Genomic DNA, 219,520 nt, shown 5'->3' on the forward strand with positions numbered 1-219,520 from the left:
CCACGACGGGGTTCGTGGACCCGGGCGTGCCCCCACCCTGCCCTCCCCCGGAGGGGGAGGGAGGAACATCCAGCGCATCGGGCGGCAGGACGGCACTCATGCTTCGGCGCTCCGGCCCTTCACGGCGAACAGTCCCTGCGGACGCTTCTGGATGAAGACCACGATCAGCACCAGCACGGCGATCTTGGCCAGCACGGCGCCGGCCCAGCCTTCGATGAACTTGTTCAGCACGCCCAGCCCCAGCGCGGCGTAGACCGTGCCCGCCAGCTGCCCGACCCCGCCGAGCACGACGACCATGAAGGCATCGACGATGTAGGCCTGGCCCAGGTCGGGACCGACGTTGCCGACCTGGCTGAGGGCGCAGCCCGCGAGGCCGGCGATGCCGGAGCCCAGCGCGAAGGCGTAGGTGTCGATGCGCGCGGTGTTGACGCCCATGCAGGAGGCGATCGGCCGGTTCTGCGTCACGCCGCGGACGAACAGGCCGAGGCGGGTGCGGGAGATCAGCAGGGCCATGCCGGCCAGCACCGTGAACGCGAAGGCGATGATCACGATGCGGTTCCAGGGCAGCTGCAGGTTGCCCATGAGGACGATGCCGCCGCTCATCCAGCTGGGGTTCTCGACGCCGACGTTCTGCGCGCCGAAGACGGAGCGCACCAGCTGCATCAGCATCAGGCTGATGCCCCAGGTCGCCAGCAGCGTTTCCAGCGGACGGCCGTAGAGGAAGCGGATCACGCCGCGCTCGAGCACCGCGCCCATCAGCGCGGACGCGCCGAAGGCGGCCGGCACCGCGGCCAGCAGGTACCAGTCGAAAGCGCCCGGCAGGTATTTCTGGAAAAGGCCCTGCACGAGCCAGGTGGCGTAGGCGCCGATCATCATCAGCTCGCCGTGCGCCATGTTGATGACGCCCATCAGGCCATACGTGATGGCCAGGCCGAGCGCCACCAGCAGCAGGATCGAGCCCAGGCTGATGCCGGAGAACACGGCGGCGGCGCGCTCGCCCCATGCGAGCGAAGACTCCACTTCGCGCAGCGAGGCGCGCAGCGCCGCCTTCACGTCGGGGTCGACCTCGGCCTGCAGGCGCTGCTGCAGCAGGTTGCGCGTGGCGGCGTTGCGGCTGTCGGCCAGCAGGCGCGCGGCCTCCAGGCGCCGGGTCTTGTCCTCGCTTCCCAGCAGCGCGCCGGCGCGCACCAGCCCCAGCTGCGCCTTGATCGCGGCGTTCTTCTCGGCGGCCCAGGCTTTCTCGATCAGGGGCAGCTTCGCTTCGTCCGCATCCTTCTGCAGCTCGGTGACCGCGGCAGCGCGAACCGCGTCATCGGGCGAGAACAGCTTCAGCGCCGCCAGCGCCGTGTCGAGTTCGCCGCGCATGCGGTTGTTGTTGACGACGTCCTCGGCGTCGGCCGGCAGTTCGGCAGCCGCGCCGGTCGCCGGGTCCGTCGCCTTGTCGTCCTTCACGACGAACACGCGCTCGCCGGCGGTCTTCACCGCATCGTCGGCCAGCGCCTGCAGGAAGGCCGCCGTGCGGTCGTCGGCGGTGGCCAGCGCCTTGTGGAGGGCCTCGATGCGCGCGTCGGTCTCGCCGGTGGCGAGGGCGCGCGCTTCGTCGGGTGTGAGGGCCTGGGCCGCGCCGGCGGCGGCGAGCAGGACCAGTGGAAGGAGGATTTTGCGCATGAGGAACCTGTCCAGTGGGCGGCACGCCGCCCACCAGGCAACCGCCTCTTACATCGTCTTCGACTTGCCCGCGGGCTCGTCCGGCTTCTTGTCGTTGCCTTCGATGTACGGCGACCAGGGCTTGGCCTTCACGGGGCCCGGCGTCTTCCACACCACGTTGAACTGGCCGTCGGCCTTCACTTCACCGATGAACACCGGCTTGTGCAGGTGGTGGTTCTTCATGTCCATCGTGGCGGTGAAGCCGGACGGCGCCTTGACGGTCTGGCCGGCCATCGCGGCGATGACCTTGTCGACGTCGGTGGTCTTGGCCTTCTCCACCGCCTGCGCCCACATCTTCACGCCGATGTAGGTGGCTTCCATCGGGTCGTTGGTCAGCGGCTTGTCCTTGTGGCCGGCGATGTTCTTCACCTTGGCGTAGTCGCCCCACTTCTTGGTGAACTCGCTGTTGGTCGGGTTCTTCACGGACATGAAGTAGTTCCAGGCGGCCAGATGGCCCACCAGCGGCTTGGTGTCCACGCCCCGCAGTTCTTCCTCGCCCACCGAGAAGGCGACGACCGGCACGTCCTTGGCCTTCAGGCCGGCGTTGCCCAGCTCCTTGTAGAAGGGGACGTTGGAGTCGCCGTTGATCGTGGAGATCACCGCCGTCTTCTTGCCTTCGCCGGCGAACTTCTTCACCTTGGCGATGATGGTCTGGTAGTCGCTGTGGCCGAAGGGGGTGTACTCCTCCATGATGTCGGACTCGGCGACGCCCTTGGACTTGAGGAAGGCGCGCAGGATCTTGTTGGTCGTGCGCGGGTAGACGTAGTCGGTGCCCAGGAGCACGAAGCGCTTGGCGCTGCCGCCGTCCTTGGACATCAGGTATTCGACGGCGGGGATGGCCTGCTGGTTGGGCGCCGCGCCGGTGTAGAACACGTTCTTGGACAGCTCCTCGCCCTCGTACTGCACCGGGTAGAACAGCAGGCCGTTCAGTTCCTCGACCACCGGCAGCACCGACTTGCGCGACACCGAGGTCCAGCAGCCGAAGATCACGGCGACCTTGTCCTGCGTGAGCAGCTGCTTGGTCTTCTCGGCGAACAGGGGCCAGTTGGAGGCGGGGTCGACCACCACCGGCTCCAGCTTGCGTCCGAGCACGCCGCCCTTGGCGTTGATCTCCTCGATCGCCATCAGGGCCGTGTCCTTCAGCACGGTTTCGGAAATGGCCATGGTGCCGGACAGGCTGTGCAGGATGCCGACCTTGATCGGCTCCTTGGCCTGGGCGAAGGCCAGGCCGGACGTGCCGGCCAGCGCGACGGCGGCGGTGAGCGCCTTGAGGGTGAAACGACGTTGCATGTGTGACTCCAGGTGAGGGTGGGAAGCAGGGCCGATGCTAGGGAGCCCCCCTCGAACCAGCCATACGACACATGGCGTATGGCCGCGCCAGCGGCTCGGCGCAGGGCCGTACTACAGCTACCGCTGTCACCGTCCGACACGGGGCCCCGCGCCGCCGGGGCTCCAATGCAGGCATCCCAGCCCCAAGGCGCGTATGACCATGTCCTCCCTGCTGTCCCAGCTGTCGCCGAGCATCACGAACATGATCCGGCTGGACCACACGCATGTCCTGACGGCCTTCCACCAGTACGAGGTGGGCTCCCCGGACCGCCTGAAGAAGGGGCTGGTGGACAACGTCTGCCTGGCGATCGAGATCCACGCCCAGCTGGAGGAGGAGATCTTCTATCCGGCCATGCGCGTCGTGGCGGACAACGAGCACCTGCGCAAGAGCACGCCGGAGCACGACGAGATGCGGGGCCTGATCTCGCGCCTGCGGAACATGCCGGTCACCGACCCGGCCTACGACGACACGTTCTTCGAGCTGATGCGGCACGTGATGCACCACGTGGCCGACGAGGAGACGCTGCTGCTCCCGGCCGCCGAGCGCCTGATCCCGGACCAGCTGCAGGACCTGGGGGCGCAGATGACGAAGCGCCGGCTGGAACTGGCCGGCCCGCGGGCGCCGGAACTCGCCAGCAGCATGGCGCGTTCGATGAGCATGGGCACGCTGGCCGCGATGGGCAGCGCCGCCCTCGCCGGCGCCTTCCTGCTCACGCGCAACCGGCACGGTGACCGGCTGGGGGCCGCCCGGCGGCGCTTCAACCGCAGCGCCTGACGGAGAGCGCGCTCAGTAGCGGCGCGCTTCGCGCTCGTCCAGCGGCGTCACCGACACCCGCACCTGCAGCGTGCTGCCCGGTTGTTCGCGCATGAAGGTGGTGTACTGCTGGCCCCGGTACTCGTAGCTCACCCGGTAGCCGTTCAGGCGCGTCTGCACCTCGTGCACCGTGCGGCAGCTGCGCACCTCGCGCTGGGCGGTCTCGTACTGCGGGCCGCCCTGGTTGGCGATGCGGTCGCCGGCGATGGCGCCGATCACGGCGCCGGCCGCGGTGGCGGCTTCGCGCCCGTGACCCTTGCCGACCTGGTTGCCGATCAGGCCGCCGGCCACGCCGCCGATGATGGCGCCGCCGTAGCCGTTGCCGCCCACCACCGGGCGCGGCTCGTTCACCCACTGGCTGCTGCACTCGTCGCGCGGCACCTGGACCTGCTCGTACTGCGGCTCCACGCCGGTGACCCGGGCGCGGTCCACGAAACCGGGGGCCTGCGCATGCGCGGCGAAGCCGCTGGCGGCGAGGACGGTCATGAGGACGATTCGTTGCATGGACACTCTCCTTGGTTCTGCTGCAGAGCCAAGGTTAGGCAGGGGTCCGTGAACGGAAGATGAACGGATGGGTCCCGTCGGCGTCACGCAACGCGGGCGGTCAGCCGGCCGGTTCGGCCGCCGTCCCGCGCAGCTCGCGGGCCAGCGCTTCGAGCAGGGCGGCGGGCGCGGAAGGCTTGGGGAGCACCTGCAGGCCCAAGCCGCGCGCCTGCGCCAGTTCGGCGCTGTAGCCCGTCATCAGGACCACCGGCAGGGCCGGATGGTGCTCGCGCAGCCAGCGCGCCAGCGCGATCCCATCCAGCTCGCCCGGCATGCGGACGTCGCTCAGCACGATGTCGAAGCGGCTTCCCCCTGCCAGCAGCCGGCGCGCGGCGTCGCCGCTTTCGGCGCGGGTGACCGCGAAGCCGGCGGACTGCAGCACCTGGGAGGTGACGGCCGCGAGCTCCGCGTTGTCCTCGACCAGCAGCAGCGTGCGGCCGGCATGGGTCGGTGCAGGCGCCTGCACCGGCGATTCACCGGCGGCCGCCTGCACGCCATCGAGCGCCGGGAACAGCAGCAGCACGCGCGTGCCCTGGCCCTCCACGCTCTCGATCCGCGCATCGCCGCCGGCCTGGCGGGCCAGACCGTAGACCTGGCTGAGTCCGAGCCCGGTGCCGTGGCCGACCGGCTTGGTGGTGAAGAAGGGGTCGAAGACCTTCTCCATCAGCTCCGGCGGGATGCCCTTGCCGCTGTCCGCCACGTCGACGCAGACCCTGCCGTCCCCGGCGTTGCGCGCGCCCACGCGCAGGCTGCCACCCTCGGGCATCGCATCGCGCGCGTTCACGGCGAGGTTGATCAGCGCCAGCTCGAATTCGGCGGGATCCACCAGGATGGCAGCCGTGTCGCCCTCGACCTCGCACGTCAGCGTGATCCGGCTCCCCAGGCTGGCCTTCAGCAGGCTGGCGATCTCGGGCAGCCGCACCCGCAGGTCCAGCGGCTCGGGCCGCACGGGTTGCCGGCGGGCAAAGGCGAGCAGCTGCCGCGTCAGCTTGGTCCCGGTGCTGACCGCGCGTTCGATCCCGGCGACCTCCTGCGTGCCCGCCAGCTCCGGCCGCCGCGCGCGCAGCAGGTGCGTGTAGTTGCTCACCACCATCAACAGGTTGTTGAAGTCGTGGGCAACGCCGCCGGTAAGCTGGCCGAGCGCCTCCAGCCGCTGGTTCTGCAGGACCGCCTGATGCGCCTTCTCGGCTTCCGCCAGGGCCGCGCGCACGCGCTCGTGCATCTCCTCGTTGGCCCCCCGCACCGCGCGGCTGGTGTCGGCCAGCACCCGCATCACCGTGTCCATCTCGGCCAGCCCGGTGGGCCGCGCCTCGACGGGCTCCGCCCGCGCGATGCGTTCGGCGGCGTCCTGCGCCTGCAGCACCGGCCGCACCAGGCCACGCCCCATCCGCGCCGCCGCCCACAGGGCGGCGAACAGCAGCAAGGCCGCCACCGCCGCGAAACGGGCGGCGGCCATGGCGCCGGACCCGACCTGCGCGCGCGGCACGCCGATCACGACGGTCCATCCGTAGTCGGCTTCCGTGCTGAACGCCGCGAGGATGTCGGAACCGTCGAGGGCCTGGCTGTCGAAGATGCCGCTCTGGCCCTTGCCGATCTGGGAGCGCAGCCGCTCGGACACGGGCTGGCCCACGTACTTGCCGGCATCCCGGTTGCGGGCGACCACGACGCCCTTGGCGTCCACGACCGAGGCCACCCAGTTGGCGGGCAGTTTCTGGTCGTCGAAGACGTTCTGCAGGGCGGACGCATAGCCCGCATAGGACAGCAGGTAGCGCGGGGAGCCGCCGCGCTCCACCGGCACCGTCACCGCGAAGCTGTACTGGCCGCCCAGCGGGGCGAAATAGACGTCCGACACCAGCACCCGGCGCGGGGCCTGCAGCACCTGTTCGCCGGTGTAGACGGTGCGCGGAAGGTTGGGCGTGCCGAAGGCGCGCCGCGTGTTCAGCAGCTGCGTGCCGTCCATGCTCGCGAGGACCACCACGGACGAGAGGTCGGGCGCGACCGTCCGTGCGTACTGGTAGAAGCCCGTGAGATCCCCGTCGGTCAGGGTCGGGGATTGCGCCAGGGTGCGGACGATCGACTCCCGGCGCGCGATCTCGCGTTCGACCACCAGCGACAGGGCCCGGGCCGCCTCGCCCAGGCTGCCTTCGAACTGCTGCTGCTTCTCTTCGTAGACATAGTAGATGGTGCCGACGGCCAGCACGGCCATCGGCACCATGAAGGCCAGGACCAGCCGGAGCAGGCGCGAACGGACGGTCGAAGGATGCACGCGGCATTGTCGTGCGACACACGGCTCCGCTATGTAGGACCCTGCCTACCTTCGACCTAGCCTTCGAACTGTGGATGCAACTGGCGGATCCGGTTCATGGCCATGCCGGCCGCCGCCGTGCGGGTCTCGACGCCCAGCTTCGCGAACACGCGCTCCAGGTGCTTCTTCACCGTCGCCGGGCTGGCGCCCAGGATGTCCGCGATGTCCCGGTTGATCTTGCCCTTCACCACCCAGTAGAGGACCTCCGCCTCGCGCGGCGTGAGCCCGAACGCCAGGCTCATGGACTCGATGATCGCCGTGTCCGAGACCTCGCGCATCACGATCAGCCAGTCGTCGTCGCCGGTCTGCTGGTGCAGCCGGATCGAGAGGCGGCGCGCGCCGAGTTCGGCCGACAGCCGCGGCGGCTCGATCTGGCGCTCGGCTTCCTGCAGGTGGCGCCGCAGCCAGTCGAGGATGGGCCTGGGCGTCTCGGGCGCGCTGGTGCCGTAATAGGCGTGCAGCAGGTCGCGCGCCAGCGGCGTCTGCCACATCAGGCGACCGTCGCCGGGGCGCACGGTGATGCTGGCGTAGCCGAACGCGTCGAGCGCGTTGCGCGTCTGCCTCGCCAGCCGCGCGCCCTGCAGGTGCACGCCCATGCGCGCGAGCACTTCCTTCGGCTTGATCGGCTTGGTGACGTAGTCGACGCCGCCGGCTTCCAGCGCGGCGACCAGGTGCTCGGTGTCCGTCAGCCCCGTCATGAAGATGATCGGGATGTGGGCGGTGGCGGCCGACCCCTTGAGGCGCTTGGCCACCTCGAAGCCGTCCATGCCGGGCATCATCGCGTCGAGCAGCACGATGTCCGGCAGCGCCTGCGCGGCGCGCTGCAGGGCGGCCTCGCCGCTGGTGGCCACCAGCACCGTGTACCCGGATTCGTCCAGCGCATCGTGCAGCACCGACAGGTTGTCCGGCACGTCGTCGACGACCAGCACGAGGTCGCTGTCGGCGCGATCGAGCACGCCCTTCATCGCCTCGCCTCCTCGGCCGCCGGCGCGCGCGCCAGTTCGCGGCTGATCGCCTCGAACTGGAACTGGCGGGCCAGCTCCCGCAGCGCCGCGGTGAAGCCGGCGCATTCCGGCTGTGCGGCGTCGATCGCGTCCAGCTGCTGCAGGATGCCGCGGTAGTAGCCGAGCGACACGGCCTGCTGCAGCGGCGCGAGCAGGGCCGGCGCCGGCCAGTTCCATTGCGGCTCCGGCGCCGGGGCGGCGGTCGCCGTCGGCTCCTGTTTCCAGCGCAGCGCCAGCTGCCGCTCCAGCCAGTCGAGCAGCTCCGTGTGGCGCACCGGCTTCAGGATGAAATCCTCGGGCGGGATGCCGGCGTCGTTCTCGAGTCCCTTGTCGAAGGCATTGGCGGAGACGACCGCGATCTTCGCCTGCAGCGCGGGCAACCGGCGCAAGCGGCGGATCGTTTCCCAGCCGTCGATGCCCGGCATCGCGAGGTCGACCAGGATGGCGTCGGGGCGCACGCCGGCCGCCACGAGGTCCAGCGCGTCGTGGCCGCTGGCGGCCGTGCGCAGCTCGAAGCCGAGCGGCTCCAGCAGCGCGACGAGCAGTTCGCGGTCCGCCTCCTCGTTGTCGACCACCAGGATGCGGCGGCGCGGCCCCTCGTAGCCGCGGCGCACGCGCGCCTGCACAGGCGGCGGCAGCACCGCATGCACCTCCGGCAGGAACAGGCGCACGCGGAAGACGGAGCCCAGCCCCGGCGTGCTGGTCGCCTGCAGTTCCCCGCCCATCAGGTCGGTCAGCATCTTGGCGATGGTGAGGCCCAGACCCGCGCCGGGCGCGGAGTGCCCCGCGCTGCTGCCCCGGGCGAACGGCTCGAAGATGCGCGCCAGCTCCTCGGACGGCAGACCGGGCCCGGTGTCCTCCACCTCGATGACGGCCATCTCGCGCGCATGGCGCACGCGGAACACGACCTGCCCGGCGCTGGTGAACTTGATGGCGTTGCCCAGCAGGTTGATCAGGATTTGCCGCACCCGCTTCTCGTCGGCGCGCACGACCTCCGGCAGGTTGCCGTCGGCCTCGAAGCGGAAGGCCAGCCCCTTGGCCGTGGCCTGCAGCTCGAACAGGCTCGCCAGTTCGTGCACGAAGTCGGCGAAGGCCATCGGCTTCACGTTCAGCGTCAACTTGCCGGCTTCGATGCGCGCGATGTCCAGCGTGCCTTCGATCAGCTGCAGCAGGTGCTCGCCGCCGCGCTTGATGACGTGGATCGCGTGCTTGCGCTTGGCCGGCAGCGAGGCGTCTTCCGCCATCAGCTGCGCATAGCCCAGGATGCTGTTGAGCGGCGTGCGCAGCTCGTGGCTGACCGCGCTGATGTAGCGGCTCTTGGCCTGGTTGGCCTGCTCGGCGGCATGGCGCGCCTGTTCAGCGGCGTGCTTGGCCTGCTGCAGCGCCTCGTCGGTCTCCCGGTGCGACGCGATCTCGCGCATCAGCAGGTGGGACTGGCGGTTCGATTCCTCCTGCGCCACGCGCCGGCTCTGGTGTGCCAGCACCAGCCACCAGGCGACGATGCCCGCCACCAGCAGCAGCGCGAGATAGGCCTTGGTGAAGGTGGCCTGCAAGGCCTCCTGCGCCATCGGCCCGGCGGCCTGCACCTCCTGCCGGTACAGCAACCCGAACAGCGCGGCGAGCAGCGGGGCCACCACCAGCATCAGCAGCAGGAAGTGGCCGAGGCCGGTATCGAGGTACGGCCAGACGCGCCGCGGCAGCAGCGCGCGCAGGAAGCCGGACCACTGCGCGGCCAGGCTCGCATGCGGCTTGCACAGGTCGCCGCACCGCGCGTCGAGCGTGCAGCACAGCGAGCAGATGGCGCCCTGGTAGGCGGGGCAGTGCGCCATATCCGGGCCTTCGTACTCGCGGTCGCAGATCACGCAACGCTGCAGGGTGGAGGCGCCGTGCCGCGCCCCGCCCCCCCGCGCCAGGTAGTACCGCCCCCTGGTCCACCAGGCGATCGCCGGCGCCGCGGCGAACGCCACGCCCATGGCGATGACCGCCGAGAAGGCCTGCGCCATGGCGCCGAAGGCGCCGAGGTAGGCGGCGATCGACAGCACGGAGGCCAGCGCCATCGCGCCGACGCCGACGGGGTTGATGTCGTACAGGTACGCCCGCTTGAACTCGATGCCCCTGGGCGAGAGGCCCAGCGGCTTGTTCACCACCAGGTCGGCGACGACGGCCATCATCCACGCGATGGCGATGTTGGAATACAGCCCCAGCACGTCGCCGAGCGCGTCGAAGACGTTCATCTCCATCAGCATGAAGGCGATCAGCGTGTTGAACACGACCCACACGACGCGGCCCGGGTGGCTGTGCGTCACGCGCGAGAAGAAGTTGGACCACGCCAGCGAGCCGGCATAGGCGTTGGTCACGTTGATCTTCAGCTGCGACACCACGACGAACAGCGCCGTCGCGGCCACCGCCCACCCGTAGTGCGGGAACACGTACTCGTAGGCCGCCAGGTACATCTGGTTCGGGTCCACCGCGCGATCCACCGGCACCATGTGCCGGATCGCCAGGTAGGCGAGCAGCGCGCCGCCCAGCATCTTCAGCACGCCCAGCACCACCCAGCCCGGGCCGCCGGCCAGCACCGCCGTCCACCAGGCGCGCCGGTTCTTCACGGTCCGCGCCGGCATGAAGCGCAGGTAGTCGGCCTGCTCGCCCATCTGCGTGATCAAGGCGATGCCCACGGTGAGCGCGGCACCAAAGAGGTGCAACTGGAAGCCGCCGCCGCTCGACTTCTCACCAGCGTAGTGCGTCACGCCGGCGAAGGCACCAGGATCGCGCATCATCACGTACACGAAAGGCACCACGAGCATCACCAGCCAGAGCGGCTGGGTCCAGACCTGCAGCCGGCTGATGGCGGAGATGCCGTGGGTCACGAGCGGAATCACCACGAGTGCGCACACCAGGTAGCCCCAGCTGGGCGGGATGCCCAGCGCCAGTTCCAGCGCATAGGCCATGACGGCCGCTTCCAGCGCGAAGAAGATGAAGGTGAACGAGGCGTAGATCAGCGACGTGAGCGTCGACCCGATGTAGCCGAAGCCGGCGCCCCGCGTGAGCAGGTCCATGTCGACGCCGTAGCGGGCCGCGTAGATGCTGATGGGGAGTCCGGCCAGGAAAATGATCAGCCCTGTCGCCAGAATCGCCCAGAACGCGTTCAGGAAGCCGTACTGCACCAGGAGGGTCGCGCCCACGGCTTCCAGGATCAGGAAGGAAGCCGCGCCGAAGGCGGTGTTGGCCACCCGCCAGGCCGACCACTTGCGGAAGCGCTGGGGCGTGTAGCGCAGCGCGTAGTCCTCCATCGTTTCGCTCGCGACCCAGGCGTTGTAGTCGCGGCGGACCTTCACGACGCGCTGCGGCGCCTCGTGCGCGACGATGGGGATGACCGGGTTCACGCCGGGGAAGTGCAGGTTCCGTGCCGCCTTTGGCCCGGCTCTTGCAACAATGCACCACCATGGAACTGACGCCCCGCGAGAAAGACAAGCTGCTGCTGTTCACCGCCGCCCTGCTGGCCGAACGGCGCCGGGCCCGCGGGCTGAAGCTGAACTACCCCGAGGCCATGGCGCTGATCTCCGCCGCGGTCATGGAAGGCGCGCGCGACGGCAAGTCGGTGGCGCAGCTCATGAGCGAAGGCCGCGCGGTGCTCACGCGCGCCGACGTCATGGACGGCATCGCCGAGATGATCCCCGAGATCCAGGTCGAAGCCACCTTCCCCGACGGGACCAAGCTCGTCACCGTCCACCAGCCGATCGTCTGAACCGCTCAAGGAACAACAGCATGCGCCTGCTCACCGCCGCCCTCGCCACGCTGGCCGCCACCGCCCAGGCCCACCCGGGCCATGGCATCGCCGCCGACACGCACTGGCACGCCAGCGATGCCTGGGGCTTCGTCCTCGTGGGCGCCCTGGTGCTGCTGGCCATCTGGCTCTCGCGCGGGGACTGAATGACGCCCGGTGAACTGATCGTCGACGAAGGCGACCACGTCCTCAATCCCGGCCGGCGCACGCTGACCGTGGTGGTGCAGAACACGGCCGACCGCCCGATCCAGGTCGGTTCGCACTACCACTTCGCCGAAACCAACGGCGCGCTGCAGTTCGATCGCGCGGCCGCCAAGGGCATGCGCCTGAACATCGCCTCCGGCACGGCGGTGCGCTTCGAGCCCGGGCAGCAGCGCACGGTCGAACTGGTCGACTACGCCGGCGACCGGATCGTGTACGGCTTCCGCGGCCTGACCCAAGGGAAACTCTGATGGCTTCCATCCCGCGCCGCGCCTATGCGGACATGTTCGGCCCCACCAAGGGCGACCGCGTGCGCCTGGCCGACACCGAACTGGTCATCGAGGTGGAAGAGGACTACACCCTGCGCGCCGGCGGCTTCGGCGAGGAGGTCAAGTTCGGCGGCGGCAAGACCATCCGCGACGGCATGGCGCAATCGCAGCGCACGCGCGCCGAGGGTGCGATGGACACGGTGCTGACGAACGCGCTGATCGTCGACCACTGGGGCATCGTCAAGGCCGACATCGGCCTGAAGGACGGCCGCATCGCCGCGATCGGCAAGGCGGGCAATCCCGACACGCAGCCCGGCGTCGACATCTTCATCGGCGCCGGCACCGAGATCATCAGCTGCGAAGGCGCGATCGTCACCGCCGGCGGCATCGACAGCCACATCCACTTCATCTGCCCGCAGCAGATCGAGGAAGCACTGTCCTCCGGCGTCACCACCATGTTCGGGGGCGGCACGGGGCCCGCGACCGGCACCTTCGCCACCACCTGCACGCCCGGGCCCTGGAACATCGAGCGCATGCTGCAGGCGGCGGACGCCTTCCCGATGAACCTCGGCTTCATGGGCAAGGGCAACGCCAGCCAGCCGCAGGCCCTGCGCGAACAGGTGGAGGCCGGCGTCATCGGCCTCAAGCTGCACGAGGACTGGGGCACGACGCCGTCGGCCATCAGCAACTGCCTGGACGTCGCGGACGCGATGGACATCCAGGTGGCGATCCACTCCGACACGCTGAACGAATCCGGCTTCGTGGAGGACACGATCGCCGCCACCAAGGGGCGGGGCCTCTGCGCCTTCCACACCGAAGGCGCCGGCGGGGGCCATGCCCCCGACATCCTGCGCGTGGTGGGCGAGGCCAACTTCCTGCCTTCGTCCACCAACCCGACGATGCCCTACACCGTCAACACGCTCGACGAGCACGTCGACATGCTGATGGTGTGCCACCACCTCGACCCGGCGATCCCCGAGGACCTCGCCTTCGCCGAGAGCCGCATCCGCAAGGAGACCATCGCGGCCGAGGACATCCTGCACGACCTCGGCGCGATCAGCATGTTCTCCAGCGACTCGCAGGCGATGGGCCGCGTCGGCGAGGTCATCCTCCGCTGCTGGCAGACCGCGCACAAGATGAAGCTGCAGCGCGGCAAGCTGCCGGGCGACACCGACCGGCACGACAACTTCCGCGCCAAGCGCTACATCGCCAAGTACACGATCAACCCCGCGATCGCCCACGGCATCGCCCACGAGGTCGGCAGCATCGAGCTGGGCAAGTGGGCCGACCTGGTGGTGTGGAAACCGGCGTTCTTCGGGGTCAAGCCGGCGCTGATCCTCAAGGGCGGCTTCATCGCCATGGCGGCGATGGGCGATGCCAACGCCTCCATCCCGACGCCGCAGCCGGTGCACTACCGTCCGATGTTCGGCAGCTTCGGCGGCGCCCTGCACAAGGGCTCGATCACCTTCCTGTCGCAGGCCGGGCTGAAGGCGGGCGTGCACCAGCGCTTTGGCCTGGCGAAGAACGTGAGCGCCGTGCGCGACATCCGCGGCGTGCGGAAGCACCACCTCGTGCACAACGCCTACCTGCCGAAGATGGAAATCGACGCGCAGACCTACGCCGTGCGCGCCGACGGCCAGCTGCTCACCTGCGACCCCGCCACCGTCCTGCCCATGGCGCAGAGGTATTTCCTGTTCTGACCGTGCTGCGTTAGGCTGGGTCATTCCCCCGCCGGACGGATCCACCATGCTGCAAGCCACCAAGCTCCTTTCCCAGGGCCAGGGCCTCGCCCCGGCGCTCGTGCGGCGCGCCGCGACCGTCGAACTCGACTGGGACGTGCGGCAGAAGAGCCGCTTCGACGCCACCGATTCGCAGGGCCGCCGCCTCGGCGTGTTCCTGCCGCGGGGCACGGTCGCCCGCGGCGGCGACGTGCTGGTGGCGGAAGACGGGTCGATGGTGCGCGTCGTCGCCGCGCCGCAACCGGTGCTGCGCATCACGCCCTGCGCGGAGCATGGCTCCCCGTTCGACCTCGTGCGGGCAGCCTATCACCTGGGCAACCGGCACGTGGCCATCGAACTGAAGCCCGACCACCTGCAGATCGAACCCGACCACGTGCTGGCCGACATGCTGCGCGCGATGCACCTCACGGTGCAGGCGCTGCAGGCGCCCTTCGAGCCGGAAGGCGGCGCGTACGCGGCGCACGCCAGCCACGCCCCTTCCGGTTGGGGCACCGGGCACCGGCACGCGGACGGCGCCTCGCACGAGCACGACACGCAAGTGCACTCGCACGAACACGACGGCCATGACCACGGCGACCACGGCCACTCGCACTGACGCCGGCCTGCTGCAGCTGATCTGGCTGGCCTCGCCGGCGCTGCCGGTCGGCGGCTTCTCCTATTCCGAAGGGCTGGAGGCGGCGGTGGAGGCGGGCTGCGTGCGCGACGAAGCCTCGGCGGCCGCCTGGCTCGCGCAGCAGCTGCACGCCAGCCTGGCGCGCTCCGATGTGGCGGTGGTGGGCGAGGCCGTGGACGCCGCGCGCCGCGGCGACCTGCCCGCCCTGGCCGCGCTGGACGACTGGGTGCGGCAGACGCGCGAGACCAGCGAACTGCGCCAGCAGTCCGAGCAGATGGGCCGCTCCCTGGGCGAATGGCGCCGCTCGCTCGACGCTCCGGCCAGCCGCGCCGTGCCCGCGGGCGAACGCGAGTACACCTACCCTGTCGCCTTCGCCGTCGCCGCCGCGCCTTCCGGGGCCGCCTGCCGCGACATCGCCTTGGCCTTCGCCTTCGGCTGGTCCGAGAACATGATGCAGTCCGCGATCAAGGCCGTGCCGCTCGGGCAGGCCGCCGGCCAGCGCGTCCTGGCGCGCCTGGCCCGCGAGATCCCCGCCGCCGTCGACCACGCCCTGGCCCTGCCGCCGCAGCGGCGCCAGGCCTTCAGCCCGATGCTGGCCATCCTCTCCGCGCAGCACGAAACCCAGTACTCACGCCTGTTCCGTTCATGACCCTGCTCCACCACATCCCCGGCCGGACCAAGAAGCTGCCCCCGCTGCGCGTCGGCATCGGCGGGCCGGTCGGCTCCGGCAAGACCACCCTGCTCGAGATGCTGTGCAAGGCCATGCGCGAGCGCTACGACCTGGTGGCGATCACCAACGACATCTACACCAAGGAAGACCAGCGCCTGCTCACCGTGAGCGGCGCGCTCGCGGCCGAGCGCATCATGGGCGTCGAGACGGGCGGTTGCCCGCACACGGCGATCCGCGAGGACGCCTCGATCAACCTCGAGGCGATCGACCGCATGCTCGAGTCGTTCCCCGAGGCGGACGTGGTGTTCGTCGAATCCGGCGGCGACAACCTGGCAGCGACCTTCAGCCCCGAACTGTCCGACCTCACGATCTACGTGATCGACGTCGCGGCCGGCGAGAAGATCCCGCGCAAGGGCGGCCCGGGCATCACGAAGAGCGACCTGTTCGTCATCAACAAGACCGACCTGGCGCCGCACGTCGGCGCCGACCTGTCCGTGATGGAAGCGGACACCCGCCGGATGCGCCGCGACAAGCCGTACGTGATGACCAACCTGAAGACGCGCGACGGCCTCCAGGACGTCGTGCGCTTCATCGAGGCGCGCGGCATGCTCGCGCCGGTCGGGTAGTCGGGCCTTCGAAGCTCGTCGGGATGCCGTCCTACACCGCGGCGGGCGGTCCCGGCTTACTTTCGCTGCCCATGAACCTGCTGCTCGACCCCCCGCCGGGTTTCGAAGGCATCTCCAAGGCCTTCGCCATGGCGAAGCTGCTGCCCACCTCGCACCGCATGAACGTGCGCATCGGGCTGGTGCGCGACGGCGCGCTGTTCGCCACGGGGCAGCTCGATGGCTACCGGCAGGTCAACTTCTTCTCCGAGCACGTGCGCGACCTCGGCTGGCAGGAACGCCTGCTGGGGGGCGACGGCGACATGTTCGGTTGCGACATGCTGTTCCTGCACCCGGCGGAGAACGGCGCGGGGAGCGACGATCCTTCGTTCATCCGGCGCACCCCGGTGGAACTCTGGCCGGCGCGGGGCACCCATGCCGAGTCCTAGCGCGGACGACCAGGAGGGCCTGCCGCCCCCCGGCAGCCGCTGGGGGTCGGGCGCGCAGAGCGTGCTGCCCTACCTGACGAAGTCGCTCCAGGCCAAGCCGGCGACGGCTCCCGAGCCGCGCGAGCGGCCGCGCGAGGGCAACCCCGTCTTCTCCAACTGGCCGCCGCGCCAGGCCTGACGCCGTCCCCAAGCAAAAGAGCGGCCGATGGCCGCTCTTTTCACGTGCGCTGCGCCTGGCTCAGGCCGGGCCCGGACGCCGCTTGCCGCCGGAATCGCTCGCGCGCCGCTGTTCCCACACGCGCATCTGCTTCATGGCGCTCTCGGAGCCGCGGCCGGCATGGTGCTCGCCAGGCTGCGGCTGTTGCTGCTGCTGGATCGGCTGGGCCGGCGGGGCCTGCTCGGAAGGGGGTTGTTCTCGGGTGTTCATGCGGGTGCCCGGTGGATCGCTTGCGAGGATCGTCCCCCCGCGCTTGCTCGGCGGTTGTAGGAGCACGCCGCCACGCGAATCGGAAAAGGTGGCGCGGCCGTGCCGGACGCTGGCTCAGGCGTGCGGGAAGGCCAGCGTGAAGGCGGTGCCCGCCTGCGGCGTGGAACTCGCCTCCACGCGTCCGCCGTGCGCGGTGACGATGGCGCGCACGATGAAGAGCCCGAGGCCCACGCCTTCGCTGCCGCCGCTCCCTGCCCCCCGCACCATCGGCTCGAACAGCTGCGGAAGGACGTGCGCCGGGATCGCCGGTCCATGGTTGTGGACCACGATGCGGAAGTCCTTCGCGTCCCGCTCCGTCCGGACGGTGACCGGCTGCTCGGGGTCGCCGTGGTTGGATGCATTGGCCACCAGGTTGCCGACCGCCTGCACCACGCGGTCGGCATCGGCATGCACATGCCCGCTGCCGGCGCCGCGCTCGTAGCGCAGCTGGCAGTGCGGGAAGGCCACGGCCAGTTCACCGATGCTGTCCGCCACGGCCTGGTGCAGGTCGGTCGGGGCCTTGCGGATGCTGATGCCGCCGCCCAGCCGGGCCTGGGTGAAGTCCAGCAGGTCGCCCACCAGGTGCTGCACCCGCTGCACCGAGCGGGCGATGCGCGCGACGGCGGCCTTCTGCTGCTCCGATCCGCCGGCCCGCTCCAGCAGCAACGCGCTCATGTGGATCACGGACAGCGGATTGCGGATGTCGTGGCTCACCATGCCCACCAGCTGCTCGGCGAACTGCGCGCGCACTTCGGCCTCCGCGCGGGCGGCCTGCAGTTCCTTCTCGTCGCGCGCGCGCTGCGCCGACAGCTCCTCGGCGCGCTGGCGCTGCAGCAGGAGTTCGCGTTCGTACTTGTGCCGGTCTTCCGCGACGAAGACGGCGGCGTGCAGGAGCATCCGGCCGTTCCAGGCCCGCTCCGCCATGTTCACCATCACCGGCAGCGCGCGGCCATCCTGCATCCGCAGTTCCAGCTTGACCTCCGCCACGGAGGACTGGATGCGCAGCAGCGGGTGCAGGTGGGTCTGCCAGAAGATCCGCCCGCCCATGGTGAGCAGGTCCTGCCACTTCACCTTGCCGACGAGCTCGCGGCGGTCGTGGTGCAGCCAGCGGCACAGGGTGGAATTGACGTCGAGGAGGTTCCCGTCCGCCGCGGCGACGAGCAGGCCGCAGGGCGCGGCGTCATAGAGCTGGTCCGCCCCGGGCAGCGGGGTCGCGTCCATGCCCCTACAGTCCCGCGAGGAACTGCTCCATGGCCATCGTGCTGGCGCTCGGCGAGCTGAGGTGCGGGCAGTGCCCCACGTTCTCGATGACGTGCAGCGTGCAGTTCGGGATCGTGCGCTGCAGGTAGTCGCCCACGGAGCGCGGGGCGATGATGTCGTCGCTGCATTGCAGGACCAGCGTCGGCGCCTGCAGCTTCGGCAGTTCGGCGCGGTGGTCGGAGAGGAAGGTGACGCGCGCGAAGTGCTTGGCGATCTCGGGGTTGGTGCGGCAGAAGCTGTTGGTCAGCTCGGTGGCCAGCGCCGGCTGGTCCGGCGCGCCCATGATCACCGGCGCCATGTTGCTGGACCAGCCCAGGTAGTTGCTCTCCAGCGTCTCCAGCAGCGACTCGATGTCGGCGCGCTCGAAGCCGCCCACGTAGTCGCCGTCGTTGATGTAGCAGGGCGACGGCCCCACCATGACCTGGGCCAGGAACTGGTCCGGGCACTTCAGGTTGGCCAGCATGCCGATCATCGCGGCGACCGAGTGACCGACGCAGATGGCCGGCGCGTCGGTGACGTCGGCGAGCACTTCGCACAGGTCGTCCGCATAGCCTTGCAGCGTCGAGTACTTCTCCGCGTTCCAGGCGGACAGGTCGGACTGGCCGTTGCCGACCAGGTCGAGGAGGATCACCTGGTAGCTCTCGGCGAAGTGCGGGGCCAGCAGGCGCCACATGTGCTGGTCGCAGCCGAAGCCATGGACGAACACCATGGGCGGGCCCTTGCCCTGCACCTGGACGTTGTTGCGTGTGCGGACGGACAAGGCTTCAGGCCTCCTGTGCCTGCTGCACGCGCCCGGGGAAGGCCTGCAGGTAGGCCCGCAGCTCGCCGAACTGCGCCTTGGAGATCACGCCGTCGGCCCCCAGGCGCACGCAGCGCTGGCGGACGACGGGCGTGACGAAATCGCTGAACACGACGACGGCGCCGCCCGGTTCCGTGTTGCAGCGGGTCAGCAGCGTGAAACCGGAGCCTTCGGCCAGCAGCAGGTCGATGATGGCGAGGTCCCAGCCGCCCCGGTGGCGCAGCAGCCATTCGGTGGCGGTCGTCTCGTTGTCCGCCATGCCGACGACGTCGAAGCCGCCCACCGATTCGAGCAGGTCCCGGACGAGCTCCTGCATCGGTTTCTGGTCTTCGACGAGGAATACGCGTACTGCCATCAGGACCTCCGGACCCACTTGCCCGCGCCGGACTTGGCACGTACGACACATTGCAGGCTTGAAGCGGCGGATTCTGTCTGAGCCCGGCCGGTGCGTCTGTAGGAACCGGCTGACTTTGCGGGGCGTGCGCCGATTGGCGGAAGCGGTGAGATTCGAACTCACGGACGCCTTGCGGCGTCGCCGGTTTTCAAGACCGGTGCATTCAACCGCTCTGCCACGCTTCCGGTTGCCAGCGGATTCTAAGCGCCGGGTGCCAGCCGCCCGAGCGACCGCCAGTGCTGGAAGGCCACGACGCACAGGGTGCCGACCGCCACGCCGGCGATCACGTCGCTCAGGTAATGGGCGCCGAGGTAGACCCGGCTGGCGCACACCAGCAGCACCATGGCGGCCGCACCCGCGGCGGCGGCCGCGCGCAGCCCCGGCGCGCGCGCGTGGTGCCAGGCCAGGAGGCACAGTGCGCCATAGAACACGGTGGAGGCCACGGCGTGGCCGCTGGGGAAGCTGTAGGTCGTGAGGTGCACGAGCGGGTCTTCGAGCACCGGGCGGTCGCGCTGGAAGGCGTGCTTCAGGGCCAGGTTCACCAGCATGCCCGCCGGCACGACGGCGAGCAGCCGCAGGTCGGCGCCATCGTGGCGCCAGGCCCGCCAGGCAGCGAGCACCGCGGTCGCGGCCAGGACTTTCTCCGTCTCGTGGGCATCGGCGACGAACAGCATCATGGCGTTGAGCCAGCCAGTGCGGTGGGCGGCGAACCACTGCGCCAGCTGGTGGTCCAGGCGCGTGAAGGGCCCCTGCAGCAGCAGTTGCAACGCGAAGAAGGCGAACACCAGCAGGCCGGCCGCCACCGCCAGCCAGGCACGCGACGAGAGGCGCACGCTCAACCCCGCGCCCTGGCCGCGCCGGCGTAGGGCAGCGTCGGATGCGGCCAGGACGGCCACGACGGCGGGGGCGCGTGCCGCCCCGCCTCCAGGGCGGCCTGCAGCGCGGGCAAGGTGCGGCGCGGCTCCTCGCCCAGGCCGCGCACGATGCAGACGCCGTCCACGCCGGTGCTGGCCGCCGCTTCGACTTCCGCGGGCGCCAGGATGCCGCCGATGGCGGTCACCGGCATGCCCGCGGTGCGGCACCACCAGGCCAGGTTGTCCAGGCCTTGCGGCAGCCAGGGCATGTCCTTGGTCACGGTCGCCCACACCGGGCCGCAGGCGATGTAGCGCGGCGAGAGCGTGCGGGCCCGCGCCAGTTCCCACAGGCTGTGCGAGCTGACCCCGAGCGCCATGCCGCTGGCCTGCAACTCGGCGCGGCCGGCGTCGCCCAGCTCCAGCAGGTCTTCCTGCCCGAGGTGCACGCCGCCGGCGCCCAGTTCGCGGGCCAGCCGCCAGTGGTCGTTGACGAACAGCTCGGCGCCGGCATCGCGGCTGTCGGCGATGGCCTGCGCCACCTCGCCGCGCAGCATGGCCTGCCAGGCCGCATCCGGCGCCGGCGGCGTCTTGATCCGCAACTGCACGGTGCGCACGCCGGCCTCCAGCACCAGGCGCAGGCGCGCGGCGCTGTCGACGACGGCGTAGAGATCCAGGCGCCGCGGCGCGGAGGCCTGGACGGGCTGCGCGGGCGGGGCCTCGCCCCAGGAGAGCAGCGGGAGGTCCTGCGGCGAGCGCATGCACGCCACCACCAGCGCGTCCGCCGCGACGTGCCCCTGCCCCAGCGCATGCTGCACGGCGGTGGCATAGGCCTGCGGGGATGCGCCGCGGCCGACGAGCCAGCCGCGCGCATGCGGCGTCTCCATCCAGTCGCCGTCGTGGCCCAGGATGCACATCGCCTGCGTGCCCTCGCTTCGCAGGCGCCTGGCGACGCGCGGAGCGGTTTCCTCGACGCCGGCCAGTTCCCGGGCCTGCGCGAGCGTGCCGATCCAGGGCATGCCGTTCATCGCATCACCATCCCGCCGTCGACGAACAGGACCTGGCCGGTGACGAAACCGCTCCAGGGCGAGGCCAGGAACAGCACGGGGCCCGCCACGTCCTCCGGCCGCGCCAGCCGGCGCAGCGGCGTCGCCGCCATCAGGTCGTCGCGGAAGTGCGCGCGCGTGGCCGCGCTGCCCTCGGTGGGATAGACGAGTCCCGGCGCCACGCAGTTGACGCGCACGCCCAGCGGCCCGAGCTCGCTGGCGAGGTTGCGGCTGAAGCCCACGAGGGCGGACTTCGCGGTGGTGTACGCGTGATAGGGCACGACCGGATTGTCGACGAGGTTGCTCACGAGGTTGACGATGCTGCCCTGCGCGCGACGCCGGAAGTGCGGCAGGGCCGCGCGGCACACGTGGAAGGCCGCGCCGACGGAGCCGTCGAACTGCGCCTGGTACGCCTCCCAGGACAGCGCCTCGAACGGCGTCCGGCGCTCGGGGTCGAAGGCGTGGGCGCGGAACGCGTTGTTGACCAGGACGTCGAGGCGGCCGCCCTCGTCCACCACCTGCTGGACGAGACGCGCGGCCTCGTCCGGCTGCGTGACGTCCGCCTGCACCGCGAAGGCGTCGCCGCCGGCCGCCCGGCACGCCCGGACGACCTCCTGCGCCGCTTCGGCGTTGCGCAGGTAGTTGACGGCGACGATGGCCTGCTCCGCGGCGAAGGCACGCGCGACCGCCGCGCCGATGCCCCGGCCTGCGCCCGTGACGAGCACGACCTGCCCTGCGAAGTTCATCCGGGCTCCCCGCGCCGGCCGGGCAGGAGGTCGGGGCTGGTCACCTTGCGCATGTCCAGGCGCTGCTGCACCAGGCCGAGCGCGCGGTACGTGTCGGCCGCGCGCTGCAAGGCGTCGACGTCGATCGCGCCCAATCCCTGCCGCTGCGTCAGCGCCGACACGCTCGCCGCATTGCGCAACTGGATGATCTCGAGGTTGAGCGCTGGGTCGGTCCCGTCGATGGCGCGCTTCACCGCCAGCTGGGCGGCCTCCTGCGGCTGCGCGATCATCCAGGCCGCGGCGTCGCGGTAGCCGCGCAGGAAGCGCTGCAGCGCGTCGCGCCGGGACTGGAAGACCGCTTCGCGCACCACGAACAGGTCGCTCGACGCCGGCAGCACCTTGCCCACCTCCAGCACGTTCACCTCGGGCAGGCCGCGGCGGCGGCCGACCAGCAGCCCCGTGTCGGTCGCCGCGGTGGCGTCCACCTGGCCCTGCATCAGCGGCGCGAAGTTCAGCACTCCGGTCACCACCACCGTCACGTCCGACTCCGACAGGCCCGCGCCATGCAGGAGCACCTGCAGCGCCTGCCGCGTGCCGGAAGCGAGGCTGTAGACACCGATCTTCTTGCCCTTGAGCTGCGAAGCCTGCGTGATGCCGGAAGACTTCAGCGACACGACGTTGAACACGTTCTGCGGATAGATGTCGTAGATCGCGCGCAGCGGCTCGCCCTTGTCGAGCGCGGCGAAGAAGGAGCCCGGGTCGGTGAAGGCGACATCCGCCTGGCCCGACAGGATGTTCCGGATCGCATCGCCGCCGCCGGCGCCGGGCACGAAGGCCAGGTCGATGCCTTGCGCGCGGTAGAAGCCCTTGTCGGCGTCCACCAGCAGCGGCGTGACTTCGGTGATGGGCTTGCTCCAGCCGGCCACGGTCACTTTCTCCAGGCGCTGCGATCGCGCGGCGAACGGCGCGGCGAGCAGGGCGGCCAGCAAGGTGCGGCGGTGCAGTGTGTGCATGGGGTCCTCAGGAGTTGCGCGTGAAGGGAAGCAGCAGCCAGCGCTCCAGCCGCAGCGTGGCGTGGTAGGCGAGCATGCCCAGGCCGGCGATCAGCACCAGCACGGCGAACATGAGCGCGGTGTCCATGCTGCCCTGCGAGGCGATCACGAGCGCGCCCAGGCCCTGGCTGGCGCCGATGAATTCGCCGACGACCGCGCCCACCAGCGCCAGCACCACCGCGACTCGGAAGCCGGCCAGGATGGTCGGCAGGCCCTGCGGCAGCTTGAGCCGCCAGAGCGTCTGGGAGCGGGTGGCGCCGAGCATGCGGAACAGTTCGAGCCGCTCCGGCGCGACCTGCTGCAGGGCCGTGAGCGTGTTCTCCATCAGCGGGAAGAAGCAGATCAGCGCCGTGATGACGACGGTGGAGGTCATGCCGAAGCCGAACCACAGCACGAAGAGCGGCGCCAGCGCCAGCTTGGGGACCACCTGGCTGGCCACGACGTAGGGCATCAGCAGGCGGCGCAGCGTCGCGTGCTCGCCCAGCACGATCCCCGCGGCCAGTCCCAACAGGCTGCCGGCGAACACGCCCAGCAGCAGTTCGAGGCTCGTGGCCGCGAGATGCGGCCAGAAGAAGCCGCTGGCGATGCCCTTCGCCAGCGCACGGGCAATGGCGGTCGGCGGCGGCAGCACCAGCGGCGACAGGGCCAGCCCGCGGCAGGCCAGCTCCCAGGCGAGCAGCAGGGCGGCGAGCAGCAGCCAGGGGCCGAGGCGGAAGGCGGACGACTTCATGCGGCCGCGGCCTCGAGGTGCAGCGCCGCGCGCACCTGCGCCGCCTGCCGCGCGAAAGCGACTCCGGCGCGGTCGCGCGGCCGCGGCACGTCGACCCCCACCTCGCGCAGGATGCGCCCGGCCTCGACGACGTGGACGCGGTCGGCCAGGAACACGGCCTCGGCGATGTCGTGCGTGACGAACAGCACGCCCGTCCCCTGCGCGCGGCCCAGCGCCAGCAGGTCCTGCTGCAGCTCCTCGCGCGTGATCGCGTCGAGCGCGGCGAAGGGTTCGTCCAGCAGGAGCAGCGCGGGCTGCAGGATCAGCGCCCGCGCCAGTGCGACGCGGCTCTGCTGCCCGCCGGACAGCTGCCGCGGGTACTTGCGCGCGTGCGCGGCGAGCCCGAGCTGGTCCAGCAGGCGCAGCGCCTGCTCTTCGTCGTCCGGCGTGGTGCGCCGGTGCAGCGACAGCGGCAGCAGCACGTTGTCGATGACACGCCGCCATTCCAGCAGGTTGGGGGACTGGAACACGAAGCCGATGCCGGTGCCCGCGGCGGCCGGGTGCCGCGGCTGGAACCGCACCTCGCCCGCATCGGGCCGCAGCAGTCCGGCGGCCAGCTTCAGCAACGTGGTCTTGCCGCAGCCGCTGCGCCCCACCAGGCAATGGAAGTCGCCCTCCTCCACCACGAGGTCGACACCGTCGACCGTGGGCGGCCAGCCGGGAAAGGCGAAGCGCACGCCGCGCAGGGCCAGCAGGCTCATGGACGCAGTTCCTGCGCGTACGGGGCCAGGCGGTCGGCGGCGCGCTCGGCGCCGGCTTCGATCTCCACCATGCGCACGAGGTCGGCCAGGTTGAACCGGCCGTCGTGGTGCCAGCCGGCTTCCGGGGTGGTCATCGCGCCGAGCGCACAGATGCGCGTCACGCCGGCGGCACCCAGCAGCGCGCCGATCCGGTACAGCTCGCGCGGTTCCGCGGCGACCGCCGCCGTCTGCAGGAAGGCGGCATGCGGCGCCACCAGCGGCAGCACGTCGTCCAGCCGGTCCACCGCCTGCACCGCGACGCTGCGGCCGCCACCGGTCGGCGCCAGCGGCTGCGGCGCGTCGGCGTAAGCCACGGTCCAGGCGGCGTCCTCCGCGCCGAGCAGTTCGGTCGCCGTCCCCGCGAGCGACTGCAGCTCGGCCCGCTGGCGCCAGCCGGCCAGCGCGACCGACTCCTCCAGGGCGAGGGCCCGGCGCGGAAAGCGCTGCTGCAGGTTGGCGAGCTCCGCCGCGAGATATTGCGCGAAGGCGCGCGGCGGCACCTGGCCGCCGCGCTGCACATAGAAGTGGTGAGGTGAATAGCAGCCCTGCTGCTCGTAGCGCACGACGTCGTGCGCCGCATCGCGCGCCGTGCGCGCGGCCCGCGCCGTGTCCAGGGCTTCGCGTGCGACGAGTCCGAAGCCGATCTTGTGGCCGTAGCCCAGGAAACGCGTGGTGACGGGAACCTGCGAGCGCACCTGCGCGATCGCCGTGTTGCCGCCGTAGGCCAGGACGACTTCCGCCTCGCCGAACACGGCACGCGCACTCGCCTCGTCGCCGCCCTTCCACCACACGACGGCGAGGCACTCCCCCAGCGGCGGGTGCACCTGCGCGAGCAGGCGCGCCATCAGCGTCGCGAACACCGGCTCCGCACTCGGCAGCTTGCCGATGTTGCCGGCCTTGACCAGCAGGCCGCACGCCAGGCTCCACAACGGCAGCGCGGGCACGTTGCCGGCCCAGCTGTGCACCAGCAGCGAAGGGCCGAAGGCGCGCACCGCGCCGCCCTTCACGGCCGGCTGGAACCCGTCGAGCACCTTCGGGTTGGCGAAGTCCTCGGCGACGAAGCGGTGCAGCTGCGGGGCGCGGAACGACTGCAGGAAGCCGTTGAGTCCCAGGCGCACCATCTCCGGGTCGTAGCCTGCCACCACCGGCAGCAGGCGCTCGGCTTCGCGGCGGAAGGGGTCGGCCGGATCGAGCAGGCGCGCCACGGCGGCATCGACGATGTCGATGACGCGGGACACCGAGAGGCCCTGCAGGTGCTGCGCGCCGGCCGCCTTCACGCGCCGCGCGAGATCGCGCAGCTGCTCGGGGCGCAGCACCGGGACGCGCACGTCCAGCTGCCGCGCGCCGGCGCCGAAGGAGAGCGTGTCCCAGGGCACGTCCTCGTCGCGCAGGCCCGGCAGGTGGCCGGCCGTCCACGGCGTGCTCATGCGCGCGCCGCCTGCAGGAACTCCTCGACGGCGAGCGAGCAGCCCTTGGCCTGCGCGCCCTCGGCGCGCCCGAGCAGCAGGAACCCGCCGTCGGCCGCCACGCCGACGTCCTCGGTGAGGATGCTGGTCACGGAGTTGAAGTTGGCGAGGTCGCAGTGCACGAGCACCCCGCGTTCGCCGAGCGGCATTTCGCGGCCGGTGGCCGGGTCGACCAGCCGCGAGCGGAGCCAGTGCGGACCCGATTTCACCGACGGCACCACCGCGTTGCCGTCGTCGTACAGCTGCGTGCTGAGCTCCGTCATGCCGTACATGTTGATGCAGCGCTCGCGCGGCACGCCGAAGCGGTCGGCCAGGCCCGCGTAGAAGTCCTCCAGCGCGAGCTCGCGCGACTGCCCCTTGTAGCCGCCGGTGTCGAGGATGCGGCTGCCGGGCGGCAGGGCGAAGCGTTCACCGCCCGCCGCGAGCGCGTCCATCAGGTGCACGAAGGCATGGCTCGCGCCGAGCAGCGCGAAGGGCTCGGCGCGGCGCTCCGCCTCGCGCAGCATGCCGCGGGCGCGGTCGAGGTCCATGCCTTGCACGCCCATGCACCAGGCGCTGTCCGCGCTGCCGAAGTGGCGCACGGCCAGCGCCAGGTAGTGCGCGAGCGACGAGTTCGGCATCTCCTCCTCCGGCGGGAACAGCACGGCCATCCGGATGCGCCGGGGGTCGCGCATGAAGCGCGCGGCGAAGTTGCGCGTCATGGACGCGTCGTACACCGCCAACGTCGGGTGGAAGTGCCGGCCCTTCACGTCGCCGCGCGTGGTGCCGCTGGTCATGAACACGCGTTCGGCGTCTTCCACCGGCGCGCAGGAGAGGGTGACTTCCTTGAAGGCGCTGATCGGCACGGCCGGGATGTCGCGCCAACCCTTGACCGCTCGGGGGGCCACGCCGCGTGCCTGGCAGAAACGGCGGTACGCCGCGTTGCCGGCGAACTGCTCGGCGAACAGGCGCAGCGCCAGCGCGTCGAATTCCGCGTCGGTGCAGCCGTCCTGCGCGAGGAAGGCCAGCAGCGTGTCGACGATGGCGGTGTTCATCGCAGCGGCAGCAACTGCATGGCCCGCGGTGCATGGCCGTGGTTGAGGGGGCCGCTGCCGGCGCCCGTGCGCACGTTCGCGCCGGCGGCGAGCGCGCCGCGCACATATTCCCGGGCGCGCTCGACCGCTTGCGCGAGTTCGGCGCCCAGCGCCAGATGGCTGGCGATCGCACTGGACAGCGTACAGCCGGTGCCGTGCGTGTTGGGACTGGCGATGCGCGGCGCGCGCATCCAGTGGGCCACGCCGTCGCTCCCGAGCAGCAGGTCGCTCACGATGTCGCCCGCGAGGTGTCCGCCCTTGAGCAGGACGGCGCGCGCGCCGCGCTCCAGCAGGTGGCGCGCGGCGGCTTCCATGTCGGCTTCGCTGTGCAGGGGGCGGCCGGCGAGCAGGGCCGCTTCGTCGAGGTTCGGCGTGACGACCACGGCCAGCGGGAACAGCTCGCGCACGAGCACGTCGATGGCCTGTTCGTCGATCAGGACCGCGCCGCTCGTGGCGATCATCACCGGGTCAAGCACCACCTGCCGCAGCCCGTGGCGGCGCAGCGCACCGGCGACGGTGCCGACCGTGTCCGCGGAATGCAGCATGCCGATCTTGACGGCGTCGACGCCGATGTCCTCCACGACCGCATCGATCTGGTCGGTGAGGATCGCGTGCGGCACCGCGTGGATGGAGCGCACGCCCAACGTGTTCTGCGCCGTCAGCGCCGTGATGGCCGTCATGCCGTAGCAGCCGAGCGCGGCGATCGTCTTCAGGTCGGCCTGGATGCCGGCACCGCCGCCGCTGTCGGACCCTGCGATGGACAGGACCCGCGGATAGCGGAAAGCTGCGGATGGATTCACGGGGGCTCCTTCGCGAGCGGGAACAAGCTAGCTCCGAAGGGATGGCGCCGGACCCGCCATGGGGTCAGGGCTGCAGCTCTCCTTCCGCCGGTCTGAACCGGTTCAAGTTCACGGGTCTGGATCTCAGCACGCGTCGCGTACACCCCGGAGCTGCGCGGATTGTGACACAGGGCGTGACTCCGTTTGGGGGTGCGTCGCGCCAGGCGGTGCGCGGTCGGGGCACGAGCGTCAGAACTTCGTGTAGCCGCCGTCGATCACGAACTGCTCGCCCGTCGCATACGCGGACGCGTCGCTCGCGAGATAGACCGCGATGCCGCCGAAGTCGTCGATCTCGCCCCAGCGGCGGGCGGGGATGCGCGGCAACACGGCGTCGGCGAACTTCGGGTTCTGCACGGAGCGTTCCGTCATGTCGGTCACGATCCAGCCGGGCAGGATGGAATTCACCCGGATGCGGTGGCGCGCCAGTTCGACCGCCAGCGCGCGCACGTAGGAAGTGACGGCGCCCTTGGAGGCGCCGTAGTGGCTGTTGCGCGCGGCGCCCTCGATCGCCGCCGTGCTGGCCGTCGCGACCAGCGAGCCGCCTTGGCCGTGCTGCGCCATGTGGCGCGCGGCCGCGCGGAAGGTGAGGAAGACGCCTTCCACGTTGACCCGCTGCACGCGGCGGAACTCCTCGAGCGTCATCTCGGTGAGCAGCGAGCCCTTGCTCGAAACGCCCGCGTTCGCGAAGCAGGCGCGCACGGTCCCGAGCGCCGCGACCGAGGCGGCGAACGTGCGCTCCACCTGGGCCTCGTCGCCGACGTCGCAGACGAAGGCGTGCACGCGGGCCGCGTCGCCGCACTCCTGCGCGAGCGTCGCCCGGGCACGCTCGGTCTTGTCGGGGTTCGAGCCCCAGATGGCGACGTTGGCTCCCGCCGCCAGCAGGGCCCGCGCCATGCCCAGCCCGATGCCGCCATTGCCGCCGGTGATGACGGCACCGCGGCCCTGCAGGTCGAAGGGGCGGTACATGTCAGGCCTTGTGCTGGGCGACGACCTTCTGCACCGCGGGCAATGCCTCGGCGCGCCGCATGTGGTCGGCGACGCGGGGGAAGCGCTGCACGTCGACGCCGTCACCCTCCAGCCAGCCGGCGAGGGTGTAGAGATAGAAGTCGCTGGTGCTCAGGCGCTCGCCGAGCACCCAGGGCCCCTGGAACATCTGCTCCTCGATCAGCGTGAAGCTGTCCGCCATCGTCTGCGGCACCTTCTTCATCATCGCCGCCAGCGCGGCCTCGTCGCCTTCGTCCACCCAGCGGTAGCCGCGCAGCTTGTGCGCGTGGTTCACGTGCACCGTCGACGCGAGGTAGCCGTTGAACGCGTTCATCTTCGCCAGCGCGAACGGATCGTCCAGCGGCGCCAGCCCGGCCTGCGGGAACACCTGGGCGACGTACTGCAGCAGCGCGGTCGTTTCGGTGAGCACGCCCCGCTCCGTCACCAGCGCGGGCACCCGGCCCTTGGGGTTGATGCGCAGGTACTCGGGCGAACGCTGCTCGCCCTTGCGGAAGTCGAGCCGCTTCGCCTCGTACGGCGCGCCCGCGTACTCCAGTGCCAGGTGCGTGGCCAGCGCGCAGGTGCCCGGTGCGTACCAGAACGTCAGCATGTCAGCCCCCGATGGAGATCAGCTCGATCTCGAACATGAGCGTGGCGTTGGGCGGGATCACGCCGCCGGCGCCCCGCTCGCCATAGGCCACCGCGGGCGGGCACGTGATGCGCGCCTTCCCGCCGGGCTTCATCATCTGCACCGCTTCCGTCCAGCACGGGATCACGCGGTTCAGCGGAAAACTGGTGGGCTGCCCGCGCTTGTACGAGCTGTCGAACTCGCGGCCGTCCGGGAAGGTGCCGCGGTAGTGGACCTTCACCGTGTCCGTCGCCTTCGGCGAGGGGCCGCTGCCGGACTGCACGGATTCGAAGACGATGCCGCTGGCGGTGGTGACCCTGGCCGTGCCGGTCAGGGCCCCCATGTTCGGCACGCCGGTGCCGGCGCCCGCCGTGCCGGTCGCGGGCGGAGGATTGCTGGGGGGCGTGCAGGCGGCCAGGGAGACCACGGCGAGGAGCGAGAAGGCGTGGGCGAGGAAGCGCATGGGACGGGTCCGTGGGTTGCGATGCGGCCCATTATCGGCCGCTGGCGATTCGCGCTGCCGCTGTCAAGTACCGATGGACACGACTTCGCCGGAGATATCCACCGCGTCTGTGGACAACGCAGTGGATTTCGTCCCTGCGCCCGCCGGGAGTCCAGTCTGCATGCGGGCTGCGCTGGGGTGCTCAACGCTTAGGCAACTCCCCCATGCGGAGGAGGCTCGCCGGCCCGACGGTGGCGAGCTCGCCGCGGCCTACGCGCCGCCGGACTCGCGGCTGCACTTGGCGATGGCCTCCAGCAGCACGTGCGGCTTGATCGGTTTGGCCAGGTGCAGGTCGAAGCCGGTGTCCAGCGTCTTCTGCCGGTCCTCCGCGCGCGCGAACGCCGTCAGGGCGATCACGGGCAGGCGCGGCGCGCGGCGTTCGACTTCCATCTGCCGCACGCGCCGGACGAGTTCGTAGCCGTCGCGGCCCGGCAGGCCGATGTCGCTGACCAGGATCGCGGGCCACTGGCGCTGCAGGGCCTGTACGGCGCTGTCGAAGTCGCCGGCCGTGCGCACCTGCGCACCGCGGTCCTCCAGCACCAGGGTCATCATCTCGATGGCTTCGCGGTCGTCCTCCACCAGCAGCACGTCGAGCCCGTGCAGGGCCAGCGTGTCCTGCGCCTCGGCCTCGCTGCCGCCCTCGGTGTCCGGCGCCTCGTGCGACACCGTCTCGCCGCTGGGCTCCACCGGCAAGTCGACCCGCATCACCGTGCCTTGCCCGGCCCCGGCGCTTTCCGCCGCCACCTCGCCGCCGTGCAGGTCCACCAGGTGCTTCACGATGGACAGGCCGAGGCCCAGGCCGCCGTGCCGGCGGTTGCCGGGGGAATCGCTTTGCGTGAAGCGGTCGAACAGGTGCGGCAGGAAGTCGCCCTTGATGCCCTGGCCGAAATCGCGCACCTCCAGCAGCAGCCGGTCGCCGGTGCGCCGCAGGCCCACCTGCACGCGGCCGCCCTCCGGCGAGAACTTGATGGCGTTCGTCATCAGGTTCCAGAAGATCTGCTGGTAGCGAGCGGGGTCGACGAAGGCTGGCGCGCTCGCGCCGTCGACGTCCACCTCGACCTGGATCTTCTTCTCGGCGATGCTGCCGGAGAGCGCATCGATGGAACTGGCCACCAGTTCCGCCGCATCCGTCCATTCCCGGTCCAGGCGCAGCTTGCCGGAGTTGATGCGGGACACGTCGAGGATGTCCGAGATGATGCGCGCCTGCGTCTTCACGTTGCGCTCGATCGCCTCCAGCCCCTTCGCCCCCTCGGGCGTGGTGCCGCGCCGCTTGAGGATGTGCACCCAGCCGATGATCGCGTTGAGCGGCGTGCGCAGCTCGTGGGAGAGCACCGCGATGAAATCGTCCTTGGTGCGGCTGTGGCGCTCGGCCTCCTGCCGCGCGACCTGCTCCCGTTCCAGCACATCGCGGCGGCGCTGCTCGAGTTCGAAACGGTCGGAGACGTCGATGGCGATCGCGATGCGCACGCCGGGTTCGACGTGCGAGGACACGCTCCACTCCAGGTAGACGCTCTCCCCGTCGGCCCGGCGCAGGGGGAACTCGCCACGCCAGGGCGAACGCCCGTCTGCCGGCGAAGAGAGCTGCTTGTCGATGCGGGCGCGCCACTCGGGCGGCGCCAGCTCGCTGATGCGGTGGCCGAGGAACTCGTCGCGCGAGCGGCCCAGCATGCCCAGCATCGCCGGGTTGACGTCTGCGAAGCGGCCGTCCTCGTCGAGCAGCGCGATGCCGCTCTGCGCCTGGTCGTAGATGGCGCGGAAGCGCTGCTCGCTGCGGCGCAGCTGGTCCTCGGCGGTGCGCGCGCGGATCAGCGCCTGCAGCGTGGCCACCAGCACCGCGGGCTCCGCCGGGTGCACCATGTACCCGTCGGCGCCCGCGTTCAGGCCGGTGACGCGGTCGGAGTCCTTGATGTACGCCGCCGAGAGATGCACCACGGGCAGCAGCGCCGTGGCCGGATTGGCGCGGATGATGCGGCAGACCTCGAAGCCGTCGATGTCCGGAAGGTGCACGTCCAGCACCACGGCGGACACGCCCGCCTGCACCTTCTCGAGGGCCTCGCCGCCGCTGCCGGCCTCGGCGGTGCGGAAGCCGGCGGCCCGGATCACGCGCGCGGTGGAATAGCGCGTGGCCGGATTGTCGTCGACCACCAGCACCGTGTGGACCGAACGATCGATCGTGGTGTTGATGACGTCCGTGTCCAGCATTACGGCTCCGCACCCTCCATCTGCACCGGCACCGTGACCGAGAACGTCGAGCCCCGGCCGGGCTCGCTCTCCAGGGCCACCGTGCCACCGAGCAGTTCGGCCAGCTTCTTGCTCAGCGACAAGCCCAGCCCGGTTCCCCGCAGGCGCCGCTGGAGCGGTGAATTCACCTGCTGGAAATCCTCGAAGATGCTGCGGTGGTACTCCGGCGCGATGCCGATGCCCGTGTCGCTGACCGAGAAGGTCACGTGCGAACCGCTATCCAGGCGGGCGGCCACGCGCACCTCGCCCTTGGGCGTGAACTTGAGCGCGTTCGAGATGAAGTTGCGCAGGATCTGCGAGAGCTTGCGGTCGTCCGTGTACAGCTTGGGGACGTTCGCGGGCTCCTCGAACACCAGGTTGACGTCGGGATTGGTCAGCACCGGCTTGAACATGCCGCGCAGCGCCGAGAACAAATCGACCATCTCGAACCAGGCGGGCGAGATCTCCACCCGACCCGCCTCGACCTTCGCGAGGTCCAGCAGGTCGTCGACCATCTCGGCGAATTCGGCCGCGTTCTGCTGGATGAACGAGACCTGCTTTTCCTGCTCCTCGGTGAGGGGGCCGTCGACGCGGTCGAGCAGCAGCCGCGTGATGCTGCGGATGGAGCCGATGGGCGTGCGGAATTCGTGGCTCATGTACGCCAGGAAGCGGCTCTTGAGTTCGGTCGCCTCGCGCAGCTGCTCGGCCTGGGCATCCAGTTCCGCATAGAGCGCGAGCACCCCGCGGTTGGTTTCCTCGAGCTCGCTGCGCAGCGCCTGCGCCTCGCGCCGGCTGTCCTCCAGCGCGGCGGCGAGATCCTGCGGGGCGGGTGCGTGGTCGGCCGACATGTCAGTCCTTGCGCCGCAGCACGGCGACGGTCGCGTCGTCGCGCCCGCGGCAATAGTCGCGGGCGAGCACGGCTGCCGCCAGTGTAGGGTCGCGCCCCAGCACCGGGATCACTTCTTCGGCCTTCCAGCGGGTTTCGATGCCGTCGGTGAAGACCACCAGGATCGCGTGCGGCGGCCAGGGCGTGCTGGTTTCCTCGGGCGTGCGGATCGTGATGCCGGCCGTGCCGTGCTGGCACAGCAGCGTGCGGTCGGCGACGCCGGAGACCAGCCGGGCCATCACGTTGCCGGCGCCGGCGCTGCGCACGGTGCCTTGCGCCGCGTCGGCGTGCAGCACCATCACTGCCGCACCCCGCGTGGAGCGCAGGCGGGCGTGCGCCTGCTGCAGCATCTCGCGCGGCGCGGTCCGCAACGGCGCGGCGGCGAAGCATTCGAGTGCCTCGCGTGAAGCCTCGGCCGCGTCGGGCCCGTGGCCGAGGCCGTCGGCCACCATCACCGCGGCGCGCGTGCCCTCCAGTGCAAAGCCCCAGCCGTCGCCGCAGACGCGTTCGCCGGGGGCCGCGAGGGAGACCGCGCCTGCCGACAGGGCCGACGTGTCCGCCGGCTGGCTGGCGGAGCGCACCCGCGCGACGATCACGGTGCCCCGGGGCACGTCGGAGTGCAAGTCGAAGTGGTCGGCGAGGCGCCGCACGGCGCCCAGCCCGGTACCGGGCGTGCCGCCGGTGGAGAACCCATCGTCCAGCGAACGCTCGACGTCGTGGATGCCGGGGCCCTCGTCGATCGAGATCACTTCTACCTCCGCACGGTCCGGGCGGGCGGACAGCAGCAAGCGGCCCTCGCGCGCGTGCCGCACGAGGTTGGTGCCGAGCTCCGTCACCACGATGGCCAGGCGCCCGGCCTCCACCTCGTCGAGGCCGCACGCCTGCGCGAGGTCCGCGGCGTGCCGTCGTGCCTCGCCCACGCGGCTGGCATCGCCCATGGGAAAGGCTTCGTGGAATTGCCCGAGGATCATTTCCACCGGGTGATGCTCACGCGGGTGCCCTGGCCTGGCGTGGACTGCACGTCGAACTCGTGGACCAGGCGCTTGCTCCCCGGCAGCCCGAGCCCCATGCCGGAGCCGGAGGTCCAGCCGTCGGTGAGCGCGAGCTTGAGGTCGGCGATGCCCGGGCCCTCGTCCTCGAAGTGCAGGCGCAGGCCGCGCCGCACCCCGTCCTCGACGAGTTCCCAGCGCATGGCCCCGCCCTTGCCGTGGATCAGCGTGTTGCGCGACAGCTCGGAGGCTGCCGTGATCATCTTGGTCTGGTCCACCAGCGAGAACTTCAGCTGCTGGGTGAGCACGCGCACCTTCTGCCGGCTGGCGACGATGTCTTCCTCGGAGCGCAGCGGCAGCGCCCCGGTGCTTTCGTCAGGGGGCAAGCGGCTTCTCCCGGCGGTCGTGCGCGAGCAGCTCCATGCCGCGCTCGACGTTCAGGGCGGTGCGCACGCCCTCGAGCGACAGCCCCAGCTCCACCAGCGTGATCGCGACGGCCGGCTGCATGCCGACCACCACCGTGGTGGCGTCGAGGATGCGCGAGATGCCGGAGATGCTGGCCAGCATGCGGCCGACGAAGGAGTCGACGATCTCCAGCGCGGAGATGTCGATGAGCACGCCCTTGGCGCCGCTCCTGGAGATCTTGTTCGCGAGGTCGTCCTGCAGGGCCAGGGCCATCTGGTCCTGCATGTCGACCTGGATGGTGACCAGCAGCGTCTGGCCCATCTGCAGGATCGGGATGCGGTACATCGCCCGCCCCTACTTCGTGCGCGTGATGACGAAGCCCTGCTGCTCCATCGCCAGCGCCAGCGCGTCGGCCAGGCTCGCCTTGGACGCGATGCCCTGCAGGTCGATCCCGAGGTGCACGATGGTCTGCGCGATCTGCGGGCGGATGCCGCTGATGATGCATTCCGCGCCCATCAGGCGGATGGCGCTGACGGTCTTGAGCAGGTGCTGGGCCACCAGGGTGTCGACGGTCGGCACGCCGGTAATGTCGATGATGGCCAGGCGCGAGCCGGTCTCCACGATGCGTTCCAGCAGCGTCTCCATGACGACCTGCGTGCGGGCCGAGTCGAGCGTGCCGATCATCGGCACGGCCAGCACGCCTTCGAACAGCTTGATCACGGGCGTGGAGAGCTCCAGCAGGTCCTGCTGCTGGCGCTTGATGATGTCCTCGCGGGTCTGCTGGTAGGTGGACACGGTCCACTGCGCCATGCGGTCGACGATCAGCGAGATGGCCCACACCGCCGGCATCTGCTGGGCGGCCGGCACTTCCCGCTGCACCAGGCCGAACAGCGGGCGCTTGAAGGCGAGCACGAACAGGCTGGTGTCGCCGGCCGACTGGCCCTGCGCCGCGCGCGAACGCGAGAGCGCTTCCAGCGACTGGCGCACCGGCGCCCAGCCCGGGCCCTGGAACGCTTCCGGATCCGCGCCGGCCTGCAGCGCCTCGCGCAGCGTGCGCAGGATCTCCTCGGCCTCGCTGCGCATGTTGCGACGCCCGGCGTCGGTGGTCCGCGTCGAAGCGGACCCCGCCTCCGCCAGCCATTCCGTTAGGACCTGTTCCTCGTGCTTGCGCAGCAGCTGCAGCACGGCTTCGATTTCTTGCTTCATGTGGGATCCGGGCGGGCCGGGAGAGAGGGGTCGGCCATTATGGGACTGCGGCCGAGCAGTCTCCTGTAGGAGGAGTCCGACAAACTAGTCCAGCAGCGCGGGCAGGTCCTGCATGCGGGTGAAGATCCGCGCGGCTCCCGCTTCCCGCAAGGCCGCCGGCGCGTCGTGCCCCGCCTCGGAAGGGCTGTAGCCGAAGACCGTGCATCCCGCGGCGACGCCCGCCGTCACGCCGGTGACCGTGTCCTCGACGACGGCGCAGCGGCTGGCCACGACGCCGAGCGGTCCCATCGCGGCGAGGTAGACGTCCGGCGCCGGCTTGGAGCGCGGCATCTCGTGGCCGCTGAAGATGCGGCCTTCGAACCAGGGAAGGAGGCCGCACTTGGCGAGCTGCATCTCCACCTTCCAGCGGTCGGCGCCGGAGCAGCAGGCGATGCGCCCGCCGAACCGCGCGCTGATGCGCTCGACCGCGTCGACCGCGCCGGGGATCGGCAGCACGCCGGCGAGCAGCCGCTCGTTGCGCTGCTCCCGGAAGCGCACGAACCACTCCTCGGTGAGGGGCCGGCCCGTGCGGGCCTCGATCAGGGCTTGCTCGTCCTTCACCGCCTTGCCGAGGAAGATGCGCATGCACTCCTCGCGCGTGAGCTTCCAGCCCAGCGCCTCCAGCATCTCGCGCAGCACGCCGTTGGTGATGCCTTCGCTGTCCACCAGCACGCCGTCGCAATCGAACAGCACTGCGTCGAAACGCCCCGTCACTTCATCTCCCCATCCAGGTAAGACCAGCGGCCATCCTCGCACACGAAGCGGCTGCGCTCGTGCAGACGGTGCGCGCGGCCCGCTTGGCGCGAACGCGCGACGAACTCGACTTCCGCGTGGGCAGCATCGACCACGCGGTGGTCCCGCACCTCCAGCCCCAGCCATTTCGTGCCCGGCGCGAACGCCAGGTCGGGCGGCCGGCGCGAGGCGTGCCAGGTGGCCAGCAGGTAGTCCGCGTCTTCCAGCACGAAGGCGCAATAGCGCGAACGCATGAGCGTTTCCGCGTCGGGTGCGGGCGTGCCGGCGAAGTCCGCCAGGTAGCGGCCGCAGCAGCGCGCGAACGGACGGGCCGGCCGCGCGGATCCGCGCGGCCACACAGGCACGGGCCTTCGGCGGTGACCGTCATCCGGCCTTCTTCTCCTTGCGCGCTTCCAGCGTTTCGGTCGGCGCGCCCTGCTTCACCCACTCGGCGTAACCGCCGTCGATGTGCGCCACGTTGGCCATGCCCATGTCCTGCAGCGTCTTCGCCGCCAGCGCACTGCGCCAGCCGGCACCGCAGAACAGGACGTACTCCCTGGCCTCGTCGGCGAAGACCTTCTTGTGGTACGGCGAGCCGGGGTCGACCCAGAACTCCAGCATGCCGCGCGGCGCGTGGTAGCTGCCGGGCACCGTGCCTTCGGCCTGCAGCTCGCGCACGTCGCGGATGTCGACCAGCTGCAGGCGCGGGTCGCCGAGCCGGGCCCGCACGTCCTGCACCGCATAGGTCCGCACCTGCGCCATCGCCTCGTCCACCAGCGCACGGTATCCCTTGGTGATCGCCATCTGCCGTCTCCATCGCGGTTTGCCCGCCCAGGCCGCACATCGTATATTGCCCGCATGCAAGGCTTCGGGGCGGCGGCCCGGACACAGCGCGTGAAGAAGGGCGGCCCGCTCGGCGTGCTGCTCGTCGTGGACACCGCGCCGCTGCTGCTGCGCATGCGCGAGGTGGTCGAGGGCATGCCTTCGCTGCGGCTGGCGGGCGCCTTCCGCACGGACGACCAGTTGCAGGAATGGGCGATGTGGGACCGCGAGGGCTTCCACTTCGCCTTCGTCGACATGGGGCTGGCGGAGGGCCGGTGGGGCGAGGCGGTGCGCAAGCTGCAATCGCAGCCGCGCGCCGGCAGCATCGTCGCGCTCGGCCCGCACCTCTGGAAGGAAGTGCGCGAAGCCAACGCAGCCATGGGCGTGTACCACCTGCTGGAGAAAGGCGACATCGCCGCCTTCCGCGGCTTCCTCGAGGAGCAGGTGCGCTAGGCGCGGAGGGCGGACGCCACCGGCGGCGCCAGTTCCTTGCGGCCGCCGGCCATGGGGATGGGAGCGTCGTAGGGCTTGCCCAGCTTGTTGAGCCACACCAGGAAGCGCTGGGTGTCCTTCTCGTCGAACAGCGTGTCGGCCCCCAGGGCATACACGTGTTCGCGCAGGCTGTCGGTCACGCAGCTGGCAAGCACCGCCACCAGACCGCCGTAGTTCACGTCGCGGGCGCGGCGCACCACGCTGCTGCCGCTGCCGTCGTCCAGCACCAGGTCGATGACCGCGAGGTCCCACGCCTCGCCGTGCTCCTCCAGCCAGACCAGCGCCTCGCCCTCGGTGCACGCGGTGCCGACGACCTGGAAATCGCCGTTGGCCGAGAACAGGTCGACCAGCAACTCGCGCATGCGCCTTTGGTCTTCGACGAGGAATACGCGTTGCTTCATCTGGGGGGCTCCTGGCGCGCAAGTTTGGCACAGAACGGCCGAGGCACGGAACCCCGGCTGTGACCAGGCGTAGCGGCCGCGCAGCGGACGCGCCCGCGGTGGATCAGGATGGTGAATCGATGCCGTCCTACTTCCGGGCGGCCCTCGGCGATGCACGCTTTGGCGCGTGGCCCCGCATGCGCAACGGCTCCCCCCCCTGGATCTCGCGGATCTGGAAGCGCGCATCATCCAGCGCGAGATGCGGCTGGCCGCGCTGCGGTCCTGGCAAGCGAGCGAGGGAACCGCGGAACCCGTGAAGCTGACCCTGGCTGCATCCATCCGCTACTACGAGCAGGCCCTCGCGGTGCTGCACGAACGGCGTCATGCCGCGTTCCGGAAGCTGGAGAGGGACTAGGGATCTGCCGGCGTGCCACCGGGACGCTCAGGCCAGCGCGCGCTGGATCAGGATCTTCTGCACGTCGGACGTGCCCTCGTAGATCTGGCACACGCGCACGTCGCGCCAGATGCGTTCCACCGGGAAGTCGTTGACGTAGCCGTAGCCGCCCAGCGTCTGGATCGCGGCGCTGCAGACCTGCTCCGCCATCTCGCTGGCGAACAGCTTGGCCATGGCGGCTTCCTTCAGGCAGGGCCGGCCGGCGTCGCGCAAGGCCGCGGCATGCCAGATCAACTGGCGGGCGGCCTCGAGCTGCGTCGCGCACTCGGCGAGGCGGAACCCCACGGCCTGGTGGTTGAAGATCGCGGTGCCGAAGCTCTGGCGCTCCTTGGCGTACTGCAGCGCGACCTCGAACGCGCTGCGGGCCATGCCCACGCTTTGCGCGGCGATGCCGATGCGCCCGCCTTCCAGCGCCGACAGCGCGATGCGGTAGCCCTCGCCCTCCTCGCCGACCAGGTTCTCCGCCGGGATTCGGCAGTCCTCGAAGTTGACCTGGGCGGTGTCGCTGGAGTGCTGGCCGACCTTGTCCTCCAGCCGCGCGACCACGTAGCCGGGCGTGTCGGTGGGCACCAGGAAGGCGCTCATCCCGCGCTTGCCCGCGCCCTTGTCGGTGACGGCGATCACGACGGCCAGGTGCCCGTTCTTGCCGCTGGTGATGAACTGCTTGACGCCGTTGAGGACGTAACCGTCGCCCTCGCGCGTGGCGGTGGTGCGCAGCGCCGAGGCATCGCTGCCCACGTGCGGCTCGGTGAGGCAGAAGACGCCCAGCAGCTCGCCTTGCGCCAGCCGCGTGAGCCACTTCTTCTTCTGCGCGTCGTTGCCGTAGCGCATGAGGATCGCATTGACCGGGCAGTTGGTGACGCTGATCGCGGTGCTGGTGCCGCCGTCGCCGGCCGCGATCTCCTCGAGCACCAGGGCCAGCGTCACGTAGTCGAGCCCCGCCCCGCCGTGTTCCTCGGGCACGCAGATGCCATAGGCACCGAGCGCCGCCAGTCCCCGGTGCGCCTCGTGCGGGAACACGTGCTCGCGGTCCCAGCGCGCGGCGTGCGGCCACAGCTGCTCGCGGGCGAAGTCGCGCACGGCGTCGCGGATCATTTCCTGGTCGGGGGTAAGGAGCATGGTCACCAGCCGGCGAAAGGTTCGCCGTCGTAGTTCAGGAAGGCGCCGCTCTGGCGCGGCGTGAGGGCCTGGATCGCAGGGCGCATGGCGCGTACGCTGTCCTCCACGGCCAGCGGCGCACCGGGGCCGCCCATGTCGGTCCGGACCCAGCCGGGGCTCATGGCGGCGAAGATGGCCTGCGGGTAGTCGTGGCGCGCGCTCGCCACCGCCATGTTCAAGGCGGCCTTGCTGACGCGGTAGGTCCAGCCGAAGCTGGAGCCGGCCCCGGCGATGTGGCCCATCTCGCTGGTGATGAAGACGAAGCGGCCGCGGGCGGCCTCCACCATCGGCGCGACCTGCGGGATCGCCTGCATGGCGCCCAGCACGTTCGTGTGCATCAGGCGGTCGAACTCCTCGCGCGTCGGCGGCTGCGTGGCGCCTGCCGTGCTGTACACGCCTGCGACGTACAGCGCCACGTCGATCTTCTCGCCATCCAGCTGCCACGCGAGGCCGCTGGCGCTGGCCGGCTCGGCGACGTCCAGTTTCAGCGCCTGGGCGCCCAGGGCTTCGATACGGGCGACCCCCGCGGCGTCGCGGGCCGTCGCGATCACGCGGTGACCGTCGGCGCGGTACTGGCGCACGAACTCCAGCCCGATGCCGCGCGACGCGCCGATGACGAGCACGTGGCTCAGAGCAGCTCCAGCGCCACCGCGGTGCCTTCACCGCCGCCGATGCACAGCGTGGCGATGCCGCGCCGGCCGCCGCGGGCCTTCAGCGCGTGCAGCAGCGTGACCATGATGCGGGCGCCGGACGCGCCGATCGGGTGGCCGAGCGCGCAGGCGCCGCCGTTGACGTTGACGATGTCGTGCGAGACCTTCAGTTCGTCCATCAATGCCATGGGCACCACGGCGAACGCTTCGTTCACCTCCCAGAGGTCGACGTCCGACACCTTCCAGCCGGTCTTCGCGAGCAGCTTCTGCGTGGCACCCACCGGAGCCGTGGTGAACCACTCCGGCTCCTGCGCGTGCGTGGCGTGCCCGACGATGCGGGCCAGCGGCTGGACGCCCAGTCGCTTCGCGGTGCTCTCGTTCATCATGACCAGGGCCGCGGCCCCGTCGTTGATGCTGGAGCTGGAAGCGGCGGTGATGGTGCCGTCCTTCTTGAAAGCGGGCTTCAGCTGCGGGATCTTGTCCAGCTTCACCTTGCCCGGGCCCTCGTCGATGGACACCACGGACTCGCCGGCGCGCGTCTTGACGGTGACCGGCACGATCTCGGTGGCGAAAGCGCCCGACTCGGTGGCCTTCTTCGCGCGCTGCACCGAAGCGGTGGCGAAGGCGTCCTGCGCCTCGCGCGAGAACTTGTACTTCGCCGCGCAGTCCTCGCCGAAGGTGCCCATGGCGCGGCCCGGCTCGTAGGCGTCTTCCAGGCCGTCGAGCATCATGTGGTCGTACACCTTGTCGTGGCCCATGCGGTAGCCACCGCGGCCCTTGAGCAGCAGGTAGGGCGCGTTGGTCATGCTTTCCATCCCGCCCGCCACCATGATCTCGTGCGTGCCGGCCAGCAGCATGTCGTGCGCGAACATGGCGGCCTTCATGCCGGAGCCGCACATCTTCGAGAGCGTGACGGCGCCGGTGCTCTTGGGCAGCCCCGCCTTGAAGGAGGCCTGGCGCGCAGGCGCCTGGCCCTGGCCGGCCATCAGGCAGTTGCCGAACAGCACCTCGCCGACGGCGTCGGCCGGGATGCCCGCGCGCTCGACCGCGGCGCGGATGGCCGCGCCGCCGAGGTCGTGGGCCGCGAGGGTGGAGAAGTCGCCCTGGAAGGCCCCCATGGGGGTGCGCGCGGCGCCGACGATGACGATGGATTCAGCCATGGGATTCACTCCTTTAGTAGGTCGAGAGGATGACGGGGCCGCGCTCCTCGGCGGCGATGCGTCGGATGTATTGCTGGAACTCGGGGTCCTCGCCGCGCAGCAGCAGCGGCAGGGCGTTGTGGAAGTCCTCGCGCCGGCACCACTCGCGCATGTAGTCGTCCCAGCTGTTCCAGCGGCGCGCCTCGGTCTCGGCCATGGCCTCCTTGTAGGCCACCAGGTAGGCGCGCTCGAACAGCGAGATCAGCATGTCGAAGATGACCAGCATCCGCTCGCGCTGCTCGGGCGTGGGGTCGGGCAGCGGGTCGCTGCTGCGCAGCTGCAGGTCGGGGTGCGCGAGCACCACCTTGAGGAAATCGTTGTAGGCGTCGGAGAGCAGCTGGTACTGCTCCTCCTCCTCGTTGTCGCGCTCCTTGCGCTGCTCCCAGGCGAAGAAGAGGATCGCGACCGGAAGGCCGAGCGCCGTGACGACGTAGCTCGCGAGTTCCCAGAAGTCACGCATGCTGCACCCTGGCCGGATCGGTTGCGGCGGCGCCATGCCGGCGGGCGAAGCGCTTGTCGCGCTCGTACGGGAACACGTCGAACACGTGGCCGGCGAGGATGCGCTCCTTGTGCGACTGCCAGAACGCCGGGTCCAGCAGGTCGGCATGGTGCTTGAGGAACACGTCGCGCACGGCAGGGTTGCCGAGCAGGAACGGTTCGAAGGTCTCCGGGAACACGTCGCGGGGCCCGACCTTGTACCAGACCTCGCCGGACATTTCCTCTTCCTCGTTGCGCGCCTGCGGCACCTTGCGGAAGTTGCATTCGGTGAGGTACTCGATCTCGTCGTAGTCGTAGAACACGACCTTGCCGTTGCGGGTGACGCCGAAGTTCTTCCACAGCATGTCGCCCGGGAAGATGTTGGCGGCCACCAGGTCCTTGATGGCGTTGCCGTACTCGACCACCGCGCGCTCCACCTGCGCCTGCTCGCCGCCGTCGAAGGCCTCCTGCAGGTAGATGTTCAGCGGGATCATGCGGCGCTCGATGTAGAGGTGCTTGATCACGACCTCCTCGTGGCCGTCGCCGTCGCGGTCGCCGATCTCCAGCTGGCTGGGCGCGAACTTGCGGATCTCCTCGATCAGCTCGTCCTCGAAGCGCTCCCGCGCGAACGCCACCTCGCTGTACTCCAGCGTGTCCGCCATGCGGCCCACGCGGTCGTGCTGCTTCACCAGCAGGTACTTGCCCTGGATCTGCTCGCGCGTGGTGTCCTTCTGCGGCGGATAGTAGTCCTTGATGACCTTGAACACGTACGGGAACGACGGCAGGTCGAACACCAGCATCACCATGCCCTTGATGCCGGGCGCGATGCGGAACTTGTCGCTCGAGTGCTTCAGGTGGTAGAGGAAGTCGCGGTAGAACAGGGTCTTGCCCTGCTTCGCCAAGCCCAGGGCGCTGTACAGCTCGCCGCGCGGCTTGCGCGGCATGAGCGAGCGCAGGAACTGCACGAAGGCCGCCGGGATCTCCATGTCCACCATGAAGTAGGCGCGGGCGAAGGAGAACAGCATCTGCAGTTCGTCCTCGCCGAACAGGCAGGCGTCGATGACCAGGCCCTTGCGGCCGTGCAGGATCGGCAGGGTGAACGGCAGCTCGGAGAAGCCGTTGATGATCTTGCCGACCACGTAGGCGCCCTTGTTGCGGAAGAACAGCGACGACAGGACCTGCACCTGGAAGTTGGCGCGCAGCTTCACCTGGTTCAGGCGGGCGCTGATCGCCTCGACCACCAGCGCCGCGTCCCGGTCGAGGTCCTCGAAGGGGCGCTGCAGCCGGAAGTTGTCGACGATGCGCACGACGTTCTCGTGCAGCGTCTCGCGCGTGGGGTAGTACGAACGGTAGGTGGCGGTCGCCGCCGGCTCGTCGTTCTCGATGTATTCCGTGCTGACGGCCGGCCGCACGAAGATGAAGTCGTTGTGGAAGTAGGTGCGGTGCAGGATCTTGGTGGTGACCGAGTTGAAGAAGGTCTCCGCCAGTTCCGGCTGGTGATGGTCGATCAGCAGGCCGATGTAGTGCAGCTTGACCTGGTGCCACACGTCCATCGGCTGCTCGCCGGCCTTGAACTCCTTTTCGAGCCGCTGCACCGCCTCCTTGACGCGGAGGTCGTAGAACTCGATGCGCTCGCGTTGCGCGCGCTGCTGCCCGTGCCAGTCCTGCGTCTCGAAGCGGTGCTTGGCGCGCTGCGACTCGAGCCGGAACAGCCGGTAGTGCCGGTTGAAGCCGTCCAGCATCGCCTTGGCGATGTCGTAGGCCAGTGGCGAGTCGAGGCGCTGGGGGAACATGCGCCCGGGGCCCTCAGTGGCGCGCGGCGATCACCGCCTGCACCGCGTTGCGGTAGGCGTCCTCGATGGCCTCGGCGTTCGAGACGTTCATCTTCAGGTCCTGCAGCAGGCCGTCGTGCACGCCGAAGGCCCAGCCGTGGATGGTGACGTTCTGGTTCTTGGCCCAGGCGTCCACCATCACCGTGCTGACGCAGACGTTGACCACCTGCTCGATCACGTTCAGGTCGACCAGGGCGTCGGCACGCTTGTCGGGCGGCATGTTGTCCAGGATCACGCGGTGGCGGTCGCGCACGTCCTGGATGTGGCGGATCCAGTTGTCCGCCAGGCCCACGCGCGTGCCGTTCAGCGCGGCCAGCACGCCGCCGCAGCCGTAGTGGCCCACGACCATGATGTGTTCCACCTTCAGCATCTCCACCGCGAACTGGATGGCGGAGAGCGCGTTCAGGTCGGAGTGGACGACGACGTTGGCCACGTTGCGGTGCACGAACACCTCGCCCGGTTCGAGGCCGGTGATCTGGTTCGCGGGCACGCGGCTGTCGGAGCAGCCGATCCACATGAACTTGGGCTTCTGCTGCTTCGTCAGGCCGCTGAAGAAGCCGGGGCGCGTGCGCTCCATCTCCGCGGCCCAGGCGCGGTTGTGGGAGAAGAGGTCCTGGATCGAGGTCATGGCGTGGATTGTGGAGCGGACGGCGCGGGCGTGCACCGTCCGTGGGATTACCTACATGGTTTCCGCGAACAGCTCGCGGCCGATCAGCATCCGGCGGATCTCGCTGGTGCCGGCGCCGATCTCGTACAGCTTGGCGTCGCGCCACAGGCGGCCGAGCGGGTATTCGTTGATGTAGCCGTTGCCGCCGAAGATCTGGATGCCCTCGCCGGCCATCCAGGTCGCCTTTTCCGCGCAGTACAGGATGACCGACGCGCAGTCCTTGCGCACCTGGCGCACGTGCTCGGAGCCCAGCGCGTCCAGGTTCTTGCCCACCGTGTAGCAGTAGGCCCGCGCCGCCTGCAGGATGGTGTACATGTCGGCGACCTTGCCCTGGATGAGCTGGAACTCGCCGATGCTCTGGCCGAACTGCTTGCGGTCGTGGATGTACGGGACCACATTGTCCATCACCGACTGCATGATGCCGATGGGACCGGCGGCCAGCACGGCGCGCTCGTAGTCGAGGCCGCTCATGAGCACCTTGGCGCCGCCGTTGAGCGCGCCCAGCACGTTCTCCGCCGGCACCTCCACGTTCTGGAACACGAGTTCGCCGGTGTGGCTGCCGCGCATGCCCAGCTTGTCGAGCTTCTGCGCGATGGAGAAGCCCTTCATGCCTTTCTCGATCAGGAAGGCCGTGACGCCGCGCGCGCCGAGCTCCGGCTCGGTCTTGGCATAGACCACCAGGGTGTCGGCATCGGGACCGTTGGTGATCCAGAACTTGCTGCCGTTCAGGACGTAGTAGCCGCCCTTGTCCTCGGCCTTGAGCTTCATCGAGATCACGTCGCTGCCGGCGCCGGACTCGCTCATGGCCAGGGCACCGACGTGCTCGCCCGAGATCAGCTTCGGCAGGTACTTCCGCTTCTGCGCCTCGCTGCCGTTGCGCTTGATCTGGTTGACGCACAGGTTGCTGTGCGCGCCATAGGAGAGCCCCACGGAAGCAGAGGCGCGGGAGATCTCCTCCATGGCGATCATGTGCGCGAGATAGCCCATGCCGGCGCCGCCGTACTCCTCGGGCACCGTGATGCCGAGCACGCCGAGCTCGCCCATCTTGCGCCACAGGTCCATCGGGAACTGGTCGCTGCGGTCGATGTCGCCGGCGCGCGGCGCGATCTCCGCCTGCGCGAAGGCGTGCACGCTGTCGCGCAGGGCCTCGAGGTCCTCGCCGAGGCCGAAGTTCAGGCCGGGTAGCTGCATGGCTGTCTCCTTGTTCAGTGCTGGATGCCTTCGCGGCCCGTGATCGTCATGAGCGTCGCGCCCAGGGTGGCGATCAGCTTTTCGCGGCCTTCGTGCAGCGCGTACGCGCGGCCCTCGGTCACGGTGATGGTCCGGCCCGGCTTGACCACGACGCCTTCCATGCGGAAGCGTTGTCCCTGCGCCGGCGCGAGCAGGTTGATCTTGAATTCGATGGTGAGCACGCCGGCCTCCGCGGGCATCAGCGTGGAGGCCGCGTAGCCGCAGGCCGAATCGAGCGCCGTCGCCACCATGCCGGCATGCAGGAAGCCGTGCTGCTGCGTGAGCCCCTGCTGCCAGGGCAGTTCGATGGTCACGCGGCCGGGTGCGATCTCGCACAGCGCCGCGCCGATCGTGCCCATCGCGCCCTGCCGGGCGAAGCTCGCCCGCACGCGCTCGGCGAAGGCGGGGTCCTGCGGTTCGAAGCGGGAGGCGTCCATGGCCGGGTGGTTGACGTTGACGTAAACGTCAATTATGCCCTGACCTTGTCCTTCTCGATCCGCGCCAGGAGGGCGCGCGCCTCCTTCTCGTGCGTGCGCACCTCGTCCAGGTTGGCCTGCAGTTCCGCCATCTGCTCCTCCAGCTGCTGGCGGTGGTGCGCCAGGATGGTGAGGAACTTGCGCAGTTGCGGGCCGGTGTCGCGCGGGCTGTCGTACATGTCGATCAGCTCGCGGGCCTCGGTGAGGGAGAGCCCCAGCCGCTTGGCGCGCAGCGTGAGCTTCAGCCGCGTGCGGTCGCGGGCGCTGTAGATGCGGTTGCGCCCGCCGGGACCGGAGCGTTCCGGCTGCAGCAGCCCCATGTCCTCGTAGAAGCGGATCGCACGCGTCGTGAGGTCGAACTCGCGCGCCAGGTCGCTGATGGTGAAGGTGGAAGTGGATTGCGCGGCGGCCATGGCCGATTACATCTGACGTTTACGTCAACGTCAATGAGGCGTCGCCTCGCGCGGTCACCAGCGCGGGATCGCCTCGTCCTTCAGCTGGCCGCGCAGTTCGGGATAGTTGGGCACGACGGTGCGCACCGTCTCCCAGAACCTCGGGCTGTGGTCCATCACGCGCAGGTGGCTCAGTTCGTGGGCGACCACGTAGTCGATCACCGGCAGGCGGAAGTGGATCAGCCGCCAGTTCAGCCGGATCGAGCCGTCGCTGTGGGCCGTGCCCCAGAGCGTGCCGGCGCTGGAGAGCGTGAGCTTGCGCCACTGCACGCCCAGTTGCGGGGCATAGTGGTCCAGGCGCTGCGCGAACAGCGCCTTGGCCTGGCGCATCAGCCAGGCCTGCACCGCGTCGCGGATCTGGGCGGGCTGGGCGGTGTGCGGCAGCCCGATGTGCAGCGTCATGCGGGCGACGCCCGGCAGCGCCTCGCCGGCGGTGTTCAGCACGCCGCCGGTTTCGCGGAAGTCGTGGCGCGGGTCCAGCACCACGATGACCGGCTCGCCGAGGTAGGGGATGGTGGTGCCGTCCTTCCACTCGATGCGGGCGGCCTCCAGCCTTTCCTGTCGCTCGCGCGCGGCTTCCAGCTTGTTGACGATCCAGCGCGCCTTGGTGCGCACGGCGGCGTCGACCTCGCCCATCGGGACCCAGCGCGGGGCGCTCACGACCAGGCCCTCCGGGCCCACCATGAAGCCGATGTTCTTGCGGCGCGCGCGGCGGAACTCGTAGGCGACCAGGACTTCGCCCAGGCGTGCTTCGCGGTTGGCGTCCGGATGGCGGAAGGCCTGGGGGGCGAGCAGCGTCTCGAGCGCCTCGCCGGGCGAGCGTTCGACGTCTTCGGCGGGGATTTGCGCGGCGGGCGCCGGCGTGCGGTCGGCGACCTTGGCTTTCGGCTCGTCGAACAGGTCGAGGAGGAGCTGAAAGGGCGACTGCATGGGCCGCGATTCTAAGTGCGCGCTCGCGCGCACTCAACCGCGTTACACCTGCGCCGGCTCGTTCGTGGATTCCTGCGCGTAGGCTTCGGGGTCCAGGCGACGCATCTCCGCCTCGATCCAGGCCTGCACCTCGCGCATCATCTCCTCCGGCTGCCGTCCTTCGCTGGGGATCGGCTTGCCGATGGAGACGTCGACGACGCCCGGCCGCTTGAGGAAGGACTTGCGCGGCCAGCACTTGGCGGAGCTCACCGCGATCGGGATCACCGGCGCGCCCGTGGCGACCGCCAGGCGCGTGCCACCGAGCTTGTACGTGCCCGTCTGGCCCCGCGGGGTGCGCGTGCCTTCGGGGAACATGATCACCCAGATGCCCTGCGCCAGCAGCCGCTTGCCCTGCTCCACCACCTTGGAGAAGGCCTGCGCGCGCTGGCTGCGGTCGATGTGGATCATGTCCATGCGGCCCATCGCCCAGCCGAAGAACGGGATGTAGATCAGCTCGCGCTTGAAGACGTAGGCGAGCGGATGCGGCATCAGCGTCGGCATCAGGAAGGTCTCCAGCGTCGACTGGTGCTTCACCAGCAGGATCCCGGGGCTGGTCTTGCCCTGCGGCAGGTTCTCCATGCCGGTGACGCGAACCTGCACGCCGCACAGGATGCGCAGCGCGTCGATCTGCCAGCCCAGCCAGCGGGCGGCCTTCCAGTACATCTGCTCGCCGGTGGACCAGAGCGAGGCCGTCACCATCCAGATCCCCCAGGGGACCACGGTGACCAGCATCCAGAGGGCATGCAGCAGGGAGCGGACGAAAGACATGGGCGCGGAGTATCGCTCAGGCGGGACGCGGCGCCGGGCTGCGGGTGATCAGCCAGTCGGCGAAAGCCGCCAGGTCCTTGTGCACGCGCGTGCCTTCGGGGTAGCCCCCGGGCAGCACCGGCGTGCCCTGCAGTGCCGGCAGGGTGGGACGCAGGGATTCGGCCTTGCCGGTCAGCACCAGGTGCGGCTGGCACCCGACGGCCGCGCCCGCGACCAGGTCGCGCGCGGTGTCGCCCACGACGGGTGTGGTGCGCAGGTCCACGCCGAAGCGCTCGCCGATCTGCTCGAACAGGCCGGGCAGCGGCTTGCGGCACTGGCACTGGTCGTCCGGTGTGTGCGGGCAATAGAACACCGCGTCCACCCGGCCGCCGATGGCCGCCAGCATCTTGTGCATCTTGGCGTGAATGGCATTGAGCGTCGCGACGTCGAAGAGCCCGCGGCCGAGGCCGGACTGGTTGCTCGCCACCGCCACGTGCCAGCCGGCGTGGTTCATGCGCGCGATCGCCTCCAGCGACCCGGGCAGCGGCTGCCATTCCTCGGGCGTCTTGATGAACTCGTCGCTGTCGACGTTGATCGTGCCGTCGCGGTCGAGGATGACGAGTTTCATCGGAAGGCTCCCTTACTGCGCCAGGCGCGAGAGGTCCGCCACGCGGTTCATGGCCTGGTGCAGCGTGGCGAGCAGGCCCAGCCGGTTCAGGCGCAGATCCGCTTCGTCGGCGTTCACCATGACGTCGTCGAAGAAGGCGTCCACCGGGCCGCGCAGGGCCGCCAGCGTCTGGAGCGAACCCGTGTAGTCACCGGCTTCGAACTGGCTGCGGGCTTCCGGCGCGATCTTCCGCGTGGCGGCGTAGAGCGCCTTTTCCGCGTCTTCCTTCAGCAGCGGTTCGCTCACGTGCGGGTCGGCGCGGTCGGCCTTCTTCAGGATGTTGCCGATGCGCTTGTTGGCGGCGGCCAGCGCAGGCGCTTCGGGCAGCGCCGCGAACGCGCGCACCGCCGCCAGCCGCTTGGCGACGTCGCCCAGCCGCTGCGGACGCAGGGCCAGCACCGCATCCACTTCCTGCGCGCTGTAGCCCTGCTCGCGCAGCATGCCGGCGAGGCGTTCGTAGATGAAGTCCGTGAGCTGCTCCGCGGTGCCGGGCTGCGCCTGCGGGAACAGGCCGAGGGCTTCGATCACCAGCTCACCGATGGCCAGGTCCAGGTCCTTCTCCATCAGCATGCGGACGATGCCCAGGGCGTGGCGGCGCAGCGCGAACGGGTCCTTGTCGCCCGTGGGCAGCTGGCCGATCGCGAACAGGCCGGCCAGCGTCTCGAGCTTGTCGGCCAGCGCCACGACCAGGCCGACCTGGTTGCGCGGCAGGGCATCGCCGGCGAAACGCGGGCGGTAGTGGTCCTCGATGGCCGTGGCGATCTCGTCGCCCAGCTGGTCGTGCCGCGCGTAGTAGGCGCCCATGATGCCTTGCAGCTCCGGGAACTCGCCGACCATGTCGGTCAGCAGGTCGGCCTTGGCCAGGCGCGCGGCGATGTCGGCCTCGTGCGCCAGGTGATCGTCACCCAGCTGCGCGCCGATCACCTTGGCGATGGCGCGGACGCGTTCGATGCGCTCGCCCTGCGTGCCGAGCTTGTTGTGGTACACGACCTTCGAAAGACCGGCGACGCGCGATTCCAGCGTCTTCTTGCGGTCCTGGTCGAAGAAGAACTTGGCATCCGCCAGCCGCGGTCGCACCACGCGTTCGTTGCCGCCGACCACGGCGCTCGCATCCTGCGGACGGATGTTGCTGACGACCAGGAAGCGGTTCGTGAGCTTGCCTTGCGCGTCCAGCAGCGGGAAGTACTTCTGGTTGGCCTTCATCGTGAGGATCAGGCATTCCTGCGGCACTTCGAGGAACTCGGGCTCGAACGTGCACGTGAGCACGTTCGGGCGTTCCACCAGCGCGGTCACTTCGTCGAGCAGCGCCTCGTCCTCGATGGGACGCGCGCCACCGCCGGCGCGTGCGGCCGCTTCCTGCAGCTGCCGGACGATTTCGGCCCGGCGCTCGGCGAAGCCGGCGACCACCGCGCCCTGCTCCAGCAGGTCTTGCGCGTAGCTGTCCGCGTTCTGGATGGTCACCGTCGGCGAGGCCGCTTCGAAGCGATGGCCTTGCGTGGCCCGGCCGGACCGCAGGCCCAGGGCCTCGATCGCGACGACGTTTGCGCCGTGCAGCGCGACCAGCGCATGCGCGGGGCGCACGAACTTCACGTCCGTCCAGCCGTCCGCGAGCTGGTAGGTCATGACCTTGGGGATGGGCAGCCTGGCCAGGCTGTCGTGCAATGCCTTCTGCAGACCCTCCGCCAGCGTCACGCCCTTGACGGTGCTGTCGTGAAAGAGCGCTTCCGCCTTGCCGTCCATCGCGCGCTTGAGGCCGGGCACCGCGGAGGCGTCGGCCCCCAGCGCTTGCAGCTTCTTCAGCAGCGCCGGGGTCGCGTTGCCCGCCGCATCGAGGCCGACGCTGACGGGCATCAGCTTCTGCGACACCGACCTGTCGGCCGCCTGCGGCGCGACCGCCGTGATGTGCGCGGCCAGCCGGCGCGGCGACGCGAAGGCCGTGAGCCTGGACTCCGTGGAGGCCAGGCCCTGCGCCTTCAGCTGCTCCAGCAGGACGTTCGCGAACGACTCGCCCAGCTTCTTCAGCGCCTTGGGCGGCAGTTCCTCGACGAAGAGTTCGACCAGCAGGTTCTGCATCGCCATCACGCCGCCTTCTTCTGCATGTCGGCCACCCATTCGCGGGGAGCCATGGGGAAGCCGAGGCGTTCACGGCTTTCGTAATAGGCCTGCGCCACGGCGCGCGCCAGGTTGCGGATGCGGCCGATGTACGCCGCGCGCTCCGTCACGCTGATCGCGCCGCGCGCGTCGAGCAGGTTGAACGTGTGCGCCGCCTTGAGCACCTGTTCGTAGGCGGGCAGCGCCAGCTGCTGCTCCATGAGGTACTTCGCCTGCTTCTCGTGGGCGCTGAAGGCCGTGAACAGGAACTCGGCATCGCTGTGCTCGAAGTTGTACGTCGACTGCTCCACCTCGTTCTGGTGGTAGACGTCGCGGTACTTCAGGCCGTCGGTCCAGGCCAGGTCGTAGACGTTGTCCACGCCCTGCAGGTACATGGCCAGCCGCTCCAGGCCGTAGGTGATCTCGCCGGTGATCGGCTTGCAGTCGATGCCGCCCACCTGCTGGAAATAGGTGAACTGCGTGACTTCCATGCCATTGAGCCAGACTTCCCAGCCCAGGCCCCAGGCGCCGAGCGTCGGGTTCTCCCAGTCGTCCTCGACGAAGCGGATGTCGTTCTTCTTCAGGTCGAAGCCCAGCGCTTCCAGCGAGCCGAGGTACAGCTCCAGGATGTTCGCAGGAGCCGGCTTGAGTACCACCTGGTACTGGTAGTAGTGCTGCAGGCGGTTCGGGTTCTGGCCATAACGGCCATCCTTGGGCCGGCGGCTCGGTTGCACGTAGGCGGCCTTCCAGGGCTCCGGGCCGATCGCGCGCAGGAAGGTCGCGGTGTGCGACGTGCCCGCCCCGACCTCCATGTCATAGGGCTGCAGCAGCGCGCAGCCCTGCGCGTCCCAGTAGGATTGCAGCTTCAGAATGAGTTGCTGGAATGTGAGCATAGGGAGCGGGGCCTCACGGGCGGCCCCGTTTCGGCGCGGCCCGGTGGGCCGCGGAACCTTCCATTTTAGGGCCGCGGGCCGCGCCGGCCGGCAACCAGCGCCGCGGCGGCCGCGGCCAGGGCGGCCAGCCACAGCGGCCCGAGGCCGAACCGCGACACCCAGCGGGCGAACGGCGTCATGCCCTCGCCGCCCTGCACCTCCCCCACCAGCACGCCGCGGGTGTGGCGCTGCAGGGCGTGCGTGACCCGCCCGTGGCGGTCGATGATGGCCGTGGCCCCGGTGTTGGTGGCGCGGATCATCGGCCTGGCGAATTCAAGCGCGCGCATGCGGCTGATCTGGAGATGCTGGTCGATGGCCACCGTGTCGCCGAACCAGGCGATGTTGCTGAGGTTCACGAAGATCGTCGGTGCCCGGGCCGGGTCCGCAAAGCGGGCGCCGAGCTCCTCGCCGAACAGGTCCTCGTAGCAGATGTTCGGCGCGAGCCGCTGGCCCTGCCACTCGAAGGAGGGCTGGCCGACCCCTCCGCGGTTGAAGTCGCCCAGCGGGATGTTCATCATCCGCGTGAACCACTTGAACAGCGGCGGGATGAATTCGCCGAAGGGCACGAGATGGTGCTTGTCGTAGCGATAGGCGCGCCCGGGGCCGAAGCCGAGGGCGGAGTTGGTGTAGCCCTCCTCGAAGCTGCCCAGGGGCATGCCTACCAGAGCGGCGCGCTGGCCCTGCGCGAACGTCGCGCGGAGCGCCTGTTCGTAGCCCTCGGGCAGTTGCTGCGGAAGCAAGGGGATGGCGGTCTCCGGTGCCACCACCAGCTGGGCGCCGCTGTCGCGCAGGCGCTGACCGTACCACTCCAGCGCGACGGGGATGCCGGTGCCGCCCTGGAACTTCTCGTCCTGCGGGATGTTCCCCTGCAGCAATGCCACCTTCAGCACGGGACCGCCCGCTCCGTCCGCCGCGGAGGGCCGCTGCACGTTGCACGCGGCGAGCAGTCCGGCGCTGGCGGCCACCGCCACCCAGTAACGCCAGGAGGCCCGCACCGTCCCCAGCGCGAGGAGCGACAGCAGGTAGGCGAGCCAGGCCGCGGCGGCACCGACGCCGTACACGCCGATCCACGGCACCAGCGGCGCCAGCGGGCCGTCGACGTGGGCGTAACCGCCCGCCCCCCAGGGAAAGCCGGTGAAGAGCGTGCCGCGCAGCAGCTCGGCGCCCAGCCACAAGGCGGCGAACAGTACCCCTTCCAACCAGGTGCGGCCGGCCCGGGCGCGCGCGTACAGGCCGGCCGCGGCCGCGTAGTAGAGGGAGAGGAAGGCCGCCAGCAGCACGACGGCGGCGGCCGCCAGGGGCGATGCGAGGCCGCCGTACACGTGCATGGAGATGAAGAGCCACCAGAAGGTGCCCGTCAGCCACGCAGTCGCAAAGATCCAGCCCAGCAAAGCCGCGCCCTTCCAGCTGGCGGCGCGCTGCAGCAGGCCGGCGAGGCCGGCGAGCGACAGCAGCTGCAGCCACCACAAGGGTTGGCCACCGGCCGGCCAGGCCAGCGAAAGGGCTTGCAGGAGGCCCGCGGCGGCCGCCGCCAGCGGCGCCAGGCCGGCGCGCAACCGCGTCAAGATGCGGTGCCGGCGGCGTCCGCGGGCGAGACCTTGAACCAGCGCACGGCACCACCCTTGGTGTGCAGCACCACGAAGCTGAGGCCGGCCAGCGTGGCCACTTCGCCGCGCTTAGGCACGTGCCCCATGTGATGCGCGATCAGCCCGCCGATGGTGTCGAACGCCTCCACGTCCTCGGCCGCCCCGGCCAGGTCGACGCCGAAGGCTTCGCTCACGCGCTCGATGGAGGTGTCGCCGCTCACGCGGTAGGTGCGGTCCGCCAGGCCGAAGATGTCGCCTTCGTCGGCGGCGATGTCGAACTCGTCCTCGATCTCCCCGACGATCTGCTCGAGCACGTCCTCGATGGTGATCAGCCCGGCGACGCGGCCGAACTCGTCGATGACGATGGCGAGGTGGTTGCGGTTGCCGCGGAATTCACGCAGGAGATCGTTGAGGCCCTTGCTTTCCGGCACGAACACGGCCGGCCGCAGCAGCGCGCGCAGGTTCAGTTCCGGCGCCCGCTGCAGCTTCAGCAAGTCCTTCGCCATCAGGATGCCGATGATGTTCTCGCGGTCGCCCTCGTACACCGGGAAGCGCGAGTGCGCCGTGTTGATCACGAGGTGGAGGATGTCCTCGTACGGGGCATCGATGTTCACCAGGTCCATGCGCGGCGCCGCGACCATCACGTCGCCGGCAGTGAGCTCGGCCATGCGGATGACGCCTTCGAGCATCACGCGGGATTCGGGGCCGATGACGTCGTTGTCCTCGGCATCGGCCAGCGTCTCGATCAGCTCCGCTTTCGAGTCCGGCCCCGGATGGATGAACTCGGCAACCTTCTGCAGGAACGTGCGCTTGTCCTGCTTGTCATGCGCTGCGCGCGCAGGGTGGGGGTCTGACACGGCCTTTGAGGCGGTAGTAGGGGAGCCCATAGGATACCGGATCGCCCGGCACCAATGGCTCAGCCTTGGCTCAGCGCCCGCCCTTGCCGCGCGCCTCGCTGGCGCCGCGGCGGATCTCCTGCACGCCGGCGAGGAAGTCGAGGAAGTTCTTCGCCTGGACCTTCAGCCGGTAGTCCGCCTGCGCCACCTGCTCGTCCACCATCTCGCTGACGCGGCTGTCGAGCGTGGCCGGCGGCAGGCGCAGGTACGCCTCGGTTTCGGTGCCGTCCCGCTCCAGCGTGGCCCCGGCATTGCGCGCGATGCGGATCATGGCCGTGTTCTCCGAAAGGGCGTGGATGAACATCAGCTCGACGCCCTCGTTGCGCGCATGGACCACGGCGCGATCGAACAGCCGCGCCCCGTAGCCCCGGCCCCGCGCCTTCGCCAGCACGGACACGCCGAACTCCGCGCCAGGCGTGTCGCCGGGCTGATGGGGCAGGAAGGCCAGGTGGGCGACCGCGATCAGCTCCAGGCGGCGATTGAAGATGCCGAAGATGTCGTCGCGCTCGAAATCGAGGCGGTCGACGTACCGGCGGATCTGCTCGTCGTTGGCGGCGTAGCCGAAGCGCAGGTAGCGGTCCTGCGGTTCCAGGGCCAGCAGGTGGGTCGCGATCCGGCCCCGATGGCCGGCACCGAGCGACCGGATCGGGACGATCCGGGAGGCGCGGGGCAGTTGCATTTCAGCCATGACGAGACTTTAAGGGTTTTCCCGTATTCGCCAAGGTCGTACTCCTCTAAATGCGCGAGGAGCGGACGTCCTTCACGATGTTTCGGGGTGCGCCGAAACGAAACAGCGTGCTACAAACGGACGAGGGGAGTTTTTCAAAGAAGACGACATGTCGCTGACCGGCCTGGACGCGTCGAGGTTCACCCGTGCCACCAAGATCATCGCCGTGGCCGACGTGGTGGAGTCCGTTCGCCTCATGGAACGCGCGGAGCGCGAATTCATCATGCGCTGGCAGCGCTTCGTCGACTTCGCAGAGACGCTGGTGGCGCGTGAATCCGGCCGGGTGCACAAGAGCCTGGGCGACGGCCTGATGCTCCAGTTCTCGCATCCCGAGGGCTTCGTCCGCGCCGCACTGGCCATGCAAGCTTGGTTCGACGAAAGCAATGCGGAGCTGCCGCCCTCGCAACAGGCGCACCTGCGCGTGGGCGCGCACCTTGCGGATTACGTGGCGGACAAGCACGACATCTACGGCACGGACGTGAACCTCGCGGCACGGATCGCCTCCCTGGCGGGCCCTGGCGAGATCGTCATTTCGGCGGCCCTGCGACAGCGTCTCGGACCGGCGCCGGCCCTCTCCGTTTCAGTTCAGGACCTGGGCGGGTGCCACGTCAAGCACGTGAAACAGCCGATCCATGCCTTCCGGGTGGGCCACGCGGGCAGGGCACCGGTGATCCCCGCGCAGACGCTGGACACGCACGCGTTGCGCGCGACCGTGGCGGTGCTGCCACTCGCGACGGGGGGCGAACTCTCCGACGCCCTGGGTGCGGACACCTTGGCCGACGAGCTGGTCGCGGTCCTGACGCGCAGTGACGCGCTGCAGGTCATCTCGCGCATTTCGGCCGCGCCACCGGGCCTGGCGCAATCGGGCGCACGCTACGTCCTGACCGGCCGCGCGCGGCTGCATGGCTCCGCGCTGCGCTTGTACGTCGAGGTGGCAGACACGCAGAACGGCCATGTGATCTGGGCCCACACCTTCGAGGGAGAGCACGTCCGCCATGGGACCGTGGATGCGCGGTTGCTGGCGGGCGTCGAACTGGCCGTGCACGCTGCCGTGATCCACCACGAGGTTGAGCTTTCCCGTGGCCGGCCGCTGCCTGCCTTGCAGGAGCCGACGCTCCTGCTCGCCGCGCTCGGATTGATGCACCGGTTGTCGCCCGTGGACATGGACCACTCCCGCGGCATGCTCGAGCACCTGACGGACCGCTGGCGCCGCCATGCCATGGCCCACGCGTGGCTCGCCCACCTGCACGTGCTTCGGGTGCAGCAGGCGGGAGCGGGCGTGCGCGGCCACGACCAGGCCCTGGCCCGTGCGCATGGTGCCGCGGGGGTGCGATGCGATCCCGAGTCCGCGCTGGTGCTGGCGCTGGATGGACATGCGAGCTTGCACGGTGCGCGCAACCTCCAATGCGCCGCGGACCGCTATGCGCAGGCCCTCAGCCTGCGCGGGGACCATTCCCTGGCCCTGCTGTTCCGCGCGGAACTGCAGGCGATGCAGGGTTGCCCCCGCACGGCGCGAGCGCTGGCGGCCCGTGCCGCCGCGTCCCTCGCACTGGAACCCCTGCGCTACATGTACGACGCGATCGCGGCGCTGGCCGCGTTGGCGGACCACGATGCGGTCGAGGCGGCGCGGCTGGCGCAGCAGTCGCTGGACCGCAATCCGCGCTACCTGCCGGCTTGGCACACGCTAATCGTCGCGCAGGTGGAAAGCGAGCGGCTGGGGGAAGCGCGCGGAAGCCAGCAGCAGTTGCTGAAGCGGCAGCCGGCCTTCGGCGTGCGCAGCTTCCTGGAGGCGACGGCGCTTGGCGACGAGTTGGCCCGGCGCTTCGCCGACGCACTGCTGTCCGCAGGCACGCCGCGCTGAGCGCGGGAAGCCGGCTACCAGCGCGCCGGCAGCTTCTTCTTCAGCGTGATCCGCTTGATCCCGAGCTCCACGTACCCGCCCTTCTCGAGATCCTTCAGCAGCCGGCTCACCATCTCGCGCGAGGCGCCGACACGGCTGGCGATCTGCTGGTGCGTGATCTGCGTGAGTTCGATCGGTGCCTGGGTGCTGGCGGGGCCTTGCTGCCCCTCCAAGGTGTGGATCACGCGGCCATAGACGTCCAGCAACGCCATCTGCCGCGCCGTTTCGGTGGCCGAACGGGCCCGGCGGATCACCTGCGTCACGAGGGACAGGGCGAAGGCGGGTTCCTCCGCCAGGTGCTGCTGCACTGCCGCGCGGGATACCAGTGCGCAGAGGCAATTCTCCAAGGCCATGATGGATGCCGAGCGCGGCCCTCCATCGAGCGACATCTCCCCGAAGTAGTCGCCCGCCACGATGGTGCCGTAGGTGATCTCGCGCCCGTTCTCGTCGGTCGCGTACACCTTCACCTCGCCCTGCAGCAGGATGAAGAGTGAATCGCCAGGCTCACCCTCGTTCAGGATGATGGAGTTCTTGCGGTAGCTGCGCAGGATGCCGCGGGCGGCCAGCCGGGCGAGCGCGGGCTCGAGCCGGGCGACCAGCTTGTCCTGTTCGACGATGTTGCGGGACACGTTCATGGCGTCCACCCCCCTTTTTTGAAAACTTTAGCATGGCGCACAGGCGCGCCCAAACGTTGGAGACGGGCTAGTGCAGCGGATCCTGCGGGTGCGACGCGCCGATGGGCGGCAATACGGCCACTTGCCCCACCAGGGCCCGCACGCCGTTGGTGTGCGTCTTGGCGCAGAGGCTGCGGACATGGCTGCGGACGGTCGAGACCGCGACCTTCAGCTGCTGCGCGGCTTCCGGTGCGGAGTAGCCCTGGCAAAGGATCGCGAGCACCTGCTCCTCGGACGGGGTCAGCCCGTGGGTGCGGGCAAAGAAGCAGAGCATCACGGCATCGCAGACCGACACCCGCGAGAGAACGAGTGCCACCACGCGTGCATGCTCGCAGCCGTCCCTGCGAAGCGGCACCACCGCCACGCTGACCCGCAAGCCGTTGGAGCGCAAGGCGACAAGGCTTCGGCGCCCCGTCTCGGCCTTGGCGAGCGCATGCACCAGCAGGCGCGCCTGCGTGGCATCCACCGTTTGGACGTGCCCGTCCTGCAGGGCGAGAACCTTGCGCCGCGCGAGTTCATGGCGCGCGGCCAGGTTCGCGTGCAGCATCCCGCCCTGGGGCGAGGCGAGCACCACGCCGTACGCCAGTTCGTCCATCACCATCGACAGGCCTGTCGCCGTGGCGTCGAAAAAGCCGCGTGCCACGATGCCGGCACCCGATTGCAAGGCTGCATCCATTCTTCTGCCCCTCGTAAGACGGCACAGCTTAGGAAGGCGCCGCCGAACCGGGTAGCCAATTACGGCGGCCGTTCCAGTGACGGAATCACCTTGACAGCGAGGAAAGCAGCGCGATCGTTCGTTCGATGACTTCCGGGTGAAACGCGAGTCCCACGTGCGGCTGCCCCGGGACAAACCGGTTGTCCGCCGATGGCAACATGGCGGTGGACGGCGGGAACACGACGTTGTCGCAGTTGGTGTACCAGCAGGTGACAGGTGGCAAGGCGATCTCCGCATGGCTCGCCTCGAGTCCCGCCAGCCACTCGTTCTGCAGGCGCATCTGCAGCCCGTTCGCTCGTGTGCTGAAACGCGCCAGCCAGGTGCCTCCATGCGGCGATCCGATGGTGACCAGATGCGCCACCCGCGCGGGATCCCGCACCGTGCGCCACCACGCCCTGGCCGCCAGGCCGCCCATGCTGTGGCAGACCAGCACGGGGCGTCGCCCCGTCGCGGTGGTGATCCGATGCACGGCCGCATCGATGATGGGAGCGTAGTCGTCGATCGACGTGAAGACCGGCTCGAGGTTCACGGCCACGTACGGGTGGCCCAGCTGGCGCAGCCTCCGCATCCAGGGCGACCAGAAGCCGCGGTTGCACATGAAGCCGTGCACGAACACGACGGGCGTCTTCGCGCCGGGCGTGTCGACATGGTCGTCGACCTCCCGCCACCGCAGCGGCTGGCGCCACCAGAAGACCCGGAACCACTGGACCGTCTCACCGCGCCACGCACGCAGGAGCTGCCGGATCGAGGGGACGGGAGCAGCCCGGTCGCTTCGGGCGACGTGACGCACCAGCAGCAACTCCACGCCGATCACGATGGGGGGAACCATCGGCACGAGGAGCGCGCCGAGCACGGCCTGCCAGGGCGACGCCGGCCAGCGCCAGGTGAGCCAGGCAAGCGCGGCGAGGAGCTGAAAGGCGCAGGACAGCTGCAGCAGTCGAGCGAGACGCGAGGAGCCCGGCATGCGGGAAGTATCCTCCAATGTCCTGCACGCGACGCCTGCGGGCTGGCTAGACTGGTGGCTGGATGAACACTGCCCAGACCATACGCCAAGCCGTCGCCGACGTGGAGCGGCTGCGCGAGGAGAGTCGGGAACTGCCGGACATCGGCGCGGGGGTGACGCTGCTCAAGCGCTTCCAGGCGCGGCGGTTTGCGGGCACCTACGCCGATCTTCTCGCATCCCGATCCTCCGGCGCTGCAGCTCGCTTCTTCCTGGAGGAGCTGTACGGCGACCGGGACTTCCGCGACCGCGACGCGCAGTTCGCGCGGATCGCCGGCGCCGTGGAGAAGCTCTTCCCGAGGGACGTGGCCGAGACGGCCGCAGGCTTGGCGCAGCTTCATGCGCTGACCGAATCCCTCGACCATTCCATGGCGCGCGACAGGCGCCTGCAATCCCTGGACGACGTGGTCGGTTACGTGCGGGCGTGGAAGAACGTCGGCCGCCGCGAGGATCGGCAGCGGCAGTTGGACACCGTGATCGCCATCGGCGCGGAGATGACGCGGCTCACCCGACTTCCCGGCTTGCGCATGATGTTGCGCATGATGCGCGGACCGGCTTCCGCGGCCGGCCTCACATCCTTGCAGCGCTTCCTGGAGTCGGGCTTCGATACGTTCGCCTCCATGACGAAGGTTCGCGGCACGGCGGAGGAGTTCCTGTCCACGATCCGGGAACGGGAGAGTCGGCTGATGCACCTCCTTTTCGACGAGGATGCTGTCGCTTGCGAGACGGCGCTTCGCAACACCCTAGGACAAGCCCGCTAGCGGCGTGCAGGGCCCCTTCGCACAATCGCTTGCGAAGGAGCGAACCGAATGGACCCGAAGCACTGGCTCAAGAGCTACCCGGAAGGGGTGCCGCACGAGATCGACCCCGGCCAGTACGCGTCGCTGACGCAATTGCTGGAAGAGGCGTTCCGCAAGCATGCGAGCCGGCCGTTCTCGGTGTGCATGGAGCGGTGGATGACGTACCGCGAACTCGACGAGCTGTCACGCGCGCTCGGCGCGTGGCTGCAGGGCCGCGGCCTGGCGCCCGGCGCGCGGGTGGCGATCATGCTGCCGAACGTTCCGCAGTTCGCTGTGGCGATGGCGGCCGTGCTGCGGGCCGGCTATACCTGTGTGAACGTCAATCCGCTGTACACGGCCCGTGAACTGGAGCACCAGCTGAAGGACTCCGGCGCCGAGGCGATCGTGATCCTGGAGAACTTCTGCCACACCCTGGAACAGGTGATCGAGCAGACAGGGGTGCAGCACGTCGTGGTGACCGGACTTGGTGACTTGCTGGGCGCCGTCTACGGCCGGTGGATCACGTTCGCAGTGCGCCACCTGGCGAAGATGGTCCCGCCTTTCCGGCTTCCGCTGGCGGGCGGCCGGACCGTCACAACGCTGCCCGCGGCCATTTCCGAGGGCTCGCGCCGGAACCTGGCGTCGGTGCCGCAAACGCTCGACTCGGTGGCTTTCCTGCAGTACACGGGAGGCACCACGGGCCTGTCGAAGGGCGCCGTGTTGACGCACAGGAACATCGTCGCGGCGATCCTGCAGGCGGAAGCCTGGTTCACGCCGGCCCTCGCCCGCATCGGAGACGTCAGCCGCACCAACGGGATCGCGGCGCTGCCGCTGTACCACATCTTCGCGCTGACGCTGTGCCTCCTCGCGATCCGATGGGGTGCGCACATGACGCTGATCCCCAACCCGCGCGACATCGGCAAGTTCGTGGAGGTCCTGAAGAAGCGCCCCTTCCACATGCTGCCGGCCGTGAACACGCTTTTCAACGCGCTCCTGCAGCATCCCCAGTTCCGCAGCGTCGACTTCTCTCAGTTGTGCGTGTCCCAGGCGGGTGGCATGGCCGCCTCCGAGGGGACCGCTCGCCAGTGGCGCCAGGCGACGGGATCCGTCATGGTCGAAGGCTGGGGCATGAGCGAGACGTGCGCGATCGGGACCAACAACCCGTTGAACTCCCGCGAGTTCTCCGGGACGATCGGGCTGCCGCTTCCCAGTATCGACATCGCCATCAAGGACGATGACGGGCGCTCCCTTCCCATCGGCCAATCCGGCGAGATCTGCATCCGGGGCCCGAACGTGACGCCCGGGTACTACCGGCAACCCGAGGAGAACGCGAAGGCGTTCACCGCCGACGGCTACCTCCGCACGGGCGACGTGGGCATGATGGACGAGCGTGGCTACACGCGGATCGTGGACCGGAAGAAGGACATGATCCTGGTGAGCGGGTTCAACGTGTTCCCCAATGAGCTGGAGAACGTAATCTCCTTGTGTCCTGGAGTGGTGGAATGCGCCGCCATCGGCGTGGCCGACGAAAAGCAGGGGGAGGCGATCAAGGTTTTCGTGGTGAAGAGCGATCCGACGCTGACCGAAGAAGCCGTGGCGTCGCACTGCCGGCAGAACCTCACCGGATACAAGATGCCCAAGTACATCGAGTTCAGGGACGAACTGCCGAAGTCCAACGTGGGCAAGATCCTGAGGCGCGAGCTGCGGGCGGCACGCTAGGCGGAGCGATGACCACTCCGCTGTCGCTCACGCTCCCCGCAGGCGTCACCGTGCTGGAGCGCGGCTGGCTGTCGTCGAACATGGTCCTTGTCACCAGCGGCGAAGAGATTGCGGTTGTCGACACGGGGTACTGGACGCACTCGGATCAAACCGTCGCCCTGGTTGCGCAAGCCGCGCAGGGACGCCCGCTGGCCGCAATCGCCAACACGCACTTGCACAGCGACCACTGCGGCGGAAACGCGGCCTTGCAGGCGGCTCATCGACGCTCCCGCACGCTGATCCCGCCCGGGCAAGCACAGGCCGTGCATCAATGGGATCCTGCCGAACTGACATACGAGCCGACAGGGCAGCACTGTCCCAGGTTCCGCGCGGATGGTGTGCTGCAGCCCGGCGCATCGGTGAACTTGGCCGGCCTCGACTGGCAGGTGCACGCCGCGCCGGGCCACGACGCGCACTCGGTCGTGCTCTTCCATGCTGAAAGCCGGACCTTGATCTCCGCCGATGCTCTGTGGGAGAACGGATTCGGCGTCGTCTTCCAGGAACTGGAAGGTGAGCGAGCCTTCGAAGCCGTCGGGGCGACACTGGACATGATCGAACGCCTCCGGCCCTCGACCGTCATTCCGGGCCACGGGAAAGTGTTTGGCGATGTCGACGGCGCCCTTTCGCGTGCGCGCAGTCGGCTTGATGCCTACCAAGCCTGCCCCGACCGCCATGCTGCCCACGCGGCCAAGGTCCTGATGAAATTCAAGCTGCTGGAACTGCAGCAGTCGTCGCGCGCGTCCTTTTTCCACTGGATCGAGGCGACGCCGTACTTCCGAATGGTTCATGACCGCTGGTTCGCCCACGTCGAACTGCAACCTTGGATCTCAGGGCTAGTGGACGATCTGGTGCGCAGCGGCGCAGCGTCCAAGCAAGGCGATCAACTGGCGAATTGCTGAAAGGCTTCGCCCAAAACAAAAGGCCCAGCATTTCTGCTGGGCCTTTGTCGCTATAACAGCCTGACGATGTCCTACTTTCACACGGGAACCCGCACTATCATCGGCGCAGAAGCGTTTCACTGTCCTGTTCGGGATGGGAAGGAGTGGGACCACCTCGCTATGGTCATCAGGCATAACTTTTTGCCCTGCTGCGGTGAGGCAGCAAGACCAATTCATAGAGTCTTATCAGCTGGCGGCCTTTCGGCTGCGCTTATCTTGATTGCGTTCAACCCTGGCATAACACCTTGATCGGTTGATCAAAGTTATAGGGTCAAGCCGCACGAGCAATTAGTACTGGTTAGCTTAAACGCTTGCACGTCTTCCACACCCAGCCTATCAACGTCCTGGTCTAGAACGACTCTTCAGGGGGCTCGAGGCCCCGGCAGATCTCATCTTGAAACGAGTTTCCCGCTTAGATGCTTTCAGCGGTTATCTCTTCCGCACTTAGCTACCCTGCAATGCCACTGGCGTGACAACAGGTACACCAGAGGTGCGTCCACTCCGGTCCTCTCGTACTAGGAGCAGGCTTCCTCAAATCTGCAGCGCCCACGGAAGATAGGGACCAAACTGTCTCACGACGTTTTAAACCCAGCTCACGTACCTCTTTAAATGGCGAACAGCCATACCCTTGGGACCGGCTACAGCCCCAGGATGAGATGAGCCGACATCGAGGTGCCAAACACCGCCGTCGATATGAACTCTTGGGCGGTATCAGCCTGTTATCCCCAGAGTACCTTTTATCCGTTGAGCGATGGCCCTTCCATACAGAACCACCGGATCACTATGTCCTGCTTTCGCATCTGCTCGACTTGTCAGTCTCGCAGTTAAGCACGCTTATGCCATTGCACTATCGTCACGATGTCCGACCGTAACTAGCGTACCTTCGAACTCCTCCGTTACGCTTTGGGAGGAGACCGCCCCAGTCAAACTGCCTACCATGCACTGTCCCCGGCCCGGATAACGGGCCTAGGTTAGAACCTCAAACGCACCAGGGTGGTATTTCAACGTTGGCTCCACCAGATCTAGCGACCCGGCTTCAAAGCCTCCCACCTATCCTACACAGATCCGTTCAAAGTCCAATACAAAGCTACAGTAAAGGTTCATGGGGTCTTTCCGTCTTTCCGCGGGGAGATTGCATCATCACAAACATTTCAACTTCGCTGAGTCTCGGGAGGAGACAGTGTGGCCATCGTTACGCCATTCGTGCAGGTCGGAACTTACCCGACAAGGAATTTCGCTACCTTAGGACCGTTATAGTTACGGCCGCCGTTTACTGGGACTTCGATCAAGAGCTTGCACCCCATCACTTAATCTTCCAGCACCGGGCAGGCGTCACACCCTATACGTCCACTTTCGTGTTTGCAGAGTGCTGTGTTTTTATTAAACAGTCGCAGCCACCGATTTTTTGCAACCCCATTGGGCTCCATCCGCGAGGGACTTCACCTACTAAGGGCACACCTTCTTCCGAAGTTACGGTGTCAATTTGCCGAGTTCCTTCTCCCGAGTTCTCTCAAGCGCCTGAGAATACTCATCTCGCGCACCAGTGTCGGTTTGCGGTACGGTCGTTGCAAGCTGAAGCTTAGTGGCTTTTCCTGGAAGCAGGGTATCACTCACTTCGGAGGCAAGCCTCCTCGTTGTCACCTCTCATCTAAGCCCGGCGGATTTACCTACCAAGCACGACTACAGGCTTGAACCGGGACATCCAACACCCGGCTGAGTTAACCTTCTCCGTCCCCACATCGCACTTGCAATCGGTACAGGAATATTGACCTGTTTCCCATCAGCTACGCATCTCTGCCTCGCCTTAGGGGCCGACTCACTCTACGCCGATGAACGTTGCGTAGAAAACCTTGCGCTTACGGCGAGCGGGCTTTTCACCCGCTTTAACGCTACTCATGTCAGCATTCGCACTTCTGATACCTCCAGCATCCCTCTCGAGACACCTTCACAGGCTTACAGAACGCTCTCCTACCACTTGCACTTGCGTGCAAATCCGCAGCTTCGGTAACTGGCTTAGCCCCGTTACATCTTCCGCGCAGGACGACTCGATCAGTGAGCTATTACGCTTTCTTTAAATGATGGCTGCTTCTAAGCCAACATCCTGACTGTTTTAGCCTTCCCACTTCGTTTCCCACTTAGCCAATTTTAGGGACCTTAGCTGGCGGTCTGGGTTGTTTCCCTCTTGAGTCCGGACGTTAGCACCCGGTGCTCTGTCTCCCAAGCTGTACTCATCGGTATTCGGAGTTTGCCTTGGTTTGGTAAGTCGCCATGACCCCCTAGCCAAAACAGTGCTCTACCCCCGATGGTAATACTTGAGGCACTACCTAAATAGTTTTCGGAGAGAACCAGCTATTTCCAAGTTTGTTTAGCCTTTCACCCCTATCCACAGCTCATCCGCTAGTTTTGCAACACTAGTCGGTTCGGACCTCCAGTACCTGTTACGGCACCTTCATCCTGGCCATGGATAGATCACTTGGTTTCGGGTCTACACCCAGCGACTGGACGCCCTGTTCGGACTCGGTTTCCCTGCGGCTACCCTATTCGGTTAACCTTGCCACTGAATGTAAGTCGCTGACCCATTATACAAAAGGTACGCAGTCACCCTTGCGGGCTCCTACTTTTTGTAAGCATGCGGTTTCAGGATCTATTTCACTCCCCTCCCGGGGTTCTTTTCGCCTTTCCCTCACGGTACTAGTTCACTATCGGTCGATTACGAGTATTTAGCCTTGGAGGATGGTCCCCCCATCTTCAGACAGGATTTCTCGTGTCCCGCCCTACTTTTCGCTAGCTTAGTACCACACAGATCTTTTCGCGTACGGGGCTATCACCCTCTGTAGCGCACCTTTCCAGGTTCTTCCGCTAAGTTCTGCGCTATCACTAGCAGGCTCTTCCGATTTCGCTCGCCACTACTTTCGGAATCTCGGTTGATGTCTTTTCCTCGAGCTACTGAGATGTTTCAGTTCACCCGGTTCGCCTCGCATGACTATGTATTCATCATGCGATACCCCTAAGGGTGGGTTTCCCCATTCGGAAATCTCCGGATCAAAGCTTATTTGCCAGCTCCCCGAAGCTTATCGCAGGCTATCACGTCCTTCGTCGCCTGTAATCGCCAAGGCATCCACCACATGCTCTTATTCACTTGACCCTATAACTTTGACATCTCTCACGAGATTTCCAAGTCAATCAAGGAATCGCGAGGTCTCTCACCTCGCGCGTTATGCCGTCTTCATACTTTCGATTTGACTCGAAATTGAAGTCTGGTTGACGCAATCAAAAAAATTGTCGTTAGCGGCACGGTCTGCCATGAAGCAGTTTCCGCTAACAACGCTGATTTCGACTCTATGAATTGTTAAAGAACAGCCGATTGATTCGAGCAGATGCCCGAGTCAACAACAAAGCAGCCTGGCTTGCAGCCAAGCCGCTTTGGTGTTGAGTGGATCCCCGCAAACCTGCGAGGTACCGATGGTGTTTGGTGGAGGATGACGGGATCGAACCGACGACCCCCTGCTTGCAAAGCAGGTGCTCTCCCAGCTGAGCTAATCCCCCAGGATTGGAACCGCGTGGAGATGGTGGGTCTGGTTGGTCTCGAACCAACGACCCCCGCCTTATCAAGACGGTGCTCTAACCAACTGAGCTACAGACCCAGGCCGGTCGCTTGACGAGCAATGACGTCGCTGGCGACATCTTCCAACAACCGATAAGTGTGAGCGTTCGACTTGAAACTGCTGTGTTTCCAGAAAGGAGGTGATCCAGCCGCACCTTCCGATACGGCTACCTTGTTACGACTTCACCCCAGTCACGAACCCTGCCGTGGTAATCGCCCTCCTTGCGGTTAGGCTAACTACTTCTGGCAGAACCCGCTCCCATGGTGTGACGGGCGGTGTGTACAAGACCCGGGAACGTATTCACCGCGACATGCTGATCCGCGATTACTAGCGATTCCGACTTCACGCAGTCGAGTTGCAGACTACGATCCGGACTACGACTGGTTTTATGGGATTAGCTCCCCCTCGCGGGTTGGCAACCCTCTGTACCAGCCATTGTATGACGTGTGTAGCCCTACCCATAAGGGCCATGAGGACTTGACGTCATCCCCACCTTCCTCCGGTTTGTCACCGGCAGTCTCATTAGAGTGCCCTTTCGTAGCAACTAATGACAAGGGTTGCGCTCGTTGCGGGACTTAACCCAACATCTCACGACACGAGCTGACGACAGCCATGCAGCACCTGTGTTCTGGCTCCCTTTCGGGCACTCTCACATCTCTGCGAGATTCCAGACATGTCAAGGGTAGGTAAGGTTTTTCGCGTTGCATCGAATTAAACCACATCATCCACCGCTTGTGCGGGTCCCCGTCAATTCCTTTGAGTTTCAACCTTGCGGCCGTACTCCCCAGGCGGTCAACTTCACGCGTTAGCTTCGTTACTGAGTCAGTGAAGACCCAACAACCAGTTGACATCGTTTAGGGCGTGGACTACCAGGGTATCTAATCCTGTTTGCTCCCCACGCTTTCGTGCATGAGCGTCAGTGCAGGCCCAGGGGATTGCCTTCGCCATCGGTGTTCCTCCGCATATCTACGCATTTCACTGCTACACGCGGAATTCCATCCCCCTCTGCCGCACTCCAGCGATGCAGTCACAAATGCAGTTCCCAGGTTAAGCCCGGGGATTTCACACCTGTCTTACATCACCGCCTGCGCACGCTTTACGCCCAGTAATTCCGATTAACGCTTGCACCCTACGTATTACCGCGGCTGCTGGCACGTAGTTAGCCGGTGCTTATTCTTACGGTACCGTCATGACGCCGAGGTATTAACTCAGCGCTTTTCGTTCCGTACAAAAGCAGTTTACAACCCGAGGGCCTTCATCCTGCACGCGGAATGGCTGGATCAGGCTTGCGCCCATTGTCCAAAATTCCCCACTGCTGCCTCCCGTAGGAGTCTGGGCCGTGTCTCAGTCCCAGTGTGGCTGGTCGTCCTCTCAGACCAGCTACAGATCGTCGGCTTGGTAGGCCTTTACCCCACCAACTACCTAATCTGCCATCGGCCGCTCCAATCGCGCGAGGTCTTGCGATCCCCCGCTTTCAACCAGAGTTCGTATGCGGTATTAGCTACGCTTTCGCGTAGTTATCCCCCACGACTGGGCACGTTCCGATGTATTACTCACCCGTTCGCCACTCGCCACCAGGGTTGCCCCCGTGCTGCCGTTCGACTTGCATGTGTAAAGCATTCCGCCAGCGTTCAATCTGAGCCAGGATCAAACTCTATAGTTCGATCTTGAAAATTTGCTCAATAGGAATCGAAGTGAACTTCACTTCTTTTCTTCATATGAGCGTTTGATTTGTTCCGAAGAACTTGGCAGTTCGCCATCAAACGCCCACGCTTATCGGCTGTATGTTGTTAACGATCACCGCAAGATCTTCAGGCTTTCACCCTCTTGTCTTGCCAACCCCGCTGCGATCAGCGAAGCCCTCGATTATGACAGACTCTGTAGAGACCCGTCAACACCTGTGGTTTTCACTCACTTTGAAGACCGCGCACTTGGCGTCGACCCCCGTTGTCAGCGAAGACTCACATTGTAGCACCCTTTCGGCGCTCTCATCAACACTCGGTTCAGGAGCACTGATGAGAACGCCCCGTCCGTAGACGGGGCGCCTCGCTATAACAGCCTGACGATGTCCTACTTTCACACGGGAACCCGCACTATCATCGGCGCAGAGGCGTTTCACTGTCCTGTTCGGGATGGGAAGGAGTGGGACCACCTCGCTATGGTCATCAGGCATAACTTTTTGCCCTGCTGCGGTGAGGCAGCAAGACCAATTCATAGAGTCTTATCAGCTGGCGGCCTTTCGGCTGCGCTTATCTTGATTGCGTTCAACCCTGGCATAACACCTTGATCGGTTGATCAAAGTTATAGGGTCAAGCCGCACGAGCAATTAGTACTGGTTAGCTTAAACGCTTGCACGTCTTCCACACCCAGCCTATCAACGTCCTGGTCTAGAACGACTCTTCAGGGGGCTCGAGGCCCCGGCAGATCTCATCTTGAAACGAGTTTCCCGCTTAGATGCTTTCAGCGGTTATCTCTTCCGCACTTAGCTACCCTGCAATGCCACTGGCGTGACAACAGGTACACCAGAGGTGCGTCCACTCCGGTCCTCTCGTACTAGGAGCAGGCTTCCTCAAATCTGCAGCGCCCACGGAAGATAGGGACCAAACTGTCTCACGACGTTTTAAACCCAGCTCACGTACCTCTTTAAATGGCGAACAGCCATACCCTTGGGACCGGCTACAGCCCCAGGATGAGATGAGCCGACATCGAGGTGCCAAACACCGCCGTCGATATGAACTCTTGGGCGGTATCAGCCTGTTATCCCCAGAGTACCTTTTATCCGTTGAGCGATGGCCCTTCCATACAGAACCACCGGATCACTATGTCCTGCTTTCGCATCTGCTCGACTTGTCAGTCTCGCAGTTAAGCACGCTTATGCCATTGCACTATCGTCACGATGTCCGACCGTAACTAGCGTACCTTCGAACTCCTCCGTTACGCTTTGGGAGGAGACCGCCCCAGTCAAACTGCCTACCATGCACTGTCCCCGGCCCGGATAACGGGCCTAGGTTAGAACCTCAAACGCACCAGGGTGGTATTTCAACGTTGGCTCCACCAGATCTAGCGACCCGGCTTCAAAGCCTCCCACCTATCCTACACAGATCCGTTCAAAGTCCAATACAAAGCTACAGTAAAGGTTCATGGGGTCTTTCCGTCTTTCCGCGGGGAGATTGCATCATCACAAACATTTCAACTTCGCTGAGTCTCGGGAGGAGACAGTGTGGCCATCGTTACGCCATTCGTGCAGGTCGGAACTTACCCGACAAGGAATTTCGCTACCTTAGGACCGTTATAGTTACGGCCGCCGTTTACTGGGACTTCGATCAAGAGCTTGCACCCCATCACTTAATCTTCCAGCACCGGGCAGGCGTCACACCCTATACGTCCACTTTCGTGTTTGCAGAGTGCTGTGTTTTTATTAAACAGTCGCAGCCACCGATTTTTTGCAACCCCATTGGGCTCCATCCGCGAGGGACTTCACCTACTAAGGGCACACCTTCTTCCGAAGTTACGGTGTCAATTTGCCGAGTTCCTTCTCCCGAGTTCTCTCAAGCGCCTGAGAATACTCATCTCGCGCACCAGTGTCGGTTTGCGGTACGGTCGTTGCAAGCTGAAGCTTAGTGGCTTTTCCTGGAAGCAGGGTATCACTCACTTCGGAGGCAAGCCTCCTCGTTGTCACCTCTCATCTAAGCCCGGCGGATTTACCTACCAAGCACGACTACAGGCTTGAACCGGGACATCCAACACCCGGCTGAGTTAACCTTCTCCGTCCCCACATCGCACTTGCAATCGGTACAGGAATATTGACCTGTTTCCCATCAGCTACGCATCTCTGCCTCGCCTTAGGGGCCGACTCACTCTACGCCGATGAACGTTGCGTAGAAAACCTTGCGCTTACGGCGAGCGGGCTTTTCACCCGCTTTAACGCTACTCATGTCAGCATTCGCACTTCTGATACCTCCAGCATCCCTCTCGAGACACCTTCACAGGCTTACAGAACGCTCTCCTACCACTTGCACTTGCGTGCAAATCCGCAGCTTCGGTAACTGGCTTAGCCCCGTTACATCTTCCGCGCAGGACGACTCGATCAGTGAGCTATTACGCTTTCTTTAAATGATGGCTGCTTCTAAGCCAACATCCTGACTGTTTTAGCCTTCCCACTTCGTTTCCCACTTAGCCAATTTTAGGGACCTTAGCTGGCGGTCTGGGTTGTTTCCCTCTTGAGTCCGGACGTTAGCACCCGGTGCTCTGTCTCCCAAGCTGTACTCATCGGTATTCGGAGTTTGCCTTGGTTTGGTAAGTCGCCATGACCCCCTAGCCAAAACAGTGCTCTACCCCCGATGGTAATACTTGAGGCACTACCTAAATAGTTTTCGGAGAGAACCAGCTATTTCCAAGTTTGTTTAGCCTTTCACCCCTATCCACAGCTCATCCGCTAGTTTTGCAACACTAGTCGGTTCGGACCTCCAGTACCTGTTACGGCACCTTCATCCTGGCCATGGATAGATCACTTGGTTTCGGGTCTACACCCAGCGACTGGACGCCCTGTTCGGACTCGGTTTCCCTGCGGCTACCCTATTCGGTTAACCTTGCCACTGAATGTAAGTCGCTGACCCATTATACAAAAGGTACGCAGTCACCCTTGCGGGCTCCTACTTTTTGTAAGCATGCGGTTTCAGGATCTATTTCACTCCCCTCCCGGGGTTCTTTTCGCCTTTCCCTCACGGTACTAGTTCACTATCGGTCGATTACGAGTATTTAGCCTTGGAGGATGGTCCCCCCATCTTCAGACAGGATTTCTCGTGTCCCGCCCTACTTTTCGCTAGCTTAGTACCACACAGATCTTTTCGCGTACGGGGCTATCACCCTCTGTAGCGCACCTTTCCAGGTTCTTCCGCTAAGTTCTGCGCTATCACTAGCAGGCTCTTCCGATTTCGCTCGCCACTACTTTCGGAATCTCGGTTGATGTCTTTTCCTCGAGCTACTGAGATGTTTCAGTTCACCCGGTTCGCCTCGCATGACTATGTATTCATCATGCGATACCCCTAAGGGTGGGTTTCCCCATTCGGAAATCTCCGGATCAAAGCTTATTTGCCAGCTCCCCGAAGCTTATCGCAGGCTATCACGTCCTTCGTCGCCTGTAATCGCCAAGGCATCCACCACATGCTCTTATTCACTTGACCCTATAACTTTGACATCTCTCACGAGATTTCCAAGTCAATCAAGGAATCGCGAGGTCTCTCACCTCGCGCGTTATGCCGTCTTCATACTTTCGATTTGACTCGAAATTGAAGTCTGGTTGACGCAATCAAAAAAATTGTCGTTAGCGGCACGGTCTGCCATGAAGCAGTTTCCGCTAACAACGCTGATTTCGACTCTATGAATTGTTAAAGAACAGCCGATTGATTCGAGCAGATGCCCGAGTCAACAACAAAGCAGCCTGGCTTGCAGCCAAGCCGCTTTGGTGTTGAGTGGATCCCCGCAAACCTGCGAGGTACCGATGGTGTTTGGTGGAGGATGACGGGATCGAACCGACGACCCCCTGCTTGCAAAGCAGGTGCTCTCCCAGCTGAGCTAATCCCCCAGGATTGGAACCGCGTGGAGATGGTGGGTCTGGTTGGTCTCGAACCAACGACCCCCGCCTTATCAAGACGGTGCTCTAACCAACTGAGCTACAGACCCAGGCCGGTCGCTTGACGAGCAATGACGTCGCTGGCGACATCTTCCAACAACCGATAAGTGTGAGCGTTCGACTTGAAACTGCTGTGTTTCCAGAAAGGAGGTGATCCAGCCGCACCTTCCGATACGGCTACCTTGTTACGACTTCACCCCAGTCACGAACCCTGCCGTGGTAATCGCCCTCCTTGCGGTTAGGCTAACTACTTCTGGCAGAACCCGCTCCCATGGTGTGACGGGCGGTGTGTACAAGACCCGGGAACGTATTCACCGCGACATGCTGATCCGCGATTACTAGCGATTCCGACTTCACGCAGTCGAGTTGCAGACTACGATCCGGACTACGACTGGTTTTATGGGATTAGCTCCCCCTCGCGGGTTGGCAACCCTCTGTACCAGCCATTGTATGACGTGTGTAGCCCTACCCATAAGGGCCATGAGGACTTGACGTCATCCCCACCTTCCTCCGGTTTGTCACCGGCAGTCTCATTAGAGTGCCCTTTCGTAGCAACTAATGACAAGGGTTGCGCTCGTTGCGGGACTTAACCCAACATCTCACGACACGAGCTGACGACAGCCATGCAGCACCTGTGTTCTGGCTCCCTTTCGGGCACTCTCACATCTCTGCGAGATTCCAGACATGTCAAGGGTAGGTAAGGTTTTTCGCGTTGCATCGAATTAAACCACATCATCCACCGCTTGTGCGGGTCCCCGTCAATTCCTTTGAGTTTCAACCTTGCGGCCGTACTCCCCAGGCGGTCAACTTCACGCGTTAGCTTCGTTACTGAGTCAGTGAAGACCCAACAACCAGTTGACATCGTTTAGGGCGTGGACTACCAGGGTATCTAATCCTGTTTGCTCCCCACGCTTTCGTGCATGAGCGTCAGTGCAGGCCCAGGGGATTGCCTTCGCCATCGGTGTTCCTCCGCATATCTACGCATTTCACTGCTACACGCGGAATTCCATCCCCCTCTGCCGCACTCCAGCGATGCAGTCACAAATGCAGTTCCCAGGTTAAGCCCGGGGATTTCACACCTGTCTTACATCACCGCCTGCGCACGCTTTACGCCCAGTAATTCCGATTAACGCTTGCACCCTACGTATTACCGCGGCTGCTGGCACGTAGTTAGCCGGTGCTTATTCTTACGGTACCGTCATGACGCCGAGGTATTAACTCAGCGCTTTTCGTTCCGTACAAAAGCAGTTTACAACCCGAGGGCCTTCATCCTGCACGCGGAATGGCTGGATCAGGCTTGCGCCCATTGTCCAAAATTCCCCACTGCTGCCTCCCGTAGGAGTCTGGGCCGTGTCTCAGTCCCAGTGTGGCTGGTCGTCCTCTCAGACCAGCTACAGATCGTCGGCTTGGTAGGCCTTTACCCCACCAACTACCTAATCTGCCATCGGCCGCTCCAATCGCGCGAGGTCTTGCGATCCCCCGCTTTCAACCAGAGTTCGTATGCGGTATTAGCTACGCTTTCGCGTAGTTATCCCCCACGACTGGGCACGTTCCGATGTATTACTCACCCGTTCGCCACTCGCCACCAGGGTTGCCCCCGTGCTGCCGTTCGACTTGCATGTGTAAAGCATTCCGCCAGCGTTCAATCTGAGCCAGGATCAAACTCTATAGTTCGATCTTGAAAATTTGCTCAATAGGAATCGAAGTGAACTTCACTTCTTTTCTTCATATGAGCGTTTGATTTGTTCCGAAGAACTTGGCAGTTCGCCATCAAACGCCCACGCTTATCGGCTGTATGTTGTTAACGATCACCGCAAGATCTTCAGGCTTTCACCCTCTTGTCTTGCCAACCCCGCTGCGATCAGCGAAGCCCTCGATTATGACAGAATTTTTGAAGCCCTGTCCAGCTGTTTTTGCTGCTCCGGTTGCGATCCGCGCTTTCGCCGCATCTCGCCGCCGTCACCAGCGAAGCCCTAGATTCTATACCGACTTTTCATCGTCCGTCGAACCAGGCCTTCGCCTTTACTTCGCCTCTGCCGGTCCCGCTTGCGCGGCCCGTCATCAGCGAAGCCCTCGACTATAGCACGGGGAAAACCCCTACGCTAGCTGGCGAAAGGTAACGACCTTTGCCGGACGCCCGTCAAGGCAAAGAGCGCATTGGCCACGGCGGGAGCAAGGGGCGGTACGCCGGGTTCGCCAACCCCGCTCGGTGGCCGTTCGCTCGGCACGATCCACGTCTCCACATGCGGCGCGGCGGCCAGTGTGAGCACGGCCTGATCGGGAAAGTTCCGCTGCTGCACTACGCTGCCCCTGATGTCCGTCCTCCCGTGCAGCGCAGCCGCCAGTGCATAGACGACGGAGCCTTCCATCTGCTGCGCCACGATCTCCGGATTGATAACGGTGCCGCAGTCGATCGCGCACACCACCTGATGCACGCGCGGTCGGCCGCCTTCCAGCGACACCTCGGCCACCTGCGCGACCACGGAGCCGAACGATTCGTGCAGGGCCAGGCCTCGGGCTCTCCCCGGCGGAAGCGGACGCACGCCCCAACCGGAACGTTCCACGACGGTGTCCAGAACTGCACGGTGGCGGCGCGATCTGCGCAGCAGCGTGCGCCGGAAGGCCACGGGGTCCTGCCGCAGGTCCGCCGCCAGTTCATCGATGAAGCACTCCATGAAGAACGCGTTGTGCGAATGGCCGACCGAGCGCCAGAAGCCGACCGGTACCCCGCTGCGCATGAACACGTGCTCGATGCGCTGGTGCTCGAAGCCATAGGGCTGGTCGAAGAGCCCCTCCGACGCGGTCTTGTCCGGCAGATCGACGGGCCCGGAAAGCGAGAGCCCCCGCTCCATCCAGCGGGGAGAGATCGCATCCCCTGCCGACTTGATGTGCAACGCCGCCGCCTCCCCACCCTGGCCAACCACCGCCCGCAGGCGTGCGACTTGCGCAGGGCGATAGAAGTCATGCGTGGCGTCCTCCTCTCGTGGCCAGATCAGCTGCACGGGAACGCCGCCCATGTCCATGGCGACGCGGACTGCCTGCGCTACATAGTCCACTTCGAGCCGCCGGCCGAAACCGCCGCCGAGCAGGGTGACATGGACCTCCACGTGGTCAACGGGTACGCCCGCCACGCGTGCTGCGACATTGCGGCACATCTGCGGCACCTGCGTCGGGGCCCACACCTCCACCCTGCCGTCACGGACCCGGGCGGTGGCGTTCATGGGCTCGAGCGTCGCATGCGCCAGGTAGGGCGCCGAGTACCAAGCCTCGATCGTCCGCCCCCCGCCGGCAACCTGCTCGGGATCGCCTTCACGGTGGAACGTGTAACCCTCTTCCGAGCGCACGGCCGCTTCCAGGTGGCGCAGGATTTCCTGCGAATCCATTGGCGCACCGGCTGGACGGCTCCAGTCCACGCGAACGGCCTGGACTGCCTGGAGAGCCTGCCAGTAACTCCGGGCCACGACGGCGAACCCGGCGGTGGACCCTGCGTAGGCCGGCAGCTGCACGAGCCGCTCGACCCCGGGCATCGCCATGGCTGCCGTGGCGTCGATGCGGCCCGGCGCCCCGCCCAGTGCCGGCGCCATCCGCAACACGGCGTAGCGCAGGCCCGGCAATCGCACGTCGATGCCGAACCGCGCGCTGCCGTCCACCTTCTGCGGCACGTCCAGGCGAGGTGCAGGACGTCCGATCACGCGCCAGTCCTTGCGCTCCTTCAGCTGCACGGTGCCGGGCGGCGTGGCCGATGCGGCCTTCGCCAGTTCCCCGTAGGTGGCCGAACGGCCGGACGGGTGCGACACCACGCCCTCCGTTGTGCGCAATTCCTCGACCGGCAACCTCCATTGCAGCGACGCAGCCCCGACCAGTGAGGCGCGCGCGGTGGCCGCGGCTACGCGCACCACGTCCCATGCGTCCGCGATGCTGGAGGATCCTCCGGTGGCGTTGATGCCCAGCTCGCGCGCGACCTTGGATACGACCCAGCGTCCCGCCTTGGCGCGGCCGAAGCCATCCTCGCGCTCCTCCTCCCGGGGATGGAAGGGCAAGCCGCTCACCAGCATGGCAACGTTGCCGTAGACGGCGTCCCAGCCCGCCTGTTCGATCCGCACCGCAGTCAGCGGGACGTCCAGTTCTTCTGCCGCAAGCTGCGGCAACGCCGTGTGCACCCCCTGCCCCATCTCGCTGCGCGGCATCGCAAGCACCACGCTTCCGTCCGGAAGGATCTTGATCCAGCCGTTCAGCGCGATGTCGCGCTCGCCGGGCTTCATCAGGCTCGCCAGGCCGACGCGCGAGCGCTGCGGCAGGGCCGTCCACCCGATCAGGAGGGCGCCCGTGCCCGCCGTCGCGCCGAGCAACAACCCCCGGCGTCTCACGCCTTGGCCCCGGCAGCGCGCTTGATGGCCGCGCGGACCCGTTGATACGTGCCGCAACGGCAGATGTTCGTCATGGCCGCGTCGATGTCCGCATCGGTCGGCTTGGGCTTCCGTTCCAGCAGGGCGGCCGCAGCCATCAGCATCCCGCTCTGGCAATAGCCGCACTGCGGCACCTGTTCGGCGATCCACGCAGCCTGGAGCGGATGCGGCTTGCCCGGCGTCCCCAAGCCCTCGATGGTCTGCACGTTCCTGCCGGCCACGCTGGCGGCCGGCGTCACGCAGGAACGCACCGCCTGTCCGTCCACGCGCACGGTGCAAGCTCCGCACGCGGCGACCCCGCAACCGAACTTGGTGCCGGTCAGCTCCAGAAGGTCCCGCAACACCCAGAGCAATGGCATCGCCGGGTCGGCATCCACCTGCACGCGCGCGCCGTTGATGTTCAGGTCCACGGAACCCCTCCTCCCCGTTCGTGTCCCACCCACTATAGCCAAGCACCCTGCGACAAGACACCGCGGAAGCGGGATGTGCGGCGCCGGTGCTACGCTCGATCGCTTTTCTGACTGACGACATGGCCCTCATCACGCTCGCCGATGCCCAGCTCGCCTTCGGGCACGTGGCTTTGCTGGACCACGCCGACTTCTCTCTCGAGAGCGGCGAACGCGTCGGGCTCATCGGGCGCAACGGCGCCGGCAAATCCTCCTTGCTGCGCATCCTGGCCGGCTTCGAGCGGCCCGACGACGGCGAAATCCAGCGGCAGCAGGGCCTGCACGTCGCCTTCGTCGCCCAGGAGCCCCAGCTGGCGGACGATGCAACGGTCTTCGATGCGGTGCAGGCCGGGCTCGCCGACGTGGTTGCCTGGATCGAGGCCTACACGCACGGCCAGGGCGATCTCGACACCCTCCAGGGCCGCATCGAGGCACAGGACGGCTGGAACTGGCGCCAGCGTGTCGATGAGACGCTGCATCGTCTCCACCTGGATCCGGAGGCGCGGATCGGCGCCCTGTCCGGCGGCAACCGCAAGCGCGTCGCCCTGGCGCAGGCGCTCGTGCGCCGGCCGGACGTCCTGTTGCTCGACGAACCGACCAACCACCTGGACCTCGACTCCATCGAATGGCTGGAAAACCTGCTGCTCGACTTCCGTGGCAGCGTGGTGCTGATCACCCACGACCGCACCTTCCTCGACCGCGTGGCCACACGCATCGTGGAACTCGATCGGGGCCGGCTGCTCTCCTATCCGGGCAACTTCACGCAATACCAGACCCTCAAGCAGGAACAACTGGCGCAGGAGGCCGTGATCGCGGCCAAGGCGGACAAGCTGCTGGCGCAGGAAGAGGTGTGGGTGCGCAAGGGCGTGGAGGCGCGGCGCACCCGTGCGCAGGGGCGGATCACGCGCCTCGAACAACTGCGCGCACGCCGCGCGGCCCGCCGGGACGTGCTCGGCCGCGTCAGCATGGACGTGGCCACCGGCCAGCCGACGGGCAAGATCGTGGCGGAGCTCACGAAAGTCTCCAAGTCGTACGGCGACAAGCAGGTGGTCCGGGACTTCACCGCCACCATCCTGCGCGGCGACAAGGTGGGCCTCATCGGCCCCAACGGCGCCGGCAAGACGACGCTGCTGAAGATGATCCTGGGCGAACTGGCGCCGGACAGCGGGCGCGTGCGCCTCGGCAGCAACCTGCAGGTCGCCTACTTCGACCAGATGCGCACGGCGCTCGACCCGGACGCCACGCTGGAGGACTTCATCAGCCCCGGCAGCGAGTGGATCGAGATCGGCCGCCAGCGCAAGCACGTCAAGAGCTACCTCGGCGACTTCCTGTTCTCTCCCGCGCGCTCCGGTTCGCCGGTGCGCTCCCTCTCCGGCGGCGAGCGCAACCGGCTCCTGCTCGCCCGCCTGTTCGCGCGCCCCGCCAACGTGCTGGTCCTCGACGAACCCACCAACGACCTCGACATCGACACGCTGGAACTGCTGGAGGAACTGCTGCAGGACTACGAGGGCACCGTGTTCCTCGTCAGCCACGACCGCACCTTCCTGGACAACGTCGTGACCAGCACGATCGCCTTCGAAGGCGACGGGCTCTGGCGGGAGTACGAAGGCGGCGTGGAGGACTGGCTCACGCAGTCCCGGCGGGCCAAGGCCCTGACCGCCCCGGTTGCGCTGGCCCCCAAGGCGCGGGAGGAAGCGATTGCCGCACCCACTGCGGCCGCTGTCCCTCCCGCCCCCGCACGGCGCAAGCTCAGTTTCAAGGAACAGCGAGAACTCGAGGCCTTGCCGGCACGGATCGAAGGCCTCGAGCAGGAGCAGAAGGCCATCCAGGCGGAGCTTGCAGCCGGCACCGTCTATCGCGACGACCCGGCGCGGGCCGCGCAACTCGCCACGCGCAGCGGTGAGATCGAGGACGAACTCATGAACGCGCTGGAGCGCTGGGAGACCCTAGGCCAGCTGTAGGCGGCCACCGGCACCCGTTGGCGGCCATTGCTGACCTTGCGCGGGACCCATCGCGCGGGGCCCGCCGCTACAGTCGCTGCACGATGCAGCCCTGCCTTGCCACCGCCCTTCCCCGCTCCCTGTCGCCATGGACCAGCGCGGCACGGTGGCTGCTCGTCGCGTGGATGCTGGCCTGCGCCGGCGGCTGCGCCAGCCTTCCGGCCAACGAGAACCGCACGCCGTCCACGGCCTTCGCGCAGCCGGACCAGACCCCGCTGGGGCAACTGGTGGAGCAACGCCGTGCGCAGGCGGGCACGCGCAGCGACTCGGCCTTCGCACTCCTCGACAGCGTCGAGATCGCCCTGACCAGCCGCATTGCGCTCGTGGACGGTGCCCGGCGCAGCCTCGACCTGCAGTACTACGCAATTCACGCGGACGCAAGCACCGAGGTGCTGCTCGGGAAGATCCGCGAGGCCGCCCGCCGCGGCGTGCGCGTGCGCATCCTGCTGGACGACTTCAATTCGGTCGGCGAAGACGCACAGGTGCTGCGCCTGGCGTTCGAGCCCAACATCGAGGTGCGCCTGTTCAACCCGCTGCCCGGTCCGCGCAACAGCGTGCTGGCCCGGGTGATGACCTCGCTGCACGACGTCAACCGCATGCAGAAGCGCATGCACAACAAGCTGTTCATCGCCGACAACGCCTGGGGCATCACGGGCGGCCGCAATCTGGGCGACCGCTACTTCGGCAGCGGGGAGAAACAGAACTTCGTCGACCTCGACGTCCTGGCGGCGGGACGCATCGTGCGCGACATGTCGCGCAGCTTCGACCGCTTCTGGAACGACAAGCTCGCCTACCCCGTGCAAACGCTGCTCGATCGCGAGGAACTCGACGCGCTCAGCAAACCGAAGCCGCCGGCACAGGCACCGGGCGCGGCAGTGCCGCTGCCCGCCGCGCAGGCGCGACCCGTGCTCCCGATCTCCGTTTCCCCCACCGTGCTGCCCTCCGTCACGACCGGCGAGGCACAGCAGGCCGAGCGTCCGGCCATGGATCTGCGCGCCGTGAAGCTGTACTGGGCGCCGTCGACCCTGCTCGTGGACGAGCCGGGCAAGGTCGGTCCGGGCGACGATGAAGTCGACGCGGGCGAAACCGTCATCGACGGCCTGATGAACCTGATGCTGCAGGCGCAGCGCGAAGTCCTGATCATTTCGCCGTACTTCGTGCCGGGCCCGCGCATGATGGCTGTCTACGAGCAGCTGCGCCAACGCGGCGTGCGCGTGCGCGTGCTCACCAACTCGCTGGCCTCCAACGATGCCCCCGCGGCCCACGCCGGCTATGCCCGCTACCGCCAACGCCTGCTGGACCTGGGGATCGAAATGCACGAGATGCGCTCCGATCCCGAAACGGCGGCCGAACTCCTGGGCTCCAGCGGAGGGCGGTCACGCAGCAGCGGCGGTGGCTTGCTGGGCAGCGGTCCCGGCGGTTCGAAGGGCGACCTGGCGGGCTCGCGCGCCAGCCTGCACTCCAAGGCCGTCATCATCGACCAGCGCCTTTCGGTGATCGGGTCCATGAACCTCGACCTGCGCTCGCAGATCCAGAACAGCGAGGTCGCGCTCCTGATCCGCAGCGCCCCGCTGGCGCTGGAGGCCACGCGCCAGATCGAGGCGACCCTCTCCTCCGCCGCCTACCGCCTCGAACAGAAGGACGGCAAGCTCTTCTGGAGGGCGCCGCGCGGCGCGGGCTTCGGCGATGAGGACGGCGAGCCTGGCGCAAGCACTAAGCTCAAGTTGCTGGTGCGAGTGATCGGGCCGTTCGCGCCCGACGAAATGCTGTAGCCGGCGTCAGACCTTCTTCACCAGCTCCGCGTACTTCTTCCAAAACGCCGCGTCCTGCGTGGTGGCGAAGTTGATGCGCATCAGCGTGCTCGGCGTGCGCTCCGCATGGAACAGCGCACCGGGGGCGAGCAGGTAGCCCTCGTCCAGCATGCGCTGGGCCAGTGCGTCGGTGTCCACGCCCGTGTCGACCCAGCCGAACAGGCCGGCCGGTTCGGCCGCGAACCGGCACCCGGCGTTCAGCGCCAGCTTCACGCTGCGGCTGCGGGCGGCGTCGAGGCGCGTGCGGATCCGTTCGCAGTGGCGGCGCAACTGTCCCTGTTCGATGCAGATCGCCAAGGCCTTTTCCAGCAGCGCCGGTGTGGTGAGCGTGCCGAGCAGCTTGGTGTCCAGCAGGTCCTCGACCAGGCGCGCGGGCGCCGCGAGGAAGCCGATGCGCCAGTTCGGCGCCAGGATCTTCGCGAAGCCGCCGACATAGATGGTGCGCTGCAGGCCGTCCAGCGCCGTGAGCCGCGTGGCATGCGGCGGCGCGATGTGGCTGTAGGTGTCGTCCTCGACGATGTGGAAGTCATGCTGGTTCGCCAGCTGCAGCAGCCGGTGCGCGCTGCCCGGCGAGAGGCAGTAGCTGGTCGGGTTGTGGAACACGCTCACGCTGACGTACAGCTTGGGCTTGTGCACCGCGCAGTAACGCGCCATCACCTCCAAGTCCGGGCCGTCGGCGCGCCGCGGCACCGGCAGCAGGTGCATGCCCAGGGCATTCAGCCGCGCGAACTCCACCGCCCAGCCCGGCTCTTCCACCATCACCGGATCGCCCGGACGCAGCAGCGTGCGGCTCACGATGTCGAGCGCATGGGTTGCGCCCACCGAGGTGATGATCTGGTCCGGCGCGGCCTGGACGTCGAGCGCCGCCAGCTTGTGCGACAGCGCGCGACGCAGGCCGCTGTCGCCCAGCGGCTCGCCGTACTGCAGCGAGAAGTCGTGCAGCGCCCGCGTGCTGGTCACCTTGCGAACGGCGGCCGGCATGAAGGTGGACTCCAGCCAGTCCGGAGGGAACACGCCCATGCCAGGCTGCGGCTTGTTGCTGATCTTGTGGAACATGCCGCGGATCAGCGAGGTGGCGTTCACCGGAGCGGGGCCCCGCCGCGCCACCATCCAGTGGCCCGCGCTCCAGCCCGTGGGCGCCTCGGACTGCGGCGGCTCCTCGCCGCGCGCCACACCCGCTTCGCGCACGAAGAAGCCGCGGTTCTTCCGCGCCTCCACCAATCCCTGCGCCAGCAGCTGGTCGTACGCCGCGACCACCGTCGTCGGGCTCACGCCATGCTGCTCCGCGCATTGCCGCACGGAAGGCAGCCGCGCGCCCGGTGCCAACAGCCGGTTGCGGATGCGTTCGGAGAAGCGTCCCGCGAGTTGTTCGGTGAGCGACTGCGAAGAGGCCTTCATCAGCATGGCGGACGTCCGTGTATTGACATTTCGGCCAGTACAGATCACCCGGTGAACTGGCAATCTGTACTGGTGGTGTATTGATGCGCAAGATTACATTGGACTGCATGCCGCTGCAACCCAGCCCTCCATGAGCCCCGCCGAACTCACCGCCCTGCTGCTGTTCTGCACCGCCATGAGCTTCTCGCCCGGGCCGAACACCACGCTCTCCACCGCGCTGGCGGCGAACGGCGGCCTGCGCCGCGCGCTGCGCTTCTGCCTGGCCGTGCCGATGGGGTGGACGGTGATGATGGTCGCGTGCGGCCTCGGCCTGGGCGCGCTGATCCTCGGGGTGCCGGCGCTGCGCTGGGGCGTGAAGGTGGCCGGCGTGGGCTACATGCTTTGGCTCGCGTGGAAACTGGCGCGCGCCGGGCAGCTCGCCCAGGTCGACGAGCGCCGGCTGCGGGTGACGTTCTGGCAGGGCGTGGGCCTGCAGTTCGTGAACATCAAGGCCTGGATGCTCGCGCTGACTCTCAGTGCCGGCTGGGTGGTCAACGCGGTCGGCCAGCCGGCCAGCAACCCGGGCGAGCGCCTGGCGATCGTGTGCGCCCTGATGTTCGCCTTCGCCTTCACCAGCAACTTCGCCTATGCGCTGATCGGCTCGATGCTGCGCGGCTGGCTGGCGCAAGGGCGGCGCCTGCTCTGGTTCAACCGGCTGCTCGCGCTGGTGCTGGTCGGCACGGCCGTGTGGATGGTGGGCGTATGAAGGCCGAACGCAAGGGGCTGTGGCTCGGTTTCGTGGGCGTCGCCATCTTCGCGCTCACGCTGCCGATGACGCGCCTGGCGGTGGGCACGCCGGACGCGCCGCTCATGTCCGGCGTGTTCGTCGCCCTCGGCCGGGCCGTCGTGGCCGCCGGGCTGTCGATCCTGTTCCTGCTCGCGACGCGCGCACCGTGGCCGCGGCGCCAGGACTGGCTGCCGCTCGCCATCACCTCGGCCGGGGTGGTGTTCGGTTTCCCGCTGTTCACGTCGGTTGCCATGCGGCACGTCGAAGCGGTGCACGCCAGCGTGATCGTCGGCGTGCTGCCGCTGGCCACGGCGCTGGTGGGTGCGCTGCTGCACCGCCAGCGGCCCTCGCGAGGGTTCTGGATCTGTGCGGCGCTCGGCAGCGTGCTGGTGGTCGCCTACGCCTTGCTCCGCTCGGGCGCCGGCCTGCGCCTGCACGTCGCCGACGCCCTGCTGCTTGCCGCCATGGCCTGCGCCGCGCTGGGATATGCCTGGGGCGCCCGCCTGTCGCAGCGCATGCGTGCCGAGCACGTGATCTGCTGGGCGCTGGTGATCGCGCTGCCGCTGACCTTGCCGCTCGCCTGGTGGACCGCGCCGGGGACGGCGCTGCCTGCAAGCGCCTGGGCCGGCTTCGCGTACGTGGCGGTCTTCTCCATGTGGATCGGGTTCTTCGCCTGGTACCGCGGCCTGGCCCTCGGCGGCACGGTGCGCGTCAGCCAGGTGCAACTGGTGCAGCCCTTCCTGAGCATGCTGTTCGCCGTGCCCCTCCTCGGGGAGCGACTGGACGCCCTCACCCTCGCCTTCGCGGTGGCCGTCATCGCCACCGTGTTCGTCGGCAAGAAGATGCCGGTGCGCACCGCGCCGGCCACCGCACCCGTCCTTTCCCCAGCCGTGGAGCCACGATGAAACTGAACGACCTGCAGACGACCTCCTGGACCCTGGCGCGCCGCGCCGAGCGCATGAACCCGTCGGTGCTGCGCGAGATCCTCAAGGTCACCGACCGTCCGGGCATCATCAGCTTCGCCGGTGGCCTCCCGTCCGCACGGACCTTCCCGGTGGCGGCCTTCGCCGACGCTTGTGCCAATGTCCTGCGCGAAGATGGCGAAGCGGCCCTGCAATACGCCGCGAGCGAAGGCTTTGCCCCGTTGCGCGAGCAGGTCGCGCGCATGCTGCCCTGGGACGTCGATCCCGCGCAGGTGCTGATCACCACCGGCTCGCAGCAGGGCCTGGACCTGGTGGCGAAGGTGCTGGTCGACAGCGGCAGCAAGGTGCTGGTCGAGACGCCCACCTACCTCGGCGCGCTGCAGGCCTTCGCACCGATGGAACCCGAGTTCGTGGGCATCGGCGCCGATGCGGAAGGCATCGACGTGGCCGAACTGGCCGCACAGCGCGCGGGCGCCCGCTTCCTCTATGTGCTGCCGAACTTCCAGAACCCCACCGGCCGCACCATGAGCGAGGCCCGGCGGCAGGCGCTGGTGCAGGCCGCGCGCGAGCTGTCGCTGCCGATCGTGGAGGACAACCCCTACGGCGAGCTGTGGTTCGACGCGCCACCGCCGCTGCCGCTGACCGCGCGCAACCCCGAAGGCAGCATCTATCTCGGATCCTTCTCCAAGGTGCTCGCGCCCGGCCTGCGCCTGGGCTTTCTCGTGGCGCCGCCGGCCATCGCGCCCAAGCTCTTGCAGGCCAAGCAGGCAGCGGACCTGCACAGCCCCAGCTTCAACCAGCGCATGGTCGTGGACGTGATGCGCGACGGCTTCCTCGATCGCCATGTGCCCACCATCCGCGCGCTCTACAAGGCGCAGCGCGACGCCATGCTGGCGGCGCTCACGCGCGAGATGCAGGGCCTGGACGTGCGCTGGAACGCGCCGGACGGCGGCATGTTCCTGTGGGCGCGCTTGCCCGAAGGCCTGGATGCGGTGGACCTGCTGCCGCGCGCCGTCGAACGCGGCGTGGCGTTCGTGCCCGGCGCGCCCTTCTTTGCCGGACCGGCCGACACGCGCGCGCTGCGGCTGTCGTTCGTGACCGCCAGCCAGGAGCAGATCGCTTTCGGCATCGCAACGCTCGCTGGCGTCATCCGCGAGCAGCTGGGGCACCGGCCGTGACGATCTGGGGCCGCCTGTCCTCCATCAACGTGCGCAAGGTCGTCCTTGCCGCGCAGCTGCTGGACCTGTCCTTCGAGCGCATCGACGCCGGCGCTGGCTTCGGCATCGTGCAGACCGAGGCCTACCGGTCGCGCAACCCGAACGCGCTCGTGCCGCTGCTGGAAGACGGCGACTTCGCCCTCTGGGAGTCGAACGTCATCGTGCGCTACCTCGCGGCGAAGCACGGGGATGGCACCCTCTATCCGCGCGAGCTGCGCCCGCGCTTCGACGCGGAGCGCTGGATGGACTGGCAGCAGACGACGCTGAACAACGCCGGCCGCGAGGCCTTCATCCAGTGCATCCGCACGCCGGCCGAGCGTCGCAGCGCGGAGGCCATTGCCGCCTCGGTCGCCGCGACCGAGCCGCTGCTGGCGATGCTCGACGCGCACCTGGCGCAGCGCCCCTTCCTGGCGGGCGACACGCTCACGATGGCGGACATCCCGATCGCCTGCGAGATGCACCGCTGGTGGGGCCTGCCGCTCGAACACCCGCCGCACCCGCACCTGCGGCGCTGGTACGACGGCGTCCGCCACCTTCCCGCCGCCCGCGGCGTCCTCGACCTTTCCCTGAGCTGACCATGCGCCTGCGTCCTTTCCAGCAAGTCGACGTCTTCACGTCCGTTCCCTACCGCGGCAATCCCGTGGCCGTGGTCCTCGATGGCGACGGCCTCTCCACCGAGGAGATGCAGGACTTCACCAACTGGACCAACCTCTCCGAAGCCACCTTCGTGCTGCCGCCGACGCAAGCCGGCGCCGACTACCGCCTGCGCATCTTCTGCCCGGGCCGCGAGCTGCCGTTCGCGGGCCATCCCACGCTGGGCAGCTGCCATGCGTGGCTGCAGGCCGGCGGCAAGCCGGGCGGCGAAGACGTGGTCCAGGAATGCGGCGTGGGCCTGATCCGGATTCGCCGCGACGGCGAACGCCTGGCCTTCGCCGCCCCGCCGCTGCGCAAGGGCGGCGCGCTGCCCGAGGAGGACGTGGCCCTGATCGCCCGCGGGCTGGGCATCCCCCATGGCGACATCGTCGACCACGCCTGGTGCGACAACGGCCCGAACTGGCGCGGCGTGATGCTGCGCTCGGCCGAGCAAGTCCTCGCCCTGAAGCCGGACGCCTCCATCCTGGCCGGCCTCGATGTCGGCGTGGTCGGCCCGCGCGGCAAGGTCGGCGTCGTCGGCTCGCGGCCGCAGGGCGACGATTGCGCCTTCGAAGTGCGCGCCTTCTTCCCCGGCAACAACGGCATGACGGAAGATCCCGTCACGGGCAGCCTGAACGCGGCGCTCGCCCAATGGCTGATCGGATCCGGCCAGGCGCCCTCGGCCTATGTGGCCGCGCAGGGCACGGCGCTGGGTCGTGCCGGCCGCGTCCACGTGCAGCGGGACGCGCAGGGCGAGACCTGGATCGGCGGCGCGTCCGTCACCTGCATCGAGGGACAAGTGAGGTTGTGACATGAGCGCTCGCATCGATCACCTGGTGGTGGCAGCGGCCAGCCTCGACGAAGGGGCGGCCTGGTGCGAGGCCACCCTCGGCGTGCCGCCGGGCCCCGGCGGAGAACACCCTTTCATGGGCACGCACAATCGCCTGCTGCGCGTCGCGACGGTCGACTACCCGCGGGCCTACTTCGAAATCATCGCGCCGCAGCCGGGCCGCAGCCCGAAGCAGGGAAAGCGCTGGTTCGACCTGGACGATGAGGCGATGCGCGACACCCTGCGCCACAAGGGTCCCCGGCTCGTGCACTTCGTGGCCAACGTACCGGACGTGCGCGCGGCCGTTGCGGCATGGGAGGCGCTCGGCATCCGCCGCGGCGACGTCGTGGAGGCGTCGCGCGAGACCCCGCGCGGCCTGCTGCAGTGGCAGATCACGATCCGCGAGGACGGCCAGCGCCTCTTCGCCGGCGCCTTGCCCACGCTGATCGAGTGGGGCCAGGCGCATCCGGCCGCCACCCTGCCCGAATCCGGCGTGACCCTGCAGGGCCTGATCGCCAGCCATCCCGAGGCCGACCGCCTTCGCCAGGCTTTCGAGGCGGTGGACCTGCAAGGCGTCGGCCTCAAGCAGGGCGCCGCCGGCCTGTGCGCCATCCTCGACACGCCGCGCGGCCGCGTGCGGCTGGAATCCGGAGCCCCCTGATGCTGACGTTCGCAGAAACCGCCCTGTTCGCGCTGACCGCTCTCGTGCTGGTGCTCACGCCCGGGCCCAACATGATCTATTGCGTCTCGCGCGCTTTGTCGCAGGGGCGCGCCGCCGGCCTCATCTCGCTCGCAGGGGTGCTGGTCGGCTTCGTCGCCCACCTGGTCGCGGCCACGCTCGGCCTCAGCGCGCTCCTTGCTGCCGTGCCCGTGGCCTTCGACGCACTGCGCATCGCGGGCGCCGCCTACCTCCTGTGGCTGGCCTGGGACGCGCTGCGCCCCGGCGGCAGCACGCCCTTCCAGGCACGCCAGCTGCCGGTGGACGCGCCGGGGCGGCTGTTCCGCATGGGCCTGCTCACCAACCTGCTCAACCCGAAGGTGGCGATCTTCTACATCTCCTTCTTCCCCCAGTTCCTGCATCCGGAACGCGGGAGCGTGCTGCTGCAAAGCCTGCAGCTGGGCGCGGTCCAGATCGTCGTGAGCGGCACGGTCAACACCCTGCTGGTGCTGGGTGCCGCCCGCATCGCCGCCTTCCTCGCCCGCAGCCGTGGATGGCTCAAGGCCCAGCGCTATCTGATGGGCACCGTGCTGGCCGCCCTGGCCGTGCGCATGGCCCTGCCGGAGCAGAAATGAATTTCACGCGAGAAGAAGCGGAACAGGCGATGGCGGCGGTGCGCGCCTTCGTCCCGGCGACGCCCCAGTTCGCCTGGCCCCTGCTGCGCCAGCGCCTCGGCTTCCCGGTGTGGGTCAAGCACGAGAACCACACGCCCGCCGGGGCCTTCAAGGTGCGCGGCGGCATCACCTATTTCCAGGCACTGGCCCGCCGGGAGCCGCACGTGCGGGGCGTCGCCGCCGCCACCCGCGGCAACCACGGCCAGTCGGTCGGCTGGGGCGCGCGACGCACGGGTCTGGCCGCCACCATCGTCGTGCCGCATGGCAACTCCCTGGAGAAGAACGCGGCGATGCGCGCCCTGGGCGTGACGCTGGTGGAACATGGCGACGACTTCCAGGCGGCGCGCGAGCATGCGCAGGCGCTCGCGGCCGAAGGCGGGCTGCACATGGTGCCGTCGTACCACCGCGACCTGGTGGCGGGCGTCATGACTTACTGGCTGGAGTTCTTCGAGAGCTTCGCCCCGGGCGAGGAGCCGGCGGTGGTCTACGTGCCGATCGGGCAAGGCTCGGGGTTCTGCGCGGCGGCCGCCGCGCGCGCCCTGAGCGGCCGGCGCAGCCGGCTGGTCGGCGTGGTCTCGGCGCACGCGACCACCTTCCTCGACTCCTTCCGCGCCGGGCGCGTCGTGGAGGCACCGGTCACCACCGCGCTCGCCGATGGCATGGCCTGCCGCGTCGCCGATCCCGAGGCACTGGAGATCGTGCTGCGCGAGGCCGAGGACATCGTCGCCGTCACCGACGCCCAGGTCGCCGAAGCCATGCGCATCCTCTTCGCGGACACGCACAACGTGGCCGAAGGTGCCGGTGCCGCCGGGCTCGCCGCGGCGATGCACGACCGCGCCCGCCATGGCGGCCGCGCCGTCGGCTTTGCCCTCACCGGCGGCAACGTCGACACCGCGGTGTTCTCCGCCGTTCTTTCCGGCGCGTCCGCGGAGTGAAGTCGCGGGAGGGACGCACCGCGGCCCTCCCGTTTGACAGAATCCTCGCATGGGCACCCTCTATCTCGTGCGGCACGGGCAAGCGTCCTTCGGCGCGGCCGACTACGACCAGCTGAGCGAGCTCGGCCACCGGCAGAGCGTGCGCCTGGGCGAGTACTTCGCCGGGCGCGGCGTGCACTTCGATGGCCTGATCGCCGGCACGCTGCGCCGCCACAAGCAGACGCTCGAGGGCATCCTCCAGGGCATGAACCGGGCCGGCGAGCACCTCGCCTGGGAAGGGCTGAACGAGTACGACAGCGAGGCGTTGATCGCCACCGTCCACCCGGACAAGCTGGAGAAGCCCACCTCGCCCGAGCTGTATCGCCACCACTTCCGCCTGCTGCGCGATGCGATGGCGCAGTGGATGGCGGGGGCCACCAGTCCGCGGGGCATGCCGACGTATGCACAGTTCGTGGCCGGCGTGTCGGGTGCCCTCGACCACGTGCGCGCGAACCACTACGGGCAGAACGTGCTGGTGGTCACCAGCGGGGGGCCGATCTCCACCGCCGTCGGCCATGTGCTGCGCACGCCGCCGGAGACCACGATCGAGCTGAACCTGCGCATCCGCAACACGGCGATCACCGAATTCGCGTTCACGCCCAAGCGCCACATGCTGCTGACGTTCAACGGCATCCCGCACCTCGACGCGGCGCAGTACCGGGACTGGGTCACCTTCACCTGAACCCGCGGCGCGGGCTCGCTAAACTGCGGCCATGGACAGCACGGCGCCGCGCGATCACGACACCTGGTGGGTCGCGTGCCTGTGCGCCGCGTGGTGCGGCGTGTGCCGAGAATGGCTGCCCCTGTTCACGGCGCAGGCCCGCGCTTTTCCCCACATGAAGTTCGCGTGGGTCGACGTGGAGGACGAAGACGAAGCGATGGGAGACGTCGACATCGAGACCTTCCCGACGCTGCTCGTCGCACGCGGCGGCGACGTGCTGTTCCTCGGTCCCATCCCGCCCTCCGCCACGCAGTTCGCGCGGATGCTGGCCACGCTCGAAGCTCAGCCTTTGCGGGCCACAGGCCTGCCGCCGGAGGCCGGCGCGCTTTTCGGCCGGCTCGCGCGCGACGTGCTGCCTCACGCCCTCGTGTGACGAGGTAGGGGCACTCCTACACCCTCCTGCATTGACGCCTGACGAGCGTGCAACGCGCTTGCAAGCTCAATCGGACCATGGCCGGCGGAGACCGGACATGCAGTTCCAACATTTCAGTTTTGCAAGGAGATCCTCACCATGGCTTCCAACAATCAGGGCAACCAGGGCGGCAAATCCAACCGCGGCTTCGCTTCCATGGACCCGCAGCGCCAGCGCGAGATTGCCAGCGAAGGCGGCCGGGCCGCCCACGAGAAGGGCACCGCCCACGAGTTCACGTCCGAAGAAGCGCGTGAAGCCGGCCGCAAGGGCGGCATGGCGCGCAGCGCGAACCGCCGCAAGGCAATGGAATCGGGCAGCTCGCACGGCAACAGCGGCAACAGCGGCAGCTCGCACAGCAGCAACTGAGTGCCAACAATTCACGGGCTCCGCGCCCGCTGATTCGGGCCGCCCTCGGGCGGCCCTTCTTCATGCGGCGCTTCAGTAGGTCTTGTACGGCAGGAACTTGCCCGAGAGCACGACGTTGACGCGGTCGCCCTTGGGGTCCGCCTCGCGCGTGATGTCCATTGAGAAGTCGATCGCGCTCATGATGCCGTCGCCGAACTCCTCGTGGATGAGCTCCTTGATCGTGCTGCCGTACACGCTGACGATCTCGTACCAGCGGTAGATGAGCGGGTCGGTGGGGACGGGGGTCGGCAGCGATCCCTTGTACGGCACGACCTTCAGCCACTTCTGCTCTTCCTCCGAGAGACCGAACACCTCGCCCAAGGCCTTGGCCTGCTCCGCATTCGCGGTCATCTGCCCCAGGCACAGGGCGGTCGTCCATTCCTTCGATTGCCCGAGCTTCTGCGCCACCTCGGCCCAGGAGATGCCCCTGGACACCTTGGCGGCGATGATCTTCTCGGTGACGTCGTTGCGGTTCATGCGCTCTCCTTGCGGTGGTTTCAATGGTCGGCGCCGGCGCGGGCGCGCGACACCAGGAAATCGACGATGTGGTTGCGCAGTTCGTAGTAGCCGGGAAGGTGATGCAGGCCGGCACGCGTGCGCGTGCGCGGCAGCGTGTTCCCCACCACCTCCGCGATGCCGCCGGGCGCATAGCCGGCCGGCGTCTCGCGGCCGTTGGACATCAGCAGGATCCGGTCGGCCAGCAGGATGGCCTCGTCCACGTCGTGCGTGATCATGAAGACGGTCTGCTGCGTCTCGCGCACGATGGACAGCAGTTCGTCCTGGATCGTGCCGCGGGTCAATGCGTCCAGCGCACCGAAGGGCTCGTCGAGCAGCAGCATCTTGGGCTGGATGGCGAACGCGCGGGCGATGCCGACCCGCTGCTTCATGCCGCCCGACAGCTCCGAAGGCTTCTTGTCGATCGCGGGCAGCAGCCCGACCATCCCGACGAAACGCTCCACCTGCCGGTTCACCTCGGAGCGCGACCAGTCCGGCCAGCGCGACTCGACCGCGAAGGCGATGTTGCGGCGGACGGTCAGCCACGGCATGAGTGCGTGCCCCTGGAACACCACGCCGCGCTCCAGGCCGGGACCGGCGACCTCGCGCCCGTCCATCAACACGTGGCCGGCACTCGCATGGTCCAGCCCGGCCAGCACGTTCAGGACGGTCGTCTTGCCGCACCCGGAGTGGCCGATGATGCAGACGAACTCGCCGCGGTCGAGCGTGAAGTCGACGCCGGCGAAAACCGGCTTGCCCGGCACGAAGGTGCGCGCCAGTCCCTCGACCTTCAGGAATGCCGGCTGGTCGGCGCGCGCCAGCCCCGCGGCGGGCGCCGGTTCGACGGGGCCGTTCACGGGCAAGGGGGCCACGCGTTCACTCCACATAGGTCACCAGCCTTTGCAGCCGCGCGAACGCCAGGTCCAGCAGCATGCCGACGACGCCGATCACCAGGATCGCGAAGATCACGTTGGTGAGCGACAGGTTGTTCCACTCGTTCCAGACGAAGTAGCCGATGCCGGTGCCGCCCACCAGCATCTCGGCCGCGACGATCACCAGCCAGGCGATGCCCATGCTGATGCGCATGCCGGTCAGGATGGTCGGCGCCGCCGCGGGCAGGATCACGCGGAAGGCCTTGCGCAGGGGCCGCACCTCCAGCGTCCGCGCCACGTTCAGCCATTCGCGCTTCACCGATGCGACGCCGAAGGCGGTGTTGATCAGCATCGGCCAGACCGAACAGATGAAGATGACGAACACGCCCGAGACGTTCGAATCCTTGATCGTGTACAGCGCGAGCGGCATCCAGGCCAGCGGCGAGATCGGCTTGAGCACCTGGATGAAGGGGTCGAAGGCCTTGTGCAGCAGCGGCGACATCCCGATGACGAAGCCCAGTGGCACCGCCACCAGGCAGGCCAGGAGGAACCCCAGCGCCACCCGGCCGAGCGAGTGGGCGAGCTGGATCGCGATGCCCTTGTCGTTGGGGCCGTTGTCGTAGAAGGGGTCGGACAGCTGGCGGACCAGGGCGCCGCCGAGTTGTCCCGGCGTCGGGAAGCCGGTGGTCTTTTGCGCCCCCGGGTCCTTGCCCATCATCTTCTGGTACTCGATCTGCTCGGCGGACAGGCCGGCGGTGCTGCTGGCAGCACCCGCCGGCAGCGTCGCCACGTGCCAGACGGCCAGCAACGCGAGCAGCAGCAGCACCGAGACCAGCGCCGCCTTCAGGTCCAGCGGTTTCATGCGGCCGGCGCCTTGCTGATGGCGAAGCTGCGCACGTACTCCTCCGGCTTCGCGGGATCGAACTCCTTGCCCATCACCTTGAACTTGCGGTAAGCGCCTTCCGGCGGGCGGAAGCCCGCCTGCGACATGTACTTCTTGGCGTCCGTGAGCAGGAACACCTGCTCGGCCACCTGGCGGTAGTTCACGTCGCCCTTCACGTAACCCCAGCGCTTCATCTGCGTGAGCATCCAGACGGCCATGCTCTGCCAAGGCACCGGATCGAAGTTGGCGCGGTCCGGCACGTTCTTGATGTTGCCCAGGCCGTCGGCGAACTTGCCGGTGAGCACCTGGGTGAGCACGGTTTCGGGCTGGTTCAGGTACTGCGGGGGCGCGATGATCTTGGCGATCAGTTCGCGGTCCTTCGGCATGCTGGCCATGTAGGAGGCCGTCAGGATGGCGCGGTAGAGCGCCGCGAAGGTGTTCGGGTTCTTCTGGATGAACTCGTCGCTGACGCCGAAAGCGCAGCAGGGGTGGCCGTCCCAGATCTCCTTGGACAGGATATGGATGAAGCCGACCTCGTCGTACACCGCCCGCTGGTTGAACGGGTCCGGGCCGAGGAAGCCGTCGATGTTGCCGGCGCGCAGGTTCGCCACCATTTCCGGCGGCGGCGTCACGCGGATCTGCACGTCCGTGTCCGGGTTGACGCCGTGCTCGGCCAGGTAGTACCGCAGCAGGAAGTTGTGCATGCTGTACTCGAAGGGCACCGCGAACTTGAAGCCCTTCCACTGCTTCGGGTCGCGCTTGTCCTTGTGCTTCACGTGCAGCGTGATCGCCTGGCCGTTGGTGTTCTGGATGCTGGCGACGCGCATCGGCGACTGGTTCGAGCCCAGGCCCATGCTCATGGCCAGGGGCATCGGCGACAGGAAGTGCGACGCGTCGTGCTCGCGGTTGATCATCTTGTCCCGGATCAGGGCCCAGCCCGCCGTCTTGTTCAACTGGACGTTCAGGCCTTCCTTCTTGTAGAAGCCCAGGGGGTCGGCCATGATCAGCGGGCTGGCGCAGGTGATGGCGATGAAGCCGATCTTCAGGTCCTTCTTCTCCAGCGCACCGCGTTCCTGCGCCATGGCCTGCAGCGCGCCCACCGGTAGCAGCGAGGCGATGGCCGCGCGGGCGGTGTTCGCGCCAACGGCCTTCAGGAAGCCGCGGCGCACGCTGTCCACCGGGAACAGCGCCTTCACGAGGCTGGCTTCCACGAAGCGTTGGGACAGCTCCTCCGGCGTCCGGGCCGCGGCCTCGGCGTGTTCGCCCGGCGCATGGTCCTGGCCGCAGGCGCAGCGCAGCATCAGGGGACGGTCGGCATCGTAGGCGTCGTAGCGGCTTGTCATGGCGGGACCTCGTTGTGTTGCGACATTGCCTCGTTGCAAGGGATGCGCCCGCCCGGCCCCGGGAGCCGCCGGGCCCCGCAAATCGCGGTGGGCCGCACGAGCCCATGTAGTGGCAGCCCTACAAACCCGGCTTGCGGCCGTGCCGCTCGGCGTACAGCGCGAGCTCCACGTCGTTCTTGGCGCCGGTCTTCTCCAGCACGCGCGCCCGGTAGGTGCTCACCGTGTTGGGAGCCAGCTGCAGCTGCGCACCAATTTCGCTCACGCTGTGCCCCGAAGTGAGGAGCCGGTACACCTGGTATTCCCGGTGCGACAGCGCTTCGGGCCCCGATCGGGTGCTCGCCGCCCCGACCGCGGTGGCGAGGGCCTCCGCGGTCGCGGCCGTGACGTACACCCCGCCCGCCGCCACCTTGCGGACGGCGGCGATCATCTCGTCGGCATCCGCGCTCTTGTTCAGGTAACCGGAGGCGCCCAGCTTGATGCAGCGCACCGCGTACTGGCGCTCCGGATAGGTGGAGAGCATCAGGACCGGCAGCGCGGGCCAGGCCTGGCGCAGCGCCTGCAGCACCTCCAGGCCGTCGCGTCCCGGCATGGCGATGTCCAGCAGCACCACGTCCAGCCCTTCGCGACCCCGCAGCTCCGCGACCTTGCGCAGCACCTCTTCGCCATCGGCGGCCTCGGCGCAGACCTCGACGTCGGGGGCGTCCGCAAGCACCATCTTCAGCCCCTCGCGCACGATGCGGTGGTCGTCACCGAGGAGCACGCGAATGCGCTTATCCATGATGCAGCGGCAGGACGAGGGTGAACACCGAGCCCCGCCCCCGCTCGCTGGCAATGGCGATGTGGCCGCCGAACTGCCGGGCCCGCTCGCGCATGCCCATCACGCCGTACGCGGTGGGCGCGTCGAAGGCGTCGCGGTCCGCACCGACGCCGTTGTCCTCCAGGGTGAGGCGCAGGCGGTCCGGGTCCCCGGCGATGCGCACCGCGATGCGGCTGGCCTGCGCGTGCCGGCCGACGTTGCTCAACATCTCCTGGAAGATGCGGAACACCGCCATGGCGACGTTCTCCGGCAACGGCGGCGCGTCCGCCAGCTGCATGTCCCACTCCAGCTCGAGTTCCGCCGACGCGACGAATTCGTGCGCCTGCCATTCGAGTGCCGCCCACAGGCCCTGGTGGTCGAGGATGCTGGGACGCAGGTCGGTGATGATGCGGCCGACGTTGTCCACCGCGCTCTCGATCAGCCGGCCCATGTTGCCGCACTTGCAGCGCATGCGTTCGCGCGCCTCGCTGGCCGCGTCCGCGTCGCCGGCGGGGTCGGCCAGGCGCTTGTGCAGCCAGTTCACGTCCATCTTCAGGGCGACCAGCAGGCTGCCCAGTTCGTCGTGCACCTCGCGTGCGATGCGCGTGCGCTCCTCCTCGCGCACCTGCTCCGAATAGGCTGCCAGTTCGCGCTGGCGCGCCAGGGCCTCCGACAGCTCCCGCGTGCGCTCCGCCACCCGCTGCTCCAGCTGCGCCTTTGCCTGCCGCAGCGCATCGGCCGCTCGCTTGCGCTCGGTGATGTCGACGAAGGTGATGACGGCGCCGCGCACCTCGCGGCCGTCGAGGATCGGGTGGCTCGAATACTCCACGGCGAAGGACGAGCGGTCACGCCGCCAGAACACCTCGGCGTCGATGCGGCAGGGCAGGCCCTGCCGGAAGGCATTGAAAATGGGGCAGTCCGTGTCGGGATAGGGCCGCCCGTCGGCGTGCGAGTGGTGGGTGAGGTCGTGCATGTTGCGCCCCAGCACCTCCTCGGGCGCGTAACCGAGCATCCCGGCACCGGCGCGGTTGATGAAGGTGCAGTGCCCGCCCAGGTCGATGCCGAAGATCCCGTCGCCCGTGGACTCCAGCAGCAGGCCGAGCTGGTGCCGCCAGGACGGCTGCGCGGCGCCGGCGGGCAGCACCGTGTCCGAGGCCAGCGGCAGCGCCGGGGAGCGCATGGCTACAGCCCCAGTGCGGACAGCCCCGGGTGGTCGTCGGGCCGGCGCCCGAGCGGCCAGTGGAACTTGCGGTCTTCCGGGCGGATCGGCAGGTCGTTGATGCTGGCGAAGCGTTCGCGCATGAAGCCCGCTTCGTCGAAGGCCCAGTTCTCGTTGCCGTAGCTGCGGAACCACTGGCCGGAGTCGTCGTGCCACTCGTAGGCGAAACGCACCCCGATCCGGTCGCCGCCGCACGCCCACAGCTCCTTGATCAGGCGGTAGTCCAGCTCCCGGGCCCATTTGCGCTGCAGGAAGGCGCGCACCTCATCGCGCCCCACCGGGAATTCAGCGCGGTTGCGCCAGCGGGTGTCCTCGGTATAGACCTGCACCACGCGGTCGGGGTCGCGGGTGTTCCAGGCGTCTTCGGCCAGCCGGACCTTGAGGACGGCGGTTTCGGGGGTGTAAGGGGGCAGCGGGGGCTTGGTGGTGCTCATGCGGGCTCCGGTGGCTTGTCTCCACCGCAGCCGCTAGCAAGGAAGGTGCCTCAGCCCTCGCCGAGCTGCCACTCGCCGATCAGGCGGACGCGGGCGTCGAGGTCGTCGGGCAGTTCGGGCCCGGGGGCGGCGACCAGCGGCTGCTCCGGCGCCGGCAGGGCGCGGCTGCCCGCGTCGACCTGCGCGGGCTGCGCGGGAACGGCGGGGAGCTGGAAGATGGAGGAGAAGCGCATGGGATCACCTGCCCACAGTCTAGGCAGCAATCCATGACAACGCTGTGAACGACCGCACGGCCGGCACGATTGCGTGCAGGCCTGTGGCAGTCCCCCCACTCGTCCATCCGGGGGATGGTCAGCGGCCGACGGCGCGTTCGAGTTCGGCCTTCGACATGGTCGAACGGCCGGAGATCCCCTTGCGCTTCGCTTCCTCATAGAGCTGGTCGCGCGTGCGGCCGCCCTCGCCGCGGTGGGAACGCTGCCCGCCACGCTTGGACGCCGGCATGTCGCGCAGCGACTGCGCGCTCGGCTTCTTCGCCTCGCCGTGCTGCGCGCGCTCCTTGTTCACGGTGCGCGCGGCGATCTCCTCGGCCACCTTCCCGCTCTTGCCGCGTTCCTTCAGGCCGTCCTTGATGTGCTCGTACTGGCGTTCGCGCTTGGCGCTCCAGGCTTTGGGCATGTCCGCTCCTTCAATGCTTGCCGCCCTGTCCCTGCGAGGGGGACCGGGACGGGGATGCGTTGCCGGTTTCCGACCGGTCCGGTTCCGCCGGCGACGAGATGTCGCCCAGCGACAGGGCCACGTCGGCCTCGTCGCCCGGGTTCTTGGCCGCGATGTCGCCCAGGGTCACGATGCCCACCAGGCGCTGGTTGCCGTCCACCACCGGCAGGCGGCGGATCTGCGCTTCGGCCATTTCACCGAGGACCTGGTCGACGTCGTCCTCCTCGCGCGCGCAGCGCACGTTCGCGCTCATGACGTCCGCGAGCTTCATGTTCCTGATCTCGCCTTCCTGCGCGACCCCGCGCACGACGATGTCGCGGTCGGTCACCATGCCGACCAGCTTCTCACCGTCGCACACCGGGATCACGCCGACGTTCAGTTCGTCCATGCAGCGCGCCGCGTCCACCACCGAGTCACCGGGGGCCATCGTGCGCACGCCGCGGGTCATGACATCTGCCACCGTGGCCATCGTCCACTCCTTGGGATCATCGGGCCGCGCAGGGGCGGGGCCCACGCCACCAATCTAGCGAGCGCGCGGCGCCTGCGTGTAGTCACGCTCGCAAGGTGGCGTAGGACGCCTCCCGGCGGCGCGGCTAGGAAGCAATGGTGGACAGCGGCAGCTGCGCGATCTCGCGCAGCAGGACGGCGAGCTGCCGGGCGGCGGCGTCGAGCACCGCCTCGCCTTTCTGCGCGGTGGCCGCGGCGGCATGGCCGGCAGCGCCGTCGGCGTTGTAGTCCTGCATGGCCCAGCCGAGCTTGGCGCTGCGGCCGTTGCCGAGCACGGGGTAGCGCGCGGCGCGCTCGCGCGAGGCGGAGGGGAAGTCCCGGGCAGCCGCCATGCGCACCGTGTGCGGTGCCAGCGCGAGCATCAGCGAAGTCTCGATGTCGCCCGCATGCACGCCGAAGCGGTGCTCCTCTTGCGGGAACAGGCCCATCACGTCGTCGCCCAGGGGCAGGTTCCACCAGCTGCAGCCGTACACGATCAGGTTCGCGCGCACGCGCAGCTCGCGGGCCACGATGTCCAGCAGGCTGGCTTGCCCGCCATGGCTGTTGAACAGCAGCAGCTTCTTCACGCCCGCCCGTGCCACGCATTCGCCCAGCGCCACCCAGGTGGCGATCACCGTGTCCACCGGCAGGGTCAATGTGCCTGGGAAGGCTGCGTGCTCGGGGCTGTAGCCCACCTGCTGCGTGGGCAGCACCAGCACGGACGCCTCGGGCGGCAGCAGCGGCAGCGCGCGCCGCACGATGCCGTCGACCAGGCACTGGTCCACGGCCAGCGGCAGGTGCGGCCCATGCTGCTCGGTGGCGCCGACGGGCAGCACCGCCACCGTGGCAACGGGGTCCAGGCTGGCGAAATCGGCGGTGGTGAGCTCCGCCCAGGAGCGGGACTGGGGCGACATGCCCCGCATCTTAAGGCCGGGCTCAGCGGCGCGCGGCCAGGGCGTGCTGCGCGGCGCGCACGATGCTGGCCGCATCCACGCCGAAGAAGGCGCGCAGGGCCGCGCGCGTGTCGCTGCGGCCGAAGCCGTCGGTGCCCAGCGTCAGGTAGCGGCGTCCCGGCGGCAGGTGCGCGCGGAGGCTTTCGGGAACCGCGCGGACATAGTCGCTGGCGGCCACCACCGGGCTGCGGCTGCCCGCCAGCAGCTGCGCGATGTACGGGGTGCGGGCCTCGCCGCCTTCCAGCGCAGCCTGTTCGCAGGCCAGGCCGTCCCGCGCCAGCTCGCTCCAGCTGGTGACGCTGAAGACCTCGGTGGGGATGCCCTCTGCGGCCAGCTGCTGCGCCGCCCGGATCACCTCGGTGAGGATCGCGCCGGACCCCAGCAGCGTCAGCGGCTCGCGGGCGGTCTGGTCGCCGAAGCGCCCGAAGCGGTAGCAGCCGCGGATCACGCCGTCGTGGGCCTCGGGCGGCAGGTCGGGCTGCGCATAGTTCTCGTTCATCAGCGTGACGTAGTAGAAGACGTCGCGCTGCTCCAGCAGCATCTCGCGCATGCCGCGGTCGACGATGAGCGCCATCTCGCCGGCGAACGCCGGATCGTAGGCCCTGCAGTTGGGGATGGTGGCCGCCACCAGGTGGCTGCTGCCGTCCTGGTGCTGCAGGCCCTCGCCGCCCAGCGTGGTCCGGCCGGAGGTGGCGCCCAGCAGGAAGCCGCGGGCCCGCTGGTCCGCTGCCGCCCAGATGGCATCGCCCACGCGCTGGAAGCCGAACATGGAGTAGTAGATGTAGAACGGCAGCATCGCCACGCCGTGCACGCTGTAGCTGGTGGCCGCGGCCGTCCAGCTGGCGATGGCGCCGGCCTCGCTGATGCCCTCCTCCAGGATCTGGCCGTCCATCGCTTCGCGATAGGAAAGCACGGACCCGATGTCCTCGGGCTCGTAGCTCTGGCCCACGCTGGAGTAGATGCCCACCTGCTTGAACAGGTTGGCCATGCCGAAGGTGCGGGCCTCGTCGGCGACGATCGGCACGATGCGCGGGCCGAGCTGCGGGTCCTTCAGCAGCGCGCCGAGCAGGCGCACGAACGCCATCGTGGTCGACATCTCCTTGCCGCCCGCCTGCAAGGCGAACTGCGCGTACGCGGCGGCGTCCGGCACCGGCAGCGGTTCGCAGGCCGTCTGCCGCTGCGGGATGTAGCCGCCCAGTGCGCGCCGGCGCTCGTGCAGGTAGCGCATCTCCGCGCTGTCCTCGGCCGGCTTGAAGAACGACAGGTTCTTCGCCTGCTCGTCGGACAGCGGCAGGTTGAAGCGGTTGCGGAACTCCAGCAGCGCCGCTTCGTCCAGCTTCTTCTGGCTGTGGGTGGTCATGCGGCCCTGCCCCGCGGCCCCCATGCCGTAGCCCTTCTTGGTGTGCGCCAGGATCACGGTCGGCTGGCCGCGGTGCTTCGCGGCCGCGTCGTAGGCGGCGTGGATCTTCACCAGGTCGTGCCCGCCGCGCTTGAGGCGGTCGATCTGTTCGTCGGTCATGCCCTGCGCCAGCCGCGCGAGGTCCTCGTCCTGCCCGAAGAAGTTGTCGCGGTTGAAGCGGCCGTCCTTCGCGGCGAAGGTCTGCATCTGGCCGTCGACGGTGTGCGCGAAGGCCCGGACCAGCGCCTGGCCGGTGTCGCGGGCGAACAGGCCGTCCCAGTCGCTGCCCCACAGCAGCTTGATCACGTTCCAGCCGGCGCCCCGGAACAGCTTCTCGAGTTCATCGACGATCCGCCCGTTGCCGCGCACGGGTCCGTCGAGACGTTGCAGGTTGCAGTTGACCACCCACACCAGGTTGTCGAGGCGCTCGCGCGAAGCCAGCGTGAGGGCGCTCATGCTCTCGGGCTCGTCCATCTCGCCGTCGCCGAACACGCCCCAGACCTTGCGGCCCTCGCAATCGACGATGCCGCGGTGGGTGAGGTAGCGCATGAAGCGCGCGTGGTAGATCGAGCTGATCGGCCCGATGCCCATCGAGCCGGTGGGGAACTGCCAGAAGTCCGGCATCAGCCAGGGATGCGGGTAGCTGGAAAGCCCGCGCGCGCCCTGCGCCGGCGCGGTGATCTCCTGCCGGTAGTGGGCGAGATCCTGCTCGGTGAGCCTTCCTTCCAGGAAGGCACGCGCATACACGCCCGGCGCGCTGTGCGGCTGGAAGAACACGAGGTCGCCGCCTTGCGAAGCGTTGCGGGCGCGGAAGAAGTGATGGAAGCCGGCCTCGAACAGATCGGCGGCGCTGGCATAACTGGCGATGTGGCCTCCCAGCTCGCCGTAGGCGGCGTTGGCCCGCGCCACCATCGCCAGCGCGTTCCACCGCATCAACGAGGCAAGCCGTTCCTCGATCGCAAGGTCGCCGGGGAACGCGGGTTGCCGTTCCACCGGGATGGTGTTGACGTAGGGCGTGACCAGTTCGGGGGACCAGCCGACGGCCGGCCCGCGCGCGAGCACGGCCAGCTGGTCGAGGATGAAGCGGGCGCGCGCCGGGCCTTCGGCGGCGACGAGCGCCTGGAAGGCCTCGCGCCAGTCGGCGGTCTCGACCGGGTCGGCATCGCCGCCTTGGTCCGCGAGGAAACGGGAGATGCTCTGGTCGGCCATGCCGACACTGTACGCAGCCCCGCGCCGCACGGGCTGCCAGAAAGAGGCGCGATGGCAGGCTCTGCGGCATAGAATGCCGCAAACCACCGAAAACGCAGCATTCCATGCAACTCGACGCCATCGATCTCCGCATCCTGGCGCAGCTGCAGGAAGACGGTTCGCTCACCAACGTCGAACTGGCCAAGCGGGTCCACCTTTCGCCCTCGCCCTGCCTCGCGCGGGTGAAGGCGCTGGAAGCCGCCGGCGTCATCGAGCGCTACGTGGCACTGGCCAATGCCAAGGCGCTGGGGCTGGGACTCAACGTCTTCATCAACATCAGCCTGAAGGAGCAATCCAAAGGTTCGCTCGCCGAATTCGAGCGGCGCATCGCGGAGCATGAAGAGGTGATGGAGTGCTACCTCATGACCGGCGACAGCGACTACCTGATCCGCGTGGTGCTGCCCGACATCGCGGCGCTCGAGCGCTTCATCCTGGAGCAGCTCACACCGATCCCGGGCGTCGAGAAGATCCGCTCGAGCTTCGCGCTGAAGCAGGTCCGCTCCAAGACGGCGTTGCCACTACCCGGCGGGTCAGCGAAGCACTGACGGGCGTAGTCGGGCAGCCGCCTGCCGGGCAGCGGCTTTCCCGCAGCGACTACCGGTTCCCGGCGGCAGGCAGCCCCCGGGCGCAGGGAGATCATCTTCTCCATGAAAGCCAAGGTTGCATTGCTCGCCGATCCCCAGTCCCGCCAGGAAGCCCTGGCCCTGGTGCTGCTCTCGGCCGCGGCACTGGTGCTGCCTTCCATGGACCAGTGCACGCGGGGCCCCTCCATCACCGCCATGGTGCTGACGAACCTGCACTGGTTCATCTGAGCTGACGCCGCCGGCCCCGCGACCCCACCGCGGCGCCACCGCCGCGATTTCGGGACAATGGCGGCATGACCCAAGAGTTGTTTCGCCAGGATGGCTACCTCCGGGAGACACCGGCGACCGTCGTCGCGGTGATCGGGCAGGGCGTGGTCCTCGATCGCACGGTGTTCTATCCCCTGGGCGGCGGGCAGGCCGGCGACACCGGCGTGTTCCTGCTGCCGGACGGGGCGGAACTTCGCATCGCCGACACGCGCAAGTGCAAGGACGCCGAAGGCAGGCCCACGGCGGAGATCGCGCATGTGCCGGACCCCGGCCAGGAAGCGCTGCTGGCGCATCTGCAGCCCGGCACCACGGTCCGGGCGCGCATCGACTGGGAGCGCCGCCACAAGCTGATGCGCTTTCACACCGGCACCCACCTGCTGTGCCATCTTGTCCCCCAGCTGGTCAACGGCTGCTCCATCACGCCGGACTACGCGCGGCTGGACTTCAACATGACCGACCCGCTGGACAAGGATGCGCTCACCGAAGGCATCACCCGCCTCGTGGCGGCCGGCCATGCCGTCGAGGTCGGGGCGATCACGGACGAGGAACTCGACGCCAACCCGGCCCTGGTCAAGAGCATGTCGGTCCAGCCGCCGCGCGGCACCGGGCGGATCCGCACCATCCGCATCGGTGCAGGCGACAGCGCGGTCGACTTCCAGCCTTGCGGCGGCACGCACGTGGCGAACACGGCCGAGATCGGCCGCGTCGTGGTCACCAAGATCGAGAAGAAGAGCGCCACCACCCGACGGGTGGTGCTCGGATTCGCCTGAGTGGCCGGAACTTGCCCGGCCCGCTGAGCTCCATCCGCACGATGAATATGTCACGCCTCCTCGCGGCGGTCGGCCTGGCGCTGGCCGCGCTGCCCACGCTGGGCCAGACGGTGGTGACCACCGAGCGGGTGCGGGCCGAACTGCTCGCGCATGCGCCGGACGGCGTCGAACCGGGCCGGAAGGTCTGGGTCGGCCTGCAACTCGCGCACCAGCCGGAGTGGCACACCTACTGGAAGAACTCCGGCGACTCCGGCCTGCCCACGGAGCTCACTTGGACGCTGCCGGCAGGCGTCCAGGCCGGCGACATCGCCTGGCCGGTGCCGAAGAAGATCCCGATCGGCAACCTGGCCAACTACGGCTACGAAGGCACGGTGCTGCTGCCCGTGCCGCTCACGATCACCGAGGCCTTCCAGCCCTCGCCGCTGTCCGCCCACGTCGACATCAAGCTCCAGGCGAACTGGCTGGTCTGCAAGAAGGAATGCATTCCGGAGCAGGGCGAATTCACGCTCAAGCTGCCGGCGCGCAGCACCACCGCGCTGCATGCGCAGGCGTTCGAGGCCGCCTGGGCGGCGCAGCCCAAGCCGATCGCGCAGGGACTCGCGGGCGTCCGCCCGGAAAGCACGGCCCGCATCGACGGCGACGCGCTCGTCGTTTCGGTGCAGCAGCTGCCGGTGGCCTTGCGTGGCAAGACCCTGGCGTTCTATCCGGAAACCGGCGAGGTGATCGACAACGGCGCGCGCTGGACACAGGCATGGAACGGCGCGGAATGGACGGCGCGCATCCCCCTGTCTCCCCAGCGCAGCGCCAGCCCCGCCGTGATGCCGGTGGTCCTGGCCCAGGGTGGCGAGGGCTGGCGCGCCGAACTGAAGGTGCTGGGCGCCTGGCCGCAGGCCGCGCAGGCGGCCACGGTGTCGCCCGCGCTGGCGGAGGCGCTGCGCGAGAACGCCGCGGTGCCGGCGGCTCCGGCCGGCATCGGCTTCTGGGCCGCCCTCCTCGGCGCGCTGCTGGGCGGATTGATCCTCAACCTGATGCCCTGCGTGTTCCCGGTGCTCGCGATCAAGGTGGTGGGCTTCACGCGCCATGCGGACGACCGCCGCGGCCATCGCATCGGCGGGCTCGCATACACGGCGGGCGTGGTCGCCTCGTTCGCGCTCCTGGGCGGCGTGATGCTCGCGCTGCGCGCGGCGGGCGAGCAGCTCGGGTGGGGTTTCCAGCTGCAGTCGCCGGCGGTGGTCGCGAGCCTCGCCGCCCTGTTCACGCTGATCGCCCTGAACCTCGCGGGCGTGTTCGAGTTCCGTTCCCTGCTCCCGAGCAGCGTCGCCACGCTCCAGGCGAAGCACCCGGTGCTCGATGCCTTCCTCACCGGCGTGCTGGCGGTGGCGATCGCGTCGCCGTGCACCGCGCCTTTCATGGGCGCCTCGTTGGGCCTGGCGATCAGCCTGCCGCCGGCGCAGGCGCTGGCGATCTTCCTGGTGCTGGGCCTGGGCATGGCGCTGCCCTACCTGGCCGCGAGCTGGATCCCGGCCTTCGCGCGCTGGCTGCCGCGCCCGGGCCCGTGGATGGAGACGTTCCGCCGCCTCATGGCATTTCCCATGTTCGCGACCGTCGCCTGGCTGGTCTGGGTGCTCGGGCAGCAGAGCGGCATCGACGGTGCCGGCGCCTTGCTCGCATTGCTGGTGGCCCTGAGCATGGTGGTCTGGGCCCTGACGCTGCGTGGCCGCGCCCGTGCCGTCCTCGCCTCGGTCGCGGTCCTGGGGCTCGTGGGCCTCGCGTGGTCCGCCGGCGGCGCCATCGTGCGCGTGCCGGCCGCCGCGAGCGCCGCCAGCGTCGACGGGCGCTGGCAGGCCTGGGCGCCCGGCCGGGTCGACCAGCTGCTTGCCGAGGGCAAGCCGGTGTTCGTGGATTTCACCGCGGCCTGGTGCGTCACCTGCCAGTACAACAAGAAAACCACGCTCTCGCGCCCGGACGTGCTGGCGGATTTCGATGCCGGCCGGTTCGTGCTCCTGCGCGCGGACTGGACCCGCCGCGATCCGGCGATCACCGCCGCGCTCGCCCAGCTCGGGCGCAACGGCGTCCCCGTCTACGTCGTCTACCGGCAAGGTCGCGCGCCGGTGGTGCTCTCCGAGGTGCTCGGGGTGCAGGAAGTGCGCGCCGCGATTTCCCCCTTGTAGGAGTCCTTCATGCTGCTGCGCCGTGCCCTGTTCGCCCTGCCCGCCCTGTTCCTCCTCGCGTCCGCCGCGCAGGCCGTTCCCTCGGTCGGCCAGGCGGCCCCCGACTTCCAGCTGCGCGATGCCGCCGGCAAGACCGTGAAGCTCAGCGACTATCGCGGCAAGCACGTGGTCCTGGAGTGGACGAACCCGGGCTGCCCGTACGTGAAGAAGCACTACAACAGCGGCAACATGGCGGCCACGCAGCAGGACGCCGTCGCCAAGGGCGTGGTCTGGCTGTCGATCAATTCCACCGAGAAGTCCAGCGGGGACTACATGGAACCCGCCAAGCTGGTCGCCTGGCAGCAGGAGCGCAAGGTGCGCCCGACCGCCACGCTGATGGACGAGGAAGGCACAGCCGGCAAGGCCTACGGCGCGCGCACCACGCCGCACATGTACATCGTCGATCCGCAGGGCAAGCTGGTGTACGCCGGCGGCATCGACAGCATCCCTTCCAGCAACGCCGACGACATCCCGAAGGCGGTCAACTACGTGCGGCAGGCGCTGGCCGAGGCCACGGCGGGCAAGCCGGTCACCGCCGCGACCACCCGTCCCTACGGCTGCTCGATCAAGTACAAGAGCGCAGCGTAGCGAGCTCTGGGATCCCCGCGCAGGCGGGGATCCGCGCCTACACTGGCGCCATGACGACGATCCGCGACCTGCGCCGCATCCTGGGAACCTGCCGCACGCTCGCGGTGGTGGGTCTCTCGCCCCAGTGGCACCGCCCCAGCTTCTTCGCGGCCAAGTACATGCAGGCGCACGGCTACCGCATCGTGCCCATCAACCCTTCGGCCACCGAGATCCTGGGCGAGCGCAGCTACGCCAGCGTCACCGCCGCGGCGGAGGCCGGCGAGAAGATCGACATGGTGGATTGCTTCCGCCGCAGCGCGGACATCCCGCCGATCGCCGACGAGGCGATCGCGATCGGCGCGAAGTGCCTCTGGATGCAGATCGGCGTGATCGACCCGGCCTCTGCCGCGAAGGCGCACGCCGCCGGGCTCGACGTCGTGATGGACCGTTGCGTCAAGATCGAGCATGCCCGCCTGTTCGGCGGCCTCAACTGGGCGGGCGTGAACACCGGCGTGATCTCCGCGCGCCGCCCGCAGCAGCTGTTCTACTGACATGGCCCATCCCGACCGCGATGACGGCTTCGCCAGGAACCCGGCGGAAGGAGCCGACCGCCAGTACGCGTTCGCCACCCGGGCCATCCACGCCGGCGCCGTGCCCGACCCGGTGACGGGCGCGCGGGCGACACCGATCCACCAGACCACCAGCTTCGTGTTCGATTCGGCGGAGCACGCGGCCAGCCTGTTCAACCTGCAGACCTTCGGCAACGTCTACAGCCGCATCAGCAACCCCACCGTGGCGGTGCTGGAGGAACGCGTCGCCTCGCTCGAAGGCGGGCGCGCGGCACTCGCCTGCGCCACCGGCATGGCGGCGCAGATGACGGCGCTGCTCGCGATCCTGAAGGCCGGCGACCACATCGTTGCCGCCTCGACGCTGTACGGCGGCACGGTGGGGCAGCTGGGCATCGGCTTTTCGCGCCTCGGCATCGAAACCACCTTCGTCGACCCGGAAGACCCGGAGAACTTCCGCCGTGCCATCCGGCCGAACACGCGGGCCGTGTACGGCGAAACCCTGGGCAACCCGCTGGTGAACGTGTTCGACATCGAAGCGGTCGCCGCCATCGCGCATGCGCACGGGCTGCCGCTGGTGATCGACAACACCGTGGCGAGCCCCTACCTGTGCAACCCCTTCGCCTTCGGCGCGGACATCGTGGTGCACAGCGCGACCAAGTACCTCGGTGGCCACGGCACCACCATGGCGGGCGTCGTCGTGGAGTCCGGCAAGTTCGACTGGGGCAGCCCGCTGTCGCGCGAGAAGTTCCCGGACATACTGGAGCCGAGCAAGGCCTACCACGGCGTGAAGTTCTACGAGACCTTCGGCGACTTCGGCTACACGATGAAGGCGCGCATGGAGGTGAACCGCACTTTCGGGGCCGCGCTGTCGCCGCTGAATGCGTGGCTGATCCTGCAAGGCATCGAGACGCTGCACCTGCGCATGCAGGCGCACTGCCGCAACGCCCTGCGCGTCGCCGAATTCCTGCGCGACCATCCGCTGGTGCAATGGGTGAACTACCCGGGGCTGGAGGATTCGCCGCACCACGCGCTGGCGAAGAAGCAGTTCCGCGCCATCGACGGCCGCCCTGGCGCATCCGGGATCCTGACGTTCGGCATCCGCGCCGAAAATGCGGCCCGCGCGGGCGAGCGCTTCATCGACGCCTGCGAGTTCCTCAGCCACCTGGCGAACATCGGCGACGCCAAGACGCTGGTGATCCACCCGGCGTCGACCACGCACCGGCAGCTGGACGAGGCGGAGCTCGCGCGCGCCGGCGTGCGGCCCGACATGATCCGGCTGTCGGTGGGGATCGAGGACGTCGAGGACATCCTCTGGGATCTCGACCAGGCGTTGCGCCAGGCCGTCGCCTAGCGGCGCTCCAGCCAGGCGAACAGGCCGGGAATCGGCCGGCGCTCCTCCTCGCGCAAGGGACGCCGCTCCATGGCCAGCACCGAAAAGCCGTTTTCCGTCGCGAGCCGCCGCAGGTAGGCCTCGGAGTGCGCATAGCGCAGGCTCGGCCGCAACGCGATGTCCTCGTCCGTGCTTTCCTCCACCGTGAAGCAGAAGCTGCCGCCGGCAGGCATCCGTTCGGCCAGGCGCGCGAACAGTTCATCCACGGCGCCGACGTAGATGAACACGTCCGCCGCCATCGCGAGGTCGAAACTTTCGCGCGAGCCGGCCAGGAACTCCAGGGCGTCGGCCTGCTGGAGATCGTCGTACGCCTTCGTCGCCGCGGCGCGCTCCAGCATGTAGCCCGAAAGGTCCACGCCGCTCACGCGGTCCGCCAGCTTGCGCAGGAACGGCCCGCACAGGCCCGTGCCGCAGCCCAGGTCCAGCGCATACCGCCAGCGCCGGCCCTGCGCCGACAGCCTTCCGGCCAGCACCGGCGGGGCGTCATAGCGCAACGACTGCACCAGGTGATCGTCGAACTCCAGCGCGTAGCGGTCGAACAGCGCCTCGACGTACTGCCGCGGCGGCCGGGGCGGAACCTGGCCGCCTTCCACGCCGGCGAGGTAGTACTCCAGCAGTTCGCGATCTCCCCCACGGGCCAGCGCTTCGCGGAACGAGGCGGCGGCGTCCTGCGGCCGCGCGAGCTCGCGTAGCGCGGTTCCGCGCAGCATCCACAGCGCGGCGGGCTGCGGGTCCAGCGCCAGCGCCCGGTCGAAATGCGCCAGAGCCTCCTGCGTGCGCCCGAGTTCGGCCAGGGCAGTGGCGCAATGGCCCAGCGTTTCCGCCTGGTCCGGCTCCTTGGCCAGCGCTTCCTGCAGCAAGGCCAGCGCCTCCTCGGTCCGGCCGAGCTTGAGGCGCACCACGCCCAGGTTGGTCAGCACCGACGGGCGGCCGGGGGCAAGCGACAGCGCCGCCGCAAACTTCTGCTCCGCCTGCGGCCAGCGGCCCGCCTCGTAGTGCGCCACGCCTTCCAGGAACAGCGTCCTGGCCTGTTCGAGTCCTGTGTCCATGCTTCCTTCGCGAAGAGCGGGGATCATAGGCCCTGCGACAATGCCGGGATGCGCTTTCCGCCTCTCGCCAACGACACCTTCCTGCGCGCCTGCCTCCGCCAGGCGACCCCCCACACGCCCCTGTGGCTGATGCGCCAGGCGGGCCGCTACCTGCCCGAGTACAAGGCCACGCGGGCGCGCGCCGGCAGCTTCATGGGCCTGGCCACCAATGTCGACTACGCGACCGAAGTCACGTTGCAGCCGCTGGAGCGCTTCGCCCTCGACGCCGCGATCCTGTTCTCCGACATCCTGACGGTCCCGGATGCCATGGGCCTGGGGCTCAGCTTCGCCGAAGGCGAAGGCCCGAAGCTCGCACGGCCGCTGCGCGACGAGTCCGCGGTCGCGGCCCTGCGCGTGCCGGACCTGGAAAAGCTGCGCTACGTCTTCGATGCGGTCACGTCGATCCGCCACGCGCTGAACGGGCGGGTCCCCCTCATCGGTTTCTCCGGCAGCCCCTGGACGCTCGCCTGCTACATGGTGGAAGGCGGCGGCTCGTCCGACGACTGGCGCGGCGTCAAGAGCATGCTGTACAGCCGGCCGGACCTGATGCACCGCATCCTGGCCGTGAACGCGGAGGCCGTTGCCGCGTACCTCAACGCGCAGATCGGTGCGGGCGCCCAGGCCGTGATGGTGTTCGACAGCTGGGGCGGCGCGCTCGCGGACGGCGCCTTCCAGGAATTCAGCCTCGCCTACACGGCGCGGGTGCTGGCGCAACTCAAGCGCTCCGGCGATGGGGCCACCGTGCCCCGCATCGTGTTCACCAAGGGCGGCGGCCTCTGGCTGCAGGAGATGGGCGGGCTCGATTGCGACGTGCTGGGCGTCGACTGGACGGTGAACCTCGGGCGGGCGCGTGCCCTCGTGGGCGGCAGCAAGGCGCTGCAGGGCAACCTCGACCCGGCCGCCCTGTTCGCGCCGCCGGAGCAGGTCGCCGCGCAGGCGCGCCGCGTGCTGGAGGATTTCGGCGCGCCGCACACGGGCGAAGGCACCGGACCGACGCACATCTTCAACCTCGGCCACGGCATCAGCCAGCACACCCCGCCCGAGCATGTGCAGGCGCTCGTGGAGGCCGTGCATTCGCACTCCAGGCACATGCGCGGGACCGCGGCGCGGTCGTGACTTGTTCGCATCGGGGAGTTCCCTAGCTGACAAGGATGGGAAATGTTCCGGGCGTCGGCTTGACTTGTGCACAGAAACCGTGCTGCGGCGCGGCAGACGCCGGCGCCGGCATGCCGCCCCGCTTCAAAAACCGTAGCGCTCGTAAGTCGTTGATTTTGCTGGATTCACCTTCGTGGCGTTTTTCGGGCCGGCGCGGGCAAGCCCTTGATTTTCCGAGGCTTGCGGCGCTTGGCGGCACCGCTATCAACAAAGTTATCCACATCTTTGGACCGTCCCTGCAATCTTTCGTGGAATCAAGGACTTACCCGTGGTTTGCAAAGCTGAGGTTAAGCAACGGCCCTAAGTCGCACCGCCCATGAGCACCCTGCTGCAAGTCGTGGTCCCGACGCCGGCCCACAGCACGGTGGCTGGCGCCCTGAGCTACCGCAGTGAGCTGCCACTCGCCCCCGGGACCGTGGTGCGCGTACCGCTGGGCCGCCGGGAGGTCTGCGGGGTCGTCTGGGATCCAGCCCCGGGCGATGCCCTGGACGACACGCAGCTCAAGGCGATCGGCGAGCCGCTCCCGGGCCTCCCGCCGCTGTCGGCCGGCTGGCGCGAGCTGGTCGCCTTTGCCGCCGGCTATTACCAGCGCAGCCTGGGGGAGGTGGCGCTGGCCGCCTTGCCGCCGCAGTTGCGGGAACTCGATGGGACGCAGCTGGCGCGGCGGCTCAAGCGCAGCGTGGCCGCACGCGGCGGCGACGGGGAGGCGGCGCGCCCCGACCTGACCGCCGACCAGCAACAGGCGCTGACCGCCATCGCCTCGGAACCCGGACCGTTCCTGCTGTTCGGCGCAACCGGCAGCGGCAAGACCGAGGTCTACCTGCAAGCCGTGGAGCAGCTGCTGCTGGCGGATCCCGCGGCGCAAGCCCTGGTGCTCGTCCCCGAGATCAACCTGACGCCGCAACTGCAGGCGCGCTTCGAGCAGCGCTTCGGCGCCGACGCCGTGGTGCCGCTGCACAGCGGCATGACCCACCCCCAGCGCCTGCGCAGCTGGCTGGCCGCGCACGCGGGAGCCGCCCGCATCGTGCTCGGCACCCGCATGGCGGTGTTCGCTTCGCTTCCGCGCCTGGGCCTGGTCGTCGTCGACGAGGAGCACGACCCGAGCTACAAGCAGCAGGAGGGCGCCCGCTACTCCGCCCGCGACCTCGCCGTGTACCGGGGACGGCTGGAGAACGCCAAGGTGATCCTCGGCTCCGCCACGCCTTCGCTCGAAAGCTGGCAGGCCTGCGAGCGGGGACGCTACCGCTGCCTGGAGATGCCCACGCGCGTCGGGGCCGGCGTGTTGCCGCGGGTGCGCCTGGTCAACATGCAGAACCAGCCCAAGGGAACGCTCTTCTCGGCGCCGCTGCTGGCGGCCATCGGCGAGCGCGTCGCCCGCGGCGAGCAGTCGCTGGTCTTCCTGAACCGCCGCGGCTACGCGCCGGTGCTGGCGTGCACCGCCTGCGACTGGCGCAGCGAATGCAGCCACTGCAGCGCCTTCCGCGTGTTCCACAAGGCCGACCGCACGCTGCGCTGCCACCACTGCGGCTTCACCGAACGGGTGCCGCGGCGCTGCCCGAAATGCGGCAACGTGGACATCGCGCCGCTGGGCCGGGGCACGGAGCAACTGGAGGAAAGGCTGGCGGAACTCCTCGCCGACGCCCGGCGCCCCGACGGCACCCCGGCCCGCGTCGCGCGCATGGACGCCGACACGACCCGCGCCAAGGGCGCGCTGGAAGAGCAGCTGGCGCAGGTGCACGCCGGCGAGGTGGACGTGCTGGTGGGCACGCAGATGGTGACGAAGGGCCACGACTTCCGCCGCATCACGCTGGTGGCCGCCGTGAACGCCGATGCCGCCCTCTTCTCCAGCGACTTCCGGGCACCGGAGCGGCTGTTCAGCCTGTTGATGCAGGCGGCCGGGCGCGCCGGCCGCGACGCGGCGCATGCCGCGGCGAGCGAGATGTGGGTCCAGACCTGGAACCCGGAGCACCCGCTGTTCGCCGCGCTGAAGAAGCACGACTACCCGGCCTTCGCGCAACAGCAGTTGCAGGAACGCCAGCAGGCCGCGATGCCGCCGTTCGCGTACCAGGCGCTGCTGCGCGCCGAAGCCCGCACGCAGGAGGTCGCGCAGGCGTTCCTGCGCGCCGCGGCCTCGGGCGCCGAAGGCCTGGACGGCAGCGCCCAGGTGGTGGTGTTCTCGCCGGTGCCGATGACGGTGCAGCGCGTCGCCAACGTGGAACGGGCCCAGCTCCTGCTGGAGAGCAACTCGCGGCCCGCGCTGCAGGCCTTCCTGGCCGCGTGGCAGCCGGTGCTGCACGGCCTGCGCCTGCGCGGCCTGATCCGCTGGGCCGTCGACGTCGACCCGCTGGCGATCTAGTCCTTCTTCAACGCCAGCGCCTGCTCGTAGAGCGCATTGCGGGGGGCGCCGGTGATCTCCGCGGCGAGCCGCACCGCCGTCTTCACCGGCAGCTCGGCGAGCAGCAGTTCGAGCACCCGCAGCGCGCGCGTGTCGTCCGGCGGCACGGCGACCGCATGCAGCACCAGCGCGAACTCGCCCCGGCTGCGTTGCGGGGAGGCCTGCAGCCAGGCGGGCAAGGCATCGCACGGCAAGGTGGCGATCTCCTCGAACTGCTTCGTGAGCTCGCGCCCGACCGTCACCTCGCGGGACCCGAGGGCCGCGAGCGCGTCCGCCAGTGCGGCCATGCGGTGGGGCGCCTCCAGCAGGACGACCGCGCGGCTTTCCCCGCGCAGCCGTTCCACCGCCTCCTGCCGCTCGCCGGCCTTCGACGGCAGGAAGCCCGCGAACACGAAAGCCCCGTCGTCGCCGATGCCGCCGGTGGCGCTGAGCACGGCCGTGATGCTGCTCGCGCCCGGGACCGGCACCACCGGCAGGCCCACGGCGCGCGCGGCGGCCACCACGCGCGCTCCCGGGTCGCTGACGCCCGGCGTTCCCGCGTCGCTGGCATACGCGACGCGTTGCCCCTGCTGCAGGCGCCGCACGACCTCCGCCGCGCCTTCGGCCTCGTTGTGCCGGTGGACCGCCAGCAGCGCCGGCTTGTCGATCCCGCAGGCCCGCAGCAGCGCCTGGGTGTGGCGGGTGTCCTCGCAGGCGATCGCATCCACCAACTGGAGGACGTGCAGGGCCCGCAGGCTGATGTCCGCGAGGTTGCCGATCGGGGTGGCGACGACATACAGTGCGCCGGACGGGTAGCTCTGCGCGCCGGCGGCGTCGCGTGCCGCGGCCAGCGCGGAAGCGTAGGAAGCGCTCAATCCGACTCCTTCGAAAGGGCAGCGCGTGAGTACCAAGCAGCTCGGGGATGCGGCGGAGGACCGCGCGCTGGCGCACCTGACGGCGCACGGCCTGCGCCTGCTGGCGCGCAATTATCGGACGCCCGGGCGCGGGGGCGGCGAAATCGACCTGGTCATGCGCGACCGCGACGGCACCGTGGTGTTCGTGGAGGTGCGAAAGCGCGCGCACCGCGCCTTCGGCGGCGCGGCGGCGAGCGTCGGAGCGCTGAAGCAGCGGCGCATCGTGTTCGCCGCACGGCACTACCTGCTGGCGCTGCGCGAGCCCCCGCCGTGCCGCTTCGACGTCATCAGCATGGAAGGCGGCGGCATCCAGTGGATGCGCGCCGCCTTCGATGCTGGCTAGGGCCTGCCCGCAGGACAAGCCCCAGCAAATGCCGCGTCAATCAGCCGCGGTCAGCGCGGGGAGCCGGCTCGGCGGGAGCGGGAGCGGCGCCCATCTGCTGGCGCTCTTCCACCACGGGGGCGGGAGCCTGGGCCACGACCGGGGCCGGCTCTTCGACACGGGCCACTTCCTGCACCGTGGTGATCTGAGCGGTCTGGACCTGGTCGATCAGGCCGGGAACGCCGGTTTCACCCATGGACGTCAGGTGGGAGCTCTGCTGGCCGGCGGCCAGGGCGGGGTTGGACACGAAGGGGTTCGGGGGAACGCCCTGGGCGACGGCGACACCGATCACGGCGACAGCAGAGGCACCGGCAACCAGACCGGCAATTTTTTTCAGAACAGCCATTGCAACTTCTCCTAAAGCTTGATTTGTGGAACTAGAACCTGCGGGCATCTAAGCCAGCCAGCGAATGATTGGTGAGCCGCAACTCCGGCGGAGTCAGTTCTGCGCGGGACCTCGTGTCGGGTCATGTCCGCCAGTGCGTCGGCCATTCCTGCCCGCAATCGTCCGAGAGGGACTACACGCGCTGCTCACGAGGCAACGGCGGAGGGTCCCGCGTAACGAAGCGTTCACGCGGTGTGCATGAGGCAGACATCGTCGTCCCCCAGGCGCGGCGGTATCATTGAGAGACATGCTCGAGCAACGCATACAGCAGAACTTCATCGACAGCGCGGACCTGAAGTACCAGTCCGCGCAGACCCTCAGCAAGCCCATCGCGCAGGCCGTCCAGGCGATGCTCGCCTGCGTGACGAGCGGCGGCAAGGTGCTCGCGTGCGGCAACGGCGGGTCCGCCGCCGACGCGCAGCACTTCTCGGCGGAGTTCGTCGGCCGCTTCGAGCGCGAGCGGCCGGAGCTCGGTGCCATCGCGCTGACCACCGACAGCTCCATCCTCACCGCGATCGCCAACGACTACGACTACGACCGCATCTTCTCCAAGCAGGTGCGCGCGCTCGGCCAGTCCGGCGATGTGCTGCTGGCGATGTCGACCAGCGGGAACTCCGCCAACGTGCTGGCCGCGATCGAGGCCGCGCACGAACGCGAGATGACCGTGGTCGCCCTCACCGGGCGCGGCGGCGGCAGGATGGCCGCCGTGCTGCGGGAGACCGACGTGCACATCTGCGTGCCGCACGACCGCACCGCGCGCATCCAGGAAGTGCACATCCTCGTGCTGCATTGCATCTGCGACGGCGTCGATGCGCAGCTTCTCGGAGACCAGGACCCCACCGCATGAAGACCCAGAAGAACTTCCGTCCCTTCGTCGCCGCCATCGCGGCCGCCCTGCTCGGGGGCGCGCTCGCCGGCTGCGCGCCGCTGCTGGTGGGCGGCGCGGCCGTCGGCACCGCGCTGATGGTGACCGACCGCCGCACTTCCGGCGCGCAGATCGACGACGAGGCGATCGAGCTGCGTTCCGCCTCGCGCCTGCGCGAGGCCTTCGGCGACCGCGCCCACATCAACGTCAACAGCTACAACCGCCAGGTCCTGCTGACCGGCGAAGTGCCGAGCGAAGCGGCGAAGCAGCAGGCCGAACAGATCGTCGGCCGCGTGGACAACGTCCGCGGCATCGTCAACGAGCTGGCCGTCATGGCGCCGACCACGCTGCCGCAACGCTCCGGCGACACGCTGATCACGGGCAAGGTCCGCGCATCCTTCGTGGATGCCTCGGACCTGCAGGCCAACGCCTTCCGCGTGGTGACGGAGCGCGGCTCGGTCTACCTCATGGGTCGCGTGTCGCAGCGCGAAGCCGACCGCGCGACGAGCATCGCCCGCCAGATCGCCGGCGTGCAGCGCGTGGTTCGCATCTTCGAGGTGGTGGACGCGACCGACCTGCGCCAGCTCGCGCCGGTGAGCACCGGCACGCCGGCGACGGTGGCCCCCGCGCCCGCACCGGCCCCTGCCGCCGCGCCCGCGGGCGGGGCCGTGGTGACGCCGGTCCGCTAGCCCGGCCCCGCTGGACGACGAAGGGCCGCGCGAGCGGCCCTTTCCACTGGCGCCCCGCGCTTCAGCGCAGCCGCTTGATCAGGCTGGAGGTGTCCCAGCGGTTGCCGCCCATGCCCTGGACGTCGGCATAGAACTGGTCGACCAGTGCGGTCACCGGCAGGCGGGCCCCGTTGCGCTTGGCCTCCTCGAGCACCAGTCCCAGGTCCTTGCGCATCCAGTCCACCGCGAAGCCGAACTCGAACTTGTCCGCGATCATGGTCTTGCCGCGGTTGTCCATCTGCCAGCTCTGGGCGGCGCCCTTGCCGATCACCTCCAGCACCTGTTCCATGTCCAGGCCCGCCTTCTGCCCGAAGGCGATCGCCTCCGACAGGCCCTGCACGAGACCGGCGATCGCCACCTGGTTGACCATCTTGGCCAGCTGGCCCGAGCCGCTCGCGCCGAGCAGCGTGAAGGCGCGGGAGAACGCCATGGCCACGGGCTTGGCCGCCTCGAAGGCCTGGGCATCGCCACCGCACATGACGGTCAGCATGCCGTTCTGCGCGCCGGCCTGGCCCCCGGAGACGGGCGCGTCGACGAACTGCAGGCCCAGCTTCGCGCCGGCGGCCGAGAGCTCGCGGGCCACGTCGGCGGATGCCGTCGTGTGGTCGACGAAGATCGCGCCCTTCTTCATGCCGGCGAAGGCGCCCTGCTCGCCCAGCACGACCGAGCGCAGGTCGTCGTCGTTGCCCACGCAGCAGAACACGAGGTCGCAGCCGGCCACGGCCTCGCGCGGGGTGGCGGCGGCCGTGCCCTTGAATTCCTGCGTCCAGTCGGTGCGCTTGCCCGCGCTGCGGTTGTAGACGGTGACCTGGTGCCCGGCGAGCGCCAGGTGCCCGGCCATGGGATAGCCCATCACGCCGAGGCCGAGGAAGGCCACCTTGCGGCTGGGGGTCGGTTCGTAGGTCTTGGGGTTGGTGCTGGCCATGCCGGTGTCTCCGCGGAAAGGAAGGCCGATTCTAGGGGCCATGAAAAAGGCCGGGCTGTGCCCGGCCTGCCTTCCGCGCCGCGGCGGCGTCAGACGATCGCCAGGTGCTCCGTGCCCGCCGACAGGTCCGAGGTCTTGGCGCGCTGGCTATTGAGCTTGATCTGCAGGCGCAGGTCGTTCACGGAGTCGGCGTTGCGCAGGGCGTCCTCGTACGTGATGACGTTGTTCTCGTACAGGTCGAACAGCGCCTGGTCGAAGGTCTGCATGCCCAGGTTGCGGCTCTTCTTCATGATCTCCTTGATCTCGGAGACCTCGCCCTTGAAGATGAGGTCGGAGATCAGCGGCGTGTTCAGCAGGATCTCGACGGCGGCGGCGCGCCCCTTGCCGTCCTGCTTGGGCACCAGGCGCTGCGACACGAAGGCCTTCAGGTTCAGCGACAGGTCCATCAGCAGCTGCGGCCGGCGCTCCTCGGGGAAGAAGTTGATCACGCGGTCCAGCGCCTGGTTGGCGCTGTTGGCGTGCAGCGTGGCCATGCAGAGGTGGCCGGTCTCGGCGAAGGCGATCGCGTGCTCCATGGTCTCGCGGTCGCGCACCTCGCCCATCAGGATCACGTCGGGCGCCTGCCGCAGCGTGTTCTTCAGCGCGGCTTCCCAGCTGTCGGTGTCCAGGCCCACTTCGCGCTGCGTCACCACGCAGTTCTTGTGCGGGTGCACGAATTCCACCGGGTCCTCGATCGTGATGATGTGGCCCTGGCTCTGCTCGTTGCGCCAGTCGATCATCGCGGCCAGCGTGGTCGACTTGCCCGAGCCGGTGGCGCCCACCAGCACGACCAGGCCGCGCTTGGCCATCACCACTTCCTTGAGCACCTGCGGCACGCCCAGGCCGTCGATGGTGGGCAGGACCTGCGGGATCACCCGCAGCACCATGCCGACCTTCGCCTGCTGCACGAACGCGTTGACGCGGAAGCGCCCCACCCCCGGCGGCGAGATGGCGAAGTTGCACTCCTTGGTGCGTTCGAACTCGGCGGCCTGCTTGTCGTTCATGATCGAACGCGCCAGCGCCAGCGTGTGCGAGCCGTTCAGGGGCTGCGGCGAGACCTTGGTGACCTTGCCGTCCACCTTGATGGCGGGCGGGAAGTCGGCCGTGATGAACAGGTCGCTGCCGTTGCGGCCGACCATGAGCTTCAGCAGGTCGTTGATGAACTTGGATGCCTGGTCGCGTTCCATGTCGGAACTCCTTCCTGGTGCGCCCCGGGGTCAGCCGGGGAAATTTTCGGGGATCTTGGCCTTGGCACGCGCCTCGGCGGGGCTGATCATGTTGCGCTTGACCAGCTCGGTGAGGTTCTGGTCCAGCGTCTGCATGCCCACGCTGTTGCCGGTCTGGATCGCGGAGTACATCTGCGCGACCTTGGCCTCGCGGATCAGGTTGCGGATGGCGGAGGTGCCCAGCATGATCTCGTGCGCCGCCACCCGGCCGCTGCCGTCCTTGGTCTTGCACAGCGTCTGCGAGATCACCGCCTGCAGCGATTCCGACAGCATCGCGCGGACCATTTCCTTTTCCTCGGCGGGGAACACGTCGATGATCCGGTCGATGGTCTTGGCCGCGCTGGAGGTGTGCAGCGTGCCGAACACCAGGTGGCCCGTTTCCGCCGCGGTCATCGCCAGGCGGATGGTTTCCAGGTCGCGCATCTCGCCGACCAGGATGCAGTCCGGGTCCTCCCGCAGCGCGGAGCGCAGCGCGTTGGAGAACGACAGCGTCATCGGGCCCACTTCGCGCTGGTTCACCAGGCACTTCTTGGACTCGTGCACGAACTCGATCGGGTCCTCCACCGTCAGGATGTGGCCGTACTCGGTCTCGTTCAGGTGGTTGATCATCGCGGCGAGCGTGGTCGACTTGCCCGAGCCGGTGGGCCCGGTCACCAGCACCATGCCGCGCGGCTTGAGCGCGAGGTCACCGAAGATCTTGGGCGCGTTCAGCTGCTCCAGCGTCAGGATCTTGGAAGGGATGGTCCGGAAGACGGCGGCCGCGCCGCGGTTCTGGTTGAAGGCGTTGACGCGGAAACGCGCGAGGCCCTCGATCTCGAACGAGAAGTCGCACTCCAGGAACTCCTCGTAGGCCTTGCGCTGGGTGTCGTTCATGATGTCGTACACCATGGCGTGCACCTGCTTGTGGTCCATGGGGTCGACGTTGATGCGGCGGACGTCGCCGTGCACGCGGATCATCGGCGGCAGGCCGGCGGAAAGGTGCAGGTCCGATGCCTTGTTCTTGACGCTGAATGCCAGCAGCTGGGTAATATCCACGAATCCCTCTTCTCTTTATGGTCCTCACCCGAGGCGTCGCAGCGGCGCCCATGGCCGAGCCATTATGACGACGATTGCTTTGAACCTCCAGAGCGTGCGCGCGCGGATCGCCGCGGCGTGTGCGGCTGCGGGACGCGACGTGAACGAAGTCACGCTGCTTGCCGTGGCCAAGACGTTCGGCCCCGACGCGGTGCGCGAGGCCCATGCGGCGGGCGCGAACGCGATCGGCGAGAACTACATCCAGGAGGCAGTGGAAAAGCAGCTGCTGTTGTCCGATCTCGACCTGCAATGGCACTGCATCGGCCCGATCCAGAGCAACAAGACCCGGCTGGTCGCCACGCACTTCGACTGGGCGCAGACGGTGGACCGCCTGAAGATCGCCCAGCGCCTGAACGAGCAGAGGCCGGCGGACCTGCCGCCCCTGGCGGTGTGCATCCAGGTGAACATCGACGGCGGCCCGTCCAAGTCCGGGGTCGCGCCGGGCGAGGTGCTGGCGCTGGCGCGCGAGGTGCACGCGCTGCCCCGGCTGGCGCTGCGCGGCCTTATGACGATCCCGGAGCCGGTGGACGATTTCGCCGGGCAGCTGGCCGTGCACCGCAAGGCGCGGACGCTGTTCGAGGACCTGCGGGACGCGGGCCTGCCGCTCGACACGCTGTCGATGGGCATGACCGCCGACATGGAAGCGGCGATCCACGCGGGCAGCACGATGGTGCGGGTGGGCACCGCGATCTTCGGGGGCCGCGGGGCCGCGCGCTGACCGGCGCGTCCTATTTCTTCGGCGTGCCGACGGGCTTCAGGTTGCCGCAGTCCGCCTTGAGCCACTTGCCGGTGGCGTTCATCTTCGTCACCTGCTCCTTGCCCTGCGCGGTGCTGCGCACCGTCATCTGGCTGGTGTAGGCCTCGGCGCTCGTGTAGGTGAACTGGCCCTCGCCGGACGACGGCGGGTTGCTGCACGTGAACGCCATCTTCACGGTGTTGCCGCTGCGGTCGTTCTTCGTCATGCGGCAGCCTTCCTGCAGCGGCATGTCGTTGCGCTCGATCATTTCCTTGGTCATGCAGGCCTGCACGACCATCCCGCCGGTGGTGCCGGGTCCCGCCATCTTCACGCCTTGCTGCGCCATGGCGGCTTCCATCTGCTTGCGCTGCGCGGGCGACATCCCCGCCAGTTCCTTCTGCATCTGCGCCATCGCCTGGTTCATCTCGGGGTTGTCCATCCTGTTGTGGATTTCCCACAGGCCGGGCTTCAGCGACTGGGCGGCGGCGGGCAGGACGGCGCCGGCCAGCAGGGCGGCGGCGAGGAGGGAGTGGAAGCGCATGGGGTCTCCGGTCGAAAACGCCGATTCTGGCGCCGGCCGCGGCGGCTGCCCAGATGGGCATCGCGCGAAAGCTACAGCCCCAGGGGCAGCCGCGTGCTGTTCTTCACTTCCTCCATGACCGCATAGGTCCGGGTCTCGCGGACCCCGGGCAACTGCCACAGCACCGTGCCCGCGAAGTCGCGGTACGCCTGCATGTCGGCCATCCGCGTCTTCAGCAGGTAGTCGAAGCCGCCCGCGACCATGTGGCACTCCAGGATCCGCGGCTGCACCTGCACCGCCGCCTTGAACGCCTCGAAGACGTTCGGCGTGGTGCGGTCCAGGAGCACCTCGACGAACACCAGCAGTCCGGCGGCGAGCTTCTGCGGCGCCAGCCGCGCCTCGTAGCCGAGGATGTAGCCGTCCCGCGTGAGGCGCTGCACCCGCGCGAGGACCGCGGTCGCCGACAGCGACACGGCCTCGGCCAGCTTCAGGTTGGAGATCCGGCCGTCGGCCTGCAACACCTCCAGGATGCGCAGGTCGATGCGGTCGATATCGGGGGCATTGGCGTCCATCGCCCGAATTTTCCTCCGTCGTTCAGGACGACTTTAGCGAAACATTCGGGTTGAAGCCAGCGAACATGCGGGGAAATCCAGCCAAGCCATGATTCCCATGCCCCACTCCCTCCAGCGCCTGCCCGACCCGTACCGGCCCGAAGCCACCGTGGTGGCCGACCGCCTGCAGTCCCTGCAAGGTGCGCTCGACTGGGCCGGCGCCGCCGCTGTCGCCGCCCCCTGGGTCGCCGCCGTGCGGCGCAACCCGCCGCCGTTCTGGGCGATGGAGAGCCTGCTGAAGGAGTACCCGATCTCCAGCGCGGAGGGGCTGGCCCTGATGCGCCTGGCCGAGGCGCTGTTGCGGGTGCCGGACGCGGAGACCGCGATCGCCCTCACCGCCGACCAGCTCTCGCGCGCGGACTTCGAGGGATCGCCCGAGAACGCCTTGTCGCGCCTTTCGCACAGCGCCATCGCCCTGTCCAAGCGCTTCCTGCCCGGGGACGGCGCGCAGGCGGAAGGCGGCGTGCTCGCGCGGCTGGGCGCCCGGACGGTGGTCGGCGCGACGCTGCGTGCCGTGCAACTGCTCGGGCGGCAGTTCGTGCTGGGCCAGGACATCGCCGAAGCCATGCGGGAAGCCGCGGGCGCGCGGCGCCGGCAGGCGAACCTGCGCTTTTCGTACGACATGCTGGGCGAAGGGGCGCGCACTGCCGAAGATGCGGCCCGCTACCTGGCGCACTACGAGGACGCGATCGCGGCGATCGCGCGCGCGGCGCAGCCGGGAGCGGCGGTGCAGGGGAACGACGGCATTTCCATCAAGCTGAGCGCGCTGCACCCGCGCTACGAAGCGTTGCAAAGGGACCGCGTGCTCTCGGAACTCGTGCCGCGGGTGTGGACGCTGTGCCGCCGCGCCGCGCAAGCCAACATCAACCTGACCATCGACGCCGAGGAAGTCGACCGGCTGGAGCTGTCGCTGGAAGTGTTCGAGGCCCTCGCGGCGCGAGTGGCGCAGGAGCATCCGCAATGGCACGGGTTCGGCCTGGCGCTGCAGGCGTACCAGACCCGCGCGGTGGAGCTGGTCGCGCACGTCGCGCAGGTCGCGCGGCAACATGGCCTGCGCTTCATGTGCCGGCTGGTGAAAGGCGCCTACTGGGACGCCGAGATCAAGCGCGCCCAGGAACTCGGGCTGCCCCACTACCCCGTCTTCACCCACAAGCACCACACCGACGCGTCGTACCTGGCCTGCGCCCGCGCGCTGCTCGAAGCGCAGGACGTGATCTTCCCGCAGTTCGCGACGCACAACGCCGGTACCATCGCGGCGATCGTGCAGATGGCGCGGCGCACCGGCGCGAAGTTCGAACTGCAGCGCCTCCACGGCATGGGCGAAGGGATCTATCGCGAAGTGCTGCGGGACCCGGAGCTCGCCTGCCGCGTCTATGCACCGGTCGGGCAGCACCGCGACCTGCTCGCCTACCTCGTGCGCCGCCTGCTGGAGAACGGCGCCAATTCCTCCTTCGTGCACCAGCTGGCCGACGAATCCGTCGGCATGGACGCACTGCTGCGGTCGCCGCTGCACCTGGCGGCGCAGCCTTCCCTGCCGCTGCCGCCGCAGCTGTACGGGGCGGTGCGGCCGAACAGCCGCGGGCTGGACCTGGCCGTTGCGTCGTCGCGTGCCGCGCTCGAGGAAGCCTTCGCGCAGGCGGACGTGCCGGCGGTTGCGCCGGCGGATCCGGCCCAGGTGCCGCAAGCCGTGCAGCGCGCGCTCGCCGCGGGGCACGCCTGGGAACGCACGCCGGTGGAACACCGCGCGAGTGTCCTGCGGGACGCGGCCGACGCGATGCAAGCGGACCTGCCGCGCTTCTGCGCGCTGCTGGTGAAGGAAGGCTTCAAGACCTGGGGCGACGCCGTGGCCGAAGTCCGGGAGGCGATCGACTTCCTGCGCTTCTACGCCAGCGAGGCGGAGCGCATCATGCAGCCGGTCCCCTTGCCCGGCCCCACCGGCGAAAGCAACGTGCTGCGCCTCACCGCGCGCGGGCCGTGGGTGTGCATCAGCCCCTGGAACTTTCCGCTGGCGATCTTCACCGGGCAGGTCGCCGCGGCGCTCGCCACGGGCAACACGGTGCTGGCGAAGCCCGCCGAACAGACGCCGGCCGTCGCGCTGGAAGCGGTGCGCCTGCTGCACGCCGCGGGCGTCCCGGCCGACGCGCTGCAGTTGCTGCACGGGCCAGGCGAGACCGTCGGCGCCGCCCTCGTCGCCGAGCCACGCATCGCCGGCGTCGTGTTCACCGGTTCGACCCAGGTGGCCAAGACCATCCAGCGTGCGCTCGCGGCGAAGGACGGCCCGATCGTGCCGCTGATCGCGGAGACCGGCGGCATCAATGCCATGCTGGTGGATTCGACGGCGCTGCCGGAGCAGGTCGCCGACGCCGTCGTGCAGAGCGCCTTCCGTTCCGCCGGGCAACGCTGCTCCGCGCTGCGCCTGCTGTGCGTGCACGAGGCCGTCGCCGACACCGTCATCGCGATGATCCAGGGCGCCGCGCGCGAACTGGTCGCCGGCGACCCGGCGCAGTGGCGCACGGACCTCGGACCCGTCATCGACGACGACGCATGGAGCAACCTCCAGCGCCACCTGCAGAGGCTGCAAAGGGAAGCGACGCCGCTGCTGGCGCCGTCGCCCTTCGAGCCGGGCACGAGACTGCTCGCGCCGCAGGCCTTCGAGGTGAAGTCGCTGGAGGACGTCAGGCACGAGATCTTCGGGCCGGTGCTGCACGTGGTGCGCTGGGGCGGCGACCCGCGCGAGGTGATCGCCGCGATCAACCGGGTCGGCTACGGGCTCACGCTCGGCATCCAGACCCGCATCGACAGCCGCGCCGAGGCGCTGGCCCGCGAGGCGCGGACCGGCAACGTCTACGTCAACCGCAACATGATCGGCGCCGTCGTGGGCGTGCAGCCCTTCGGCGGCGAAGGCCTGTCAGGCACCGGCCCCAAGGCCGGCGGGCCCCACTATCTGCAGCGCTTCTGCGCCGAACAGACGCTGACCATCAACACCACGGCCGCCGGCGGCAACGTCGCGCTCCTCGCCTGACGCCAGCGCGGCGCCTTCGGCGGCCTCGCCCGCCAGCCGGAACTTCGCCACGGTGCGCACCAGCACGTCGGCCTCGCGCGCCAGGTGCTCGGCGGCGGATGCGGCCTGCTGCACCATCGCCGCGTTCTGCTGCGTCGTGCCGTCCATCTGCGTGATCGCGCTGTTCACCTGCTCGATGCCGGCCAGCTGCTCCGTGCTGGCGGCCGCGATCTCGGCGATAAGGCGGTCGACCTCGGTGGCCGAAATGACGATCTCGTCGATCGTGCGGCCGGCGACGTCCACCTGCTGCACGCCGCCCTCGACGCGCGCCACGGAGTCCTGGATCAGCGACTTGATCTCCTTGGCCGCCTGCGCCGAACGCTGGGCGAGCGACCGCACCTCCGCCGCCACGACCGCGAAACCGCGGCCCTGCTCGCCGGCCCGGGCCGCTTCCACCGCTGCGTTCAGGGCGAGGATGTTGGTCTGGAACGCGATGCCGTCGATCACGCCGGTGATGTCGGCGATGCGGCGCGATGCTTCATGGATGCCCTGCATCGTGGCGACCACGCCGCGCACGGCTTCGCCGCCGCGCCGGGCCACGCCCGTCGTGTCGCGCGCCAGCTGGCTGGCGCGGCCGGCACCGTCCGCGTTCTGCTTGACCGTCGCCGTGAGCTCCTCGATGCTGGACGCCGTCTCCTCCAGGTTGGCGGCCTGCGTTTCGGTGCGTGCCGAGAGGCTGGCGTTGCCATGCTCGATCTCGCGCGACCCGGACTGCACGCCGTCGGCCGCCTGGCGGATGTCGCCCACCGCTTCGGCCAGCGACATGCGCATCCATTCCAGCGAACCGACCAGCTGCGCGATCTCGTCCGAACCTTTCCAGCGGATCTCGTGGGACAGGTCGCCCTGCGCCACCTGCAAGGCGGCCCCACGCGCCGCCGCCAGCGGCCGGACCACGCCGCGCGTGATGAAGTACGCGACCAGCACGCCGAACAGCACGGCGCCGCCCGCCAGCCCCGCCAGCGCCTTGAGCAGGCGTTGGTGGTCGGCGCGCGTGTCGGCGACGGAGAGGTCGGCGTCGGCCTTGGTGGAGCTGAAGAAGGCCCGGAGCATCCCCTGCAGTTCGGCGTAGTGCGGGGTGACCTGCTGCGCCAGGGCGCGCGCGGCCTCGGCGGTGCCGGGCGTCGCCTGCTCACCCAGGACGGGCTTCTCCAATGCCGTTACCTTCGCCGCCACGCCGAGGACGACGCGGCTGGCCTCGCGCGCGCGTTCGTTGCGGGCGAGTTCGGAAACGGTCACCAGGCGACGCGCCACCCCTTCCCACCGGATGCCGTTGGCCTGCAGCTTGCGCAAGGTCTCTTCCTGCGCCGCAGGATCGCCGTTGAAGGCGAGTTCGCGCACCAGCATCTCGCGCTGGAGCGCGATGTCCTGCATCAGGCCGACCGCATCGAGCAGGCCGATGTGCTCTTCCACCAGGTTTTCGGCCTGCAGCTGCTGCCTTTGCAGCTGGTAGGCACTGAAGCCCGCGACCCCGACCAGCAGGGCGAGCAGGACACCGAAGCCCACGCCCATCCGGACGGCAATGCCGCGGCTACGGAAGAATCCCATCGCGTCCCCTCGTTTGCCGCAAGGCGGCTGTTTGTTGCAATTTGCATCAATTGCAAGCTTCAGGCAAGCCGGAAGCGAGGGGGCGTTGCCCGCATCGAACGGGCAACGGGAGGAGTTGCGCAAAAGTGCGCAGGCGGGCGGCCGCGCCCGCCGGGGTTCAGCCCCTGAGCAGGTTCTGCGCGACGCGCTGCTTCACCGGGTCGCCGAGGAGTTCGGTCGCACTCGGCAGCCGGCCGTCGTAGGCACCGAGCACTTCCTGCAACGCGGCCAGCGTGCGCTGGAGCGGCTCCGCATCGTCGCCGCGGCCGACGAGGTCGGCGCGCAAGTCTTCCAGCGCACGGAACAGCAGCGCGCGGCTGTTGCCGCGGATCACGAGGTTGCCGTCGGATTGCCAGATGGCCTTGTGCATGTATTTCATGGAGCATCTCCCTGGTACCGCGCCAGCATGCGCCCGTGCCAGGCGCATCCCTGTGGTCCATGCGTGGGTGTCCCGGACGGCGCGCATTGTCTTGCCGCGTCAGCGGCAAGCACGGCCATAGCCGTCGAAAGGGCGGCAATGCCCTGTCAGCCGCCGCCCCGTCGCGGGCTCAGCCAGCCGTCCAGGTGTCGCGCAACTGCCGCTTGAGCACCTTGCCGATGTCGCTGCGGGGCAGCTCCGCGAGGTAGCGCACGCCGGCCAGGCGCTGCGTCTTGCCGAGGCGCTCGTTCGCCCACGCCCGCAGGTCGGCTTCCGACGGGGCGCCGGCCGCCGGGACCACGAACGCCACGGGCGATTCCCCCCACTCCGCGGAAGAAACGCCCACCACGGCGGCCTCGGCCACGCCAGGGTGCTGCCGCAGCACGGCTTCCAGGTCGCTCGGGTAGATGTTGAAGCCGCCGCTGATCACCATGTCCTTGCGGCGGTCCATCAGCGTGAGGAAGCCGTCGGCGTCGAAACGGCCGACGTCGCCGGTGCGGATGAACCGGTTGCCTTGCGCGTCGTACCACTCGGCCTCGCGCGTCTTCGCCGGCTGGTTGTGGTACGCCGTCATCATCGAGCCGGACCGTCCCACCACCTCGCCCAGTTCTCCCGCCGGCACTTCGCGCCCGTCCTCGTCGATCAGGCGGATGTCGTGGCCGTCGGCCGGCCGCCCCACCGTGTGCAGCTTGTCGGGATGGTCGTGCGCTTCGAGGATGCAGGTGCCGCCGCCCTCGGTCATGCCGTAGTACTCGACCAGGCCGCCCGGCCAGCGGGCCAGCACGTCCGCCTTCAGCTGCGCGGAGAACGGCGCGCTGGTGCAGAACTTCATGTGGAAGGACGACAAGTCGTAGGCGTCGAACTCCGGCACCGCCATCAGGCGCTGGTATTGCACGGGCACCAGCATGGCATGCGTGGCGCGCGCTTCCTGCGCCAGCGCCAGGTATGCGCGCGGGTCGAAGCGTCCCTCGGTCATCACGACCGCGCCGCCCTTGGCCAGGCAGGGGAACACCGCGACCAGCGTGGTGTTGGAACACAGCGAGGTGGCGACGAGGGCGACGGCGTCCGGCCCGTAGCCGTAGTTGTCGGCCCGCGCCACGTGGGCCCAGCGCATCGCGTGCGGCTGCACGATGCCCTTGGGGGTGCCGGTCGTGCCGGACGAATAGATGATGTTGAAGGGCCACTCCGGCTGGATCGCGACCGGCTCGGGACGTGCACCTTCCGGTGCCAGCCATTCCTGCAGACTACGGGCGCCGGTGGCGAGGTCCATGCGGATCCGTGGCACCACGGTGTCGAGTTCCGGCACGTGCGCGTCGGTGAAGAAGAAGCGCGCGCCGCTGTCGCGCACCATCCCGGCCAGCTGGTCGTTCGTGGTGCCCGTGGGCAGCGGCGCCACCGCGCAGCCGGCGCGCAGGCCGCCGAGGAACAAGGCCAGGTAGGCGATCGAATTCAGGCCGCAGATCGCGATGCTCTGCCGCGGCTGCACGCCATGCCGCTGCAACGTGGCGGCCACGCGGTCGGCGAAGGCGTCGAGCGCGCCCCAGGGCATGCGCGCCGTGCCCTGGCGCAGGGCCGTGCGGTCCGGATGCGCCTGCGCGTGCTCGCGGATGAGGTCGGGCAGCGCGCGGAACGGCGGCAGGCCCGCAGGGGCGGGAGCGGGGGCAGCAGGCACGGAAGTCTCCTTTGCGCCGCACTGTACGTGAGGCGCGGCGCGAACGATGTTGCCAGGGCGACGGCTGCGTCCGACAGCGCGCGGGCGCGGGTGCCGACGCTGCGCTGGCGGGGCCCGGGCCAGACTGGCCGCATCCAGTTTCCCCAGAGGAGAACCCCATGGCATACAGCAGCATCCTCGGCGCCGATTCGGCGCCTGCCCAGCCGAGCGGCCGGGACGCGGAATTGCTGGGCCCGAGCGACAACTCGGACAGCGGCAGCGACGCGATCGGCACCACCGAAGTCCACGAGGACAGCGATTCGGTCGGGACCGGCTCGCGGGGTGCCGTGGCGGGACGCGACGCGCGCGAAGGCGGCGACATCCTGCCGGACCGCGTGGTCAACCTGGCCGAAGGCGAAGGCTTCCCCGAAGCCGACCCGGACGGCATGGAGATGACCGACCTCGATGCGGACGACGTGCAGGCGATGGCCGACGACGACGCTTCGGACACCGAGAAGTAGGCCGCATGACCCGACGCGCATCGAACGCCGCCGACCTGCGGCGCGTGCGCACCGTGCTGCGCGAAACCTTCGGCCTGCCACGGCTGCGCCCCGGCCAGTCCGCCGTCATCGAACGGATCCTTTCGGGCCGCCCCACCCTGGCCGTGATGCCCACCGGGGCCGGCAAGTCGCTGTGCTACCAGCTGCCGGCGCTGCTGCTGGAAGGCCGCACGGTCGTGATCTCGCCCCTGATCGCGTTGATGAAGGACCAGTGCGAGTCGCTGCGCGCGCTCGGCATCGCCGCGGTGCAGGTGAACAGCGCGGTGGAAGGCGACGAGGCCAGGGCGGCCGAGGAAGCCGTGGCCGACGGCAGCGCCCGCATCGTGATGACCACGCCGGAGCGCATGGCCGACCCCGCCTTCCTTGAGAAGCTGCGGGCGCATCCCATCAGCCTGCTGGCGGTGGACGAGGCGCACTGCATCTCGCACTGGGGCCACGATTTTCGTCCGGCCTTCCTCGAGATCGGCCCGGCCGTGCAGCGCCTGGGCAAGCCGGTGGTGCTGGCGCTCACCGCCACCGCCACGGACGAGATCGCCCAGGACATCTGCAAGCAGCTCGGCATCCCGCGAGACGGCCTCGTCAACACCAGCGCCTACCGCCGCAACCTCGACCTGCGTGTCCTGCCGGTCGCGAAGGAGGCGGACAAGCTGGCGCAGGTGGTCAAGCTCGTGCACGGCACGCCGGGCAGCGGCATCGTCTACACGGCCACGGTGAAGGCCGCGCAGGCGGTGTACGAGGCCCTGCTGGCCGCCGGCGAGTCGGTGGGCCTCTACCACGGCAAGCTGCCCTCCGCGGAACGCACGGCGGCGCAGGAGGCCTTCATGGGCGGCGAGCGGCGGGTGATGGTCGCCACCAACGCCTTCGGCCTCGGCATCGACAAGGCGGACATCCGGTTCGTCGTCCACTACCAGCTGCCGGCCACGCTCGAGGCCTACTACCAGGAGGCGGGGCGCGCCGGGCGCGACGGCGACACGGCGCGCTGCACGCTGCTGTTCCTGCGCGGCGACAAGGCGATCCAGCAGTTCTTCATGGCGGGCCGGTACCCGAGTGAGGAGGACGCCCAGGCCATCATGCGCGCGCTGCAGGACACGCCGGTGGAGGGTGGAGCCTGGACCTTGCCGCTGCTGCAGGCGAAGGTCGGCCGGCCGAAATCCAAGCTGCAGGTGGCGCTCGGCCTGTTGCGCAAGGACAAGCTGGTCGTGCAGGCGCGGGACGGCACGCTGAAGCTCGCCGGCAAGCACGCGACGGGCGAACGCATGCGGGAACTCACCGAAGGCTACGGCCGCAAGCGCGACCTGGACCGCGAAGCCCTCGAACGCATGGTCTTCTACGCCCAGACCGGGCAGTGCCGCTGGCGGGTGCTGCTCGAGCACCTGGAGGGCGACGCTTCGCTGGAGCGCTGCGAGCATTGCGACAACTGCCGCCGCATCAAGGCGCACGAGGCGGTGGTGGAGGAATTGCTGCGCAACGCCCCGGCGCCCGCCGCGCCCGCCGAAGCGGAACACGAGGAGGCGGCGACCTTTACCCGCGGCGACCTGGTGGAGGTGCGGCGCTACGGCCGTGGCGTCGTGGAAGAAGCCAGCGCGACCCAGGTGACCGTCGTCTTCGCGGACCGCAGCCGGCGCAGCTTCCTGCCGGAATACGTGCGCCGCGCCCGCGCGCGGCGCGCCGAAGGCAGCACCGGGGCCACCGCCGCCAGCAGCCCGGGCTAGGAGCCGTCGCGTGCGGCGCAGACTGCGATCCGGCTTCTGGCTGGCCCCGCTGCTGGCCGCCGCCGTGGCCTGCACGCCGCGCCCCGTGAGTCCACCGGCACCGCCGCCTGCACCCCCCGCGCCGGCGCCCTCGGCGCCGGCCGTCCCGTCCGCGCCGGAACCTTCTCCCGTCACGCCCCGCGTGCTGACCGACGACGAGCGCGACGCCGTGCTCTTCACCCGCTGGCGCAGCGGCCGCGAGGCGGAGGTGGAGGCCTTCGAGGCCTTCCTGGTGTACGAGAAGGTGGCGCGCGTTGCACCGACCTACCAGTTGCTGCGCAGCGCATCGATGTGGAAGGAATGCCGCGCGGAACCCTTCCAGCTGCCGCCGCCGGAGCTCTGGCCCGAGGTGCGCGACGTGCTGAGCCTGCTGCAGGAGCTGCACACGCGCGGCGTGCTGCCGGAGTTCGAAGTGGTGTCGGCGTATCGGCCCGCCGGCCTGAACCGTTGTGCCGGCGGCGCGGCGCGCAGTTCGCACCTGCGCTTCGCCGTCGACATCGCCCCGCTCGACGCGGCGACCGCGGACCGCCTGTGCCGGTTCTGGCGCGAGGAAGGCGCGGCCTGGAACATGGGTGTGAGCCGCTATCCCACCGGCCGCATCCACATCGACCGCAACGGCTACCGCACCTGGGGCGCGAGCCACGGCCGGGGCAGCAGCTACTGCCTGCGCTGAGCGCGCTGCTGCATTGCAGCAAGCCGGCACCTCTGCCCAGACTGCGCGCGGGCCCGACGGCCGGTGCGCAATCTCCCCTGAACGGTCGCCGCCGGGGCCGCATGGCCGTTGCATTCTGTAGCAAGTGTGTCCTAGAGTGACACAGATCAAGAATTTGTCACGAGGAGCACCATGACCCACAAGTCACGCATCGCCTTCGGTATGGCCGCCGCCGCCCTCCTGGCCGCGGGCTGCGCCACCCTCACCGGCAACGTCCCGGCGCCGACGGCCGCCGACCAGGCCTGGCGCCTGCCGGCCACGTATCCGATGCCCGCCGACAACGTCACGACGCCGGCGCGCGTCGAACTCGGCAAGGTCCTGTTCTTCGACCACCGCATCTCCGACAGCGGCGCGATGTCGTGCGCGTCCTGCCACCTGCCGCACATGCAATGGACCGACGGCCGCAAGCTGCCGATCCTGCCCAACGGCGACGTGCTCCCACGCCATTCCCCCACCATCGTCAACATCGCCTACAACACCCAGTTCATGTGGGACGGCCGCAAGAAGTCGCTGGAAGACCAGGCGATCGGGCCGCACCGCCACCTGAGCAAGGCGGCGTTCGCGGCAGCCGCCCAGCGCGTCGCCGGCATGCGGGAGTACCAGGACCTCTTCGCCGAGGCCTACCCCGGCGAACCGGTGAACGAGGAGACGATCGCCAAGGCGATGTCGGTGTTCCAGCGCAGCGTGATCTCCAACGACTCGCCGTTCGACCGCTGGGTCGCCGGCGACACCAGCGCGATCACGCCGCAGCAGTACCGCGGCTACAAGGTCTTCCTGGACCCGGCGAAAGGCAACTGCGCCTCGTGCCACAACGGCCCGAATTTCACGGACAACGGTTTCCACAACATCGGCATCAAGACCGCCGACGGCGCGAAGCCGGACCTCGGCCGCTTCAACATCCGCCAGGTCGCCGCGATGAAGGGCGCGTTCAAGACGCCGACGCTGCGCGACGTCGAGTTCGGGGCGCCCTACTACCACGACGGCTCGGCCGAAACGCTGCGCGACGTGGTGGACCACTACGCGCGCGGCGGCGACGACCGTTCCAACGTCTCGCCGGAAGTGCGCAAGCTGGACCTCACCGAGCAGGACAAGGAAGACCTGATCGCCTTCATGCGCGCGCTGTCCGGCCGCCAGTCCGCCTTCGTGCCGCCGAAGTTGCCGCTGCGATAGGAAAGGTGGATGAGCGAACCCGCGGTCCTCGTCGCGCCGCTCGCCGCGCCGCCCCCCTTCACCGGCACCGAACGCCGGGCCGCCGCTTCCCCGCGGCGGAACACGTCGGGCAGTGCCGTCGCGCAGTGGAAGCGCCAGCTGGCCTGGTTCGCGACGACCGTCACCGGCCTGGTGGTGGTCGTCGCGGTCCTGTCGGGCCTGGCGATGTGGCACGTCATCCGCGAAGTCGCGCTGGCCGAGGCGACCAACGAGCTGCGCACCCGCGCCGCCGCCGATGCACGCATCGCGGTCGTCGACGTCGAACGCCATCTTGCGCAGGCGATGGTGGAGGACGACGCGGCCCGCGTGCGCGCCGCGGCCGTCGCCTCGATCGCCGCGGCATCGCGCCTGGAAGACGCCGTCACGGCCCTGCGCACCGCGCTGCCGGACGACGGCGGCGTCGTGGAGATGAGCCGCCTGGTCGACGGCGTCAAGGCGCCGCGCGTCAACGTCATCGTGCTCGCCCGCAAGGGCCAGCGGCAGGAGGCGGTGTCGGCGCAGCAGGCGATCGCCGAACCGCTCAGGCGCATCGACGCCGTGTCGGCCCGCATCCTGGAGGAGCAGGTGGCGCAGCGCGCCCGCGCCTCCACCGAGCGCAGCGCCTTGTTCACGCGGATCCTCTACGCCCTGGCCGGCGCCGCGGCGGCGAGCACCGCGCTGGGCCTGGCGTTCTACCGCCGGCTGATGCGCCGCTTCAGCCCCGTGGAACAGCTGCTGGACGAGGTGGCCCACAGCGCCCGCGAACTCGACACGGGCGGACGCCAGCTGGACACGCTCAACGCCGACGTCCAGCAGGCGAACCACCGCCTGCGCGTGCTGCTGGAGCGCTTCCAGGGCTCCTCCCAGGCCATGACGCAGGAAGCCGAGCGCTGCCTGCGCGACGTGGAGCAGATCAGCGACACGTGCAAGTCCTCCGCCGGCATGTCGCGGCTGCACGCGGACGAAGCGTCTTCCGTGGCGGGCCAGATCCACGCGATGACCGCGCGCCTGCACCAGTTGCTGGAGGCGACGCAGTCCCTGAGCCGCAGCCGCAGCGAGATCACGCGCTTCGCCGACCAGATCGACGGCATCGCCTCCACCACCCGGCTGCTGTCGCTGAACGCAGCGGTGGAGGCCGCGCGCGCGGGCACGGCCGGCCGGGGCTTCTCCGTGATCGCCAATTCGGTGCGGCGGCTGTCCGAGGACACGCAGGAAGCCGCGCTGCAGATCCGGCGCGCCAGCGAAGACATCACGCGCCAGCTGGGCGCGACCACCCGGGCGGTGCAGGAGACCAGCGCGCTCATGGACCAGGGCGCCGGCCGCATCGCCGCGCTGGACAGCTCCGCGCGCTCCAACCAGGCGCTGCTCGACGGGATGCACAACGAGGTGCAGGGCTTCCGCGGCAGCTTCCAGCGCCAGGTCGACCGGGTGCAGGCGATGGACGCCGAATCGGGCGCGCTCGCCGGTGCGCTGGAGGACGGCCTGCGCCATGCGCGCCTGCTCGACGAGACCGCCGCTTCGCTGACCCACACCTCCACCGCGCTGCTGCAGCGCCTGTCCAACCTCCAGAACTGAACGGTACTTCCCGGGAGAACACCATGCAGAACATCCGTCCCACCCTCGCCAGCGTGCTCCTGCTCGCCGCCGCCGCCGCGTACGCGCAGGCGGGGGAACATGTCGTCAGCCAGAAAGGCAAGGCCTTCTCGACGCAGAAGATGGCCGTGAAGGTCGGCGACAGCGTCAAGTTCGTCAACGATGACCCGTTCGCGCACAACGTCTTCTCGCTCTCGGACACCAAGAGCTTCGACCTCGGCTCCTACGGCCAGGGCCTCGCCAAGTCCGTGGTCATGGACAAGCCCGGCCTGGTGGACGTCGAATGCGCGGTGCACCCGGACATGAAGATGGTGATCGAGGTCCGCAAGTGAACCTGCGCCTGCTGGCGGCCCTGGCGTTCTCGTGCCTGGGCGCCTCCGCGCAGGCGCAGCTGAGCGGCGCGTATGCGCAGGTGGTCTCGGCCACGGCCAAGCCCCTGCTGGCACGCGATGGCCCCGACGCCGCGGTCTTCCGCGGCAGCCTGGTGTTCTTCAACTACTGCGTCACCTGCCACGGCCCGAATGCCGACGGCGCCGGCCGCGCGGCCCGGCTGTACGACCCGAAGCCGGCCAACCTGCGGGCGAGCGAGAAGAACGCGCAGTACCTGCAGCAGATCATCCGCCGCGGCGGCAAGGCCATGGCGCGTTCCGAGTACATGCCACCGTGGGGCGAGGAACTCACCGACGAGCAGATCGCCGACGTGACCACCTACCTGGTCTCGCTGCGCGAACAGCGCTGACGAAGAAGGGCCCAGGGGCCCCTCCCGGTCAGTTGTTGAAGTGGATTTCCTTGTGCTCGCCCATCTTGGGCCGGTTGCCGGTGACGGCGGCCGTGCCCATCTTCAGCAGCTGCAGCAGCTTGTTTTCCTTGACGTTCCAGAATTCCGCTTCCTCGATGCGGACGCCGACCAGTTCCAGGTTCGGGTCTTCCGGGCCGTCGAACCAGGCCTTGGCGATCGGGTTGAACAGGTCCTTCTTCTTCTGCAGGTCCTCGATCACGCTCGCGGTGCCCGTGATCGACACCCAGGTGTCGTCCTTGACGTTGGCGAAGGAGAGGTTGACGTTGCCGTCCTGCCGCAGCCGCTGGCCCACTTCGGTGGTGCGGCTGACGAAGAACCAGACCATGTCGCCTTCGTCCAGCGCCTTGTTCTGCATGGTCAGCGGATGCGAGTGGAGCGAGCCGTCGGCATGCCGGTGCGACAGCATGCAGAAGCGGGTGTCCTTGATCAGGTCCCAGAGGACCTCGTGGTTGTGCTTGGTTTCGTTCATCGGGGCTCCTTTGTCACATGACATGTTGCGGCGCCCACGGCCGCGCCACCGTCGGGGGCGGCGTGGTCCGCGTGTACGCCCGCGACTACACGATGGCGCCCCGACGGATCGCCTGCAGGGCCGCCGCCGAGGGGACGACCCGGTTTGGCGCGCCGCGACCGCGGCCGCATACTGCGCGCTTCCAGGAGCACGCATGACAGAACCCCAGGTGACGTCGGCCTACGCATCGCCGACCGGACGCGTGCAGGCGTGGACCGAGGCGTCCACCCTGCACATCCGCTTCGACCACCCGGCGCGGCACAACGCGCTGTCGGTCGACATGTGGCAGGCGATCCCGCCGCTGCTGGCGCAGGCCGAGCGCGACGATGCGATCCGCCTCGTCGTCTTCTCCGGCGCCGGCGAGACGGCTTTCGCCTCCGGTGCCGACATCTCGCAGTTCGAGGACATGCGCGCCGCCCGAGAGGCCGTGGCGCACTACGAGACGATCGCCGAGGACGCCCTGGCAGCCATCTACCGCTGCGCCAAGCCGACGCTCGCCTGCATCCGCGGCTACTGCATCGGCGGCGGCTTGAACGTCGCGATCAGCTGCGACATCCGCATTGCCGCCGACGATGCCGCGTTCGCCATCCCGGCGGCGCGGCTCGGCCTGGGCTATCGCCTGTCGGCCCTGAAGAACCTGGTGCACCTGGTCGGCGTGGGCGTGGCCAAGGACCTGTTCTTCACCGGCCGCCGCATCGGCGCGCAGGAGGCGAAGGAAGTGGGGCTGGTTTCGCGGGCGTGCCCCGCCGCCGACCTGCCGGCGCTGCTGGGCGAGTACACGCTCGCGATGTCCGAGAATGCACCGCTCACGGTCCACGCGGGCAAGCGCATCCTGCAGGAACTCCTGAAGGACGATGCCGGCCTGGACCGCACGTTGTGCCAGCAGCTCATCCGCCAATGCTTCGACAGCGAAGACTACGCCGAGGGCCGCCGCGCCTTCATGGAAAAACGCAAGCCGGTGTTCCGGGGGAAATGAGATGCACGCCTGGTGGATGAACGTGACGGAGAGCGAGGCGAAGCTCGAACTGCGCGATGTGCCGGTGCCGCGGCCGGGTCCCGGCCAGCTGCTGGTGCGGGTGCGCGCCGCCGGCCTGAACCGGGGCGAATTCATCATCGGCGGCCTGGTGAAGCCGGGCACCTCCAAGGCGCTCGGCATCGAGGCGGCCGGCGAAGTGGTGGAAGCGGGCGCCGGCTGCCGGCGCTTCCAGCCCGGCGCACGGGTGATGGGCAGGTTCCCCGGCGGCCTGGCGGAGTTCGTGCTGGCCAACGAAGCGGAAGCCCTGCCCGTGCCCGAAGGCCTGACCTGGGAGGAAGCCGGCGCGCTGCCGACGACGTACATGGTGGCGCAGGACATGCTGACGCTGCAGGGCGGCTTGGCCGCCGGCGGCTGGCTGCTGGTGACGGGGGTGAGCTCCGGCGTCGGCGTCGCCGCGCTGCAGGTCGCCCAGGCGATCGGCGCCCGGGTGATCGGCACCTCCGGTTCGCCTGGGAAGCTGGCGAAGCTGCAGGCGCTGGGCCTCGATGTCGCGGTGTGCACCCGCGCCCCCGACTTCCATTCGAAGGTGATGGACGCCACCGGTGGCGTCGGCGTGAACCTGGTCGTCAACAATGTCGGCGGCAGCATGTTCGCGGAATGCGTGCGCTGCCTGGCCTTCCAGGGCCGGCTGGCGACCGTCGGCTACGTCGACGGCGTGCTGAAGGCCGAGATCGACCTGCAGGCGCTGCATGCCAAGCGCCTGGTGCTGTTCGGCGTGTCGAACAAGATGACGACGCCGGCTCACAAGGCCGAGGCGACCGCGCAGTTCGAGCGCGAGCTGCTGCCGCTGGTGGCCACGGGCAAGCTGCGGCCCCTCGTCGACCGCGTGTTCCCGCTGGCGGAGCTGCCGGCGGCCCGCGGGTACATGGAAGCGGATGCCCACGTAGGGAAGATCGTCGTCACGGCCTGAGGCGGGACCGGCATGCCCCCACCGCCCGTTCCCGCCCGCGCCGTCCTGTTCGACCTGGGCGGCGTCGTCCTCGACATCGATTTCGGGCGCGCGCTGGCCGCCTGGCAGCGGCACTCGCGGCTGGCGCCGGATGCGCTGCGCGAGCGCTTCGGCTTCGACGAACCGTACGAGCGGCACGAGACCGGCGCCCTGCCCGCCGAAGGCTACTTCGCGCACCTGCGCGAGCTGCTGGAGCTGGATTGCGACGCGGCCGCCGTGCAGGCCGGCTTCAACGCCATCCTCGTCGGGGAGATCGCCGAAACCGCGGGGCTGCTCGAGCGGGTGCGCGTGCCCTGCTACGCCATCAGCAACACGAACGCCGTGCACCTCGCGGAGATGGAACGCATCGTGCCGCAACTGCTGCGCCGCTTCACGCGCGTCTTCGCCTCGCACGAGATCGGCCACCGCAAGCCGCACCCGGAATCCTTCCGGCATGTCCTGCACGAGATCGGGTTGCCGCCGCCGGAGGTGCTGCTGTTCGACGACCTGCGGGCGAACGTCGACGGCGCGCGCGCCGGCGGCCTGCAGGCCGTGCTGGTGACCACGCCGGCGGACGTGCGGGCGGCACTGGAGGAGCGCGGGCTGCTGGGCGCGGCTAGCGCACCGTGACGATCGCCTGGAACTCGCCGAAGGCGCGCTCCATGTCGTCGGCCCAGCGCGTGAGGTCCTCGAGCGGCGCGTCGTCCGCGCGCTCCTCGATCAGGGCGGCGAGCGCGGCGTAGCGCTCCGCCGAGATCATGCCGCCGCCGCCCTTGGCGGAGTGCGCGTGCAGCTTGATCAGCGCGCGGTTGCCGGCCTGGAGCGCCGCCCGCAGCTTGGCCAGCAGCGGCGGCGTGCTTTCGATGAACGTGGACAGCGCCATCTGCTGCAGCTCGGCATCCCCGCCGAACCGCGAATGCATCGCCTCGGCGCTGAACAGCGGCAGGTCCCCCAGCTTCGACGCATTCGCCCCGGCCCAGCGTGCCATGGTGGCCCGCAGCTGCTTCAGGTCGACCGGCTTGGTCAGGTAGTCGTTCATGCCTGCCGCCAGGCAGCGCTCGCGGTCGCCCTGCACGGCGTTGGCGGTCATGGCGACGATGGCCGACGTGCAGCCCGCCGAGCGCAGGCGGCGGGTCGCCTCGTAGCCGTCCATTTCCGGCATCTGGCAGTCCATCAGGATCACGTCGTAGCGTTCCGCCAGCGCCATCTGGTAGGCCTCGACCCCGTCGTTGGCCACGTTGACGTCGTCGTAGCCGAGCTTGCGCAGCATGCCGAAGGCGACCACCTGGTTGGTCGTGTTGTCCTCGGCGATCAGCACGCGGGCGCCCTGGCTCTCCACCGGCAGGTCGTTCCAGACGGTGAGCGCGGGCGCCTCGTGCGCCTCCTGCACCGGCAGCCGCACGATGAAGCGCGAGCCCTTGCCCGGCACGCTCTTGACGCTGACGCTGCCGTCCATCAACTCCACGAGCTGCCGCACGATGGCCAGGCCCAGGCCGCTGCCGCCGAAGCGGCGGGACGTGGAACTGTCCGCCTGCATGAAGCGGGTGAACAGCTGCGGCTGCACGTCCGGCGGGATGCCGATGCCGGTGTCGACCACGCTGAACTCCAGCAGGTAGTGGTCGCCTTCGGCGCGGCCGCGCAGGTCCAGCCCGATCCAGCCGCTCTTGGTGAACTTCAGCGCGTTGCCCAGCAGGTTCACCAGCACCTGGCGGATGCGCATCGGGTCGCCCTGCACCAGCTGCGGCACGCCCGGATCGACCTTCACCCGGAACAGCAGGCTCTTCTCCGTCGCGCGCAGGCGGTACAGGGTGGCGATGTCCTCGACCAGCTCGTGCAGGTCGAACGGCACCCGCTCGATCTCCATCTGCCCCGCCTCGATCTTCGAGACGTCGAGGATGTCGTTGACCAGCGCCAGCAGCGAATTCGCGCTGCGGTCGATCAGGTCCGCATGCTGGCGCACGCCGGCCGGCAGCTGTTCGTCGAGCAGCAGCTTGGTCATGCCGATGATGCCGTTCAGCGGCGTGCGGATCTCGTGGCTCATGGTCGCCAGGAACTGGCTCTTGGCGCGGTTCGCCGCATCGGCGGCGTCGCGCGCCTCGCGCAGGTCCTGTTCGGCCTGCTGGTGCAGCGTGATGTCGCGGTTGGTGCCCACCATGCGCAGGGGCGGCCCCTTGTCGGCGCGGTCGGCCACCCGGCCTTCGCTGCTGATCCACACCAGCGAACCGTCCGCGCGCCGCACGCGGTGCTCGACGCGGTAGTGCGGCGAGATGCCGCGCACCACCGGCTCCAGCGCCTGCTGGATGTGCGGCAGGTCCTCCGTCGGCACCAGGTCGAGCAGTTCCTGCGCGGTGCAGCGCGTTTCGCGCGGCGGCCCGCCCAGCATCACCGACCACTGTTCCGACAGGTACAGGGTGCCGTGCACCAGGTCCAGGTCCCACAGGGCCAGGCCCGAGCCTTCGAGGGCGCGGTGCAGGCGCTCCTGGCTGCGTTCCAGCGCGGCACGCGCGCGCTGGCTTTCGGTCACGTCTTCCACCGAACCCACGTATCCGCCCGCGGAGCCGTCGGGCAGCACGACGGCCTGGGCGCGCACCCGCACGTGCGCCACGTCCGCGCCCGGGTGGCGGATGCGGTAGGTGCTGTCGAACAGATGCCCTCCGGCCGCGGCCTGCTGCCAGGACGAGACCACCGCGTCGCGGTCTTCCGGCTCCACGCTCTCGATCCAGTCGTCGCCGAGGAGGTCCTCCCGCGAGCGGCCGAAGATGCGCGCCGACTCCGGGTTCAGGTAGATGACCTTGCCCTGGGCATCGGTGTGGAAGATGCCGAGCGGGCAGGTTTCGGACAGCCGCCGGAACATCTGCTCGCTGGAGGACTGCACGGCATGGTGCGCCGCCTGCCGCAGCAGCAGCGCCTGCATCACGGTGCGCGCCAGTTCCTCCAGCGTGCCGCGCTGCGCCGCCGTCAGGCCGGCGCGCGGCTGCACGTCGAGCACGCACAGGGTGCCGATGGCCTCGCCCTCCGGCGTGCGCAGCGGCACGCCGGCGTAGAAGGCCAGGTTCGCCGGATCCCCCACGCAGGCCTTGCCGGTCGTGCGCGGGTCGGCCCGCAGGTCCGGGATCTCCACCGTGGCGTCGGCCGCGACGACCAAGGTGCAGATCGACTCTTCCAGGGGGAGTTGCGGCGCGAGGTTCCCCACCTGCGCCTTGGTCCATTGGCGGCGCCGGTCCAGCAGGTTGACCATGGCGTACGGCGTCCCGCAAGCCGCCGAGGCCGCGCGCGCCAGGCTGTCCAGCAGGGCCTCGGCCGGCGTGTCCAGGATGCCCAGGCGCTGCAGCGCCCGCACGCGGCTGTCCTCGCGTTGCTGGAGATCGGGGCCGGTGCCGGGTCTGGAATCCACGCGCAACTCTACCGCGCGAGCGTCGAGGCGCCAAACAGGCTCTGGATGAAGTCCACGGCCAGTTCCGCCGTGCGGTTGCGAACGTCCAGCGCCGGATTGATCTCCACCACGTCGAGCGACCGGAGCCGGCCGGTGTCCGCCACCATTTCCATGCAAAGCTGCATCTCGCGGTAGGTGGGCCCGCCGCGCACCCCGGTGCCCACGCCGGGCGCGTCCAGCGGGTCCAGGCAATCCAGGTCGAAGCTCACGTGGATGTGCGTGTCCTCGTCGACGTCCTGCAGCACCTCGGTCATGGTGTTGCGCATGCCGTGCTCGTCGATGTGTCGCATGTCGAAGACCTGCAGGCCGAGCGCGCGGATCGCCTGCTTCTCGTCGGCGTCGACGCTGCGGATGCCGATGAAGTCGATCTCGCCCGGCTGCAGCGCGGCGCGTTCACCGCTCCAGCCCACCAGGTCCGGCGGACCGTGCCCGAGCAGGCAGGCGACCGGCATGCCGTGGAGGTTGCCGCTGGGGCTGATGGCTTCCGTGTTCACGTCGGTGTGCGCGTCGAGCCAGACCACGCGCAGGTTCCTGCGGTGCTGGCGGCAGTGGCGCGCCACGGCGCTGATCGAGCCGATCGCGAGGCAATGGTCGCCGCCCATGAGCAGCGGCACGTGCTCCATCGCGAGGGCGGTGGAGACCGCCTCGAACACCGAGCGGTTCCACGCGACGACTTCGGGCAGGTGCCGCATGCCGTTCACCGGCGCGCGCCAGGGGTTCGGCGGCCCCGCGAGGTTGCCGCGATCGATGACATCGAAGCGGTGCGCGCGCAGCGCCTCGCCGATGCCGGCGACGCGCAAGGCGTCCGGCCCCATCCCGGCGCCGCGCACGCTGGCCCCGACGTCCGTCGGGGCACCGATGAGGCTCACTGTCGTCATGCGCGCGTCGTTTCTCCTGCCGGGCTGCTGCGTGCATTCTGTCGCAAGCGCCGTCCCACAGGGAGGATTGCTACAGGATGCATCGCCGACACCCAAGGCTGGGTTCGAATCCAGAGAATGGTCCTTCACAGAAACAGGGAGTCACGAATGCTGGCGATGGACTACCGCGGGCCGTACCGCGTGCGCGCTGCCGAGAAGGCGGAGCCGAAGATCGAACACCCCAACGATGCCATCGTGCGCGTGACGCGCTCGTGCATCTGCGGTTCCGACTTGCACCTCTACCATGGCCTGGTGCCGGACACGCGCGTCGGCATGACCTTCGGCCACGAGTTCTGCGGCATCGTCGAGGAGGTCGGCCCCTCGGTGCAGAACCTGAAGAAGGGCGACAAGGTCCTGGTGCCGTTCAACATCTTCTGCGGCACCTGCTACTTCTGCAAGAAGGAGCTGTTCTCCAACTGCCACAACACCAACCCGTCGGCCACGGCCGTCGGCGGCATCTTCGGCTATTCGCACACCACCGGCGGCTACGACGGCGGGCAGGCCGAGCTGGTCCGCGTGCCGATGGCCGACGTCGGGCCGACGGTGCTGCCGCCGGACATGGACGAGGACGATGCCGTGCTGCTGACCGACGCTTTCCCGACCGGCTACCAGGCCGCCGAGATGGGCGGCATCCGCGAAGGCGACACCGTGGTGGTGTTCGGCGCCGGGCCGGTCGGCATCTTCGCCGCCAAGTCGGCCTGGCTGATGGGAGCCGGCCGCGTGATCGTGGTGGACCATGTGGAGTACCGGCTGGAGTTCGTGCGCAACTTCGCCCAGTGCGAGATCGTCAACTTCAAGGAAGTCGACGACATGGCCATCCACATCAAGAAGATGACGGACTGGCTGGGTGCGGACGTGTGCATCGACGCCGTCGGCGCCGAGGCCACCGGCAACGCGCTGCAGCATCTGACAGGCGTCAAGCTGAAACTCCAGGCCGGAGCGGCGACCGTCCTGCACTGGTGCATCAACTCCGTGCGCAAGGGCGGCACGGTGTCCATCGTCGGCGTGTACGGCCCGACCTTCAACATGGTCCCGATCGGAAACGTCGTGAACAAGGGGCTGACGCTGCGCGCGAACCAGGCCAGCGTCAAGCGCCACCTGCCGCGCCTGATCGAGCACATCCAGGCCGGCCGCATCAAGCCGAGCGAGGTGATCACGCACCGGTTCCCGCTGGAGGCCGTGGCGGACGCGTACCACATCTTCTCCAGCAAGCTGGACAACTGCATCAAGCCCGTGCTGCTGCCGGCCATGCACTGATCGGAGCCGCGATGAGCAACCACCCCGAAGACACCGCCGTCTACGTCGAGAACACCGACCCCGAGGCGCGCCAGAAGCAGCCGCCGTCCAACATCCACGGCTGGGGCGCGGACCTCGATCCGCGGGCGCGGCCCGCGGTGCCGATGGAGCGCACGCCCCCGCGCTTCATCGAGCCCCATTACGAGCAGCCCGAGCAGCAACCCGTGACCGTCAAGGTGTTCCATTCGACCGAGCGCCCCGGCCTCACGCCCGTGTTCGGCACGAGCTCGCCGCCCTCCGGCGTCTCGGGCCTGATCCGCGCCGGCGCCTTCCGGTTCAGCGAGAACGACATCCGGCGCTGGCTGATGCTGCTGTTCGCCGACCGCGTGAACGTCGTGGAGGGCATCCTCCAGGACCTGTCGCACGGCCACGTCCCGGACATCTTCCGCGAGATGGGCGGCCCCGCGGAATGGAAATACAACCGCGCGGGCTTTTATCGCAAGGCGGCGATCGCGGGCGCGGTCGTGGCCATCCTGCTCTACGCCAACAGCCGGCGCCGCCGGCACTGACTCCACCCGCGGCGTCCAGCACTGGACACCGGCCACCGAGCTGAGGCGCCGGCGAAGGTCGCCGCCTGAAGCTCAGGGCGCCAGCTTGAACACGGCGCGTCGCTCGCCGACCGGCGCGCCCTTCACGCTGGCGATCACGGCCTGCCGCCAGGGCTGCAGCGCGGCGCGCTGCGCCGCGTCCAGCCACCCGAGCTGGTCGAGCGCTTCCACCGTGGCCGCGTACAGGGCCGGCTTGCTGCCGTCGCTGATCTTCACCGCCAGCGCCTGGCCGCGCGAGCGGCTGGCCACCACCTGCACGCCGTCGGCGCCGACCTTGGTCACCCAGTCGCCGCCGCCGGCGCGCATGAAGGCCGCGTCATTGCGGGCGGTGCCCGAGACGAGTTCGGGGTGCGCGGTCATCGCATCGGCGAGCTGCGCGAAACTCTCCGCGTACGGCGTGTCCTCGCTGGCCGCCGCGAGCCGCGCGAAGCCGCGGGCCAGGGACGCGAGCGGCATCGCATAGTTCGGCGCCGAGCAGCCATCGATGCCCATGGGCATCTGCTCCTCCTCGAGCCCGGCCGCTTCGGCGACGGTGGCGCGGACTGCCCGCTGCAGCGGATGCGCCGGGTCGACGTAGTCGTCCAGCGGCTGCCCGTGCTGCACGCACCAGGCGAGGAAACCGGCGTGCTTGCCGCTGCAGTTGTGGTGGCGTTCGTCGTACGTGCCCGGGGCCGGTGCCGGGGCCAGGCCCACGTCCACGTACATGGGCACATGGCAGCCGCAGCGCAGCCGCTGGGGCCCGACGCGCGCCTTGGCGAGGATCTGCTCGACCTGCTCCACGTGCATGGCTTCGCCGTTGTGGCTGGCGCACAGCATCGCGAGGTTGGAGGACGTCAGGCCGAAGTGCCGCACGCCGCCCGCGTGCACGAAGGGCAGCGCCTGCAGCGGTTTGAGCGTGGAGCGGGTGAAGGTGAGCCAGTGCGGGTCGCCCGCCTGCGCGACGACCTGGCCGCGGGTGTCCGCGACGGCGATCGCGCCGAAGTGCAGGTTCTCGCGCGTGCTGCCGCGGGTGGTCTCGACCAGGGGTGCCAGGGACGCCATGCGGCCGATTCTGCCCTGTCGCTCGCTTGACGCACGGTCGCGCGCCGGGCGCCGCACAATCCGCCGCATGACTCCCGTCCGCTCCCCCTTGCAGGCCCAGGTCGTCCAGTGGCTCGTCGCCCCCGGCGGCGCCGTCGCCGCGGGCGAGGTGGTGGTGATCCTCGAGGCGATGAAGATGGAGCACGAGGTCCGCTCGCCGGTGGCCGGGCGCGTGCGCGAATGCCGGTTCGCCGAAGGCGAGACGGTGGGGGAGAAGGACGTCCTGCTGGTCGTCGACGGCGCTGCAGCAGCGCCGAGCGAGGCTGCGCCGGCGGTCCAGCCCGCCAGCGCAGCTCCGGCCATCCGTCCCGACCTGCAGCGCGTGCGCGAGCGCCATGCGCTCACGGAGGATGCCGCGCGCCCGGAAGCGGTGGCGAAACGCCACGCCCTGGGCCTGCGCACCGCGCGCGAGAACATCGCCGACCTGTGCGACCCCGGATCGTTCAGCGAGTACGGTGCGCTCGCGGTGGCCGCGCAGCGCAGCCGGCGCAGCGAGGACGACCTCGTGCGCAACACGCCGGCCGACGGCATGGTCACGGGCATCGGCCGCATCAACGGCGCGCTGTTCCCGCCAGAGCTCTCGCAAGCCGCCGTGCTCGCCTATGACGCCACCGTGCTCGCCGGGACGCAAGGGTTCCGCAACCACCAGAAGACCGACCGCCTGCTCGGCGTCGCGCTCCGCAACCGCCTCCCGGTGGTGTTGTTCGCGGAAGGCGGCGGGGGCCGGCCCGGGGACGTCGACATGCCCATCGTGGCCGGGCTGCACGTCCCGACCTTCGCCAGCTTCGCACGGCTGAACGGGCAGGTGCCCGTCGTCGGCGTCGTGGCCGGGCGCTGCTTCGCCGGCAACGCGGCCCTGCTCGGATGCTGCGACGCCATCATCGCCACGCGCGGCAGCAACATCGGGATGGGCGGGCCCGCGATGGTCGAGGGCGGCGGCCTCGGCGTGTTCCGGCCGGAGGAGATCGGGCCGGCCGCCGTGCAGCATGGCAACGGCGTGATCGACGTGCTCGTGGACGACGAAGCGCAGGCCGTGGAGGCGGCCCGTCGCTACCTCTCCTTCTTCCAGGGACCGCTCGCCGCCTTCACCGAACCGGACGCCACGGCCCTGCGCGACGTGGTGCCCGAGAACCGCCTGCGCGCGTACGACAGCCGCGCCGCGCTGCGGGGGCTCGTCGACGCCGGGTCCCTGCTGGAACTGCGCACCGGCTTCGGCGCCGGCATCCACACCGCGCTGGCGCGCATCGGGGGCCGGCCGATCGGGCTGATGGCCAACAACCCCCTGCATCTCGGCGGCGCCATCGACGCCGACGCGGCCGACAAGGCCGCGCGCTTCATGCAGCTGTGCAACGCGCACGGCCTGCCGCTCGTGAGCCTGGTGGACACGCCGGGGTTCATGGTCGGCCCCGCGATCGAGGAGCAGGCGCAGGTGCGGCACGTCAGCCGCATGTTCATCGCCGCCGCCCACCTGCGGGTGCCGTTCTTCAGCGTCGTCCTGCGCAAGGGCTACGGCCTGGGGGCGATGGCCATGGCCGCCGGCGGCTTCCATGCCCCCGAATTCACGGTCGCCTGGCCGACGGGCGAGTTCGGCGGCATGGGGCTGGAGGGCGCCGTGCGGCTGGGCTACCGCAAGGAACTCGATGCCGCGCCGGAAGGACCGCAGCGCGAGCAGCTCTACAACGAACTCGTCGCCCGGCAGTACGAACGTGGACAGGCGATGCACATGGCGGCCACGCTGGAGATCGACGCCGTCATCGACCCTGCGCAGACCCGCGCCTGGCTGTCGCGCGGGCTGCACTCTTCCCGCCCGGCGCCAACTTTACCCGCCCCTGCCGTGGACAGCTGGTAACCGCCGGCCCCCAGCCGGGCCGTGCTTGCGTAGGATCGCCTCTTTTGGCTCTGCCACAGGCTCCCATGCTCGTTTTCGCCAGCGTCGTCATCGCGCTGATCGTCGCCCTGCTCTACCTGAACCTGAGCGCGGGCGAAAAGCGCGTGTCGCACGAGATCCAGCACCTGTATCGCGTCGAGGACCCGCAATTCTGCCGGGCCATGGGCATGCTGCTCGGGCCTGACATCGTGCGGGGCAACCGGGTGACGGCGCTCATGAACGGCGACGAGATCTTCCCCGCCATGCTGGAGGCCATCCGCGGCGCGGAGAAGACGGTGCTGTTCGAGACCTTCATCTACTGGTCGGGCGAGATCGGCGACGAGTTCGCCGAGGCGCTGTCGGAACGTGCCCGCGCCGGGGTCAAGGTCAACGTCCTCCTCGACTGGGTGGGCAGCATCAAGGTCGACCGCGGCCTGCTGGACAAGATGAAGGAAGCCGGGGTCGAGGCGCACATGTTCCACCCGCTGCGCTGGTACAACCTGGGCCGCATCAACAACCGCACCCACCGCAAGCTGCTGATCGTCGACGGCTGCGTCGGCTTCACCGGCGGCGTCGGGATCGCCTCGCCCTGGACGGGACATGCGCAGGACGCCGACCACTGGCGCGATTGCCACTTCCGCGTGGAAGGCCCGGTGGTCGCGCAGATGCAGAGCGTGATGCTGTCCAACTGGAGCAAGACGACCGGCTACATCCTGCACGGCCCGGACTACTTCCCGGTGCTGCCGCCGCGCGGCGAGGTCGACGCGCAGATGTTCCACAGCTCGCCCAGCGGCGGCAGCGAGAGCATGCAGCTGATGTACCTGATCGCCATCACCGCGGCGGTGAAGACGATCGACATCGCCAGCGCGTATTTCGTGCCGGACGAGATGGCGCGGGTGGCCCTGGTGGCCGCGTTGAAGCGCGGGGTGCGCGTGCGGGTGATCACGCCGGGCAAGCACACCGACCAGCAGGCGGTGCGGCACGCCTCGCGCGCGCTGTGGGGCGACCTGCTCAAGGCGGGCGCCGAGATCTACGTGTACCAGCCGACCATGTACCACTGCAAGATGGTGCTGGTCGACGGGCTGCTGTCCTCGGTCGGCTCGACCAACTTCGACCCGCGGTCCTTCCACCTGAATGACGAGGCGAACCTGAACGTGTACGACCGCGCCTTCACGCAGTCGCTGACGGAAGTGTTCGAGCGCGACCTGCAGCGCTGCAAGCACGTGACGCTGCAGGACTGGGAGGCGCGGCCGGCGCTGGAGAAGGCGCGCGAGCGGCTGACCGCGCTGCTCGCGCCGGTGCTCTAGCTCACGCGGAACAGCACCGCGTCGCCGTTCGCCGCCGCGCGCTGGTAGAAGGCCCGCAGTTCGGCGACCGCCGCGATCACCTCTTCCGGGGTCGCTTCCATCAACGCGCCTTCGCAGCGCGCGCGGACTTCGGCGTCACCCAGCGCGGCGAGCTTGCGCGCCGTGGCCTGCACCTGCGCGGCCGACGAATAGCCGACCATCTCGGGGATCCGGTCGGTCTGCTCCGCGCCGCACGCGGCCTCGGCCTGCAGGACCTGGCTCAGCTCGTACCAGACCTGTTCCACCTTCGAACAGGTCTCGCGCGGCTGCTCGGCGCCTCCGGGGTCCAGGAACCCCCCGTGCGCCAGCTCGCCCGCCAGCAGGCGCTTCAGCTGGTCGTCGCTGAGCGCGTGGAACCGGCCTCCCGTCATGACGTCCCTCCTCCGGGGCTGCGACCCCTCTTCTTGCGAAGCAATATAGGAGGGCCGGCACCACGCTGTCCATGCGCGAAATGCTGGCGCGTTGGGGCTCGCCCACAGCGGCGCCGCTCGTCGGCGCCCGGGCGCCGCCCACGGGGCGGCGGTTCAGGCGGCCTGCGTGGCGCGCTCGGCGAGTTCGCGCGCCGCGCGCAGGCGGCGCTCCGACGCCTCGTTCAGCTCTCGCGTCATGGGGTTCCAGCGCGCGGCGATCTTCTCGAGTTCGCCGCGCAGCCCCTCCGCCGTGCGGAGGTCCCCCACGGCATAAGCCCAGATGGCGTACTCGGCTTTCGCTTCCCAGGTGTTGAAGCGCGCGATCGCGGACTCGTATTCACGGCGGGCGTCAGCGGCGCGTGAGCTGCCCGCCAGCGAGCGCGCCAGCAGCAGCGACACGGGCTCGGGGCGGTAGTCCGGATGGTCCGCCTTCAGCGGTTCGAGCTGCCGCAGCGCATCGCCATGCCGCTGGCACTCGACGTAAGCGCGGGCGAGGCCGTAGCGGATCTCCGGATCGTGCGCGAACGGGCCCTTCAGGCAGGCTTCGTAGCACTGCACCGCGTCCTCGGGCTGGCCCACCTCGAGCAGGGCGGCGGCCAGCCGCATCTGGTTCTGCGCGGTCGGGGTCTCCTCGAACAGCAGGCGGGCCTCGCGCACTTCGCGCTGCGGGTCGATCGCCTTCGCGGCCGCCGCGACGGTCTTCATGGCCTGCCGCCGCAGGCGCGAGTTGGGGAAGTAGACCGCGAAGAAGTACACGAGGCTCCCGAGCAGCGGGAAGCCGAACAGGATCAGCAGCCAGTAAAGGTTCTGGCGCGTGCGCACGACGTGCACCGCGCAGAAGATGGCCAGCGCGAAGTACAGGCCTCCGGCGACGATGGGCATGGTTCCTCCTCCTCTTTGGGCGCGGACTATAGGTTTGCCGCGTCCCGCGGGCAAGGAACTCGGTCACGCGCGGATGGCCGCGGGACCGCGGTCACGCCCGGGACGGCTGCAGCACGCGCGCCAGCCACAGGGCGCCGGCCGTCCCCAGGACGAGCGCGATGCTCCAGCCGACCAGCGGGGATTCCCCCAGCGGCTGGCCACCGCTGCCGCGCGCCTGCACCTCGAGCCAGGTGACCGCGACGTTGTAGGCTGCATGCAGCGCGATGCAGGGCAGCAGCGAGCGGGTGCGCTCGTACAGCCAGCCGAGCGGCACGCCGATCACGATGCCGACGATGAACTGGTAGATGTTCAGGTGCGCCGCCCCGAACAGGAGCGCCGACAGCACGATCGCGGGCCAGCGCGGATAGCGCGCGAGGAAGCCGCGCAGGATCAGGCCGCGGAACAGCATCTCCTCCAGCACCGGCGCCAGCACGCACACCAGCACGATGGCCGCCAGGGAGTCCGGGGCCATGCCGGCGAACAGTTCCTCCTCCCAGCGCGAGAGCGGCAGGATCGCGACCAGCCAGTCCGTGAGGCCGGTCGCCACCAGCACCAGCAGCGGCACCAGCGCGAACACGGCCGGCAGCAGCAGCACCGCGGTCGCGGCGAGCGAGGCACTCGAAGCGTGGAACAGCTCGCCATACCCGGTGCGCGTGAAGCGCATCGCCAGCGAGAAGACGATGGCGCTGGCGAGCAGGAGCGTCAGCGCGGACAGCGCGGGCGCGTCGAGCCCGAGGCGGCCGCGGAAGTCGTACAGCACCGAGCCCACGACCGTCTCCGCCAGGTGCAGCCCCAGCAGCATGAACAGCGCGTCCCACCCCGAAAGGAAGGCGTGGCGCCCCGGCTTGGCGGCGCGGTTCAGAGCTGGGTGTCCCCGGACAGCGTGGCGTAGGCGGACTCGCGCTCCCGCTCGGGCGCGGGCAGCACGTGGCGGCTGATGGCGTCCGCCTTGAACATGCAGGCGAGGCCGGCCGCCAGCTCGATCGCGCCGACCAGCAGGCCGGCCTTGCGGTCGGCGTCCATGGCGGCAAGCGGCTGGCCGGCGCCGAGCCAGAACGCCGCGGCGGCGACATAGTCGGCCAGCGCGGGCAGCGCACGGAGCAGGACGACCGCCAGCCCGAGGACCACGCAGGCCACGGTGACGAGCTGCTGCACCGGCAGCACCATGCGGTCCTCGTAGCGGGTGCGCGGCACGAGGCGGTGGGCGATCGACAGCGGGAAGAACCAGAGCAGCACCGCGGCGAGCCAGTACACCGCCGGCACCGAGTACTGCAGCCAGTGCGCATCGGGCAGGCCTTCGGCCTGCACGGCGCGCGCCGCCAACCAGGACTGCAGGGCGCCCAGCGCGAGCCAGATGGCGAAGAGTCGGCCGGCCAGTCCGACGGCCTGTTGGGGAGTCATCCGGGCTTTATACGGGCCGGGCCACGCCAAGACAAGCGAGCGGGCACTTCAGCGAAGCAGCGCCACCACACCCGAGAACGTGAGGAAAGCCGCGGCCGTGGTGAGCAGGATGATGCGGGCGATGCGGCCGGTGTCGGCGCCGAAGCGCTCGGCCAGCAGCGACACGTTGCTGGCGCTGGGCAGGGCCGCCACCAGCACCATCACGTGCAGCGTGAAGGCATCCAGCGGCACGCCGGCGGCGCGCATCGCGCTGCCCGCCAGCCACACCAGCAGCGGGTGCACGAGCAGCTTGATGACGGCCACCGGCACGAAGTCGCGCGCCGGCATGGGCCCGTGCTCCTCCGCCGCCGCCAGGAACTGCGAGCGCGCCAGCACGGCGCCGATGGTGAACAGCGCCACCGGCGACGCCGCATCGGCCAGCAGCCCGATGGTGTTCATCACCGGCGCGACCGGCTTCCACCCGGTCGCCGACGACAGGCCGCCCAGCAGGATCGCCCACGGCATCGGGTTCAGCGCCACGCCGCGCAGCGCCTTCTTCGCCGCTTCCGTCGCGCCGTGTTCGCCGGCGGTGTCCAGGCGCGACAGCGCGATGCACAGCGAACTGGTGACGACCAGGTCCACCAGGATCGTGAGGATCGCCGGGCCCGCCGCCTGCGCGCCGAGCAGCGCCACCAGCAGCGGCACGCCCATGAAGCCGGTGTTGGGGAAGGCGGCGACGAGTGCGCCGAACGAGGCGTCGTTCCAGCGGATGCGCGCGTTCATGCTGGATTTCACGGTGCCGGCCACCACGAGCAACGCGCACAGCAGCCACAGGCCGAAGCCCGCCGGGTCCAGCAGCTGCGCGATCGGGGTGCTGGCGCCGAAGCGGTACAGCATGCACGGCAGCGCGAAGAACAGCACGAAGGTGTTCAGCCCGCCGATCGCGTCCAGCGGCAGCATGCGCCGGCGCGCGGCAAGGTAGCCGGCGAGCACGAGCGCGAAGAAGGGGAAGGTGACCAGGAGGACTCTTGCCACGCCGGTATTGTCGTTGCAACGGATGGGCAGTGCGGCGGGCGGGAATCGGCGATGGCGCGAGGGGCGCGCGGGCAAGCCGCTTATGATTTGCCGCTCCCCGTCCCCGCAGTACCTGTTCCCCCTCCGATGTCCGGCCTGAACCTCGCCCAGCAAGAAGCCGTCAACTACCTGCATGGGCCTTGCCTGGTTCTCGCCGGCGCCGGCTCGGGCAAGACGCGCGTCATCACGCACAAGATCGCGCGCCTGATCCAGGCAGGCCTCGAGGCGAAGCGCATCGCCGCCATCACCTTCACGAACAAGGCGGCCGCGGAGATGCGCGAGCGGGCGAAGTCGCTGGTCGGACGCGAGGCGAAGGACGTGCTGATCTGCACGTTCCATGCGCTGGGGGTGCGGATGATGCGGCAGGACGGCAGCGTCCTCGGGCTCAAGCCCCAGTTCTCCATCCTCGATTCCGACGACGTGACGGGCATCCTGAAGGACGCCGGCGGCACCACCGATGCGGCCACCGCGCGCCAGTGGCAGTGGACGATCAGCGCCTGGAAGAATGCCGGCCTGAACGCCGCGCAGGCCGAGGCCCAGGCGAAGGACGACCTGGAGCGCGGCACCGCGCGCATCATGGCACGCTACGAGGAGCGGCTGGCCGCCTACCAGAGCGTGGACTTCGACGACCTGATCGGCCTGCCGCTGAAGCTGCTGCGCGACTTCCCCGAAGTGCGCGAGAAGTGGCAGAAGCAGCTGGGACACGTGCTCGTCGACGAGTACCAGGACACCAACGCCACGCAGTACGAACTGCTCAAGCTGCTGGTCGGCGAGCGCGGCCGCTTCACGGCGGTGGGCGACGACGACCAGTCGATCTACGGCTGGCGCGGCGCGACCCTCGACAACCTGCGCAAGCTGCCGCAGGACTACCCCGACCTGAAGGTCGTGAAGCTGGAGCAGAACTACCGCTCCACCAGCGCGATCCTGCGCGCCGCCAACAACGTGATCCAGCCCAACCCCAAGCTGTTCCCGAAGACGCTGTTCTCGGAACTCGGCGAAGGCGAGCCGGTGCGCGTGGTGGACTGCGACAACGAGGAGCACGAGGCGGAGCGCATGGTGGCGCGCATCCAGTCGATCCGCGCCAACGGCCTGGGCAAGGACTGGAAGGACTTCGCCGTGCTTTACCGCGCCAACCACCAGGCGCGCGTGTTCGAGCAGGCCCTGCGCAAGGCGCAGATCCCGTACAAGGTCTCGGGCGGCCAGAGCTTCTTCGACCGCGCCGAGATCCGCGACCTGTGCGCGTGGCTGCGCCTGTGGGTGAACAACGACGACGACCCGGCCTTCCTGCGCGCGGTGACCACGCCCAAGCGGGGCATCGGGCACCAGACGCTGCAGTCGCTGGGCGTGTTCGCCAGCCAGTACAAGCTGTCGCTGTTCGAGGCGCTGTTCTCGTCGTCGCTGTCCAGCGTGCTGAACGCGCGCGCCGTCGGCAGCCTGCACGAGTTCGGCCGCTACGTGAACGACCTGGAGTTCCGGGCCCGGCACACGGTCGGGGCGGAGGACGCCCGCACCTTCATCGCCGACTGGCTGAAGGACATCGGCTACGAGAAGCACCTGTACGACGGCGAGGACAACGAGAAGGTCGCCGCCGCGCGCTGGACCAACGTGCTGGAGTTCTGCGACTGGATGGCGGCGCGCTGCGGCGGCGAGATCGACGACGCCTCCGGAGCCACCATCGCCAGCGAGCGCAAGAACCTGCTGGAAGTGGCGCAGACCATTTCGCTGCTGTCCACCATCAGCGAACGCGAGAAGGACCAGAACGTGGTGACCCTGTCCACGCTGCATGCCTCCAAGGGGCTGGAGTGGCCGCACGTGGTGCTGGCCGGCTGCGTGGAGGGCATGCTGCCCTTCAAGCCGGAGGATGCCGATGGCGCGGTGGCCAGCGATTCGTTCGCGGCGCGCCTGCAGGAAGAGCGCAGGCTGATGTACGTCGGCATCACGCGCGCCCAGCGCTCGCTGGCCGTGAGCTGGAGCCGCAAGCGCAAGAAGGGCCGCGAGCTGGTGGCCGCGCAGCCCAGCCGCTTCATCGCCGAGATGGCGCTGGACAAGACGACGGTGAAGGAAGACCCGCGCGAGAAGCTCAAGGCCTTGCGGGCGGAGTTCGCGCGCAAGAGCGCGGATGCGGCGGCAGCGGCCGCGGCGGGCCCGCAATGAAGGCGCTCGCCGCCCTCCTGCTGGCCGGGTGTGCTGCGGCCTCGTCCGCGCAGCAAGCCGCCTGCCCGCAACCCGCCGACCTGGGGCAGCTGCACATGGTCGGCCTCTGGCGCGTGGAGTTCGAGGGCCTCGCGCAGGGCGCGACACTGCTGCTGGAGAAGCACCCCGAATACGAAGGCAGCCTGGCCGGCGCCATCAACCGCAACGGCGTGCGGGGGCAGCTCGCCGGCGACATCGAGGACGGCGAGTTCACGCTGGAGGAGTCGGCCGACGGCAAGCGCATCTCCGGCACCTTCCTCGGCGACGTCGTGGCGGGCTCCTGCGGCCGGGAGATCCGCGGTACCTGGCAGGACGAGGAAGACAATCCGCCGCGGAATTTCGTGATGCGCAAGCTCTGAGGCGAGGATGCAACCCGGCCGTGGGCTTGGGGCCCCGGTCCCGCCGCGCGCAGCTACGATGCCACGATGCTTCCGCGCCCGGCACTTGCCGCCCTCCTCCTCGCGTTCGCCTCCCTCACCGCCGCCGCACAGGATGCCGCCGGCTGGCAGGCCTGCGCGGCGCTGACGGAACCCGAGAAGCGCCTGTCCTGTTTCGATCGCTGGGCCGAAGGCCAGCGCGCGCCCGCCACGACGCCGGCGGCCGTGACGGCGGCGGAGCCGAGCGATGCGCCCGTGCGCTCCGCCCCCGGCGCGCGCCTGGGCATGCGCCTGACCGCCAAGGAAGGCTGCCGCGACCCGCGCTACTCCGAACTCTCCCGCTTCTGGGAGCTGGTGCCCGGCGCCGATTGCGGCAACTTCGGCATCCGCGGCTTCCGGCCCATCTCGCTCGATGTCGTCACGGCCGACGTGGTGAACCGGTTGCCGACCTCCGGCAACCCGACCAACAATGCGACCGTCGCCCAGGACTACCGGCACACCGAGCTGCGGCTGCAGCTGTCGGTGCGCACGAAGATCGCGCAGGGCCTGCTGGTGAGCGACAGCGAGCGGTCGGATTCGCTGTGGCTCGCCTATTCGCAGCAGTCGTACTGGCAGCTGTTCACGCCGCAGCTGTCGCGCCCCTTCCGCAGCACCGACCACGAGCCGGAGATCATCTACGTCGCCCCGCTGCAGTCGCCCGATCCGGAACGCTGGCGCCTGCGCTTCGGCGGCGCGGGCCTGGTGCACCAGTCGAACGGCCAGGCCCTGCCCCTGTCGCGCAGCTGGAACCGCTTCTACCTGATGGCCGGCGCCGAGCGCGGCCCGCTGCAACTGCACGCGCGCCTGTGGACGCGCATCGGCGAAGGCGGCACCGACGACAACCCGGGCATCAGCAATTTCATCGGCCGCGGCGAGCTGCGCGCGGTCTGGCATGCGGACCGCCGCAACCTCTGGTCGGCCACCGTCCGCCACGCGCTCAAGAGCGACGGCAAGGGCTCGGTGCGGCTGGAATGGTTCCGCTCGCTCGGCGACGACGGCGTCGGCCCGCCCGGCGGCCTGCAACTGCACACGCAGCTGTTCCACGGCTACGGCGACAGCCTGATCGACTACAACCGCCGCCGCACCGTCCTCAGCGTGGGGCTGGCGCTGGTGGAGTGGTAGCGTACGGGGCGCGCCTCCACTAGAGTCGCGGGCGGGGATCCCGCCCGCAGGAGAGTGCCCATGTCCGCGACCGCCGCCGCCTTCACCGGCCCGCGCCACTACGACGAGGAGCTGGCGCCCGTCACCTTCGGGCCGTTCGCGGCCGACCTCGTGGCGCGCATCCCCCGCGACCTGCCGGGCCCCGTGCTGGAACTCGCCTGCGGCACCGGCGCGGTGACGAGGCCGTTGCGGCAGCACATCGAGCCCTCCGTCCCGCTGGTGGTCACGGACCTGAGCCCGTCGATGCTGGAGTACGCGCGCGGCCGCTCGGCGGGCGTCCCCGGGCTGTCCTGGCGGCAGGCGGACGTGCAGAGCCTGCCCTTCGAAGACGCGGGCTTCGCCGCGGTGGTGTGCGGCTTCGGCTTCATGTTCGCCCCGGACCGGCAGGCCGCCCTGCGCGAAGCACGCCGGGTGCTCGTGCCCGGCGGACGGCTGTTCTTCACCGTCTGGGACCGCATCGAGGACAACCCGCACGGGCTGGCGAACGCGGAGGTGATCGAGGGCCTGTTCCCCGGCGACGCGCAGATGAAGTTCCGGCTGCCCTACGAAATGCATGACGAGGGCTTGCTGCACGCGCTGCTCGCCGCCGCGGATTTCCGCGAAGTGCGGATCGAGACCCGCCGCATCGCCATCCACGGCGCCGACCCCCGGGCCATCGCCAGCGGGCAGCTCCGCGGCACGCCGCGCAGCGCGCTGCTGGTCGAACGCGGGGTCGCGCTCGAGGATGCGATCGACAAGGTGACCGCGGCGCTGGTCGCGCAGGGCGGGCAGCCGTACGCGGGCTACGGCCAGGCCAAGGTGGTGCAGGCCCTGGCCGCCTGAAGTTTCAGGACCGCGGCTTGTAGGCCACCACGTCCACCTCCACGCGGGCGTCGACCATCAGCCGCGCCTCGGTGGTCGAACGGGCGGGCTTCCTGTCGCCGAAGTACGTCATGTAGACGCGGTTGAAGCTGCCGAAATCGCGCGCGTCCTGCAGCCACACCGTCGACTTGCAGACATCGTCGAGCGTGCAGCCGGCCAGCGCCAGCACCGCCTTCAGGTTCTTCATCACCTGGTGCGTCTGGGCCTCGATGCCGCCCACGACGATCTCGCCCTTCTCGTCGGCCGGCACCTGGCCGGAGACGTAGACGAAGTCGCCCGCGCGCACGGCCGGCGAGAACGGCCGGGGCAGATGGTCGGAGGCAACGGGCGGGTTTCCGAGATGTTCCAGCGGCATGGCAAGGGTCCTTTCAGGGTCTGGTCCGACTGAAAAACTGAAAGTAATTTTCAGTTTCGGGGCAGTTTATGCGGGTTTCTCCTCAATTTAGCCCGTACAACCCCGAATTACCCTTCACGCCTGAAATTCCACTCTCGCCCAGGAGGCGCTCATGACCCGTGGCTTTCCTCTCCGTCGCCGCACGGCCCTGTCCTCGCTCGTCGTCCTCGGATCCGCGGCTGCGGGCCTGGGCCCGGCGCTGGCGCAGCCGGCCCGGTCGGCCCTGAACCTCGCGATGGTGGCCGAGCCGCCGACGCTGGACATCCAGTCCACGCCGGCGGACCTGGTCTGCATCATCATGCAGCACGTCTACGAGCCGCTCTACACCTTCGACGCGAAGGCGGCCCTGGTGCCGATGCTGGCGGAATCGATGCCGAAGATCTCGCCCGACGGCAAGCTCTACACCATCCCCTTGCGCAAGGGCGTGAAGCTGCACAACGGCCGCGACCTCCACGCCGAGGACGTCGCCGCCAGCCTGAAGCGCTGGATGGAGGTGTCGCCGCGGGGCAAGTCGATCGCCGTGCAGGTGGTAGACGTCCTCGTCAAGGGCCCGCTCACCGTCGACATCGTCATGCGCAACGCGTACGCGCCGCTGCTCTCGCAGCTGGCGATGGCCTCGGGCATGGCGGCCATCATGGCCAAGGAATCGCTGGCCCAACCCCTGCGCGAATACGTCGGCACCGGCCCCTACCGTTTCAAGGAACGCCGGCCCGACCAGTACGTGCGGCTCACCCGCTTCGACGGCTACTCCGCGCGCACGGAAGCGCCGAGCGGCTACGGCGGCAAGCGCCAGGCCCTCGTCGAGGAACTGCGCTTCGTCCCCGTGCCGAACGCCAACACGCGCGTGGAGGGCGCGCTGGCCGGCCAGTTCCATTACGCCGACCTGCTGCCCATCGAGGCGCTCTCCCGCCTGGAGAAGGCCAAGGACAAGGTGGTGCCGATGATGACGCCGTCCTTCGGCTTCCCCTACCTGGTGTTCAACACGCGGGAAGGCTCCATGGCGCAGAAGTCCGTGCGCAAGGCGGTGCAGACGGCGCTCGGCCACGGCGAGATGCTCGCCGCGGGCTTCGGTGACACGCGCTTCTTCATCGCCGAAGGCAACCACTTCCCGAAAGGCACGCCCTTCTATTCGACCGCCGGAACGGAGAACTACAACGAGCGCGATGCCAAGAAGGCGAAGGCGCAGGCGGAGCAGGCCGGCTACAAGGGCGAGACGGTGCGCATCCTCACCAGCCGCCAGTACGACTTCCACTACAACATGGCGCTGATCATGGCGGAACAGCTCAAGCGCGCCGGCTTCAAGGCCGAACTGAACGTGGTGGAGTGGGCGACGCTGCTGCAGCGGCGCGCCGACCCGAAGCTGTGGGACATCTACATCACGCATTCCGGGCAGTTCCCCGAGCCCATGCTCTCGCCGCCGCAGCTCGGCGACGGCGCGCCCGGCTGGTGGAGCTCGCCCGCGAAGCAGGAAGCGCTGGCGGCCCTGAACCAGGAACCCAATCCCGCCAAGCGGGGCCCGCTGTGGGGCAAGGTGCAACAGGTGGTCTACGACGAGGTGCCCTACGTCAACGTCGGCAAGTTCGCGAGCCTGTCGGCGCGGGCCCCGGCCCTGCAGAACTACACGCCGCACACCTATCCCTTCTTCTGGAACACCAGCCTGAAGGGTTGAGGCCGCGTGCGCTACCTGTTGTCCCGCCTCGGCGGCATGGTGGTCGTGATGGCCATCGTGGCCGTGCTCGTGTTCATTCTCACGCGCGCGGCGTCGGGCGACCCCATCGCGGTGCTGCTGGGGGACCAGGCCACCGCCGAGGACATCGCGCGCGTGCAGAAACTCTACGGGCTCGACCAGCCGCTGCCGGTGCAGTTCGCCCTGTGGGTGCGGGAGCTGGCGCACGGCAACCTCGGCGAGTCGATCTTCCTGCAGCGCCCCGTGACGCAGGCGCTGTGGGAGCGCGCCGAACCGACGGCCCTGCTGTCGCTGATGGCCATCGCCATCGCCGCCGGCATCGGCGTGCCCTGCGGCATCGTGTCCGCCGTGTTTCGCGGCAAGGCGGTGGACCAGGTCTTCACCGGCTTCGCGATGCTCGGCGCCAGCGTCCCGAGCTTCTGGCTCGGCCTGGTGCTGATGCAGGCCTTCGCCGTGTCCCTGGGCTGGTTCCCGGTGTCCGGCTACGGCGAACCGGGGGCGCCGCTCGCCGCCCGCCTGCACGCCCTGGTGCTCCCGGCCACCGTGCTGGGCCTGTTGAACTCGGCCCTGATCATCCGCTTCACGCGCGCCTCGATGCTCGACGTGCTCGGCGAGGACTACGTGCGGACCGCGCGCGCCAAGGGCCTGCCGGAGAACACCGTGGTGCTCAAGCACGCGCTGCGCAACGCGCTGGTGCCCATCGTCACGGTGATCGGCCTCACGGTGGCGCTGATGATCGGCGGTGCGGTCGTGACCGAGACGGTGTTCGGCCTGCCCGGGGTCGGCAACCTGGTGGTCAGCGCGGTGCTGCGGCGCGACTACCCGGTGATCCAGGGTGCGCTGCTGGTGGTGGCGGCGATCTACGTCGTCATCAATTTCCTGATCGACCTGCTCTACACCGTGGTCGATCCGCGCGTGAAGTACTGAGCGATGCCGATGCCCCGACTTCCCCTCGTCCTGCGCAAGCTCTTCCGGCGGCGCATCGTGCTCGGCGCGACGATCGCGCTGGCCGTGATGGTCGCGGTCTCCCTGCTCGCCGGCGCCCTGAGCGGCTTCGACCCGAACGAGACGGCGGTGACGAAGCGCCTGTCTGCGCCCTCGGCCGCGCACGTGCTGGGCACCGACGAACTCGGACGCGACCTCTTCACGCGCATCGCCTTCGGGGGCCGCTATTCGCTGACCATCGCCCTGCTGACGGCGCTGGGCTCCGTGGCGCTCGGCACGCTGGCGGGGCTGCTGGCGGGTTTCTTCCGGCGCCTGGACGCGCCGGTGATGCGCGTGGTCGACGCCATGATGTCCTTCCCGGACATCCTGCTGGCCATCGCCCTGGTGGGCATCCTCGGCCCGTCGCTGCTGAACGTCGTGCTGGCGCTGGTGCTGGTCTACACGCCGCGCGTGGCGCGCGTCGTCCGCGCCTCCACGCTCGTGGTGCGCGAGCTGCCCTTCGTGGAAGCCGCGCGCGCCGTCGGCGTTTCCAGCTTCCGCATCCTGTGGCGGCACGTGCTGCCGAACCTGATGTCGCCGATCCTGGTGCAGGCCTCCTTCATCTTCGCGTATGCCATCCTGGCGGAAGCGGCGCTGTCGTTCCTGGGCATCGGCGTGCCGCCCGACATCCCCACCTGGGGCACGATGGTGGCGGGCAGCCAGCAGTATGCGCACCAGGCCCTGTGGATCGTGCTGTTCCCCGGCCTGGCGATCATCCTCACCGCGCTGTCGCTGCAACTGCTGGGCGACGGCATCCGCGACCTGCTGGACCCCCGCCTGAGGAAGTCGATGTGAACCGCCTGGAAGTCCGCCACCTCAGCACGAGCTTCGACACGGAAGAAGGCCGCATCCATTCCGTCGCCGACGTGAGCTTCGCCATCCGCGCCGGCCGCACCACGGCGATCGTGGGAGAATCCGGCTCCGGCAAGTCGGTGACCAGCCTCACGCTGATGCGGCTGCTGCCGCGCGATGCGGCCACGCGGGTCAGCGGCCAGGCGCTGTTCGTCGACCGCGCCGGTGAAACGCTCGACCTGCTGGCGCTGCCGGAAGCGCGCATGCGGGCGATCCGCGGCAACGAGGTGGCGATGGTGTTCCAGGAGCCCATGACCAGCCTGAACCCGGTGCTGCGCATCGGCGAACAGATCGCCGAGTCCCTGCGCCTGCACAAGGGCCTGACCGGCGCCGCGGCGCTCGCGCAGGCGCTGCGCATGCTGGAGCTGGTCGAGATCCCGGCGGCGGCGCAGCGCCTGCGCGAATATCCGCACCAGCTCTCGGGCGGCATGCGCCAGCGCGTCATGATCGCGCTGGCCATGGCCTGCAACCCCACGCTGCTGATCGCCGACGAGCCGACCACCGCCCTCGATGTCACGATCCAGGCGCAGATCCTCGCTCTGATGCGCCGGCTGCAGGCCGAGACGGGCATGAGCGTGCTCTTCATCACCCACAACCTCGGCGTGGTGGCGCACCACGCCGACGACGTGGCGGTGATGTATGCGGGCCGCATCGTCGAGGCGGCGCCCGTGAAGGACCTCTTCGCGCGGCCCGCGCATCCGTACACCCAGGGCCTGCTGGCCTGCCTGCCGGGCCAGCAGCGCCGGCGGCCGGCCGACGGCGGCAAGCGCCGCCTGCATGCGATCCGCGGCCAGGTGTCGAGCCCCCTGGCCCCTCCGCCGGGGTGCGCCTTCGAGCCGCGCTGCGACCGTGCCATCGCCGCCTGCCGCGACGCCATGCCGGCGCTGCGCGGCAGCGGCGCCGGGGCCAGCGCGCGCTGCATCCTCGTGCCGGAGTCTGCATGACGAACGTCGCGCCGCTGGTGGAGGTCCGCCACCTGCAGAAGTTCTTCGGGCCCGCGACCCGTCCGGTGCGCGCCGTCGACGACGTGTCCTTCGACATTTACGCCGGCGAGACGCTGGGCCTGGTGGGCGAGTCGGGGTCGGGCAAGAGCACCATCGGCCGCGCGTTGCTGCGGCTGGTCGACAGCACGGGCGGGCAGGTCCGCTACCGCGGGGAAGACCTGGGCTCCGCGTCCGGCAGCCGCATGCGCGCGCTGCGCGGCAAGCTGCAGATGATCTTCCAGGACCCGTATGCCAGCCTGAACCCGAAGATGCGCGTGCGCGACATCCTGGGCGAGGCGCTGCAGGTGCATGGCCTGGCGCCCGGCAAGGAAGCCCGCGCCCGGCGCATCGCTGAACTGCTGCGGCTGGTGGGCCTGCCCCCCGAACACGCGGCGCGGTTCCCGCACGAGTTCTCCGGCGGCCAGCGCCAGCGCATCGGCGTCGCGCGCGCGCTGTCGGTGCAACCCGAATTCATCGTGGCCGACGAACCGCTGTCGGCGCTGGACGTCTCGATCCAGGCCCAGGTGGTGAACCTGCTGTGCGACCTGCGCGACGAGCTCTCGCTCACCATGCTCTTCATCTCGCACGACCTCGACGTCGTCGAGTACCTGTGCGACCGGGTGGTCGTGCTCTACCTCGGCCGCGTCATGGAAGTCGCGCCGACGGCGGCGCTGTTCGAGCGGCCCCTGCATCCCTACACCCGCGCGCTGCTGGCGGCCTCGCCCAAGCCCGACCCCACCATCGAGGTGCTGCACGTGCCGCTCAAGGGCGACATGCCCAGCCCCATGGACCCGCCTTCGGGTTGCGTCTTCCGCACGCGCTGCCCCTATGCGATCGCGGCCTGCGCGCAGGCGCGGCCGGAACCGCGCGACATGGGCGGCGGCCGCCTGAAGGCGTGCATCCGCGACGACATCGAGGAACCCGACGCATGACTCTGGACGACCTGCTGGACCCGCTGCTGGACGCCTCCTGGAAAGGCATCCCGCACCACGCCGGCGCGCTGCGCCGCTCGGCCATCGGCGCGCAAGGCTGGAACGTGCTGCGGGGCGACCTGCCGCTGCCACTGGCCGTGATTCGCCGCGATGCGCTGGCGGGCAACCTGTCGTGGATGCAGGAATTCGCCGCGAACCACGGCGTCGGCCTGGCACCGCACGGGAAGACGACGATGTCGCCGCAGCTGTTCCGCCGCCAGCTCGACGCGGGCGCCTGGGGCATGACCTTCGCCACCGTCGGCCAGTTGCGCGCCGGCGTCGCCGCGGGCGCCCGCCGCTGCATCATCGCCAACCAGGTGTTCCAGGCAGTCGACCTGCGCGGCATCTCGGAGATGAAGCGCGCCCATCCGGACCTCGCCGTCGCCTTCCTCGTCGATTCGATGGCGCAGCTGGATCTCGTCGAGACCTGGCATGCCGCCAACGCCGACGCGCCGCCCTTCGACGTGTTGCTGGAGATCGGCGTGGCGGGTGCGCGCACCGGGTGCCGCACGCACGAGGAGGCGCTCGCGGTGGCCCAGCGCCTGCACGCGTCGGCGGCCACGCGGCTGGTGGGCATCGAATGCTACGAAGGCCTCGGTGCCACCGGCAAGTCGGAGGCCGACATCGCGTACGCGAACGCCCTGATGGAGCGCGTGCGCGACGTGGCGCGGGCCTGCGACGCGCAGCAGCTGTTCGAAGGCGGCGAGATCCTGCTGACCGCCGGCGGCTCGGCCATCTTCGACCTGGTCGCCGACGCGCTGAAGCTCGCACTGTCGCGCCCGGTGCGCGGGCTGCTGCGCTCCGGCTGCTACGTCACCCACGACCACGGCACCTACCACCGCTTCCTCGGCGCCGTGTCCGCGCGCATGGGTTGCGGGCACGGACTGCACGCCGCCATGGAAGTCTGGGCGGCCGTGCAGTCCTGCCCCGAGCCCGGGCTGGCCATCCTCTCGGTGGGCAAGCGCGACATCTCGTACGACCTGGAACTCCCCCAGCCCATCGCCTTCCGGCCGCGGGACGGAAGGGACACCACGCAGGCGCCCGCGGACTGGAAGATCACCGGCCTGAACGACCAGCACGCCTACCTGCGCGGCACGGGCGCCGAACATGCCGCCCTGCGGGTCGGCGACCTCGTCGCCCTCGGCATCTCGCACCCGTGCACCACCTTCGACAAATGGCGCTGGATCCCGGTGGTGGACGCGCAATACAACGTGCGTGACGCCATCGTCACCTGCTTCTAGATGCCCCCCCGCGTACTCGAGAAGATCGCCGAGATCATGGACCGCGCGCCGACGGCGCGCCGGACGGTACTGGCCCTCATCCTGGAAGACCCGCAGCGCGTGCTGGACGAGACCTTCGAGATGCTGGCGCAGCGCGCCAACAGCTCGGTGCCCACCATCATGCGCACCTGCCGCGACCTGGGCTACCCGGGCCTGCGCGAGTTCAAGCTGGCCCTCGCGCAGGAACTCGCCGTCGGTGGCTCGCCGCTGAACCGCCGCGTGCGCATCGACGACGACACGAAGCAGGTGATCGCCAAGATCACGCGCGGCTCGGTGTCCGTCATCAACGGCGTGCAGGCGCAGCTGAATCCTGACGCCGTGCAGGCCGCGGCGGACGCCATCGTGCAGGCGACGCGGGTGGACTGCTACGGCGTCGGCGTGACGTCGAACTTCATGGCCTCGGACATGCAGGCGCGCCTGTACCGCATGGGCGTGGCGTCCAACAGCTACCTCGATCCGCACCTGCAGCTGATCTCGGCCGCCACCATCGGGCCGCGCGGCGTGGTGATGGCCATCACCCACGTGGGCGGCATGCCCTCGCTGCTGGAAGCGGTGGACGTGGCGCGTTCGCAGGGCGCCACCGTGGTCGCCCTCACCCAGCCCGGCTCCAAGCTCGCCGGCATGGCGGACATCGTGCTGAGCGTCGAGGTGGCGCCCGACCCCGTGATGCCGGTGGGCCCGGAGGCCTACCTGGCGCACCTGACCGTGATCGAGATCCTGACCGTGCTGGTGGCGCAGCGGCTCGGCGACAAGGCGGTGGCGCGCCTGGCCAACATCCAGCGCACGCTGGAGACGCGCGGCGTGGACATGCACCAGCACCCGCGGCTGGACTGGGACGAGGCCGCCAACGGCCCCAGCGGGGACGCGCCTTGACGCGCGCCACGCTGCTCGAGAACGGCCTCGTCGTCGACGGCACCGGCGCGCCCGCGACGGTCGGCGACGTGCTGCTGCAAGATGGGCGGATCACCGCCGTCGGGCCGCAGCTGCACGGCCGCCTGCCGGCCGGTCTGTCGCCGGCGGACGTCGACCGCCGCGACTGCACCGGCCTGGCCATCGCGCCCGGCTTCATCGACGTGCACACGCACGACGACGCCGTGGTGCTCGACGCGCCCGGCATGTTCCCCAAGCTGTCGCAGGGCGTCACCACCGTCGTGACGGGCAACTGCGGACTGTCGGTCGCGCCGTACGTGACCGAGGAACCGGCCGGTGCGCTGACGCTGCTGGGGCGCTCCTTCCGCTACCCGTCGCTGGCCGCGTACGCCGGGGCCGTCGAAGCGGCGCAGCCGGCCGTCAACGTCGCGCCGCTGATCGGCCACACCACGCTGCGCTCCGCCTGCGTCGCGGACCTGTCCCGCGCGGCGGATCCCGACGAACTGGCCGCCATGTGCGCGCTGCTGGCCCGGTGCATGGAGGAAGGCGCCATCGGGCTCTCGTCCGGCTTGTTCTACGCCGAAGCGATGCCCGCGCCCGCCAGCGAAGTGACGGAGCTGGCGCGCGTCGTGGCGCGCCATGCCGGCGTCTACGCCACCCACCTGCGTTCCGAGATGGCCGACATCCTGGAAGCCATGCACGAGGCGGGCGACACCGCGTTCGCCGCCGGGCTGCCGCTGGTCCTTTCCCACCACAAGTGCGCGGGACCCGCCAACTGGGGGCGCACGCTGGAGACCCTGCCGCTGATCGACCGGCTCGCCCAGAGGCAGAACGTCGCCATGGACGTCTATCCCTACGTCGCCGGGTCCACCGTGCTGCGCGAGGACCTCGTCGACGGGATCATCGACGTCATGGTGAGCTGGTCGCAGCCCCATCCCGAGATGATGGGCCGGATGCTCGCCTCGATCGCCGAGGAGTGGGGGACCACGCAGCGCGAGGCCTGCGTCCGGCTGCAGCCGGGCGGCGCCTGCTACTTCCAGATGGACGAGGACGACGTCCGCCGCGTGATCGCCCATCCGCGCAGCATGATCGGCTCGGACGGGCTGCCGCACGACAGGCATCCCCATCCCCGCCTGTGGGGCGCGTTCCCGCGCGTGCTGGCGCGCTACTGGCGCCAGGAGAAGCTGTTCAGCCTGGAACAGGCCGTCCACAAGATGACAGGGCTGTCCGCCCGCAACTTCCGGCTGCACGAGCGCGGGCAGATCCGGGCTGGCTGGTTCGCCGACGTCGTCGTCTTCGACCCGCAGCGCATCCGGGACGTGGCGACCTACGACCAGCCCCTGGCGCAGGCCGAAGGGGTGGAGATGGTGTTCGTCAACGGCGCGCTGAGCTTCGACGCCGGCCACGCGACGCCGCTGCGGGCCGGGCGGCTGCTGCGGCGTCCGGCGCTCTGAGGGCGCCCTCAGAGCGCCAGCTCGTATTCCACGGTGAAGGGCGCGTGGTCCGAGAACCGCTGGTCCTTGTAGATCGCCTGCTGGCGGGCCAGCCGGGCCACCCCAGGGGTGGCGATCTGGTAGTCCAGCCGCCAGCCCACGTTCTTGGCCCAGGCCTGGCCGCGGTTGCTCCACCACGTGTAGCAATCGTCGGTGGTGTCCGGATGGAGGTGACGATAAACGTCGACCAGACCCGTTTCGGATAACAGTTTTGTCATCCAGGCGCGTTCCTCGGGCAGGAATCCGCTGTTCTTGCGGTTGCCCTTCCAGTTCTTCAGGTCCTTTTCGCTGTGGGCGATGTTCACGTCGCCGCACAGGATGAACTCCCGCTCCTGCTTCAGTTTCACCAGGTGCGGGTCGAACACGTCCAGAAAGCGGAACTTGGCCTGCTGCCGGTCCTCCCCGGACGAGCCCGAGGGGAAATAGCAGCTGATGATCGACAGCTTGCGCTGGGGCGTGTCGAAGCGCAGTTCGACGTAGCGGCCCTCGTCGTCGAACTCCGGGCAGCCGAAGCCCGTCACGACGTCGCTCGGCTCGTGCCGTGTGAAGGCGCCCACGCCGGAGTAGCCCTTCTTCACGGCGAAGTGGAAGTGACCGCGCAGGCCGGCCATCACGTCGTGCTTGCCCTGCACGTCGGGGGCCTGGGCCTTCACCTCCTGCACGCAAATACAATCCGGGCTGGTTTGCGCGACCCAGGCCTCCACGCCCTTGCTGGCCGCGGAGCGGATGCCGTTCAGGTTGAGGCTGGTCAGTTTGAACAAGGACTTTCCCATGGTGGCGGTGCGCGGGCAGGACTCCCTGGCCCAGGATTTCGTGGAGTTCGCGGTGCAGTCCGGCGTCTTGCGCTTCGGCGAATTCAAGACGAAGGCGGGACGCCTCTCGCCCTACTTCTTCAACGCCGGCCTGTTCGACGACGGCGCCAAGCTCGGCCGGCTGGCGCAATTCTATGCAAGGCGCATCCTGGACTCGGGCGTCGAATTCGACATGCTGTTCGGGCCCGCCTACAAGGGGATCCCACTGGCCGCCGCCGTGGCCATCGAGCTCGCCCGCCTGGGCCGCAATGTTCCGTACGCCTACAACCGCAAGGAAGCCAAGGACCATGGCGAGGGCGGCTCGCTGGTCGGGGCCCCCGTGCGCGGCAGGGTCCTGATCGTCGACGACGTGATGTCGGCGGGCACGGCGGCCCGCGAGTCGATCGCCCTGATCCAGGCGGCCGGCGCCACCCCCCACGCGGTCGCCATCGCGCTGGACCGCCAGGAGAAGGCGACGGAGGGCGGCCAGGACGTCCCGTGGAGCGCCGTCCAGTACGTTCGTGAAAAATTGGGGCTCCAGGTCGTTGCCATCGCAGAGCTGGCAGACCTTTTGCATTACCTGGGCATCCACGCCGGCGATGAACTGGGCGCCCACCATGCCAGGGTGCTTGCTTACAGGGATCGCTACGGCGTCGGCTGACAGGAGCCCGCCATGGCCCGATCGCTGCCTTTTCCCCTGCTCGCCTGCGTCCTGGCGGGAGCCATGGGCAGCAGCTGGGCCCAGGGCACGGGCATCTACGTCTGCGTGGATGCCAAGGGGCGCCGGCTGACGTCCGACCGTCCCATCCTGGAATGCCTGGACCGCGAACAGAAGGAACTGAACGCCAGCGGCACCGTTCGCCGGGTCGTCCCGCCGAGCCTGACCGCGCCCGAACGCGCGGCCTGGGAAGAGCGCGAGCGGCAGGCCAACGAGGCCCGCATGCGGCAGGAGGAGGAGCGCCGCATCCAGCGCGCGCTGCTCACGCGCTACCCGAACCAGACCGTGCACGACATGGAACGCGGCAAGGCCCTGCACGCCGCCGACGACGTCATCGCTCTCGCCGAACGGCGGCTCGCTGAACTGGCCGGCGAACGCAAGGCGCTGGAGGCGGAAGCCGGCTTCTACAAGACGCAGGCCCAGTGGCCGGCCAAGCTCAAGCGGCAGTTCGAGGACCATGACCAGCAGGTCGCGGGCCAGCACCGGCTCATCGCGACGCAGGCGGAGGAGAAGAAGCGCATCCACGCCCGCTTCGACGCCGAGCTCGCGCGCCTGAAGGTCCTGTGGGCGCGCGCGAACGGCGCCACGGTCGCCGCGCCGGCCACGCTGCCGCCGGCGGCGCCGGTGCGCTGAGGCTCAGAGCCCCAGCTTCCTGCGCAGCAGGTCGCCGACCTGCTGCGGGTTCGCCTTGCCCTTGCTCGCCTTCATCGCCTGGCCGACCAGGGCGTTGAAGGCCTTGTCCTTGCCGGCGCGGATCTGTTCCACGTTGGCGGGATTCGCGGCGATGACCTCGTCGACGATGGCTTCCAGCGCGCTGCTGTCGTTCATCTGCCGCAGGCCGAGGCCGTCGATGAGGTCGTCGACGTCGAACTGGCCACCCAGCTTGTCCCACGCCCACATCGCCTCGAACACCTGGCGCGCCGCATTGTTCGACACCGTCCCGTCGGCGATGCGCTGCAGCAGCTTCCCGAGCGTCGCCGCCGGAATCGGCGACGCTTCGATGCCGATGCCTGCTGCGTTCAGCCGCCGCGACACCTCGCCCATGATCCAGTTGCTGGCCAGCTTCGGCTGGCCGCTGGCCTTCGCAGCTTCCTCGAAGTACGCGCCGGTCGCCTTGCTCTGCGTGAGCGTCGTGGCGTCGTACTCCGGCAGGCCGTAGTCGGCGACGAAGCGCGCGGCCATCAGGCGCGGCAGTTCGGGCATCTCGCCGCGCACGCGCTCCACCCACTGCGGCGCGATCACCAGCGGCGGCAGGTCCGGGTCGGGGAAGTAGCGGTAGTCCGCCGCGTCTTCCTTGGTGCGCATGGCGCGCGTCTCGCCGGTGTCCGGGTCGAACAGCACGGTGGCCTGCTGGATGGCGAGGCCGTCCTCGATCTGCTCGATCTGCCAGCGCACCTCGAAGTCGATCGCCTCCTTCATGAACTTGAAGGAGTTCAGGTTCTTGATCTCGCGCCGCGTGCCGAAGGGCTGGCCGGGCTTGCGCACCGACACGTTGGCGTCGCAGCGGAAGCTGCCCTCCTGCATGTTGCCGTCGCAGATGCCGATCCAGGTGACGATCTTGTGCAGTTCCTTCGCGTACGCCACCGCCTCGTCGGAGGAGCGCATGTCGGGCTTGGTGACGATCTCCAGCAGGGGCGTGCCGGCGCGGTTCAGGTCGATGCCCGACATGCCGACGAAGTCCTCGTGCAGCGACTTGCCCGCGTCCTCCTCCAGGTGCGCGCGCTCGAGCTGCACGACCTTCTTCTCGCCCTCGACGTAGAACTCGATCGTGCCGCCCTGCACCACCGGGATCTCGTACTGCGAGATCTGGTAGCCCTTGGGCAGGTCCGGGTAGAAGTAGTTCTTGCGCGCGAAGATGCTGCGCGGCGCGATGTGCGCCCCGATGGCCAGGCCGAAGCGGATGGCGCGTTCGACCGCTCCCGCATTCATCACGGGCAGCGTGCCGGGCAGCGCCAGGTCCACCGGCGAGGCCTGCGTGTTCGGCTCGGCGCCGAACCGCGTGGGCGAACGGCTGAAGATCTTGCTGTGCGTGGACAGCTGCGCGTGTGTCTCGAAGCCGATGACGACTTCGTAGCCGTGGATGAGCTTGCTGGCGGACATCAGAAACCCTCCGGGCTGCGGCGGTGGAAATCGGTCGCCTGCTGGAACGCGTGGGCGGCGTTCAGCAGCTTCGCCTCCTGGAAGTAGTTGCCCAGCAGCTGCAGGCCCACCGGCATGCCGCCGGCGCCGAAGCCGCACGGGATGCTCATGCCGGGCAGGCCCGCCAGCGACCCCGGCAGCGTGAAGATGTCGGCCAGGTAGTCGGCCATGGGGTCGTTGCCGTGTTCGCCCAGCTTCCAGGCGACGCTGGGCGCCACCGGACCGGCGATCACGTCGCACTGCCGGAAGGCCTGCTGGAAGTCGTCGGCGATCATGCGGCGGATCTTCTGCGCCTGCAGGTAGTAGGCGTCGTAGTAGCCGTGCGAGAGCACGTAGGTGCCGACCATGATGCGGCGCTGTACCTCGAGGCCGAAGCCCTCCGCGCGCGTGCGCTTGTACATCTCCAGCAGGTCGCCGTAGTCCTTCGCGCGGTGTCCGAACTTCACGCCGTCGAAGCGCGAGAGGTTGGAGCTCGCTTCCGCCGGCGCGATCACGTAGTACACGGGGATCGCCATCTCCGTGCGGGGCAGCGAGATCTCCACGCGCCGGGCGCCGAGCTTCTCGTACTGCGCCAGCGCGGCGTCGATGGCGGCGCGCACGTCGGGCGCGACGCCCTCGGCGAAGAATTCCTTCGGCACGCCGATGCGCAGGCCCTCGAGCGAGCCGCCGAGCGAGCGCGTGAAGTCCTCCGCCGGCACGTCGAGCGAGGTCGAGTCGCGGTCCGGGTCCGGGCCGCAGATCGCCGACAGCAGCAGCGCGCAGTCCTCCGCGCTCCTGGCCATCGGCCCCGCCTGGTCCAGGCTAGAGGCGTACGCGATCATCCCGTAGCGCGAGGCGCGGCCGTAGGTCGGCTTGATGCCGGTGATGCCGCAGAACGAGGCCGGCTGGCGGATCGAGCCGCCGGTGTCGGTGCCCGTCGCCGCCGGCGCCAGGCGCGCCGCCACCGCGACGGCGCTGCCGCCCGAGGAGCCGCCGGGAATGCGGCTGCGGTCCCAGGGGTTGCGGACCACGCCGTATGCGGAGTTCTCGTTGGACGAGCCCATGGCGAACTCGTCGCAATTGAGCTTGCCCAGGGTCACGGCGCCGGCCTCGGCCAGCTTGCGCACGACGGTGGCGTCGAACGGCGAGCGGTAGCCTTCGAGCATCTTCGAGCCGGCGGTGCTGGGGAAGTCCTTCGTGACGAAGATGTCCTTGTGCGCGATCGGCACGCCGGCGAGGGACGCCGCCTCGCCGGAAGCGATGCGCTGGTCCGCGGCGCGGGCCTGCGCCAGCGTCACGGCTTCGTCGGTCGCGAGATAGGCGCCCAGGTCGGCATGCGCGGCGGCGCGCGCCAGGAAATGCCGCGCCACTTCGACGGCGGACACTTCCTTCGCGCGCAGCGACGCGGCGAGCTGCGCCACGCCCAGTTCGTGCAACGCGCTCATTCGATCACCTTCGGCACCAGGAACAGGCCGCGCTCCACGGCCGGGGCGCTGCGCTGGTTGGCCTCGCGCTGGTCCGGCTCGCTGGCGACGTCGTCGCGCAGGCGCAGGGCGACCTCCTGGATGGCCGCCACGGGATGGGTCAGCGGCTCGACGCCGGCCGTGTCGACGGCGCGCATCTTCTCGACGATCGCGAAGAAGCCGTTGATCTGGGCGAGCATGCGCTCGCTTTCGTCCGGCGGCAGGTCCAGCCGGGCAAGGTGGGCGATGCGGGAGATGTCTTGGGCGTTGAGCGACATGGTGCGGGCAGTCTTTGCGCCGGAACGACAGGAGACCGGCGCGAGGGGCGCGCCAGAGGGGACCGGCACAGGGGATGCGGTATTATCCCGCCTTCGGTGGCGGAGCTCCGCCAGCGGGTGCAACGGCCGCGCAAAGCGGCCGATTTCACAGAAGAAACAGAGGATTCCCCCCATGTTCGGAGCTTTCCGACGCTACTTGTCGACCGACCTGGCCATCGACCTTGGCACGGCCAACACCCTGATCTTCGTGCGCGACAAGGGCATCGTCCTGGACGAGCCGTCGGTGGTGGCGATCCGTCATGAAGGCGGCCCCCAGGGCAAGAAATCGATCCAGGCGGTCGGCCACGAGGCCAAGGCCATGCTGGGCAAGGTGCCGGGCAACATCGAGGCGATCCGCCCGATGAAGGACGGCGTGATCGCCGACTTCACCGTCACCGAGCAGATGCTCAAGCAGTTCATCAAGATGGTCCACCCCCGGTCCGTCCTGAAGCCGAGCCCCCGCATCATCATCTGCGTGCCCTGCGGCTCCACCCAGGTGGAACGCCGGGCCATCCGCGAGTCGGCGCTCGGCGCCGGCGCCAGCGAGGTCTACCTGATCGAGGAACCCATGGCCGCGGCCATCGGCGCCGGCCTGCCGGTGTCCGAAGCGTCGGGCTCCATGGTCGTCGACATCGGCGGCGGCACCACCGAAGTCGGCGTCATCTCGCTGGGCGGCATGGTCTACAAGGGCAGCGTGCGCGTCGGCGGCGACAAGTTCGACGAAGCCATCATCAGCTACATCCGCCGCAACTACGGCATGCTGATCGGCGAGCCCACCGCCGAAGCCATCAAGAAGCAGATCGGCTCCGCCTTCCCCGGCAGCGAGGTCAAGGAGATGGAAGTCAAGGGCCGCAACCTCTCCGAGGGCGTGCCGCGCAGCTTCACCATCAGCTCCAACGAGATCCTCGAAGCGCTGACCGACCCGCTGAACAACATCGTCTCCGCCGTCAAGAACGCGCTGGAGCAGACGCCGCCGGAACTGGGCGCCGACATCGCCGAACGCGGGATGATGCTCACCGGCGGCGGCGCGCTGCTGCGCGACCTGGACCGCCTGCTCGCCGAGGAGACCGGGCTGCCGGTGCTCGTCGCCGAGGACCCCCTGACCTGCGTCGTGCGCGGTTGCGGCATCGCGCTGGAACGCATGGAACGGCTGGGCTCCATCTTCACGAGCGAGTGATCGTCTGACGCCCGGCTCAGCGGGGCCGGGGCACAATCGCCGGTTATGCCTTTAGGCACCCTCGACCGCACCCCTCCGCCGTTCTTCAAGCAGGGCCCTTCGGCGCTTTCCAAGCTGATGGTCTGCAGCGCATTGGCGCTGTTCCTGATGGTGGCGGACGCGCGTTTCAGGATCACGCAGCCGGTGCGCTCCGCCGTCGCCACCGTGCTGTTCCCGCTGCAGTGGTTCGTGATGCAGCCGGTGCTCGGCTTCCGGCTGGTCAGCGACTACGTCACCACGCTCGAATCGGCCGTCTCCAGCGAGGAGGCCGCGCGCCGCAAGCTGATCCTGCAATCGCAGCGGGCCAACCAGGTGGAGCAGCTGTCCGCGGAGAACAAGCAGCTGCGGCAGCTGCTCGGCCTGCGTGACCGGCTCGGCGCGCCGGCCACGGCGGCCGAAGTGCTCTACGACGCCGCCGACCCGTACACGCGCAAGGTGATCATCGACAAGGGCCTGGCGCAGGGCGTGCAGCCCGGCTCGCCGGTGATCGACGAATCGGGGGTGCTGGGACAGATCACGCGCGTGCACCCGCTGATCAGCGAGGTGACGCTGGTGACCGATCCCGACCAGGCCATCCCGGTGCTCAACACCCGCACCGGCGTGCGCGGCATCACCTATGGCGACGCCGGCCGCCACGGCAGCGGCGGGCTGGAACTGCGCTACATGGCCGCCAACGCCGACGTGCAGCAGGGCGACCTGCTCACCACCAGCGGGGTCGACGGCGTCTACCCGCCGGGCATCCCGGTGGCCAAGGTCGCCAGGGTGGAGCGCCGGCCCGACTCGGCCTTCGCCCGCATCGTGCTGCATCCGCAGGCGCTGGTGGACGGCGCGCGGCACGTGATGGTGCTCACGCCGATGCTCAGCCAGATCCCGCCGCGGCCGGCGCCGGAAGATGCCGCGCCGGTCGCCAAGCGCCCCGGCGTCGCCCGCAAGTGAGGAGCCCCGCCGCATGATCATGCGCCCCGGGCAGCCGCTGCTGCTGCCTGCCAACCCCCTGTTCATCTGGTTCACGCTGATCGTCGCGATGATGATCAGCATGCTGCCGGTGGGCCGCGTGGCGTGGATGCCCGACGTGCTGGCCGTCGTGCTGGTGTTCTGGAGCGTGCACCAGCCGCTGCGCTTCGGCGTGATCGCCTCCTTCCTGTTCGGCCTGGCGGTGGACGTCCACCAGGCCTCGCTGCTGGGCCAGCACGCGCTCGCCTACACCACGCTCAGCTACTTCGCCATCACGATCCACCGGCGCCTGCTCTGGTTCACGGTGCCGTCGCAGGCGGTGCAGGTGCTGCCGCTGTTCGCCGCCGCCCACGGCATCGAGCTGGCCATCCGCATGCTGGCCGGCGGCGCCTTCCCCGGCCCCTGGTTCCTGCTGGCGCCCGTGCTGGAAGCCGCACTTTGGCCGGTCGTGAGCGTGCTCTTGCTCCTGCCCCAGCGCAGGGCACCCGATCCGGACGAAAATCGCCCCCTGTAGGAAACAGGGGCCATGACCGAACTCCGCAACGTCGAAGCCGAACTCTCGCGCTTCCGCATCCGCATCCTGGTGGCCGTCGGGGTCATCCTGCTGTGCTTCCTGCTGCTGGTGGCGCGGCTGGTGTGGCTGCAGATCGTCAAGCACGAGCAGTTCGACGACCAGGCCGAGGCCAACCGGACGGCGATCGTCCCGATCGTGCCGAACCGGGGGCTGATCCTGGACCGCAACGGCATCGTGCTGGCGACCAACTACTCCGCCTACACGCTGGAGATCACGCCCTCGCGCCTGTCCCAGCCGCTCGACACCGTGGTGGACGAACTGGCCGGCGTCATCGAGGTCAGCCCGCGCGACCGCCGCCGCTTCAAGAAGCTGCTGGAGGAAAGCAAGAGCATCGACTCGGTGCCGCTGCGCACGAAGCTGACCGACGAGGAAGTCGCGCGCTTCACCGTGCAGCGCTTCCGCTTCCCGGGCGTCGACATCAAGGCCCGCCTCTTCCGCAACTACCCCTGGGGCGAACTCGCCAGCCACGCCATCGGCTACATCGGGCGCATCAACCAGTCCGAGAAGAAGCAGATGGAGGAGTGGGACGAGGAGGACCAGGCCAACTACCGCGGCACCGAATACATCGGCAAGCTGGGCGTGGAGCAGAGCTTCGAGAAGCAGCTGCACGGCGTCACCGGCGTGGAGCAGGTGGAAACCTCCGCCGGCGGCCGGCCGGTGCGCAAGCTCGCGAGCAGCCCGGCGACGCCCGGCAACACGGTGGTGCTGTCGATCGACATCAAGCTGCAGCGCCTGATCGAGGACATGTACGGCGACCGCCGCGGCGCGCTGGTGGCGATGGACCCGAAGAACGGCGAGGTGCTGGCCTTCGTCAGCAAGCCGACCTTCGACCCGAACCTGTTCGTCGACGGCATCGACCAGGAGAACTGGTCGATGCTCAACGAGTCGATCGACAAGCCGCTGCTGAACCGCGCGCTGCGCGGCACCTATCCGCCCGGCTCGACGTACAAGCCCTTCATGGCCCTGGCCGCGCTGGAGACCGGCAAGCGCACCGCTGGCCAGGTGATCATGGACGGCGGCTCCTGGGCCTTCGGCGGGCACGTGTTCCGCAGCCACGGCGACCACGGGCTGGGCGCCGTCGACATGCACACCAGCATCGTCAAGTCGAGCAACGTCTACTACTACTCGCTGGCCAACGAGATGGGCGTGGACTTGATGCACGACTTCATGAAGCCGCTCGGCTTCGGCCAGATCACCGGCATCGACATCTTCGGCGAGGTACGCGGCGTGCTCCCCAGCCAGGAGTGGAAGCGCAACTACTACCGGCGGCCCGAGCAGAAGAAGTGGTACGCCGGCGAGACCATCTCGCTGGGCATCGGCCAGGGCTACAACAGCTTCACGATGCTGCAGCTGGCGGGCGCCCTCTCCACGGTGCTCAACAACGGCATCAAGCACAAGCCCCACCTCGCGATCGCGACGCAGGACGCCATGACCAAGCAGCGCACGCCGCTGGCCAAGGAGGAGCCGGTGAACCTGGGCTACAAGCCCGAGCACCTGGCCGTCATCCGCAAGGCGATGGTGGGCGTGACGCAGCAGGGCACGTCGACGCGCGTGTTCCAGGGCGCCGGCTACCTGTCCGGCGGCAAGACCGGCACGGCGCAGGCCGTGGGCGTCGCGCAGGGCGCGAAGTACAACGCCTCCAAGCTCGAGGAGCACCAGCGCGACCACTCGCTCTACATCGCGTTCGCGCCGGCGGAAGACCCCAAGATCGCCATCGCCATGATCGTGGAGAACGCGGGCTTCGGCGCGGCCGCCGCGGCGCCGATCGCGCGGCGCGCTTTCGACTACTACCTCATGAACCAGTACCCGAGCGAGGAAGACCTCGCCGCGGTGCGCGAGGGCAAGGCGGCCAACCCGATCGGCACGCCGCGGGTCGCCAGCGAAGTGGCGTGGCCGCCGCCGTCGGCCGGTGGCGCGGCGGCCGCGGCGGCCAGCGCCGATGCGCTCGTCGCCTCGGGGGCCTCGCCCCAGTCGGGGTTGCCGCCTTCCGGCCGCGGGCCGGCCCATGCGGCCGCGGTCGCGCCGGCCGCTGCGGGCGCGCAGGCCGTTCCCACGAATTTCACGCCGTCCCCGGCGGTGCATCCGGCCTTCGCGGCCGCCGCGCCCCCGGCGCCGGTGGCGGCACCGCCGGCGGCGGCGGCTTCCGCGACCGCTCCCGTGGCGCCGGCGTCAGCGGCGCGCCCCGTGCCGGTGGTCCGGCCGGCACCGGCGCCCGCACCCCGGCCCCCGCGGCCGGTGGCACAGGCCGCCGTGCCCGCCACGCCCGAGGTCAGAGTGCCGCCGGCACCGTCATCGGCTGCGCCGGCCACGCCTGCGGCACCCGCGGAGTGATCCCGGAGGCCTCGAGCAGCCAGCCCGTGACGGCCTCGGGCATCGCCATCACCTGCCCCGGGAAACTGCCCGCTGGAAAGCCGACGTGGCCGCCGTGCGCCGGCTGCCACAGCGTGACCCAGTCCCCCACCTCGCCCTCGCGCGGCAGGCTTGCCGCCGGGATGAAGGGGTCGTTGCGCGCGTTCAGGGCCAGCGCGGGGATCCGGATGCGGTGCAGGTGCGGCTTGGCCGAGGCGCGCGCCCAGTAGTCCTCGGTGCCCCGGAAGCCGTGCACGGGCGCGGTGAAGATGTTGTCGAACTCGTAGAGGTCGCGGGCGCGCAGCAGCGCCTCGCGGTCGAACAGGCCCGGATGCTGCGCCCACTTGCGCAACGCCTTCGGCTTCATGGTCCGCAGGAACATGGTGGTGTAGACCATGCGGTTGAAGCCGCGGCCGATGGCATGGCCGCCGGCGGCCAGGTCCAGCGGCGAACACACGGACGCCACGGCGGACGCGACACGGGCGGCCGCTTCGCCCTGTTCGCCGGCCCAGCGCAGCAGCGCATTGCCGCCCAGCGAGACGCCCACCGCCACGATCGGCCCCTGGTGCAGCTCGCGCAGGCGCCCCAGGATCCAGCCGATCTCCTCGTGGTCGCCGGAGTGGTAGGCGCGCGGCGCCAGGTTCAGTTCGCCGCTGCAGCCGCGGAAGTGCGGCACGACGAAGGTGAGCTTGCCGCGCCAGGCGACGTCGGCGAAGGCCTCCGCATAGTGGCTCCGCGACGAGCCCTCGAGACCGTGGAACAGCACGATCAGCGGCCGCCGGGCCGAGGCGTCGTGGGCCAGGAAGTCGAGGTCGACGAAATCGCCGTCGGGCGTGGCCCAACGCTCGCGCCGGTAGGCGGGCACCGGCCCGCGCGTGCGGCGGGCGTACAGCGCCGGCCAGATCGTCTGGAGGTTGCCGCCGGGGAGCCACCAGGGCGCGCGGTAACCGCGCATGTACGCGCCGGGGACGCTAGTGGAGGACGGCGGGCGCATTCGAGACTTCCTGGATCTCGCTCGTCGTCCCGGGGCTGGCGTGGTGCGCCACCAGGCGCCAGCCCTGCGCCGTGCGGTGGTAGACGTTGGTGGCGATGACCCAGGCGTTGGTCGGGCCCTGCGGCGTGAGCACTTCGACCCGCTCCAGCACGTTGTGCACGCAGCTGCCCATGCAGACCGTCTTGCGCACGCGCTCGGGCCAGGCCCGCACCGCACCGCCGTCGGCGAACATCGCCTCGAACGTGGCGCGGATCGCCGTCGCGCCCACCACCCGCGGTCCGCCCGGGTGGATGCAGATGATCTCGTCCTCGTCGGCCCAGCAGGCCATGAGCTTGTCGATGTCCCCGCGCTGGAGGGCATCGTAGAAAGCGGCTTCGATTTCGTCGGCGTCGCCTTCGAGGCTGGCGGCCTGGAGCTTGGACTTCTTGCGCATGCGAATGGGGATCCTGCCGGGCATTGTGCCCGGATCAGAGGAGCCAGCGGCGGACCGCTTCCGGCAGGTCGCCCTGGGCTGCCTGCCAGACGGTTTCCGGCGCGGCGACGTGGATGCCCGCGGGCGCGATGCGCAGGGCGACCGCCAGCAGTTCCGCCACCTTGACGGCCCGCACCGGCTGTTCGCTGGAAGGCACCATGAACTTGAAGATCGACAGCATCCAGTGCGCGAGCCGCGCGAATGCGTTCGCGTGCACCGCGTCGGCCGGCTTCTGCGCCGAGCGCAGGATCAGCAGGCGCTCGAAACCGAGCGCGGCGACCGCCTGTTCGTCCAGGCTGGACAGGCCGCGCTTGAGCGCTTCGGGCAACCGGCCGGGAGCGTGCGGCAGCACGACGGCCAGCGTGCGCACGCCCGACGCCCGCATCCAGCGCGCGACGGCAGGCAGCTGCGGCGGCGACGGCGTCCACAGCGCGCGCTCGCGTTCGTGGAACATCCGCGGCGGATCGAACAGCACGATGCCGACGTCGGCGGCGGTGAGCGGCCACTCCGTCGGATCGTCCGCGGGGACCACCCGGGTGCGGACGCCGCGCAGCCCCTCGCGGATCGCCTCCCGCGCGAGCACCTCGGTGCCGCCGAAGGTGGAGGCGCCGACCAGCCGGCGCAGCACCTCGTTGCCCAGCGTGCCGGTGGCCCCGGCGATGAGCAGCCGCGGCTTGCCCACGGATGGGATGGCGCGCGACGCCGCCTGCAGCACTTGAAGCGGGTCCTGGCGCATCCCATCTATGCTACCTTCACAGGCCCCCGGCCAAGGAACCGAACGATGAAGAAGCTGCTGCTGATCCTGGCGTCCGTGCTCGCGTTGAGCGGCTGCGGATACAACGACTTCCAGAGGCTGGACGAACAGACCAAGTCGGCCTGGAGCGAGGTGCTGAACCAGTACCAGCGGCGCGCCGACCTCGTGCCCAACCTGGTGGCCACGGTGAAGGGCGAGGCGAACTTCGAGCAGGAAACGCTCACGCGCGTGGTCGAGGCGCGGGCGCGCGCGACAGCGGTGCAGGTGACGCCCGAAACGCTCAACGACCCGCAGGCTTTCCAGCGCTTCCAGCAGGCGCAGGGCGAGCTCTCCAGCGCGCTGTCGCGCCTGCTGGTGGTCAGCGAGCAGTACCCGACGCTGCAGTCCAACCAGGGCTTCCGCGACCTGCGCGTCGCGCTCGAAGGCACGGAGAACCGCATCACCGTCGCGCGCAACCGCTACATCCAGTCGGTGCAGGAGTACAACGTGCTGGCGCGCAGCTTCCCCACCAACCTGACGGCGATGGTCTTCAACTACGACCCGAAGCCGACCTTCACCGTGCAGAACGAGGCGCAGATCTCCGCCCCGCCGCGCGTGGACTTCGGCGCGCCCGCCACGGCGCCGGCCCGGCCGGGTGCGCCCGCGCCGGCCGCACCCGCCGTTCCCGCCCCTGCGGCACCCGCATCCCGCTAGGCCCGCCGCCTTGCTCCAGCGCGTCCTTTTCCTCGCCTTCGCGCTGTTCGCATGGTGCGCGGCGGCGGCGCAGGGCGTGCTGCCGGTGCCCGAGCTCACGGCGCGCGTCATCGACCAGACCGGCACGCTCGACCCCATCCAGCGCAAGGGGCTCGAGGACAAGCTGGCCGCCTTCGAGCAGAAGAAGGGCTCGCAGATGGCCATCCTGCTGGTGCCCACGACCGCGCCCGAGGACATCGCGAGCTACGCCAACCGCGTCGGCAACGCCTGGAAGATCGGCCGCCGGGACGTCGGCGACGGCATCCTGCTCATCGTCGCCAAGGACGACCGCAAGGTCCGCATCGAAGTCGCGAAGACGCTCGAAGGCGCCGTGCCGGACCTCGCCGCCAGCCGCATCATCGACGAAGCGATCACGCCGCGCTTCCGCCAGGGCGACTTCGCCGGCGGGCTGAACGCGGCCGCGGACCAGTTGATCGCGCGCGTCACCGGCGAGGCCCTGCCCGCACCGGCGCCGGCGCGGGACGCCCGCCCGCAGGGCGGCGGCGGCTTCGAGTGGTTCGACCTGGCGATCCTGCTGTTCTTCGCCGTCCCCATCGCGGGCGCGGTGCTGCGCGGAGTGCTGGGGCGCAAGCTCGGTTCGCTGGCGACCGGCGGCGGCATCGGCTTCCTGGCGCTGCTCTTCACCTCCAGCCTGGTGGTGGCGGTGATCGCCGGCATCGTCGCGCTGCTGTTCTCGCTCCTTTCGGGCGGCGGCCCGTTCGGCGGCGGCGGCCTGGGCGGCGGCGCGATGCGCGGGCGCCGCTCGCGCGGCTACGGCGGCCCCGTGATCTTTCCCGGCGGCGGTTGGGGCGGCGGCGGCGGTGGCAGCTGGGGGGGCGGCGGCGGCTTCAGCTCCGGCGGCGGCGGCGACTTCGGCGGCGGCGGCGCCTCGGGAGGATGGTGATGCTCCAGCGCCTGCAACGGATCCTGCGCCATCGCTGGCTCGACGACGCGACCACGCGCCGCGCGATTCCGCCCGCGCTGGCCGACAAGCTGGCGCAGCACGTCGCGGAAAGCGAACGCCGGCACACCGGCGAGGTCCGCATCTACGTCGAAGCCGGCCTGCCCCTCGGCTACCTCTGGCGCGACGCCGTGCCGCGGGAACGGGCGATCGCCATGTTCGGCAAGCTCGGCGTGTGGGACACCGAGCAGAACAACGGCGTGCTCATCTACCTGCTGCTGGCGGAACACGCGATCGAGGTGGTGGCGGACCGCGGACTGAGCCGCCACGTGCGGCCGGAGCAATGGCAGGAAGTCGTGCAGCACATGCGCGACGCCTTCCGCGCCGGCCAGTACGAACAGGGCCTGCTGCGCGCCGTCGACGAAGTGACGGCACTGCTGGTGCAGCACTTCCCGGCGGCGCCCGGCGCACACAACGCGAACGAACTGCCGGATACTCCGATCCTCGGTTGAACGGGGCGGCGGCACGCCCGCTGGCGCGGCAGTTCCGCGCGCGCGGCGTGCAGATCGACCTCGTGCCGCTGCCCTTCGCGGTTTGGGCCCTCGGCGGAGACCGCGCCTTCTCGCGCCCGGACAGCAAGCACCCGGAGGCGCTGACGCGCACCGAGCCCGTCAGTCCCGCACTTCGCCGTTCGGCCGCAGCAGCGCCATGCCGACGTAGCTGCCGCCGTGGCGGAAGTTCGGCTTGAAGTCCACCACGTAGCCGCCCGCGTCATAGCGGCCGAGACCCGAGAGCGAGCGATGCAGCGAGGCCCGCGACAGGTCACGCCCCGCGCGCTTCATGCCCTCCACCAGCACCTTGGCCGCGATGCACGCCTCCAGCGCCGTGACGGAGATGGGCGCGGGTTGCGCCGCCGCGGCCCAGGCGTCGTTGCATTCCTTGACCACCGGCACGCCGTTGGAACGCGGCGTCGGCACGGTGAGCGCGACCGACACGCCGGCCGCGTGCGGGCCGAGCGCCTTGGCCAGCTGGCTGGCGCCCGCGAAGGACAGGCTGGTCACCATCACGGCCCGGTTCGCTTCGCGCAGCTTCTTCACCAGCTGCGCCGCCGGCGCGTAGAGCGTCGTGACGACCAGCACGTTGGGGTCGGCCGCGATCACTTCCTTGACGTTCGCCTCCGTGATGTCGACGTTGCGCTTGATCGCGACGGACACCGGCGTGCGGTTGAACTTCTTCAGCACCGTGGCCACCGTCTCGAAGTTCTGCTTGCCGACGGTGTCGTCGTAGTGCAGCACCGTCACCTTGGTGTTGCCGAGGTTGCCCCAGAAGGTGATGACCTTCTCGATCTCGTCCGCATAGGTGGCGCGCACGGTGTAGACGAATTCGTTCTGCTTGCGGATGGTGTCGGCGCCGGTGAACGGCGCGAAGAAGGGCACCTTGTGCTCCTGCACCATCGGCATGGCCGGGATGCTGAGCGTGGACGACGCGTAGCCGAACAGTGCGACGGCGTTGTGCTCCGTCACCAGCTTCTGCGTGTTCTCGCCGGAGAGCTTGGTCTCGTTGCGGTCGTCGAGCGTGACCAGCTTCAGCTTGCCCTGCGGCAGCCCGCCGGCGTCATTCACCTTCTTGAAATAGGCCAGCGCACCGTTGCGGATGTCGTTGCCGAGCTCCGCGTTGCCGCCGGTCAGGGGCGCCGACTGGCCCACGACGATCTCCTGCGCCAGGGCGGGAACGGCCGCGAGCAGCAGCGGGAGGACGAGGGTACGCATGGGATCTCCGTTGGGAAAGGGCCGCGGCCGCTGCCCTAGCCTAAGCCGGTTGCCCGGCCATGCCACTCCGGTCCGACCCGGAGTCCTACAGGCCCTGCCGGCGGGCCTGCACAGCCACGTCCGGGATCGCACCGCACACTGGCACCCATGAAGGAACAGTGGCCCCACGTCCTCTGGATCGTCCGGCACGGACAGAGTGCCGGCAACGTCGCGCGCGATGCCGCCGAGGCGGCCGGCCACGCGTGGATCAACGTCGAGCACCGCGACATCGACGTGCCGCTGTCGGACCTGGGCGTGGAGCAGTCCCTCGCGCTCGGGCGCTGGTTCGGCACGCTGCCGCCGCAGGAGCGGCCGCAGGTCGTTCTGACGTCGCCCTACGTGCGCGCGGCGGAGACCACGCGGCTGCTGCTGCAGGAGGCGGGGCTCAAGGCCGGCAGCGACGTGCGGCTGCGCATCGACGAGCGCCTGCGCGAGAAGGAGTTCGGCATCCTCGACCGCCTGACGAAGCACGGCATCCGGGAGAAGTATCCGGAGCTGCACGAGCAACGCAGCCACGTCGGCAAGTTCTACTTCCGTCCACCGGGCGGCGAGAGCTGGTGCGACGTGATCCTGCGGCTGCGCAGCCTGACCGAGATGGTCGCCCGGGAACACGGCGGCCAGCGCGTCCTCGTGGTGGCGCACCAGGTGATCGTGAACTGCATGCGCTATCTCGTGGAGAACCTCGACGAGGCGCGCATCCTGGAGATCGACCGCATGGCCGACGTGCCCAACTGCGCGGTCACGTCGTACCGGCTCGACCCCGCCAGCGACGCGCTGGCGCCCGACCTCGTCAACTTCATCGCGCCGCTGTTGCGTGCGGGCGCGCCCGTGACGGTGGCCCCCGACGCGCAATCGGCGGCCAAGCCATGAACGGCGCCACGCCGATCGACGACGCCTGGCTGCATGCATGGCCGTTGCCGGACGCCGAGAAGGACGGCGACAAGGAAAGCCGTGGCCGCGTGCTCGTGGTGGCGGGCAGTCGCGAGATGCCGGGCGCGGCCGTGCTCGCGGGCACCGCCGCGCTGCGTGCCGGCGCCGGCAAGCTGGTGATCGCCACGCCGCAGTCGGCGGCGCAGGCGGTGGCGGGTGCCGTGCCCGAAGCGCGCGTGATCGCGCTGCCCGAAGCCTCCGACGGCGCCCCCACCCTGTTCGCCCTGCCGCTGCTGCAGCCCATCGCGGCGCAGGCGACAGCGGTGGTGATGGGGCCCGGCATGATCGGGCGCGAGACGACGGTGGCGCTCGTGCAGTCGCTGCTGCCCTTCCTGAAGGAAGCGACCGTCGTGCTCGACGCGCTCGCGATGGATGCCGTGGCGGCCGTGCGCCGCTTCGGCCAGCCGCTGATCCTCACGCCGCACGCCGGCGAGATGGCGCACCTGACCGGCCACGGCAAGGAGGACCTGCAGGAGGTTCCGCTGGCGATGGCGACACGCTGGGCCTCGCAATGGAACGCCTACGTTGCATTGAAGGGACCGGACACCGCCATCGCGGCGCCGGACGGCCGGACCTGGCTGCATTGCGCGCACGCGCCGGGGCTCGGGACCTCCGGTTCGGGCGACGTGCTGGCCGGCCTCATCGCCGGGCTGGCCGCCCGCGGCGCGGCCCCGGAACTCGCGATCGCGTGGGGCGTGGCACTGCACGCGCGCGCCGGACAGGCGCTGGCACGGCGGATGGGCACGGTCGGCTACCTGGCGCGCGAGCTTCCCGCGGAAGTGCCCGCGCTCATGCAGGCGCTGCGGGCCAGTCCAGGCCCAGCAGCTGCGACGGACGCGCCGGATCGTCGGCATCGGTGACGAGCAGCAGGCGGCCGGGCCCGCGCACGGCGACGCCTTCCACCTTGGGCGCACCGGCCAGCGGCTCCAGCGCGAGCAGGTCGCCGGACGCCGACATGCGCCCCACCATGCTGCCGGCGCAGGCGCCGTCGCGGTAGCTGTCGGTGGTGGCTTCCGCGACCGCGCTGAACACCCAGCCGCCACCGGGCCAGGCCGCGGCGTCCGTGAAGCCGTAGGGGACGTCGCCCGCGGAGCCGAGGGCGTGCTCCGTCACGTCGAAGGCCGGCGGTGCCGCCGCACCGGCGAGCCACGCCAGGAAGGCGGGAAGGGGGTAGCGGATGCAGGCATTGCGCGGCGCGCCGGCATTGGCGCGCTGCAGCAGGTGCACGGTGGCTCCGGTGGCGAAGGCTCCTTCGATGTTCAGGTCGGCGAAGCGGTCGCGCAGCGGCGCGTAGAGGCGCGCGAGGTCGACGTCGCGCACGGCTTGCGGCAGGCCTGCCGCGTCCAGCTCCACGAGGAAGCCACGCTCGCGGTTCGGGCGGGACCCGGAGCCCAGGGCGAGCAGGACCGGCCGCGCCGCCACGGCGCCGGGCCCGAACGCCAGCAGCGCTTCCAGGTCCGGCTTGCGGCGCTTGCGCGCGGCCGGATCGGGCGGCAGGTCGCCCGCCGCCAGCCGGTGAAGCCCGACTGGCTCGGTCATGGAGGCATCGAGCGGCAGGCACCCGAGATGGTGTTCGTCGTCGGCGACGAAGTACAGGTGCCCGAGCGCGATCGCCAGCGCGCTGGCGGCACTCAGGTGGTGTTGCCCGCGCGGATGCATGCCGGCGTCGACGCGGAGCTCGCGCAGGAGGACGGGAACCAGCATGGCTGCATTGTGCAGCCGCTGGTCCTGGAGGGTCAGCCGCGCTTGGCCGGAGCGGCCGGGGCGGCGGGCGCCGCCTTCGCCACGGCCAGGACGTCGAACGACCCGAACTGCTGTTGCGGCGTGCGCGTTTCCGGCAAGACGTACACGAAGGCGCCGTGGCGGTTCACCGTGGGCTTCAGCACCGCGTTGTAGAACCGGGGCGGGACGTTCACGCAGCCGTTGGAGATGCGGTTGTCGCTGATGTCCTCGGTGGACATCCGTTCCGCACGCCGCTCCTTCGCCGACACGTGCCGCATGCGGTGCATGGACACCGCGGCGTTGTAGTCGATCCAGATGATGTCCTCGCCCCGCGTGTTCCGCCCGGGCAGCGCCTGGAACCGGCCCGCGGGCGTGGTCTTCTCCGCCTCGGTCAGCTTCGACAGCGGCTTGGAGCCGACGCCGGGCGCGGAGTCGTCGCCCTGCGCCTTGCCGAGCAGCACCGGCGTGTGGCTCTTGAGCTTGCCCTGCGGATCGAAGACGTACATGCGCGCCGCCTTCTTGTCGATCACGACGAAGCTCTTCTTCTTGTTGTTGCGCGTGTAGGAGACCCAGTTGGCGACGTGCACGACGTCGCCGGGCACGGCCTCCTTGCCGAAATCGGCCAACGGACCCGGCTTGGTGTCCTGCGCCTTCTTCGCGGCCGCCGCCTGGCTGTCGCCCTTCGCGCCCTTCTTCGCGGCTTTCGCGCTCTTCGCGCCCTGGCCCTTGGCCTTCGCTTTCACGGGCGCGGCTTTCGCCCCGTCGGCCTTCTTCCCGTCGGCGACCCGCACGAACGCGGAGGCGTCGACCACGTGCGCGTCACGGACGGCAGCGAACGCCGGTGCGGCGAGGAGCGCCACGCCGAGGATCAGCGCCTGGTGCAGCGACGAACCCAGGAGCGAAAACTTCGCGTGCGCGAGCGGAGACCGGTACTGCATGGGACCTCTGTCGGGAATGTCGTCACGACAGCTTAGGAAGGGGCCGGGAGACGCCGAGTGCGACGACGGCGGGACCGTTTGTAGGAGCGGCGCCGGCAGGGCCGGCATCGCGCGCTGGCGCCGCAACCGCCTCGAATGCGTCCTCCAGGCGGAATCGCGACACCAGCCGGAACAGCATGGCCGCATCGTCCTTCATGGATTCCGTCGCGGCCGCCGCCTCCTCCACCAGCGATGCGTTCTGCTGCACCACCTGTTCCATCTGCGTGATCGCGCCGTTCACCTGGCCGATGCCGGCGCTCTGTTCCTGGCACGCCTGCGCGATCTCCGCCACCAGCCCGCTGACCTTCTCCACCGAGACGACGATCTCGCGCATCGTCTCGCCCGCGCCCTGCACGAGCCGCGCGCCGGCTTCCACGCGCCCCGTGGACTCCGCGATCAGCGCGCGGATCTCGCGCGCCGCCGTGGCGCTGCGCTGCGCCAGGGCGCGCACCTCGCCGGCGACCACCGCGAAGCCGCGGCCCTGGTCGCCGGCCCGTGCCGCTTCGACGGCGGCATTGAGCGCCAGGATGTTGGTCTGGAAGGCGATGCCGTCGATGACGCCGATGATGTCCTCGATGCGCCGCGAGGCCGCCGAGATGCCGGCCATCGTGGAAACCACCTGTTCCACGGCTTCGCCGCCCTTGTGCGCGACGCGCGACGCGCCCGCGGCCAGGCGGCTGGCCTCGCGCGCGTTGTCCGCATTGCTGGCGACGGTGGACGTGAGCTCCTCCATCGAGCTCGCCGTCTCCTCCAGCGTGGTCGCCTGTTCCTCGGTGCGCTGCGACAGGTCCAGGTTGCCGTGCGAGATCTGGGCGCTGAAGTCGGTCACGCGGCGAGCCACCGCCTGCACCTCGCCCACCAGCGCGCGCAGGTCGCCGCCCATGCGGTCCAGGCCTTCCAGCATCTTCTGCATGCCGCCCGAACCCCGCGCGTCCACGCGCGCGGTCAGGTCACCGGCCGCGACCTTGTCGATGAAGTTCGACGCGGCCCGCAGCGAACGCAGGATGCCTTCGCGGACGGACAGGCGCAGCCAGACGGCGAGGGCCGCGACGACGACGAAGGCCGATGCGAACAGCGCCAGCATGCCCGCGGCGGGGTCCGCGGCGCCGGCCGGCGGCGCGCAGGCCGCGGCGTGCGACGCGGCCTGCAGCGACCAGGCCGAGACGCCCAGGACGATGGGGATGGCCAGCGTCAGCACGAGCCATGCGTTGAGTTTCTGGATGACGGTCAAGGGAGCCTCCTCGGTGGCGAGCCGCTTGTGCACACTTCGTCGCGGCTGCGCGAGCACCCACTGTCACGGCCGCCGCACGCGTTGCCCATCGGCGGTGACGAGGCCGCGCGTGAACAAATGCGCGGCCCCGCAGGCGGCGGACGGACATTCCGCGGCACGGAATGAAAAAAGCCCCGTGACTTGCGGCACGGGGCTCAGAGGGCTGGTTTTTCGCCCGTTCTTATTTCTTGTCGCGGTACTTGCGCAGCGCGGCGATCTGGGCGGCCATGACCGCCAGTTCCGACTGGGCCTTCGCGATGTCGATCTCGCTCTTGGCGTTCTTCAGGGCCTCTTCGGCCGCCCGCTTGGCCTCGTTGGCCTTCTCTTCGTCCAGGTCCTTGCCGCGGATGGCGGTGTCGGACAGCACGGTCACGCGGTTCGGCTGCACTTCCAGGATGCCGCCGGCGACGAAGACGAACTCCTCGCCACCATCGGCCTTCTCGATGCGCACCGAGCCGGGCTTCACGCGCGTGATCAGCGGCGTGTGGCGCGGGTAGATGCCGAGCTCGCCGGCTTCACCGGGAAGCGCGACGAAGCGCGCCTCGCCGGAGAAGATGGACTCCTCGGCGCTCACCACGTCGACGTGGATGGTGTGGGTGGGATCTGCCATCGTGGTGCCTTAGGCGGCGGCCAGCTTCTTGGCCTTCTCGAAGGCTTCGTCGATCGTGCCGACCATGTAGAAGGCCTGCTCGGGCAGGTGGTCGCACTCGCCGGCGGTGATCATCTTGAAGCCGCGGATGGTCTCGGCCAGCGGCACGTACTTGCCGGGCGAGCCCGTGAACACTTCGGCCACGTGGAAGGGCTGCGACAGGAAACGCTGGATCTTGCGGGCGCGGGCCACGGCCAGCTTGTCTTCCGGCGCCAGTTCGTCCATGCCGAGAATGGCGATGATGTCGCGCAGTTCCTTGTAGCGCTGCAGCGTGGACTGCACGGCGCGGGTGGTGGCGTAGTGCTCTTCACCCACGACGTTCGGGTCGACCTGGCGGGACGTGGAGTCCAGCGGGTCCACGGCGGGGTAGATGCCCAGCGAGGCGATGTCGCGCGACAGCACCACGGTGGCGTCCAGGTGGGCGAAGGTGGTGGCGGGGGACGGGTCGGTCAGGTCGTCCGCCGGCACGTACACGGCCTGGATCGAGGTGATCGAACCGACCTTGGTGGACGTGATGCGTTCCTGCAGGCGGCCCATTTCCTCGGCCAGCGTCGGCTGGTAGCCCACCGCGGAAGGCATCCGGCCCAGCAGTGCGGACACTTCCGTGCCGGCCAGCGTGTAGCGGTAGATGTTGTCCACGAAGAACAGCACGTCGCGGCCTTCGTCGCGGAAGGACTCGGCGATGGTCAGGCCGGTCAGCGCCACGCGCAGGCGGTTGCCCGGGGGCTCGTTCATCTGGCCGTACACCATGGCCACTTTCGATTCGGCCAGGTTGTCCAGCTTCACGACGCCGGAGTCGGCCATCTCGTGATAGAAGTCGTTGCCTTCGCGGGTGCGCTCACCCACGCCGGCGAACACCGACAGGCCGGAGTGGGCCTTGGCGATGTTGTTGATCAGCTCCATCATGTTCACGGTCTTGCCGACGCCGGCGCCGCCGAACAGGCCCACCTTGCCGCCCTTGGCGAACGGGCAGATCAGGTCGATCACCTTGATGCCGGTTTCCAGCAGCTCCTGCGAGGGCGACAGCTCGTCGTACTCGGGGGCGCGGCGGTGGATGGGGGCGGTCAGGGTCTGGTCGACCGGGCCGCGCTCGTCGATCGGCGTGCCCAGCACGTCCATGATGCGGCCGAGGGTGGCCTTGCCGACGGGCACCGTGATCGGCGCGCCGGTGTTGTAGACCATGGAGCCGCGGCGCAGGCCGTCCGACGAACCCAGCGCGATGGTGCGCACCACGCCGTCACCCAGCTGCTGCTGCACTTCCAGCGTCAGCGCGGCGCCTTCCATCTTCAGCGCGTCGTACACGCGCGGCATCGCCTCGCGCGGGAACTCGACGTCGACCACGGCGCCGATGCACTGGACAATCTTTCCTTGGACTTGAGCCATCTTTGTTGCTCCGAAAATTTAAACAGCCGCCGCCCCAGACACGATCTCCGAAAGCTCTTTCGTGATCGCGGCCTGGCGCGTCTTGTTGTAGACCAGCTTGAGTTCGCCGATGAGGTTGCCGGCGTTGTCCGTCGCGGCCTTCATGGCCACCATGCGCGCGGACTGCTCCGAGGCCATGTTCTCGGCCACGGCCTGGTATACCAGCGCCTCGACGTAGCGCAGCAGCAGTTCGTCGATGACGGCCTGCGCGTCCGGCTCGTAGATGTAGTCCCAGCCGTGCTCGTGCCCGGTGGCGCTCGCCTTGGACTCGGCTTCCATCCTGGCGGCCGACAGGGGCAGCAGCTGCTCCACCACCGGCTCCTGGCGCATCGTGTTGATGAACTTGGTGTACGAGATGTACACCGCGCTCAGCTTGCCTTCGGCGTATTGGTCCAGCAGCACCTTGACCGGCCCGATCAGGCGTTCGAGGTGCGGCGTGTCGCCCAGCTGGGTGACATGCGACACGACCTGCGCGCCGATGCGGTTCAGGAAGCCGAGGCCCTTGTTGCCGATCGCCACGGTCTGGACGCTGCGGCCCTCGCCCTGGAGCTCGCGCAGCTTCTGCGTCACGGCGCGCAGCACGTTGGTGTTGAGGCCGCCGCACAGGCCCTTGTCGGTCGAGACCACGATGATGCCCGCAGCCTTCACGTCGCTCGTCTTCATGAACGCGTGCGTGTACTCCGGGTTGGCCTTGCCGAGGTTGGCGGCGATGTTGCGAACCTTCTCGCTGTAGGGACGCGCGGAGCGCATGCGCTCCTGCGCCTTGCGCATCTTGCTCGCGGCCACCATTTCCATGGCCTTGGTGATCTTCTTGGTGTTCTCCACCGATTTGATCTTGCCGCGAATCTCTTTTCCAGCAGCCATTAATCAGCTCCTTTGACTTCCCCGGGGCCGCCGCGGAACCGGCTTTGCCGGGCCGCTGGGGGCGCCCCCTTGAGGGGGAGGCGGCCGTAGGCCGCTTCGGGGGTGGGCGTCATTTCAGGCGAAGGTCTTCTTGAACGCTTCGATGGCAGCCGTGAGCTGGCCTTCCGCGTCCTTGTCCATCGCCTTGTCCTGTTCCAGCTTCTGCAGCAGCGGGCCGTGCTTGTCCTTCAGCCAGCCGTGCAGGCCGCTTTCGAACGCCAGCACCTTCTTGACGTCGAGGTCGTCGAAGTAGCCCTTGTTCACCGCGAACAGCGAAGCGGCCATCAGCGAGATGGGCAGCGGGCTGTACTGCGGCTGCTTGAGCAGTTCCGTCACGCGCGCGCCGCGATCGAGCTGCTTGCGGGTGGCCGCGTCGAGGTCGGAAGCGAACTGCGCGAAGGCGGCCAGCTCGCGGTACTGCGCCAGGTCGGTACGGATACCGCCGGACAGCGACTTGATCAGCTTGGTCTGGGCGGCACCACCCACGCGCGACACCGAGATACCCGCGTTGATGGCGGGACGGATGCCGGCGTTGAACAGCGACGTTTCCAGGAAGATCTGGCCGTCGGTGATCGAGATCACGTTGGTCGGCACGAACGCGGACACGTCGCCGGCCTGCGTCTCGATGATCGGCAGCGCCGTCAGCGAGCCCGTCTTGCCCTTGACCTCACCCTTGGTGAAGGCTTCCACATAGTCGGCGTTCACGCGCGCGGCGCGCTCGAGCAGGCGGCTGTGGAGATAGAACACGTCGCCGGGGTAGGCTTCGCGGCCCGGCGGGCGGCGCAGCAGCAGCGAGACCTGGCGGTAGGCGACGGCCTGCTTGGACAGGTCGTCATAGATGATCAGCGCGTCCTGGCCGCGGTCGCGGAAGTACTCGCCCATCGTGCAGCCGGCGTACGCGGACACGTACTGCATGGCGGCGGATTCGGAAGCCGTCGCGGCGACGACGATGGTGTATTCCATCGCGCCGTTGGCCTCGAGCGCGCGCACCAGGTTCTTGACCGTGGACGCCTTCTGCCCGATGGCGACGTACACGCAGGTCATGTTCTGACCCTTCTGGTTGATGATCGCGTCGATCGCCACGGCGGACTTGCCGGTCTGGCGGTCGCCGATGATCAGCTCGCGCTGGCCGCGGCCGATCGGCACCATGGAGTCGATGGACTTCAGGCCGGTCTGCACCGGCTGGTCGACCGACTTGCGGGCGATCACGCCGGGGGCGACCTTCTCGATCACGTCCGTCATGCGGGCGTTGATCGGGCCCTTGCCGTCGATCGGCTGGCCCAGGGCGTTGACCACGCGGCCCACGAGTTCGGGGCCGACGGGCACTTCGAGAATGCGGCCCGTGCACTTGACGGTGTCGCCCTCGGAGATGTGCTCGTAGGCACCCAGGATCACCGCGCCGACGGAGTCGCGCTCGAGGTTCAGCGCCAGGCCGAACGTCGGGGTGCCGTCGGGTGCGGGCGGGAACTCCAGCATTTCGCCGGCCATGGCGTCGGACAGGCCGTGCACGCGGACGATGCCGTCGGTCACGGACAGCACGGTGCCCTGGTTGCGGATGTCGGCGCTGGCGGCCAGGCCTTCGATCCGGCTCTTGATCAGTTCGGAAATTTCAGCGGGATTGAGCTGCATGACTCTGTCCTTTGTGTGCGTTCGGCATCAAGCCGTCAGCGCGACTTTCATTTGTTCCAGGCGGGCCTTCACCGAGGTGTCCAGCACCTCGTCGCCCACCACCACGCGGATGCCGCCGATGAGGGACGGGTCTTCCTGCACGGTGAGATTGAGCTTACGGCCAAACCGCTTCTCCAGTGCCTGGGCCACGGCGCCGAGCTGGTCGGCGGCGATCGGGAAGGCGCTGTACACGACCGCGTCGGACGAGCCCGACTGCGCGTTCTTCATCTCGCGGAACTGCTGCGCGACCTCGGGGATCGCGGCCAGCCGGCCGTTGGCGATGACCAGGCGCAGGAAGTTCTGCCCCGCGGGCGGCAGCTGCACGCGCGCGACCTCGGTGACGAGGTCGAACACCTGCGCGTCCGCAACCTTCGGGTTGCCCGCGTACTGCAGCAGCTGGGGGTTGCCCGCCACCGCTGCAAGGGCGTCCAGCCATTGCGTCGTGCCGTTCAGGTCAGCGCGCGTCGACTGGAACAGGGCTTCGGCGTACGGGCGGGCGATGGTGGCGAGTTCGGCCATGCTCTTCCTTACAGCTCGGTCTGCAGGCGGCGCAGCAGGTCGGCGTGCACGCCGGCATTCACTTCCTTGCGGAGGATCTGCTCGGCGCCCTTGACGGCCAGGGCGGCGACCTGCTCGCGCAGGGCCTCGCGGGCCTTCACGGTCTGCTGGTCGGCTTCGGCGCGGGCGGCGGCGATGATCTTGTTCGCCTCTTCCGTCGCGCGGCCCTTGGCCTCCTCGACGATCGCCTGGGCCCGGCGCTCCGCGTCGGCCAGCAGCGCGGCCGTCTCGTTGCGCGACTTCGCCAGTTCCTCTTCCACCCGACGGTCGGCCGCGGCGAGTTCGGACTTCGCCTTGTCGGCGGCAGCCAGGCCTTCCGCGATCTTGCGGGCCCGCTCGTCCAGCGCGGTCGCGATCGGCGGCCACACGAACTTCATCGTGAACCCGACCAGGATCAGGAAGACGATGATCTGAATGATCAGGGTACCGGTGATGCTCACTTTTTCATCCTTGCTCCCGGCGACGCAACCGCCCCGGGCATGGGTTGAAGCAACAGGATGCGATTAGCGCGCGGCCAGCTGGCCCAGGAACGGGTTGGCGGTGGCGAACCACAGCGCGATACCGGTGCCGATGATGAACGCCGCGTCGATCAGGCCGGCCAGCAGGAACATCTTGGTCTGCAACTCGTTCATCAGTTCCGGCTGACGGGCAGCGGATTCGAGGTACTTGCTGCCCATGATGCCGATGCCGATGCAGGCGCCGATGGCGCCCAGGCCGATGATCAGGCCGGCGGCCAGTGCGACGAAGCTGATGACTTGTTCCATTGTTTCTACTCCTAGGGACTTTTGGTGGTTGACGAGAAAGGGAAGCGAACTCTGTGCGGCGCTCTAGTGCGCGTCGTGGGCCTGGCCGACGTAGACGAGGGTCAGCATCATGAACACGAAGGCCTGCAGCGTGATGATCAGGATGTGGAAGATCGCCCAGGCCGAGCCCGCGATGATGTGGAGGATGGCCAGGCCGATGCCGGTGGCCGAGAGCGTCCAGGCGCCGCCCAGCAGGGCGATCAGCATGAAGATCAGTTCGCCGGCGTACATGTTGCCGAACAGCCGCATGCCGTGCGAGACCGTCTTGGCGACGAACTCGATGACCTGCATGAGGAAGTTGAACGGCCACAGCACCGGGTTGGCGCCGAACGGGGCCGTGAACAGCTCGTGGATCCAGCCGCCCAGGCCCTTGATCTTGATGTTGTAGAACAGGCAGACCAGCAGCACCGCGACCGACAGGCCCATGGTGATGGAGAGGTCGGCGGTGGGCACGACGCGCATGTAGTCGGGCGCGCCGACGGCCGGCGCGACGCCGTGCCAGATCTGCGGGATCAGGTCGACCGGCAGCAGGTCCATCGCGTTCATCAGGAAGATCCAGACGAACACGGTCAGCGCGAGCGGGGCGACGAACTTGCGGCTCTGGGCGTTGTGCACGATGCCCTTGGCCTGCGAGTCGACCATCTCGACGAGGATCTCGACGGCGGCCTGGAAGCGCCCCGGCACGCCGGAGGTCGCCTTGCGGGCGGCCTTCCAGAGGAAGAAGCAGCCCAGCACGCCGAGCAGGATCGCCCAGAACAGCGAATCGAAGTTGAACACGCCGAAGTCGACGACGTTGTTCGGCTTGCGGTTCTGCAGGAAGCCCAGGTGGTGGACGATGTACTCGCCCGCGGTCGGTCCGGTTCCGGAAGGAGCAGCCATTTTTCTTTCAGCTCAGTTTCTTGGGTTTCGGCGCGAACGCCAGCGCCAACCAGTACACCTTCATCGCGAGGACCATGCCCACCAGCAGCGCCGGCCAGCTCAGCCCCGCGACCAGCCTCGGCGCCGCCAGCAACAGGGCGAACGTCAAGGCGATCTTCACCATCTCCCAGACCAGGAAGCCGGCGGCTGCCGACATCGGGTTGAGCGATGCAAACTTTCCGGTCAGGCCGCGCGCGAAGACGGCCGCGGGAATCGCCACAGCCCAAGCTCCATACGCCGCCGACCAACCTACGCTTTGCCTTCCCGTCAGCGCCCAGCCGGCCAACCCCGCAAGGACACCCACCCCGGCCTGCCCCGCCACGACCCACCACGGCGATACCGGGGGGTTCTGCTCGCGCACGCGTCGCGCCTCTTCGGCGCTCAATCGCGTGACGGGGGATTCCTGAGGCTCATCTTCAGGCAGCGGGGCGATGTTGTTGGTTGGCATGTACGCCGCTGTAAGCCCTGAAAATTCTGGAAAGCCTCCCATTATAAGTAGAAACCCACACCCTCCCGCCAGCCCCCACGCATCGGTCCGTCCTACGCGCTTGCACGGACGGCCGAGAATGCGGCTTTGGCGAAAAGGCACCCATGCGCAACCTCATGCTGTTCCTGCATCTCGCGGGCGCGATCTTCTGGATGGGAGGCATGGCCTTCATGGTCATGGCCTTGCGGCCCGCGCTGCACGCGCAGCTGCAGCCGCCCGCGCGCCTGCCGCTCGTCGTGGCGGTGCTGCGTCGCTTCTTCGTCGTGGTGATGGTGAGCATCGCGTTGCTGCTCGCCACGGGCGTGTGGCTGCTGCTGCAGGTGCCCGGCCGCGACGCGCCGCCGGGCTGGCATGCCATGGCGGGACTGGGCATCGCGATGATGCTGGTGTTCGGCCACATCTTCTTCGCGCCGTGGCGGCGGCTGCAGCGTGCCGTGGCGGCGGGCGACTGGCCCGAAGGCGGCAGGCGCATGAACCAGATCGCGCTGCTGGTGAAGGTGAACCTGGCGCTGGGCTGGCTCGCCATCGCGGCGGTGCTGCTCTGGCGCTGAGCGGCGGCGCCCGGGCTCGCGGCGGAAAAGTGACAATGCGGCCATGAGCAACGACATCCCTGCCCTGCCCTGTTACCTCAACGGCGAATTCAGCACCGTCCGCGACGCGAAGGTGAGCGTGCTGGACCGCGGCTTCATCTTCGGCGACGGCGTCTACGAGGTGGTGCCGGCCTACGAGGGCCGGCCGTTCCGCTTCCAGGAACACATGGCGCGCCTGGAACGCAGCCTCGGCGAACTGCGCATCGCCAACCCGATGGACCGCCAAGGCTGGCGCAAGCTGGTGGACCAGCTCGTGGCCGCCTACGCGAAGCACGTCGGCAAGAAGGTGGAGGAGACGAACCAGCTGGTGTACCTGCAGGTGACGCGCGGGGTGGCCATGCGCGACCACGTCATGCCGCCCGGCATCACGCCCACCGTCTTCGCCATGGTCAACCGCCTCTACATCTACACGCCCGAGGAACGGGCGAAGGGCGTCGACTGCTACACGGCCGACGACTTCCGCTGGAAAAAGGGCCACATCAAGAGCACCAGCCTGGCGGCCGCCGTGCTGGCGCGCCAGGTCAGCGCCGACGAGGGCGGCAACGAGACCGTGATGTTCCGCGACGGCATGCTGAGCGAGGCCGCCGCCTCCAACGTCTGGGTGGTCAAGGACGGCAAGGTGCTCGGCGCCCCGAAGGACAACCTGGTGCTGGAAGGCATCCGCTACGGACTGCTGGAGGAGCTGTGCCGGGACGCCGGCATCCCGTTCGAGCTGCGCCGCGTGTCGCGCGAGGAAGTGCTGGCGGCCGACGAGATCCTGCTGTCCTCCGCCACCAAGGAGATCCTGCCCTGCACCCGGCTGGACGGGCGCCCGGTTGGAAACGGCCGGCCCGGCCCCATCTACGGGAAGCTGTTCGCCGGCTACCAGCAAGCCAAACGCTCCACGTCGTAAATGTCCGCCTCCATCCACCCGCCCGCCCCGCCGCAGGATCCACGCAAGGATTCCCTGATCCAGTACCCGTCGCAGTTCCCGATCAAGGTGATGGGCGCGAAGGTGGACGGCTTCGTCCACGCGGTGACCACCATCGCGCGCCAGTTCGACCCGGGCTTCGATGCGGGCACGGTCGAACTGCGCGACAGCAGCGCGGGCAACTACCTGGGCATCACCATCACGGTGACGGCCACCAGCCGCCAGCAGCTGGACGACCTCTATCGGGCGCTCACTTCGCACCCGATGGTGAAGGTCGTCCTCTAGGCACCGTGCAAGTGAAGGTCCTCGGGCGGGTCGACTACCTGCCGACCTACCAGGCCATGCAGGCCTTCACCGAGGCCCGCACGTCCGAGACCCCCGACGAACTCTGGCTGTGCGAGCACCCGCCGGTGTTCACGCAAGGCCTGGCCGGCAAGCCGGACCACCTGCTGCAGCCGGGCGCGATCCCGGTCGTCGCCACCAACCGCGGCGGCCAGGTCACGTACCACGGCCCCGGGCAGGTGGTGGCGTATCCGTTGCTGGACCTCAAGCGCAAGGGCTACTTCGTCAAGGAGTACGTGTACCGGCTGGAGGAAGCGTTGATCCGCACGCTGGCGCATTTCGGCGTCACGGGCCACCGCGTCGCCGGCGCTCCCGGGATCTACGTGCGCCTGGCGGATCCGGGCTCGCACCAGGCGCTGACGGGGCCGTCCGGCGACCCGTTCGCCGGCCTCGGGAAGATCGCCGCCCTGGGCATCAAGGTCTCCCGGCACGCCACGTACCACGGCCTGGCCCTGAACGTGGCCATGGACCTGGAACCCTTCTCGCGGATCAACCCTTGCGGTTACGCAGGACTCCAGACGGTGGACCTTTCTACAATCGGCGTTTCCACCACATGGAACGAAGCCGCCGCGCTCCTGGGCCACGAGCTCGAGGCGCTGCTGGCGTGAACCCACCGGGAAGACCATGAGCACCAGCAACGTCGTGCGCGAGGCGCAGTCCGTCGAGACCTACCAGGCCAGCGCCAAGCAGAAGGCCGCGGCCAAGCTCTCGCGCATCCCGGTGAAGGTGGAGGCCGGCGAGATCCTGAAGAAGCCGGAATGGATCCGCGTGAAGGCGGGCTCCGCCACCTCGCGCTTCTACGAGATCAAGCAGATCCTGCGCGAGCACAAGCTGCACACCGTGTGCGAGGAAGCGTCCTGCCCCAACATCGGCGAGTGCTTCGGCAAGGGCACGGCGACCTTCATGATCATGGGCGACAAGTGCACGCGCCGCTGCCCGTTCTGCGACGTGGGCCACGGCCGGCCCGACCCGCTCGACGCGAACGAGCCGGCGAACCTGGCGAAGACCATCGCGGCACTGAAGCTGAAGTACGTGGTGATCACCAGCGTCGATCGCGACGACCTGCGCGATGGCGGCGCCGGCCACTTCGTCGAATGCATCCGCCGCACGCGCGAGCTGTCGCCCCAGACCACCATCGAGGTCCTGGTGCCGGACTTCCGCGGCCGCGACGACCGCGCCCTCGAGATCCTGAAGGCGGCGCCGCCCGACGTGATGAACCACAACCTGGAGACGATCCCGCGCCTGTACAGGGAAGCGCGGCCCGGCTCCGACTACCAGTTCAGCCTGAACCTGCTGAAGAAGTTCAAGGCGCTGCACCCCGGCGTGCCGACCAAGAGCGGCCTGATGGTGGGCCTGGGCGAGACCGACGAGGAGATCCTCGCCGTCATGCAGGACATGCGCGCGCACGGCATCGACATGCTGACCATCGGGCAGTACCTCGCGCCCAGCACCTCGCACCTGCCGGTGCGCCGGTACGTGCACCCGGACACGTTCAAGATGTTCGAGGCGAAGGCGTACGAGATGGGCTTCACGCACGCCGCCGTCGGCGCGATGGTGCGCAGCTCGTACCACGCGGACCAGCAGGCTCACGCCGCGGGCGTGGCGATCGGCCAGGCCGCCTGACATGGCCGGCGCGCGCGACAGCCTGTCGCTGCGTGCGTACGGCGCCGCGCACGGCAGCCACGACCATCCGCACCACCAGCTGCTGGTGGGCATCGCCGGCGTGCTCGAACTCGAGGTGGAAGGCCGCGGGCGCAGGGTGGCCCCCGGCGACGCCGTGCTGGTGCCTTCCGGTGAACGCCACGACTTCGCTTCGGCCCAGGGCAGCCGCTGCCTCGTGCTGGACACCGCGAATCCGCAGTGGGACGCCTGCGGCGTCACGCCGCACCGTCCGCGGCAGGTCGCGGCACTTGCGCACTTCCTCGCCCAAGCGGCGGACCAGCCGCTCGCGACCGCGCATGCGCCCGCGCTGTTGCTGGAGGCGTGGCGCGCGCCGGGCACCGCGCAAAGGCCGCGCCGCCCGATCGACTGGATGGAACTCGCCGCGTGGGTGCAGTCGCGGCTGGACGAGCCGGTCGGTGTCGCCGAACTGGCGCAGCGCGTGCACCTGAGCGCGAGCCAGCTGGCGCTGCGGTGCCGCGAAGCGAACGGCGTCGGGGCGCTCGACTGGCTGCGATCGCAGCGGCTGGTGCGCGCGCGGCAACTGCGCGACGAAGGCTGGCCGGTGCACGAAGTGGCGCGCCGCACCGGCTACCGGTCGCCCTCGGCCCTGACCGCGGCGCTGCGCAAGAGCGGCCTGTAGACGCGGCTTGCGCGACGATCCAGGCGGGATGCGCGACGACGCCGCGCGCTAAGCTCGCCGCATGCATCCCAACGCCTACGCCCTCGGAGCGATCACGCTGTGGGCTTCGCTGGCCACGCTTGGCGTCGCGCTGAAGCACGTGCCGCCCTTCCTGCTCACCGGCCTGGCGCTCGTGATCGGCAGCCTCCCGGCCTGGCCGCTCGTGAAGCACTGGCGCGTGCCGGCGCGCACCCTGGCCCTCGGCGTGTACGGACTGTTCGGTTTCCACTTCCTGCTGTTCATCGCATTGCGCCTGGCACCGCCGGTGGAAGCGAATCTGGTGAACTACCTGTGGCCGCTGTTCATCGTGGTGCTCGCACCCGTGTTCCTGCCGGGGCTGGCGCTCAGGCCCGCGCACGTCGTTGCGGCGCTGGCGGGCTTCGCAGGCGCGGCCATCGCCATCCTCGGTGCCGGCCACGCGGGCGGCGGCTGGTCGTGGGGCTACCTGCCCGCGCTCGGCTCCGCCTTCATCTGGGCCAGTTACTCGCTGTGGACGCGGCGCGTGGCGGCCTTCCCCACCGCCGCCATCGGCCTGTTCGGGCTGGTGTCCGGCGTGCTCTCGCTGCTTTGCCATGCGCTGCTCGAGGTCCCGGTCGCGCTGTCCGCGCAGGACTGGCTCCTCGTCGCGGTGATGGGCCTCGGCCCGCTCGGCGCGGCGTTCTTCCTCTGGGACAAGGCGCTCAAGGGGGGCGACGCCCGCCACATCGGCATCCTCAGCTACTTGACGCCGCTGGCGTCGACGGCCCTGCTGGTGCTGTTCACGGGCCGTGGGTTCAGCGCCAGCATCGTGCTGGCCGCCGCGCTGATCATCGGCGCGGCCGTGCTCGGCACGCGCGCCCGCTGACGCATCAACCCGCGAGCGCCTGCGCCGGGTCTTCCGACGCCACCACGTCGCGCGCCCAGCCCTCGAGCCGGGTGGCATCGGCGCGCAACACCTCCTGCTTCACGGCGAGGATCTGCGCCGGGTGCATGGAGAAGCTGCGCAGGCCCAGGCCGATGAGCAGCCGGGTGAACTGCGTGTCGCCGGCCATTTCGCCGCAGACGCTCACCGGCTTGCCCTGCCGCCGGCATTCGGCGATGGTGCCGGCGACCAATCCCAGCACCGCCGGGTGGCAGGGGTCGTAGAGGTGCGCCACCGACTCGTCGGCGCGGTCGATCGCCAGCGTGTACTGGATCAGGTCGTTGGTGCCGATCGAGAGGTAGTCGAAGTACCGCAGGAAGGTCCGCACCTGCAGCGCGGCGGCGGGGATCTCGATCATCGCGCCGATGGAGACCGGGCCGTACGCCACGCCGCGGTTGTCCAGTTCGGCGCGCGCGAAGTCGATCAGGGACAGCGTCTGGCGGATCTCCGTGCCGTGCGCCAGCATCGGTACCAGCAGGTTGACCTTGCCGTGCGCGGCCGCGCGCAGGATGGCGCGCAGCTGGGTGCGGAACATCTCCGGCTCCGACAGGCTCCAGCGGATGGCGCGCAGGCCCAGGGCCGGGTTCAGGTGCGTGTCGTAGCGGCGCGTTTCGTCCAGCGGCTTGTCCGCGCCCACGTCCACCGTCCGGATCGTGACGGGCAGGCCCTGCATGCCCTCGACGGCCTTGCGGTAGGCGAGGTACTGCTCCTCCTCGTCCGGCATGCGGCCTTCGCGGCCCATGAACAGGAACTCACTGCGGAACAGGCCGACGCCCACGGCGCCCGCGCGCAAGGCGGCTTCCGCGTCTTCGGGCAGTTCGATATTCGCCAGCAGTTCCACCTTCTGGCCGTCCAGCGTGACCGCGGGCGTGTGGCGCAGCCGGCCCAGGCGGCCGCGTTCCAGTTCGACCTGCCGCTGCTTGTACCCGTATTCGGCCAGGATGATGGGCGACGGATCGACGATCATCACGCCGCCGTCGCCGTCGATGATGACCCAGTCGTCCTGCCGCACCAGCTGGCTGGCGCCGCGGGCCCCGACCACCGCCGGGATGTCCAGGCTGCGCGCGACGATCGCCGTGTGCGAGGTCTTGCCGCCGACATCGGTGACGAAGCCGGCGAACACGCTCTGCTTGAACTGCAGCATGTCGGCCGGCGACAGGTCGTGCGCGACCAGCACCAGGGGAACGTCGACGCTGTCGTCCAGCAGCCGGTCCTGCTGCGTCCTGCGCCGCGGAGTCGCCGGCGCCACCGGCGCGCCGAGGCCCTTCATGTAGCGCAGGATGCGTTCGGCGACCTGCTCGAGGTCGGCCTTGCGCTCGCGCAGGTACTCGTCCTCCATCTCGTCGAACTGGCGCGAGAGGGCTTCCAGCTGCGTGGTCAGCGCCCATTCGGCGTTGTACAGGCGGTCCGTGATCCAGTGCTTGACGCCGCCGATCAGCTCCTGGTCCTGCAGCAGCATCAGGTGCACGTCCAGCAGGGCCGACAGTTCGTGCGGCGCTTCCTTGGGCCCCATCCCGGCGATGGTCTGCTGCAGCCGGTGGATCTCCTCGATCACCGCGTCGCGGCCGACGCGGATGCGCTCGATCTCCGCTTCCACCTGCGAAGGCTGGATGAAGTAGTGGGCCACGTCGGCGCGGCCCGAGCCCATGACGACCGCCCGCCCGATGGCAATGCCCCGGGCGACGGCGATGCCATGGACGGCGAAGGTCACTACTCGCCCTCCCCGAACTTGTCGGCGATGAGTGCCAGCAGCGCGTCCATCGCTTCCTGCTCCTTCGGCCCGTCGGTCTCCAGCGTCACTTCCGACCCCACGCCGGCGGCCAGCATCATCACGCCCATGATGCTCTTGGCGTTGACGCGGCGCTCGCCGCGGCTGAGCCACACCTCGCAGGGAAAACTGCCGGCCAGCTTGGTCAGCTTGGCCGAGGCCCGGGCGTGCAGGCCCAGCTTATTGCTGATGGTCGTGTTCTTCTGGATCATGTTTGCGTTTGGCCTGGTTCTGCGGCGCGGTGATCGCGACCTGCATCACGCCCTGCGTGCCGCCCACCACGGCGCGCGACACCAGCGTGTCCAGCGCTTCGTGGCGGTAGCTCACCGCGCGCAGCAGCATGGGCAGGTTCACGCCCGTGATCAGGCGGGAGCCCACGCCGTCGACCAGCTTCTGGGCGACGTTGCTGGGCGTGGCCCCGAAGATGTCGGTCAGCACCAGCACGCCCTTGATGCCGGGCACGCGGGTCAGCTGCTCGATCGCGATGCGCGACGTGGCCAGGGTCTCGTCCGGCGACAGGTTCGGCTGCACGTCGATCGCCATCACCGCCGCCCCGCAGTCGGGGAACACATGCAGCGCGCACTGCCGCAGCGCGTTGGCGAGCGGGGCGTGGGCGATCAGCAGAATGGCGTTCATGGGCTCTGCCGCCGATTATGGCTTCTGCTCCACAGGAACCACGCATAGGACAGCACGCTCGTGGCGAGGAACACACTGAAGGCGGCGCGGAAGGCCTGCACCTCCGCGAACCCGCCGGCGCGGAAGGCGTCGATCAGGAGGCCGATGCCCCACTGCACGATGAACACGCCCAGGAAGATCACCAGGTTGTAGGCCGAGAGGGCGCGCCCCGCCAGCGAGGCCGGGAACACCATGCCCACGGCGGGCTGCGCCAGCGACACGAAGGTGCTGGACATGCAGAACAGCGCCAGCGTGAACGCGCCGGCCGCCGGTCCCATCACGATCAATGCGCCCAGGGCGACGAAGCTGAGGGGCAGCCCCCACGCGATCAGGGTGTCGGTGCCGATGCCGCGGCGCTGCAGCGAAGGCGTCAGCATGCCCCAGCTCCAGAACGTCGCGAGCATGCAGATGTTGATGGTGAAGAGGCCCCCGGCGGACGCGAGCGGCTCGTAGCCCGCGACCCGCACCATCCACGGCCCGGCCCAGAGGGTCTGCACGGCGATCATGCCGCCGTAGCTGAAGAAACCGACCGGCGTCATCTGCAGGAAGTACGGATGGCGCCAGACCTCGCGGTAGCTGCCTTGCGTGGCGTCGGCGCCGGCTTCCTCCGTGTCCCAGCGCGGCACCTGCCACGCGATCAGCGCCATCGCCAGCGCCATCAGGGCCGCCAGGCCCCAGAACAGCGGCCGCCAGCCGGCCACGGGCAGCAGCCACTGCACGGGCAGCGTCGACGACAACATGCCGAACGAACCCGTCATCAGCATCCAGGAGTTGGTGCGCAGTTGCACCGGCGGGCTGAACCAGCGGCGGTAGCCGGTGAGCGGCGCCATCAGGCAGGCGCTGACGCCCGCGCCGCACAGCACGCGGGCGGCCAGCAGCCAGGAGAAGCTGGTCGCGAGCGCAAAGGCCGCGCACCCGAGCACGGCCACGGCCAGGAACCACAGGATGACCTTCTTCGGCCCGTGCCGGTCGAGCCAGGTCCCCAGCGGCAGCTGGATGGCCGCGAAGCCCAGGAAGTAGCCGCCCGCCAGCAGGCCGAGGTCGGCCGCGTTCAGCCGGAACTCCGCCGTGAGGGTGGGCGACAGCGTCGCCGTGATCGCACGCACCAGCGCCGAGAAGAAGTAGGCGAACGCGAAGGCGAGGAACACCAGCACCGCCTGGCGGCGCGCGAGCAGGGACATCGGGATCCTGGATGAAGGGACGCCGCCTCTGCGGCGGGCGGCTGCGGCCATTATCGGGTTGCCGATAATGGGCCGCATGAATGCTCTCGATGGAATCCGCGTGCTCGACCTGTCGCGCGTCCTGGCCGGCCCGTGGTGCACGCAGACCCTGGCGGATCTCGGCGCCGACGTGATCAAGATCGAGCGGCCCGGTACCGGGGACGACACGCGCACCTGGGGCCCGCCGTTCCTGCAGGACCGCGACGGCAAGGACACGGCCGAGGCCGCCTACTACCTCGGCACCAACCGCAACAAGCGCTCCGTGACCTGCGACATCGCGCACCCCGAAGGGCAGGCGCTGGTTCGCGAGCTGGTGAAGCACTGCCACGTGTTCGTCGAGAATTTCAAGGTCGGCGACATGGCCCGCTACGGCCTCGACCACGCCTCGCTGAAGGCGCTCAACCCGCGGCTGGTCTACTGCAGCGTCACCGGCTTCGGCCAGACCGGTCCCTACCGCGAGCGCGCCGGCTACGACTACGCGATCCAGGGGATGGGCGGCCTCATGAGCATCACCGGCGAGCGCGACGACCTCGGCGGCGGTCCGCAGAAGGTCGGCGTCGCGGTGGCCGACCTGTTCACCGGCATGTATGCGACGGTCGGCATCCTGGCCGCGCTGCGCCACGCCGACCGCACCGGCGAAGGACAGCACCTCGACATGGCCCTCCTCGATGCGCAGGTGGCGATGCTGGCCAACCTGGGCGCGAACTACCTGGTGAGCGGCAAGGTGCCCGGCCGCGCGGGCAACGCGCACCAGAACATCGTGCCTTACCAGGTGTTCGAGGTCGCGCCCACCGCCGACGGCCGCAAGGACCACGTGATCATCGCGGTGGGCAACGACGGCCAGTTCGCGAAGTACTGCCAGGTCGCCGGGCAGCCGGAGCTCGCCTCGGACCCACGGTTCGCCAAGAACCAGGACCGCGTGCGCAACCGCGCGGTGCTGGTGCCCTTGCTCGAGGCCGTGATGAAGACCCGGCCGAAGGGCGAGTGGCTGGCGGCGCTGGAAGCCGCCAAGGTGCCTTGCGGCGCCATCAACGACATCGGCGAGGTGTTCGCCGACCCGCACGTGCGCGAACGTGGCATGGTGCACCAGTGGGACCACCCGCTGGCGGGCACGGTGAACCTCGTGGCCAGCCCGCTCAAGCTCGGAGGCACGCCGGTGCGCACGGACCTGCCGCCGCCGCTGCTGGGCGAACACACGCAGGAAGTGCTGACGGAATTGCTGGGCTGGGACGACGAGCGCATCACGGCCCTGCGCGACCAGGAGGTGATCTGAGATGGCAAATTTCGTTCTCGTGCACGGGGCCTGGCACGGCGGCTGGTGCTGGCGCCGCGTGGTGGCGCCGCTGCAGGCGCAGGGCCACCGCGTGCATGCGGTGACGCTGACCGGGCTCGGCGAGCGCGCCCATCTGATGTCCTCGCTCATCACGCTGGAGACGCACATCTCCGACGTGATGAACGTGGTGGAGGCCGAGGAGCTGCAGGACGTGGTGCTCGCCGCGCATTCGTACGCCGGCATGCTCGGCACGGCCGTGGCGGACCGCATGCCGCAGCGCCTGCGCCACCTCGTCTACGTGGACGCGGTCGTGCCGAAGCCGGGAGAGAGCTGGGCCAGCACGCAGTCCAGCGCCACGCGCGAGGCCCGCCTCGCCGCGGCGCAGGCGTCGCCCGACTACAGCTTTCCCGCGCCGGACCCGAAGGTGTTCGGGCTGGAAGCCGAGGACCACGCGTGGGTCCAGCGCCGGCAGACGCCCCATCCCGGCCACACGTACCAGGCGCAGCTGCAGTTCGACCCGCGGCGCGTCGCGGCCGTGCCGCGCACCTTCGTGGATTGCAACCGGCCGGCGCTGGGCACCATCGATGCCGTCCGCCAGCGCGTGCGCGACCGCAACTTCTGGGACGGCGCCTGGCAGGGCGGCGGCGGCGCGCGCATCGTGGAGATCGCGACCGGGCACGATCCCATGGTCAGCGCGCCGGCCGACCTGGTCCGGGTGCTGCTGGAAGCCGCGGCTTGACCCGCCGGCCGGCACGAACTTTCCGGCTGGGCCAGAATCCGAAGCACATGCAACACGCGGGAATGAAGATGTCGGCAAATGCATGGGGCGCACGCGCGCTCCTGGCGACGGTGGTGGTGGCAACGGCCCTGCTGGCGGGCTGCGCGCGCGACGCGGCGCCGCAATCCACCTTCGTGCTCCTGGACGGGTCGAAGAAGACCACGGCCGACCTCCAGGGCAAGGTGACGCTGGTGAACTTCTGGGCGACCAGCTGCACCACCTGCGTGGCCGAGATGCCGAAGATGGTCTCCACCTACGAGAAGTACAAGGCGAAGGGCTACGACCATGTGGCGGTCGCCATGGCGTACGACCCGCCGGCCTACGTCGTCAACTACGCGCAGACGCGCAAGCTGCCCTTCAGCGTGGCCATCGACAACACCGGCGCCGTGGCCCAGGCCTGGGGCGACGTGAAGCTCACGCCCACGTCATACGTGGTGAACAAGAAGGGCGAGATCGTGAAGCGCTACGTCGGCGAACCCGACTTCGCCGAACTGCACCAGCTGATCGAGAAGCTGCTGGCCGAGAGCTGAGCCGACCCTGCCCAATGGAAAAGCCCCGCGTCGCGGGGCTTTTCGTTTCCTGCCGGGAGAAGGGCTCAGTCCTTGCGGAAGTCGTCGTGGCAGGCCTTGCAGGTGCCCGCCGCGGCACCGAAGGTCGCCTTGATGTTGTCCAGGTTGCCGGTCTTGGCGGCGGCGGCGAGCTTGGCGACCTCCGCCGTCATCTTGTCGTTGGCGGCGCGGAACTTGGCCTGCTCCGACCAGATTTCCGGCTTGGCGCGCGTCTCGCCCTTGTCCGAGCCGGCCACGAAGCCGTTGGCGGGCAGGTGCGACACGACGGCCAGCACGTCGCCGTGGCGCGCAGCCGCCTGCGCATCGAACGGCGCGCGGTTGTTGGCCATGGCGCCGAGGGCACCGAAGTGGGCGGCCATGACGCGGAACGCGCCTTGCCGGTAGCGGATCGCGTCTTCGGGCTTCTGGAAGGACTGGGCGGCGACGGAACCGGCGGCGGCGAGCGCGGCGGCGGCGAAGGCCAGGGTGCCGAGGGACTTCATGGAATTCTTCTCCTGGTGGGTAAAGTGGCGGGTGCCACAGCGGCAGAGTGACCTGTGTGAAAAAAGTTCGCCCGGGAACTTGCCAGTGCGGGAATTTACTAACCCACGGCGTGCGCGGCCAGCTTCCGTGTCGCAAGCCGCCAACAGACCACAAGGGGAATCCATGGCTCATCGCGTGCGGGTTTGGGACTTGCCCACCCGTCTCTTCCACTGGTCGCTGGCGCTGTGCGTGGTGTTCCTCGTGATCACGGGCTACCGCGGCGGCGACGCCATGACCTGGCATGCGCGCTTCGGTTATGCAGTGCTCACATTGCTCCTGTTCCGCGTCGTGTGGGGCTTCGCGGGCGGGCACTGGTCCCGGTTCGGCTCCTTCCTGTACGCGCCCCGCAGCGTGGCAGCCTACCTGGCGGGACGCGCGCACCCGGACCACCTTGTCGGCCACAACCCGCTGGGCGCCGGCTCCGTGTTCGCGATGCTGCTGGTGCTGTTCGCGCAGGTGGCCACCGGGCTGGTGGGCGACGACGAGATCTCCTTCACCGGCCCGCTGAACCGGTTCGTCGCGAGCAGCAAGGGCCTGGCGGCGACCTGGTACCACAAGCAGGTCGGCCAGTGGCTGGTGATCGGGCTGGTCGTCCTGCACGTCGCCGCCATCGCCTGGTACGTGTGGCGCAAGCGCGAGACGCTGGTGCGGCCCATGGTGATCGGGGACAAGGAACTGGCGGCACCGGCGCGGTCGTCCCGCGACGACGCGCGGTCGCGCCTGGCGGCCGCGGTGGTGCTGGCGGTCTGCGCGGGCATCGTCTGGTGGATCGTCAGCCTCGGCAACGGCTGAAGGCGCCAAGCTCGTCCTTGGGAGCCCGCTAGAATGGTCCGTCCACAGGCTCGCATCCCGGTACCTTGGACACAGCCCCCCTTCCCTTGATCGAACTGGCCCCGCCCTCGGCGAGCGAACTCGACGCCGTCCGCTCGATCTTCCGCGAGTACGCGGCGGGACTCGGCGTCGATCTCTGCTTCCAGAACTTCGAACAGGAACTCGCCGGCCTCCCCGGCGACTACGCGGCGCCGCGCGGCGCCCTGCTGCTGGCGCGCGTGGACGGCGAAGTGGCCGGCTGCTGCGCGCTGCGCCCGCTGGACAGCGCCGACTATCCCAATGCCGCCGAGATGAAGCGCCTGTTCGTGCGCAAGGCCTTCCGCGGCTTCGGGCTGGGCCGCCAGCTGGCCGAGGCGACGCTCGATGCGGCGCGGCAGGCGGGCTATGCCTGCGTGCTGCTCGACACGCTGGACGACATGGAAGCCGCACGAGCCCTCTACGAGGACCTCGGCTTCGAGGACATCCCGCCCTACTATCACAACCCCATCCCGGGGGCGCACTACCTGAAGGCGGACCTCTGGAACACGTCCCCGGCGCCTCTCAGCAGCCGGGGCTGACTCTTCCTCCCTCCCCTTGCGGAAGGGCCGGTGCGGGGGCTCAGCCCTTCGCCTGCGACAGCATCGTCTGCGCGTCGCTCACTTCGAACTTGCCCGGGGCCTCGACGTTCAGCGAGGCGACCTTGCCGTCGTTCACCAGCATCGAATAGCGGTTGCTGCGCACGCCCATCCCGCGCGCGGTGAGGTCCAGCGTCAGGCCCGTGGCCTTGGCGAACTCGCCGCTGCCGTCGGCCAGCATGCGCACCTTGCCGGCGGTCTTCTGGTCGCGCGCCCAGGCACCCATCACGAAGGCGTCGTTGACGCTCACGCACCAGATCTCGTCGACGCCGGCGGCCTTGAGGTCGTTGAACTTCTCGACGTAGCCGGGCACGTGCTTGGCCGAGCAGGTGGGCGTGAAGGCGCCGGGCAGCGCGAACAGCGCGATCTTCTTGCCCTTGGTGGCCTCGCCCACCTTCACCGGGTTGGGCCCGATGCTGCAGCCGTTGCCTTCGACTTCCGAATACTCCATCAGCGTGACGTCCGGCAGCTGGTCACCGACCTTGATCATGGCAATCTCCTCGTTGGGTTGGGTGGGACAAAAGAAAACGGCCCACGATTGTGGGCCGTTTCGGTATCGCTTGCAGCGCGCGCGGGGATCAGACCTCGGCGGCCTTCTCGACCAGGCGGGTCGCGACCCAGTTCTTGGTCTTGGAGATCGGCTTGCTCTCGACGATCTCGATCACGTCGCCGGTGTGGTACTCGCCCTTTTCGTCGTGGGCGTGGTACTTGCTCGACTTGATCACGATCTTGCCGTACAGCGGGTGCTTCACGCGGCGCTCGACCAGCACGGTCACGGTCTTGGCACGCTTGTCGCTCACCACCTTGCCGACGAGGGTGCGCTTGAGGGAGGTTTTGGCTTCCGTCATGTTCACTCCTTACGACTTGGCGGATTCCGCACGCTTCTGGGCCAGGATGGTCTTGGCCCGAGCGATGTCACGGCGCGTGGAGCGCAGCGTGGCGGTGTTGTTGAGTTGTTGCGTGGCCTTCTGCATGCGCAGGCCGAAGTGGGCCTTCTGCAGGCTCTTGACTTCGGCTTCCACGCCGGCGGCGTCCTTGGAACGGAGATCCTTGGCTTTCGTCATGTCCTCTGCTCCTCTCACTGGCCGATCATGCGGGACACGAACGTGGTGCGCAGCGGCAGCTTCGCAGCGGCCAGCTTGAACGCTTCACGCGCGAGTTCCTCGGGCACGCCGACGATCTCGAACACGACCTTGCCCGGCTGGATCTCGGCCACGTAGTACTCCGGGTTGCCCTTGCCGTTGCCCATGCGGACTTCGGCGGGCTTCTGGGAGATCGGCTTGTCCGGGAACACGCGGATCCAGATGCGGCCGCCACGCTTGACGTGACGGGAGATCGCGCGGCGCGCGGCCTCGATCTGGCGCGCCGTGAGGCGGCCGCGGTCGGTGCACTTCAGGCCGAAGTCGCCGAACGCGACGGAGTTGCCGGTGGTGGCAACGCCGGTGTTGCGGCCTTTTTGCTCTTTGCGGTATTTGCGGCGAGCGGGTTGCAGCATGTTTACTCTCCTTTACCGTCGGCCGGGGTGGCAGCCGGCGCGGCGCCCGCGGTCTTGCGGGGAACGCGCTTAACGGTAGATTTCGGGGCTTCCGCCCCTGCGGTTGCTTCTTGCGGCTTGTCGCTGCCATCGGCAGGGGCCACGTTGCCGGCGCCGGCGCTCACGCCGCCACGCGGGCCGCCACGGCCACCCGTCGGGGGACGGCGGTCGCCGCCGGGGCCGCCACGGCGGTCGCCGTCGCGGCGCGGGCCGCGCGGGCCACGGCGCTCTTCGCCTTCGGGGCGCGGCGTGCTGTCCAGGGACGGCGCGTCGGTGCGACCGAGGGTGTCGCCCTTGTAGACCCACACCTTGACGCCGATGACGCCGTAGGTGGTCTTGGCTTCGGAGAAGCCGTAGTCGATGTCGGCGCGCAGGGTGTGCAGCGGCACGCGGCCTTCGCGGTACCACTCGGTGCGCGCGATCTCGATGCCGTTCAGGCGGCCCGACGACATGATCTTGATGCCCTGCGCACCGAGGCGCATGGCGTTCTGCATCGCGCGCTTCATCGCGCGGCGGAACATGATGCGCTTCTCGAGCTGCTGGGTGATCGAGTCGGCGATCAGCTGTGCATCGACTTCGGGCTTGCGCACTTCCTCGATGTTCACGGCGACCGGCACGCCCAGGCGCGTGGCCAGTTCCTTCTTCAGGTTCTCGATGTCCTCGCCCTTCTTGCCGATCACCACGCCCGGACGCGCCGAGTAGATGGTGATGCGGGCGTTCTTGGCGGGGCGCTCGATCAGCACGCGGGAGACCGCGGCGTTCTTCAGCTTGGTCTTCAGGTAGTCGCGGACCTTGATGTCCTCGGCCAGCATGTCGCCGAAGTCGCGGTTGTTCGCGTACCAGCGGCTGTTCCAGTTACGGGTGACGGCCAGGCGGAAGCCGGTCGGATGGATCTTCTGTCCCATGTTCTTCCTTAGTTCCCGACGGTCACGTACACGTGGCACGTACCCTTGCTGATGCGGTTGCCGCGGCCCTTGGCGCGCGCGGTGAATCGCTTCAGCACGGTGCCTTGCTCCACGTAGATCGTCTTGACCTTCAGCTCGTCGATGTCGACGCCGTCGTTGTGCTCGGCGTTCGCGATCGCGGACTCCAGCACCTTCTTGACGATGACGGCACCCTTCTTCTGCGTGAAGTTCAGGATGTTCAGGGCCTGGTCCACCTTCTTGCCGCGGATCAGGTCGGCCACGAGGCGGCCCTTGTCGACAGACAGGCGCACGCCGCGGAGGATCGCTTTGGTTTCAGCCATGGTTCATCCTCACTTCTTCTGGACTTTCTTGTCCGCGGGGTGACCCTTGAAGGTGCGCGTCAGGGCGAACTCGCCCAGCTTGTGGCCCACCATCTGGTCGGTGATGTAGACCGGCACGTGCTGCTTGCCGTTGTGCACGGCGATGGTCAGGCCGATGAAATCGGGCAGGATCATCGAGCGGCGCGACCAGGTCTTGATCGGCTTCTTGTCCTTGGTGGAAACGGCCTTGTCGACCTTGTTCACCAGGTGGTGGTCCACGAACGGACCCTTCTTGAGAGAACGCGTCATTGTGCGGACCCCTTACTTCTTGCGGCGCGAGACGATGAACGTCTGCGTGCGCTTGTTGTTACGCGTGCGGTAGCCCTTGGTCAGGTTGCCCCACGGATCCACCGGCGGCTTGCCGGTGCCGGTGCGGCCCTCACCACCACCGTGCGGGTGGTCGATCGGGTTCATGGCGACGCCGCGCACCGTCGGGCGGATGCCCATGTGGCGCTTGACGCCGGCCTTGCCGATCTGGCGCAGGCTGTGCTCTTCGTTCGCGACTTCGCCGATGGTGGCGCGGCATTCGATGTGGATGCGGCGCACTTCACCGGAACGCATGCGGACCTGGGCGTAGGTGCCTTCGCGGGCCAGCAGCGTGGCGGAGGTGCCGGCCGAACGCACGATCTGCGCGCCCTTGCCGGGCTGCAGCTCGATGCAGTGGATGGTCGAACCCACCGGGATGTTGCGGATCGGCAGGGTGTTGCCGGCGCGGATCGGGGCCTCGGAGCCGGACAGCAGGGTCGCGCCCACATCCACGCCGCGGGGGGCGATGATGTAGCGGCGCTCGCCGTCGGCGTACACCACCAGGGCGATGTGGGCCGTGCGGTTCGGGTCGTACTCGATGCGCTCCACCTTCGCCGGGATGCCGTCCTTGTTGCGGACGAAATCGACCACGCGGTAGTGGTGTTTGTGGCCACCGCCCTTGTGGCGCACGGTGATGTGGCCGTTGTTGTTGCGGCCGGCCTTCTGGAACTTGGGCTCCAGCAGCGGCGCGTACGGCTCACCCTTGTGCAGGTGGTCCCGCGAGATCTTCACCACGGCGCGCTGGCCGGGCGAAGTCGGTTTCATCTTGATGACTGCCATGATTAAGCGGTCTCCCCGGAGAAGTTCAGCTCCTGGCCGGGCTGCAGGGTGACATAGGCCTTGCGGACGTTGTCACGACGGCCGACGGAACGGCCGAATTTCTTCTGCTTGCCCTTGATGTTGAGCACGGACACGCCCTTGACCTGGACCTTGAACATCAGTTCGACGGCGGCCTTGATCTCGAGCTTGGTGGCGTCCTGCAGCACCTTGAAGGTGACGGCGTTGGACTTGTCCGCCACGTGCGTCGCCTTCTCGGAGACGATCGGGGCGACCAGCACCTGCATCAGGCGGCCTTCGTCGTACTTGGCGCGCGCGGCGGGGGTGGGATTGATGCGGCTCATGCGAACATCTCCTTGAGCTTGTCCACGGCACCCTTGGTGACCAGCACCTTCTTGTAGTGCACCAGGGACAGCGGATCGGCGTAGCGCGGCTCGACGATGAGCACGTTCGGCAGGTTCCGCGAAGCCAGGTACAGGTTCTCGTCGACTTCGTCGGCGATGACCAGAACGGAATCCAGGTTCATGGCCTTGAACTTGGCGGCCAGCTGCTTCGTCTTGGGGCTGTCGACGGTCAGGGACTCGACGACGGCCAGGCGGCCGTCGCGGGCCAGCTGGGAGAAGATGGACGCCATGCCGGCGCGGTACATCTTCTTGTTGATCTTCTGCGTGAAGTTCTCTTCCGGGCTGTTCGGGAAGATGCGGCCGCCTCCGCGCCACAGCGGGGAGGAGGTCATGCCGGCGCGCGCGCGGCCGGTGCCCTTCTGGCGGAACGGCTTCTTGGTCGAGTGCTTGACCTGCTCGCGGTCCTTCTGCGCACGCGTGCCTTGACGCGCGTTGGCCTGGAAGGCGACGACGATCTGGTGGATCAGCGCTTCGTTGTATTCACGGCCGAACACGGTCTCGGGAGCGTCGAACTTCGACGCGGCCTGGCCCTGCTCGTTCAGGAGTTCGAGTTGCATTTACTTCTTCCCCTTCTCGGCCTTGGCCTGCGCCTGGACCGGCTTGGGCTGGCCCTTGGCGGCGAGGCGGACGGTCACGAAACCGTTCTTCGAGCCGGGGACGGCGCCCTTGATCATCAGCAGGCCGCGCTGTTCGTCCACGCGGACGACGTCGAGGTTCTGCACGGTGACGGTGACGTCGCCGAGGTGGCCGGACATCTTCTTGCCCGGGAACACGCGGCCCGGGTCCTGCGCCATGGAGATCGAGCCGGGCACGTTGTGCGAACGGCTGTTGCCGTGCGACGCGCGCTGCGACTTGAAGTTGTGGCGCTTGATGGTGCCCGTGAAGCCCTTGCCGATGGAGGTGCCCTGCACGTCGACCAGCTGGCCGGCGGAGAAGAGGTCCTGCACCGGGACGGTGGCACCGGCGGCGTACTTGCCGGCGGTGTCGGCGTCGACACGGAATTCGCGGATGATTTCGCCGGCTTCGACGCCGGCCTTGGCCAGGTGGCCCGCGGCGGGCTTGGTGACGCGGGAGGCCTTGCGTGCACCGTACGTGACCTGCAGGGCCACGTAGCCGTCGTTGTCCTGGTTCTTGACCTGGGTGACGCGGTTGTTGGACACGTCGAGCACCGTGACCGGGACAGCGTCCCCGTCATCGGTGAACAGGCGCATCATGCCCACCTTGCGGCCCAGCAACCCGAGGCTGCTCAGACTCATGTTGTTACTCCGTTGCTTTCGCCGCAGCCGCTGCAATTGGCTTCTGCGTTCTCCCCGCCGGGGCGGAGAGTCGAAAGAGGGTTGATAAAAGCTTCGCCCGGCCGAAACCGGCGAAGCCCGAAATTGTAGCAGTCTTCCTACAAGCCTGCCAAGCAATGAAAAGGCCGCCCCGGAGGGCGGCCTTCGCGCGAGGCGCTGCCGCAGGCTTACTGCAGCTTGATCTCGACGTCGACGCCGGCCGGCAGGTCCAGCTTCATCAGGGCGTCGACCGTCTTGTCGGTCGGGTCGACGATGTCCATCAGGCGCTGGTGGGTGCGGATCTCGAACTGGTCGCGCGACGACTTGTTGACGTGCGGCGAACGCAGGATGTCGAAGCGCTTCATGCGCGTCGGCAGGGGCACGGGGCCCTTGACGATGGCGCCGGTGCGCTTGGCGGTGTCGACGATCTCGGCGGCGGACTGGTCGATCAGCTTGTAATCGAAGGCCTTGAGGCGGATGCGGATCTTTTGCTGTGCCATTTTCGTTTCCTAATCAGAGGGGACCGAGCAGTCGCTTCGCTTCCTGGTCCGTCCCCAAGGGTTTATTCCATGATCTTGGCAACGACGCCGGCGCCGACGGTCTTGCCGCCTTCGCGGATGGCGAAGCGCAGGCCTTCTTCCATGGCGATCGGGGCGATCAGCTTGACGGTGATCGTCACGTTGTCGCCGGGCATGACCATTTCCTTGTCCTTGGGCAGCTCGATCGCGCCGGTCACGTCCGTGGTGCGGAAGTAGAACTGCGGGCGGTAGTTGTTGAAGAACGGCGTGTGGCGGCCGCCTTCGTCCTTGGACAGCACGTAGATCTCGGCCGTGAAGTGCGTGTGCGGCTTGACCGAACCGGGCTTGCACAGCACCTGGCCGCGCTGGACTTCCTCGCGCTTGGTGCCGCGCAGCAGGATACCGACGTTGTCGCCGGCCTGGCCCTGGTCCAGCAGCTTGCGGAACATTTCCACGCCGGTGCAGGTGGTCTTGAGCGTCGGCGCCAGGCCCACGATCTCGATTTCCTCGCCGACCTTGACCACGCCACGCTCGACGCGGCCGGTCACCACGGTGCCGCGGCCGGAGATGGAGAACACGTCTTCCACCGGCATCAGGAACGCGCCTTCGACGGCACGCTGCGGCGTGGGGATGTAGCTGTCCAGCGCCTCGGCCAGGCGCATGATGGCCTGCTCGCCCAGGTCGCCCTTGTCGCCTTCGAGCGCCAGCTTGGCCGAGCCCTTGACGATGGGGGTGTCGTCGCCGGGGAAGTCGTACTTGCTCAGCAGCTCGCGCACTTCCATCTCGACCAGCTCCAGCAGCTCGGCGTCATCGACCATGTCGCACTTGTTCAGGAACACGATGATGTAGGGCACGCCCACCTGGCGCGCCAGCAGGATGTGCTCGCGCGTCTGGGGCATCGGGCCGTCGGCCGCGGACACCACCAGGATCGCGCCGTCCATCTGGGCGGCGCCGGTGATCATGTTCTTCACGTAGTCGGCGTGGCCGGGGCAGTCGACGTGCGCGTAGTGGCGGTTGGCCGTCTCGTACTCGACGTGGGCGGTGTTGATCGTGATGCCGCGGGCCTTCTCTTCGGGGGCCGCGTCGATCTGGTCGTACGCCTTGGCTTCGCCGCCGAACTTGGACGCCAGCACGGTGGCGATGGCCGCCGTCAGGGTCGTCTTGCCATGGTCCACGTGGCCGATGGTGCCCACGTTGACGTGAGGCTTGGTCCGCTCAAATTTACCTTTTGCCATTGAGAGATCTCCAGAAAGAGCAATGCCCGTGAGAGGGTTTTACGTCTGCACCCGGCTCCTGGTTCCCACGCCACGGGCAGCGTGAGGGGCCGGGTCGCAGACGGGCCGCTTGCGCGGCCGTCTGAAACTTACTTTGCCCGGGCAGCCACGATGGCTTCGGCGACGTTCTTCGGAGCTTCGGCGTAGTGCTTGAACTCCATCGTGTACGTCGCGCGGCCCTGCGACATCGAGCGCAGCGTCGTGGAGTAGCCGAACATCTCGGACAGCGGGACTTCGGCCTTGATGGCCTTGCCGCCGCCGACCATGTCGTCCATGCCCTGCACCATGCCGCGGCGGGACGACAGGTCGCCCATCACGTTGCCGGCATAGTCTTCCGGCGTCTCGACTTCCACGGCCATCATCGGCTCGAGGATGACCGGGGAGGCCTTCTTGGCGCCTTCCTTGAAGCCGAAGATGGCGGCCATCTTGAACGCCTGTTCGGACGAGTCCACCTCGTGGTACGAACCGAAGGTCAGCGTGACCTTCACGTCGACCACCGGGTAGCCGGCCAGCACGCCGCTGTTCAGCGCCTCGACCACGCCCTTTTCCACCGCGGGGATGTACTCGCGCGGCACCACGCCGCCCTTGATGGCGTCGACGAACTCGAAGCCCTTGCCGGTCTCGTTCGGCTCCACCGTGAAGACGACGTGGCCGTACTGGCCCTTGCCGCCGGACTGGCGCACGAACTTGCCTTCGACGTCGGCCACCTTGCGGCGGATCGTCTCGCGGTACGCGACCTGCGGCTTGCCCACGTTGGCTTCCACGCCGAACTCGCGCTTCATGCGGTCGACGATGATTTCCAGGTGCAGTTCGCCCATGCCGCCGATGATGGTCTGGCCGGACTCCTCGTCCGTGTTCACGCGGAACGACGGGTCTTCGGCCGCCAGGCGCTGCAGGGCGACGCCCATCTTTTCCTGGTCGGCCTTGGTCTTCGGCTCCACGGCCTGGCGGATCACCGGCTCGGGGAACACCATGCGCTCCAGCGTCACGATCGACGACGGGTCGCACAGGGTTTCACCGGTCGTGACGTCCTTCAGGCCCACGCAGGCGGCGATGTCGCCGGCGCGGATCTCTTCGACTTCCTGGCGGTTGTTGGCGTGCATCTGCACGATCCGGCCGATGCGCTCCTTCTTGCCGCGCACCGGGTTGTAGACGCTGTCGCCCTTGGTCAGCACGCCCGAGTAGACGCGCACGAAGGTCAGCTGGCCCACGAACGGGTCCGTCATCAGCTTGAACGCCAGCGCCGAGAACTTCTCGTTGTCGTCCGCCTTGCGGGTGACCGGCTGCTCGTCCTCGTCCATGCCGGTGACCGGCGGGATGTCGATCGGCGACGGCATCAGTTCGATGACGGCGTCGAGCATGCGCTGCACGCCCTTGTTCTTGAAGGCGGTGCCGCACAGCATCGGCTGGATCTCGCCGGCGATCGTGCGCGTGCGCAGGCCGAGGGTGATCTCCTCTTCGGAAAGGTCACCTTCTTCCAGGTACTTGTTCATCAGCTCTTCGGACGCCTCGGCCGCGGCCTCGACCATCTTCTCGCGCCATTCCTTCGCGGTCGCGACCAGGTCGGCCGGGATCTCCTCGAAGGTGAACTTCATGCCCTGGGACGCCTCGTCCCAGATGATCGCCTTCATCTTGCGCAGGTCGACCACGCCGGTGAAGTTCTCCTCGGCGCCGATCGGGATCACGATGGGCACGGGGTTCGCCTTCAGGCGCAGCTTCATCTGGTCGTAGACCTTGAAGAAGTTGGCGCCGGTGCGGTCCATCTTGTTGACGAACGCGAGGCGGGGCACCTTGTACTTGTTGGCCTGGCGCCAGACGGTTTCCGACTGGGGCTGCACGCCGCCCACGGCGCAGTACACCATGCAGGCGCCGTCCAGCACGCGCATGGAACGCTCCACCTCGATGGTGAAGTCCACGTGGCCGGGGGTGTCGATGATGTTGATGCGGTGCTCGGGGAAGGACATGTCCATGCCCTTCCAGAAGCAGGTGGTGGCCGCGGAGGTGATCGTGATGCCACGTTCCTGCTCCTGCTCCATCCAGTCCATGGTGGCGGCGCCGTCGTGCACTTCGCCGATCTTGTGGTTCACACCCGTGTAGAACAGGATGCGCTCGGTCGTCGTGGTCTTGCCGGCGTCGATGTGCGCGGAGATACCGATGTTGCGGTACCGCTCGATGGGCGTTTTGCGGGCCATGATGAGTCTTTCGGTTGAAACGGCACGAGCCCGCTCATGGCGGGCCCGTACCTCAGGTGGGGACGGTTCTTAGAAGCGGAAGTGGCTGAAGGCCTTGTTGGCCTCGGCCATGCGGTGCACTTCGTCGCGCTTCTTCATGGCGCCGCCCCGGCCTTCCGTGGCTTCCATGAGTTCGTTGGCCAGGCGCAGGGCCATGGACTTCTCGCCGCGCTTCTTGGCGGCTTCCTTGATCCAGCGCATCGACAGCGCCAGGCGGCGCACGGGACGCACTTCCACCGGCACCTGGTAGTTCGCGCCGCCGACGCGGCGGGACTTCACTTCGACCATCGGCTTGACGTTGCTGATGGCCATGGTGAACGCCTCGACCGGGTCACGGCCGGGGTTCTTCTTCTCGATCTGCTCGAGCGCGCCGTAGACGATGCGCTCGGCGATCGCCTTCTTGCCGCCTTGCATGATGACGTTCATGAACTTGGCGAGCTCGACGTTGCCGTACTTGGGATCCGGCAGGATTTCACGCTTAGGGACTTCGCGACGACGTGGCATTTCTAACCTCTCTGTTTGCTTCAGCTGGCCCTCTGGGGACCTTGGGCGCCATCTGGCGACCCGCTTACTCGACCCGGGATTGGGTCACTACGCTGATTCAGCCTGCCAGGCCGAATGAGCACCGACAAACCACTTTGGCTGTTTAGGCCTTCTTCGGGCGCTTGGCGCCGTACTTGGAACGGGACTGCTTGCGGTCCTTGACGCCTTGCAGGTCAAGCGAGCCGCGCACGATGTGGTAACGCACACCGGGCAGGTCCTTCACGCGGCCGCCGCGCACCAGGACCACGGAGTGTTCCTGGAGGTTGTGGCCTTCGCCGCCGATGTAGGAGATGACTTCGAAGCCGTTGGTCAGGCGGACCTTGGCGACCTTCCGCAGCGCGGAGTTCGGCTTCTTGGGCGTCGTGGTGTACACGCGCGTGCACACGCCCCGGCGCTGGGGGCTGTTCTGCATCGCGGGGGACTTCGATTTGACTTTCTCGACTTCCCGGCCCTGACGCACGAGCTGGTTGATGGTTGGCATTGAAGAAAACGTCCCTAAACGTCGTGAAAAAAGGAAAAGCATTCCCGCCCCAAATTGCGGGAAAGCCCGCGAGTATATCCCGGGGGGCAGAAACCCTCAACCGGGCGGGCTGGGGCGGGGCTGGGGCTCAGGGGCCCCGATTGGTTGCGGGACGGGATCCCCGCCTGCGCGGGGATGACCCTCGGGGCCCGCCGCAGGCGGGCGCCGAGGGTCACTTGATCCAGAGGCGGATGGCGTCCCAGGCGCGGCCGAAGATGCCGGCCTCCTCCACGGCGTCCAGCGCGACCAGCGGCACTTCGCGCAGCAGCTGGTCACCGGAGAGGATCTTCAGCGTCGCGACCTTCTGCCCCTTGGTGAGCGGGGCAACCAGCGGATCCGGCCGGGCCACCTGGGTCTTGATCTGCGAGGCGCTGCCGGCCGGCACGGCCAGCACGATCGGCAACGGCTGGCCCAGCTTCACGGTGTCGGCCGTGCCTTTCCAGATCGGCGGCGACACCACGGCCTGGTTGCCGTCGAAGAGCTTGAGGCCCTCCCAGGCCGTATAGCCCCAGTTCAGCAGCTTCTGCGCCTCGTTCGCGCGGGCGTTCTCGCTATTGGCCCCCAGCACGATGGCCACCAGCCGGCGGCCCTGGAGGTTGGGGAAGTCGCGCTTGGCGGTGGCGATCAGGCAATAGCCGGCGGCCTCGGTGTGGCCCGTCTTGAGCCCGTCGACCGTCGGGTCGCGGAACAGGAGCATGTTCCGGTTGGTGTCGTTGGCGGTCGGCGTGCCCTGGTAGCGGTATTTCTTGATGCTGTAGTAGTGCAGGTACTCCGGGAAGTCCTGCATCAGCCGGGTCGACAGGATGCTCAGGTCGCGCGCGGTCGTCGTGTGCCCCGGCGCCGTCAGCCCCTCGGGGTTGCGGTAGCCGGTGTTCTTCATGCCCAGTGCCTTGGCCTGCTGGTTCATCAGCTCGACGAAGCGTTCTACCGAACCGCCGACCGCCTCGGCGAGCGCGACGGTCGCGTCGTTGCCCGACTGGACGATCATGCCCTTGATGAGGTCCTCCACCGGCACCTGCATCTTCGGGTCGATGAACATGCGGGAGCCGGGCATCTTCCAGGCGCGCTCGCTCACCGGCAGGGCCTGCTGCAGCGTCAGCTTCTTCGCCTTCAGTGCGTCGAAGACGAGGTAGGCCGTCATGAGCTTGGTCAGCGACGCCGGCTCCACCGGGCTGTCCGGGTCGCGCGCCGCCAGCACCTGGTTGGCCGACACGTCCATCAGCAGGTAGCTCTTGGCGGCGACTTCGGGGGCTTGCGGCGCCTGGGCTGCGGCGGCCAGGCAGAAAAGGGCGAACAGCGGCGCCAGCAGCGCCTGCATCCAACGAGTTCTCATCCTTGTGTTCGCAGGTGGCGGACCACCAGACTTTTCAAAAGCGGCAATTGTCCGTGAAAGAAATGCTCGACCCCGGGAACGACCGTAACGGGGAGTGACTGCGGCCGCGCCCAGTCCAGCGCGTCCTGCAGCGGGACCGTCTCGTCCTTCTCGCCATGGACGACCAGGGTGCGTTCGTGGCTCTCGGGCGGCAGCGTGGCCACCTGGAAGCGCGACGCGGCGGTGCCGACCAGCACCACGAATTGCACGTCGCGCTGCCCCCAGAGCGCCTGCACCGCCTGCGAGGCGACGAAAGCGCCGAAGGAGAAGCCCGCCAGGGCGATGGGCCCCTGCGGTGCGAGCGCCTGCACCAGGGCCAGCAGGTCCTGGGTTTCGCCGCGGCCCTCGTCGTAGCTGCCGGCGCTGCTGCCCACCCCGCGGAAGTTGAAGCGCACCGCCGTCCAGCCGCACTGCACGAACGCGCGCGCCAGCGTCTGGACAACCTTGTTGTCCATGGTGCCGCCGAACAGGGGATGCGGGTGCGCGATGACGACGGTGCCGCGGGCCACGCCCTCGGGCTGGTCGCGCAGCACCTGGACGAGGCCCGCCGTCCCGGCGACCTCCAGCCGTTCCGTCTGGGCGTTCATCAGCGGCCGAGGTGCGGCGGCGTCAGCAGGCGCTCCACGACCTTGCCATCCCGCAGGTGCGACTCGACGATCTCGTCGATGTCCTTCTCGTCCACGTACGTGTACCAGGTACCTTCCGGGTAGACGACGGCGATGGGGCCGCCCTGGCAGCGGTCGAGGCAGCCCGCCTTGTTCACGCGCACCTTGCCCGGGCCGGCCAGGCCGCGCGCCTTCACCTGCGACTTGCAGCGGTCGAACGCCGCCTGCGCGTTGTGGTCCGCGCAGCAGGCTTCGCCGTTCTCCCGCTTGTTCAGGCAGAAGAAGATGTGGTGCTCGTAGTACTGGGGCGCGCTCATGCGGGGATTGTAGGAGGGGCTTCCCGGCGCGAGACGCGCAGCAGGACGTACAC

At 69.0% G+C, this 219,520-nt stretch carries 223 protein-coding genes, 5 tRNA genes, 6 rRNA genes, 2 pseudogenes and 1 riboswitch (1 of these 237 cut by a window edge); of the genes and pseudogenes, 92 read left to right on the top strand and 144 right to left on the bottom strand.

Going from position 1 to position 219,520, the window contains the following annotated elements:
* Positions 1–96: 96 nt before the first annotated feature.
* Both urtB and urtA read right to left on the bottom strand, forming a co-directional pair.
* Complete coding sequence (gene urtB, locus IM787_RS04815) at positions 97–1,668, bottom strand: urea ABC transporter permease subunit UrtB (RefSeq protein ID WP_193675532.1); 1,572 nt, start codon at positions 1,666–1,668, stop codon at positions 97–99.
* 48 nt (positions 1,669–1,716) lie between these two features.
* Positions 1,717–2,997 (bottom strand): urea ABC transporter substrate-binding protein, encoded by a 1,281-nt coding sequence (gene urtA, locus IM787_RS04820; protein ID WP_193675533.1) that lies wholly within the window; start codon positions 2,995–2,997, stop codon positions 1,717–1,719.
* Between the two features lie 199 nt (positions 2,998–3,196).
* Here urtA and IM787_RS04825 point away from each other — a divergent pair, with 199 nt between their 5' ends.
* Complete coding sequence (locus tag IM787_RS04825) at positions 3,197–3,811, top strand: hemerythrin domain-containing protein (protein WP_193675534.1); 615 nt, start codon at positions 3,197–3,199, stop codon at positions 3,809–3,811.
* A gap of 12 nt (positions 3,812–3,823) precedes the next feature.
* Here IM787_RS04825 and IM787_RS04830 read toward each other — a convergent pair whose 3' ends face one another.
* The 4 genes from IM787_RS04830 to IM787_RS04845 all read right to left on the bottom strand — a co-directional run bounded on the left by IM787_RS04830 (position 3,824) and on the right by IM787_RS04845 (position 11,100).
* Entirely contained in the window at positions 3,824–4,354 is a 531-nt protein-coding gene (locus IM787_RS04830) for a glycine zipper 2TM domain-containing protein (RefSeq protein WP_193675535.1), read from the bottom strand.
* Positions 4,355–4,454: 100 nt separating this feature from the next.
* On the bottom strand, positions 4,455–6,659 hold the full coding sequence (locus IM787_RS21750) for a hybrid sensor histidine kinase/response regulator (RefSeq protein ID WP_193675536.1): 2,205 nt from the start codon (positions 6,657–6,659) through the stop codon (positions 4,455–4,457).
* A 56-nt stretch (positions 6,660–6,715) separates the two neighbouring features.
* Positions 6,716–7,663 (bottom strand): response regulator transcription factor, encoded by a 948-nt coding sequence (locus tag IM787_RS04840; protein WP_193675537.1) that lies wholly within the window; start codon positions 7,661–7,663, stop codon positions 6,716–6,718.
* Positions 7,660–11,100 carry a hybrid sensor histidine kinase/response regulator gene (locus IM787_RS04845; protein WP_227494177.1) on the bottom strand — a complete coding sequence of 1,147 codons (3,441 nt, stop codon included), beginning with the start codon at positions 11,098–11,100 and terminating at the stop codon, positions 7,660–7,662. The genes IM787_RS04840 and IM787_RS04845 overlap by 4 nt, the downstream gene beginning before the upstream one ends.
* Before the next feature lie 44 nt (positions 11,101–11,144).
* Here IM787_RS04845 and IM787_RS04850 point away from each other — a divergent pair, with 44 nt between their 5' ends.
* The 9 genes from IM787_RS04850 to IM787_RS04890 all read left to right on the top strand — a co-directional run bounded on the left by IM787_RS04850 (position 11,145) and on the right by IM787_RS04890 (position 16,207).
* Positions 11,145–11,447, top strand: a complete 303-nt coding sequence (locus IM787_RS04850) for an urease subunit gamma (protein WP_193675538.1) — start codon at positions 11,145–11,147, stop codon at positions 11,445–11,447.
* A gap of 20 nt (positions 11,448–11,467) precedes the next feature.
* Positions 11,468–11,632: a hypothetical protein gene (locus IM787_RS04855; RefSeq protein ID WP_193675539.1), complete on the top strand. Its 165-nt coding sequence runs from the start codon at positions 11,468–11,470 to the stop codon at positions 11,630–11,632.
* The gene (locus IM787_RS04860) at positions 11,633–11,938 is read left to right on the top strand and encodes an urease subunit beta (protein WP_193675540.1); all 306 of its coding nucleotides are present in this window, start codon (positions 11,633–11,635) and stop codon (positions 11,936–11,938) included.
* The gene (gene ureC / locus IM787_RS04865; protein ID WP_193675541.1) at positions 11,938–13,656 is read left to right on the top strand and encodes an urease subunit alpha; all 1,719 of its coding nucleotides are present in this window, start codon (positions 11,938–11,940) and stop codon (positions 13,654–13,656) included. Before IM787_RS04860 ends, ureC begins: the two co-directional genes overlap by 1 nt.
* A gap of 46 nt (positions 13,657–13,702) precedes the next feature.
* A complete protein-coding gene (gene ureE / locus IM787_RS04870) occupies positions 13,703–14,290 on the top strand; it encodes an urease accessory protein UreE (protein ID WP_193675542.1) in 588 nt (195 codons plus the stop codon).
* Positions 14,259–14,957 carry an urease accessory protein UreF gene (locus tag IM787_RS04875; protein WP_193675543.1) on the top strand — a complete coding sequence of 233 codons (699 nt, stop codon included), beginning with the start codon at positions 14,259–14,261 and terminating at the stop codon, positions 14,955–14,957. Before ureE ends, IM787_RS04875 begins: the two co-directional genes overlap by 32 nt.
* Positions 14,954–15,604 carry an urease accessory protein UreG gene (ureG, locus tag IM787_RS04880; RefSeq protein ID WP_193675544.1) on the top strand — a complete coding sequence of 217 codons (651 nt, stop codon included), beginning with the start codon at positions 14,954–14,956 and terminating at the stop codon, positions 15,602–15,604. The genes IM787_RS04875 and ureG overlap by 4 nt, the downstream gene beginning before the upstream one ends.
* A 71-nt stretch (positions 15,605–15,675) precedes the next feature.
* Positions 15,676–16,029 (top strand): hypothetical protein, encoded by a 354-nt coding sequence (locus IM787_RS04885; RefSeq protein ID WP_193675545.1) that lies wholly within the window; start codon positions 15,676–15,678, stop codon positions 16,027–16,029.
* Entirely contained in the window at positions 16,016–16,207 is a 192-nt protein-coding gene (locus IM787_RS04890) for a hypothetical protein (RefSeq protein WP_193675546.1), read from the top strand. Before IM787_RS04885 ends, IM787_RS04890 begins: the two co-directional genes overlap by 14 nt.
* Before the next feature lie 60 nt (positions 16,208–16,267).
* Here the strand turns inward: IM787_RS04890 and IM787_RS04895 are convergent, their stop codons facing one another.
* From IM787_RS04895 to IM787_RS05020, 26 genes and pseudogenes are all read right to left on the bottom strand, one after another.
* Entirely contained in the window at positions 16,268–16,456 is a 189-nt protein-coding gene (locus tag IM787_RS04895) for a hypothetical protein (RefSeq protein ID WP_193675547.1), read from the bottom strand.
* A 114-nt stretch (positions 16,457–16,570) separates the two neighbouring features.
* Positions 16,571–17,716: a PAS domain-containing sensor histidine kinase gene (locus tag IM787_RS04900; protein ID WP_193675548.1), complete on the bottom strand. Its 1,146-nt coding sequence runs from the start codon at positions 17,714–17,716 to the stop codon at positions 16,571–16,573.
* A gap of 4 nt (positions 17,717–17,720) precedes the next feature.
* On the bottom strand, positions 17,721–18,515 hold the full coding sequence (locus IM787_RS04905) for an alpha/beta fold hydrolase (RefSeq protein ID WP_193675549.1): 795 nt from the start codon (positions 18,513–18,515) through the stop codon (positions 17,721–17,723).
* A 4-nt stretch (positions 18,516–18,519) separates the two neighbouring features.
* The gene (locus IM787_RS04910) at positions 18,520–18,909 is read right to left on the bottom strand and encodes a response regulator (protein WP_193675550.1); all 390 of its coding nucleotides are present in this window, start codon (positions 18,907–18,909) and stop codon (positions 18,520–18,522) included.
* A gap of 134 nt (positions 18,910–19,043) precedes the next feature.
* Positions 19,044–19,133, bottom strand: a tRNA-Ser gene (locus IM787_RS04915).
* 15 nt (positions 19,134–19,148) lie between these two features.
* Positions 19,149–19,781 carry a phosphatase PAP2 family protein gene (locus IM787_RS04920; protein ID WP_354004380.1) on the bottom strand — a complete coding sequence of 211 codons (633 nt, stop codon included), beginning with the start codon at positions 19,779–19,781 and terminating at the stop codon, positions 19,149–19,151.
* Between the two features lie 2 nt (positions 19,782–19,783).
* Positions 19,784–20,827, bottom strand: coding sequence for a thiamine phosphate synthase (locus IM787_RS04925; protein ID WP_193675552.1), 1,044 nt, complete (start codon positions 20,825–20,827; stop codon positions 19,784–19,786).
* Complete coding sequence (locus IM787_RS04930; RefSeq protein WP_193675553.1) at positions 20,824–21,591, bottom strand: SDR family oxidoreductase; 768 nt, start codon at positions 21,589–21,591, stop codon at positions 20,824–20,826. The genes IM787_RS04925 and IM787_RS04930 overlap by 4 nt, the downstream gene beginning before the upstream one ends.
* Positions 21,588–22,583 carry an ABC transporter substrate-binding protein gene (locus IM787_RS04935; protein ID WP_193675554.1) on the bottom strand — a complete coding sequence of 332 codons (996 nt, stop codon included), beginning with the start codon at positions 22,581–22,583 and terminating at the stop codon, positions 21,588–21,590. Before IM787_RS04935 ends, IM787_RS04930 begins: the two co-directional genes overlap by 4 nt.
* 7 nt (positions 22,584–22,590) lie before the next feature.
* Entirely contained in the window at positions 22,591–23,352 is a 762-nt protein-coding gene (locus IM787_RS04940; protein ID WP_193675555.1) for an ABC transporter permease, read from the bottom strand.
* Positions 23,349–24,092, bottom strand: a complete 744-nt coding sequence (locus IM787_RS04945; protein WP_193675556.1) for an ABC transporter ATP-binding protein — start codon at positions 24,090–24,092, stop codon at positions 23,349–23,351. Before IM787_RS04945 ends, IM787_RS04940 begins: the two co-directional genes overlap by 4 nt.
* On the bottom strand, positions 24,089–25,558 hold the full coding sequence (locus tag IM787_RS04950; protein WP_193675557.1) for an acyl-CoA reductase: 1,470 nt from the start codon (positions 25,556–25,558) through the stop codon (positions 24,089–24,091). Before IM787_RS04950 ends, IM787_RS04945 begins: the two co-directional genes overlap by 4 nt.
* Complete coding sequence (locus IM787_RS04955) at positions 25,555–26,631, bottom strand: LuxE/PaaK family acyltransferase (protein ID WP_193675558.1); 1,077 nt, start codon at positions 26,629–26,631, stop codon at positions 25,555–25,557. Before IM787_RS04955 ends, IM787_RS04950 begins: the two co-directional genes overlap by 4 nt.
* Positions 26,628–27,470, bottom strand: a complete 843-nt coding sequence (gene thiD, locus IM787_RS04960; RefSeq protein WP_193675559.1) for a bifunctional hydroxymethylpyrimidine kinase/phosphomethylpyrimidine kinase — start codon at positions 27,468–27,470, stop codon at positions 26,628–26,630. The genes IM787_RS04955 and thiD overlap by 4 nt, the downstream gene beginning before the upstream one ends.
* A 62-nt stretch (positions 27,471–27,532) precedes the next feature.
* Positions 27,533–27,627, bottom strand: a riboswitch (TPP riboswitch).
* A gap of 71 nt (positions 27,628–27,698) precedes the next feature.
* A complete protein-coding gene (locus tag IM787_RS04965; RefSeq protein ID WP_193675560.1) occupies positions 27,699–28,475 on the bottom strand; it encodes an SDR family NAD(P)-dependent oxidoreductase in 777 nt (258 codons plus the stop codon).
* A 1-nt stretch (position 28,476) separates the two neighbouring features.
* Entirely contained in the window at positions 28,477–29,103 is a 627-nt protein-coding gene (locus IM787_RS04970; RefSeq protein ID WP_193675561.1) for a glutathione S-transferase family protein, read from the bottom strand.
* 1 nt (position 29,104) lies between these two features.
* Positions 29,105–29,464 carry an FKBP-type peptidyl-prolyl cis-trans isomerase gene (locus tag IM787_RS04975; protein ID WP_193676324.1) on the bottom strand — a complete coding sequence of 120 codons (360 nt, stop codon included), beginning with the start codon at positions 29,462–29,464 and terminating at the stop codon, positions 29,105–29,107.
* Positions 29,465–29,833: 369 nt separating this feature from the next.
* Positions 29,834–31,825 carry a hybrid sensor histidine kinase/response regulator gene (locus IM787_RS04980; protein ID WP_193675562.1) on the bottom strand — a complete coding sequence of 664 codons (1,992 nt, stop codon included), beginning with the start codon at positions 31,823–31,825 and terminating at the stop codon, positions 29,834–29,836.
* On the bottom strand, positions 31,825–32,691 hold the full coding sequence (locus IM787_RS04985; RefSeq protein WP_193675563.1) for a sensor histidine kinase: 867 nt from the start codon (positions 32,689–32,691) through the stop codon (positions 31,825–31,827). The genes IM787_RS04980 and IM787_RS04985 overlap by 1 nt, the downstream gene beginning before the upstream one ends.
* 1 nt (position 32,692) lies before the next feature.
* Positions 32,693–33,700 (bottom strand): ATP-binding protein, encoded by a 1,008-nt coding sequence (locus tag IM787_RS04990; protein WP_227494128.1) that lies wholly within the window; start codon positions 33,698–33,700, stop codon positions 32,693–32,695.
* Positions 33,697–34,104 carry an anti-sigma regulatory factor gene (locus IM787_RS04995; RefSeq protein WP_193675564.1) on the bottom strand — a complete coding sequence of 136 codons (408 nt, stop codon included), beginning with the start codon at positions 34,102–34,104 and terminating at the stop codon, positions 33,697–33,699. Before IM787_RS04995 ends, IM787_RS04990 begins: the two co-directional genes overlap by 4 nt.
* Positions 34,094–34,468 carry an STAS domain-containing protein gene (locus tag IM787_RS05000; RefSeq protein ID WP_193675565.1) on the bottom strand — a complete coding sequence of 125 codons (375 nt, stop codon included), beginning with the start codon at positions 34,466–34,468 and terminating at the stop codon, positions 34,094–34,096. Before IM787_RS05000 ends, IM787_RS04995 begins: the two co-directional genes overlap by 11 nt.
* A 9-nt stretch (positions 34,469–34,477) precedes the next feature.
* Positions 34,478–35,329, bottom strand: coding sequence for an STAS domain-containing protein (locus IM787_RS05005; RefSeq protein WP_193675566.1), 852 nt, complete (start codon positions 35,327–35,329; stop codon positions 34,478–34,480).
* An 84-nt stretch (positions 35,330–35,413) separates the two neighbouring features.
* On the bottom strand, positions 35,414–36,082 hold the full coding sequence (locus tag IM787_RS05010) for an HAD family hydrolase (RefSeq protein ID WP_193675567.1): 669 nt from the start codon (positions 36,080–36,082) through the stop codon (positions 35,414–35,416).
* A pseudogene (locus IM787_RS05015) lies at positions 36,079–36,488 on the bottom strand (YchJ family protein). The gene IM787_RS05010 and the pseudogene IM787_RS05015 overlap by 4 nt, the downstream one beginning before the upstream one ends.
* Complete coding sequence (locus IM787_RS05020; protein WP_193675568.1) at positions 36,485–36,904, bottom strand: rhodanese-like domain-containing protein; 420 nt, start codon at positions 36,902–36,904, stop codon at positions 36,485–36,487. The pseudogene IM787_RS05015 and the gene IM787_RS05020 overlap by 4 nt, the downstream one beginning before the upstream one ends.
* Before the next feature lie 54 nt (positions 36,905–36,958).
* Between IM787_RS05020 and IM787_RS05025 the strand changes: the two genes are divergently transcribed.
* On the top strand, positions 36,959–37,375 hold the full coding sequence (locus IM787_RS05025) for a hypothetical protein (protein ID WP_193675569.1): 417 nt from the start codon (positions 36,959–36,961) through the stop codon (positions 37,373–37,375).
* Here IM787_RS05025 and IM787_RS05030 read toward each other — a convergent pair.
* Positions 37,372–37,815 carry a response regulator gene (locus IM787_RS05030; RefSeq protein WP_193675570.1) on the bottom strand — a complete coding sequence of 148 codons (444 nt, stop codon included), beginning with the start codon at positions 37,813–37,815 and terminating at the stop codon, positions 37,372–37,374. The genes IM787_RS05025 and IM787_RS05030 overlap by 4 nt on opposite strands.
* 166 nt (positions 37,816–37,981) lie before the next feature.
* On the opposite strand from IM787_RS05030, the gene IM787_RS05035 reads away from it, so the two are divergent.
* Complete coding sequence (locus tag IM787_RS05035) at positions 37,982–38,209, top strand: hypothetical protein (protein ID WP_193675571.1); 228 nt, start codon at positions 37,982–37,984, stop codon at positions 38,207–38,209.
* A 27-nt stretch (positions 38,210–38,236) separates the two neighbouring features.
* Here IM787_RS05035 and IM787_RS05040 read toward each other — a convergent pair whose 3' ends face one another.
* The 17 genes from IM787_RS05040 to IM787_RS05120 form a co-directional block, all read right to left on the bottom strand.
* On the bottom strand, positions 38,237–39,367 hold the full coding sequence (locus IM787_RS05040) for an acyl-CoA dehydrogenase family protein (protein ID WP_193675572.1): 1,131 nt from the start codon (positions 39,365–39,367) through the stop codon (positions 38,237–38,239).
* 2 nt (positions 39,368–39,369) lie between these two features.
* Positions 39,370–40,038: an SDR family oxidoreductase gene (locus IM787_RS05045; RefSeq protein ID WP_193676327.1), complete on the bottom strand. Its 669-nt coding sequence runs from the start codon at positions 40,036–40,038 to the stop codon at positions 39,370–39,372.
* Positions 40,035–41,216 carry an acetyl-CoA C-acyltransferase gene (locus tag IM787_RS05050; protein WP_193675573.1) on the bottom strand — a complete coding sequence of 394 codons (1,182 nt, stop codon included), beginning with the start codon at positions 41,214–41,216 and terminating at the stop codon, positions 40,035–40,037. Before IM787_RS05050 ends, IM787_RS05045 begins: the two co-directional genes overlap by 4 nt.
* Positions 41,217–41,229: 13 nt before the next feature.
* Positions 41,230–41,715, bottom strand: coding sequence for a hypothetical protein (locus IM787_RS05055; protein WP_193675574.1), 486 nt, complete (start codon positions 41,713–41,715; stop codon positions 41,230–41,232).
* Positions 41,708–43,525, bottom strand: coding sequence for a bifunctional isocitrate dehydrogenase kinase/phosphatase (gene aceK / locus IM787_RS05060; protein ID WP_193675575.1), 1,818 nt, complete (start codon positions 43,523–43,525; stop codon positions 41,708–41,710). Before aceK ends, IM787_RS05055 begins: the two co-directional genes overlap by 8 nt.
* Before the next feature lie 13 nt (positions 43,526–43,538).
* Positions 43,539–44,192: a carbonate dehydratase gene (can, locus tag IM787_RS05065; RefSeq protein WP_193675576.1), complete on the bottom strand. Its 654-nt coding sequence runs from the start codon at positions 44,190–44,192 to the stop codon at positions 43,539–43,541.
* A 51-nt stretch (positions 44,193–44,243) separates the two neighbouring features.
* Positions 44,244–45,422 (bottom strand): isovaleryl-CoA dehydrogenase, encoded by a 1,179-nt coding sequence (locus IM787_RS05070; RefSeq protein ID WP_193675577.1) that lies wholly within the window; start codon positions 45,420–45,422, stop codon positions 44,244–44,246.
* Between the two features lie 14 nt (positions 45,423–45,436).
* The gene (locus tag IM787_RS05075) at positions 45,437–45,898 is read right to left on the bottom strand and encodes a PaaI family thioesterase (protein WP_193675578.1); all 462 of its coding nucleotides are present in this window, start codon (positions 45,896–45,898) and stop codon (positions 45,437–45,439) included.
* A 32-nt stretch (positions 45,899–45,930) separates the two neighbouring features.
* Positions 45,931–46,350 (bottom strand): MerR family transcriptional regulator, encoded by a 420-nt coding sequence (locus tag IM787_RS05080; protein WP_193675579.1) that lies wholly within the window; start codon positions 46,348–46,350, stop codon positions 45,931–45,933.
* Between the two features lie 54 nt (positions 46,351–46,404).
* Entirely contained in the window at positions 46,405–47,319 is a 915-nt protein-coding gene (locus IM787_RS05085) for a M48 family metallopeptidase (protein WP_193675580.1), read from the bottom strand.
* Positions 47,320–47,361: 42 nt separating this feature from the next.
* The gene (locus IM787_RS05090; protein ID WP_193675581.1) at positions 47,362–48,126 is read right to left on the bottom strand and encodes a lysophospholipid acyltransferase family protein; all 765 of its coding nucleotides are present in this window, start codon (positions 48,124–48,126) and stop codon (positions 47,362–47,364) included.
* A 16-nt stretch (positions 48,127–48,142) separates the two neighbouring features.
* On the bottom strand, positions 48,143–48,733 hold the full coding sequence (gene gmhB / locus IM787_RS05095; protein WP_193675582.1) for a D-glycero-beta-D-manno-heptose 1,7-bisphosphate 7-phosphatase: 591 nt from the start codon (positions 48,731–48,733) through the stop codon (positions 48,143–48,145).
* A gap of 12 nt (positions 48,734–48,745) precedes the next feature.
* Positions 48,746–50,851: a glycine--tRNA ligase subunit beta gene (gene glyS, locus IM787_RS05100; RefSeq protein ID WP_193675583.1), complete on the bottom strand. Its 2,106-nt coding sequence runs from the start codon at positions 50,849–50,851 to the stop codon at positions 48,746–48,748.
* Entirely contained in the window at positions 50,851–51,756 is a 906-nt protein-coding gene (gene glyQ, locus IM787_RS05105) for a glycine--tRNA ligase subunit alpha (RefSeq protein ID WP_193675584.1), read from the bottom strand. The genes glyS and glyQ overlap by 1 nt, the downstream gene beginning before the upstream one ends.
* A 65-nt stretch (positions 51,757–51,821) precedes the next feature.
* Positions 51,822–53,351, bottom strand: a complete 1,530-nt coding sequence (lnt, locus tag IM787_RS05110; RefSeq protein WP_193676328.1) for an apolipoprotein N-acyltransferase — start codon at positions 53,349–53,351, stop codon at positions 51,822–51,824.
* A 5-nt stretch (positions 53,352–53,356) separates the two neighbouring features.
* Positions 53,357–54,238 (bottom strand): CorC family transporter, encoded by an 882-nt coding sequence (locus IM787_RS05115; protein WP_193675585.1) that lies wholly within the window; start codon positions 54,236–54,238, stop codon positions 53,357–53,359.
* Positions 54,239–54,308: 70 nt separating this feature from the next.
* A complete protein-coding gene (locus tag IM787_RS05120; RefSeq protein WP_193676329.1) occupies positions 54,309–54,956 on the bottom strand; it encodes a GNAT family N-acetyltransferase in 648 nt (215 codons plus the stop codon).
* Between the two features lie 157 nt (positions 54,957–55,113).
* On the opposite strand from IM787_RS05120, the gene IM787_RS05125 reads away from it, so the two are divergent.
* Complete coding sequence (locus IM787_RS05125; RefSeq protein WP_193675586.1) at positions 55,114–56,865, top strand: adenylate/guanylate cyclase domain-containing protein; 1,752 nt, start codon at positions 55,114–55,116, stop codon at positions 56,863–56,865.
* A gap of 14 nt (positions 56,866–56,879) precedes the next feature.
* Here IM787_RS05125 and IM787_RS05130 read toward each other — a convergent pair whose 3' ends face one another.
* The 3 genes from IM787_RS05130 to IM787_RS05140 form a co-directional block, all read right to left on the bottom strand.
* Positions 56,880–57,539: a Crp/Fnr family transcriptional regulator gene (locus IM787_RS05130; protein WP_193675587.1), complete on the bottom strand. Its 660-nt coding sequence runs from the start codon at positions 57,537–57,539 to the stop codon at positions 56,880–56,882.
* A 67-nt stretch (positions 57,540–57,606) separates the two neighbouring features.
* The gene (locus IM787_RS05135; protein WP_193675588.1) at positions 57,607–58,254 is read right to left on the bottom strand and encodes a helix-turn-helix transcriptional regulator; all 648 of its coding nucleotides are present in this window, start codon (positions 58,252–58,254) and stop codon (positions 57,607–57,609) included.
* Positions 58,255–58,339: 85 nt separating this feature from the next.
* Positions 58,340–59,257: an esterase/lipase family protein gene (locus IM787_RS05140; RefSeq protein ID WP_193675589.1), complete on the bottom strand. Its 918-nt coding sequence runs from the start codon at positions 59,255–59,257 to the stop codon at positions 58,340–58,342.
* Positions 59,258–59,319: 62 nt separating this feature from the next.
* Here IM787_RS05140 and IM787_RS05145 point away from each other — a divergent pair, with 62 nt between their 5' ends.
* The 3 genes from IM787_RS05145 to IM787_RS05155 are packed head-to-tail and all read left to right on the top strand — an operon-like array spanning position 59,320 to position 62,729.
* Entirely contained in the window at positions 59,320–60,054 is a 735-nt protein-coding gene (locus IM787_RS05145) for an FFLEELY motif protein (RefSeq protein WP_193675590.1), read from the top strand.
* Positions 60,055–60,102: 48 nt separating this feature from the next.
* The gene (locus IM787_RS05150; RefSeq protein ID WP_193675591.1) at positions 60,103–61,791 is read left to right on the top strand and encodes an AMP-binding protein; all 1,689 of its coding nucleotides are present in this window, start codon (positions 60,103–60,105) and stop codon (positions 61,789–61,791) included.
* Positions 61,792–61,799: 8 nt separating this feature from the next.
* Positions 61,800–62,729, top strand: coding sequence for an MBL fold metallo-hydrolase (locus IM787_RS05155; protein WP_193675592.1), 930 nt, complete (start codon positions 61,800–61,802; stop codon positions 62,727–62,729).
* 58 nt (positions 62,730–62,787) lie between these two features.
* Here the strand turns inward: IM787_RS05155 and rrf (IM787_RS05160) are convergent.
* The 12 genes from rrf (IM787_RS05160) to IM787_RS05215 all read right to left on the bottom strand — a co-directional run bounded on the left by rrf (IM787_RS05160) (position 62,788) and on the right by IM787_RS05215 (position 76,821).
* A 5S ribosomal RNA gene (gene rrf, locus IM787_RS05160) occupies positions 62,788–62,900 on the bottom strand.
* Positions 62,901–63,035: 135 nt separating this feature from the next.
* Positions 63,036–65,913 (bottom strand): 23S ribosomal RNA (locus tag IM787_RS05165).
* Between the two features lie 325 nt (positions 65,914–66,238).
* Positions 66,239–66,314 (bottom strand) — tRNA-Ala (locus IM787_RS05170).
* Positions 66,315–66,335: 21 nt separating this feature from the next.
* Positions 66,336–66,412 (bottom strand) — tRNA-Ile (locus IM787_RS05175).
* Positions 66,413–66,505: 93 nt separating this feature from the next.
* A 16S ribosomal RNA gene (locus IM787_RS05180) occupies positions 66,506–68,036 on the bottom strand.
* Between the two features lie 394 nt (positions 68,037–68,430).
* Positions 68,431–68,543 (bottom strand): 5S ribosomal RNA (gene rrf / locus IM787_RS05185).
* A 135-nt stretch (positions 68,544–68,678) separates the two neighbouring features.
* Positions 68,679–71,556: ribosomal RNA gene (locus IM787_RS05190) — 23S ribosomal RNA — on the bottom strand.
* 325 nt (positions 71,557–71,881) lie between these two features.
* Positions 71,882–71,957 (bottom strand) — tRNA-Ala (locus IM787_RS05195).
* A 21-nt stretch (positions 71,958–71,978) separates the two neighbouring features.
* Positions 71,979–72,055 (bottom strand) — tRNA-Ile (locus tag IM787_RS05200).
* Between the two features lie 93 nt (positions 72,056–72,148).
* Positions 72,149–73,679: ribosomal RNA gene (locus IM787_RS05205) — 16S ribosomal RNA — on the bottom strand.
* Together the 16S, 23S and 5S rRNA genes with 4 tRNA genes alongside form the textbook arrangement of a ribosomal RNA operon.
* Positions 73,680–74,107: 428 nt before the next feature.
* Positions 74,108–76,357, bottom strand: coding sequence for a xanthine dehydrogenase family protein molybdopterin-binding subunit (locus IM787_RS05210; RefSeq protein WP_354004353.1), 2,250 nt, complete (start codon positions 76,355–76,357; stop codon positions 74,108–74,110).
* A gap of 11 nt (positions 76,358–76,368) precedes the next feature.
* Positions 76,369–76,821, bottom strand: coding sequence for a (2Fe-2S)-binding protein (locus tag IM787_RS05215; RefSeq protein WP_193675594.1), 453 nt, complete (start codon positions 76,819–76,821; stop codon positions 76,369–76,371).
* 119 nt (positions 76,822–76,940) lie between these two features.
* Here IM787_RS05215 and IM787_RS05220 point away from each other — a divergent pair, with 119 nt between their 5' ends.
* Both IM787_RS05220 and IM787_RS05225 read left to right on the top strand, forming a co-directional pair.
* Positions 76,941–78,818, top strand: coding sequence for an ATP-binding cassette domain-containing protein (locus IM787_RS05220; protein ID WP_193675595.1), 1,878 nt, complete (start codon positions 76,941–76,943; stop codon positions 78,816–78,818).
* Positions 78,819–78,901: 83 nt separating this feature from the next.
* Entirely contained in the window at positions 78,902–80,629 is a 1,728-nt protein-coding gene (locus IM787_RS05225) for a phospholipase D family protein (RefSeq protein WP_193675596.1), read from the top strand.
* A gap of 6 nt (positions 80,630–80,635) precedes the next feature.
* Here IM787_RS05225 and IM787_RS05230 read toward each other — a convergent pair whose 3' ends face one another.
* A complete protein-coding gene (locus tag IM787_RS05230) occupies positions 80,636–82,072 on the bottom strand; it encodes an aminotransferase-like domain-containing protein (protein WP_193675597.1) in 1,437 nt (478 codons plus the stop codon).
* Positions 82,073–82,196: 124 nt separating this feature from the next.
* Here IM787_RS05230 and IM787_RS05235 point away from each other — a divergent pair, with 124 nt between their 5' ends.
* The 11 genes from IM787_RS05235 to IM787_RS05285 all read left to right on the top strand — a co-directional run bounded on the left by IM787_RS05235 (position 82,197) and on the right by IM787_RS05285 (position 90,239).
* Positions 82,197–82,811, top strand: a complete 615-nt coding sequence (locus IM787_RS05235; protein WP_193675598.1) for a LysE family translocator — start codon at positions 82,197–82,199, stop codon at positions 82,809–82,811.
* Positions 82,808–83,737 carry a DMT family transporter gene (locus tag IM787_RS05240; protein ID WP_193675599.1) on the top strand — a complete coding sequence of 310 codons (930 nt, stop codon included), beginning with the start codon at positions 82,808–82,810 and terminating at the stop codon, positions 83,735–83,737. Before IM787_RS05235 ends, IM787_RS05240 begins: the two co-directional genes overlap by 4 nt.
* Positions 83,734–84,933, top strand: coding sequence for an aminotransferase-like domain-containing protein (locus IM787_RS05245; protein WP_193675600.1), 1,200 nt, complete (start codon positions 83,734–83,736; stop codon positions 84,931–84,933). The genes IM787_RS05240 and IM787_RS05245 overlap by 4 nt, the downstream gene beginning before the upstream one ends.
* Positions 84,930–85,547: a glutathione S-transferase family protein gene (locus IM787_RS05250; RefSeq protein WP_193675601.1), complete on the top strand. Its 618-nt coding sequence runs from the start codon at positions 84,930–84,932 to the stop codon at positions 85,545–85,547. The genes IM787_RS05245 and IM787_RS05250 overlap by 4 nt, the downstream gene beginning before the upstream one ends.
* Before the next feature lie 2 nt (positions 85,548–85,549).
* Complete coding sequence (locus IM787_RS05255; protein ID WP_193675602.1) at positions 85,550–86,416, top strand: PhzF family phenazine biosynthesis protein; 867 nt, start codon at positions 85,550–85,552, stop codon at positions 86,414–86,416.
* 1 nt (position 86,417) lies between these two features.
* The gene (locus IM787_RS05260; RefSeq protein ID WP_193675603.1) at positions 86,418–87,095 is read left to right on the top strand and encodes a VOC family protein; all 678 of its coding nucleotides are present in this window, start codon (positions 86,418–86,420) and stop codon (positions 87,093–87,095) included.
* Positions 87,095–87,727, top strand: coding sequence for a LysE family translocator (locus IM787_RS05265; protein WP_193675604.1), 633 nt, complete (start codon positions 87,095–87,097; stop codon positions 87,725–87,727). The genes IM787_RS05260 and IM787_RS05265 overlap by 1 nt, the downstream gene beginning before the upstream one ends.
* Positions 87,724–88,701, top strand: a complete 978-nt coding sequence (locus IM787_RS05270) for a threonine dehydratase (protein WP_193675605.1) — start codon at positions 87,724–87,726, stop codon at positions 88,699–88,701. Before IM787_RS05265 ends, IM787_RS05270 begins: the two co-directional genes overlap by 4 nt.
* Before the next feature lie 49 nt (positions 88,702–88,750).
* The gene (locus tag IM787_RS05275) at positions 88,751–89,422 is read left to right on the top strand and encodes a histidine phosphatase family protein (RefSeq protein ID WP_193675606.1); all 672 of its coding nucleotides are present in this window, start codon (positions 88,751–88,753) and stop codon (positions 89,420–89,422) included.
* Positions 89,423–89,453: 31 nt separating this feature from the next.
* Positions 89,454–89,834 (top strand): thioredoxin family protein, encoded by a 381-nt coding sequence (locus tag IM787_RS05280; RefSeq protein WP_193675607.1) that lies wholly within the window; start codon positions 89,454–89,456, stop codon positions 89,832–89,834.
* Positions 89,835–89,972: 138 nt separating this feature from the next.
* Complete coding sequence (locus IM787_RS05285) at positions 89,973–90,239, top strand: KGG domain-containing protein (protein ID WP_227494130.1); 267 nt, start codon at positions 89,973–89,975, stop codon at positions 90,237–90,239.
* A gap of 72 nt (positions 90,240–90,311) precedes the next feature.
* Here the strand turns inward: IM787_RS05285 and cynS are convergent, their stop codons facing one another.
* From cynS to mdeB, 12 genes are all read right to left on the bottom strand, one after another.
* Positions 90,312–90,755, bottom strand: a complete 444-nt coding sequence (cynS, locus tag IM787_RS05290) for a cyanase (protein ID WP_193675608.1) — start codon at positions 90,753–90,755, stop codon at positions 90,312–90,314.
* Between the two features lie 20 nt (positions 90,756–90,775).
* A complete protein-coding gene (locus tag IM787_RS05295; RefSeq protein WP_354004354.1) occupies positions 90,776–91,645 on the bottom strand; it encodes an ABC transporter ATP-binding protein in 870 nt (289 codons plus the stop codon).
* Positions 91,646–91,649: 4 nt separating this feature from the next.
* Positions 91,650–92,507, bottom strand: coding sequence for a nitrate ABC transporter permease (ntrB, locus tag IM787_RS05300; protein WP_193675610.1), 858 nt, complete (start codon positions 92,505–92,507; stop codon positions 91,650–91,652).
* Positions 92,504–93,871 (bottom strand): CmpA/NrtA family ABC transporter substrate-binding protein, encoded by a 1,368-nt coding sequence (locus tag IM787_RS05305; protein ID WP_193675611.1) that lies wholly within the window; start codon positions 93,869–93,871, stop codon positions 92,504–92,506. The genes ntrB and IM787_RS05305 overlap by 4 nt, the downstream gene beginning before the upstream one ends.
* 118 nt (positions 93,872–93,989) lie before the next feature.
* A complete protein-coding gene (locus IM787_RS05310) occupies positions 93,990–94,649 on the bottom strand; it encodes a response regulator transcription factor (RefSeq protein ID WP_193675612.1) in 660 nt (219 codons plus the stop codon).
* The gene (locus tag IM787_RS05315) at positions 94,642–95,847 is read right to left on the bottom strand and encodes a sensor histidine kinase (protein ID WP_193675613.1); all 1,206 of its coding nucleotides are present in this window, start codon (positions 95,845–95,847) and stop codon (positions 94,642–94,644) included. Before IM787_RS05315 ends, IM787_RS05310 begins: the two co-directional genes overlap by 8 nt.
* A gap of 2 nt (positions 95,848–95,849) precedes the next feature.
* Entirely contained in the window at positions 95,850–96,320 is a 471-nt protein-coding gene (locus IM787_RS05320) for a nuclear transport factor 2 family protein (RefSeq protein WP_193675614.1), read from the bottom strand.
* A 50-nt stretch (positions 96,321–96,370) separates the two neighbouring features.
* Positions 96,371–96,553, bottom strand: coding sequence for a hypothetical protein (locus tag IM787_RS05325; protein ID WP_193675615.1), 183 nt, complete (start codon positions 96,551–96,553; stop codon positions 96,371–96,373).
* Positions 96,554–96,671: 118 nt separating this feature from the next.
* Positions 96,672–96,995, bottom strand: coding sequence for a plasmid stabilization protein (locus tag IM787_RS05330; RefSeq protein ID WP_193675616.1), 324 nt, complete (start codon positions 96,993–96,995; stop codon positions 96,672–96,674).
* 10 nt (positions 96,996–97,005) lie between these two features.
* Complete coding sequence (locus tag IM787_RS05335; protein ID WP_193675617.1) at positions 97,006–97,503, bottom strand: CBS domain-containing protein; 498 nt, start codon at positions 97,501–97,503, stop codon at positions 97,006–97,008.
* Positions 97,504–97,627: 124 nt separating this feature from the next.
* On the bottom strand, positions 97,628–98,443 hold the full coding sequence (locus tag IM787_RS05340) for a creatininase family protein (RefSeq protein ID WP_435531143.1): 816 nt from the start codon (positions 98,441–98,443) through the stop codon (positions 97,628–97,630).
* A gap of 13 nt (positions 98,444–98,456) precedes the next feature.
* Positions 98,457–101,081: an alpha-ketoglutarate dehydrogenase gene (mdeB, locus tag IM787_RS05345; RefSeq protein ID WP_193675619.1), complete on the bottom strand. Its 2,625-nt coding sequence runs from the start codon at positions 101,079–101,081 to the stop codon at positions 98,457–98,459.
* A gap of 104 nt (positions 101,082–101,185) precedes the next feature.
* Here mdeB and IM787_RS05350 point away from each other — a divergent pair, with 104 nt between their 5' ends.
* The 7 genes from IM787_RS05350 to IM787_RS05380 all read left to right on the top strand — a co-directional run bounded on the left by IM787_RS05350 (position 101,186) and on the right by IM787_RS05380 (position 107,438).
* Positions 101,186–101,665 carry an Lrp/AsnC family transcriptional regulator gene (locus tag IM787_RS05350; RefSeq protein ID WP_193675620.1) on the top strand — a complete coding sequence of 160 codons (480 nt, stop codon included), beginning with the start codon at positions 101,186–101,188 and terminating at the stop codon, positions 101,663–101,665.
* A 102-nt stretch (positions 101,666–101,767) separates the two neighbouring features.
* On the top strand, positions 101,768–101,932 hold the full coding sequence (locus IM787_RS05355) for a hypothetical protein (protein ID WP_193675621.1): 165 nt from the start codon (positions 101,768–101,770) through the stop codon (positions 101,930–101,932).
* 65 nt (positions 101,933–101,997) lie between these two features.
* Positions 101,998–102,741, top strand: a complete 744-nt coding sequence (locus tag IM787_RS05360) for an alanyl-tRNA editing protein (RefSeq protein WP_193675622.1) — start codon at positions 101,998–102,000, stop codon at positions 102,739–102,741.
* Positions 102,742–102,782: 41 nt separating this feature from the next.
* The gene (locus IM787_RS05365) at positions 102,783–104,912 is read left to right on the top strand and encodes a protein-disulfide reductase DsbD family protein (protein WP_193675623.1); all 2,130 of its coding nucleotides are present in this window, start codon (positions 102,783–102,785) and stop codon (positions 104,910–104,912) included.
* A gap of 9 nt (positions 104,913–104,921) precedes the next feature.
* Entirely contained in the window at positions 104,922–105,539 is a 618-nt protein-coding gene (locus IM787_RS05370; RefSeq protein ID WP_193675624.1) for a thioredoxin family protein, read from the top strand.
* 50 nt (positions 105,540–105,589) lie between these two features.
* A complete protein-coding gene (locus IM787_RS05375; protein WP_193675625.1) occupies positions 105,590–106,069 on the top strand; it encodes a CoA-binding protein in 480 nt (159 codons plus the stop codon).
* Position 106,070: 1 nt separating this feature from the next.
* On the top strand, positions 106,071–107,438 hold the full coding sequence (locus tag IM787_RS05380; protein WP_193675626.1) for an O-acetylhomoserine aminocarboxypropyltransferase/cysteine synthase family protein: 1,368 nt from the start codon (positions 106,071–106,073) through the stop codon (positions 107,436–107,438).
* Here IM787_RS05380 and IM787_RS05385 read toward each other — a convergent pair.
* Positions 107,435–108,526, bottom strand: a complete 1,092-nt coding sequence (locus tag IM787_RS05385) for a tetratricopeptide repeat protein (protein ID WP_193675627.1) — start codon at positions 108,524–108,526, stop codon at positions 107,435–107,437. The genes IM787_RS05380 and IM787_RS05385 overlap by 4 nt on opposite strands.
* A 48-nt stretch (positions 108,527–108,574) precedes the next feature.
* On the opposite strand from IM787_RS05385, the gene hemE reads away from it, so the two are divergent.
* Positions 108,575–109,681 carry a uroporphyrinogen decarboxylase gene (hemE, locus tag IM787_RS05390; RefSeq protein ID WP_193675628.1) on the top strand — a complete coding sequence of 369 codons (1,107 nt, stop codon included), beginning with the start codon at positions 108,575–108,577 and terminating at the stop codon, positions 109,679–109,681.
* Between the two features lie 355 nt (positions 109,682–110,036).
* Positions 110,037–112,076, top strand: a complete 2,040-nt coding sequence (locus IM787_RS05395; protein WP_193675629.1) for a primosomal protein N' — start codon at positions 110,037–110,039, stop codon at positions 112,074–112,076.
* Here the strand turns inward: IM787_RS05395 and rsmI are convergent.
* A complete protein-coding gene (rsmI, locus tag IM787_RS05400) occupies positions 112,073–112,969 on the bottom strand; it encodes a 16S rRNA (cytidine(1402)-2'-O)-methyltransferase (RefSeq protein ID WP_193675630.1) in 897 nt (298 codons plus the stop codon). The genes IM787_RS05395 and rsmI overlap by 4 nt on opposite strands.
* A gap of 25 nt (positions 112,970–112,994) precedes the next feature.
* Between rsmI and IM787_RS05405 the strand changes: the two genes are divergently transcribed.
* Positions 112,995–113,351 carry a YraN family protein gene (locus IM787_RS05405; RefSeq protein ID WP_193675631.1) on the top strand — a complete coding sequence of 119 codons (357 nt, stop codon included), beginning with the start codon at positions 112,995–112,997 and terminating at the stop codon, positions 113,349–113,351.
* A gap of 40 nt (positions 113,352–113,391) precedes the next feature.
* On the opposite strand, the gene IM787_RS05410 is transcribed toward IM787_RS05405, so the two are convergent.
* On the bottom strand, positions 113,392–113,736 hold the full coding sequence (locus tag IM787_RS05410; protein WP_193675632.1) for a hypothetical protein: 345 nt from the start codon (positions 113,734–113,736) through the stop codon (positions 113,392–113,394).
* 286 nt (positions 113,737–114,022) lie between these two features.
* Here IM787_RS05410 and IM787_RS05415 point away from each other — a divergent pair, with 286 nt between their 5' ends.
* Entirely contained in the window at positions 114,023–114,622 is a 600-nt protein-coding gene (locus tag IM787_RS05415; RefSeq protein ID WP_193675633.1) for a phosphoheptose isomerase, read from the top strand.
* Positions 114,619–115,329, top strand: a complete 711-nt coding sequence (locus tag IM787_RS05420; protein ID WP_193675634.1) for a BON domain-containing protein — start codon at positions 114,619–114,621, stop codon at positions 115,327–115,329. Before IM787_RS05415 ends, IM787_RS05420 begins: the two co-directional genes overlap by 4 nt.
* 61 nt (positions 115,330–115,390) lie before the next feature.
* On the opposite strand, the gene IM787_RS05425 is transcribed toward IM787_RS05420, so the two are convergent.
* The 3 genes from IM787_RS05425 to IM787_RS05435 all read right to left on the bottom strand — a co-directional run bounded on the left by IM787_RS05425 (position 115,391) and on the right by IM787_RS05435 (position 118,593).
* Complete coding sequence (locus tag IM787_RS05425) at positions 115,391–116,293, bottom strand: NAD(P)-dependent oxidoreductase (RefSeq protein ID WP_193675635.1); 903 nt, start codon at positions 116,291–116,293, stop codon at positions 115,391–115,393.
* A gap of 89 nt (positions 116,294–116,382) precedes the next feature.
* Positions 116,383–117,519, bottom strand: a complete 1,137-nt coding sequence (locus IM787_RS05430; RefSeq protein ID WP_193675636.1) for a PilT/PilU family type 4a pilus ATPase — start codon at positions 117,517–117,519, stop codon at positions 116,383–116,385.
* Positions 117,520–117,549: 30 nt separating this feature from the next.
* Positions 117,550–118,593, bottom strand: coding sequence for a type IV pilus twitching motility protein PilT (locus tag IM787_RS05435; RefSeq protein ID WP_193675637.1), 1,044 nt, complete (start codon positions 118,591–118,593; stop codon positions 117,550–117,552).
* Between the two features lie 64 nt (positions 118,594–118,657).
* Here IM787_RS05435 and IM787_RS05440 point away from each other — a divergent pair, with 64 nt between their 5' ends.
* Positions 118,658–119,350 carry a YggS family pyridoxal phosphate-dependent enzyme gene (locus IM787_RS05440; protein ID WP_193675638.1) on the top strand — a complete coding sequence of 231 codons (693 nt, stop codon included), beginning with the start codon at positions 118,658–118,660 and terminating at the stop codon, positions 119,348–119,350.
* 10 nt (positions 119,351–119,360) lie between these two features.
* On the opposite strand, the gene IM787_RS05445 is transcribed toward IM787_RS05440, so the two are convergent.
* Together IM787_RS05445 and IM787_RS05450 are read right to left on the bottom strand one after the other, a co-directional pair.
* Positions 119,361–119,909, bottom strand: a complete 549-nt coding sequence (locus IM787_RS05445) for a DUF3617 domain-containing protein (protein WP_193675639.1) — start codon at positions 119,907–119,909, stop codon at positions 119,361–119,363.
* 71 nt (positions 119,910–119,980) lie between these two features.
* Positions 119,981–120,460, bottom strand: coding sequence for an Lrp/AsnC ligand binding domain-containing protein (locus IM787_RS05450; protein ID WP_193675640.1), 480 nt, complete (start codon positions 120,458–120,460; stop codon positions 119,981–119,983).
* A 97-nt stretch (positions 120,461–120,557) separates the two neighbouring features.
* On the opposite strand from IM787_RS05450, the gene IM787_RS05455 reads away from it, so the two are divergent.
* The gene (locus IM787_RS05455) at positions 120,558–123,521 is read left to right on the top strand and encodes an L-glutamate gamma-semialdehyde dehydrogenase (RefSeq protein ID WP_227494131.1); all 2,964 of its coding nucleotides are present in this window, start codon (positions 120,558–120,560) and stop codon (positions 123,519–123,521) included.
* On the opposite strand, the gene IM787_RS05460 is transcribed toward IM787_RS05455, so the two are convergent.
* From IM787_RS05460 to IM787_RS05470, 3 genes are all read right to left on the bottom strand, one after another.
* Entirely contained in the window at positions 123,408–125,105 is a 1,698-nt protein-coding gene (locus IM787_RS05460) for a methyl-accepting chemotaxis protein (protein WP_193675642.1), read from the bottom strand. The genes IM787_RS05455 and IM787_RS05460 overlap by 114 nt on opposite strands.
* A 157-nt stretch (positions 125,106–125,262) precedes the next feature.
* The gene (locus IM787_RS05465) at positions 125,263–125,523 is read right to left on the bottom strand and encodes a hypothetical protein (protein WP_193675643.1); all 261 of its coding nucleotides are present in this window, start codon (positions 125,521–125,523) and stop codon (positions 125,263–125,265) included.
* 169 nt (positions 125,524–125,692) lie between these two features.
* Complete coding sequence (locus IM787_RS05470; RefSeq protein ID WP_354004355.1) at positions 125,693–127,234, bottom strand: class I adenylate-forming enzyme family protein; 1,542 nt, start codon at positions 127,232–127,234, stop codon at positions 125,693–125,695.
* 158 nt (positions 127,235–127,392) lie between these two features.
* Here IM787_RS05470 and IM787_RS05475 point away from each other — a divergent pair, with 158 nt between their 5' ends.
* The 7 genes from IM787_RS05475 to IM787_RS05505 all read left to right on the top strand — a co-directional run bounded on the left by IM787_RS05475 (position 127,393) and on the right by IM787_RS05505 (position 133,756).
* Positions 127,393–127,734 (top strand): hypothetical protein, encoded by a 342-nt coding sequence (locus IM787_RS05475; protein ID WP_193675645.1) that lies wholly within the window; start codon positions 127,393–127,395, stop codon positions 127,732–127,734.
* 5 nt (positions 127,735–127,739) lie between these two features.
* Positions 127,740–129,485 (top strand): RecQ family ATP-dependent DNA helicase, encoded by a 1,746-nt coding sequence (locus IM787_RS05480; RefSeq protein WP_193675646.1) that lies wholly within the window; start codon positions 127,740–127,742, stop codon positions 129,483–129,485.
* A gap of 10 nt (positions 129,486–129,495) precedes the next feature.
* The gene (locus IM787_RS21755) at positions 129,496–130,197 is read left to right on the top strand and encodes a D-Ala-D-Ala carboxypeptidase family metallohydrolase (protein ID WP_354004356.1); all 702 of its coding nucleotides are present in this window, start codon (positions 129,496–129,498) and stop codon (positions 130,195–130,197) included.
* 171 nt (positions 130,198–130,368) lie between these two features.
* The gene (locus IM787_RS05490) at positions 130,369–131,406 is read left to right on the top strand and encodes a cytochrome-c peroxidase (protein ID WP_193675647.1); all 1,038 of its coding nucleotides are present in this window, start codon (positions 130,369–130,371) and stop codon (positions 131,404–131,406) included.
* 9 nt (positions 131,407–131,415) lie between these two features.
* Entirely contained in the window at positions 131,416–132,999 is a 1,584-nt protein-coding gene (locus tag IM787_RS05495) for a methyl-accepting chemotaxis protein (RefSeq protein ID WP_193675648.1), read from the top strand.
* 23 nt (positions 133,000–133,022) lie between these two features.
* Complete coding sequence (locus IM787_RS05500; RefSeq protein WP_227494132.1) at positions 133,023–133,349, top strand: plastocyanin/azurin family copper-binding protein; 327 nt, start codon at positions 133,023–133,025, stop codon at positions 133,347–133,349.
* The gene (locus tag IM787_RS05505) at positions 133,346–133,756 is read left to right on the top strand and encodes a c-type cytochrome (RefSeq protein WP_354004357.1); all 411 of its coding nucleotides are present in this window, start codon (positions 133,346–133,348) and stop codon (positions 133,754–133,756) included. The genes IM787_RS05500 and IM787_RS05505 overlap by 4 nt, the downstream gene beginning before the upstream one ends.
* A gap of 28 nt (positions 133,757–133,784) precedes the next feature.
* Here IM787_RS05505 and IM787_RS05510 read toward each other — a convergent pair whose 3' ends face one another.
* Positions 133,785–134,285, bottom strand: a complete 501-nt coding sequence (locus tag IM787_RS05510) for a pyridoxamine 5'-phosphate oxidase family protein (RefSeq protein WP_193675650.1) — start codon at positions 134,283–134,285, stop codon at positions 133,785–133,787.
* 193 nt (positions 134,286–134,478) lie between these two features.
* Here IM787_RS05510 and IM787_RS05515 point away from each other — a divergent pair, with 193 nt between their 5' ends.
* From IM787_RS05515 to IM787_RS05525, 3 genes are read left to right on the top strand one after another with little or no spacing between them, the layout of a single operon-like run.
* On the top strand, positions 134,479–135,300 hold the full coding sequence (locus IM787_RS05515; RefSeq protein WP_193675651.1) for an enoyl-CoA hydratase: 822 nt from the start codon (positions 134,479–134,481) through the stop codon (positions 135,298–135,300).
* Position 135,301: 1 nt separating this feature from the next.
* Positions 135,302–136,270 carry a zinc-binding dehydrogenase gene (locus IM787_RS05520; protein WP_193675652.1) on the top strand — a complete coding sequence of 323 codons (969 nt, stop codon included), beginning with the start codon at positions 135,302–135,304 and terminating at the stop codon, positions 136,268–136,270.
* Between the two features lie 12 nt (positions 136,271–136,282).
* Complete coding sequence (locus IM787_RS05525) at positions 136,283–136,918, top strand: HAD family hydrolase (protein ID WP_193675653.1); 636 nt, start codon at positions 136,283–136,285, stop codon at positions 136,916–136,918.
* Here IM787_RS05525 and IM787_RS05530 read toward each other — a convergent pair.
* Both IM787_RS05530 and rocF read right to left on the bottom strand, forming a co-directional pair.
* Complete coding sequence (locus IM787_RS05530; protein WP_193675654.1) at positions 136,905–139,682, bottom strand: PAS domain-containing protein; 2,778 nt, start codon at positions 139,680–139,682, stop codon at positions 136,905–136,907. The genes IM787_RS05525 and IM787_RS05530 overlap by 14 nt on opposite strands.
* Positions 139,683–139,690: 8 nt before the next feature.
* Positions 139,691–140,599 (bottom strand): arginase, encoded by a 909-nt coding sequence (gene rocF, locus IM787_RS05535; protein WP_193675655.1) that lies wholly within the window; start codon positions 140,597–140,599, stop codon positions 139,691–139,693.
* Between the two features lie 147 nt (positions 140,600–140,746).
* Here rocF and IM787_RS05540 point away from each other — a divergent pair, with 147 nt between their 5' ends.
* Positions 140,747–141,895, top strand: a complete 1,149-nt coding sequence (locus IM787_RS05540; RefSeq protein WP_193675656.1) for a zinc-dependent alcohol dehydrogenase — start codon at positions 140,747–140,749, stop codon at positions 141,893–141,895.
* A gap of 11 nt (positions 141,896–141,906) precedes the next feature.
* Positions 141,907–142,443: a hypothetical protein gene (locus IM787_RS05545; RefSeq protein WP_227494134.1), complete on the top strand. Its 537-nt coding sequence runs from the start codon at positions 141,907–141,909 to the stop codon at positions 142,441–142,443.
* A gap of 72 nt (positions 142,444–142,515) precedes the next feature.
* Here IM787_RS05545 and IM787_RS05550 read toward each other — a convergent pair whose 3' ends face one another.
* Positions 142,516–143,523 (bottom strand): asparaginase, encoded by a 1,008-nt coding sequence (locus tag IM787_RS05550; RefSeq protein WP_193675657.1) that lies wholly within the window; start codon positions 143,521–143,523, stop codon positions 142,516–142,518.
* 76 nt (positions 143,524–143,599) lie between these two features.
* On the opposite strand from IM787_RS05550, the pseudogene IM787_RS05555 reads away from it, so the two are divergent.
* Positions 143,600–145,411: pseudogene (locus IM787_RS05555) on the top strand (carboxyl transferase domain-containing protein); the annotation flags it as partial.
* Positions 145,412–145,476: 65 nt separating this feature from the next.
* A complete protein-coding gene (locus IM787_RS05560; RefSeq protein WP_193675659.1) occupies positions 145,477–146,736 on the top strand; it encodes a phospholipase D-like domain-containing protein in 1,260 nt (419 codons plus the stop codon).
* On the opposite strand, the gene IM787_RS05565 is transcribed toward IM787_RS05560, so the two are convergent.
* The 5 genes from IM787_RS05565 to IM787_RS05585 all read right to left on the bottom strand — a co-directional run bounded on the left by IM787_RS05565 (position 146,733) and on the right by IM787_RS05585 (position 150,521).
* Complete coding sequence (locus tag IM787_RS05565) at positions 146,733–147,146, bottom strand: DUF1877 family protein (protein ID WP_193675660.1); 414 nt, start codon at positions 147,144–147,146, stop codon at positions 146,733–146,735. The genes IM787_RS05560 and IM787_RS05565 overlap by 4 nt on opposite strands.
* Before the next feature lie 153 nt (positions 147,147–147,299).
* The gene (locus IM787_RS05570) at positions 147,300–148,067 is read right to left on the bottom strand and encodes a tetratricopeptide repeat protein (RefSeq protein ID WP_193675661.1); all 768 of its coding nucleotides are present in this window, start codon (positions 148,065–148,067) and stop codon (positions 147,300–147,302) included.
* 91 nt (positions 148,068–148,158) lie between these two features.
* Complete coding sequence (locus tag IM787_RS21440) at positions 148,159–148,908, bottom strand: CPBP family intramembrane glutamic endopeptidase (RefSeq protein ID WP_227494135.1); 750 nt, start codon at positions 148,906–148,908, stop codon at positions 148,159–148,161.
* Between the two features lie 56 nt (positions 148,909–148,964).
* Positions 148,965–149,507, bottom strand: a complete 543-nt coding sequence (locus IM787_RS05580; protein ID WP_193675662.1) for a hypothetical protein — start codon at positions 149,505–149,507, stop codon at positions 148,965–148,967.
* Positions 149,508–149,555: 48 nt separating this feature from the next.
* A complete protein-coding gene (locus IM787_RS05585; protein WP_193675663.1) occupies positions 149,556–150,521 on the bottom strand; it encodes an AEC family transporter in 966 nt (321 codons plus the stop codon).
* Between the two features lie 126 nt (positions 150,522–150,647).
* Between IM787_RS05585 and IM787_RS05590 the strand changes: the two genes are divergently transcribed.
* From IM787_RS05590 to IM787_RS05605, 4 genes are all read left to right on the top strand, one after another.
* Complete coding sequence (locus IM787_RS05590; protein WP_193675664.1) at positions 150,648–152,714, top strand: ATP-dependent helicase; 2,067 nt, start codon at positions 150,648–150,650, stop codon at positions 152,712–152,714.
* Positions 152,711–153,112 (top strand): hypothetical protein, encoded by a 402-nt coding sequence (locus IM787_RS05595; protein ID WP_193675665.1) that lies wholly within the window; start codon positions 152,711–152,713, stop codon positions 153,110–153,112. Before IM787_RS05590 ends, IM787_RS05595 begins: the two co-directional genes overlap by 4 nt.
* A gap of 66 nt (positions 153,113–153,178) precedes the next feature.
* Entirely contained in the window at positions 153,179–154,291 is a 1,113-nt protein-coding gene (locus IM787_RS05600; protein WP_193675666.1) for a phospholipase A, read from the top strand.
* A 60-nt stretch (positions 154,292–154,351) separates the two neighbouring features.
* On the top strand, positions 154,352–155,152 hold the full coding sequence (locus tag IM787_RS05605) for a class I SAM-dependent methyltransferase (RefSeq protein ID WP_193675667.1): 801 nt from the start codon (positions 154,352–154,354) through the stop codon (positions 155,150–155,152).
* 4 nt (positions 155,153–155,156) lie between these two features.
* Here the strand turns inward: IM787_RS05605 and IM787_RS05610 are convergent, their stop codons facing one another.
* Positions 155,157–155,546: a RidA family protein gene (locus IM787_RS05610; protein WP_193675668.1), complete on the bottom strand. Its 390-nt coding sequence runs from the start codon at positions 155,544–155,546 to the stop codon at positions 155,157–155,159.
* A gap of 151 nt (positions 155,547–155,697) precedes the next feature.
* Here IM787_RS05610 and IM787_RS05615 point away from each other — a divergent pair, with 151 nt between their 5' ends.
* The 8 genes from IM787_RS05615 to IM787_RS05650 are packed head-to-tail and all read left to right on the top strand — an operon-like array spanning position 155,698 to position 164,666.
* A complete protein-coding gene (locus IM787_RS05615; RefSeq protein ID WP_193675669.1) occupies positions 155,698–157,254 on the top strand; it encodes an ABC transporter substrate-binding protein in 1,557 nt (518 codons plus the stop codon).
* 6 nt (positions 157,255–157,260) lie between these two features.
* Entirely contained in the window at positions 157,261–158,199 is a 939-nt protein-coding gene (locus IM787_RS05620; protein WP_354004358.1) for an ABC transporter permease, read from the top strand.
* 9 nt (positions 158,200–158,208) lie between these two features.
* Positions 158,209–159,051 carry an ABC transporter permease gene (locus IM787_RS05625; protein WP_435531144.1) on the top strand — a complete coding sequence of 281 codons (843 nt, stop codon included), beginning with the start codon at positions 158,209–158,211 and terminating at the stop codon, positions 159,049–159,051.
* Complete coding sequence (locus tag IM787_RS05630) at positions 159,048–160,052, top strand: ABC transporter ATP-binding protein (RefSeq protein ID WP_193675671.1); 1,005 nt, start codon at positions 159,048–159,050, stop codon at positions 160,050–160,052. Before IM787_RS05625 ends, IM787_RS05630 begins: the two co-directional genes overlap by 4 nt.
* On the top strand, positions 160,049–161,023 hold the full coding sequence (locus IM787_RS05635; RefSeq protein ID WP_193675672.1) for an ABC transporter ATP-binding protein: 975 nt from the start codon (positions 160,049–160,051) through the stop codon (positions 161,021–161,023). Before IM787_RS05630 ends, IM787_RS05635 begins: the two co-directional genes overlap by 4 nt.
* Positions 161,020–162,303 carry an amino acid deaminase gene (locus tag IM787_RS05640; RefSeq protein ID WP_193675673.1) on the top strand — a complete coding sequence of 428 codons (1,284 nt, stop codon included), beginning with the start codon at positions 161,020–161,022 and terminating at the stop codon, positions 162,301–162,303. Before IM787_RS05635 ends, IM787_RS05640 begins: the two co-directional genes overlap by 4 nt.
* On the top strand, positions 162,304–163,215 hold the full coding sequence (locus IM787_RS05645; protein WP_193675674.1) for a MurR/RpiR family transcriptional regulator: 912 nt from the start codon (positions 162,304–162,306) through the stop codon (positions 163,213–163,215). It abuts the gene before it with no gap.
* Positions 163,212–164,666 (top strand): N-acyl-D-amino-acid deacylase family protein, encoded by a 1,455-nt coding sequence (locus IM787_RS05650; RefSeq protein WP_193675675.1) that lies wholly within the window; start codon positions 163,212–163,214, stop codon positions 164,664–164,666. The genes IM787_RS05645 and IM787_RS05650 overlap by 4 nt, the downstream gene beginning before the upstream one ends.
* Before the next feature lie 8 nt (positions 164,667–164,674).
* Here the strand turns inward: IM787_RS05650 and IM787_RS05655 are convergent, their stop codons facing one another.
* Positions 164,675–165,466 carry an exodeoxyribonuclease III gene (locus tag IM787_RS05655; RefSeq protein ID WP_227494136.1) on the bottom strand — a complete coding sequence of 264 codons (792 nt, stop codon included), beginning with the start codon at positions 165,464–165,466 and terminating at the stop codon, positions 164,675–164,677.
* A gap of 10 nt (positions 165,467–165,476) precedes the next feature.
* Between IM787_RS05655 and pyrE the strand changes: the two genes are divergently transcribed.
* Both pyrE and IM787_RS05665 read left to right on the top strand, forming a co-directional pair.
* Positions 165,477–166,157 carry an orotate phosphoribosyltransferase gene (gene pyrE, locus IM787_RS05660; protein ID WP_193675677.1) on the top strand — a complete coding sequence of 227 codons (681 nt, stop codon included), beginning with the start codon at positions 165,477–165,479 and terminating at the stop codon, positions 166,155–166,157.
* Between the two features lie 12 nt (positions 166,158–166,169).
* The gene (locus tag IM787_RS05665) at positions 166,170–166,847 is read left to right on the top strand and encodes a DUF4124 domain-containing protein (protein ID WP_227494137.1); all 678 of its coding nucleotides are present in this window, start codon (positions 166,170–166,172) and stop codon (positions 166,845–166,847) included.
* Between the two features lie 3 nt (positions 166,848–166,850).
* Here IM787_RS05665 and gatB read toward each other — a convergent pair whose 3' ends face one another.
* Genes gatB through gatC form a run of 3 tightly spaced genes read right to left on the bottom strand, consistent with a single transcriptional unit; the run spans position 166,851 to position 170,073 of the window.
* Positions 166,851–168,314 (bottom strand): Asp-tRNA(Asn)/Glu-tRNA(Gln) amidotransferase subunit GatB, encoded by a 1,464-nt coding sequence (gene gatB / locus IM787_RS05670; RefSeq protein WP_193675678.1) that lies wholly within the window; start codon positions 168,312–168,314, stop codon positions 166,851–166,853.
* Complete coding sequence (gene gatA / locus IM787_RS05675) at positions 168,314–169,777, bottom strand: Asp-tRNA(Asn)/Glu-tRNA(Gln) amidotransferase subunit GatA (protein WP_193675679.1); 1,464 nt, start codon at positions 169,775–169,777, stop codon at positions 168,314–168,316. Before gatA ends, gatB begins: the two co-directional genes overlap by 1 nt.
* On the bottom strand, positions 169,774–170,073 hold the full coding sequence (gene gatC, locus IM787_RS05680; protein WP_193675680.1) for an Asp-tRNA(Asn)/Glu-tRNA(Gln) amidotransferase subunit GatC: 300 nt from the start codon (positions 170,071–170,073) through the stop codon (positions 169,774–169,776). The genes gatA and gatC overlap by 4 nt, the downstream gene beginning before the upstream one ends.
* 172 nt (positions 170,074–170,245) lie before the next feature.
* Between gatC and IM787_RS05685 the strand changes: the two genes are divergently transcribed.
* Genes IM787_RS05685 through mrdA form a run of 4 tightly spaced genes read left to right on the top strand, consistent with a single transcriptional unit; the run spans position 170,246 to position 175,187 of the window.
* Entirely contained in the window at positions 170,246–171,289 is a 1,044-nt protein-coding gene (locus IM787_RS05685) for a rod shape-determining protein (protein WP_193675681.1), read from the top strand.
* A gap of 45 nt (positions 171,290–171,334) precedes the next feature.
* Positions 171,335–172,264 carry a rod shape-determining protein MreC gene (gene mreC, locus IM787_RS05690; RefSeq protein ID WP_193675682.1) on the top strand — a complete coding sequence of 310 codons (930 nt, stop codon included), beginning with the start codon at positions 171,335–171,337 and terminating at the stop codon, positions 172,262–172,264.
* Positions 172,265–172,277: 13 nt separating this feature from the next.
* Positions 172,278–172,796, top strand: a complete 519-nt coding sequence (gene mreD, locus IM787_RS05695) for a rod shape-determining protein MreD (protein ID WP_193675683.1) — start codon at positions 172,278–172,280, stop codon at positions 172,794–172,796.
* Between the two features lie 12 nt (positions 172,797–172,808).
* Positions 172,809–175,187, top strand: coding sequence for a penicillin-binding protein 2 (gene mrdA / locus IM787_RS05700; protein WP_193675684.1), 2,379 nt, complete (start codon positions 172,809–172,811; stop codon positions 175,185–175,187).
* Here mrdA and IM787_RS05705 read toward each other — a convergent pair.
* The 3 genes from IM787_RS05705 to IM787_RS05715 are packed head-to-tail and all read right to left on the bottom strand — an operon-like array spanning position 175,126 to position 177,407.
* The gene (locus IM787_RS05705) at positions 175,126–176,160 is read right to left on the bottom strand and encodes a YheT family hydrolase (protein ID WP_193675685.1); all 1,035 of its coding nucleotides are present in this window, start codon (positions 176,158–176,160) and stop codon (positions 175,126–175,128) included. The genes mrdA and IM787_RS05705 overlap by 62 nt on opposite strands.
* Positions 176,161–176,176: 16 nt before the next feature.
* Entirely contained in the window at positions 176,177–176,632 is a 456-nt protein-coding gene (locus IM787_RS05710; protein ID WP_193675686.1) for a YybH family protein, read from the bottom strand.
* Positions 176,633–176,666: 34 nt separating this feature from the next.
* The gene (locus IM787_RS05715; protein WP_193675687.1) at positions 176,667–177,407 is read right to left on the bottom strand and encodes a hypothetical protein; all 741 of its coding nucleotides are present in this window, start codon (positions 177,405–177,407) and stop codon (positions 176,667–176,669) included.
* A gap of 45 nt (positions 177,408–177,452) precedes the next feature.
* On the opposite strand from IM787_RS05715, the gene IM787_RS05720 reads away from it, so the two are divergent.
* Genes IM787_RS05720 through IM787_RS05730 form a run of 3 tightly spaced genes read left to right on the top strand, consistent with a single transcriptional unit; the run spans position 177,453 to position 179,570 of the window.
* Positions 177,453–178,118 carry a LemA family protein gene (locus IM787_RS05720; RefSeq protein ID WP_193675688.1) on the top strand — a complete coding sequence of 222 codons (666 nt, stop codon included), beginning with the start codon at positions 177,453–177,455 and terminating at the stop codon, positions 178,116–178,118.
* Between the two features lie 10 nt (positions 178,119–178,128).
* Positions 178,129–179,061 (top strand): TPM domain-containing protein, encoded by a 933-nt coding sequence (locus IM787_RS05725; RefSeq protein ID WP_193675689.1) that lies wholly within the window; start codon positions 178,129–178,131, stop codon positions 179,059–179,061.
* On the top strand, positions 179,061–179,570 hold the full coding sequence (locus IM787_RS05730) for a TPM domain-containing protein (protein ID WP_193675690.1): 510 nt from the start codon (positions 179,061–179,063) through the stop codon (positions 179,568–179,570). The genes IM787_RS05725 and IM787_RS05730 overlap by 1 nt, the downstream gene beginning before the upstream one ends.
* Positions 179,571–179,729: 159 nt before the next feature.
* Here the strand turns inward: IM787_RS05730 and IM787_RS05735 are convergent, their stop codons facing one another.
* Positions 179,730–180,827 (bottom strand): ABC transporter substrate-binding protein, encoded by a 1,098-nt coding sequence (locus tag IM787_RS05735; RefSeq protein ID WP_193675691.1) that lies wholly within the window; start codon positions 180,825–180,827, stop codon positions 179,730–179,732.
* A 147-nt stretch (positions 180,828–180,974) separates the two neighbouring features.
* On the opposite strand from IM787_RS05735, the gene IM787_RS05740 reads away from it, so the two are divergent.
* Positions 180,975–181,736 carry a histidine phosphatase family protein gene (locus tag IM787_RS05740; RefSeq protein WP_193675692.1) on the top strand — a complete coding sequence of 254 codons (762 nt, stop codon included), beginning with the start codon at positions 180,975–180,977 and terminating at the stop codon, positions 181,734–181,736.
* Positions 181,733–182,656, top strand: a complete 924-nt coding sequence (locus tag IM787_RS05745; protein WP_193675693.1) for an NAD(P)H-hydrate dehydratase — start codon at positions 181,733–181,735, stop codon at positions 182,654–182,656. The genes IM787_RS05740 and IM787_RS05745 overlap by 4 nt, the downstream gene beginning before the upstream one ends.
* Here IM787_RS05745 and IM787_RS05750 read toward each other — a convergent pair.
* The 12 genes from IM787_RS05750 to IM787_RS05805 form a co-directional block, all read right to left on the bottom strand.
* Positions 182,586–183,500, bottom strand: coding sequence for a DUF6929 family protein (locus IM787_RS05750; RefSeq protein WP_193675694.1), 915 nt, complete (start codon positions 183,498–183,500; stop codon positions 182,586–182,588). The genes IM787_RS05745 and IM787_RS05750 overlap by 71 nt on opposite strands.
* 32 nt (positions 183,501–183,532) lie before the next feature.
* The gene (locus tag IM787_RS05755; RefSeq protein ID WP_193675695.1) at positions 183,533–184,456 is read right to left on the bottom strand and encodes a L,D-transpeptidase; all 924 of its coding nucleotides are present in this window, start codon (positions 184,454–184,456) and stop codon (positions 183,533–183,535) included.
* A 22-nt stretch (positions 184,457–184,478) separates the two neighbouring features.
* A complete protein-coding gene (locus tag IM787_RS21700; protein WP_290427330.1) occupies positions 184,479–185,726 on the bottom strand; it encodes a methyl-accepting chemotaxis protein in 1,248 nt (415 codons plus the stop codon).
* A 220-nt stretch (positions 185,727–185,946) separates the two neighbouring features.
* On the bottom strand, positions 185,947–186,375 hold the full coding sequence (locus IM787_RS05765) for a F0F1 ATP synthase subunit epsilon (protein WP_193675696.1): 429 nt from the start codon (positions 186,373–186,375) through the stop codon (positions 185,947–185,949).
* 9 nt (positions 186,376–186,384) lie between these two features.
* Positions 186,385–187,797: a F0F1 ATP synthase subunit beta gene (gene atpD, locus IM787_RS05770; RefSeq protein WP_193675697.1), complete on the bottom strand. Its 1,413-nt coding sequence runs from the start codon at positions 187,795–187,797 to the stop codon at positions 186,385–186,387.
* 18 nt (positions 187,798–187,815) lie between these two features.
* A complete protein-coding gene (gene atpG, locus IM787_RS05775; protein WP_193675698.1) occupies positions 187,816–188,700 on the bottom strand; it encodes a F0F1 ATP synthase subunit gamma in 885 nt (294 codons plus the stop codon).
* Positions 188,701–188,814: 114 nt separating this feature from the next.
* Entirely contained in the window at positions 188,815–190,368 is a 1,554-nt protein-coding gene (gene atpA / locus IM787_RS05780; RefSeq protein WP_193675699.1) for a F0F1 ATP synthase subunit alpha, read from the bottom strand.
* Between the two features lie 27 nt (positions 190,369–190,395).
* A complete protein-coding gene (locus IM787_RS05785) occupies positions 190,396–190,926 on the bottom strand; it encodes a F0F1 ATP synthase subunit delta (protein ID WP_193675700.1) in 531 nt (176 codons plus the stop codon).
* A gap of 8 nt (positions 190,927–190,934) precedes the next feature.
* Positions 190,935–191,405, bottom strand: coding sequence for a F0F1 ATP synthase subunit B (locus tag IM787_RS05790; protein WP_193675701.1), 471 nt, complete (start codon positions 191,403–191,405; stop codon positions 190,935–190,937).
* A gap of 63 nt (positions 191,406–191,468) precedes the next feature.
* Positions 191,469–191,729, bottom strand: a complete 261-nt coding sequence (gene atpE / locus IM787_RS05795) for a F0F1 ATP synthase subunit C (RefSeq protein WP_027102373.1) — start codon at positions 191,727–191,729, stop codon at positions 191,469–191,471.
* A gap of 63 nt (positions 191,730–191,792) precedes the next feature.
* Entirely contained in the window at positions 191,793–192,647 is an 855-nt protein-coding gene (atpB, locus tag IM787_RS05800; protein WP_193675702.1) for a F0F1 ATP synthase subunit A, read from the bottom strand.
* Between the two features lie 7 nt (positions 192,648–192,654).
* Positions 192,655–193,134: an ATP synthase subunit I gene (locus IM787_RS05805; RefSeq protein ID WP_193675703.1), complete on the bottom strand. Its 480-nt coding sequence runs from the start codon at positions 193,132–193,134 to the stop codon at positions 192,655–192,657.
* A 143-nt stretch (positions 193,135–193,277) separates the two neighbouring features.
* Between IM787_RS05805 and IM787_RS05810 the strand changes: the two genes are divergently transcribed.
* From IM787_RS05810 to IM787_RS05840, 7 genes are all read left to right on the top strand, one after another.
* Entirely contained in the window at positions 193,278–193,724 is a 447-nt protein-coding gene (locus tag IM787_RS05810; RefSeq protein ID WP_193675704.1) for a CopD family protein, read from the top strand.
* A gap of 43 nt (positions 193,725–193,767) precedes the next feature.
* Positions 193,768–194,655, top strand: coding sequence for a D-amino acid aminotransferase (locus IM787_RS05815; RefSeq protein ID WP_193675705.1), 888 nt, complete (start codon positions 193,768–193,770; stop codon positions 194,653–194,655).
* A complete protein-coding gene (locus IM787_RS05820) occupies positions 194,656–194,958 on the top strand; it encodes a YbeD family protein (RefSeq protein WP_193675706.1) in 303 nt (100 codons plus the stop codon).
* Between the two features lie 5 nt (positions 194,959–194,963).
* Positions 194,964–195,623 (top strand): lipoyl(octanoyl) transferase LipB, encoded by a 660-nt coding sequence (gene lipB / locus IM787_RS05825; protein ID WP_193675707.1) that lies wholly within the window; start codon positions 194,964–194,966, stop codon positions 195,621–195,623.
* A 16-nt stretch (positions 195,624–195,639) separates the two neighbouring features.
* A complete protein-coding gene (lipA, locus tag IM787_RS05830; RefSeq protein ID WP_193675708.1) occupies positions 195,640–196,638 on the top strand; it encodes a lipoyl synthase in 999 nt (332 codons plus the stop codon).
* 1 nt (position 196,639) lies between these two features.
* Positions 196,640–197,317 carry a helix-turn-helix domain-containing protein gene (locus tag IM787_RS05835; protein ID WP_193675709.1) on the top strand — a complete coding sequence of 226 codons (678 nt, stop codon included), beginning with the start codon at positions 196,640–196,642 and terminating at the stop codon, positions 197,315–197,317.
* Between the two features lie 61 nt (positions 197,318–197,378).
* Positions 197,379–198,200 carry a DMT family transporter gene (locus IM787_RS05840; RefSeq protein WP_193675710.1) on the top strand — a complete coding sequence of 274 codons (822 nt, stop codon included), beginning with the start codon at positions 197,379–197,381 and terminating at the stop codon, positions 198,198–198,200.
* Positions 198,201–198,204: 4 nt separating this feature from the next.
* Here IM787_RS05840 and ptsP read toward each other — a convergent pair whose 3' ends face one another.
* Genes ptsP through IM787_RS05860 form a run of 4 tightly spaced genes read right to left on the bottom strand, consistent with a single transcriptional unit; the run spans position 198,205 to position 201,881 of the window.
* Positions 198,205–199,968, bottom strand: coding sequence for a phosphoenolpyruvate--protein phosphotransferase (gene ptsP, locus IM787_RS05845; protein ID WP_193675711.1), 1,764 nt, complete (start codon positions 199,966–199,968; stop codon positions 198,205–198,207).
* The gene (locus IM787_RS05850) at positions 199,968–200,237 is read right to left on the bottom strand and encodes an HPr family phosphocarrier protein (RefSeq protein WP_193675712.1); all 270 of its coding nucleotides are present in this window, start codon (positions 200,235–200,237) and stop codon (positions 199,968–199,970) included. Before IM787_RS05850 ends, ptsP begins: the two co-directional genes overlap by 1 nt.
* Positions 200,206–200,661 carry a PTS sugar transporter subunit IIA gene (locus IM787_RS05855; protein WP_193675713.1) on the bottom strand — a complete coding sequence of 152 codons (456 nt, stop codon included), beginning with the start codon at positions 200,659–200,661 and terminating at the stop codon, positions 200,206–200,208. Before IM787_RS05855 ends, IM787_RS05850 begins: the two co-directional genes overlap by 32 nt.
* Entirely contained in the window at positions 200,658–201,881 is a 1,224-nt protein-coding gene (locus IM787_RS05860; RefSeq protein WP_193675714.1) for an MFS transporter, read from the bottom strand. The genes IM787_RS05855 and IM787_RS05860 overlap by 4 nt, the downstream gene beginning before the upstream one ends.
* Before the next feature lie 76 nt (positions 201,882–201,957).
* Here IM787_RS05860 and IM787_RS05865 point away from each other — a divergent pair, with 76 nt between their 5' ends.
* The 3 genes from IM787_RS05865 to IM787_RS05875 all read left to right on the top strand — a co-directional run bounded on the left by IM787_RS05865 (position 201,958) and on the right by IM787_RS05875 (position 204,501).
* Complete coding sequence (locus IM787_RS05865) at positions 201,958–203,193, top strand: CaiB/BaiF CoA transferase family protein (protein WP_193675715.1); 1,236 nt, start codon at positions 201,958–201,960, stop codon at positions 203,191–203,193.
* A 1-nt stretch (position 203,194) separates the two neighbouring features.
* On the top strand, positions 203,195–203,932 hold the full coding sequence (locus IM787_RS05870) for an alpha/beta fold hydrolase (protein ID WP_193675716.1): 738 nt from the start codon (positions 203,195–203,197) through the stop codon (positions 203,930–203,932).
* A 68-nt stretch (positions 203,933–204,000) separates the two neighbouring features.
* Positions 204,001–204,501 (top strand): TlpA family protein disulfide reductase, encoded by a 501-nt coding sequence (locus IM787_RS05875; RefSeq protein WP_193676337.1) that lies wholly within the window; start codon positions 204,001–204,003, stop codon positions 204,499–204,501.
* 65 nt (positions 204,502–204,566) lie between these two features.
* On the opposite strand, the gene IM787_RS05880 is transcribed toward IM787_RS05875, so the two are convergent.
* Entirely contained in the window at positions 204,567–205,022 is a 456-nt protein-coding gene (locus IM787_RS05880; RefSeq protein WP_193675717.1) for a c-type cytochrome, read from the bottom strand.
* Positions 205,023–205,212: 190 nt separating this feature from the next.
* Between IM787_RS05880 and IM787_RS05885 the strand changes: the two genes are divergently transcribed.
* Together IM787_RS05885 and IM787_RS05890 are read left to right on the top strand one after the other, a co-directional pair.
* Entirely contained in the window at positions 205,213–205,854 is a 642-nt protein-coding gene (locus tag IM787_RS05885; RefSeq protein ID WP_354004359.1) for a cytochrome b/b6 domain-containing protein, read from the top strand.
* An 86-nt stretch (positions 205,855–205,940) separates the two neighbouring features.
* Positions 205,941–206,450 carry a GNAT family N-acetyltransferase gene (locus IM787_RS05890; RefSeq protein WP_227494138.1) on the top strand — a complete coding sequence of 170 codons (510 nt, stop codon included), beginning with the start codon at positions 205,941–205,943 and terminating at the stop codon, positions 206,448–206,450.
* A gap of 40 nt (positions 206,451–206,490) precedes the next feature.
* Here IM787_RS05890 and IM787_RS05895 read toward each other — a convergent pair whose 3' ends face one another.
* The 20 genes from IM787_RS05895 to IM787_RS05990 form a co-directional block, all read right to left on the bottom strand.
* Positions 206,491–206,997, bottom strand: coding sequence for a peroxiredoxin (locus IM787_RS05895; RefSeq protein ID WP_193675720.1), 507 nt, complete (start codon positions 206,995–206,997; stop codon positions 206,491–206,493).
* An 88-nt stretch (positions 206,998–207,085) separates the two neighbouring features.
* A complete protein-coding gene (rpsQ, locus tag IM787_RS05900) occupies positions 207,086–207,355 on the bottom strand; it encodes a 30S ribosomal protein S17 (protein ID WP_193675721.1) in 270 nt (89 codons plus the stop codon).
* 9 nt (positions 207,356–207,364) lie between these two features.
* Positions 207,365–207,571 carry a 50S ribosomal protein L29 gene (gene rpmC, locus IM787_RS05905; RefSeq protein WP_193675722.1) on the bottom strand — a complete coding sequence of 69 codons (207 nt, stop codon included), beginning with the start codon at positions 207,569–207,571 and terminating at the stop codon, positions 207,365–207,367.
* Positions 207,572–207,585: 14 nt separating this feature from the next.
* Positions 207,586–208,002 (bottom strand): 50S ribosomal protein L16, encoded by a 417-nt coding sequence (gene rplP, locus IM787_RS05910; protein WP_145895491.1) that lies wholly within the window; start codon positions 208,000–208,002, stop codon positions 207,586–207,588.
* A gap of 2 nt (positions 208,003–208,004) precedes the next feature.
* On the bottom strand, positions 208,005–208,946 hold the full coding sequence (gene rpsC / locus IM787_RS05915) for a 30S ribosomal protein S3 (protein ID WP_193675723.1): 942 nt from the start codon (positions 208,944–208,946) through the stop codon (positions 208,005–208,007).
* Between the two features lie 8 nt (positions 208,947–208,954).
* Complete coding sequence (rplV, locus tag IM787_RS05920; RefSeq protein WP_193675724.1) at positions 208,955–209,287, bottom strand: 50S ribosomal protein L22; 333 nt, start codon at positions 209,285–209,287, stop codon at positions 208,955–208,957.
* Between the two features lie 9 nt (positions 209,288–209,296).
* A complete protein-coding gene (gene rpsS, locus IM787_RS05925; RefSeq protein WP_193675725.1) occupies positions 209,297–209,575 on the bottom strand; it encodes a 30S ribosomal protein S19 in 279 nt (92 codons plus the stop codon).
* 12 nt (positions 209,576–209,587) lie between these two features.
* Positions 209,588–210,412, bottom strand: coding sequence for a 50S ribosomal protein L2 (gene rplB, locus IM787_RS05930; protein ID WP_193675726.1), 825 nt, complete (start codon positions 210,410–210,412; stop codon positions 209,588–209,590).
* A gap of 2 nt (positions 210,413–210,414) precedes the next feature.
* The gene (rplW, locus tag IM787_RS05935; RefSeq protein ID WP_193675727.1) at positions 210,415–210,753 is read right to left on the bottom strand and encodes a 50S ribosomal protein L23; all 339 of its coding nucleotides are present in this window, start codon (positions 210,751–210,753) and stop codon (positions 210,415–210,417) included.
* Complete coding sequence (rplD, locus tag IM787_RS05940) at positions 210,750–211,370, bottom strand: 50S ribosomal protein L4 (protein ID WP_193675728.1); 621 nt, start codon at positions 211,368–211,370, stop codon at positions 210,750–210,752. Before rplD ends, rplW begins: the two co-directional genes overlap by 4 nt.
* The gene (gene rplC / locus IM787_RS05945) at positions 211,371–212,069 is read right to left on the bottom strand and encodes a 50S ribosomal protein L3 (protein ID WP_193675729.1); all 699 of its coding nucleotides are present in this window, start codon (positions 212,067–212,069) and stop codon (positions 211,371–211,373) included.
* A 206-nt stretch (positions 212,070–212,275) separates the two neighbouring features.
* Positions 212,276–212,587: a 30S ribosomal protein S10 gene (rpsJ, locus tag IM787_RS05950; protein ID WP_145895499.1), complete on the bottom strand. Its 312-nt coding sequence runs from the start codon at positions 212,585–212,587 to the stop codon at positions 212,276–212,278.
* A gap of 62 nt (positions 212,588–212,649) precedes the next feature.
* Entirely contained in the window at positions 212,650–213,840 is a 1,191-nt protein-coding gene (tuf, locus tag IM787_RS05955; RefSeq protein ID WP_193675393.1) for an elongation factor Tu, read from the bottom strand.
* Between the two features lie 128 nt (positions 213,841–213,968).
* Positions 213,969–216,071, bottom strand: a complete 2,103-nt coding sequence (gene fusA, locus IM787_RS05960; RefSeq protein WP_193675730.1) for an elongation factor G — start codon at positions 216,069–216,071, stop codon at positions 213,969–213,971.
* Positions 216,072–216,140: 69 nt separating this feature from the next.
* On the bottom strand, positions 216,141–216,614 hold the full coding sequence (rpsG, locus tag IM787_RS05965; RefSeq protein ID WP_193675731.1) for a 30S ribosomal protein S7: 474 nt from the start codon (positions 216,612–216,614) through the stop codon (positions 216,141–216,143).
* Positions 216,615–216,756: 142 nt separating this feature from the next.
* Positions 216,757–217,134 carry a 30S ribosomal protein S12 gene (rpsL, locus tag IM787_RS05970; RefSeq protein WP_193675732.1) on the bottom strand — a complete coding sequence of 126 codons (378 nt, stop codon included), beginning with the start codon at positions 217,132–217,134 and terminating at the stop codon, positions 216,757–216,759.
* A 211-nt stretch (positions 217,135–217,345) separates the two neighbouring features.
* Positions 217,346–218,506 (bottom strand): D-alanyl-D-alanine carboxypeptidase family protein, encoded by a 1,161-nt coding sequence (locus IM787_RS05975; protein ID WP_193675733.1) that lies wholly within the window; start codon positions 218,504–218,506, stop codon positions 217,346–217,348.
* Positions 218,503–219,132 carry an alpha/beta hydrolase gene (locus tag IM787_RS05980; RefSeq protein WP_193675734.1) on the bottom strand — a complete coding sequence of 210 codons (630 nt, stop codon included), beginning with the start codon at positions 219,130–219,132 and terminating at the stop codon, positions 218,503–218,505. Before IM787_RS05980 ends, IM787_RS05975 begins: the two co-directional genes overlap by 4 nt.
* Positions 219,132–219,467 (bottom strand): (2Fe-2S) ferredoxin domain-containing protein, encoded by a 336-nt coding sequence (locus tag IM787_RS05985; protein WP_193675735.1) that lies wholly within the window; start codon positions 219,465–219,467, stop codon positions 219,132–219,134. Before IM787_RS05985 ends, IM787_RS05980 begins: the two co-directional genes overlap by 1 nt.
* Positions 219,464–219,520, bottom strand: partial view of a VanZ family protein gene (locus IM787_RS05990; protein ID WP_193675736.1) — the 3' portion only. The gene runs 1,077 nt beyond the window's last position; the window shows 57 of its 1,134 coding nt (coding positions 1,078–1,134); its start codon lies off the right edge, out of view; its stop codon occupies positions 219,464–219,466. Before IM787_RS05990 ends, IM787_RS05985 begins: the two co-directional genes overlap by 4 nt.

This window comes from Ramlibacter pallidus (assembly GCF_015070875.1).
GTDB lineage: Bacteria > Pseudomonadota > Gammaproteobacteria > Burkholderiales > Burkholderiaceae_C > Ramlibacter > Ramlibacter pallidus.

What these genes read in the sequence shown, in the direction of transcription:
- urtB (WP_193675532.1), bottom strand. Translation starts at nt 1,668, where the DNA reads ATGCGCAAAATCCTCCTTCCACTGGTCCTGCTCGCCGCCGCCGGCGCG.
- urtA (WP_193675533.1), bottom strand. Translation starts at nt 2,997, where the DNA reads ATGCAACGTCGTTTCACCCTCAAGGCGCTCACCGCCGCCGTCGCGCTG.
- IM787_RS04825 (WP_193675534.1), top strand. Translation starts at nt 3,197, where the DNA reads ATGTCCTCCCTGCTGTCCCAGCTGTCGCCGAGCATCACGAACATGATC.
- IM787_RS04830 (WP_193675535.1), bottom strand. Translation starts at nt 4,354, where the DNA reads ATGCAACGAATCGTCCTCATGACCGTCCTCGCCGCCAGCGGCTTCGCC.
- IM787_RS04840 (WP_193675537.1), bottom strand. Translation starts at nt 7,663, where the DNA reads ATGAAGGGCGTGCTCGATCGCGCCGACAGCGACCTCGTGCTGGTCGTC.
- IM787_RS04850 (WP_193675538.1), top strand. Translation starts at nt 11,145, where the DNA reads ATGGAACTGACGCCCCGCGAGAAAGACAAGCTGCTGCTGTTCACCGCC.
- IM787_RS04855 (WP_193675539.1), top strand. Translation starts at nt 11,468, where the DNA reads ATGCGCCTGCTCACCGCCGCCCTCGCCACGCTGGCCGCCACCGCCCAG.
- IM787_RS04860 (WP_193675540.1), top strand. Translation starts at nt 11,633, where the DNA reads ATGACGCCCGGTGAACTGATCGTCGACGAAGGCGACCACGTCCTCAAT.
- ureC (WP_193675541.1), top strand. Translation starts at nt 11,938, where the DNA reads ATGGCTTCCATCCCGCGCCGCGCCTATGCGGACATGTTCGGCCCCACC.
- ureE (WP_193675542.1), top strand. Translation starts at nt 13,703, where the DNA reads ATGCTGCAAGCCACCAAGCTCCTTTCCCAGGGCCAGGGCCTCGCCCCG.
- IM787_RS04875 (WP_193675543.1), top strand. Translation starts at nt 14,259, where the DNA reads ATGACCACGGCGACCACGGCCACTCGCACTGACGCCGGCCTGCTGCAG.
- ureG (WP_193675544.1), top strand. Translation starts at nt 14,954, where the DNA reads ATGACCCTGCTCCACCACATCCCCGGCCGGACCAAGAAGCTGCCCCCG.
- IM787_RS04885 (WP_193675545.1), top strand. Translation starts at nt 15,676, where the DNA reads ATGAACCTGCTGCTCGACCCCCCGCCGGGTTTCGAAGGCATCTCCAAG.
- IM787_RS04890 (WP_193675546.1), top strand. Translation starts at nt 16,016, where the DNA reads ATGCCGAGTCCTAGCGCGGACGACCAGGAGGGCCTGCCGCCCCCCGGC.
- IM787_RS04895 (WP_193675547.1), bottom strand. Translation starts at nt 16,456, where the DNA reads ATGAACACCCGAGAACAACCCCCTTCCGAGCAGGCCCCGCCGGCCCAG.
- IM787_RS04900 (WP_193675548.1), bottom strand. Translation starts at nt 17,716, where the DNA reads ATGGACGCGACCCCGCTGCCCGGGGCGGACCAGCTCTATGACGCCGCG.
- IM787_RS04910 (WP_193675550.1), bottom strand. Translation starts at nt 18,909, where the DNA reads ATGGCAGTACGCGTATTCCTCGTCGAAGACCAGAAACCGATGCAGGAG.
- IM787_RS04925 (WP_193675552.1), bottom strand. Translation starts at nt 20,827, where the DNA reads ATGAACGGCATGCCCTGGATCGGCACGCTCGCGCAGGCCCGGGAACTG.
- IM787_RS04930 (WP_193675553.1), bottom strand. Translation starts at nt 21,591, where the DNA reads ATGAACTTCGCAGGGCAGGTCGTGCTCGTCACGGGCGCAGGCCGGGGC.
- IM787_RS04935 (WP_193675554.1), bottom strand. Translation starts at nt 22,583, where the DNA reads ATGCACACACTGCACCGCCGCACCTTGCTGGCCGCCCTGCTCGCCGCG.
- IM787_RS04940 (WP_193675555.1), bottom strand. Translation starts at nt 23,352, where the DNA reads ATGAAGTCGTCCGCCTTCCGCCTCGGCCCCTGGCTGCTGCTCGCCGCC.
- IM787_RS04945 (WP_193675556.1), bottom strand. Translation starts at nt 24,092, where the DNA reads ATGAGCCTGCTGGCCCTGCGCGGCGTGCGCTTCGCCTTTCCCGGCTGG.
- IM787_RS04950 (WP_193675557.1), bottom strand. Translation starts at nt 25,558, where the DNA reads ATGAGCACGCCGTGGACGGCCGGCCACCTGCCGGGCCTGCGCGACGAG.
- IM787_RS04955 (WP_193675558.1), bottom strand. Translation starts at nt 26,631, where the DNA reads ATGAACACCGCCATCGTCGACACGCTGCTGGCCTTCCTCGCGCAGGAC.
- IM787_RS04965 (WP_193675560.1), bottom strand. Translation starts at nt 28,475, where the DNA reads ATGTACCGCCCCTTCGACCTGCAGGGCCGCGGTGCCGTCATCACCGGC.
- IM787_RS04970 (WP_193675561.1), bottom strand. Translation starts at nt 29,103, where the DNA reads ATGCTGACGTTCTGGTACGCACCGGGCACCTGCGCGCTGGCCACGCAC.
- IM787_RS04975 (WP_193676324.1), bottom strand. Translation starts at nt 29,464, where the DNA reads ATGGGGGCCCTGACCGGCACGGCCAGGGTCACCACCGCCAGCGGCATC.
- IM787_RS04980 (WP_193675562.1), bottom strand. Translation starts at nt 31,825, where the DNA reads ATGCTGGACACGGACGTCATCAACACCACGATCGATCGTTCGGTCCAC.
- IM787_RS04985 (WP_193675563.1), bottom strand. Translation starts at nt 32,691, where the DNA reads ATGTCGGCCGACCACGCACCCGCCCCGCAGGATCTCGCCGCCGCGCTG.
- IM787_RS04990 (WP_227494128.1), bottom strand. Translation starts at nt 33,700, where the DNA reads ATGATCCTCGGGCAATTCCACGAAGCCTTTCCCATGGGCGATGCCAGC.
- IM787_RS05000 (WP_193675565.1), bottom strand. Translation starts at nt 34,468, where the DNA reads ATGTACCGCATCCCGATCCTGCAGATGGGCCAGACGCTGCTGGTCACC.
- IM787_RS05005 (WP_193675566.1), bottom strand. Translation starts at nt 35,329, where the DNA reads ATGAAGCAAGAAATCGAAGCCGTGCTGCAGCTGCTGCGCAAGCACGAG.
- IM787_RS05020 (WP_193675568.1), bottom strand. Translation starts at nt 36,904, where the DNA reads ATGGCGATCACCAAGGGATACCGTGCGCTGGTGGACGAGGCGATGGCG.
- IM787_RS05025 (WP_193675569.1), top strand. Translation starts at nt 36,959, where the DNA reads ATGCAAGGCTTCGGGGCGGCGGCCCGGACACAGCGCGTGAAGAAGGGC.
- IM787_RS05030 (WP_193675570.1), bottom strand. Translation starts at nt 37,815, where the DNA reads ATGAAGCAACGCGTATTCCTCGTCGAAGACCAAAGGCGCATGCGCGAG.
- IM787_RS05040 (WP_193675572.1), bottom strand. Translation starts at nt 39,367, where the DNA reads ATGCTCCTTACCCCCGACCAGGAAATGATCCGCGACGCCGTGCGCGAC.
- IM787_RS05050 (WP_193675573.1), bottom strand. Translation starts at nt 41,216, where the DNA reads ATGGCTGAATCCATCGTCATCGTCGGCGCCGCGCGCACCCCCATGGGG.
- IM787_RS05055 (WP_193675574.1), bottom strand. Translation starts at nt 41,715, where the DNA reads ATGCGTGACTTCTGGGAACTCGCGAGCTACGTCGTCACGGCGCTCGGC.
- aceK (WP_193675575.1), bottom strand. Translation starts at nt 43,525, where the DNA reads ATGTTCCCCCAGCGCCTCGACTCGCCACTGGCCTACGACATCGCCAAG.
- can (WP_193675576.1), bottom strand. Translation starts at nt 44,192, where the DNA reads ATGACCTCGATCCAGGACCTCTTCTCCCACAACCGCGCCTGGGCCGCG.
- IM787_RS05070 (WP_193675577.1), bottom strand. Translation starts at nt 45,422, where the DNA reads ATGCAGCTACCCGGCCTGAACTTCGGCCTCGGCGAGGACCTCGAGGCC.
- IM787_RS05075 (WP_193675578.1), bottom strand. Translation starts at nt 45,898, where the DNA reads ATGGACGCCTCCCGCTTCGAACCGCAGGACCCCGCCTTCGCCGAGCGC.
- IM787_RS05080 (WP_193675579.1), bottom strand. Translation starts at nt 46,350, where the DNA reads ATGGCCGCCGCGCAATCCACTTCCACCTTCACCATCAGCGACCTGGCG.
- IM787_RS05085 (WP_193675580.1), bottom strand. Translation starts at nt 47,319, where the DNA reads ATGCAGTCGCCCTTTCAGCTCCTCCTCGACCTGTTCGACGAGCCGAAA.
- IM787_RS05090 (WP_193675581.1), bottom strand. Translation starts at nt 48,126, where the DNA reads ATGTCTTTCGTCCGCTCCCTGCTGCATGCCCTCTGGATGCTGGTCACC.
- gmhB (WP_193675582.1), bottom strand. Translation starts at nt 48,733, where the DNA reads ATGAAACTCGTCATCCTCGACCGCGACGGCACGATCAACGTCGACAGC.
- glyS (WP_193675583.1), bottom strand. Translation starts at nt 50,851, where the DNA reads ATGGCGATGCAGAACCTGCTGGTCGAACTCTTCGTCGAGGAACTGCCG.
- glyQ (WP_193675584.1), bottom strand. Translation starts at nt 51,756, where the DNA reads ATGCTCACATTCCAGCAACTCATTCTGAAGCTGCAATCCTACTGGGAC.
- IM787_RS05120 (WP_193676329.1), bottom strand. Translation starts at nt 54,956, where the DNA reads ATGCAACTGCCCCGCGCCTCCCGGATCGTCCCGATCCGGTCGCTCGGT.
- IM787_RS05125 (WP_193675586.1), top strand. Translation starts at nt 55,114, where the DNA reads ATGTCGCTGACCGGCCTGGACGCGTCGAGGTTCACCCGTGCCACCAAG.
- IM787_RS05130 (WP_193675587.1), bottom strand. Translation starts at nt 57,539, where the DNA reads ATGAACGTGTCCCGCAACATCGTCGAACAGGACAAGCTGGTCGCCCGG.
- IM787_RS05135 (WP_193675588.1), bottom strand. Translation starts at nt 58,254, where the DNA reads ATGGATGCAGCCTTGCAATCGGGTGCCGGCATCGTGGCACGCGGCTTT.
- IM787_RS05140 (WP_193675589.1), bottom strand. Translation starts at nt 59,257, where the DNA reads ATGCCGGGCTCCTCGCGTCTCGCTCGACTGCTGCAGCTGTCCTGCGCC.
- IM787_RS05145 (WP_193675590.1), top strand. Translation starts at nt 59,320, where the DNA reads ATGAACACTGCCCAGACCATACGCCAAGCCGTCGCCGACGTGGAGCGG.
- IM787_RS05150 (WP_193675591.1), top strand. Translation starts at nt 60,103, where the DNA reads ATGGACCCGAAGCACTGGCTCAAGAGCTACCCGGAAGGGGTGCCGCAC.
- IM787_RS05155 (WP_193675592.1), top strand. Translation starts at nt 61,800, where the DNA reads ATGACCACTCCGCTGTCGCTCACGCTCCCCGCAGGCGTCACCGTGCTG.
- IM787_RS05220 (WP_193675595.1), top strand. Translation starts at nt 76,941, where the DNA reads ATGGCCCTCATCACGCTCGCCGATGCCCAGCTCGCCTTCGGGCACGTG.
- IM787_RS05225 (WP_193675596.1), top strand. Translation starts at nt 78,902, where the DNA reads ATGCAGCCCTGCCTTGCCACCGCCCTTCCCCGCTCCCTGTCGCCATGG.
- IM787_RS05230 (WP_193675597.1), bottom strand. Translation starts at nt 82,072, where the DNA reads ATGCTGATGAAGGCCTCTTCGCAGTCGCTCACCGAACAACTCGCGGGA.
- IM787_RS05235 (WP_193675598.1), top strand. Translation starts at nt 82,197, where the DNA reads ATGAGCCCCGCCGAACTCACCGCCCTGCTGCTGTTCTGCACCGCCATG.
- IM787_RS05240 (WP_193675599.1), top strand. Translation starts at nt 82,808, where the DNA reads ATGAAGGCCGAACGCAAGGGGCTGTGGCTCGGTTTCGTGGGCGTCGCC.
- IM787_RS05245 (WP_193675600.1), top strand. Translation starts at nt 83,734, where the DNA reads ATGAAACTGAACGACCTGCAGACGACCTCCTGGACCCTGGCGCGCCGC.
- IM787_RS05255 (WP_193675602.1), top strand. Translation starts at nt 85,550, where the DNA reads ATGCGCCTGCGTCCTTTCCAGCAAGTCGACGTCTTCACGTCCGTTCCC.
- IM787_RS05260 (WP_193675603.1), top strand. Translation starts at nt 86,418, where the DNA reads ATGAGCGCTCGCATCGATCACCTGGTGGTGGCAGCGGCCAGCCTCGAC.
- IM787_RS05265 (WP_193675604.1), top strand. Translation starts at nt 87,095, where the DNA reads ATGCTGACGTTCGCAGAAACCGCCCTGTTCGCGCTGACCGCTCTCGTG.
- IM787_RS05270 (WP_193675605.1), top strand. Translation starts at nt 87,724, where the DNA reads ATGAATTTCACGCGAGAAGAAGCGGAACAGGCGATGGCGGCGGTGCGC.
- IM787_RS05275 (WP_193675606.1), top strand. Translation starts at nt 88,751, where the DNA reads ATGGGCACCCTCTATCTCGTGCGGCACGGGCAAGCGTCCTTCGGCGCG.
- IM787_RS05280 (WP_193675607.1), top strand. Translation starts at nt 89,454, where the DNA reads ATGGACAGCACGGCGCCGCGCGATCACGACACCTGGTGGGTCGCGTGC.
- IM787_RS05285 (WP_227494130.1), top strand. Translation starts at nt 89,973, where the DNA reads ATGGCTTCCAACAATCAGGGCAACCAGGGCGGCAAATCCAACCGCGGC.
- cynS (WP_193675608.1), bottom strand. Translation starts at nt 90,755, where the DNA reads ATGAACCGCAACGACGTCACCGAGAAGATCATCGCCGCCAAGGTGTCC.
- ntrB (WP_193675610.1), bottom strand. Translation starts at nt 92,507, where the DNA reads ATGAAACCGCTGGACCTGAAGGCGGCGCTGGTCTCGGTGCTGCTGCTG.
- IM787_RS05305 (WP_193675611.1), bottom strand. Translation starts at nt 93,871, where the DNA reads ATGACAAGCCGCTACGACGCCTACGATGCCGACCGTCCCCTGATGCTG.
- IM787_RS05310 (WP_193675612.1), bottom strand. Translation starts at nt 94,649, where the DNA reads ATGGATAAGCGCATTCGCGTGCTCCTCGGTGACGACCACCGCATCGTG.
- IM787_RS05315 (WP_193675613.1), bottom strand. Translation starts at nt 95,847, where the DNA reads ATGCGCTCCCCGGCGCTGCCGCTGGCCTCGGACACGGTGCTGCCCGCC.
- IM787_RS05320 (WP_193675614.1), bottom strand. Translation starts at nt 96,320, where the DNA reads ATGAGCACCACCAAGCCCCCGCTGCCCCCTTACACCCCCGAAACCGCC.
- IM787_RS05325 (WP_193675615.1), bottom strand. Translation starts at nt 96,553, where the DNA reads ATGCGCTTCTCCTCCATCTTCCAGCTCCCCGCCGTTCCCGCGCAGCCC.
- IM787_RS05330 (WP_193675616.1), bottom strand. Translation starts at nt 96,995, where the DNA reads ATGCCCAAAGCCTGGAGCGCCAAGCGCGAACGCCAGTACGAGCACATC.
- IM787_RS05335 (WP_193675617.1), bottom strand. Translation starts at nt 97,503, where the DNA reads ATGGCCACGGTGGCAGATGTCATGACCCGCGGCGTGCGCACGATGGCC.
- IM787_RS05340 (WP_435531143.1), bottom strand. Translation starts at nt 98,443, where the DNA reads ATGCGGGGCATGTCGCCCCAGTCCCGCTCCTGGGCGGAGCTCACCACC.
- mdeB (WP_193675619.1), bottom strand. Translation starts at nt 101,081, where the DNA reads ATGGCCGACCAGAGCATCTCCCGTTTCCTCGCGGACCAAGGCGGCGAT.
- IM787_RS05350 (WP_193675620.1), top strand. Translation starts at nt 101,186, where the DNA reads ATGCAACTCGACGCCATCGATCTCCGCATCCTGGCGCAGCTGCAGGAA.
- IM787_RS05355 (WP_193675621.1), top strand. Translation starts at nt 101,768, where the DNA reads ATGAAAGCCAAGGTTGCATTGCTCGCCGATCCCCAGTCCCGCCAGGAA.
- IM787_RS05360 (WP_193675622.1), top strand. Translation starts at nt 101,998, where the DNA reads ATGACCCAAGAGTTGTTTCGCCAGGATGGCTACCTCCGGGAGACACCG.
- IM787_RS05365 (WP_193675623.1), top strand. Translation starts at nt 102,783, where the DNA reads ATGAATATGTCACGCCTCCTCGCGGCGGTCGGCCTGGCGCTGGCCGCG.
- IM787_RS05370 (WP_193675624.1), top strand. Translation starts at nt 104,922, where the DNA reads ATGCTGCTGCGCCGTGCCCTGTTCGCCCTGCCCGCCCTGTTCCTCCTC.
- IM787_RS05375 (WP_193675625.1), top strand. Translation starts at nt 105,590, where the DNA reads ATGACGACGATCCGCGACCTGCGCCGCATCCTGGGAACCTGCCGCACG.
- IM787_RS05380 (WP_193675626.1), top strand. Translation starts at nt 106,071, where the DNA reads ATGGCCCATCCCGACCGCGATGACGGCTTCGCCAGGAACCCGGCGGAA.
- IM787_RS05385 (WP_193675627.1), bottom strand. Translation starts at nt 108,526, where the DNA reads ATGGACACAGGACTCGAACAGGCCAGGACGCTGTTCCTGGAAGGCGTG.
- hemE (WP_193675628.1), top strand. Translation starts at nt 108,575, where the DNA reads ATGCGCTTTCCGCCTCTCGCCAACGACACCTTCCTGCGCGCCTGCCTC.
- IM787_RS05395 (WP_193675629.1), top strand. Translation starts at nt 110,037, where the DNA reads ATGAGCACCCTGCTGCAAGTCGTGGTCCCGACGCCGGCCCACAGCACG.
- IM787_RS05410 (WP_193675632.1), bottom strand. Translation starts at nt 113,736, where the DNA reads ATGGCTGTTCTGAAAAAAATTGCCGGTCTGGTTGCCGGTGCCTCTGCT.
- IM787_RS05415 (WP_193675633.1), top strand. Translation starts at nt 114,023, where the DNA reads ATGCTCGAGCAACGCATACAGCAGAACTTCATCGACAGCGCGGACCTG.
- IM787_RS05420 (WP_193675634.1), top strand. Translation starts at nt 114,619, where the DNA reads ATGAAGACCCAGAAGAACTTCCGTCCCTTCGTCGCCGCCATCGCGGCC.
- IM787_RS05425 (WP_193675635.1), bottom strand. Translation starts at nt 116,293, where the DNA reads ATGGCCAGCACCAACCCCAAGACCTACGAACCGACCCCCAGCCGCAAG.
- IM787_RS05430 (WP_193675636.1), bottom strand. Translation starts at nt 117,519, where the DNA reads ATGGAACGCGACCAGGCATCCAAGTTCATCAACGACCTGCTGAAGCTC.
- IM787_RS05440 (WP_193675638.1), top strand. Translation starts at nt 118,658, where the DNA reads ATGACGACGATTGCTTTGAACCTCCAGAGCGTGCGCGCGCGGATCGCC.
- IM787_RS05445 (WP_193675639.1), bottom strand. Translation starts at nt 119,909, where the DNA reads ATGCGCTTCCACTCCCTCCTCGCCGCCGCCCTGCTGGCCGGCGCCGTC.
- IM787_RS05450 (WP_193675640.1), bottom strand. Translation starts at nt 120,460, where the DNA reads ATGGACGCCAATGCCCCCGATATCGACCGCATCGACCTGCGCATCCTG.
- IM787_RS05455 (WP_227494131.1), top strand. Translation starts at nt 120,558, where the DNA reads ATGCCCCACTCCCTCCAGCGCCTGCCCGACCCGTACCGGCCCGAAGCC.
- IM787_RS05460 (WP_193675642.1), bottom strand. Translation starts at nt 125,105, where the DNA reads ATGGGATTCTTCCGTAGCCGCGGCATTGCCGTCCGGATGGGCGTGGGC.
- IM787_RS05465 (WP_193675643.1), bottom strand. Translation starts at nt 125,523, where the DNA reads ATGAAATACATGCACAAGGCCATCTGGCAATCCGACGGCAACCTCGTG.
- IM787_RS05475 (WP_193675645.1), top strand. Translation starts at nt 127,393, where the DNA reads ATGGCATACAGCAGCATCCTCGGCGCCGATTCGGCGCCTGCCCAGCCG.
- IM787_RS05480 (WP_193675646.1), top strand. Translation starts at nt 127,740, where the DNA reads ATGACCCGACGCGCATCGAACGCCGCCGACCTGCGGCGCGTGCGCACC.
- IM787_RS05490 (WP_193675647.1), top strand. Translation starts at nt 130,369, where the DNA reads ATGACCCACAAGTCACGCATCGCCTTCGGTATGGCCGCCGCCGCCCTC.
- IM787_RS05495 (WP_193675648.1), top strand. Translation starts at nt 131,416, where the DNA reads ATGAGCGAACCCGCGGTCCTCGTCGCGCCGCTCGCCGCGCCGCCCCCC.
- IM787_RS05500 (WP_227494132.1), top strand. Translation starts at nt 133,023, where the DNA reads ATGCAGAACATCCGTCCCACCCTCGCCAGCGTGCTCCTGCTCGCCGCC.
- IM787_RS05510 (WP_193675650.1), bottom strand. Translation starts at nt 134,285, where the DNA reads ATGAACGAAACCAAGCACAACCACGAGGTCCTCTGGGACCTGATCAAG.
- IM787_RS05515 (WP_193675651.1), top strand. Translation starts at nt 134,479, where the DNA reads ATGACAGAACCCCAGGTGACGTCGGCCTACGCATCGCCGACCGGACGC.
- IM787_RS05520 (WP_193675652.1), top strand. Translation starts at nt 135,302, where the DNA reads ATGCACGCCTGGTGGATGAACGTGACGGAGAGCGAGGCGAAGCTCGAA.
- IM787_RS05525 (WP_193675653.1), top strand. Translation starts at nt 136,283, where the DNA reads ATGCCCCCACCGCCCGTTCCCGCCCGCGCCGTCCTGTTCGACCTGGGC.
- rocF (WP_193675655.1), bottom strand. Translation starts at nt 140,599, where the DNA reads ATGACGACAGTGAGCCTCATCGGTGCCCCGACGGACGTCGGGGCCAGC.
- IM787_RS05540 (WP_193675656.1), top strand. Translation starts at nt 140,747, where the DNA reads ATGCTGGCGATGGACTACCGCGGGCCGTACCGCGTGCGCGCTGCCGAG.
- IM787_RS05545 (WP_227494134.1), top strand. Translation starts at nt 141,907, where the DNA reads ATGAGCAACCACCCCGAAGACACCGCCGTCTACGTCGAGAACACCGAC.
- IM787_RS05550 (WP_193675657.1), bottom strand. Translation starts at nt 143,523, where the DNA reads ATGGCGTCCCTGGCACCCCTGGTCGAGACCACCCGCGGCAGCACGCGC.
- IM787_RS05560 (WP_193675659.1), top strand. Translation starts at nt 145,477, where the DNA reads ATGCTCGTTTTCGCCAGCGTCGTCATCGCGCTGATCGTCGCCCTGCTC.
- IM787_RS05565 (WP_193675660.1), bottom strand. Translation starts at nt 147,146, where the DNA reads ATGACGGGAGGCCGGTTCCACGCGCTCAGCGACGACCAGCTGAAGCGC.
- IM787_RS05570 (WP_193675661.1), bottom strand. Translation starts at nt 148,067, where the DNA reads ATGCCCATCGTCGCCGGAGGCCTGTACTTCGCGCTGGCCATCTTCTGC.
- IM787_RS21440 (WP_227494135.1), bottom strand. Translation starts at nt 148,908, where the DNA reads ATGCTGCTGGGGCTGCACCTGGCGGAGACGGTCGTGGGCTCGGTGCTG.
- IM787_RS05580 (WP_193675662.1), bottom strand. Translation starts at nt 149,507, where the DNA reads ATGACTCCCCAACAGGCCGTCGGACTGGCCGGCCGACTCTTCGCCATC.
- IM787_RS05590 (WP_193675664.1), top strand. Translation starts at nt 150,648, where the DNA reads ATGTCCGGCCTGAACCTCGCCCAGCAAGAAGCCGTCAACTACCTGCAT.
- IM787_RS05595 (WP_193675665.1), top strand. Translation starts at nt 152,711, where the DNA reads ATGAAGGCGCTCGCCGCCCTCCTGCTGGCCGGGTGTGCTGCGGCCTCG.
- IM787_RS05600 (WP_193675666.1), top strand. Translation starts at nt 153,179, where the DNA reads ATGCTTCCGCGCCCGGCACTTGCCGCCCTCCTCCTCGCGTTCGCCTCC.
- IM787_RS05605 (WP_193675667.1), top strand. Translation starts at nt 154,352, where the DNA reads ATGTCCGCGACCGCCGCCGCCTTCACCGGCCCGCGCCACTACGACGAG.
- IM787_RS05610 (WP_193675668.1), bottom strand. Translation starts at nt 155,546, where the DNA reads ATGCCGCTGGAACATCTCGGAAACCCGCCCGTTGCCTCCGACCATCTG.
- IM787_RS05615 (WP_193675669.1), top strand. Translation starts at nt 155,698, where the DNA reads ATGACCCGTGGCTTTCCTCTCCGTCGCCGCACGGCCCTGTCCTCGCTC.
- IM787_RS05625 (WP_435531144.1), top strand. Translation starts at nt 158,209, where the DNA reads ATGCCCCGACTTCCCCTCGTCCTGCGCAAGCTCTTCCGGCGGCGCATC.
- IM787_RS05635 (WP_193675672.1), top strand. Translation starts at nt 160,049, where the DNA reads ATGACGAACGTCGCGCCGCTGGTGGAGGTCCGCCACCTGCAGAAGTTC.
- IM787_RS05640 (WP_193675673.1), top strand. Translation starts at nt 161,020, where the DNA reads ATGACTCTGGACGACCTGCTGGACCCGCTGCTGGACGCCTCCTGGAAA.
- IM787_RS05645 (WP_193675674.1), top strand. Translation starts at nt 162,304, where the DNA reads ATGCCCCCCCGCGTACTCGAGAAGATCGCCGAGATCATGGACCGCGCG.
- pyrE (WP_193675677.1), top strand. Translation starts at nt 165,477, where the DNA reads ATGGTGGCGGTGCGCGGGCAGGACTCCCTGGCCCAGGATTTCGTGGAG.
- IM787_RS05665 (WP_227494137.1), top strand. Translation starts at nt 166,170, where the DNA reads ATGGCCCGATCGCTGCCTTTTCCCCTGCTCGCCTGCGTCCTGGCGGGA.
- gatB (WP_193675678.1), bottom strand. Translation starts at nt 168,314, where the DNA reads ATGTCCGCCAGCAAGCTCATCCACGGCTACGAAGTCGTCATCGGCTTC.
- gatA (WP_193675679.1), bottom strand. Translation starts at nt 169,777, where the DNA reads ATGAGCGCGTTGCACGAACTGGGCGTGGCGCAGCTCGCCGCGTCGCTG.
- gatC (WP_193675680.1), bottom strand. Translation starts at nt 170,073, where the DNA reads ATGTCGCTCAACGCCCAAGACATCTCCCGCATCGCCCACCTTGCCCGG.
- IM787_RS05685 (WP_193675681.1), top strand. Translation starts at nt 170,246, where the DNA reads ATGTTCGGAGCTTTCCGACGCTACTTGTCGACCGACCTGGCCATCGAC.
- mreC (WP_193675682.1), top strand. Translation starts at nt 171,335, where the DNA reads ATGCCTTTAGGCACCCTCGACCGCACCCCTCCGCCGTTCTTCAAGCAG.
- mreD (WP_193675683.1), top strand. Translation starts at nt 172,278, where the DNA reads ATGATCATGCGCCCCGGGCAGCCGCTGCTGCTGCCTGCCAACCCCCTG.
- mrdA (WP_193675684.1), top strand. Translation starts at nt 172,809, where the DNA reads ATGACCGAACTCCGCAACGTCGAAGCCGAACTCTCGCGCTTCCGCATC.
- IM787_RS05705 (WP_193675685.1), bottom strand. Translation starts at nt 176,160, where the DNA reads ATGCGCGGTTACCGCGCGCCCTGGTGGCTCCCCGGCGGCAACCTCCAG.
- IM787_RS05710 (WP_193675686.1), bottom strand. Translation starts at nt 176,632, where the DNA reads ATGCGCAAGAAGTCCAAGCTCCAGGCCGCCAGCCTCGAAGGCGACGCC.
- IM787_RS05715 (WP_193675687.1), bottom strand. Translation starts at nt 177,407, where the DNA reads ATGCGCCAGGACCCGCTTCAAGTGCTGCAGGCGGCGTCGCGCGCCATC.
- IM787_RS05720 (WP_193675688.1), top strand. Translation starts at nt 177,453, where the DNA reads ATGAAGAAGCTGCTGCTGATCCTGGCGTCCGTGCTCGCGTTGAGCGGC.
- IM787_RS05730 (WP_193675690.1), top strand. Translation starts at nt 179,061, where the DNA reads ATGCTCCAGCGCCTGCAACGGATCCTGCGCCATCGCTGGCTCGACGAC.
- IM787_RS05735 (WP_193675691.1), bottom strand. Translation starts at nt 180,827, where the DNA reads ATGCGTACCCTCGTCCTCCCGCTGCTGCTCGCGGCCGTTCCCGCCCTG.
- IM787_RS05740 (WP_193675692.1), top strand. Translation starts at nt 180,975, where the DNA reads ATGAAGGAACAGTGGCCCCACGTCCTCTGGATCGTCCGGCACGGACAG.
- IM787_RS05745 (WP_193675693.1), top strand. Translation starts at nt 181,733, where the DNA reads ATGAACGGCGCCACGCCGATCGACGACGCCTGGCTGCATGCATGGCCG.
- IM787_RS05750 (WP_193675694.1), bottom strand. Translation starts at nt 183,500, where the DNA reads ATGCTGGTTCCCGTCCTCCTGCGCGAGCTCCGCGTCGACGCCGGCATG.
- IM787_RS05755 (WP_193675695.1), bottom strand. Translation starts at nt 184,456, where the DNA reads ATGCAGTACCGGTCTCCGCTCGCGCACGCGAAGTTTTCGCTCCTGGGT.
- IM787_RS05765 (WP_193675696.1), bottom strand. Translation starts at nt 186,375, where the DNA reads ATGGCAGATCCCACCCACACCATCCACGTCGACGTGGTGAGCGCCGAG.
- atpD (WP_193675697.1), bottom strand. Translation starts at nt 187,797, where the DNA reads ATGGCTCAAGTCCAAGGAAAGATTGTCCAGTGCATCGGCGCCGTGGTC.
- atpG (WP_193675698.1), bottom strand. Translation starts at nt 188,700, where the DNA reads ATGGCTGCTGGAAAAGAGATTCGCGGCAAGATCAAATCGGTGGAGAAC.
- atpA (WP_193675699.1), bottom strand. Translation starts at nt 190,368, where the DNA reads ATGCAGCTCAATCCCGCTGAAATTTCCGAACTGATCAAGAGCCGGATC.
- IM787_RS05785 (WP_193675700.1), bottom strand. Translation starts at nt 190,926, where the DNA reads ATGGCCGAACTCGCCACCATCGCCCGCCCGTACGCCGAAGCCCTGTTC.
- atpE (WP_027102373.1), bottom strand. Translation starts at nt 191,729, where the DNA reads ATGGAACAAGTCATCAGCTTCGTCGCACTGGCCGCCGGCCTGATCATC.
- atpB (WP_193675702.1), bottom strand. Translation starts at nt 192,647, where the DNA reads ATGGCTGCTCCTTCCGGAACCGGACCGACCGCGGGCGAGTACATCGTC.
- IM787_RS05805 (WP_193675703.1), bottom strand. Translation starts at nt 193,134, where the DNA reads ATGCCAACCAACAACATCGCCCCGCTGCCTGAAGATGAGCCTCAGGAA.
- IM787_RS05810 (WP_193675704.1), top strand. Translation starts at nt 193,278, where the DNA reads ATGCGCAACCTCATGCTGTTCCTGCATCTCGCGGGCGCGATCTTCTGG.
- IM787_RS05815 (WP_193675705.1), top strand. Translation starts at nt 193,768, where the DNA reads ATGAGCAACGACATCCCTGCCCTGCCCTGTTACCTCAACGGCGAATTC.
- IM787_RS05820 (WP_193675706.1), top strand. Translation starts at nt 194,656, where the DNA reads ATGTCCGCCTCCATCCACCCGCCCGCCCCGCCGCAGGATCCACGCAAG.
- lipA (WP_193675708.1), top strand. Translation starts at nt 195,640, where the DNA reads ATGAGCACCAGCAACGTCGTGCGCGAGGCGCAGTCCGTCGAGACCTAC.
- IM787_RS05835 (WP_193675709.1), top strand. Translation starts at nt 196,640, where the DNA reads ATGGCCGGCGCGCGCGACAGCCTGTCGCTGCGTGCGTACGGCGCCGCG.
- IM787_RS05840 (WP_193675710.1), top strand. Translation starts at nt 197,379, where the DNA reads ATGCATCCCAACGCCTACGCCCTCGGAGCGATCACGCTGTGGGCTTCG.
- IM787_RS05850 (WP_193675712.1), bottom strand. Translation starts at nt 200,237, where the DNA reads ATGATCCAGAAGAACACGACCATCAGCAATAAGCTGGGCCTGCACGCC.
- IM787_RS05855 (WP_193675713.1), bottom strand. Translation starts at nt 200,661, where the DNA reads ATGAACGCCATTCTGCTGATCGCCCACGCCCCGCTCGCCAACGCGCTG.
- IM787_RS05860 (WP_193675714.1), bottom strand. Translation starts at nt 201,881, where the DNA reads ATGTCCCTGCTCGCGCGCCGCCAGGCGGTGCTGGTGTTCCTCGCCTTC.
- IM787_RS05865 (WP_193675715.1), top strand. Translation starts at nt 201,958, where the DNA reads ATGAATGCTCTCGATGGAATCCGCGTGCTCGACCTGTCGCGCGTCCTG.
- IM787_RS05870 (WP_193675716.1), top strand. Translation starts at nt 203,195, where the DNA reads ATGGCAAATTTCGTTCTCGTGCACGGGGCCTGGCACGGCGGCTGGTGC.
- IM787_RS05875 (WP_193676337.1), top strand. Translation starts at nt 204,001, where the DNA reads ATGTCGGCAAATGCATGGGGCGCACGCGCGCTCCTGGCGACGGTGGTG.
- IM787_RS05880 (WP_193675717.1), bottom strand. Translation starts at nt 205,022, where the DNA reads ATGAAGTCCCTCGGCACCCTGGCCTTCGCCGCCGCCGCGCTCGCCGCC.
- IM787_RS05895 (WP_193675720.1), bottom strand. Translation starts at nt 206,997, where the DNA reads ATGATCAAGGTCGGTGACCAGCTGCCGGACGTCACGCTGATGGAGTAT.
- rpsQ (WP_193675721.1), bottom strand. Translation starts at nt 207,355, where the DNA reads ATGACGGAAGCCAAAACCTCCCTCAAGCGCACCCTCGTCGGCAAGGTG.
- rpmC (WP_193675722.1), bottom strand. Translation starts at nt 207,571, where the DNA reads ATGACGAAAGCCAAGGATCTCCGTTCCAAGGACGCCGCCGGCGTGGAA.
- rplP (WP_145895491.1), bottom strand. Translation starts at nt 208,002, where the DNA reads ATGCTGCAACCCGCTCGCCGCAAATACCGCAAAGAGCAAAAAGGCCGC.
- rpsC (WP_193675723.1), bottom strand. Translation starts at nt 208,946, where the DNA reads ATGGGACAGAAGATCCATCCGACCGGCTTCCGCCTGGCCGTCACCCGT.
- rplV (WP_193675724.1), bottom strand. Translation starts at nt 209,287, where the DNA reads ATGGCTGAAACCAAAGCGATCCTCCGCGGCGTGCGCCTGTCTGTCGAC.
- rpsS (WP_193675725.1), bottom strand. Translation starts at nt 209,575, where the DNA reads ATGACGCGTTCTCTCAAGAAGGGTCCGTTCGTGGACCACCACCTGGTG.
- rplB (WP_193675726.1), bottom strand. Translation starts at nt 210,412, where the DNA reads ATGGCAGTCATCAAGATGAAACCGACTTCGCCCGGCCAGCGCGCCGTG.
- rplW (WP_193675727.1), bottom strand. Translation starts at nt 210,753, where the DNA reads ATGAGCCGCATCAATCCCACCCCCGCCGCGCGCGCCAAGTACGACGAA.
- rplD (WP_193675728.1), bottom strand. Translation starts at nt 211,370, where the DNA reads ATGCAACTCGAACTCCTGAACGAGCAGGGCCAGGCCGCGTCGAAGTTC.
- rplC (WP_193675729.1), bottom strand. Translation starts at nt 212,069, where the DNA reads ATGAGTCTGAGCAGCCTCGGGTTGCTGGGCCGCAAGGTGGGCATGATG.
- rpsJ (WP_145895499.1), bottom strand. Translation starts at nt 212,587, where the DNA reads ATGGCACAGCAAAAGATCCGCATCCGCCTCAAGGCCTTCGATTACAAG.
- tuf (WP_193675393.1), bottom strand. Translation starts at nt 213,840, where the DNA reads ATGGCAAAAGGTAAATTTGAGCGGACCAAGCCTCACGTCAACGTGGGC.
- fusA (WP_193675730.1), bottom strand. Translation starts at nt 216,071, where the DNA reads ATGGCCCGCAAAACGCCCATCGAGCGGTACCGCAACATCGGTATCTCC.
- rpsG (WP_193675731.1), bottom strand. Translation starts at nt 216,614, where the DNA reads ATGCCACGTCGTCGCGAAGTCCCTAAGCGTGAAATCCTGCCGGATCCC.
- rpsL (WP_193675732.1), bottom strand. Translation starts at nt 217,134, where the DNA reads ATGCCAACCATCAACCAGCTCGTGCGTCAGGGCCGGGAAGTCGAGAAA.
- IM787_RS05975 (WP_193675733.1), bottom strand. Translation starts at nt 218,506, where the DNA reads ATGAGAACTCGTTGGATGCAGGCGCTGCTGGCGCCGCTGTTCGCCCTT.
- IM787_RS05980 (WP_193675734.1), bottom strand. Translation starts at nt 219,132, where the DNA reads ATGAACGCCCAGACGGAACGGCTGGAGGTCGCCGGGACGGCGGGCCTC.
- IM787_RS05985 (WP_193675735.1), bottom strand. Translation starts at nt 219,467, where the DNA reads ATGAGCGCGCCCCAGTACTACGAGCACCACATCTTCTTCTGCCTGAAC.